Raw genomic sequence first — 230686 nt, forward strand, 5'->3', positions numbered from 1 at the left:
GCACATCGTGGATGGATTCGCGGATTGAAACTGAACGATCGCTGGTCAATTTGAGCTGAACAGAGGATGGCATCTGCTCAACCAGCTCCGGAATGACCGCCTTGATGGCATCCACCGTGGCAACGGTATTTGCGCCCGGCTGACGCTGCACCGACAGCGTGATGGCGCGTTCGCCATTAAGCCAGCTCGCGGTTTTAACAGATTCCACGCTGTCTTCAACCTCCGCCACTTCCGAGAGCCGTACCGGATTGCCGCTGGGGGAGGTAGCGATGATCAGTTTCGCAAACTCGGCGGCATTGTTGAGCTGACGATTGGCCTCGATGGTAAGGCTCTGGCGCGGACCCTCGAGTGTGCCAATGGGTGAATTGGCGTTTGCGGTGCGCAGCGCGTCAGCGACGTCATCAAGCGTCAAATCACGGATCGCAAGCGCCTCCGCGTTCACACGCACACGCACTGCGTATTTCTTCTGGCCATTGATTTGTACCTGTGCCACGCCGGTAATTGTCGATAGCGTTGGGGAGATAAGGTCTTCGGCGAAACTGTTCAGATCCGATAGCGACATCGAGGGCGACGTCAAGGCAAGATGAATAATGGGAGCATCGGCGGGATTGATCTTGCGATAGGACGGGGGTGCGGTCATTTCGATTGGCAATGATCGCTGGGCACGCAACAATGCCGCCTGCACATCAATGGAAGCACTATCGATATCACGATCCTGGTCAAATTCCAGTGTAATCGTGGTATTGCCCAGCATGCTGGTCGAACTGATGACAGCAAGGCCGGAGATAGTAGAAAATTGCCGCTCCAGTTGTGTCGCCACCGATGAAGCCATCGTTTCCGGACTTGCGCCGGGTAGCACCGCGGTTACCGTAATGGTGGGCGAATCGTAGCTTGGCAGCGCCGCAATCGGTAAGTCGCCGTAGGCAATGATTCCGGCAATGACAGCGGAGGCTGATAGCAGCACCGTCATCACCGGGCGGCGGATGCACAATTCGGAAAGATTCATCGCCGGTCCGTTGATTCGCTCATCGAGCTGTCAACTCCAGCCCCGCCGCCCCGGGGCTTGATCTCTGTTACCACGCTGCCCGGCCTGAGATTCTGCGCCCCTTCAACTACGACACGCATACCCGGTACGACGCCTTCTCCCTCTATTACCGCGAGCCCATCCTGAATCAAACGTACCTCAACAGCCAGAGGATTTGCTTTGCCATCTTTCCCGATTACGTAAACGAATTTTCTTTCCGGACCATGCTGCACTGCCTGTACTGGAACCATGAGGGCGCCAGCCAACGTGCGTGGCGCAAGCGCCACGGTGACAAACATGCCCGGCCATAGATGCCTGTCTGCATTGGAAAATTCCGCTTTGAGACCAATGGTGCCACTTGCCGTGTCTACCACGTTATCGATAAATATCAACCGGCCCGTACGCGTCTGCTTTCCGACCGCATCCAGCACTACGTCAACGGATACCTCACCCTTGGCAAGCGCTTGCTGCAAAGGTACAAACTCGCGCTCCGGCAAGGTAAAGCTGACATTGATCGGATCAATCTGCGTGATGCTTACCAAGGCATCATTCGGCTGTACCAGGCTGCCTTGGTATACCGGAATGGTGCCTGTGCGCCCGGCAATAGGCGCGGTGATCTCACTGAAACCGCGAGCAACGCGATTTGCCTGCACTGTCGCCTGATCCACCGAAAGTTGGGCACGGAGCCCCTCTACCTGACTCTCCGCCACCTCGAGCGCAGCCTGTGAAATAAAGTTTTGCCGAAACAATTCGCGTTGACGCTCAAGATTACGCTCGGCATTCGTCAGATCAGCCCGCGATTTAGCCAATTGTCCTTCGGTCCGGCTGAGATTGGCGTCCTCGGTACGCGCGTCGAGCGTGAATATCTTCTCGCCCTTTTGCACAAATTGTCCTTCCTTGATGTGCACGGCTCTGATCATGGCGCTGAGCTGTGGCCGCACCGCAACCATCTGCTGTGCGGACACGGTGCCGTTGGCCGTAAGCCTGACTGCCACATTGCTTCGGGTAGCCAAAGCGGTAACGACATGAATCATCCTGTCACCCCTGTCACCCTTGCTCTTCGCATCTGCCATACTATTTTGGTTACGCCAGATCCAGGTGGCGGCAATCAACGCAACGAACAAAATACCCGCCAGCGTGATCCATGTGCGCCGCCTGCCACCTGCCACCGGTTTTATTTGGGACATGCCTTCCATCAAGCCGGTCAATTTACTACCCTGCCCCCAGCCAGCCGTATCCGCCATGCGCAGCGGCTGGAAATGGCTTCGTCATGCGTAACCAGAACCAATGTCGTTCCCCGTTCGCGGTTCAGCTCAAACATGAGTTCTATGATTTGCGCGCCTGTGGCGGAATCCAGATTACCGGTAGGCTCGTCCGCCAGCAATAATTGCGGTTGCGTGACAAATGCTCGCGCGATGGCAACGCGCTGTTGCTCGCCCCCGGACAGTTGCCTGGGATAATGCTTCAGACGCATTCCCAGCCCGACGCGCTCAAGCAACTCCAATGCGGCAATGTTGGCATTGTTAGCGCCGGCAAGTTCCAGTGGTAGCATTACGTTTTCAACCGCGGTTAACGCGGGCAGCAACTGAAATGACTGGAATACGAAACCCAGCATGCGTCCGCGCAACGCCGCCCGCGCATCTTCATTCAGCAAAAAAATATCTTCTCCATCAAGATGAACCTTGCCACTCGAGGGAGTATCTAATCCTGCCAGGAGCCCCAGCAACGTTGATTTACCCGAACCCGACGCACCCACCACGGCGACGGAATCACCCGCATTTACTTTAAGGTTAATGTCCTCCAGAATGGTGAGCTGTTCGTCGCCGGTACTGACTCGTTTGGTCAAAGCGATTGCCTGCACGATGGGCTTTTCAACAAGGTTATCTGTCATGAAATATTTCCTGATTATCCTTTGTACGCTATTTACTTTTATCTGCACCTATTCGGGCGCCGCAGCCGTGCCAGGAGCCGCAGCCACCCCAGTTGCCACGACCATTATGGTGTTCGGCGACAGCTTGTCAGCCGGCTACGGCCTGCCACAGGAGGCTGGATGGGTCAGTCTGCTGAAGAAACGGCTCCAAACACAATCGCAGGCTCACCTGATCAACAACAGCATCAGTGGCGAAACCGCGATGGGTGGACGCAATCGCATCGGACAGGCGCTTAAGATCCACCGCCCGGACATCGTCATTCTCGAACTCGGCGGCAACGACGGATTGCGCGGCGCATCCATCGAATCCATTCGTGATAACCTGGAAGCCATCATTGAGGTCTGCCAGCGAAATAACGCCACTGTGCTGCTGGCGGGAATGCAACTGCCGCCCAATTATGGCATAGCATACACGCAAAAGTTTCAGGATATTTACGCCCAACTGGCGAAACGCCATCGGCTCAAACTGGTACCCTTTCTCTTGGACGGCTTCGGCGATAAACGTGAATTCTTTCAGGCGGATGGAATACATCCGAATGGGCCTGCACAACAAAAAATCGTGGAGAATGTGTGGAAAGTACTACGAACAATGCTTAAATCGCAACCGAGCATTGCTGATGGACGCCCGCAAATTTCACATTGATCCGGTCTGCTGTTCAGCTATACTGATACGAATGTGGTTTTTATTCCCTGATCGCAATTTAGCGCTTCATTTAAAGAGATGACTCCTTTTTTCGGCGAATTGATAGGCACCTGCCTGCTGGTCGTCCTCGGGAACGGTGTGGTAGCCAATGTCGTATTGAGTAGAACAAAGGGCAATAACAGCGGCTGGATTGCCATTACCTTGGGATGGGGAATTGCCGTATTCGTCGGTGTGTATGCAGTATCTTCCGTAAGTGGCGCGCATATCAATCCGGCAGCCTCCATTGCTCTGGCTGCGGCGGGTAAATTCGCGTGGGGCGACGTGCCTACTTACATTGCGGGACAAATGCTGGGTGCGATGATCGGCGCGCTGATCGTATGGGTAACCTATCGTCAACATTTTGAACAGACAAGCGATGCGAATGCGAAACTTTCCGCATTTTGTACCGGACCTGCGATAAGAAATCCTTTCAATAATCTCGTTTCCGAAATCGTCGGAACATTTATATTGGTTTTTGGCATTCTGCATATGGTTGCGCCGCAGAGCAGTCTTGGATCATTGGACGCCCTGCCAGCGGCCTTGCTGGTATTCGGCATCGGTTTATCACTGGGCGGAACAACGGGTTTTGCGATTAACCCGGCTCGTGACCTGGGCCCGCGGATTATGCATGCCATTCTGCCAATACCCAATAAAAGGGACAGCGATTGGGGCTACGCCTATATTCCGGTGGTCGGCCCTATAATCGGGGGGCTCCTTGCAGTTTCTATTTTTAAATTGTTGTGATCAAGTTTATTGCAAGAAATTAAAAAGTGGAACAGGATAAGTTTGACGTAGATCACGTTAAACGTATTGATCAGGCGTGATTTATAATTCCATCTCTTTAAAATCTCTCCAATCCGCGCAAGAATTGAATCCTCGATGCTTCGATATAGCCGGAATTGCTCTGCCGCTACCGATGTTCAGGCGACCAGCCTACTCGCAGGCTCGCATTGTTGATGTGAACACTTCTCTTCTCGTCCTGGTGTGACCCGACCGGCACCGCCATCGAGTACCTGTAATTAGCAAAACGGATTCAAAAAATATGGACAGCTATCAGCATATCTTACTTGCGGTGGACCTTTCCGCACACGACGATTATGTCGTTCGGAAAGCAAGACATTTAACAAACGTTTTTTATGCAAAATTGAGCATTATCCATGTATTGGATAACATTCCGATGCCGGATACAGCCTACGGAACAATTATTCCGCTGCACAAGGACTCGTCATATGAATTGCTGGAAGCAGAGAAGTCCAGGTTAATGCAGCTCGGTGACCGGTTGAATGTCGACCCGGCCTGCCGCTGGATGGTCTGGGGGGTGCCCGGGGAGGAAATCGCGCGGATTGCGGAACAGGAACAGGTGGATTTAATCATTGTCGGCTCACATGGGCGTCATGGCCTTGCTTTGTTGCTGGGATCAACGGCAAACAGCGTCCTGCATCATGCCATGTGCGATGTCATGGCAATCCGTTTGCAGGATGAAACCACACACAAACAATCTGCCGCGGAAGGCAGCGTACATTCGATCACATTGAACCCCAAGACCGCTTGACTGCCGGCACCTGGCCAGTCCTGAAGAATCGATCCGAATCCTTGTTGTGTCGCTTGCAATAATTCCGGAATCGATCCTGGTGGAGGTTTCAGCTCAGACCCCACTTACCAGAATTTCCACCAGGAGTCGCCGCTCGCAGCGGTCGAATCGGGAAAAAATCGGCTGTTAGGGAAATTTTTTGTCATCACGCGCGCGGCATCGTCCCGCAAATCGGTCATTCCCAGTGCATCGTAGGCTTTTATCATAATAAATAGCGCTTCTTCCGTGGCTGGAGTCTGCGGATATTCCTTGAGGGTAAACTGCGCACGATTGAGCGCCGCGACGTAACCGCCTCGTCTCATGTAATAGCGCGCTACCTGCACCTCATTCAGCGCCACCACATTAACCAGGTGCTTCATGCGCTGCACCGCATCGGGCGTGTACTTGCTATCGGGAAAGCGGGTAACCAACTCCCTGAAATTCTCAAATGACTCACGTGACGCCTTCGGATCGCGCTCGCTCATATCCTGGCCGAGAATCTTTTCCGATACGATACCCATCAGCCCCAAATCATCATTAAAATTCGCCAGCCCTTTGAGATAATAAGCATAATCCACATTTGCATGATTCGGGTGCAGCTTGATGAAACGGTCGGCTGCGGCGATAGCCGTGGCCTGCTCGCCGTCTTTGTAATGGGCGTAGCCGATTTCAAGCTGCGCCTGCTGTGCATAGCGTCCATAGGGATAACGGGCTTCCAGCTGCTCGAATAATTTAATGGCAGCCGAGTAATTTCCACTGGACATTTCCGATTTCGCCTCGGAATAGAACTTGCTGGCAGACCAATTCTTGGAATCCTCCAGGCTGCTCTGTTTCGGCAGCAGACCACACGCTGATAGCAGTAATACCAGAAATAAAGCTACACTACGCGACATGGCAAATTCACCGGAAAGTAAGGACGAATGTAATCATTATAGCGTAAAGCCCATGTTGTCTGAATCGGCTGAGAGTGTCACCGAATTGACCATCCCTCAGGATTACGCGGGAATGCGGCTCGACCAGACGCTGGCGCGCCTGCTGCCCGATTGGTCCCGTAGCCGGCTGCAGGCATGGATACTGGAAAAACGGATTAGTGTGGATGAGAGGGAAGCCCTTCCCAAACAAAAATTATGGGGTGGAGAGAAGATACAGGTCAAACAACCCGTAAGCGGTCACATCGAAACCGCGTATGCGGCCGAAGCCATCCCCCTCGATGTTGTTTACGAAGATGATGTACTCGTGGTTATCAACAAGCCGGCCGGATTGGTTGTACACCCCGGCAGCGGCAACTGGCGGGGCACCCTACTGAACGCACTGCTCCATCATGCGGCGCAATTGAGCGCCGTCCCGCGTGCGGGCATCGTTCACCGGCTGGATAAGGAAACCAGCGGTCTGCTGGTAGTGGCGAAAACCCTGGAAGCACAAACCAGTCTGGTACGGCAACTGCAAAAACATACCGTGAAGCGTGATTACCTGGCGTTGGTGCTGGGTCAAGTTTCCGCCGAAGGGTGGATTGACGCGCCGGTGGGACGGCACCCGGTGCAGCGTACGAAAATGACTGTAACCGCAAGTGGAAAAGAGGCACGTACCCACTATCGGGTGGTGGAAAAATTCGACGGCTGCACCCTGCTTCAATGCAGCCTGGAAACGGGCCGCACACATCAGATTCGTGTGCACATGCACTCCATTGGTCATCCGTTGGCAGGCGATCCGGTTTATGGCGGCAAGCCGAAAAAAATTTCACCGGAAACGGGGCAACTGATTGCCGGTTTTCCAAGACAAGCCCTGCATGCCCAGAAACTGGAATTATCCCATCCGCAACATGGAGGGAAAATGACGTGGGAGGCAGCCTTACCCGAAGATATGAATAGACTGCTGCGGATGCTGCGGCAATATCGCGAATGAATTCCGCGCCCATGAATCCCCCTGCATGAACGACTGGATCACCCCGGACTGGCCTGCACCCGGCAATGTCAAGGCACTTTTTACTACGCGGAATGGGGGAATCAGCAGCGGACCTTATGCCAGTCTTAACCTGGGAGATCATGTTGGCGATGATCCCGCAAGCGTTGAACAGAACCGCGCTCTGCTGCGCCAAATTTTGCCGGGTGAACCCCGGTGGCTAAAACAGGTGCACGGCACGACGCCTGTCGGAATCGACAATTATGACTGCTCAGCCCCATGCGCTGGCGACGCCGCGTTCACCCGATGCCCCGGAAACATCTGCGCGGTACTTGTCGCTGATTGCCTGCCAGTACTATTGTGCAACCATGGGGGCACGATTGCCGGCGTAATTCACGCAGGCTGGCGAGGAATGGTTGATGGAGTCATTGAACGCACGCTATCGGAAATAAGACGGGCAGACGAAATAGACACCCGGGTCATGGCATGGCTCGGGCCCGCAATCGGTCCCCGTCATTTTGAGGTGGGCGAGGAAGTACGCCAGGCATTTATCGAGTACGACAAGAGATCTGCTATCGCTTTCCTGCCGCACCACGCTCACGACGGCAAATGGTTCGCTGATCTTTTTCTGCTGGCAAGACAGCGATTGACGGAAGCCGGCATCACCGAGGTTTACGGCGGGAGCGAGTGTACCTTTAGCAATCCGGAAAGATTTTTTTCATATCGCCGGGACGGCGGTACCGGACGAATGGCGGCATTGATCTGGCTGGATAGGTGAATATGGGGCGGATGAACTCTGTTACCATTGCCTCAATTCTGCATCCTGCAAAAGCGTATAATCCCGCATTTCCCAAAAATCACCTTCAACCTGAATCCAGCGGTTGATCGCTCATTTTTCAGCTTATTTCCAGTTATTTGCCATGACCTGTAATAATGTACCGCGTCACTCCATCTTCATTTTCCTGATGAATCCGCTACAACTGCCGGATTTAGATTAATGTCTGTTCTTGCCTGGATCATTATCACCACTTTGTTTGGCGGCGCATTAAGCGTATTGTTCGCCGCCGCGCTCACACTCAATACCCGCGTCTCGTGGGTACAAATGCTGGTTTCATATGCGATAGGGGCGCTGCTGGGAGCCGCATTTCTCAATGCATTGCCGGAAGCACTCGAATTATCAAAAGATCCCGCCCAAATGACGGGTACGGTGCTGTTTGGCATCCTGTTATTCTTCATTCTGGAAAAACTCGTGTTGTGGCGCCACTGCCACCTGGAAGAATGCGAGGTACACGATCCGCTGCATGGAACTGCGGATATTGTAGCCGCACCTGCGAACGATCACGATCATGGGCGCAGCGGCATGCTGATCATGCTGGGTGACACATTTCATAATTTTGTCGATGGCATACTCATTGCAGCAGCATTCATGGCGGACATACAACTGGGCATCATTACGGCCATCGCCATCATCGCTCATGAGATTCCGCAGGAAGCAGGCGATTTTCTGATTCTGCTCAATTCCGGCTATACTCGACGGCAGGCGCTGCTTTTTAACCTGTTATCCAGCTTTGCAACGCTAATCGGCGCCATGTTGACCTACTTCATGTTGCAGGACATGAATCATCTTCTCCCATCGCTACTGGGATTGGCCGCGGCCAGTATGATCTATGTGGCAATGTCCGACTTGATTCCCGGCCTGCACAAACGACCTGAAATCGATGCGACCATACAGCAGGTGGCACTTATCACGCTGGGCATCAGTTCCATCTGGCTGGCCGGCAGCCTTTTTTCTCATCATGCCTGAGCCATCGAATCGCGAGATCAGTTAACCGGTCGAATCAATCGAAGATCTCATAGGCTGAGTAACCCTCGTTTCGATATTTTAATTTTTCCAGAATCAATACTTCAGTATCCATGCCCTCTCCCAAACCCTTATCTCCCAAAGTCGGTTTTGTCTCGCTCGGTTGCCCCAAGGCGCTGGTGGATTCCGAGCAAATTCTCACTCAGCTTCGTGCCGAAGGTTATGACATCTCATCCACCTACGAGGACGCGGACCTGGTGGTGATCAACACCTGCGGCTTCATCGACAGCGCGGTGGAAGAATCATTGGATGCTATCGGCGAGGCACTGGCGGAGAACGGCAAAGTCATCGTCACCGGGTGCCTCGGCGCCAAAGGCGACGGCGAGGTGGTCAAACAAGCTCATCCACAGGTCCTGGCTGTCACCGGCCCGCATGCGTTGCCGGAGGTCATGGCGGCGATACACATGCATCTGCCTCAGCCGCACGACCCTTATACCAGCCTGATCCCTCCGCAGGGAATACGTCTCACCCCCAGGCATTATGCCTATGTCAAGATTTCAGAAGGCTGCAACCATCGTTGCACATTCTGCATCATCCCCTCCATGCGTGGTGATCTGGTCAGCCGTCCCGTTAATCAGGTCATGCAGGAGGCAGAGAATCTGGTTAACGCCGGTGTCAAGGAGTTGCTCATCATTTCTCAGGATACGAGCGCCTACGGCGTCGACGTGAAATATCGCACGGGGTTCTGGCAAGGCAGGCCGCTCAAAACCCGCATGACGGAGCTGGTGCGCGCCCTGGGTGAATTCGGAGTTTGGGTTCGTCTGCACTACGTCTACCCCTATCCTCACGTGGATGAAGTCATCCCGCTGATGGCCGAGCGAAAAATTCTGCCCTATCTCGATGTACCGTTTCAGCATGCCAGTCCACGTATTTTGAAAGCAATGAAACGCCCCGCCAGTTCCGAGAACAATCTGGCACGCATCAGGCAATGGCGCGAGGTTTGCCCCGACATTACACTGCGCAGCACTTTCATCGTCGGTTTCCCCGGTGAAACGGAAGCGGAATTTGAAGAGCTTCTGGAATTTCTGCGGGAAGCGCAGCTGGACCGCGTCGGCTGCTTCGCCTATTCGCCGGTGGAGGGTGCCACTGCAAACGCGCTGCCCGATCACATTCCCGAAGAGATAAAGAAGGAACGCCACGCCCGCTTCATGGCGGCGCAGGAAGAAATCAGCACCGCGCGACTTACCCGGAAAATCGGCAAACGCATGACTGTGCTGGTGGATGAAATTCAGAAAAATAAAGCCATCGCTCGCAGCAGCGCCGACGCACCCGAGATCGACGGCGTGGTATACATCGATCACGCAAAAACAATGAAACCCGGCGAATTTATCGAGGTCGAAATTACCGGTTCTGATGCGCATGATTTATTTGCAAAAAGTGTGACGGGTTAGCTGGATATCGCGTAACCCGCGCGAGACAGCGAGGTAGGGTGCAATAAACGAAACTCATTACGCCGGATGTCAATCTCTCTATTCAGGCATGAATATGCCATAACAATCTCACCGCATGCTTATCTTGCCTCTGCTTCCTAATACCTATGCGGGCTGACTTATTTGAATACCGAACAAGAAAATCAGACCCATTAATGACAAAGGAGATTGATTTGAAAAAGATTCTTGTTATTGCGCTGAGCTTTATTGCCTTCACGACAACGGGGGCAGCGAATGAGATTGATAAGCGCCGGGTCCTCTCCATTAACGAAATGCAGCGGGATCACGTGCTTACCGAGATGCGAGCGCTGCTATCCGGGACACAGAATATTCTGGATGCGCTTTTAAGGGAAGATATGGTAGCGGTCGCGCGTTACGCGCGACCGCTAGGCATGGGAATGACGCACAAAGCCGAAGACCATCTCAAAGCGGTGCTGCCGAAGGAGTTCATGCAGCTTGGCATGTCGGTGCATAAGGATTTCGACCAGATCGCAATTGACGCGGAATCCTTGAAGGATCCCAAGCATACGCTGCGGCAATTGAATGAATCCATGAAAAAATGCAATGCCTGTCACGCTGGCTATCAGATTCGCGTCGAGAAGCCATCCACTCAATCGGGAACGCACCCCTCCCATGACCATCATCTGCATTAGCAATGCAGACACTAGCAGGTATTTGACAGAGCGGGAGAAGAAGATAAAACGGTTGCCAGCAGGTCAGAACTGCTCAACAGGCGCGATTCAAGCCTATACAAAAAAGTAATCAGGGTCAGAGTAACATTTCATGTCTGAAGAAATTACCCCGATCCTGATTTTTCTATTGTTATTATTTTTTTTCCTGCACTATTATTATTATTGTTGTTGCCCCTTCCACCCCCTGTTTCTTTTTCCCTGAGCCTGAAAATCTGAGTCAATAGCGTGCGTTGAATCCTTTTTTTCTTCATCATAAGATATGGTGAGGCTTATATACTATTAAGCCTCTCTCTTTTAAGCAAATCTTATGCCAGCTTCTAGAAACTAAGATATAACAGTAACTTGCCTATATATTCGGACATGAGAAAGATAGCCGTGTAAGAATTCTCGACACCCCTGTGCGGTTCTATCATGCAGGAATTCAAGAAGACATCACGGACGAAAAATGGCGATGGCGTGGCGTAAAATCAATGCATGGATGAAATTGCGGCGGAATTTGATGCATTGAATTGCGGTCAAATCGGGGGCGGGGTGTAATCTGATTTTTATAATCAGTCCGTAAAGGGCGCAATACTTGCCCCGAAAACCTTGAATGAGTTCTACTATGATGATTGCCCGGATCGCAATTCAGTACTCTTGGAATTTCTAAATCTGTTCGAGCGAATAAAGCGCTTTCGCGATGGAGCGAGATGGAAAATCGATCAGATCAAACTATGAAAGCCGCATTACCGTATTATTATCGTTAATATTGACCAGACCCAACCATGATGCCGGAGAACCAAGGCGATTCATCGACGGTGCTGCATCGTGCGACTGGCGAAGATGGCACGCCCCGGTTGATACTTGCCGGCAAATATACCCTTGCGGCTCTCGGGCAGCGGCTGCACACGCTGCCCGCCGAATTGGCCGCGTATACAGCCGACCCTGAATTACAGTGGGATTTAACGGGAATCGAGCAAATGGATGATGCCGGAGCGATACTGCTGTGGCGAGCCTGGGGCTCGCGCCGTCCTTCCCATTTACTGTTGCGGCCGGAGCAGGAGAGGTTGTTCAATCGCATGAAGGAGGCGCCGGCTCCGCCCGCACCCGTTCCACGCGATTTGCTGTGGCCCATTACCATTCTCGGGAAGGCCGTCTTTTTGCTGTGGGAACATCTGACCGGTCTCGTTGTACTGATTGGTCAAATGCTGTTGGACACAAAATATCTGGCCGGTCACCCCCCACGTATTCCGTGGCGTGAAATTTCCGCCAACCTGTACCGTACCGGTGCACAAGCGCTGGGTATCACCGCACTGGTGGGATTTCTCATTGGGGTCGTGCTGAGTTTTCTCTCCGCCAGGCAGTTGCAGACGTTTGGCGCCGACATATTCATCATCAATATTCTTGGCGTCAGCATAATTCGCGAACTCGGCCCCATGCTTGCCGCGATACTGGTGGCTGGACGCTCCGGTTCTTCCATGACCGCGCAACTGGGTGTGATGCGGGTAACTGAAGAACTGGATGCGTTGACTGTGATGGGAATACCTCACAGTCTGCGGCTGATCCTGCCGAAAGTCGTGGCGCTCGGTATCGCGATGCCACTGGTGGTGTTATGGACCAGCACCGTCGCACTGGTGGGAGGAATGGTTGTTGCCGAAATTCAGCTGGGGCTGAGCTATCAGTTTTTTCTGAATAAACTGCCGGATGTGGTCCCGGTCGCCAATTTGTGGCTGGGATTAGGAAAGGGCGCAGTGTGCGGTATGGTGATCGCGCTGATTTCTTGCCATTTTGGCTTGAGGATCAAATCCAACACCGAGAGCCTGGGTGCGGGTACCACCAACTCGGTGGTTACCGCGATCACCGTGGTGATTATTATTGATGCGATTTTCGCCATCGTTTTTTCCAACGTCGGATTAAGATAAGGCCGCTAATGATGAACAGCGAATGCCTTATTGAGATCGAAGGATTGCATACCCGCTTCGGCAGCCATGTGGTGCATGAAGATATTAATCTTTGCGTGCATCGCGGAGAAGTACTCGCGCTGGTAGGGGGTTCCGGCAGCGGCAAGACCGCATTGATGCGGCAGATGCTGGGCCTGGAAATGCCGGCGGAAGGTGCCGTCCGGATTTTTGGCGAACCCTTGGATGGCCACGACCGCAAGAAATTGCAATCCATGCGCAATCGCTGTGGAGTGTTGTTTCAAAAAGGCGCATTATTCAGCGCACTATCGGTATATGACAATATCGCGCTGCCAATGCGCGAGTTGCATATACTGGACGAGGGCATGATACGCGATCTGGTCATGCTCAAACTCAAAATGGTGGATATCGAGACACGACATGCGAGCAAGATGCCCGCGGAGCTCTCCGGGGGCATGATCAAACGTATTGCATTGGCGCGAGCCATAGCGCTGGATCCGGAACTGCTGTTCCTGGACGAACCCACCGCGGGGCTGGATCCGGAACTGAGCGAGGGGTTCGTCGAACTGATCCGGACCATGCGTACTGAGTTGACGCTTACCATTGTCATGGCGACGCACGACCTGGATACACTGGTGGCTCTTTCCGATCGCGTCGCCGTCCTGGCGGACCAGCGCATCGTGGCGCTGGGTGGTCTGCGCGAAGTTGTGGGTAAGACCCATCCATTCATCACAAATTTTTTCCGCGGGGAGCGTGGCCGGAAAGCACTGGGAAATAACGGCGATGTTTTATAGGGAGTCATTATGGAAAACCGTGCCCATGCCCTTGCGGCGGGTTTGTTCGTAATTTTTCTGAGCGCGGCCGTCGCAGCGGTTGCCATGTGGTTCAGCGGAGGAACCGCCACACGTGACAAATATCTGCTGGTATCGGAGTTCCCGGTTAACGGACTCAATCCCCAGGCGGTAGTGCGCTATCGTGGGGTAAGTGTCGGCAAGGTAGAGAATATTCGTCTGGATCCGGAAAACCCGCATTTGATTTTAATCCGCATTGCGGTGGATCGAGAGCTGGCATTGACCAAAAATGTATACGCGCAGCTTGGCTACCAGGGTTTGACAGGTCTTGCATTCGTGCAATTGAATGACGACGGCAAGCAAGCTGAACGACTAAAGACCGACCCGGATAATCCCGCGCAGATTCCCTTTCGTCCATCTGCCCTGGATAGCATAGCCGAGTCCGGGCAACGCCTGCTCGGTAACGCAAACGGGTTGGTCGAGCGATTGAATGTGCTGCTTAACGATCAGAACCAGGCACGATTCTCGCATATCCTGCGAAATACCGAGGGTCTGACCGGCAGCCTGCACGGCGCGGCCCGTCAACTGGAACCCGGACTCAAATCACTGCCTGGCCTGGCAGCTGACGCAAATTCAGTACTGAAGCACACCGATCAGCTGATAATCGACCTTAACCAGATCACCGCGAAAATAGGTCAGCAGGGAGGACCTGTCGACAGCCTGTCTCATACGGCTGGAGAGCTGACCGACACCATGCATAAATTGCGGGAAGCTACGGAAGGCATCACGCGTAACTCCCGGGGCGTGGATCGCTTTCTTATGCAACTGGAAGAGCAACCCCGAAGCTTACTGTTCGGCAGATCGCCGCCACTGCCGGGTCCGGGAGAAGATGGTTTTGTAGCACCTCAGGTATCACCCCAGGGAATCTCCAAATGAGAAAATTTCTAATTTTTTCGGTTATGCTGCTTGCCGGATGTGCAATTCCCCGAACCCAAACCTCTACGGCGATATATGACTTCGGGTTGGAGCGTCCATTTACTGCAACCGGTGTCGCCGATACATCCTCCAGGCAGCCGCGCCTATCAGCAAGTCTGCTGGTGACGTCGGCCTCCCCGGCATGGCTGGATAACCCCACGATCCAATATCGTCTGGTCTATCACGATCCCGCGCGGTCATATGCCTATGCAAGCAGCCGCTGGGCGGCGGCGCCCGCGAGTCTGCTCACACAGCGGATTAAGGGTCGCATTGCCGGTGTCAATAATGATGGGGTGATAGGCGCCGGTGATGGTGTGCGGGCGGACTATGCATTGCGTCTTGAACTGGAAGAATTCGCCCAGGTATTCGATACGCCCCATCAAAGCCGCGCAGTAATCAGATTGCGCGCCAGTCTCCTTGAAGGCGGCACACGCTCGTTGATTGCTCAACGCAGTTTCAGTATCGAGGAGATGGCCCCTTCACCCAATGCCGCCGGCGCGGTACACGCCTTGACTGAAGCAAGCGACACGTTGGTCGAGCAATTGATTTCTTGGCTTGCCGGCGAGCTCCCGGAAAAGAAGGAGCCGCCACCTTAATCCAGAATCCTGCAGTTGCCGCTCATTTTTTTGTTGAGCATCACGACTCGCATAATTTGCTGTCTAACTCAATCTTCGCCACCTGGGTAAGGTTTCTGCAGAGTAGAGTGCCGAGATCCTGGGGTGCAGGGGGCAAAACGCAACGACATGGAGGGGTTACTCCACAGAGCTGCAACATGGCCATGTACGCAAAAACCATACACCCCAACCATCCAACCGCCGGTCCAAGTTCAATAATACATCGGCGCTATTTATATGCACCAAACACCTTCTGCAACAATTTACTATCCTGACCCAGGGGATCGTTACGAATGAGGCGTTCCTCTTCCGCCATCATCAGATACAGACCGTCCAACGTTTTTTGTGTGACGTAGCCTTCGATATTTGCATATTTTTCCGCTACCGCACCAAATTTTCCGCCTTTGCGGGCAAAGTCATTGTATCTCTTGGCCAAATCCACTTGACCGGTAGCGTTCTTCACTATAGGCAGGAATTCTTGAGCAAGTTCCTCCGAAGTGGTAGCGCGAAAGTACTGGGTAGCCGAATCGTCACCACCGGCAAGAATTTTCTTGGCATTCTCCACCGGCATCTTCTCCACTGTGTCCACCATCAGCGTCCTGGCTTCGGCTGCTGCCACTTCAGCTACACGATTCATGGACACGATCAAACCATCAACATGCTTGCCCGCACCTAAAGTTCGCATCACCCCTTCTATTTTTTGTAGCGTGCCAGGTAAGGGAATTTTGACTTTGGGATTCTCAAGAAATCCGTTTGCGACGCCCACCCTGTCTACCGCCGCGTTGACACCTTGAGTAAGCGCTTGCTTCAGGCCGGCAGCCGCGTCCTCCTCGGATAGCGCGTCGATTTCCGCAGCGAGGGTAGGCATGGAAACCAGAATCCAGACAAAAAAGATCGTGACGGTACGCATGGTACAACTCCCATTGAGTGCCTTTGATTGATTACCCATGAGAATCCTCGCCTTTCTATGTTGAGCCGAAACACTCGTTGAATGAATCTCTACGCTATACCTGCTTCGTGCGCTTGTTGATCGGCATGATAACTGGAGCGCACCATCGGGCCACAGGCAGCGTTGCTATACCCCATTTCGAGCGCCGCACGCTCGAATTCCTTGAATCCTTCCGGTGGCACATAGCGCAGCACGGGTAGATGTCCCATGCTGGGTTGGAGGTATTGGCCGATTGTGAGCATCTCGACATCATGTTTGCGCAAATCACGCATCACTTCAAGAATTTCCTCGTCAGTTTCTCCCAGACCCAGCATTAATCCGGATTTAGTGGGAATTTCCGGGAAACGTGCCTTGAAGTCTTTCAGCAATTTGAGCGAATGCGCATAATCAGCGCCGGGACGGCACTGCTTGTAGAGGCGTGGCACTGTTTCAAGATTATGATTCAACACGTCAGGAGGGCAGGCGAATAATTTATCCAGCGCTACTTCCAGCCTTCCACGGAAATCCGGTACAAGAATCTCTATTTTTGTTCGTGGCGAATAGGTGCGGACTTCACGTATGCAGTCCACGAAATGCTGTGCGCCGCCATCACGCAGATCATCGCGATCAACACTGGTTATGACGACATACTTTAGCTTCATGGCGGCGATGGATTGAGCCAGGTGCAAGGGTTCCTCGGCATCCGGCGGCGAAGGCTTGCCATGCGCCACATCGCAGAAAGGACAACGGCGTGTGCAAAGATCACCCAGAATCATGAAGGTGGCGGTGCCTTTGCCAAAACATTCGCCGATATTGGGACAGGATGCTTCTTCGCATACGGTATGCAATTTCTGCTCCCGCAGAATCCGCTTGACTTCGTGGAATCCCTGACTGTTGGACGAGCGCACCCGGATCCAAGACGGTTTACGCAGCAACTCGCTTTGGGTTTGCGGCGCGATTTTGATAGGGTTGCGTGCGGTTTTAGCCGCGCCTTTCTGACGGGTTTCAATGGTCATGTCAAAATAATCTCATTCTTCGATAGGGGATACAGCTAAAAATCCGTATTTGGCGAGCGTCAAGCCTTGGAAATTACGCCACCTAGTCTTTCAATCGCAATGCTGGCACGATCAGAAATTTCCATCGATCTCTCAAATCGTGAGGAGCCTGATTTTTAACTTGTCGGCAAGTTCGCCACTCAGTTTCTCCCATCCGTCGACTACGCCGAGATCCCTGGTTTGCGTTACCTGCAAGCCCGAATAACCGCAAGGATTGATTGCGGCAAACGGTCTCAGATCCATGTCCACATTGAGAGCCAAGCCATGATAACAATGGCCGTTTTTTATTTTCAATCCCAACGCCGCGATCTTCGCACCATTCACATACACACCCGGTGCATCCACGCGGCCTTCTGCGCCGATGTGATAATCCCGCAGCAAGTCTACCACGGCACCCTCCATTCTTCTGACCAGCTCGCGGACACCGAGTTTAAGGCGGCGCATATCGAGCAACAGATACGCGACAATTTGTCCGGGACCGTGATACGTAATCTGTCCGCCGCGATCTGTCCGGATCACGATAATGCCGTTGTTATGGAGCAGATGCTCGGGTTTGCCCGCAATGCCCTGTGTGTAAACCGGCGGATGTTGCAACAACCAGATTTCATCAGGCGTATTCTCCGTGCGGGATGCGGTGAAATCTTTCATCGCCTGCCAGATGGAAAGATAGTCCGCCAAGCCGGTATACCTTCGAATTCTCAATTCTGAGCCGGGACTTGGTTCCACGGACCCGGTTCCAGGCATAAGATATCCCTGTTCCAAAAGCATATCCCGAAATTACTCAGAGTCCGATCTGGGGATGTTCAAAGCGCCATGACCACCATTGGGTGATCGCACAATTCCTGATATAACGCGTCCAGCTGTTCACGGGAAACGGCGCGAACCGTGCAGGTTAGACTCAGATACCTGTTCTTTCTGCTGAATTTGACCTCCAGGTTTGACTCATCGAAATCCGGAGCGTGACGTTTTACGATCATCAGTACCGCCCGGGTAAATTCCTGCCCGCCATGCTCCGCCAGGACGGCGGCAATGGAATCATCCGCCGCGGACAGGATGGCATCGCTTTTCTGGGAAACACTCGGCTTCACTGGTAAACCATCCACGCGCCCCATGATCTTGACAGGAAAATCGCAGGGATATTCGATTAACGAGGGTTGCACGGAACTACTCATAGCGGAGAACGCTAGTGGCTCCCTTGGAATGTTGAAGTACCGCCCCGCATTACGGTGCTCTTGTAATTCTGATAGAGCTGGTGCAGCAGGGCAAACATCGCTCCCGGTCTACCCTCGCCCACTGGTTTGCCATCGAGACGGGTAATGGGCATGATTTCTTTGGTTGACGATGTCAGCAGGATTTCCTGGGCAGTACGCACTTCGTACTCGGACACCTCTCTCACTTCGTACGGGATTTCATTGGCGGCCGCAAGTTCAAGCACGACATCATAGGTGATTCCGGGCAGCATCAAATGATTTTTTGGCGGCGCCAGCAGCACCCCGTCTTTTATCACAAAAATATTGCTGGCCGCACCCTCAGTCATAAAGCCTTCCCGCAGCAGCACTGTTTCGATCGCGCCCGCGTCAATCGCCATTTGTCGCAATAGCACATTGGGTAACAACGAAATTGCCTTGATATCGCAGCGTAGCCATCTGTTGTCGCTGGCTGTGATAGCGGCAACACCGGTAGCGAGCAACTCTCCCGGCGGTGTCAGCAGCGGGTTGCTCATGATGAATACCGTAGGCATGACGCCCTTTGGAAAAGCATGATCGCGTTTGGCCACACCACGAGTAACATGCAAGTATAGATATTGATCATCACTCTCATTGCTGGCGATGATTTGTTCCAATAAATTACTCCATTCCTTGTCGGAATGTGGGTTTGCCAGGCGAATCCCGTCAAGGCTGTGCTGCAACCGGAGCAGGTGCTCGGCCAGACGAAAGGGCTTGCGGGAATACACAGGGATCACTTCATACACGCCGTCACCAAAAATGAAGCCCCTATCCAGCACCGGGATGCGGGCTTCCTCGATAGGCATGAAATCACCGTTGAGATAAATCATGATGATCCTTGTAAATAAAATCGGTAATGAAATGCATACGCACAGATTCGTGCTAATTGAATAATAGCTGCACGCTGTCCCAGGCGCGGCCAAAAAAATTTGCCGCACTCACGGTTTCCAATGCCACCAGTGGATGTTCCGCCATAGGCTTGCCATTGAGTGTGAATTTCACCATCCCTACTTTCTGTCCCGCACTGATGGGAGCAATCAAAGGCTGCTTATATTCCATCCTGGCTTTCAGTTTATCGGCCTGGCCCTTCGGGAGCGAGAAATAAACATCATAACCAAACCCTGTCTTAAGACTATTCTGTGCACCCTTCCACAGCTGGATGGCTGTTACTTCACGTTCTTTTTGATAAAGGTGAACGGTATCGTAAAACTGGAAGCCGTAGTTCAACAGGCGCTGACTTTCCATGGTACGCATGTTATCGGAGGCGGTTCCCATCACTATGGAAATCAATCGCCTGTCGCCGCGTTTGGCAGAGGTAATGAGGCAATAGCCGGCGGCTTCGGTATGGCCTGTCTTGAGGCCGTCGACGTTAGGGTCGAGCCATAGCAGGCGATTGCGATTGGGCTGTGTGATCTTGTTGTACGTATACTCCCGCAACGAATAAAGCGGGTAGTATTCCGGAAAATCACGGATCATGGCCGCCGCCAGCAAGGCAAGATCTTGAACGGTGGTGTAATGATCAGGATGCGTCAGCCCGGTGGAATTGGCAAAGCGCGTGTTCTTCATGCCCAGACGCGCCGCCTCCTTGTTCATCATTTGCACGAAAGCACTCTCTGAACCGGCAACAGCTTCCGCCAGTGCTATGCAGGCATCATTACCTGACTGCACGATCATGCCGCGCATTAATTCGTCAACCGTTACCGACCGGTTGGGCTCAATGAACATGCGCGAACCTTGCGCGCGCCAGGCGCGGTCGGATACCGGCACGGCTTGCGTCAACGTGATGCGCTTCTGCTGGAGGGCTGAAAAGACGACATGCGCTGTCATCAGCTTGGTGAGCGACGCGGGTTCCACGCGTTCACGCACATTCAGGCCGGCTAAAGTCTGCCCGCTCTGAAAGTCGGTGAGAATATAGGATTTGGCGGCTACCGATAAAGAGGGTGGCGGCACCACGTCATACTTGGTTTGCTGGGCGGCCACGGGAAGCGCTACAAAGCACAGCAGTAACGAGAATAAGCGTTTCATGGCAAACTGCAAAAAACGTTATTATATCCCAGCCACGTGGAACACGTACCGGCCGAAACAGCTATCTGCGTTATCGTTTGCCACGGCACACGCCAAACCCGTCATTCCAGCCCATTCGATACTGACTCTCGGCGGAGAAACGGCGTTCGTCCTTGAATCCGTAGGAAGTTTTCTTGGCGGTTTCGCAACCATCGATATAACCGTCCTTGAAGGCGGGCGAATAGCCGGTAAGATTATAGGCGGGCCGGGTGCTTGGCGGCAACGGGCCGGAAGCACGCTGCCCTTGTCCCGTCGCCGCGCAGCCCATCATTGTAAAAACCAAAAAGATTGCCGCGGTTAAACGCATCACCCCCTCCCCCGCCTGTCCAGAATTCGCTTGCGGTTTACCATAATAAGCCACCAACCGGTCCATCTCAATCAAAGGTGTCCGTGAAACAGGTTATTGCTTGTTGAAGCCGGTCAACGCCGGCGCCCACTGCCGAAGATGCCCCCTAAAACCCCCCGGAAGATCTCGCGGCCAACCTGCGAGCCGATCGAACGCGCCGCGCTTTTGGCTGCCGCATCGAGAATACCTGGATGATGCCCCCCGCGAGGACCGGTTTTGCCGAGAAGCATGCCGCCCAGCATGTCCATCATGCCGCCACCCTGCGTAGTCTGTGTTTCGCTACTTGCCTGTTGCGCCGCTTCACTCCCGGTATCCTGCCTGGTTACGGTGCGGCTTTTGATTATTTCATAAGCCGATTCGCGATCCACTATCTGTTCGTAATGTCCGAAAATAACAGATGACTTGATGATGGCCGCGCGTTCCGTATCGGTAAGCGGGCCTATTCGCGAGGCCGGCGGGTAAATGAATGCCCGTTCCACAATACAGGGGCGGCCCTTCTCATCCAATAACGATACAAGTGCCTCGCCAACCGAGAGTTCTGTAATGGCCTTCTCGGTGTCGAACTCAGGATTGGCGCGCATGGTTTGCGCCGCCGACCTGACCGCTTTCTGGTCACGCGGCGTAAATGCGCGCAAAGCATGTTGTACACGATTGCCAAGCTGACCCAAAACACTCTCGGGAACATCAAGCGGATTCTGTGTCACAAAATACACCCCGACCCCTTTGGAGCGTATCAATCGCACTACTTGCTCGATTTTCTCCAGCAGTGGACGGGGCGCTTCGTTGAATAGCAGATGGGCTTCATCAAAAAAGAACACCAGTTTTGGCTTCTCGGGATCGCCAATTTCCGGCAGGTGCTCGAATAGTTCGGACAATATCCACAGCAGGAATGTCGAGTATAGCTTTGGTGAATTCATGAGCTTGTCAGCGGCAAGAATATTGATCATTCCTCGGCCCTGACTATCAGTCTGCATCAAATCGCTGATGTCGAGCATCGATTCGCCGAAGAAGTAACTGCCTCCCTGCTGCTCGATTTCAAGCAGCGAGCGCTGGATCGCGCCGATCGAGGCAGCGGAGATGTTGCCATACTCAACGGTTAAATTCTTGGCGTTGTCGCCGACAAACTGCAACATCGCGCGGAGATCTTTCATATCAAGCAGCAAGAGGCCGTTATCGTCCGCGATCCGGAATACCAGTGCCAGCACACCCTGTTGCGTGTCGTTCAGATTGAAGAGCCGCCCGAGCAGCAATGGCCCCATATCAGATATTGTTGCGCGTACCGGATGTCCGGATTTTCCGTATATATCCCAGAAGGTGACCGGACACGCCGTCCACCGCGGCTCGTCGAGTTTGAGTTGCGCCAACCGCTCCCCCATTTTCGGGGAACTCTTGCCCGGAGCGGCGAGCCCCGACAAGTCGCCCTTGATATCTGCCAGAAATACCGGCACACCGATTGAGGAGAATTGTTCAGCCAATACCTGTAGCGTAACGGTCTTGCCGGTACCGGTCGCACCGGTGATGAGTCCATGTCGATTGGCAAGACCGGGCAGCAATCCGATTGGATGACCGGAAGTTGCGATCAATAATGGTTCTGACATAAAAATTCCATAGGTCGGGGAGGTTAATGAAGCTTCATAATCACGTCGGTATGGCTGGGTTGACCGAATTCATTCGAATTCACCATCCAGATGAAGGCCGTGGAATATAAAAATTATTTAAAATCAAATCGTTAAACGGATAAATAAGCGGTTAACCACCGGATTCAGATCTAATACTTTACTTCCTCCTTCACCCTGCCCAGCTCGCAATCTCCAGCAAGAGGAGCAGCAGAAGCCACAGCACCAGCGTACGCCAGATCAGGCCGACGGTACTTTGCAGAAAGTCCATGTCGGCATCCTCGCCCACGCCTAATTCCGGGCGATGGTACTGCCCGTCGGGCTCACGCAGCGAATCTCCCAGGCGAACTCCCAATGCACCGGCGCCGCTGGCGAGAATAATGCCTTCGGCATGATCCATCCACGAAGCGGCTTGTGCGCGCCAGCAATACACTGCATCCTCAAAATTACCGGCAATCGCGAAACTCACGGCGGTTGACCTTGCCGGTATCCAGTCTATGACCTCGAACGCTTTGGCCGCAAAATGGCCAAATGCATCCGGTGCTTGCTCCGCCTGGTTTGCCCAACGCTCACTCAATAATTCCGCGAGACGATACAGCACGGGGCCCAGTGGCCCCGGCAGAACAACAAAGCAGATGATTATAGCGAAGACATAACGATGCGAATGAATCAATCCCAATTCGATGGTATTCCGTGCAATTTCCGCGCTGCCGGATTCATCTGCCGGTACACCGCGCCATTCCCTCAATAACCTGCGGGCCATAAGTAGATCCCCATTCCTGAGCGCATCCTTGATCGCAGCGAACGAGTCACTGAAATAGCGAAATCCCATGGTGAGATAAAGTATAACCACGTTCCATGCCCACCCTAGCAACGGGCTGAGGTTATATAAAAGATAATAGATCCACCCAGTGAATATCAGCACCGGAACCACTGCGACGATCCAGGCGGCAACGCCATGACGGCGCACACCGGTGTTGAAGTAGCGCTCCAGCGCATCGGCATAGGAGAGAAACAGCAAAATGATGCGGTTTCGATCCCCGCTGGGACGCCATTGTTCCAGCAGGAGAGCAAAAATGAGCGAAAATAAGGTCATTGCAAAAGGACCATGTTTATCTTTTTCATCCCGATTTTAACAATAATTTCAGCAGCTTGCCCATTTCCGCCGGATTGCGGGTCGTCCTGATCCCGCACGCTTCCAGTACAGCGAGTTTTTCCTGCGCCGTGCCCTTGCCGCCAGAGATGACGGCTCCCGCGTGTCCCATGCGCCTGCCCGGCGGCGCGGTGACACCTGCGATGAAACCCGCCACCGGCTTCTTCATATTGTCCCTGACCCAACGGGCGCAATCCTCCTCATCGGAACCCCCGATCTCACCCACCATTAAAACCGCATCCGTTTCATCATCGTCGTTGAATAGCTTCATTACGTCCAGGTGCTTCAATCCGTTCACCGGATCACCGCCAATGCCGATACAGGTGGATTGTCCCAGTCCCTGCTCCATCAATTGAGCCACCGCTTCATACGTCAGTGTGCCGGAGCGCGACACCACGCCGATACGTCCCTTCTTATGAATGTAACCCGGCATGATACCGATCTTGATTTCGCCGGGTGTAATGATGCCGGGACAATTGGGGCCGATCAACCGGGTTTTTCGCCCTTGCATCCTGTAGCAGGTGCGCAGCATGTCGCGAACCGGAATGCCTTCGGTAATACAAACCACTAGATCCAGTTCCGCATCCACCGCTTCGTCAATCGCGGCGGCGGCAAATGGCGGCGGCACATAGATCACCGAGACGGTTGCGCCGGTCGCCTGTTTCGCTTCCCTCACGGTGGCGTAAACCGGGATACCCTCGAAATCCTCACCCGCTTTCTTAGGATTCACCCCGGCGACAAAGCAGTTCTTTCCGTCGGCGTAATCGCGGCACATGCGGGTGTGGAATTGCCCGGTCTTGCCTGTAATGCCCTGCGTCATGACCCGGGTGTTCCGGTTAATCAGGATCGCCATGACTACACGCTCCCTTCCGCCGGCGCCATGGTCGGCTTTGTCGATGGGGCCGTCACTTCCGATGCTGAAGCCGCTGCCCTCACGGCCTGCTCCGCCGCATCCGCCATATTGCCCGCCGAAATGATCGGCAGGCCGGATTCGGCGAGGATCTTTTTTCCCAGATCCTGATTGGTGCCTTCAAGGCGCACCACCAGCGGGACATTCAGCTTCACTTCCCGCGCCGCTGCGACCACACCCTCGGCGATCACGTCACATTTCATGATGCCGCCAAATATATTGACCAATATGGCCTTCAATTGCGGGTTACGCAGCATCAGCTTGAACGCCTCTGTTACCTTCTCGGCGGTGGCGCCCCCGCCCACATCGAGAAAGTTGGCGGGGCTTCCGCCATAGAGCTTGATGATATCCATGGTTGCCATTGCCAGACCTGCGCCATTTACCAGGCAGCCGATATTGCCATCCAGTGAAATATAGGAGAGATCATGTTTGGACGCCTCGATCTCCGCCGGGTCTTCCTCGTCAAGGTCACGCAGGGCGGTAATCTCAGGATGACGGAACAGGGCGTTGTCGTCAAAATTCATTTTTGCGTCGAGCGCAACTACATGATCATCCGTAGTGAGTATCAGCGGATTTATTTCGACCAATGACGCATCGGTACTGTCAAAGGCTCGGTATAACCCTTGCAAAAGAGCCTGTGCTTCCGCGGCGGCGAACTCCGGAAAATCAACCTTGCGGACGATGTCCTCAGCATCATGCGCCCTTAGCCCGCTCACGGGGTCGATAAACACCTTGTGAATTTTTTCAGGTGTCCTGGCGGCAACTTCCTCGATATCCACGCCCCCTTCCGAACTTGCCATCAGACACACGCGACGGGTGCCACGATCCACCACTAGGCCAACATAAAACTCCTTTTTGATCTCGGCACCCTGTTCTATTAAAAGCCGCCGCACAACCTGACCTTGCGCGCCGGTCTGATGCGTAACAAGCGTCATTCCCAGTATCTTCCCGGCAAACTGCTTCACTTCACCAAGTGACCTTGCCACTTTCACCCCGCCACCCTTGCCGCGCCCACCGGCATGGATCTGCGCCTTGACCACCCATACAGCGCCACCCAGCTTTCCGGCGGCATCCATCGCCTCCTCCACGCTGAAGCAGGCGATGCCTTCGGGCGTGGTGATGCCGAACTCGCGCAAAATCTTTTTAGCCTGATATTCGTGGATTTTCATCGACCCCTCCGGCAATTCGGAAAATGAAGTATAGCGTAATAACTTTACGGCGTTATGGACAGGAGAAATGGCCTCCCCGGTGGGCCGTATTGCTAGGACTTGACACTGAAAGTGGGCAAAGACTCGCGTCGTATCGAGTTCATCGCCCATCATCACCAGTCAACCTCGACCGGGAATGCCGTTAATAGCATGCGCGCCCGGCCTCGAATACATCGCGTGCGGAATACAACAGAATCGTTAATTCACTGGCTATCACCTTCATTTATAAGTTTAAAGTTTATAGGCGTGCAATCCCCTACCATTACACTGCTTTTATATATTGACGGACCACCTTTGCTGACAAGAACCGAAAATCTGGCTGCACCGCTGTTTTCCTTAAAAAACGAATAGATCTGGGATTCTTCTGAATCATGGTAATGAACCAGAAAGGCTGCCTCTGTTTCGTTTCGGCGAAGTGGAAATACCTTTGCGCCATCCTGAGCCGTCGAATGATTCCGCTTTGTGGAATCAATGAAAATAATGTCGAAATCGTCCTTTCCAAACTTTCGCAGGGTAAAAGCCCCTTTCGGCACCGTATCTATCTTCCATTCACTGTCTTCCTTTGCCAACACGCCTTTATGCGCAAAATATGCATGGCCAACGGGGTTTGTGCATGTCGTAACCTGTTGAGCAAAGAGGAGGGCGGGCAACATTGACAACAGGAAAAACAGGGATGCTTGAATGGTTACAGTAGTACGCATAAATTGGACAGGCCGAACTATTTCTATCAAATAGATAGTTCAAATTGGAAATTCTAAAACAATAATCCTAAATCCGGCGGTTGGACAGAGTGGAGCTATGAAGTTTTTAGGGTACAGACAAATCGTAACAGCGCGGACCGACTATTCCATCCCGGATGCAACGAAGAAAATCCTTGTGAATCATAACACTGAAATGAAATGTAAGTGGTCAATCGCCGGATAACTATATTTGGCTCTTTCTGTACTTTCGTTATGACGATCATTTTTTGCGTTTCTTTGGTCGAATGGTCTTCTTTTCTTTCGGCTCCCAATTTTTCGTACGGCCCAGAGCTTCGTTCCAGCGCCCACGTAGCTCGGCCACGCGGGTGCGCGACATCGTTGGTTCAAAGACTTTCTCGATTTGCCATTGGGTGGCGATCGCAGCAGTGTTTTGCCAGAAACCGACAGCGAGTCCCGCGAAATAGGCGGCACCCAGCGCGGTCGTCTCGACCACCGCGGGGCGCACCACGGGCACACCGAGCAGATCGGCCTGAAATTGCATCATGGGTTCACTGCGCGCCGCACCTCCATCGACGCGCAGTTCCTTGAGGTGCTTGCCGGTATCCGCATGCATCGCATCGATCAGATCCGCGACCTGGAAGGCAACCCCTTCAAGCGCGGCCCGCGCAATATGTGCGGCGCGGGTATCACGCGTGAGGCCGATTATCAACCCGCGCGCGTAGGGATCCCAATGCGGCGCGCCGAGTCCGGTGAAGGCCGGTACGAAGACTACACCGCCACTATCCGGTACCGATGCTGCCAGCATGTCCGCCTCCTGCGCAGACCGCACGAGTTGCAGTCCATCCCGCAGCCACTGCATGATCGCACCACCAACGAAGACACTGCCTTCCAGCGCAAATTCCTGCTTCTTGCCGATTTTCCATGCCACCGTGGTAAGCAGGCGCTGCGTTGACGCGACGGGCTTGGTGCCGATATTCTGTAACAGGAAACAGCCAGTGCCATAGGTGTTCTTCGCCAGCCCGGGCTGCACGCATAATTGTCCGAAAAGGGCCGCCTGCTGGTCACCTGCCGCGCCAGCCAAAGCGATATGCGCGAGACCGGGCGTAGCGATTTCCCCATATACTTCGCTCGAGGAGCGTACCGTCGGCAGCATGTTCTCCGGAATACGGAAAAGTTTGAGCAGATCCTTGTCCCACACGCCGGTGTGGAGATTGAACAGCATCGTCCGCGAGGCGTTGCTCACATCGGTGACATGCACCTTCTTGCCGCCGGTTAGTTTCCAGATGAGCCACGTCTCCACCGTGCCGCATATGAGTTTACCTGCTTCCGCTCTAGCCCGCGCACCGGGGATATGATCAAGAATCCAGGCGATCTTCGTCGCGGAAAAATACGGGTCGAGAATCAATCCGGTGAGTTTCTGGATCGTTCCATCGTGGCCCGCTGCACGCAATTCATCGCACATACCGGCGGTGCGGCGATCCTGCCAGACGATGGCGTTATATACGGGATTACCGGTCTCCCGATCCCACACGATGGTCGTCTCGCGCTGATTGGCGATACCTGCGCCAACAACGTCGTACGGCCGAATGTGCGCGCGATCAAGCGCTTCTACGGCTACCACTACCTGAGTAAGCCAGATCTCCTGCGGGTCATGCTCGACCCAGCCGGGTTGGGGAAAAATCTGACGTATTTCCTCCTGTGCGACGGCACAAATCTGGCCTTCATGATCGAAGACGATGGCGCGTACGCTGGTCGTGCCGGCATCGAGGGCGAGGATGTAGCGCATGCGATTAAGACTCTGACCAGATTCAGGTTGCGCTGATAGAACAAGGTTTGTCAGCGTAAAAAAAGTGACTTATTATGCCGCTAAAAGAGTCGATCGATCCCACCCTTTTAGTCAGATCAAATAATAATCCCTTTCTTGGACCCAATATCACCCGATCGTAACCCAACACAACAAAAAAAGGTTAGCTGCAGAGCTAACCTTTTTAAATGGGTGGGTGTGGTTGGACTCGAACCAACAACCAAGGGATTATGAGTCCTTTCCAATCAATATGTCATAACAAACCACAATACATCAAAGCAATTGAATCAGTAACTTATTACTTTTTATTTATTCCGGTTAATCGCGCTTTGTTGCCGTGTTTTATTGGTAAGTGTCCCGCTAGTGTCCCACAGAGGGGATGGGGATAGTGGGGGTATAACCCCGTCTAGCGAAACACCCCCCCGGCTTAAATAGGTACCTCCCCGTCTTTCCTTTCTGTAATTTGCAAAAAAAATTCTGTAAAATAATTCCCCTTGCCGTCAATAGTTCCCCTACGCATTGGGTAAGTAGTGGCAGGTGCTAATAACGAGTGATTCTTCAACGTTTCTAGATAGCCATTGCGGAAAGCGTGTAAAGCTAAAAAACAACAATATAGGGGCTATCGTGAAATCGAAAAACAGTAGTAGCTTATTCAAGATTCTTATTGCGCTTGCCCTTTCAAGCCAAGTCTATGCGTCGGATGATGATCCTTCTACCGAGTGCATTAAAAATCTAGCTTCTGCTCCCGATCTATCAATCCTTAAAGACAAAATTGCACTATCTGACATTCGTGAGCAAACACTCGAAATGCTTTCGAATCGAAAGAAACCTCTCCTCAAAGAAAAGAAAGGAATTTCGCTATGGATCGTTGAGGCGGAAAAGTGTATGCAAGACGGTGAGCAATGGCGGGAACTAAATTATCCTGCGCAACTGAATGCCCGGATAAATACTTTCGTTATGGATTTTAAATCCTTAGCGGCCAGCTTATATGGAGATGAGCTCAGTTATGGGGAGTTCGCACGTAAACGCGCAGCCATCACAGCGGTTTTTCAAAATGATTCTACAGAAATCGTTCAGGCATTATTGAGTAAACAGACGGAGCAAGCTGAGTTAAAAAACCAGAAAGCGCAAGAGGCATCTCATGAGCAAGCTCGGCAAAATCAGCAACAGGCGTACCAAGAAAAACAGTTACGACTTCAAGAGGAATTTCAGGCTCAGCAAGATTTGAACAGCCAGAGGCAGAATATTATAAATTACATGAGTAATCAAAGACCAGTCACGCCGGTTCAGATACCGCTTTACCAGATGCGGCCGATACAAATACCCAATACCTCTACTACGCGATGTCAATATCTCGGCAATCAGCTAGTGTGTAATACGAATTAATCAGCGGAAAATTGGCGCCACGGTAAATCAACCCTTACTTGATCTCGCGCACACGCGCGCGCAACAGATGTTAACGTTAGGCACCGAAAGGCGTAACTGCGCTTCGCGCACATGCGTACGTGAGAGATGACGTAACTATTTGGTTTTAAACTGAAACAGCACGTTTCAGGGAATGCGGTTTAAATCTGGAATGGATTGCTAGAGCTAAGTCCGTAGCGTACGTTCTAGCCATTTATTTGTTGCAGGGTAGGCTTAAACCCCCTTACCGTGAAAAGATAACGCGTCGTACGTCTACAGTGGGGACAGGAAATGGATTCCTAAGTGTGGTTGTGTTCACGCTTGGGCACGGTTATTGAATCTTTACGTAATGACTTAGTTGTCCCTCGCGCACACGCGTGCTAGCGTTCTTACAGTTGGGTTACATCTCTATAGACGTGAAGGCTATGTCTATTACGTCCCTGTTAATTTCCTAGATCGTCAACGTACTGGGTTTTAGTTTGTGTAATGATTGCATTCTTTGGTTCGTACACCGTTGGCCATCCCTTTACTATAGCTTCCTCAAGCAGCGTTACAGGATTGAAACCTTTTTCCTTGAAAGAAAGTAAATTTCTAATGGTTAATTCCTCTGCATGTTCGGTTAGAGGTTTTTTAAGTTTCTCTCTGTGTTCTTTAAAAGCATCCCACAGATAGGAGGGTAGCCACTCAGGGATATGGCTTTTCACGTTATGTTTCTTAGCTTGATTTACTGATCTATACTTTGAACTACTAGAGTCAATCTCTTTGACCGCCTTTAGTTTATAAGATTGACCGCCTTCGCTCAAATCAGTAACTTGAATGTTCGGAAGGACATCAACCTCTTTGACTGCATCAACACCTTGAGGCCATGAGATAGAATAATCATTTCGTTTCCATTGTTGACCTCCAAGCCCACGTTTCTTGATATTCAGCCATTTTGATTCGCTCGATTTCTGCAAGTGCGTAATGATGGATTGACGACTTAAGCTGGTTTCCTTATTCAACGTATCGATTGATGGGAAGCAACTTGTGCCGAACTCATTCATGTGACATGAGAGAGTCAACAAGACATGCTTTGTGGTTGCTGGCAGATCGGAGTTAATCATAGCCTTGCGCCATTTGAAAAGCGGTTTAACGGTATTAGCCATGCTTACCTGTATCCTTCATTGTTTGGTTACTCCAAGTAAACAGGGATTGCCGTCCAAGAGCGCTTTCTAACGATTATTTCTGAAAGGGTAGGCTAAACCCCCTTACTATGAAGAAATAATGCCTAGGAGGCATTCATACCGCCACAAATAGACTGCTTCCAGGGGACGGTTGACAACCGTCTACGCACTAGCGTTTAGATCGACGTGTTTTAATTTTGAACAGTTCCCAAAAGCCGGGATGCATCTTGCTATACCCGGATTCCCATTTCTGCCATGTGTTGACGTTGCAATAAACAAGGGAAGCGGCAGCGGCCTGAGTTAGCCCCACCGCTTCACGTGCAGATTTTATTTCTATTGGGGGCGGATGCTCCCCTGCTTTTATGACAGTCACTAGTGCGATGCTTTATGGCTAAAACACTCATTATAAGGTAGGCACTCCGTAATTTCTTTAATTAATTGACGTCTTTGTACCTTTCCCACCACTTCCGTATTTCGCTTTCTTTCCACCTAGGATGCCCCCTACCTCCTCCCGCTACCGGCACACGTATTGCCTTCGGGAATCCCGGATGCGGAGCGAACCTTTCTAAAACTTGCCTTCCCGGATTCTTGCCTTCTATATCCATGTAAGCAGCTATCGTCTTCGCACTCCATAGCCCGTCCCTTGGGTTGAGTCTATCCGCTACCGCAGCGGCTATCTGCTCTACGAGGTCATCAGTCATTGGTCACGCCTTGAGCAGTCAGAGCTTCCATTGTGTCTTCTTTCTCATGTTGGGCGATGCGCCTGGCTGTGAGGAATACTATACGCTCCCGCGCCGCCGCCATCTGTAAGTCGGTCATTGGTATCCCTTGCTTTTCAAGTCTGCCAAACTCTTTGCGTATGAATTCCAAACTTTGCCGTGCCATAAAACCCCCTATCGGTTAGATTGCTTACGTGATAAAAGATATGCGCTACACGGATCACAATACGTCATTATTACATGTAAGGCAAGAGGGTTAATCAAATATATTTTGCTGGTTATCCGCTTCCTCTTTAACATTAGCTAAGCAATAAGGGGGGCGTGATTAAACGTAGGGTACACAGTGGCATATATTCATTGTTACCTTCTGGCGGTACAGTGAAAGTGTCAAAAAGTGCCTTTATCGTACCTTCTCACGGTACTGTGACAATCTCTGCTGTACCTTTAAACGGTACTGTACTGTACCCGCTAACGGTACTGACTGTACCTTCTAAGGGTACAGACTTTGCAATTTTAGGAGGCGGTATGGGGTTCATGTGTGTATATGCTCCCTTATGGTAATTCTTGCTTTGAATGTCCAGTCCTATGAAGTTTGATATTGGTAGCCAAGTTACCGCATATTGTGAAGCTCCAGCATTTAGTCCACCGGTCTTGGTAAGAATTATCAATTTGCGGTCTATCAAAGTAGCCCTTGCCCTCTGTACCACGCTCCGCGAAGTCCAGCCCCGTCTCTCTAGCCAAGCGGATGATAATTGCAGGTGTCCGTTATTCCTCCCGTTATGTTGGCGCATTAGCTCGAATAATAGTGCCTTAGCAGTGTGGCTTGCTTCCATCCAGGCCGCGCTATCAAGTACACAAATAGGAATCCCAACATACTGGCTGTCCATAGCCTCCAAGGGCCGTTTCTGTACGCTTCGTCCCATCGCTTAACCATCAAGTCTTGAGATATAGCAATATAAGCCCCACGCATCCGTTTTGGACAAGTCGGCAAGATCATCACAAACCCCCATGTGAGAATATCGAATGCATAGCTCCTGTAATCGTTCTGTCCATGCTTCTCCCTTATTAATGCTTTCCATATTTTCCTTTTGTTTGCCGCATAACTAGCGCACGGCGTTTTAATGTGGTATTATGACAGGAAGGAGGTTATAAGAAAAAGATACGAATAGCCGTGTTTTCAGCGATCCTTTTCTATTACCCTACCTACTACCCCCTTACCTATCAGTTAATATCGCAGCCAGCGTTAACGGTAACGCAGTACTTCCGATTATTCTGGCACCCTGTAACCCTGCATTGTTGAAGTTATCCAGTAGAAGGCATCGTTTCTGGAAAATCCCTTGCCGAGCATTTCTGGAATTGTCATACACCTTCGATTAACGCCTATCGCTCCTGTGCGGTGTCTATCAAATGCTGTGGAAGAATTGAATAGGTGGCCGCATTTAACGCACTGATTTCTGTCACCACGAAGCCCTGAGCGGTACTTGTCTCCGTTCTGCCAGCGCCGGGATGTGCAGCGCTCTTTTGCTGTAGCTGCGTCCCAAGCCGTGACCCACTCTGTTTCAGTGAAAGAATCAACCATTTGATTGGCTCCGTACCCACGTAAAGAACATGGCCTCATCAATTAAAAGTCTTTTTCCTATTCTTATTAGCGAGCTTTCGAGGCCGTTTCCTAGTATTAGCCCATTGCTGCTTTCGCGGCTTCGAGCGTTAAAAATCAGGCTACGTAGAGAGCCGTTTGTGAACGCCTTGTGTTTTTCAGCAAATTGACGGACGGTAAGTAAAACGGGAGGGCAAAGTTGTTGAAGGGGGTTTACAGATGAATGGTGAACTGATAAACTGCTGTTAACATCGAGCATTTGTGACCTTTCTAAAAGTTAGAGACGCAAAAAATAGCGATATGTTGGATATCCCAACCTCGCTACACATACTACCGGAACACACGATTTCGGAATCCATGACCAAAAATTACCCGCACAAGAGGTATATTTAGCTAGGATTGATTCCTATCGTTCATGGACACACAAAAATACAGACGCGCAAAAAAATACCTAGGTCTCCCTAAGCACCAAGCACTCAGTACCAACAAGTCAAAATAGAATAGCACACCTCAGATGAAAAGTCAATAAAAATCTGATATTTTCTGAATTGTCAAGGGGAAAGTGAAATTATTTCTATATTTTCACATCTATCCGAAAATTTTACTGTTCATTGACTCCACAACTCGCGCTGTGTGCCCCACACTGAAGTGTGCGTAACGCCGTACCATCTGCAATGTTTTATGTCCTAGTATCTCAGCTATCTCTGCAAGGCTTGCACCGTTCATAGCAAAGTATGAAGCGGCTGTATGGCGCAAATCGTGAAAGTGGAAGTTATCTAGCCCCGCCCTTTTCACTGCTGTTTCCCACGGCGAACGTAAATCCATAGGCTTCTGAATCGCCTTATCCTTGGAAGGGAACAGTAATTTGCTGTCTATCCGGCGAACCTTGCTAAGTTCCTTAATCAAATCCAAAGCGTGGCCTGTTATCGCTACAGGGCGTCGTTCGCCGTTCTTTGTATCGTGAAGTACCGCACGGCCTTTGGGCAAGTCCACTACATCCCACGTTAGCCCCATGATTTCGCCTTGTCTCATGCCGGTAGAGAGAGCTAGGACAACTACAGGATAAAGATACGGATTACCCGATTCTTTGCATTCTTTCAAAAGGGCTTGGCGCTCTTCATCAGACAGGAAGCGTACGCGCCCCCTCGACTCTCTAGGTTTGGTAACTTTAAGCATGGGGTTATTCTCTATCCAGCCCCACTCTTTCACGGCTGTAGTAAACGCAACAGATAACGCGGCCATGTAACGGTTAACGGTAGCAGGGGAACGGCGCTTGCCATGATGGGTAACACCATTAGCCAGCTTATCACGGTATTTAGCTATCAATGAAGGGGTTACATCAGCAAGGGCATAACAGCCTATTTCCGCTTTCCACCAGCCAAGCTGTGCCGTTTGCTTTTCCTGGCTCTTTGGCTTGGTTGGAAGCACATCCTTTACATAACGCTCGATCAATTCGGCTAACGTATGGCGTTTAGCTTCTGAAGTCTTGAAATGGCGGTTATTCCTAATTGCCGACTCGGTATCCTGTGCCCACTTGTTTGCATCGGTCTTACGCTCAAAGGTAGCAGTCTGCGCCGGGAAACCTTTAATACGCACCTTAGCTCGATAGGACACTTTGCCGTCCTCTTTTACGCGCTTCTCAACGATTGCCATATTCGTTTTCCTTGCTGTGGTATGGGAAACAGCTTACACAAATACGGTTTAAAAAGCAACATGTGATTATTATTCCCCCGTTTCGTATCTTTATATCATGGATTAACAGGTACTTATAAAGTCATTATTAGATGGTGGGACACTAATGGGACAATTACGGGGCAAATATGGGGCAATACTCACGTTAAGGGTAGCAATGCATACGCAATGCGTCACCAGTTCGTGCGCGCCGGGTTATTATGGCTCCACTTTAAACGCCTCAATAGCCGTCCAAAATCTGTAGCGGTATTTTCCCTGCCTGCCAGTCATCCGCTTGCATTTGAAACGCACCAGCCCCAGTACCGGCACCTCAATTACTGTTTCCATAAAATCTTCCTTCCCTTTATTAGCATCCGGCAAGGTCTTCAACGCCTGCGAAACGTATGGCCCATCTATTTTCCGCAAAATGTTTTCGCTCATCAATCACAATCCTCAACTGAAAAAATTAATCTTATCACTGATAAAGAAGACCAATAATGTTCCTCACGAAAAGAAAAGAATAACGACTTGTTGCTGAAGATTGCCTCGTAAAAATATTAGTGGCTGAGGGGGCAAAGGCTTTTCCTACAGGGAAAGGGGGGCGGGGGCTTTGTCGGCAGCTAGGGGTAGCCACTAAGGTATCCATCGGTACGCCGTTGACACACCGTTAACAGACTTTGGGCATGAAAGAGCGACAGCCAAGTGTCCCACCAGTGTCCCACAAAAGAAAAGCACCTAGCCGGTAATGCGCTAAGTGCTTGTTTTAATGGTGGGTCTGGCTGGACTCGAACCAGCGACCAAGGGATTATGAGTCCCCTGCTCTAACCAACTGAGCTACAGACCCTATTCAGACACTAAAATGGAACCGCTGAAAGCCGATCAGCCTTCGGTATCCAGAAAACTGCGCAGGCGCTCGGAACGTGAAGGATGGCGCAATTTGCGTAGCGCCTTGGCTTCTATCTGCCGAATGCGCTCACGGGTCACATCAAATTGTTTTCCGACCTCCTCCAGCGTGTGATCGGTATTCATTTCGATGCCGAAACGCATGCGCAGTACTTTTGCTTCACGCGGCGTCAGGGAATCCAGTATGTCCTTGGTGACATCCCGCAGGCTGGCGTAGACCGCGGCGTCCGCCGGCGCCATGGTGGCCGAGTCCTCGATAAAATCACCCAGGTGGGAATCCTCGTCGTCGCCGATGGGTGTCTCCATGGAGATCGGCTCCTTGGAAATCTTGAGGATTTTGCGGATTTTCTCTTCCGGCATTTCCATTTTCTGCGCCAGCAGCGCCGGTTCCGGCTCCTGTCCGGTTTCCTGCAGAATCTGGCGCGAAATGCGATTCATCTTGTTGATGGTTTCGATCATGTGCACCGGAATACGGATGGTGCGCGCCTGATCGGCGATGGAGCGGGTAATGGCCTGACGAATCCACCAGGTGGCATAAGTCGAAAACTTGTAACCCCGCCGATATTCAAACTTGTCCACCGCTTTCATGAGCCCGATATTGCCTTCCTGGATGAGGTCAAGGAATTGCAGCCCGCGATTGGTATATTTTTTGGCGATGGAAATCACCAGCCGCAAATTGGCTTCTGTCATCTCGCGTTTGGCACGGCGCGCCTTGGCCTCGCCGGTGGACATGCGCCGGTTGATTTCCTTGAGGTCTTTGAGCGGAATACCCACGCGCTTCTGCAGCGCCAGCAGATTCTCCTGCTGTTCGAGGATAGCCGGCTGGTAGCGTCCCAGGGTCTGGCTATACGGCTTGCCCACCGCCAGTTCCTGTGCCACCCAGTCAAAATTGCTCTCGTTACCTGGAAAGCCTTTGATAAAGTGATTACGCGGCATACCCGCCTTGGTTACACATAGCTCCATGATCTTGCGCTCGTAGCCGCGCATCTCATCCACCAGGCCACGCTGAGTGTCGCAGAGCCTCTCCACCATTTTCGCGGAGAAGCGAATGGCCATAAGTTCGGCTGAGATACTCTCCTGTATGTCCTTGTACGCCTTATTGGTGGAACCCTTTTTTTCCAGCGCTTTCTGCATCTCCACATAGGCCTGCTGAATCACCGCAAAGCGCTCCAGCGCATCATTTTTCAGCTTGAGTAAATTAGCGCTTGCTATCGCGGCGATATCTTCATCTTCCGTATTTTCCGCACCCAATTCCTGTTCCAGCGTTTCATCGGAGATTTCCTCGCTGACCATTTCCTGGTCATTCGGGTCCAGCAATCCATCCACCAATTCATCAATACGCATCTCGTCCCGCGCCACCTTGTCGGCGAGATCGAGTATTCCAGCTATGGTGGTCGGACAGGCGGAAATTGCCTGGATCATATGCTTCAATCCATCCTCGATACGCTTTGCAATTTCGATTTCGCTCTCGCGCGTGAGCAGTTCCACCGAACCCATTTCCCGCATATACATGCGCACCGGATCGGTGGTACGTCCAAATTCGGAATCCACGGTGGAAAGCGCCGCCTCGGCTTCTTCCACTACGTCCTCATCGGCTACCGTCGGCGCGGTTTCGGACATCAGCAGTGTTTCCGCGTCGGGCGCCTCATCATAAACAGAAATTCCTACATCATTGATCATGCTGATGATGTTTTCGATCTGCTCGGCATCCAGCATGTCATCGGGAAGATGATCATTGATCTCGGCATAAGTCAGATAGCCGCGCTCCTTGCCCTGCACGATGAGATTCTTCAAGCGCATGCGCCGCGCCTCGATGTCTTGTGGCGCGAGCGGGGATTTCTCAACGTCTTTCGCCTGATTCTTGCCTTCCTTTATCGCCTTGGCTCTGGCTATTTTCGCGGTAAGCAAACTGGGTTCCGTAGCTGCCAGCACCGCTTTTTCGATTTCTGTCACGCGGCCTGATGCTTTAGTGGATAATTTCGCGACGGTCGTAATTTTTTCCTCCAACGCTTCCGCACTCGCTTTCACCGGCGATTTTGCCGATTCCGCCTTCGTAATGAACGGGCTTGTTTCCTTTTTTCTCGCCACCTTGACTTTGTCGTCCGGACCACCTACGGCTGTGGCTTCTGAGGCTGCACCCTTCGATTTTGCTCTTGCCGCCACCTTGGTTTGCGTTTTCGCTTTTACCATGTCGATTCCCAGAAATAATACGTACGGCTGGTTGAGACCTAAAAATTTTTCGATTATATCAAAATTTTGTTAATGCTGTTCGGCTTATCGCTTTCAAGGTACCGCCAATCGCTGAAGTTCCTGCTTCTCCTCGGAGGTAAGCATGCTCAGGGGTTTGTTATGCAGCCTTGTCATGCGTTGTTTACGTTGCATTTCCCGCAAGCGCGCCAGTGCGCCGGCAAACTCCGCTTCCAGATCGATATTGTTGTCCCACGCAAGCGTTTCGCTCTCGGCCTTTTGCAGCAGCGCACGATGAGGACTATCGTGAAAATATGTAATGGCTGAAGGTATTGCCGTGTCTTTTCCAAGATGGGGGTGAGTATCGATAAATTCAACCAGTGCCGCCAGCGCTGTCATTTCTTCGGCATATTCCTGGCTGTCCATGAGCAGTGTTCTATCCAGGTTCCGGACATAGCCAGGATCGTACAACAGTACCTGTATCAGCCAACGGTAGGGCGAGGCAGGCTGTGGCCGCGGCGCTCTTTTACGAGACGGAGGGGACGAAGAAGCACGCCTGATCTTTAATATATCCTCCAACTCCCTTTGGGTGGCGCCACTGATTTCCGCCAGCTGCTTTAATAACATCAGCGCCAACCCCGGGGCCGTAACCCGCGCCAGCAGAGGCTTTGTATCCTGCACCAGTTTGGCGCGGCCTTCGCTGGTTGTCAGGTCGACACGCGCCGACAATTCCCTGAACAAAAAAACGGACAGAGGTAATGCTTGCTTGAGCAATCCCTCAAACGCTTCCTTGCCGAAATTGCGGACATAGCTGTCGGGATCCTCACCCTCGGGCAGAAAGAGAAAACCGATGTTCTTGCCATCCACAAGCTGGGCAAGACTATCCTCCAGTGCGCGCCATGCCGCTTTCCTGCCCGCCTTATCTCCATCGAAACAAAACACCACATTGTCGGTCTGGCGCAAAAGCTTTTGGATATGAAACGGCGTAGTGGCGGTACCCAGGGCGGCCACGGCATATTCGATGCCATGCTGCGAAAGCGCCACCACGTCCATATACCCCTCTACCATGACTACCCGCCCTGCTTCGCGAATCGGCCTGCGCGCAGCGAACAGATTGTAAAGCTCGCGGCCCTTCTGAAATAGAGGCGTTTCGGGAGAATTGAGATATTTGGGCTCCCCCTGTTCCAGCACTCGTCCGCCGAAACCCACAATCCTCCCCTTGAGATCAAGAATGGGAAACATGATGCGGTCACGGAACCGGTCATAGTGTTTGCCATCATCGCTCTCGATGATCAGCCCTGCCTCAACCAGCAGATTTGTTCGCGCTTTCGCGGCGTAATCAGGAAATGCCGCATCCAGATTTTGCCAGCCGGCCGGAGCATACCCAACGGCAAAACGGGCCGCCGCCTCCCCCGTCAAACCGCGCTTTTTCAGATAGGCAATGGCGCTTTTTGAATGCTTGAGCTGTTCCCGGTAAAACCGCGCGGCAATATTCATTACCTCAAGCAAATCCTGGAAAGAACTTTCTGTCCCCTGGGTTTTGTCTGGCGTCGCCGCACTGGACAAAGATCCGGCTTCTCGTGCTGGTCGAAAGGATTCCGATTCCTGAACAGGAACTTGCATGCCGACGCGTGCCGCGAGTTCGCTTACTGCCTCGACAAAATTCATGCCACCGTATTCCATCATGAAGCCGATGGCGCTACCGTGTGCACCACAACCAAAACAATGATAAAACTGCTTGGTGGGCGTTACTGTGAATGAAGGCGTTTTTTCGCTGTGAAATGGGCAGCAGGCAGTGTAATTTGTGCCGGCCTTCCTGAGTGGCACGTCACGTTCGATGACATCTACGATATCTACGCGGTTGAGCAAATCCTGAATGAATGATTGTGAGATCATTTATAGCGGATAAACCAATAATATCTCAGACAGGGTACAAATGCTGATCACGCGGTTTCATTATAGGATGTTTTCTGAAAATGCAAGGAAACTTGTTCCCATACTACACAGCCCAGCCCGCCCAGCCGCAACCATGACGATGCGGCTATCCGCCAATTGACCACACGCCGGAATATCAGCTAAGGAGCTTTGTCCTGACCAGCGCGGATACCTTACCCATGTCAGCCCGTCCGGCAAGCTTGGGTTTGAGCGCCGCCATCACACGTCCCATGTCCTGCTGTCCTTTTGCTCCAATAGCCAAAATCGCGTCGGTTACGGCACTTTCCACTTCGGTGTCGCTTAATGCCGCAGGCATATAAACTCGCAGCACGCTAACTTCGTACTTCTCCGCATCGGCCAGATCATGACGATCTGCAGCCTCGTATTGCGTAATGGAATCGTTGCGTTGTTTGAGCATCTTCTCTATCACCGCCACGACCGCGGCATCATCCAGCACAATGCGCTCATCCACTTCGCGCTGCTTGATCGCGGCCTGCAGCAACCGGATAGCATCACGCCGCCGGGTATCTCCCGCGCGCATGGCGGCTTTCATATCCTCAGTGATTTGTTGCTTCAGATTCACAATGGAGATTATCTGCTTTAGTTATTGCCCCGAAACCGGTCGATTAAATCGCATCACACCACGTATGGCCAGTTAATCATCTGCCCAGCAAAAACTATGAGTTTTTGAAACTGATATCTCTTTCCGCAATCAATCCGTGACGGCGTGCGAGATTCATGGATGGATTTATGACTAGCTTTAGCTAATAAAGTTTCGGTGGGAGTAACTGACTGCGCAGGCGCTTGTAAGTACGCTTAACCGCGGCGGCCAGTTTGCGCTTGCGTTCAGCGGTGGGCTTTTCGTAAAATTCCCTGGCACGTAATTCAGTGAGCAGACCGGTTTTTTCTATGGTACGCTTGAAACGACGCATGGCGACTTCAAATGGCTCGTTTTCCTTGACTTTAATAGTGGTCATGAAGATGGGGTCCCCTTCCTTAATATGTAAATAGTTGGATAAATGGCGTGTATGAATGGTACAACGTGTAGAAAGCTCGCCATTATATAGCAGTACGTAATTTTGTTGTAAAAGACTAATTTTCTCCAAACTCCATTGCTCGTACTTGGCATTGAAACATCCTGCGACGAAACCGGCATTGCGCTCTATCACACCAAGCGCGGTCTACTGAGTCACGCGCTTTATTCGCAAACGGAAATGCACGGTGAGTATGGCGGCGTTGTACCGGAACTTGCCTCGCGCGACCATATCCGGCGCGTATTACCGCTCATCAGACAAACCTTTGCGGCGGCCGGTCTCGATCTGCGGGATCTCGATGCAATCGCCTATACCCGTGGGCCGGGACTGGCCGGAGCGCTGCTGGTGGGAGCGAGTATTGCCGCTGCCCTAGGCTTTGCGCTGCGGATCCCGGTGCTGGGCATTCATCACCTTGAGGGACATCTCCTGTCTCCGCTTTTATCCACCCCCGCGCCTGTTTTTCCGTTTGTGGCGCTGCTGGTGTCGGGCGGCCATACCCAATTGATGGAAGTAAGCGGCCTGGGACAATACACGCTACTGGGCGAAACGGTGGATGACGCGGCGGGAGAGGCTTTTGACAAGACCGCTAAACTGCTGGGACTGGGTTATCCCGGCGGACCGGCACTGTCCAAACTCGCCGATGAATTCTCCAGCTCGGGTCAACAGGAGCGCTTCAGACTCCCCCGTCCCATGCTCCACAGCGGCGACCTCAATTTCAGTTTCAGCGGTTTGAAAACCGCCGTGCTGACCCTGATAAACAAGCACGAAATTACTGAGAAGACCAGGGGAAGCATCGCTCTGGCTTTTCAGGAGGCCGTGGTAGATGTACTGACGGAGAAATCATTAGCGGCGCTGGCAGAAACCGGTTTGACTCAATTGGTGGTCGCAGGTGGAGTAGGCGCCAACCGTCAATTGCGCAGAAGTCTTTGCCACAACGCCGAGAAAATAGGCGCCACGGTTTTTTTTCCGGAACTCGAATTTTGCACCGATAACGGTGCCATGATCGCATTCGCGGGGGCAATGCGGTTGCAATCACCAGGTGCCTTGGATCGGAAGCCGGATGACACCTTTACCATAAAGGCGCGGTGGGATCTGGAAATTCAGGAAATGTCACCGGGGGCTTAAACCGGACGTGTGGTCAAGGCATGCTGCGCTTGCCGATACGTGTTTCCTTGCCCGCCAGCAAGCTGGCGATATTCGATTTGTGCCGCCAGATGATTACCAGGGACATGACAAGAACGGCGAGAGCACTTGCTTTGAAGCCAAGAAAAAATAGCGCATAAATTGGCGCAAGCCCCGCCGCCGCCAAGGCGGCCAGCGACGACATGCGCCAGATTGCCGCGACCAGAATCCAGATGGCAATGGCCAATAACCCCATCCATGGATTGAGTCCCAGTAACACGCCAACGGCCGTCGCCACGCCTTTCCCCCCCTTGAAGCGTAGAAATATAGGGAATATATGGCCCAGGAATACCGCCAATGCTACCGCGGCGATCGCCGTATCGTCCCCATCCAGGGCAGGTATGAAATGCTGCGCCAAAACCACCGCTACCCAGCCTTTACCGGCATCGCCCAGCAGCGTGAATACCGCAGCTGCTTTCTTTCCGCTGCGCAGTACATTGGTTGCTCCGGGATTCTTTGAACCATACATGCGGGGGTCGGGCAACCGGAACACCCGGCTCGCCAACACTCCAAAGGAAATGGACCCAAGCAAATAACCCAGCAGTATGAGAACCGTCAACATCATGTTATTCGCACCATTGTTGCAAATAGAATAAAATCCCCCGCTGATTTTACGTGAAAAATCAGCTGCCACGACATATCCCGGAAACGCTTTAATTCCGAAGGAACCATAATGGACATCATTTTCCTGCAAGAACTCAAGGTCAAAACATTGATTGGCATTTATCCATGGGAACGCACTATCGCGCAGACCATCCAGCTCGATCTGGAAGTTGCGATGCCTGCGAGCAAGGCCTGCCAAACAGACAATTTCGAGGACGCGCTGGATTATGCCTTTATTGTCCAACGCATCAACGAAACCCTGTCACAAAAACATTTCTCTCTTCTGGAAGCGCTGGCTGAGCACATCGCACAAATTATCCTGAAAGAATTTAAATCGCCGTGGGTCAAGGTCAGCGTGGCGAAACTCAGTGCAATACGCGGCGTAAAAAAATTGGGGGTATGCATCGAGCGCCGGCTGGAGGCGAACTCATCTATTTGAACAGAATTGGTTGAACAGCCCGGAATTTGCTGGTAAAAGACAACAAGAACGAGATACTTGGTTTCCGGGATAGAGCGAGCCTGACGCCCCGGAAACCTCCGCATGGAACCCTGTGGAATTTATTCAGAGGTTCCCGGCAATTATCGAAATCCGAAACTAAATCCAGGCAGGCGCAAGCATCGAGTCTCACTCAAAATTCCTGCTTGACCGCATACCCGCACCGTCGGCGCCGTAATGCCACGCTCACCTGCCATCAATGCATTAGCGTGGTTTCAATTTCTGTAAACGTTTTAGCGACTTCCGTGGATGGAATGGTAGTACCCAGCTGCTTCTCGATTTGTGTCAGCGAAAAAATACCACACACCACCGGCTTGCCATCCGCATCGTTCTCCATTACCAAGGTATGTTGCCGGCCGGTATCAAGCAGGCTGGCAATAACATCGCCGACCCTGGCATGGTGAATTTCCTCAATGGGAATAGCTTCCAGCCGATCAAGCGGAGTCATGATATCGGAAACCAGGATCTCATTATGCTTCATGCTCCGCTCCTGAATAAAACGGAGCGGCTTCTCACCCAGAATATCGGTTGCGGTGATCAAGCCAGTAAGGATCTGATCCTGATTCAATACGAGCAGGGAACGTATCCCGCGTTGTATCATGTATGCGTTTGCTGATTCCATCGTCTTATGCAATTCGATTACCGCGGCATGAATATTCCTCAGATCGGTCATCACATCAAGAGCAGGTGATTTTAGCGTTACGGATTCAGGCGGAACGGGTCGGGCTACCCGTACGGCGCCCGTCAGGCGCTGTGCGGGAAGGACGTGATAATCGGGCATGGTATTGTCCTCCGGCGTGGTTAAACGGGATACGCTCGAAATTAAAAAGATTGAATTTCAAACATCCCTTGTTAACTCTACGCTCAACGGAATGATGGGTCAATATGCTGTATGTGGACGCTAATTACCCGATACTATGGGAAATTAAAGCCATTGGTGCCGGCAAACCTGAGACCCTCCCCGAAGAAAAAAGAGTCCCGTTGAAACCTCCTAATTTTTCCGATAAGCCCTGCAAACTGCTAGATTTTGAACCCCATCCCTTCCTCGATTTCGTTGTTCAATTGCTTTAACATTGATACCGGATCTGCCGCCTGCGTGATGGGCCTGCCGATAACCAGGTAATCTGCACCGTTTTCGATTGCCTGACGCGGTGTTGTTACCCGTTTCTGCTCGTCCATGGAAGCATCGACAGGGCGGATTCCCGGTGTGACCAGGCAAAAACCCTTACCCATGATTTGCCTGAGCCGCGGCGCTTCCCGGGCAGAGCATACGACTCCGTCCAGTCCGCAGTCATTTGCCAGCAGTGCCAGTCGCTGCACGACTTCCTGTGGATCTCCATTCAGGCCGATCTCGTTCAGATCACTGCGCTCCATGCTGGTGAGCAAAGTTACAGCAATCAGTTTGGCCGTCCCTGCTGGTATTGCCTGCCGGGCGGCAGATAGCATTCTTCTTCCACCCAGAGCATGGATGTTCATCATCCATACCCCCAGCCCCGCTGCAGCCTTGCACGCATTGGACACAGTGCTTGGAATATCGTGAAACTTCAAATCCAGGAAAACTTCGAAACCTTTAGCCATTATTTCATTCACCACATGGGGTCCGGCTGCGGTAAAAAGCTCCTTGCCTACCTTTACCCTGCACGATCCCGGTTCAAGCCGGTCCGTAAGGGCTAGCGCCTGTTTTGCGTCAGGAAAATCCAGCGCAACGATAATGCGAGGATCGCTCACGCGATCGGCCCTGTTACTCAACGAATTGGAAACCATGTTTATCTGTGTTCATCCACAGTGGGATATTTTTTCCTGAATGTGGCAATTTCCCGTCTTTGTCTGGATATTTTACCCAGGCAGGACAGAATACCGATCGCTACCCCGAGAGCAAAAAATAGTAGTATCACCAGCACAAGCGAGGCCTGCCATTCGTAGCCAAAATAATAGTGCAGCGTTACCGTTTCAGCATTCCTCACGGCAAAGCCGAGCAGCAATAGAAACAGAACGACGCGCAGGAACCATATCAGATAACGCACAATCCTAAATCCCTCGCCGCAAGCTTAAACCTGAATCTGATAGTTGACCGCTCATTTATGAGTTTGGCTCCATGATTCACGAAGTTTTTCGATGTCATTCGAGATTCATCCCTTGGGAGTTCGCTACAGGGCAGATTGCACGGTTTTATGGCGCACGGCCCTTGGCCCTACGCTCCCAAAAACCGCACGCTCACCCATCCGATTATTGGATTCAGATTAAAAAAAGCGGCAGGATCTTGCGACCTGCCGCCCTTAACGAACGTGTCTACATGTTACGATTTTTAGTTCTTGTGATCGACCCGCTCACGCATTTCCTTCCCTGCTTTAAAATGAGGAACATACTTCTCGGGAACTCGCACTTTTTCTCCGGATTTCGGGTTGCGCCCGATACGCGGCGGGCGGTAGTTCAGATCGAAGCTGCCAAACCCGCGAATTTCAATACGCTGCCCCTGTGACAGACTCTTGGCCATGGCATCAAGTATCACCTTGACTGCAAGCTCGGCATCCTTCGCCACTAACTGCGGATAACGGGCTGCAAGCCTTGAGATCAATTCAGACTTTGTCATCGGCAATCCCTACTGTTCAGTATTTTTGACATCCATCTTGGCTTTAAGCAGTGCGCCCAGACTGGTGGTTCCGGCATTGGCGGCGCTGTCACTCGTAACTTTCTGCATGGCATCGGATTCCTCCGACATGTCCTTGGCTTTGATGGAAAGATTAATACCCCGGTTCTTGCGATCGACATTAATAATCATCGCCTCGACCGTATCACCTTCTTTCAGGTGCGTGCGAATATCTTCAACCCGGTCACGTGATACTTCCGATGCGCGCAGATAACCTTCCACATCATTCTCCAGGGCAATCACCGCACCCTTGGCATCAATTGACTTGACCGTGCCTTTGACGATGCTGTTCTTGTCGTTCACCGAGACAAAGCTGTTGAATGGATCACCTTCCATCTGCTTGATACCCAGTGAAATGCGTTCGCGCTCGACATCAATGGACAATACCATCGCCTCAACTTCATCGCCTTTCTTGTAATTACGTACGGCTTCTTCACCCGGCTGACTCCACGACAGGTCGGATAAATGCACTAATCCGTCTATGCCGCCCTGCAACCCGATGAACACGCCGAAATCGGTAATGGATTTGATTTGCCCGCGCACCTTATCGCCTTTTTGATGATTCATGGCAAAGTCATCCCAGGGGTTAACCTTGCATTGCTTCATACCAAGCGATATCCGTCTGCGTTCCTCGTCAATCTCAAGAATCATCACTTCGACTTCGTCACCCAGTTGCACTACCTTGGACGGATACACATTCTTGTTGGTCCAATCCATTTCGGACACGTGCACCAGCCCTTCAATTCCCTGCTCGATTTCAACAAATGCGCCATAATCCGTGAGATTGCTGACTTTACCGAATAGACGGGTATTTTGCGGATAACGGCGGGAGAGTCCTACCCATGGATCTTCGCTCAACTGCTTCATACCCAGCGAAACGCGGTTTTTCTCCTGATCAAATTTGAGTACCTTGGCGGTCACCTCGTCGCCAACATTGATGACCTCGGAGGGATGCTTCACCCGCCGCCAGGCAAGATCCGTGATGTGCAACAGACCATCTATACCGCCCAGGTCCACAAACGCGCCGTAATCAGTAATATTCTTCACAACGCCCTTGACCACAGCACCTTCCGCCAGATTTGCGAGCAACGACTGACGATCTGCACCCTGGCTTTCTTCCAGAACCGCGCGACGCGATACCACCACGTTGTTCCGCTTGCGGTCAAGTTTGATAACCTTGAACTCCATCTCCTTGTTTTCGTACGGCGTGGTGTCTTTGACCGGCCGGATATCCACCAGTGATCCCGGCAGGAAGGCGCGGATGCCGTTAATCATGGCGGTCAGACCGCCTTTGACTTTACCGCTTACCAGGCCACATACAATAGCGCCACTTTCCATGGCGGCTTCCAGGTCATGCCAGGCCGTCAGGCGCTTGGCCTTGTCGCGCGACAGGCGGGTCTCCCCATATCCGTCTTCCAGCGCCTCGATTGCAACACTGACGAAATCACCCGGCTTGACTTCTATTTCGCCTTTGTCATTCTTGAATTCTTCAACGGGAATAAAGCTTTCCGATTTAAGTCCGGCATTCACGACAACGATGTTGTAATCCACCCGGACGACTTCGGCGGTGATGACTTCACCGACCCGCATCTCCTGGCGGGAAAGACTTTCTTCAAATAGCGCCGCAAAACTTTCGGGGGAATCTGTAGCGGAGGAAGCGATGGTCATTATAAAAAATACCTGATTTGAAATCCCGCCAAACAAGAACTTGACGGGGTAAGTAGGTTAATAATAACTGCCTTAATGCAAAATCCACTCTCTTGACGTTTGTTGAAGAGGGCGATGCGGCAGCACTGGGTAATCAACTATCGAGAACTATCTTTTCTTTGATACAATTTTTTTGTTGGTGTCTTATTTGCCGGTTCACTCCAGCTTCGAGCTTTCCTGAGATCCCGGGATTTCTAGAGACGCTTCTTTGCGCAAGTCTCAGCGTATTGCCTGAGTATGCAATCCACTGCCTGGCCGATATCGAGCGAAGTTGTATCCAGTAAACTTGTACCCTCACCCTGCTGCAAGGGCGCCACGCTTCGACCACTGTCACGCGCGTCGCGCTCCCTCAGATCCTGTAAAAGGGTGGAGATATTAGCATCTATCCCTTTTTCCATCAACTGTTTATACCGCCGCTGCGCGCGTGTTTCCGCACTCGCGGTAAGAAATATCTTGAGGGCGGCACCAGGAAACACCACCGAGCCCATGTCGCGGCCATCCGCCACCAGGCCGGGAAGCTGGCGAAATGCGCGCTGCCGTTCCAAAAGCGCCACTCTGACCCGCGGATAAGCGGCAATCCTGGACGCCGCGTTGCTGCATGCTTCCGCGCGGATAGCGTCGGCGACATTTTCGCCCCCCAGCCAGATTTCCGCATCTTCAAAGACAACATCGAGCCGAGTGGCAATGTCACTCAGAGCGCGCTCCTCCGCCAGGTCGATGTTGGATCGCATTGCTGAGAACGCCACCAAACGATAAAGCGCGCCGCTGTCAAGGTAATGGAACCCCAGCTTCTCCGCCACGCGTTGCGCAACCGTGCCCTTGCCGGACGCGGAAGGACCGTCAATCGCGATAACCGGAATATCCGTTATATTCATGAAAAAACCTCAATAAAACTTCCATTTTCATCACTATCCATGCCAGGCTCTGATTATCGTCGCAAATTTTTCGAAATAATCGGGAAACGTCTTGGTTACGCAGCCCGGGTCGTTTATCCGCAGCGGGACACCTAATGACACCAGAGAGAAGCACATGGCCATACGGTGATCGTCATACGTATCAACGACCGCATGCGCAGCAAGATTCCCGTCTGGCGGGGGGGTGATGCGCAGGAAATCCGGCCCCTCCTCCACCGCGGCACCGAACTTGCGCAACTCCCGCGCCATTGCCGCAAGACGGTCGGTTTCCTTCACCCGCCAACTGGCGATATTCCGAAGCGTGGTGATACCCCTTGCGAACAACGCCACCACTGCAAGCGTCATGGCGGCATCAGGGATATGATTACAGTCAAGGTCAATCGCCCGCAGACTACCGTATTCCGGTGCGGCAGCCTCGATCCAGCTGTTTCCCCGCGTGATACGGGCCCCCATTTTTTCCAGTGCTTCAGCGAAGCGGACATCGCCCTGAAGACTTCCATGCCCTATTCCTTCCACCCTTACCGGACCGGTACCGACAGCACCTGCGGCGAGAAAATATGAGGCGGAGGAAGCATCCCCTTCAACAAATATCTCACCGGGGCTGCGATAACGCTGTCCTCCGGGCAACATAAAATGGCGCCATCCCTCATGTTCGACATGCACGCCGAAACGGCCCATCAGGCCAATGGTCAATTCGATATAAGGCCGCGAGATCAGCTCCCCTGTCACCGTTATCATCGGTGTCTCATCCGCAGTCGGCGCCAGAAGAGGCAATGCCATCAGCAACCCGGTGAGGAACTGACTGGATACATCCCCCCTAACGGTTATTGCGTTGACCCGGATGCGGGCAGGCTGGATTTGCAGTGGCGGGAAACCCTCTTCGCCGAGATAAGTGATATCCGCGCCCACCTGACGTAGCGCATCTACCAGATCTCCGATGGGCCGCTCATGCATGCGTGATGCGCCCGACAACCGGTAGCGTCCCTGCGCCAGCGCCAATATGGCGGTCAATGGACGGAAAACCGTGCCTGCATTACCTAGAAATAGATCCGCTTCATTTACCGGAAAATGCAAGGAGGATTGTCCACCGATACCCTGGACGCGACAATCATTCTCATTGATCTGAACGATGGTCACACCCAGGGCCTGAAGCGCATCCAGCATTCGCGCCGTATCGTCGGAGACAAGCAGATTACGTATGTGGGTAACACCGTTTGCCAGCGCGGCAAGCAATAGAATACGGTTGGAAATGCTCTTGGAGCCAGGCAGGCGTACTACACCTTCAACGGACTTAATCGCCGGGAGATCAAGAAACTTCACATCAGGCCTCGGATAAAATCATCGTTGCCAGAAGATTCTGCGTTTGACATTTGCCAGCCACCTCTCTTTGAGATCCCATGCATATACCATGACAATGCGGGCCCGCTCCTGGTTTCCGATATCCTTGTATCGTTATCCGCACCAGGTTTGAAGAAGCCGTACGTTGACCGGAAAACTTACTGAAAACAGGCAGAAACCTGGCGGAAAAGTCCGCTATTATAATCAACTCTGAACGGTTTCCCCGGTTTTCCCTTTTCCGTCTTCATAAAAGCAGGTATTCATAACTGATATTGACCGCTCAATCATGCACGGGCAAAATAGCTCGATGATCGTACTGCGCTAACTGGCTTCAACCCCAGAGGCAGTTCTCTTATCATAAGATTCGATTCCAGCGCTATCCGTCTGAATATCACCATCCACCGATCTGAGCGGGCGTTCTTCCGGAATCCGGAGCCTCTGGCACATTGATGGGCAGTTAATTTCCCACGCATCTCTCGTTGGAGAATGACGCAGCGCGGCAACTTGTACTGAAGGAAGTCTCAAAATGCCACATTGGTTCAAAGATAATTCGCAATCCATCGGACATACGCCATTGATCCGCCTCAACCGCGTCACCGATGGCGCCCCGGCGACGGTGCTGGCCAAGATCGAAGGACGTAATCCTGCTTATTCCGTAAAATGCCGTATTGGAACAGCAATGATCGAGGATGCGGAATCTCGCGGACTACTCGGTCCCGGAAAAGAACTGGTAGAACCCACCAGTGGCAACACCGGTATTGCGCTGGCATTCGTTGCTGCCGCGCGCGGTCTTCCACTGACCTTGACCATGCCCGAAACCATGAGCCTCGAACGGCGCAAACTGCTCGCCGCTTATGGGGCAAAGCTGATTCTGACGGAGGGTGCGCGCGGCATGAAAGGAGCGGTAGCAAAAGCGGAGGATATCGTCGCCTCCGATCCTGGCCGGTTCGTGCTGCTCCAGCAATTTAACAACCCCGCCAATCCGGCCATCCATGAGCGAACCACGGGACCGGAAATCTGGGACGATACCGATGGTGCCGTCGACATTTTTGTTTCCGGTGTAGGCACGGGCGGTACCATAACCGGTGTTTCACGCTATCTGAAAAAGACGAGGGGAAAAGCAATCATTTCAGTAGCGGTTGAACCATCCGCCAGCCCGGTGCTCACCCAGCAACGCGCTGGTGAACCGCTCAAGCCCGGACCGCACAAAATCCCCGGAATTGGAGCGGGCTTTATCCCAGAAAATGTGGATCTCTCGCTGGTGGATGAAATCGAGCAGGTCAGCAACGAGGAGGCCATACTCTACGCGCGCCGCCTTGCACGTGAGGAAGGCATTATTTCCGGGGTTTCGTGCGGTGCCGCTGTAGCGGTTGCGGCACGTTACGCCCGGTATCCGGGAAATGCGAATAAAACAATTGTCGTCATCCTGCCGGATTCCGGCGAACGTTACCTGAGTTCCATTCTCTTCGAAGACGTATTTGACATGCACGGGTTGACGGCATAATCCCGGATAATCCATCAGGACACGAGATGATGGCGAGGCAGGTTGAAAGACAGCATGTCGGTTGAGAGAAATCCATTGCCTGGTCTATGGACACCGAACCAGCGACAAAAATGGCCTCAAACCGACCGCCAGCACTCGGGCAGGCTCGCAGAGCCGCCTGCCTATTGGATTATCCGGGATAACGTCAGAGTTCAAAAATGGAGCACTCATCATTGAAAGGAGCAGGTTTGGAAATCGACACAGTTGTTGCCGAGTTGCGCACCTTGCGTTTGGAATCGCTGGAAAACCGGCAGAGACGGGATAGGCCACCCGAACTTCCCTCGCGCAAGGTACTGATTGGCATTGCGGATGGATTGAGCGCCGCTCTGTTTCCTCACCGCCTGGGTTTACCGGAACTCACCAATCAAAGTGTCGATTATTATGTGGGTCACATGCTGGATGTGACACTCCGGGATTTGCTGGTACAAGTGCGCCGTGAACTGCGCTTTGCATCCGGCCTCGACGCCACGAGCAATGCGGATCGCGAGCAGGCCGCCGCCATTACCCAGGCATTTGCCAAACGGTTGCCGCATATTCGCGGTTTACTGGAGAGCGATATTCAGGCCGCATATGAAGGGGATCCGGCCGCGCGCAGTATCGACGAAATTCTGGTCTGCTATCCTGGGTTTACCGCTATCACGCATTATCGGCTCGCCCATGAATTGCACTCTCTCGGCGCACCATTGATTGCTCGCATGATTTCCGAAATCGCTCATTCCGCCACCGGCATCGAGATTCACCCCGGTGCGCGCATCGGGGGCTTTTTTTTCATTGATCATGGCACCGGCGTCGTCATCGGAGAAACCGCCATCATTGGCGAGCATGTACGCCTCTATCAGGCGGTAACCCTCGGCGCCAAACGCTTTCCGGTAGATGAACATGGTGCACTGGTGAAGGGTAACATACGGCATCCCATTGTCGAAAATGATGTAGTCATCTATGCTGGCGCCACCATCCTGGGCCGCATTACCATTGGCCGTGGCTCGACCATCGGCGGCAACGTCTGGCTTACGCGCAGCGTTCCCCCTGGCAGCAACATCTCGCAGGCGCAAATACGCAATGAAGTATTTGACGGCGGTGCCGGCATCTAATCGAGGTCGCGATGCCGGTGCTGGCGCCGGTACTGTTCGCTGATATCATAAAGTTCCATCCCAGGTTTTTTCCCGGAAAGATATCGAAAAAACTCCGGAGGGCGTTTCCGGCATCGTTCAAAATCCATGTCCACAACCGGGTTGACGCCCGGCAGGTCAATACTTAGACTGTGCGGGAGGTCACACTTGGCATTTCGGGCAGAACAGCAGAATAATACGAGACATTATGTACGCGAAATGTACTAAGTGCGGAAGTGAGAAAACGCACGGCTCTCGTATTCGCCCAGGCGAGCGAACCATGGGAACGTTGTTTCTCAAACCCATGCGCTGCCGCGAATGCAAAGAACGCTTTTGGGTGCGCAACCCCAATGCCTACATTGTGGCGGGAACAACGCTGGCCATAAGCGGATTGTTTATTGGCGCGGTTTGGCTGGTCATATCAGCCAATATGTCTGATGGATATATCGCGACAAAAACCGAATCGGAGCAGTCGACTGTCTCTGAGGTACCTAAGCCTTATCGCGATCCAGAGGTATACCCGGATAAAAAACATACCCGCAAAGACAAGCCCTTGGACGATGCAAATGGCACACAGGCAACGATGCCCAAGGCGCAAAAGCCCGCGGATGACCACCATTTCAGAGTGCAGTTGTATCAGGAGAGTGCGGAAAAGGGGGATAGTGATGCACAGTACAAACTTGGCTTGCTATATCTCACCGGGAATGGCGCCCTGCAGGATTTCGCCGAAGCCGCCAGATGGCTTAAATTGGCAGCGGAGCAAGGCTATGCGCTTGCACAGTATGAGTTGGGGCTGATTTATCGTACCGGCCAGGGTTTTGCTACTGATCAGGTAAAGAGTTATATGTGGTTGAATCTTGCCGCCGCTGCCGGCATCCAGCAAGCCGTGATGGCCCGGGATGAAGTGATGAGATCTCTCAGCACCAAACAACTGGCGCAAGCACAAAAGAGTTCTCGCGAGTGGCTCGCCTCACGACCCAAGCCCAAACTACATGCGCCGGAAGCGCCAGGGATAGGAAATGAAATCTTCCCTGGCCCCGCTGTCCAGCCGGATACCCCGAATACCGTTTCCGCTGGCCAAACTGAATAGCGGACAGTGCCATCTGAGCCACGCATTTGAACCTTGGTACAGAGCAAGGTGCAATGTCGCGGAGCTCCTTGCATAATGGTCCGGAGCGCTCCGTGGCCAGATTCTTCTGACAAAACCTCACTATCGGAGAATTCACCATGAGTGAAATATTTGATGTCATCATTATCGGTGGCGGCACCGCTGGTCTTGCCGCCTTGCGTGAAGTAAAAAAGCGCACCCATAATTTTGCCCTCATCAACGACGGACCGTGGGGAACGGTCTGCGCCCGAGTGGGCTGCATGCCTTCCAAGCTGCTAATCGAGGCGGCCAATGCCTTTCATCATCGCAGCACCTTCGAGGAATTCGGTATCCGGGGCGCCGGCCTCCTTACCCTCGATATCACCGCCGTGTTGCGACGCGTACGCCGGCTGCGTGACGATTTTGTCGCTAGCACACTAAAAACTACCGATGCCTTGGGTAAGCGCGCCATTTCCGGCCGTGCGCGCTTGCTTGGCGTGGACAGGCTGGAGGTAAACGGGAGGGAACTCCGGGCGCGCAAAATCATTATCGCCACTGGATCGCGTCCGGTTGTACCCGCCCGCTGGCGCACACTGGGCAAACAATTACTGACCACCGACACATTATTCGAACAGGAATCCTTGCCTTCACGCATGGCGGTGATAGGCTTGGGTCCCATCGGCGTCGAGATGGCGCAAGCGCTTTCCCGGCTGGGGGTGGAAGTGATGGCATTTGGTGAAAACAACACCATTGCCGGATTAAGCGATCCGCAAATCAATGCTGTTGCGCGGGAGCTTTTGGAACGTGAATTTCCTTTGTATCTGGGGGAGAAAGCTGACCTGGATGCCGTAGACGAAGGTGTGCGGGTGAGATCAGGGGCTACGGAAGTTGTCGTCGACCGTGTGCTTGTCGCCTTGGGCCGGCGCCCCAATATCAGCGGCATCGGGCTTGAGACACTAGGTGTGGAATTGAACGGCCAAGGCTTGCCGCCGGTTGATCCGCACACCATGCAAGTGGCCGATCTGCCAGTTTTCATGGCCGGTGACGCCAACCAGCAGATACCACTGTTGCACGAGGCGGCCGATGGAGGACACATAGCCGGGATCAACGCCACTCGCCCCGCTCCAGTTTATTTTACACGCCGGACACCGCTTGCAATAGTCTTTGCCGATCCGGGCATTGCGACAGTAGGCAGCGGCTTCCAGTCGCTCAATGGCAAAAAGATACTATCGGGCGAAGTGCGCTTCGAACACCAGGGCCGTGCCCGCATCGGTCAGCGCAACAAGGGCATCATGCGCCTCTATGCGGAACCGGAAAGCGGCCGGCTACTCGGCGCCGAGATGTGTGCGCCCGCCGGCGAGCATATGGCACACCTGTTGGCGCTGGCTATTGATCGTTCACTGACGGTGCGAGACATGTTGCGGCTGCCGTTTTACCATCCGGTTCTGGAAGAAGGTCTGCGCACCGCCTTGCGCGATCTGGCAGCGCAACTTCCCCCCTGTGGCGAATCCGATCTCGCCGCCTGTGACGCCTTCAATGCCGACGCACTGGATTGATCTGATTTGATCAGGCGCAATCGGGCCGTATCGGCACATGCATCATCATACTGGACTCCGAAACCATGCTGCGTGGCGTCCCGGCGGACGCCTGGAACTATAAACTCGGCAACCGTTGCGCACCGGAATGGGTACTCGACCAATACAAGGAAAGAAAATCCAAGGACCCCACCATTCGCGAGAAATTCGATACTTATCGCTTTGCCGATTACAAGGAAAAGGTGATCGATTTGCTCAAACGCGGCCACAGTGAGCGTGGAAACGATGCGTATAACAAAGGCGATGAAGCAGGCGGCACGATGATTACCGGACGGATCGGTGTTGATGCATCGCCGCTATTGAATTCCGTGGATGAACCAGAGTCCAAGGCGGAGTGTGTCACTGCAAGCGGGATACGCGGGACAAACGAGCAACGTAGGGGAGTTACCTGTTATGGATGATTTCGCATTTGCCAGAGTGCTCCATGTGCTGGGTGTGGTGTTGTGGATAGGCGGTGTGGCGATGGTCACCACCGTATTGATTCCCGCTATGGCACAAATGAAATCGGCATCTGAACGCAAGGAATTTTTCAGCCGTGTCGAAAGCCGCTTCGCGCCCCAGGCGCGCTTCACCACACTACTCGTCGGCTTGAGCGGCTTCTACATGGTGCATATACTCAATGCATGGAGCCGTTTCGCTGAATTGCGCTTCTGGTGGATGCATGCCATGGTCCTGGTATGGGTGATGTTTACCTTGATGCTATTCGTGGTTGAACCCTTTGTGTTGCGCCGGCAGATTAATAATACGGCGGACCACGACGCAGGCAAGACTTTCGCGCGGATGCGGCGCATGCATTGGATAATGCTAAGCTTGAGTCTGATCGCCGTCGCCGGAGCAGTGGCGGGTAGCCACGGCTGGATGCTGCCCGGGGAGTCATCCTAATGCGGCGTGGTAGCAGACTCACCAAAAAAGTGAAGATCAAATGAGACGGAAAATCATTACACGTCATTGTGTTAAACCGACAAATGAGTGATCAACCGCCATATTCAGGATAACATGAGCTACGCGGCATTAAAAATGATTCATGTCACCAGCGTAGTCATCAGCTACATGCTGTTTTCCTTGCGTGGCGTGTGGATGATGCAGGGATCCGCTGCGTTGCAACAACGCTGGGTAAAAATTACGCCGCACATAGTGGACACCATGCTGCTGACCAGCGCCATCGCACTGGCCATCATGATTGACCAGAATCCGGTAAATAACGCATGGCTGACCGCCAAAGTCACGGGCCTGCTGCTTTATATCGGACTCGGCATGATGGCGTTGAGATTCGGAAGAACCCGCAAAGCGAAGATTTTTGCATGGATCGCCGCTCAACTCGTTTTTTTCTATATCGTACTGGTCGCCTTGACTAAAAATCCTGCCGTATTTCCCTTTACGCCATAAGCGGCGAGCCCAGGCCGGACTCCCGATTTTTAGCACGGATGGTTCATAAATCCGCGTGATGATTGCGCTGGATACTGTTTTTCAGGGAGACTTCATGGAAGAACGATGTCGTTTTCATAGCCCGCCTGAACAGGATTTCCATACGAAACAAAAGACCAGCGAGGAGGTGTGAATTTATGAAACATTCGGGCCAGCAACCAGAACCATATGTAACGTGTTATTTTCAGCGATTACTTTATAATCCCACATCCGGCAGTTGACCACTTATTAGCCGGTTTAGCATGATATTGGCAGAAAATTTTGGTATCAGCTGATTTTAACTTTTGGATGAGTCCGCTACAGGATAGATTGCGCTTCACTCTGTCCAGCTACCGGCTTCAGGATAACTGCACGCATTCACTGTGGCAACATCAAAAATAAGCACAATGGAAGAGTTTCAATTCCGCCGGCCGCTTTCGACCCTTATACTTTTTCCGCTCAGGATTGAAATTGGCTCCTTATAATTCCGGATATTCATTTTGACGCTCTCCTTCAACATTCAGCCCACATGCTAACCCGCTGGTGGGTTTATCTGATCGCCGCATTTTTTGCGGTAGGTCTGCTTGGCATTCTACTGGTAGGCTTCGCGGCACTGGTCACTTTTCCCACACTTCCTTCACTTGAAGCATTAACCGATTACCGTCCCAAAATTCCCTTGCGCGTCTACAGTGACGAAGGTCTCCTGATCGGAGAATTTGGCGAAGAGCGCCGCCAGGTGATTAAAATCAGTGCGGCGCCAGAGCGCCTGAAACAGGCGATCCTGGCAGCCGAGGACGACCGGTTCTACCAGCATGGCGGAGTGGATTACATTGGCATACTGCGCGCTGCTTATTCCAATTTCGCTTCCGGCGGCGTGCGCCAGGGGGCCAGCACCATTACCATGCAGGTCGCACGGAATTTTTTCCTGACCAAGGAAAAAACCCTGACCCGGAAATTCAGCGAGGCTTTACTTGCATTCAAGATCGAACACAGTTTGAGCAAGGATGAAATTCTTGAACTTTACTTCAACCAGATTTATCTCGGGCAACGTGCCTATGGTTTCGGCGCGGCGGCACAGGTCTATTTTGGCAAAACCCTGAATGACATCAATCTCGCTGAAGCGGCTATGCTTGCGGGTCTTCCCAAAGCACCCTCTCGCTTCAACCCGGTGGTCAACATCAAGCGCGCAAAAGCACGGCAGCTTTACGTACTCCGGCGCATGCACGATCTGGGCTATATCTCCAATCAGGAATTCAAGGAAGCGGAAAAACAGCCGATGCATGTCAAGCGCGACTTGCAGGAATTCACCATGCGCGCCGATTATGTGGCGGAAATGGCGCGCCAGGCGATGTACGAACGCTATCAGGAGGATACCTACACCAAAGGTTACAAAGTCTATACGACGCTGAAAAAACTGGATCAGGAAGCCGCCTATAAGGCCGTGCGCCAGGGCGTGATGGATTATGACAGGCGCCATGGCTACCGCGGCCCCGAGGCAGTTATTGACCTAACCAGAAATGGTTCCGAGCGGGAGGAAATACTGGAAGACGCGCTCCAGGAGGTATCCGACAGCGGCGATATTCACGCTGCCGTAGTTCTGGCTGCTGACCCAAAATTTGTCAAGGTATACCGCAGGGGTGGAGAAATCATCGAAATTACCGGTGATGGTCTCAAGTTTGCAGAGAGATTTCTTACCGGCAAGGCTGGCTCCAAGCCGCAGAATATCCGTAGGGGTTCCCTGATCCGCATATGGAAGAACGAAAAGGGTGGGTGGCAAATTGTGCAACTTCCCCAGGTCGAAGCCTCGCTGGTTTCAATAAATTCGCGAGATGGAGCGATTCGCGCCATGGTGGGCGGGTTTGATTTCAATCGAAATCAATTCAACCATGTCACACAGGCGTGGCGCCAACCGGGTTCCAGCTTCAAACCTTTCATCTATTCCGCCTCCCTTGAAAAGGGTTTTACGCCAGCGACCGTCATCAATGATGCGCCGCTCTTCTTTACCGCCGCGGAAACAGGAAGCGAGGACTGGGAACCGAGAAATTTCGACGGCAATTTCGAGGGTCCATTACGCATGCGCGAAGGGCTTGCCAAATCCAAGAATCTGGTGTCGATTCGTATTCTCCAGGCGATTGGTGTCCAGTATGCACAGGATTACGTCGCCCGCTTTGGCTTTGACCCCAAGCAGCATCCTCCCTATTTGCCGATGGCGTTGGGTGCCGGATCGGTCACACCAATGCAAATGGCGGTGGGATACGCAGCATTCGCCAATGGAGGTTTCCGCGTCGCGCCCTATTTCATTAAACGCATCGAGGACGTGAAAGGCAACATACTGGAACAATCGGAACCGGCATTAGCGGTGGAAAAAGCAAAACAGATCATCGATCCACGCAACGCTTTTCTTATGACCAGCATGATGCAGGATGTGATCCAGCGAGGCACCGCGACCAAAGCAAAACAGCTGGGCCGCACCGACCTCGCAGGGAAAACAGGTACTACCAATAATCACGTCGACGCGTGGTTTTGTGGTTATCAGGCCGATCTGGTCGCGATCGCCTGGATCGGCTTCGATACACCCAGACCGCTGGGTAATAAAGAAACGGGGAGCCACGCCGCTTTGCCCATATGGATGAATTATATGGCCAGGGCGTTAAAAGGTGTTCCAATGGCGGCTTATACGCCTCCGCCAGGCATTGCCACAGCTAAAATCAATCCCGTGACCGGCTTGAGAGAAGCGGGAGGTACGATGACGGAGTATTTCCTGGAGGAGCAGTTACCACCGGAAGCGGATAGTGTGAATGTGGTGGATGAAGCGATCAAGTCTGCCGAGGACGTAATAAAAGAATTCCTCGCTCATTAAACTTAAGCATTGCGGCACGCTTCCAGTTGCCTGTTTTCCCGCAATTACTCTCTCTGCTTGAGCCATCCCGCCACATCCATCGCGTAGTAGGTCAGTATGCCATCCGCGCCCGCTCGCTTGAAGGCCAGCAGGGATTCCAGAACGCAGGTTTTTTCATCCAGCCAGCCGTTTTGTGCGGCAGCCTTGAGCATGGCGTATTCTCCACTGACCTGATAGACAAAAGTGGGCGCGCCGAATTGGTCCTTGACTCGCCGGACAATATCGAGATAGGGCAAACCAGGTTTTACCATCACCATATCGGCCCCTTCTTCCAAATCCAGCCCTACTTCCCAAAGCGCCTCGTCTGAATTGGCCGGGTCCATCTGATAAGTGTATTTATTTCCCGTACCCAGGTTGGCGGCCGAGCCCACCGCATCGCGAAACGGGCCATAGAAACTGGAGGCATATTTTGCCGAGTAAGCAAGAATGCGGGTGTGAATGCACTTACGGCTTTCAAGCGCGGATCGGATTGCGCCGATGCGGCCATCCATCATGTCGGAAGGCGCAACGATGTCCGCACCGGCTTGGGCATGCGTCAGCGCCTGCTGCGCCAATACGGTCACAGTTTCCTCATTCATTACATAGCCGTTGGCATCGATCAACCCATCCTGGCCATGACTGGTATAAGGATCGAGCGCCACGTCGGTGATAATACCGAGCTCAGGAAAGCGTTTCTTCAGCTCACCTACAACGCGGGGTACGAGTCCCATTGGATTGACGGCCTCGGCGGCGGTAAGGCTCTTCAGACCAGGCTCGATCACGGGAAAAATAGCCATCGCCGGTATACCGAGTTGCAGACACTTTTCCGCCCGGTACATGAGCAGATCCAGACTTTGCCTTACCACTCCCGGCATTGAAGCTACGGTTTCCTCCTGTTTCTCTCCATCCAGTACAAATACAGGGTAAATAAGATCATCCGGGCGCAGGTGATTCTCACGCATCAGACGGCGGGAGAATTCATCGCGGCGCATGCGGCGCATTCTTTTCTGTGGAAACCGGCTAAATACTGACATGATCAACCTAAAAAAATAATAAATCAGATAAAAAATTAAATATGGGGAACTTGTACCCAAATTTTCTATCTTATTAGCAGACGGTGTTTAATTGTCTCCCGCTTTTCCTCCCTGAGCGGGTACCTTAATCCCTATTAAGGTAGTTTGCCCCCGGTTTTATTCCCCTTTAACCGGGGGCTTTTTATTTTCGTTCTCTGGCTTTGCGCAGAATTTAATTCCTGAATCAGATTTGTATCCAGTCCAAGCCAAGTACCCAGCAAGGCAGCAGCCTCTTCGACTCCTTCCCGGGTCATACTGGAAAATAATTGTACGCTACATTGCGGATATGTTTCGCGCAAGAACAACAATACATCCTTGAGTATTTTCGCAGCCTGCTGCCTGCTCAGCTTGTCCGACTTGGTCAGCAGCACATGTACCGGTTTTCCCGTTGATGCAAACCAGTTCAGCATTTGCCGGTCGAGCGGGGTCAAGGGATGCCGCACGTCCATGATCAGTACCATGCCATGGAGGGATTCGCGAGTCTGAAGATAAGTACTGAGCAGATGCTCCCAGTGCTGGCGAATTTCAGCGGGTACTTTAGCATAGCCGTAGCCAGGAAGATCAACCAGAAAACGACCGCTTCCCAATTGAAAAAAATTTATGTGCTGCGTACGTCCCGGCGTTTTGCTGACGAAAGCAAGGCGGGCGCGATTGGTAAGCGAGTTGATAGCGCTGGACTTGCCTGCGTTGGAGCGCCCGGCAAAGGCTATCTCCACTCCATCCGGCGGGGGCAACTGCCACAGCTGGTTGACAGTGGTATAGAAAGTTGTGTGCTGAAAAACGGACATATAACTCCAGATTAGCCGCAATGGCAAAAAAATGAACGCCTGACTGCCTCACTTATAATCAGGGATGCATTTTATAGCGCCGGTAGCGGCATCCATGCTATCCCGGGCAATCAATATCAGGCCTTCCAGAACCAGATTTTCCATCACGCTGACATTCAGGTTAAGTCGGGATTGCAACTGCCACGCCGCTCCGCCACAAAGGATGCAGTCAGGCACATGACCGAGAGTGGCGGTGAGTAAAGCGGCCATGCGCTCCACCGCCCCTGCGAGCGCATGCACCGCACCGCTGAATATGGCGTCGGCGGTACTGTCAGGATAGTCGCAGAACCTGCCTTCTCCAGGTTGTAGCAATGCGGTATGTTCCACCAATACGCTTTGCATCATATCAATACCTGGGATGATGACGCCGCCGAGAAACTCCCCTGTATCGGAAAGCGCGTCAACGGTCATGGCGGTGCCGGCATCCACCACCAGACAGCCCTGCCGTTGTAATTCCCACGCCGCAACCAGTGCCGCCCAGCGGTCGCTGCCGAGCTGTGCAGGATCGGCGTAGTAGTTGCGCACGCCACACTGGTAGGCAACGGCGGTAATCCATTGTGGTTCGATCCTCCAGCGGGAAAACAGCTCGGATAGATCCGCCTTCGCACCCGTACCGGCAACATGGGATACCACGATACGCGCGGGCTCCCGCAGGTCTTGCCATTCCCGCTCCAGCAGCGCCTTTTCGGTTTGTGCCGCCACTCCCAGTTTCAGCCAGCTGCTGCCATCGTGCAGCCCCCACTTGACATGGGTGTTGCCCGAATCAACAATCAGCAGAAGGGGTGAAGGGGTTGTCATATTATCCTAATTCCGGCGGTTGGGCAGGATGGTTATATCATCCTGCACAGCATGATCTCACCACTGCTGTAGCCATGAATTCCTGCCTCGGTCCGCAGCAGCAGCGATCCGTCAGTCGCTATGCCTTGGACCACGCCCTCCTGGCTTGAGCCATCGGGAAGGCTGAGTGTGACGGATTTATTTTCACATACATGGTGATCCACCCATTCTTTTTGAAACGGGGCAAAGCCCCGATACTCGAATTCCCGTAACATCGTTATGAGCTCAATCAATAGTACACCCAGCAATTTATTGCGGTCAGGCATTTCACCAGTGATGGAAAACACATCCGTTGCACCCTGATCTATACGCGCCTGTATGTTATCCGGCAATTTCAGGTTCATGCCGACACCAATCACCGCAACGGTAGGACCGAACATGTCTCCCTGCAATTCGATCAGTGTTCCCGCCAGTTTGCAGAGGCTGACCATCACGTCATTCGGCCACTTCAGCACCGCATCTTTAATTCCTGCCGATTTTAGCGCGCGTATGATAGCCACTCCGACCGCAAGGCTCAAACCCGACAGAAAACTCGCGCCTTGCTGGAACCGCCACAGCAGGGAAAAAGTAAGGCCATCACCCAGACCGGAATGCCATTGCCGCCCGCGCCGCCCGCGCCCGCGCGTTTGCAACTCGGCAGCGATCACATGAATATTGGCGTTACCGGATTCCGATACCATCGCAGCTTTTTGTGCTAACAGGCTATTGGTGGATTCGACGGTGTCCAGTACTTCCAGATTAAAATTGCGTGCTTCCTCGCCAAGATGTCTCAAAATAGTGCCCCGCTCCAACCAATGCACCGGGTCAGGCAGACGATAACCGCGACCATGCACCTTATGCACGGTCAGGCCAACTTCGTCCAGGTCGCGAAGCGCATTGGAAATGCTTGCGCGCGAGACATCCAGCCTGCGGGCAATCGTCACGCCAGAATGGAAGGCACCGTCACCCAATAGACGCAGAATGGAAAAAGTAAGGGGCTTCATGAGATCAGTGTAGTGTAAATATCCTCGCCTGTGCTAGCGCAGCCTATAGGATCATCCTCTCTAGCAAGTTTGCCAACCCCCCCCCGCATCACGATCAAAAACATATTCAGGGATTTCCTGAATACGATTACCACTATAATAGTTTGTCTGACGCATAAGAATGATATTCGGAGAGGCTGACTTGAAAGATAATCCCGCAACTATCCCTGCCACGACGCCCGTTTCCAACTTCATCCGCAACATCATTGAAGAAGACAACCGCACCGGCAAGTGGAATGGACGAGTGGAAACACGCTTTCCGCCTGAACCAAATGGCTATCTCCACATTGGACATGCAAAGAGCATATGCCTCAATTTCGGTCTCGCACATGATTATAATGGCGCCTGCCACCTGCGCTTCGATGACACCAACCCGGAGAAAGAAGAGCAGGAATATGTCGACTCAATACTCGATTCAGTCCGATGGCTCGGCTTCGACTGGGGAAAACACCTCTACTACGCTTCCGACTATTTCGACAAGCTCTATGAACTTGCCGAATGTCTCATCAGACAAGGAAAAGCCTATGTGGATAGCCTCAATGCCGAGGAGATTCGCGCGCTACGGGGCACCTTGACCGAGGCTGGCCAGAATAGCCCCTACCGTGAACGCCCCAGTGCGGAGAATCTCGACCTGTTCCGCCGCATGAAAGCAGGAGAATTTGCCGACGGCGCCCACGTTTTGCGCGCCAAGATCGACATGACCTCTCCCAACATAAACCTGCGTGACCCGGTGATCTATCGCATCCGCCGCGTTCATCATCACCGTACCGGTGATAAATGGTGCATCTACCCGATGTATGACTACACGCATTGCATTTCGGATGCGATGGAGAAAATTACACACTCGCTTTGCACGCTGGAATTCGAGGATCACCGCCCTCTCTACGACTGGGTACTGGACCAGTTGAAAGACATTGTTCCATGCCACCCGCAGCAAATTGAGTTTGCGCGGCTGAATCTCACTTATACCGTGATGAGCAAGCGAAAATTAATCGAACTGGTTGAACATGGTTTCGTCGATGGCTGGGACGATCCACGCATGAATACTCTGGCCGGCGTGCGGCGTCGGGGGTACACACCGGAGTCCATACGTCTTTTTGCCGAGCGCATCGGTGTCAGCAAAGCTGATTCATGGATAGATATGGGCGTGCTGGAAGACTGTTTGCGCGAAGACCTGAATGAACGCGCGCCCCGGCGCGTCGCCGTCCTGGACCCGCTTAAGGTCGTTATCGACAATTATCCGGAAAATGGCGAAGAGGAATGCCTCGCCCCTAATCATCCGCAAAAACTTGAGTGGGGAAAGCGCATGCTGCCATTATCGAAAATCATCTATATCGAAGCCAGCGATTTCATGGAGATTCCCTCCAAGGGTTATTTCCGTCTTTCTCCCGGTGCCGAAGTACGGTTGCGTTATGCGTATATTATAAAATGCATTAATGTCGTGAAGAATGCCAACGGAGAAATCATGGAAATTCACTGTACCTATGACGCCGATACCAAAAGTGGCACGGCGGGAGCGGAAAAGCGCAAAGTTAAAGGTAATATTCACTGGCTGTCGGCAAAACACGCGCGGCAAGCTGAAGTACGGCTTTATGACCGTCTTTTTGCACAAGCCCATCCTGATGCAGGAGGAGACTACAAGGCATCTCTCAACTTGCATTCAAAGAAAATTATCACCGCTTACGTAGAACCATCACTCAGCGAAGCTCGACCGGAAGATCGTTTCCAGTTTGAACGTCACGGTTACTTCATTGCCGACCGCAAGGATACACAACCGGGCAAACCGACGTTCAACCGTGCAGTAACATTGCGGGATTCATGGGGCAAAATCGCCTGATATCCGGTGAAACCATACGGAAAGGCTTTTACCCGCCGGAAGCCGGTGTAAAGCAACGGGGCAAGCGGCCTGCACGCCGGGATTTTTTTTATTCCGCGTATCATTGATCATAATTTGATTATGGCGGGACACTTCCCTTTCACACATTTTTTCGCTAGCATAGGCACATACAAAAATATGCAATTTTCCAGTATATAGTTTCTGTATTCTGTTATCGTATGGATCTATCCTGACCGGTTCAGACGTATAGCACCGATATACCTCCGCCTTGCCGCACATCATTAGCCGAATATATTAACCTTTGAACGAGAGCCCCATGAGCCAGCATATTCATTACGTCTCCGATGGAACATTTGAAGCTGAAGTATTGCAATCCGCCGTGCCCGTATTAGTTGATTATTGGGCGGAATGGTGCGGCCCGTGCAAGATGATCGCACCCATTCTGGACGAAGTTGCTAAAGAGTATGGGGAGCGGCTCAAGGTGGCCAAACTTAACATTGACGAAAACCAGACTACGCCTCCAAAATACGGTATTCGAGGTATCCCTACGCTCATGCTGTTCAAGAATGGCAATATTGAGGCAACCAAGGTGGGCGCGCTATCCAAATCTCAATTGACCGCTTTTATTGACAGTCATATTTAAACCGGCTACTCTTATAACATTGCCTCCCGAAAGTAAGTAAAAGCGGGATCCGATTGGATCACCGCTTCTAATTCTTGCTCTACCCCATCGCCTTCCCCCAACGTTTTCTGACGCTTTACAGCCCCCTGCCTTTTCACCCACGAATTCCGTCCATGCACTTATCCGACCTCAAGAACTTCCATGTCACCGAACTGGTGGAGATGGCCATCGCCAATGAAATAGACGGCGCCAACCGTTTGCGAAAACAGGACCTGATTTTTGCATTATTGAAAAATCAGGCGCGAAAGGGGGAGAGTATTTTCGGCGAAGGCACGCTGGAAGTCTTGCAGGATGGTTTCGGGTTTTTGCGATCGCCGGACACTTCCTATCTGGCGGGCCCCGACGACATCTATGTTTCCCCCAGCCAAATCCGGCGCTTCAATCTGCATACCGGAGATTCGATAGAAGGCGAAATCCGCACTCCCAAGGATGGCGAACGCTACTTTGCGCTGGTAAAGGTGGACAAGGTCAACAACGAGCCGCCGGAAAATTCCAAGCATAAAATTCTGTTTGAAAACCTCACGCCGCTTTTTCCTACCCAACGGCTGCTACTCGAACGTGACATCAAAGCCGAGGAAAATGTCACCAGCCGCATCATTGATCTCATTGCCCCCATCGGCAAGGGACAGCGCGGCCTGCTGGTGGCGAGTCCCAAATCGGGAAAAACCGTCATGCTGCAGCATATCGCTCATGCGATCGCCGCCAACCATCCCGATGTTATCCTGATGGTATTGCTGATAGACGAGCGCCCCGAAGAAGTGACCGAGATGATACGTTCGGTCAGAGGAGAAGTGGTTTCTTCCACTTTTGATGAACCGGCGGTGCGCCACGTGCAAGTCGCCGACATGGTCATTGAAAAAGCCAAGCGGCTGGTGGAACACAAGAAGGACGTGGTGATACTGCTGGACTCGATCACGCGTCTGGCACGCGCCTATAATACGGTGGTACCCGCTTCCGGCAAGGTGCTGACGGGCGGGGTCGATGCCAATGCATTGCAGCGTCCCAAGCGTTTTTTTGGCGCCGCGCGCAACATCGAGGAAGGCGGCTCCCTCACCATCATCGCCACCGCGCTGGTCGATACCGGCTCGCGCATGGATGATGTGATCTACGAGGAATTCAAAGGCACCGGCAACATGGAAATCCATCTCGACCGGCGTATGGCGGAAAAACGCACTTACCCGGCCATCAATGTCAACCGCTCCGGTACCCGCAAGGAAGAATTGCTCATCAAACCGGATGTGTTACAGAAAATCTGGGTACTGCGCAAGCTGCTCTATCCGATGGATGACATGGACGCAATGGAATTTTTGCTCGACAAGATCAAGGCCACAAAAAACAACGCGGATTTCTTCGATTCGATGCGGCGGGTATAGTACGCTGTATCGAAACTGATTTCTGGCTCGGTGTGAGTACGATGGTTCAGGGCATAGGCGACAATAGCTCAGGTAACTACGTCTTGCGTACCTGATCCCGGCGCTTAGTCATGCAAAACCCGCTTGATGTTACAAGCGACATTGAGTCCGATCCGCCACCTCCATATAATAACCGCATTGTTGCAACCCCTTCCGGATTAAAGGATAATATGCGCCTTTCCGTTCCGCAGCCTGCCGGACGGGTATAGATCAAGGACACGAACCATGAAAGCAGAAATCCATCCTGATTATCAGGAAATCACCGTGACCTGTAGTTGCGGCAACACGTTCCAGACCCGCTCCACCATGGGCAAGCCTTTGCATATAGAAGTATGCTCGGTCTGCCATCCGTTCTATACCGGTAAACAGAAAATCGTTGATACCGCTGGGCGGGTGGAGAAATTCCGCCAGAAATACGGCAAGAAGACGGAAAAGCAGATAACGGCTTAGCGCCATATTTCATCTGCCATTCGTATGGCAGCTACAGCAGTAATATCACCAGCCAACCAAGGGCAGCTTCAAGCTGCCCTTTTTTATTTCCTGCAACCTTTTGGTATTTCGATCGTTAACCTGAATCTGGCAGTTGGATATGTAGTGAATTCACCAAAAAGGTGAAGATCAAGTGACGCAAAAAATCTTTGTGAATCATGATGCTAATATGCTATTTAAGCAGCTGGCTGACAAGTTTAGGTTAAAATAACGCCATGAGGATCTCATCTGCATTTGAATCTATCGTTGCGTTCAGCACGATGCTTTTATTTGCGGGTTGCGCGGTAAATCCGGTTACCGGCAGCCGGAACTTCACTCTCATGTCGGAAGCCGACGAGATGAACAAGGGGCGGGAGGCCGCTGCGGAAATTCAGAAGAAATATGATAATTATGATCTGCCTACCCTCCAGAATTATGTTAATGCAGTCGGACAAAAACTCGCCAGAAAGAGCCACCGGCCGCAGCTTGAATATCATTTCACGGTTGTCGACAGTCCCCAGGTAAACGCCTTTGCCCTGCCCGGCGGTTATATTTATGTTACGCGCGGCATACTGGCATACCTTAACTCCGAAGCCGAACTGGCCGCCGTGCTGGGACACGAGATCGGGCACGTCACGGCACGTCATAGCGTACGCCAATATAGCGCTGCCACTGCCGCCAATGCCGCCGCCACTGTCGGAGGCCTGGTAGCGGGAATATTCATGCCGCAATTGGGCGGACAGCTGGCACAAGGCATTCAAAGTCTTCTGGGGTTTACGGGCAGCGTCCTCCTTTCTGGCTACGGCCGCAGCCATGAGCTGGAGGCGGATCGCCTGGGTGCCGAGTATCTCGCGCGCAGCGGTTATGATCCGCAGGCAATGATCAAAGTCATTGGCGTGCTCAAAAATCAGGAGCTATTTGATATTGAAGCCGCCAAGCAGGAAGGCCGTGAACCGCGCCGTTATCATGGCATTTTCGCCACGCACCCCGACAATGACACACGCCTGCAGGAGGTGGTTGGCGAAGCGAGCCAATACATCGAACCCGGTACCAAGGATGATCGCCGCGCGGAATTTCTGCGCCAAACCGAGGGCATGATTTTTGGCGATACCGTCAACCAGGGGGTTGTGCGAGGAAACACATTTCGACACAAGGAGATGGGCTTCATGTTGTCGTTTCCACCCGGTTGGCATGTGCGCAACAAACCCGATGAAGTTTTGGCAACCAGTCCCGGCGGGGATGCACTGATGATATTGAGCCTTTTCGATACTCCCCGCGGCTCCCCATCCGATCTTGCCCGCGAACGCTTTCGCCTTGAATCCGCCGATCAAATTCTGGCAATGACCAATAACGGCTTGCCCATCGCAGTTGTGACCTCCACGACACAGAATGGAGAGCCTTTCAAGGCAGGTGTGATTTACCATGACAACAAGGCATACCTTCTGGCGGGAAGAGGTGACTCGCGCGCCGCATTCGATCGTTACCGCACGGCGATCTCGAGCACGATTGAAAGTTTCCGTGCACTCACTGATGCGGAGCGGGAATCCATCAAGCCGCTTGAGATCAAAACCATCGCTGCCGGGAAAGGCTTGAGTTACGCCGAGCTGGCAAGGAATTCTCCCCTGGGTGTGAATGCCGAAAAATACCTGCGCTTGCTTAATGGCCAATATCCTGATGGCGAGCCGGTACCCGGTCAAAGAGTCAAAATTGTCAAATAAACGCTTCGCTTTCGGTAGGATGAGTATCAGCTTTCTTATGTGTTTTTCGTGTTTCTTTTCCACCTGAAGCGCTTTTTCTCCTGAATACAGACTATGCGTTTTGCGCCAAAAGAGGATAGTCGGTAATCACGCCATCCACACCGAGCTCCCGGCAGTAATCGTGCTCCATTTTTGTCATCGGGCCATAGACAAAATTACGAAAACCGTCGTTAGCCGCCTGCTTCAACAGACTCTCCTCCAGAACCTCGTAATCCCACACAATATGATTTACCCTCGGATTACCGTCACAATCAAAGTCGGCCAGCAGGTAATTCAGCGTCGTTGGCCGATGCGCCACCAACAGGCCGCAATTAACCAGAAGAGATGACGCGCAGATCGCAATCAGATCGTGACGGAAGGAAGTGACGACAATGCGATGACCGGCTTGGTGCTTTTCAATTACCCTGATGACCGAGGATAATGCTTTCGTTGTTTTGATCTCGATATTCCACAGGATGCCGGAAAATTGCTCCAGCGCTTCATCCAGCGTTGGTACTTCATGCCCTGCGACCCGTTCGATGTCTCTGCGAGTAAGCTCGGCCACGGCCTGTCCCGCGATAACACGATCATGCATCAACACCGGCAAACCATCAAGACTGATGCGCACATCGGTTTCGATGCCATTTACGCCCAGCGCCACCGCAGCTTCAAAAGCTGCCAAGGTATTTTCGGGAACCGCGGTGTGGACGCCACGGTGTGCTATCACTAACATGATTTATTCCAAATTTTATTCCAAATCAAATTCAATTCGTCAGACATAGTCCCCTCTCTTTATAATAAAATTATGAAGATGCATTTAAATGTGTATCAATAAACTTCCCCAATGCTTCCACCCAGTCTTCCCGCATGAAAATGAAACCACTGTTGTGGCCGCCTTGCAATTCCAGGAACTGCTTCGGCTCCGGAGCTGCTTGATATAAAGCCCGGCCATGCGCGAAGGGCACAATATCGTCTTGCGAACTATGTGCGACAAACACCGGGCATGTAACCGTCCGCAAATACTCGATCGTGGTGTAGTCGAAACGGGACAACAGACGCACCGGCAGAAAAGGATAAATTTTTGCTGCCATGTCGGGTACCGAGGTAAACACCGATGCCAGCACCAGCGCCCCCGGCTTTTCGCTCATTGCAAGCCATGCCGCCACCGCGCCACCGAGTGACTCACCAAATAGCACAATGCGGGCAGGCGGGACACCTTTTGCTTCGGTGAGGTAACGCCATGCCGCCTGGGCGTCAAGATAAGTACCGGACTCGGAAGGCGAGCCGCTGCTCTGACCATAGCCGCGATAATCGAAAATGAGGGTGTTGTAACCAAGGCGATGAAACATCAGCAGGTAGTCCATGCGATGCGAAATATTGCCGGCGTTTCCATGAAAGAACAATACTGCGCCCGCTGCGGCAGGGACAGGAATAAACCAGCCATGCAGGGTTTCGCCATCCGAGGTAGGAATTTCCACAGACTCGTAACCAAGTCCCCGGTCACCGGGTGTTTCGATGAGGTTTCTACCGGATTCCGGATAATAGATAAGGCTCGATTGAGCAAAAAATATCAATGCTGCCAACGCAGTATAGGCGATTGCAGCCATAATGGATAAACTGAACAACATACGCATGGGCGAAAATCGGATAATCTCTCAGACTCATAGTTATAATAGACATTTTTCAGCCATCACGAACAGGAACTTAATATGAATCTCGACCGGGTAAATTCTGGCCGTGACGTGCCCAATGATTTCAACGTCATCATAGAAATACCCATGAACGCCGACCCCATCAAATACGAAGTGGATAAGGAGACCGGCGCGATGTTCGTGGATCGTTTCATGTCAACGTCAATGCACTACCCGTGCAACTACGGCTATATCCCCCACACGCTGTCAAAAGATGGTGATCCGGTTGATGTGCTGGTGATTTCGCCGGTTCCGCTCATTTCCGGCGTGGTGGTACGCTGCAGGCCGCTGGGAATGCTGAGAATGACCGATGAAGCTGGTGAGGATGCCAAAGTGCTGGCTGTACCCATCGACAAGCTATGTGGCCTCTACCGCAAGAAAAAATCCTACGACGACTTGCCTGAGCTGGTGCTTTCGCAAATTGCACATTTCTTTGCTCACTACAAAGACCTGGAAACGGGCAAATGGGTCAAGATAAATGGCTGGGCGGGCGTCAAAGATGCCAAGGTGGAAATCATGAGCGGAGTCAAGCGTTATAACTCTGCCAAAAAGAAGCCGATGTTTTAAAACTTGTCGCAATGCAACATGATTATTGATTCGGCGTGCAAAGCACGTCACTATTGATTTGAGCTGGACTCTACGCCAAATCTGGAATGATGAAGTTCCTGATAAGTGCTACCCTTATAAATAGCAGCATGAGCACAAGAAGAAATGAGCTGGCTTGAACCGGTGGAGTTGAAGGGGGCGATTGTAACACTTGCACCTCTCGGGATGGATCACGTCGAACCGTTGAAGGCTGCTGTACAGGATGGAGAGTTCTGGAAGCTCTGGTTCGCCAAGGTGCCCTCACCGGAGCAAATGAAAAACTATGTGATGTACGCTATTGAAGATGCAGCGAAAGGAAATATTGCATTTGCTGTCAGGCTCAATAAAACAAACCGGATTGTTGGCACTACCCGTTTTTATAACGTTGATGAGTTAAACCGAAGGCCGATGCTGGGCTATACCTGGTATGCAAAATCAGTGTGTAAAACAGGTGTGAATAGTGAGAGCAAATTTTTGTTGCTTCAACATGTTTTTGAGCAGAGAAATGCTATCGCGGTAGAATTCAGAACCCATTATTTTAATCATGTCTCCAGAATTTCGATTGAAAGACTAGGCGCAAAACAGGATGGGATTTTACGCAGCCATCAAAGAATGCCTGATGGCTCAATCCGTGATACGGTTGTTTATTCAATACTTCAGCACGAGTGGCCAGCAGTGAAAAACAACCTGTTAAACAGACTCGCAAATTACTGTCACGCCGCTCCTGAATAAATCACGCCCCGACTCATGTTACATTGCCGAATTGAAGGTTGATTTGAGTTAACCCGATTTCACAGCGGGCCCGTATTGTGCTCAATAACGGCCCCAACTGGCATATTGCTATCGTGAATATTGGCAACCTAGCCGAAATTTGTCCCTCTCGAAAATAGATACAAAAGGCTTCCCGCTTTCAGGGCAACAATTGACAGTGGAGTACGCCTCTCTCGCTGACCCATAACTCGCGCGACTGCCTGCACCGCTACCCATCTCCCGTTACATCCCAGATAACATGGAAAGAAAATAGCTTAATTTCTATATGTTGCCGGAAACCCTTGGTCCGGCATTTTCTCCGCATTCCAGGTCCTCATTTCAGGGTGTAGGTGCGCTAGCACACCGAATAATCCAATTTTGGCAGGTAGACTTTATTGGGTGCCTTAACTCTTCAACCTGATTCCTTAGAGGTCAAAATGAAAGACATTTCTGGGTTCAAGTGGTATCGAACAATGAGTTTAGTTGCTTTTGCGGCTATATTCACAGCGGCTTGCGCAACCACAGAAAAGAGAGATACGGCGGCGCAACTTGCGGTTGCGAGAACCACAGTTGCGGATGCGGTAAGCGCTGGCGCAGGTGAATATGCAGCGGTGGAATTAAAAACCGCCCAAGAAAATCTGGATGCTGCGGAAAAAGCAGCAATAGCGCATGACTATAAAGTAGCCGTGAGGTTAGGTGAAAAAGCGCAAATAAATGCCCAACTAGCCAGCTCCAAAACGCGTGCGGCAAAAGCACAGAAAGCAGCAGACGCATTAAAGGATAGTAACCGCGCGCTCCAGGACGAGATGGACCGAACAACAAAATAACCCATACAAAGGAGGTTTTCGCTCATGAATAAAAATGAGTTACTAACCATCTCGCTTGTCGCCGTCGCCATCCTGACAGGCTGTGCGATGCCAGACAGAAATGCCCGCCTGGAAGACGCTCGGAATAGCTACAACGACGCACAGAGCAATCCACAGGTTGTCAATCTGGCTGCCTTGGAACTGAAGGAGGCGGGCGACGCGTTGTCTAAGGCAAACAATGCGTGGAATCAGCGACAAGATCCGGCTACAGTGGACCATTTGGCTTATCTGGCGCAACGGCGCGTGGCGATCGCCCAAGAATCCGCGAAGCGTAAAAGTGCTGAAGCGGACGTTTCCCAAGCCGAGGCGGAACGCGATAAAGTTCGTCTTGCCGCCAGAACGCAAGAAGCGGACAGGTCTCAGCAGCAGGCACAGGATGCGGAAATGCGGGCCAGGCAACTTGAACAACAACTCAATGAGCTGAACGCAAAGCAAACGGATCGGGGGCTAGTCATTACACTTGGCGATGTGCTATTCGACACTGATCAGGCGCAACTCAAGTCGGGCGGGGCTCGGGAAGTCCAAAAGCTTGCTGATGTTCTGAAACAGAACCCGCAACGCACGGTTTTTATCGAAGGATTTACTGACAGTACGGGCAGCGATAGCCATAACCAGGAGCTTTCCGAACGACGTGCCAATGCAGTCCGTGATACGCTACTGAATCTGGGTATTAGTGGGGATCGCATAACAACTCGCGGTTATGGAAAAAACTTTCCGATCGCCAGTAACGACAACCAGGCGGGACGGCTATTGAATCGCCGGGTGGAAATAGTTATTTCGGACCAAAGCGGAAATATAAGATCACGCTAAGATATCTGTTCTTGGAACAAAGTTCAGCGCGAACACCGCCAAGGGAAACAGTCACCCAAAAACTTGCAGCGGTATCCTTCACTCTGGAAGCCGGATCATGGCATCCTTTGCTGGTTTGCCCCTGCCCTAAACTCCACGGGGGAAAGCATGAGCGCTGATGATTACCGGGAATGGCTGTTAAGTCGACGAAAAATGCTGACCCTGCTGGGAGCGGCGGGGATAAACATGTTCACCGGCTGCTCGTCGCGCGGCTCCGGCACCAGGGAGATAAATGGAAGGATGCTTTCTTGCATTGTTACCCCCCAGCAGACCGAGGGCCCCTATTTTGTTGACGAGCGCCTGCATCGTGCGGATATCCGCTCCGATCCCTCGGATGATTCGATAAGAGAAGGGTTGCCTCTCGCGCTCGAAATTCATGTTTCCTCAATAGATAAAACCGGTTGCAAGCCGCTCGCGGGCGCTGTTGTGGATATCTGGCACTGCGATGCCCAGGGAGTTTATTCAGACGTTAAGGACAATAGTTTTAATACCGTTGGCAAAAAATTTCTGCGCGGCTATCAAGTAACGGATACAAACGGCAACGTTCGATTTATGACTATCTACCCCGGCTGGTATCCGGGCAGAACCCCCCATATTCACTTCAAGATTCGTACCGATCCAAAATATATGCGAGCCCATGAGTTTACGTCGCAATTCTACTTCGACGACTCGATAACCGATCACGTTTATACAACGCAACCGTATGCCCAAAGGGGCCCGCGCGCACCGAGAAATGAGGGGGATGGTATTTTCCGTAAGGGCGGAGACCAGCTGATATTGACGCTCATCAAAAATGATACAGGTTATGCTGGATCATTCGATGTCGGGCTGGAAATAAGCTGACCAGCACCCCATCCCACCCATAAGGCCGCTCCACAGCTCTCCAGCGGCTATAGGAGAAGGCATGATGATTGCAGGAAAACCACCCGAGGCTTGGTACTGGTCACACGACATTGAATCAAATCAAATCGGCAGCATAGTTGCGCCGGGCATGCATCTGATGCGTTTGTCGAGCTATGGCACAGGCAATCATCGACGGTTTGCCGCACTCGTCTTCAAGGATTCCGGGCCCGATCACAGTTACGTGCTCGATCTCGACGCCCCCTCGATTGAAGCTCTGCTGCGCGAAGCCGATACCCGGCCAATCGCCATCACTGTCGACGTCAGCGGGTCGCAGCGACGCTTCTCGCTGGTTTTGCAAAAGGAACCGGCGGTGCTGTCCAGCGTTCATCTCGATCTGGATGAAGCCGGTGCACGCAGACTTCTCGATGACCGCCACTGCATCTCTGACTTCGTCACGTATGCCGTGGATGGGGCTCGAAAATATGCCGTGATCCTTGAGGAGCGATCCGGATCATCATGGTTTTTAACCAATGTCACCGCACGCGAGCTTGATTCCAGGCTCACCGAACTGGGCGCCAGCTTGCGGCGTGTGCGCACCTATGTCGAAGAGGGTCAGCCGCGGTTCGCTGCGGTCGCTGAGCAACTGGGCTCCGGCAAATGGGCATGGTACGCCGGCCTTGAGGCTGACGCGGTAGCCAGCAAACTTGATGCCAACGATGCGTACCCCTTCGATCTGGACGCCACGCGCGACGAGCATGGGGTTCGCTTTACGGTGGTGATGTATCGCAACAAGCCGTAACATTCATGCAACATCAGTTTGCGAGCACGGCTCCTAACAAGATTCACTCCATCAATCAGATCAGGGTTTTGACGTAATGCCGGGGGGATGACTGGACTCCAAGACTCATGTACACGGAACCTCACTCTGGTCCAATTTAGAAAATCGAGCGCCGATATCTGAAATTTGAATAGTCTGAGACTGACTGGCTCTGTGCTCAGACAAGCTTGAACTCGGACCCGGCGCGACCGGAGCCGCGCTCGCCCAGCGATGCCTGAATCGCATCCGCCACGGTTTCCAGCAAGACAAACTGTAATTCGGATCGGGTCGCTTCGGGCACCTCTCTCAGATCTTTCTGATTGCGGGCCGGCAACAGCACTCTCCGCAAGCCCGCGCGTTGTGCGGCAAGCACCTTCTCCTTGATGCCACCCACCGGCAGTACCAATCCACGCAAACTGATCTCCCCAGTCATTGCCACGTCGTGATGCACCGGCCGATCGGTAAAAAGTGACGTGAGCGCCACGAACATGGCAACCCCTGCGCTGGGGCCATCCTTCGGAATAGCGCCCGCCGGCACATGCACATGCACGTCGATGCCGTCGAACATTGCCGCAGGGATATTGAGGTCGTTTGCATGTGCTTTTAGCAGGGTGAGCGCCGCCTGAGCGCTCTCCTTCATTACATCGCCCAACTGGCCGGTCAGAATCAGCTGTCCTCTGCCGCTTACCCGCGTTGCTTCGATGAAGAGGATGTCGCCGCCCACCGGCGTCCAGGCCAGACCGGTGGCCACCCCCGGCAGGCTGGTACGCAGCCCGATTTCATGCTCGAATTTCGCCGGTCCGAGGATGGCGTCGAGGTCCGCGGCATCGACACGTACCTGGAGCCGCTCATCATCGGCGATGCGCATGGCCGCATGGCGCATTACGCGTCCAATTTCCCGTTCGAACTGACGCACTCCGGCCTCATGAGTGTAATTGGCAATGATGCCTTCCAGCGCCTCGACTGTCAGCTCGCACTGCGCTTCAGCAAGACCATTTGCCTCGCGTTGACGGTGCACCAGATAGCGCAGCGCGATCTGAAGTTTTTCCTCGCGGGTATAGCCCGGCAGATCGATGATCTCCATGCGGTCGCGTACCGGGGGCGGCACATTATCGATGACATTCGCCGTGGCAATGAAGATAACGCGGCTCAAATCAAACGGTACACCGAGGTAATTGTCGCGAAAAGTCGAATTTTGTTCTGGATCCAGCACTTCAAGCAGCGCCGCCGATGGATCGCCGTGGAGACTGGCCGACATCTTGTCAACCTCATCGAGCATCATCACACAGTTGCGCGCACCAGCCTTGCGCAGGCATTGCACGATGTTGCCCGGCATCGCTCCGATATAGGTGCGGCGATGGCCGCGCATCTCGGCCTCGTCGTGTACCCCGCCCAACGACACACGAACGAATGGCCGCTGCAATGCGCGCGCGATGCTCTGGCCGAGGGAAGTCTTACCCACACCTGGCGGCCCGACGAAACACAGAATTGGCGCCCGCCCCTGAGGCTTGAGCTTTTGTACCGCCAGGAACTCGACAATACGCTGCTTGACTCGATCAAGCCCGAAGTGATCGGCTTCGAGAATCTGACGTGCGGTATTCAGGTCGATGGGCGGATCGGCTGGCAACCGCCAAGGCAATTCGGTCATCCATTCCAGATAAGTGTGAAGCATTGAATACTCACTCGACGCGCCTGGCATACGCTGCAGCCGCTGCAATTCCTTGCGTGCCTGCGCCTCGATCTCATCCGGCATGCCGGCATTGGTGATCGCCTCGCCAAGCTGCTCAATTTCCTGATCATTGCCATCACTCTCTCCGAGCTCCTTCTGGATGGTCTTCAATTGTTCGCGCAAAAGAAACTTGCGTTCGCGATCCTCCAGTTGTTCCTTCGTACGCTCACCGATCTCTTGCGACAGCCTGAGTACCTCGATGCGGCGCGACAGGATCTCCAACACCTTTTGCAGCCTCTCCTCGGTACGCAGGGTTTCAAGCAGCATCTGTTTCTCATTCACTTCCGTATCAAGCAGGCTGGCCGTGATATCCGCCAAATGCGATGGCGCGCGCGTTGCCTGTAGCGCATGCGCAAGCTCCGCGGGAACACCAGGCAGCAACGACAGGATCTCGACGGCGCGTTCACGCAATTGCATGGCAAGCGCTTCGGCCTGGGTAGAAATGAGTTCCGACTCATCAATACGCTGTATACGGACTGCCAGGAACGGATAGCCCTCCACCAACTCCTTGATGCGGAAACGCTCGATCCCCTGGCACACGGCGTGACGTAACCCATCCGCCGAAGTGATGTGACGCACGACGTTGGCTACCGTACCGATGGGGCACAGCGCATCAATGCCCGGGTCGTCGATAGCGGGATCTTTCTGCAGCACGATGCCGATCGGGGTATTGGACTGGAGCGCATGTTCGACAGCGGCGATCGACTTCACGCGGCCGACGGTGACAGGCATCAGCACATGCGGAAACAATACGACGTTGCGCATGGGGACCAGCGCGATCACGCCATTGGGAAGTTCGAATCTGGTCGCGGCAAGCTCTTCCATAACGATCCTCTCTCCGCCAAAAAAAGTTCCCGGATCCGTTGCGTAGATCAATGAGCCCGGCTCCGCGCTCTATAAGGGTATTTTCTTTCAGGAACGCCCAATGATAGAAATCCGCATCCCTCGTATCAGTCTAGCACGAGTCACCCAAACGTCAACTTGACGGATCTTCCCTGGATAATACAATACGGACGCTTCTGGATCAGGAAACGCAAGCCAGTCGTTTTCCTGGTTCAGCGCACTCTCGACACAACCGCCAATTCAGATTAAAGGGGCCGGTCACCGTGCCGATTCGCAAAGCGACGAACAATGGTCACACTTCGCACGCGGACCATTGTGTAGCGGAAGCAGATTTCATACAATCAAGCCCATACAATCACGCTTTGGCGAAAAGTGCCAATTGAGTGCTGGGATGAGACCTATATGAGCAAATACCTCGTACAACTGGACTTCATTTCCTTCATGAAATTCAATTCATTGGCATTTTGCTGCGCCAATACGCTGTTTTCGCCTTTCAATGCCTTTTATACCTTTCAGAGCAGCGGGATTAACAAAGCACTTCTTGTTCTCCTTTTAGCGCCATTTGCCGGCCTGCTCTTGGGACTGTTCTTTGGCGTCCTCGCCTTCCCGCTTTATAAGTTCCTGACTGCCCGCAGCCAATTTCTTGCGGCGCTTTCAGGCAGCTTCCAGAAATTACCGGACAGCTCCGTGAATGAGCCTGTTACCGATGACTAGCAGCCTGCTGGCATTTTTTCCGTTAGGAGCCGCCATTGAAAGCTAAAGCGACCGTCGAAGAAGTACTCTCTCGCATCCCCGGTCCCGTCACCGCAGAGTGGCCTATGGGCGAGCGATTCGCCGTTGCTCTCGCCCATGGAACCATGTCGGTTGAGTATTACGCGCCTGCCGGCCATGATCCGCAAACTCCGCATGAGCAGGATGAAGTCTATTTCATCCACAGGGGAACGGGTGAACTCGTCATCAGCGGAAATTCGCATTCGTTCAAGGCAGGGGATTGTCTTTTCGTGGCGGCTAATGTTGAGCACCGGTTCGAGAATTTTTCCAGTGATTTCGGAACATGGGTGGTATTCTGGGGACCGAAAGGTGGCGAGAAGTGAGAGCTCCTGATCCATCCATCGCTGGATAACCCGTCAAGCAGCTAAAAACATCATGAAGGGTATCAACTTATGAATAACCTTCCTCTGAATCAGCTCGGCCCTCACGAATCCATGCCCGGTTTGGTAAATTTCGGCGTACTGTTGCCATGGGTTTCGGCGGCAAACGGCAATCGGCTATTTGTAAAAATCATTCATGAGCGTGATCAGTTCATCCAGGCAATTCAGCCACTGGCGTTCGAATTGCGGCATGATGTCAATGCTGATTATGGCGACCTCTGGTCAACGGCCCTCGATTTCAATACGACTCGCGACTTGCAGCCAAACTCGCATTTTGGCATGACGGGCCGTCATGTCTATCGCTTCGAGCTGCACAATCCCAATACTGGAGTACTGGACTGGATCATCGATCCTTACGCGCGCGAATATGCTGTCGGCAAGCTTTCTGCCTTTACCCTCGGCTACATTCCTTATGTCTGGAGTCCAGGCGAGACCCGTTGGAAAACACCCGCCCTAACTGATCTGATCCTGTACGAGCTGAACCTTGCCGAGTTCAGTGCCAGCTTGCAAGGTGCGATCGACCGGCTCGACTACCTGGTCGACCTGGGTGTGAACGCACTGTCGGTGATGCCCGTCAACAATGTCTCGCTGGAGGTCGATTGGGGCTATCTGCCACAGGGTTATTTTGGAGTCGATGAACGCTTTGGCCGGCGCGACGACTTCCAGCGGTTCGTCGATGCAGCCCACCAGCGCGGACTGGCGGTGATCGTTGATGCGGTCTATGGCCATACCGGGGAGGACTTTCCTTACGCCGATCTCTATCGGCGGCTCCAGTACCACGAAAATCCATTCATGGGAGAGTTTGCTCAGAACTATTTCGGCGTCAGCACTGATTTCAACCGCGCCCTGACGCGCGATTTCTTCTTCAGTGTCAACCTGCACTGGTTGAATACCTACCATGTTGACGGTTTTCGCTATGACTGCGTGCCAAACTACTGGGATGGCGCTTTGGGTGCAGGTTACGCCAACCTGGTTTTCCATACCTATGAATACGTCAAAGCCTCGATTGCCAGCTTGCCCCGGTTCGATGCACCGGAAGGCTCGCGACTGATCCAGATTGCCGAGCAACTGGAAGCCCCGGAACAGATTCTTCAGCAAAGCTACAGCAATGCCACGTGGCAGAACGCCACTTATGGAGCCGCGGTGGCCTGCGCTCACGGCATGGGAGGCGCAATCGAGAATCTCGGCCAGCGGCTGGGTGCGCTTGGATACATCGAGCAGTCTACTCAAAACGGCGAAACAATGGCCAAGGCCCCGCTGCAATACATCGAGAACCACGACCACAGCCGTTTTCTGTGTGAGTTCGGCCTGCATCGTCCCGACTGGAATTCGTTATTTGCGGAAGGTGACCGCGCGCAATGGTATCGGCTCCAGCCCTATTTGATCGGGTTGCTCACGGCGAAAGGCATCCCCATGCTATGGCAGGGCCAGGAATTTGGCGAGAACTATTTTCTACCCGATAGCGGTCTTGGCCGGGTATTACTGCTGCGGCCGCTACGCTGGGATTATTTCTACGACACGACCGGAAAAAACCTGATCAAGCTGACCCGGAGACTCGTGAGCCTGCGCAAGAGTTGCGCCGAGTTGCGTCGCGGCAGTCATTATTTTTACAATGATGAGGAGCGTTATCAATCGCGCGGCATCCTGCTGTTCCAGAGAGAGACCTCCGCTGCGGTAAGCCTTGTGGCGGTGAATTTCACCGAGATTGAGCAGACCGTGCCATTCATCTTCATGCGTGCCGGTAACTACACCGAACAATTGCACGGGCAGGATAACTTTTCTGTCAATGAGGGGCAGGAGCGCTGGCTGACCGTCCCATCCAGTTATGGGCGCATATGGCGAAGCGCTTGAATACCAGTCCCGCTTATCCGGTAACTCGCCCACGCTGCTCGGGACATGCGCAGAAACAAATATTGGCATTACCCTTTACAGGGGTATACAATCTGACCGCCATGAATAAGCGCCGCTGTATCTATTCCGTCATGCTTTTATTATTCGTCAGTATGCTGACGAATGCATTTGGCTGGGCATTTAACGGCGAGGTATTCGCTCATGAGTTGGATCATGAGCACCATGTGCTCTCTCTTGATCCGACGGCGCATCTTGAGGCCCATCACCATGCCGCTCTCAATGATGAAGGTCATCTGGATGCGGCGACCCACCTTTGCCTTCATGCGGCCGGTCAGTATCAGCCGTTTTTCTTTACGTCCCCGCCGCGGGTACCCGCCTCCACCGGTGCGGAGGTTTTAACCTCGTTTATTTCTCTGATCGTCCCCGAATCCATTCCGGATTCCCCTCTTCATCCTCCCAAACACGGTTTCACAAGCTAGATCGGCAGGCACGACGGCTGATCCCTGACATTGCCTGGTTTGCCTCAAATCAGCTAGACAACCAAAGGCAGCCAGCGGCAATGAAAGTCGTCTGACAGCCACGTCAAACCACCTGCCACGTGGGGTGGACCTGCCGCCTTGTATTGGCGTGATAACCGCTTCGCTCATTGCGATGTCGATTGCGCGGTTGCTTGTGCAGCGGACTGTTGGCGCATAACACTTGCGGAGATATTTCCATGAACTTTAAAACATTGTTCACGGTGTCACACCGAGTATCGGCCGGATTGCTCATTCTGGCATTCAGTTGCCCATCGGCGGCCATTGCCGAAAATACATTTTTCGGCGCATTGCCTGTTGGAAACGCGGACTACTCCGCTCTACCCGAGGAGACAAAAGATCTCACTTTGCGCGATGCCGCGCTTCTCACGCTGCAGCGCAATCCTGAATTGGCGGCTTTCGCCAAGGAGATCCGTGCCCTGAAAGGAGCCACCCTTCAGGCTGGCCTACTGCCAAACCCTGAGTTATCCGTGAATGTTGAGAATATCGGAAATATTCAGCCGCTTACAGGCGACATCAACTCTACAAAGGCAGTTTCACAAGAAGTTGTCCAGCAAATTACGACGATTCGTATCTATCAGTTGATCGAGCTCGGTGGAAAACGTGCCGCGCGGGTTAGCGCCGCATCGCTGGGTGAAGAACTGGCAGGCCAGGATTATGAAATCAGGCGAGTGGAACTTATCGCTCGAGTGGCGAATGTGTTTACCGAGGTACTTGCTGCGCAAGAGCGTCTGCGACTCGCAAAAGAGAGTCAGCAATTGGCGCAGAGGGTAGTAAGCGCAGTGGTAAAGCGCGTTCAGGCTGGCAAGGTGCCTCCCATTGAGGAAACCAGGGCCGGGGTAACATTTTCCACCACACGGATTGAACTAGAGCAGGCGCAACGCGAGCTGGCCGCCGCGCGCAAACGGCTGACTCTGCTATGGGGCAACGCTTCACCGCGATTTAATAAAGCACTTGGAAACCTTGAATCGTCAGTTACTCTGCCGGATTTCGACGTGCTTGCGAAACATGTTCTCGCCGGCCCCATGGCGCTGCGCGCCATGAGAAATATAGATCAGCGTAAAGCGCTGCTGGATCTGGAGCAGACCCGGCGCATTCCAAACCTTACTATTCAAGCCGGCGTCGTTCATCACGCACAACTCGGAGGCAATACTGCCGTCGCTGCCGTGATATTGCCGCTGCCATTGTTCGATCGCAACCAGGGCAATATCCTGCAAGCCCATCAACGTGTGGATAAGGCCATTGACGAGCAAGCCGCCACCGAGCTGCGTCTTAGAACCGAACTTACACAGGCGTATGAGGCGTTGTCGGCCGCACAGAGGGAAACCGGCATACTACGCGACGAGATAATACCCGCTGCCAGAAGCGCCTTCGAAGTCACCAACAAAGGTTACGAACTGGGCAGGTTTGGTTTTCTGGAAGTGCTGGACGCCCAGCGTACCCTATTTCTGAACCAAATCCTGTATATACGTGCGCTGGCGAACTATCAGCGTCTAGTCAATGAAATTGAACGGCTGATTGCGGCACCGATCGATGGCATCCTCGATGGTGTCGCCAAAACAATCGACTAATGTAACAGCGCTGGTCCTGATTATAAGGAGTAAAAAATGAAGGACAAAAATCGACTCATTCCGATCATTGCCGTGATCGCGATAGGAATCGCCGTGGGTGGCTTGATTCTCACCTTGGATAAGAGCGCTCCATCCACCGCCGCTGATACCGCGAGTAAACCATCCGACAATGCGAAGGTTCAGTCCGACACGGCGTCCGACAGGGGGCCCAGGGGAGGCAAGCTGCTTACGACCGATAATTTCGGGGTGGAAGTGACCATCTTTGAACAAGGGGTGCCTCCACAGTTCCGGCTTTATCTCTATAAGAATGACAAACCATTATCACCATCCGCCGCCAAAATCACCGTCACACTTACCCGGCTCGGCACTCCCGCACAAGTAATTAAATTCACGCCGGAGGCCGATTATTTGATCGGCGATCAGACGATCGAGGAGCCTCATTCGTTCGATGTGGTCGTTTCCGCTCAATGGGATGGCAAAACTTTTCGCTGGAACTACAGCCAGGTCGAGATGCGAGTGAAAATCTCGAACGAAATGCTAAAGAGCATGGGTATCGAAATACTGACCGCCGAAGCAGCAACAATCAAACCTACACTCAAGCTGCCGGGCGAAATCATCTTCAACGAACACACCATCGTACAAGTGGTGCCGCGGCTGCCCGGCATCGTAACCGCTGTCTATCGCCATCATGGTCAACACGTGAAGAAAGGAGAGGTGCTTGCAGTAATTGAAAGCCAGATGCTGGCCGAGTTACGCAGTCAGCATCGGGTCGCGCGGAAACGATTGGCGCTGGCGCAGACTACCTTCGAACGGGAAAAGCGGCTGTGGGAAGAGAAGATTACCGCCAAGCAGGATTATCTCATCGCCCAGGAGTTGTTAAACGAAGCCGAAATCGCAGTGGATCTCGCATCAGTAAAACTGCGCTCCCTGGGAGTGCGTCCTGATTCAGGCGCATCAGAAGAAAATCTGGCGCGCTACGAAATCCAGGCCCCCATCTCGGGCCTCATCACTGCCAAGGCCATTGCACAGGGTCAGACGCTTAAGGACGACGCGAACATTTATACCATAGCCGACGTATCGACAGTCTGGGCGGCCATTACGGTATATCCGAAAGACCTGGCTGTGATCGAGGTCGGGCAGAGGGTAACAGTCAAGGCGACCGCTTTTGACGTCGAAGGCGAGGGTGCTGTCACTTACATAACCACCCTGATTGGCGGGCAAACCCGAACTGCCACAGCGCGGGTGGAGCTTGAGAACGAGGATGGCAGATGGCGGCCCGGCATGTTTGTAAACGCGGAACTGGTGACAGAAGATCTCCCGGTGCCCGTCGCGGTATCGGCGGATGCCATTCAAACAATTCGTGACTGGACGGTGGTATTCGGCCGCTACGGCCAATTCTTCGAAGCACGCCCCCTGGAACTGGGGCGCGGCGACGGAAAAATGATCGAAGTACTCAAGGGGCTCCGGGCAGGAGAACAGTACGCCGCGGGTAACAGCTTCGCCATCAAGGCTGAGCTGGGCAAATCGGGAGCGAGTCATGACCATTAGGGTGCAGCAGTCGCAAGCAAGCATACCAGGCATCCCGAAGGAACGAACCGGGATGAAAAATCATGATTGAACGGATTTTGCGAACATCCATACAGCAGCGTGGCCTGGTCCTGACGGCGGTATTGGCGATGGCCATGCTTGGGGTTTATAACTCCCAAAAGCTGCCCATCGATGCGGTACCGGATATCACTAACGTACAGGTACAAATCAATACCCGCGCGGCGGGATTCTCGCCAATCGAGGCGGAACAGCGCGTGACATTCCCGATCGAGATCATCATGGCGGGCCTCCCCAATCTCCAATATACCCGTTCACTCTCGCGCTACGGCCTGTCGCAGGTCACCGTTATTTTCAAGGACGGCACCGACATCTATCTTGCTCGTCAGTTAGTGAGTCAACGGATACAGGAGGCAAGAGACAAGCTGCCCGTCGGCGTTGAGCCTACTATGGGACCTATTTCTACCGGTCTGGGTGAAATATTCATGTGGACCGTCGCCGCTAAAGAAAGTGCAAGAAAGCCGGACGGCACGGCATATACGCCGACCGATTTGCGCGAGATCCAGGACTGGATCATCCGGCCACAGTTGCGCACGGTGCCCGGAGTCACGGAAGTCAACACGGTTGGCGGTTTCGTCAAACAGTTCCATGTCGCTCCTTATCCCGAAAAGCTGATCTCTTTCGGATTGACGTTGCAGGATGTCATCACCGCGCTGGGGCGCAACAATCTCAACGTCGGTGCCGGTTACATCGAAAAGAGCGGAGAGCAGTACCTGGTTCGATTGCCCGGACAGGTAGCCAATCTGGACGAGATCGGCAATATCACGCTCGGTTCCCGAGCAGGGATACCGATACGCGTCAAGGATGTTGCCGATATCCTGATAGGCAAAGAGTTGCGCACCGGCGCCGCCACACAAAATGGCAAAGAGGTGGTACTCGGAACGGTACATATGCTGATGGGGGAAAATAGCCGTACGGTCTCTCAGGCGGCCGCCAAAAAGCTGGTAGAGGTTAATCGCAGCCTTCCCGCAGGTGTGGTTGCGACCCCCGTCTATGATCGCACCACCCTGGTGGAAAAAACCATTCGCACCGTCTCGAACAACTTGCTGGAAGGTGCCGCCCTGGTAATCGTGGTGCTGTTCGTGTCTCTCGGCAACCTGCGCGCGGCACTGATCACCGCGCTCATTATCCCGCTCTCGTTGTTGTTCACACTCAGCGGCATGGTCGCGAACCAGGTCAGTGCCAACCTGCTGAGTCTGGGTGCCTTGGACTTCGGAATCATTGTCGACGGCGCCGTCATTATTGTCGAGAATTGTATCCGGCGCCTTGCTCATGAACAGGCGCGGCTGGGCCGGGGATTAACTCCCGCCGAGCGCTTCTCAATCGTATTCGATGCATCCAGCGAAGTACGGCGGGCCCTGCTGTTCGGACAACTTATCATCATGGTCGTCTACCTTCCTGTATTTGCACTGTCCGGGGTAGAGGGAAAGATGTTCCATCCCATGGCTTTCACAGTCGTGATAGCGTTGCTGGGAGCGGTGGTTCTCTCCCTGACGTTCGTCCCGGCGGCAGTCGCACTCTTTCTTTCAGGCAAGGTAACAGAAAAAGAGAGTTCCACGGTAGCATGGGCAAAGGGAATCTATTCGCCTGCCTTGGACGCTGCATTGCGCAACAAGGGATTGACTGTAACACTTGCCGTGGTCGTTGTAGTACTGTCCGGCTTGCTGGCTACGCGCATGGGCAGCGAGTTTTTGCCCAGCCTCGATGAAGAGGATATCGCCCTCCACGCAATCCGCATCCCCGGTACTAGCCTGACCACGGCTATCGAAATGCAAAATGAACTGGAAGAGACAATCAAGACATTTCCGGAAGTGAAAAGGGTTTTCGCCAAGATCGGAACCGCTGAAATTGCAACCGATCCCATGCCACCAAATGTTGCTGATATTTTTATCATTTTGAAACCAAAGGCGGAATGGCCGGGGCCGCATCACACCAAGCCGGAATTGATCGCCGCAATGGAGCAGGCGGTGCGAAAGGTGCCGGGTAATAATTACGAGTTCACCCAACCCATACAGATGCGTTTTAACGAATTGATATCGGGTGTACGAGCGGATGTGGCGGTCAAGGTATTCGGCGACAATATGGACACGCTATTTACCGTGGCCGAGCAGATTGAGAAGATACTTGAAACGGTTCCAGGGGCCGCGGATGTAAAAATCGAACAACTTACCGGATTGCCGGTGCTTACGATTCAGCCTGACCGCGCAAGACTGGCGCGCTACGGGTTGAACGTAGCGGATGTGCAGGATGCCGTAGCGGTTGCTGTCGGCGGACGAAACGCCGGCACCATTTTCGAGGGCGATCGCCGCTTCGAGCTACAAGTCCGGCTTCCGGAACACCTGCGCGGCGATATCGAGGCGCTCAAGCGTTTGCCGATCGGCCTTCCCGCCGCAACCTTGGGCACCGCGGCAAATGCTCCGGCGACCGCCCTGCCGGCCTATGTGACATTGGCGGAAGTGGCCAGATTTGAAGTGATTCCCGGCCCCAATCAGGTAAGTCGTGAAAATGGCAAACGGAGAGCAGTTGTCACGGCAAACGTGCGCGGCCGGGACCTGGGTTCCTTTGTCGGCGAGGCTGAAACGCTCATCGCGGAGAACGTGCAGATACCCGCTGGATACTGGACAGTATGGGGGGGGCAATTCGAGCAAATGATTCTTGCAGCCCAGCGCCTTGAGATTGTGTCCCCACTTGCTCTGGGTCTGGTTCTTCTTCTCCTCTACACCATGCTCGGGAGTTTTCGCGACAGCCTGCTGGTATTTACCGCGGTCCCCCTGGCTGTCACCGGGGGAATTCTGGCCCTGTGGCTACGCGATATTCCCTTGTCCATTTCTGCCGGGGTAGGGTTCATCGCCATGTCCGGGGTGGCCGTATTGGACGGACTGGTCCTGATATCCTTTGTACGCGATCTGCGCGCACAGGGTCTGACTCTGGACGATGCCATTCGTACCGGATCCCTCCTCAGGTTGCGTCCGGTGCTGATAACAACATGGGTAGAAACGCTTGGTTTTCTGCCGATGGCGCTGAGCACGGGGACCGGTGCCGAAGTACAGCGGACATTGGCAACGGTGATGGTGGGTAGCACTCTTTCCCAATCGCTGCTGACATTGCTCGTGCTCCCGGTGCTATACCATCTGGTCCATGGAAGGGATGATCTGAACCCAGGCAAGCCACCCTGAACCTCCCTCAAATCATTTAGTAGGGTATTCGGAGCTCGCTGACAGCCCGGCCGATCTTGCGGCGAAGAAGTGCGCGCAGCGTTGTCCCATCCGCATAACCAACCTGAGCGGCAATCAGGTCGATACTGTCACTGCTCGTTCTCAAAAGATGCAGTGCGCGCTCGACACGAAGATCCTGGAAATAGGAAAGCGGGGTTTTGCCCAGTACAGCGCGCAATCGGCGGGAGAGCGTCCTTTCGCTTGTACCCGCCGCGCTGGCCGCCCCACTTAGCGAAAAGCCATCCGCAAGTCTTAGCCGGGCCCAGCGTTCGAACCGTTCGACCAGCGGGTCCTCATGCGCGAGATGATCGGGAATCGCAAAAATTGCCTGCGATGGGCGTGGTTCGATGACAAGAAAACGGGCTGTTAATGCAGCGAGTGCCGGACTGCTGCGCCTCACAAGCCATAGTGCGAGATCGATATGCGCAAGCGCTGCACCAGCGGTGACAAAACGCGACGAGCCCACTACCATGCGGGATTCTTCCAGCGTCACAAGGGGATACCGCTCTCGAAACAGAGGAGCGAGCCACCAAGAGGTGGTAGCGTTCTGTCCATTGAGGAGCAAAGTATTGGCAAGAACGAATGTTCCAGTGCATGCGGCCCCCACCAGAACACCGCTGTCAGACCACTGCCGCAAAAGCTCGACGGCATCCGCCACATCGCGGCGTTCAAGCGCCGCTCGCAGCGTTTCAGGCATCTTTGCCCCGAGTGCGGGGATCAATACAACATCCGGGTATGTGCACCGGGTTGCCGGCACCACGGGCACCGATAATCCCTGGCTGGTACGCACGTGGCGGCGTGTGCCCACAATGGTTACCTCGAAATGGGTTGAAAAAGCGCTATTGGCACCCGCAAGATCATTCGCAACACTCAGGGTATCGAGAATGGTCGACAACCCGGTGTCAAAAACTCCATTGAGCGCGAGAATGTGGATATGCATGGCAGGAATTATATCAAATTTGTCAATCTTGCCACTTGGCAAAACTTTATGACTTCTCTAAAGTCTGTCTCTCGTTATTCAACTTAAAAGAGAGGAAATTATCATGGTAAAAGTTGCGTTATTTGTACGATTACAAGCCAAGCCAGGAAAAGAAGCCGATGTCATCCATTTTCTCGAACAGGGACTTGCACTGGCAAATGCGGAAACCACCACGCCAGTCTGGTTCGCGCTACGGCTGGGTCCTTCGACTTTTGGCATTTTCGACGCATTCATTGACGACGCGGGGCGGTCAGCACATTTGGCGGGCCCCATTGCCGCGGCACTCATGGCCAACGCGGCCGAACTACTTGCGGAGGCTCCGCAGATCGAGCATGTAGACGTACTGGGCGCAAAGCTCGCCAGCTAGGGACTTATCGGTTGCGAGGCCGGACAGTCTATTGCGCGGATGAAAATCGGGTTTTTTGAGGGCTTTAAAAGTAACTTATAATATCCACTTTCGGCCTGACAAAGTAATGATGTCGCCAAGCAGACAAAAAAACAGGCAGCCCGACCCGGAAAAGCTCAAGCTATCGGGCTCCGGAAGGGCGAACCGGCAAAGCTTTGGATGAAGGAAGCACCTAAAAAATGAAGAAACGAGGAAAAACAGGTTGCATGCTAACGGCCAACAGATCGTATCCTCCCGAACCCGGGGATGATTGAAAAAGTGATCATCCTGAGATTGCCGGAAAAAAGACCGTGTCCGGATCGGGGGTAGGTTTTCGGAAATCGCCTGCAAAAGCGTCGGACCGGCCTATATTTCGCCCCTGCTGATCTTCAAAATCGGCAAATCTGTTCTCTCCCGGTCGCATTCTCATTGAGTACTTTATGTTGTACAATAAGTTCAGCCAAGAGTGCGTTGGCGTGCAAAGCCGTCGAATTTCCTTCCTCAAAACGGACTCTACCCCTTCCAATTCCTGGATTTGGGTTAAAATGTCTTTTCAATTTGTTACGCACACCTTTCATGAAAAAACCTCGCGTCCAGCATCGCACCAAATCCCCGCGCGTGGTTCAGGAGCTTTCCAGGCTGGCTGCGGGACTTGCTGCTTCCGGCAGCCGTATCGAGGATGCATTCTGGGAGAACCGGCTTGCGGCAAAGATACATGCGCAGTTGCGTACCGGCGACGATCAAAACCTTGAAGCGGCGCTGGATCAGCTCTACGACACCGATTCTGTGGGTTACGGTGAATTCATTTATGCAATTGAAGCGGCGATCGAATGCGGCGTACTCATACGGGAAGGCATTGGTCATGATGTGCTGATGTTCGCGGCGCCGGTATTGACCTGGTCGCGTTTCTCAATTCCTTCCGGCCTGATATCCGAGCCGGTGCTTGCCAGTCTCCGAGTACAGTTGCAGGCACATGTGCTGGCGAAAGATGTCCAATTCGTGCTGGCGGATTGCCTCTTCAGCCCTGACCAGCTTCCACGTGGCTATCACCTCACCCATGAACTTGCCAACAAATTGTGGACAGCTGCGGTGGCGGGAGAACGGGACTTGCACATAAATCCTCGCCAACTGGCTGAAACCGGACGATTTCTGTCCGATACCCGTTATCTCCTCGGTGCAATCGCCGTTCCGCAGGGAAAATCCATGTTCCGATGGCAGGAAGCCGACGGATCCGGCACGGACAAGAGCACGCATCCGCTCGGCGTAAAGTTTTCCAAACAGGATACACTGCTTGCATGGCAGACTCATGGCACCGAAGCCCTTCGGCCGCTATTTCAAGGTTGTGCGTTCGAACTGGTAATACCCGATGGCTTCTTTTCGGCATGGCGCATGGCGGATCGCCTTGCCCGGCCCTATTCTACGCATGCCACCATCGATTTTCTGCAATCAACATTGAATATTTCCGCAAACAGGCTGCGCGCAGTCATCGCGCCCTTTTACGACCAGTGGCTGGAGGAATACCGGGTAAGCTTTACCCTCAAGGATCGCGACGAAGTCCTCTATGGCATCGTCTGGGCGCTGGTAGGTGACGAAGATGAAAACAGCGACACTGTGACACAAATCGAAACGACGCTGCGGGAATGCGGTATCACGCATACCACAGTGCTGGACAATCACTTCCTTCTGGAATATTGCGAAGAATGCGGCGCGCCGCTATTTCCAAATCCGGAGGGTGAAGTGGTGCATACTGAATTTCCAGACGAAGGAGAAGTCGCACCGGTACACCTGCATTGAGGCGCGTGCTGACATGGTATGAATCCGTATTAATCAGCTTTCCGGATAGCAATATCCATACCGGTAGCGGAATTATAAACCTGAGGGGGTAAAAAGCACTTCGTCAGGATGAACCGGGGAAACGGCTCAATTATAGAAAATTTCAATTTTTTTAATCGCTTACATCCCGGTTATATATGAAATTGAATAGCCTTTTGCAGATTAGCCGACATAATCGTTTTCTCAATCAACCGTAAACCGTATCGACATTTATGAAGTTTCTTTTTGATCTCTTTCCGGTTATTCTGTTTTTCATTACATTCAAGGTTTATGGAATCTACGCTGCCACCGCTGTAGCTATTGTCGCAACTTTTGCGCAAATCGGCTGGGTATGGTTTCGCCATCGGAAGGTTGAAACCATGCTTTGGGTAAGCCTTGTTATCATCGTCATCTTCGGCAGTGCCACGCTGATACTGCAAGATGAAACTTTCATCAAGTGGAAACCATCCGTCCTCTACTGGCTTTTCGCGGGAGCGCTGCTGCTGGCCCACGCGGTTTTCAAAAAGAATTTGATTCGTGTCATGATGAAAGAGCAGATTGCGCTTCCGGAACCCATATGGACTCGCCTCAATGCCAGTTGGGCAGCATTTTTCGCATTGATGGGTGGCGCCAATCTCTATGTAGCCTTTAATTATTCCACTGAAACTTGGGTCAATTTCAAGCTGTTCGGGTTCATGGGACTGATGCTGGTATTTGTCGTATTGCAAGGACTGATGTTGGGAAAATATATGGAAGACAAAGGGGATAAGGAGGCATGATGCTCTATGCGATCAGCGGCGAAGATATTCCGGACAGCCTGGAAAAACGCTTGGCGGTCCGCGCCGCACACCTGGAGCGCCTTAACGAATTGCGGCGAGAGGGGCGTCTGGTTCTGGCGGGACCCTACCCGGCGATCGATAGTCCCGACCCCGGCCCCGCCGGGTTCTCCGGCAGCCTTATTGTCGCAGAATTTGAATCACTCGAAGCGGCGCGCAACTGGGCGGAAACCGATCCCTATGCCACATCTGGCGTATATGCAAGACTGACAGTCAAACCGTTCAAGAAAGTTTTACCATAAGGTAAAGCATGGTGAGCACAATTGAATTGATCAGACAAAAGCTTGCCATTCTTGATCCGGAGCAGATTCAGATCATGGATGAGAGCGCCAGGCATGCGGGGCATGAGGGCGCTAAAAGTGGTGGCGGACATTACGTTCTCACCATTGTCTCACGCGAATTTTTCGGTAAATCCCTTCTGGCCCGGCACCGCTTAGTCTATACCGCGTTAAAAGAGATGATGCATAAGGATATTCACGCACTGAGCGTAAAAGCGTATACTCCCGAAGAAATTTGATTCGATTCAATCCACTGACAAGGAAAACCCATGCGTTTTATGAAACTCTCTCAATTGACGGTGCTCGGTATTTCTGGCCTGATCGCCGTAACGACTGTCCAGGCCCAATCCAGCCCATCCATGGCGAAGGTGAATGGAGTGTCAATCCCCCAATCGCGCCTTGAATTTATAGTGAAAGCGCGGGCCGCCCAAGGTCAAGCCGATAGCCCTGAAACCAGGAAGACCTTGCGTGAGGATCTCATAACCGAGGAAGTCATAGCGCAGGAAGCTCTGAAAAAAGGGCTCGACAAGGACCCGGATTTCGTATCCCAGCTTGAAATTGCCCGTCTGACAGCATTGGTAAGGGCATATCAAATTGATTATGTGAAGAATCACCCGGTCAGCGACGAAGAGCTGAAGAAAGAATATGAATCGCTGAAAACCCAAATGGGCGATAAAGAATACAAGGCACATCACATCCTGGTTGCTACCGAGGCGGAAGCAAAAGACATCATCGCGCGGATCAAGAAAGGCGGCAAGTTGGATAAGATTGCGCAAGAAAAATCCATTGATTCCGGCAGCAAAAGCAAAGGTGGCGAACTCGACTGGAGTCCCGCCGCCAGCTATGTCCAACCCTTTGCCGAAGCATTAACGAAAATGACCAAGGGCCAGCTTACCGAACAACCCGTGAAAACTCCCTTTGGCTGGCACGTAATCCGCCTGGATGACATACGCCCCTTGAAAATTCCGCCATTCGAGGAAATAAAGCAGAATCTGGCGCAACGCGTATTGCAACGTCAGTTTGCGACCTTTGTCGGCGACCTTCGCGGTAAGGCGAAAATCGAATAACCCGGAATTTTGGACTTCACCAGATTAAAAAGGCGGTCAGGTTGACCGCCTTTTTTCGTCCTGAATCCGGTCGTCGGGCAGGGTGGAGTGTGCGGTTCTTGGAGTACAGAATAAGCGCAACAACGCGAAATAGTCCCATTCCAAGGCGTTGCAACACAGCCATGTGCCGCAAAAATCGGGCAATCATCCCGTGGGAGCCTCACCCCAAAGGGGAGGCCGGGTGAGGCAAAAATCATTACGAGCTATGGTGCCGGACTAAAAAATAAGCGGTCAACCTCCGGATTTATGTTTCTTACGTGACCACTCTCATGCGGGGTGCCAGAGCACAGAGCAGCTCATAGCTCACTGTACCGGCCGACTGCGCTACCTCATCCACGGGCAACTCCTTCCCCCAGAGTGTTACAGGGCTGCCTACGCCGGCCCCTTCAATTCCACTCAGATCCACATGCAGCATATCCATGGATACGCGCCCGACAAGTCGGGTACGCCTGCCATTCACCAGCACCGGAGTGTCGGCGGGGGCATGGCGGGGGTAACCGTCGGCATAGCCGCCCGCCACAATACCGATACGCATTGGCGGTCAGCACGAAACATATGGCCTATCCCACTCCGTCTCCTGACTTAGCTGTTGAACGCGGTAAATTTTATCGATATGGGGGGTAACCGTCGGCATAGCCGCCCGCCACAATACCGATACGCATTGGCCGGTCAGCACGAAACATATGGCCATATCCCACTCCGTCTCCTGACTTGAGCTGTTGAACCGCGATAATTTTACTCGATATGGTCATTGCCGGATGCAAATCCAGTTCTTTAGCGGTTCTGTCAGCGAAGGGCGAGGCCCCATAAAGCATGATACCGGGCCGCACCCAGTCCGCGTGCGTGTCGGGACAGCGCAGGATAGCGGCGGAGTTGGCCAGCGAGCGCGGCAGATTCCGCGCTTCGGCAACAGCATTGAAGCATTGCAACTGCGCGGCAACGCTTTCGTTTCCAGCGGACTCATCGGCGCGGGCCAAATGGGTCATGAGCGTAATCTGACCGACAAAGGAATTGACTTTCAATGTTTCCAGCGCAGCATGAAATTGCTCGGGCGTGAAACCCAGGCGGTTCATGCCGGTATTAAGCTTCAGAAATACATCCAGCCTGCCGTGCGCTCTGTACGCTGATAACATCGCCAGTTGCTCGTGATGATGGACTACGGTGCTTAAATGGTACTGCTCGATCCATGCCAATTCCGCCATGGAAAAAAAACCTTCCAGCAGTAAAATGGTCTGGCGATAACCAGCTTCCCGCAAGCGAACGGCAGCGTCAATTTCGAGCATGGCAAAACCCTCCGCTCGCTTCAGCGCATCCGCCGCACGCAGCAGCCCATGACCGTACGCATCCGCCTTGACCACCGCCATGACCCGCGAGCGGGGAGCATAATGGCGAACTACGGATAGATTATGTTCGAGCGCAGACAGATCAATCAGCGCCTGGATGGGACGTGACATCAGCGTTCAGGATGCGGGGAAGTTTTGATCATTCTAAAATCCGGATCGGAATAGTTGATCCTGAAAACAGCGGCTTCCATTGGTGGCTTAAATGATTTCATGATATAAACCTTTTCGCCAGAATAAGCCTGGATGACCATTGTATAATCTCACGCCTGACGATGAGAAGGTTTTTGGGGAGAGAGTAGGGTGAAACGTGGATTTTATACCATTATGGCAGCGCAGTTTTTCTCTTCGCTGGCTGATAATGCGCTGCTGGTCATTGCCATTGCACTTCTGATAGAACTGCATGCGCCCGCATATCTCACCCCGATGCTCAAGTTTGTATTCGTTTTATTCTATGTAATTCTAGCCCCTTTCGTCGGCGCATTTGCCGATTCCATGGCCAAGGGGCGGGTTATGTTCATTAGCAATTCGATCAAGATTGCTGGCTGCAGCCTGCTTTTCCTGGCTTCGCACCAGTATTTCGCCCTCGCCGCCTATGCGGTCGTCGGGCTTGGAGCTGCCGCCTATTCCCCCGCCAAATACGGAATACTTACCGAACTGCTTCCTCCAGAAAAACTGGTCATCGCCAATGGCTGGATCGAGGGACTCACCGTAGCTTCCATTGTGCTGGGCACGGTATTGGGCGGGCTGCTGATAACACCCGCCATCTCCTCCATATTTCTGGAGTTCGACTTCCCTTTCATCAACACTGGCGTGGATACCATACCGGAAGCGGGCATTCTCCTTATTGCCGTTTTCTATAGTACCGCCGCCATTTTCAACCTATACATTCCCAATACCGGAGTTGATCACCGTATTCTCAAGAAGAATCCCGTATTCCTGGTGCACGAGTTTGCCCACTGTATGAAGCTGCTATGGACGGATAAGCTCGGGCAAATTTCACTCGCCGTCACCACGCTGTTCTGGGGTGCTGGTGCAACGCTTCAATTTATTGTATTGAAATGGGCCGATGCGGCACTCGGCTATCCGTTAAACAAAGCCGCACAGTTGCAGGGTGTGGTCGCCGTCGGAATTGCGATAGGTGCGGTTGTCGCGGCACGGCTCGTATCGCTGCGGCAGTCCGTGAAAGTTATCCCGCTTGGCATTGCCATGGGTATCGTAGTGATGGCCATGATTCTGGCGCGCGACCTGTGGATAGCGATCGTACTTCTCATGCTGATAGGCGGGCTGGCCGGATTTTTTGTGGTGCCAATGAACGCCCTGCTGCAACACCGCGGGCACATCCTGATGGGCGCAGGCCACTCCATCGCGGTACAGAATTTCAACGAGAACCTGAGTATTCTCACCATGCTGGCGGTATATGCGGTACTGGTAAGTTTCGACGTGCATGTTTACACCGTCATCATTCTGTTTGGCCTGTTTGTGGCAGTGATCATGGCGCTGATCCGCCAGTGGCATCTGCACAACCAGAGCATTGAGGACTCCCTCCATCTGATCGGGGTGCATAAGGGCCATTAATCCGGATTGTGCTACAAAATAATGGGTGTATCGGGCAGCTCATTCTTGCTCTCTACGGGTTCTTCTTCTGCCCGGAAATGCTTCTGCAGATGACTACCTACAGCGCTGATTCCAGCGACCACCCCTGATTCAAAATGGCCCTGACGAAAAGCCATTTCCATTTCGCGGCAGATTCTTTCCCACTCCTCAGCGCTGACTTTGACGTTAATTCCCCGATCCGCAATGATTTCAACGTCACGGTCCGCAAGCAGCAGGTAAACCAGCACGCCGTTATTATACTCAGTGTCCCACACACGAAGCCGGGAAAACACCTCCACCGCTCTCTCTCGCGCCGGCTGATCTCTAAGCAGAGGCAAAGTATCCAATGCTGCCTCCACCGCAAAGCAGACCTCGCCCATATGGCTGATTTCCGACTGCTTAATGGCTTGTTCGATAGCTATCAGGGACGTGGGGGGAAACAGGCGTCGCACCACCGCACGACCCGTAAGGAAATGCCGCAGTATGCGCGCAAAATTCATTTACCATCTCCCTGATGCGCCACCACCACCAAAACCACCCCCCCCTCCCCCAAAGCCGCCTCCGCCACCAAATCCACCTCCGCCGCTCCTGCCGCCCATCCCACCAAACCCGCCGGGAGGCCAGCCACCCCGCCCTCCTCTGGCAATTCCCCCACCCCCGTTACCAAATAGGCTCATAAAGAACGCGAGGAAAGCGATAATCAAGGCAGCAATTATCGAAGAAAAAACGATCCAACCCATGAAGCCCCCCGCTACACTCATTACGGCGGCGCCAATGAAACGCCCAAACATGGATTGAAGTATTCTGCCGGCTACGATAAGTACAATAAAAATGAGAAAAACATTGTCCAAAATAATATCCATCCCTGCCGGAGCACCATTGCCCCGCTTGGGTTGCGGAGGAGGCAGTGATTCTCCTTCGATTACCCCCATTATTTTTTCGATTCCTACATTGATACCGCCCGCGAAATCTCCCTGCCGGAGTCTGGGAACAATTATTTCTTCGATGATACGCTTCGCCATGGCATCCGGCAGCACACCCTCCAATCCATAGCCCACCTCGATCCGCAACGCTCTGTCATGCTTCGCAATGACCAGCAGGATGCCGTCATCGACGCCTTTGCGCCCCAGTCTCCAGTTCTCCGCAACTCGAATCGAATACTGTTCGACCGTTTCGGGATGCGTGGTAGGAATGACCAACACCGCTATCTGGCTGCCTTTTTTTGCCTCGAATGCAACTAGTTTCTGCTCCAGCTGCGCGGTCTGATTCGCGGTGAGTGTTCCGGTCAGATCGGTAATACGGGACTTGAGCGGCGGAACCGCCACTTCCGCCGCTGATAAGGAAGCGGAAAGAAGCAGTACTAAAGCGAGGGCCTTTCCCCAAGTTTGAATCATAATCCTAAGTCCTTAAATCCCTTATGGATCATGGGTGGTCAACCGCCAAGTTCTGATAGCGAACCATTGAGGCGCAGTTTTCTATTATTTCGCTGACGATGGTGTGCTGAAATCCACCTTGGGAGCGGAGGAAATTTCTTTCTCGTTCTCCACGGTGAAGCCAGGCTTCACCTGGAACCCGAATACCATCGCGGTCAGATTGCTGGGAAATGAGCGCACCACCACGTTGTATTCCTGGACGGCCTTGATGTAACGATTGCGGGCCACCGTGATGCGGTTTTCGGTACCCTCCAGCTGGGCCTGTAATTCACGAAAATTGGCATCCGATTTAAGTTGAGGATAGTTCTCCGCCACCACCAGTAAACGCGACAGGGCACTCGACAATTCTCCCTGGGCGCTTTGAAATCTGGCGAAGGCTTCCGGATTGTTGATCAGCTCGGGTGTGGCCTGGATGCTGCCCACTTTGGAGCGGGCATTCGTCACACCCAGCAGCACGTCTTTTTCCTGTGCGGCAAAACCCTTCACCACGTTTACAAGGTTGGGAACAAGATCAGCGCGCCGCTGATACTGATTCAGGACTTCCGACCAGCCGGCCTTGATCTGTTCATCGGTGGACTGCAGGGTATTATAGCCACAGCCACTTAAAGTAAGGGTAAGGAGCAACGTCAGCGACAACAGCAAATTATGCATGGCATTCTTCCTGAAAGAATTTGATTTGAGAAACCTCCGATCAAGTTCCAGCGAGTTTCTCCAGCAACAAGATCCATAGGGCTTTTCCGAGATCGATTAATTATAAATGGGGGTTAAATAGCAGATTGCAAGGGAACTCGGCATAAGCCTCTGTTGGCGCGACGGCGTATGCCCCGGTGGCACATAAAAGTCAGCAATGCGCTCACGTTGGGCTTACCCGGAAGGTCCCAAGCCTTGCATGATGCTTCTAGCAAAACACAAATCCTCCCAGACCTTTGCCTTGTCCACAAGCGTGCGAAGGAGATAGGCTGGATGATAGGTAACAATGACAGGGATACCGGAATGGTCATGCAGCCTTCCGCGCAGGCTGGCAATCGCGGCATCAGTATGCAACAGGTTCTGCGTAGCGACTTTTCCCAGCGCAATGATGAGTTTGGGCTTGATCAACTGAATTTGCCGCTCAAGATAAGGTGAGCACTGCCCCGCCTCATCGGGACTGGGATTTCTATTGCCCGGTGGGCGGCATTTCACAATATTGGTGATATAAACATCCCGGCCGCGTCTCAGATTGATTGCTGCCAGCATATTATCCAGTAGTTTTCCCGACGGTCCGACGAAGGGCTCTCCCTTGGCATCCTCCTCAGCTCCCGGCCCCTCGCCTACGCATAGCCAATCGGCATTTTTGTCGCCCACGCCAAATACGGTGCGGGAGCGAGACTGGCATAGCGGACACGCAACGCAACCTTCTACGCTTGTTTTAAGCTCATCCCAGCCCATTCGCAGGATTTTCGAACGCCGCTCTTCCGCCGCGCCGGCAGGGTGGCTGACGACGTGCTCGCTGGAGTCGACCTGAGCAGCAGAATCTTCACCGGAAGCCCTGACATGCCACAATGGGGTCAAGCCTAACTCCTTGAGTATTTCGTTGCGTCTGGCTCGCCTGGAAGGGCCGGCCGCGGTCATAATATCAATTCCATGACTAAGGAGTCCTCTCGCCCCCCCATCGCGGGATAGTAATCCCTGCGTTTGCCGATCTGCCTGAACCCTATCCGTTCATACAGCCGGGCGGCCACATGATTGGACTCTCGTACATCCAGAAACATCGAGCGCGCGAGCTGCTCCTTGGCAATGCTAATAAAATGCCGCAGCAATCTCTCGCCCCAGCCCTTCCGTTGCGATCCGGCAGCGATGCCAAGCGTAAGTAAATGTGCTTCTTCGGGTCCAATTATCATTACACCGTAACCAAAAATATGCCCATGCTGCTCCAGCACCAGGCAATGATAGCCGGAATCGATCGAATCGCTGAAATTGCCGCGCGTCCAGGGAAAGAGAAAAACTTCCCGCTCAATTGCCACGACCGCATCCAGATCTGTCATAAACATTCGCCTGATCTGGGGCATTTCCTGCAATTGAGCGCTCATCGTTCCTTTTCCTTCAGGGCCACCTTGTTACGGACATAAAGTGGTGCAGCATCAGCGGGGTCAATACCCAGACCCTTCGCAAATACCGGCTCAGCCAGCCGAACCATGTGGCGTGCATGCGGCCGCAGATCACCGATAGTGTGATTGATACATCCATCGTAGCGGGTGCGCAACACTTCACCATACATGGAAAACCCGCTTCCGCAACCCATCCAGCCGCTACCGCGTACTAATGGAGCTTGTTGTGGCAAACATAGCATTGGCTCGCTTACCGGCCGCCACCCATTGACCATTTTTGTATAAGCGGCGTGATAAACCTCATTCATGCGGGCGTCGAGCGCGGCAATCACGTTATTACCCCCCGCCGCTTCCGCCAATGCTTCCAGTGTACATATGCCTGCCACCGGCAGATCGGCGCCAAGGGCCAGTCCCTGTGCAACTCCGCAGGCGATGCGCAAACCCGTGAAAGAGCCTGGACCCGCGCCAAAGGCAATGCCATCCAATTGGGCCAGTGTCAACCCGGCTTCACCCAGCATTTGCCGCAGCATCGGCAAGATCAACTCGGAATGCCGCTGTTTCGCGAGAACTTCGTGACTGAGTATTTCGCAGTCCACCAATACCGCAATCGAACAATACTCGGTGGAAGTATCAAGGGCGATAATTTTCAAGATGGCTGATCGACTAAGTAAGGAGGATTATAATGGACACGAGCAACACCCTTTCCGGCGGAAACTTATGTCGAGAATATATTGTCCATTATTATGGCAATGTTACTTTAACATCATCTCAGGGAGGAGTCATGAGCATCACCTGGATACTTGTTGCAAACGCAAGCGCAGCCTGTCTCTACGCAAACTGCGGACCCAAAAAGGGACTGCAGAAACTCAAAGAATTCAAGCATGACGCCAGCAGGGAAAAAGGGCAGGATCTGGTGTCAGACCGCCCTGGACACAATAAAAGTCACGGTAATGGCCGTGGCTCATACGTACCCGCCACTGATCCAAAACAAAACCAGGCCCAGAACTTTGCCCTTCAGTTAGCCAGGGAACTGGAGCAAGGGCGTACCACCAATAGCTACCAGCGTCTGATCCTGGTGATATCAGCTCCGTTCATGGGGCTCGTCAACGGGAGCTTGGGAAGCCACGTGCGTACCCTGGTAAGCGACACTTTTGAAAAGGACTACACCAGAGCCAGCGAAAAAAATCTGACCCGGCATCTGGAAAGCTGCATTTATCTCTAATGCCGAGGGATATGGAGTCTTTGAATAGGTCCTCTGTGGAGCGCGTTGCAGCAACCATAAGCGACGGTTCCCGCGAGAGCCTATTCAGATTCCTAAAGGCCAGCGGCCAATTGGCGTATAAACCGACCCGCCGCTGGTTTGTTCTGATTTGACCAGCATCCATTCACGCACCTGCCAGGCTATTGGCTCCGCCAACTCAGGCAGGGTTTGGCACAAAGCATCCCTCATCAACGTTATATGGGGTTTGTAAGTGCGCTGCTCCAATACGAATCCGGCGGTGGATAACGCACACTCTAAGGTGCTCACCAGACCTGTAAGTTCCGGAGGAATCCCGCCCGTTGTCGCGTAAACGATGCGATTTCGCTTCCAGTAGCGAATTTTTTCCACGACAAAATCAAATGCACTCATACCGGAATCCTTGATTTCGTCCGCTACCCGATATAGCGCGTCCAGTTTGCTCGCACCCACTTCCCCCACGAACACCAGTGTGAGGTGAATATTTTCCGTCTTGGTTTTCCGTCCGCTGCAGAACGACTTCCCGCGTAACTGTTCTGCCAACCCCGACAGTTGCACCCGCGCCACGTCACCCGGCCATATCGCGAAGAAAACCCGGAGCGTTTCTTCCCTGATATCCGGATTTCTTTCAGTTATCCGCATCGTCCATTCGGGTGATCAGGCATACCGCCTCTGCTTCTATCCCCTCGCCCCTGCCAACAGGCCCCAGGCGCTCGGCGGTTTTTGCCTTGACGTTGACATCCCCCGTGCGCATGCGAAGATCCTGTGCGATGTGAGTCACCATGGCGGGAATATGCGGCGACATTTTCGGTGCCTGAGCGATGATCGTGGCATCTATATTCATCACTTTGTAATGATGCTCAGCCAGCAAGCGTGAAACATTTTGCAATAACACGCGGCTATCGATGTTCTTGTACCGCGGATCGGTATCCGAAAAGTGCCTGCCAATATCACCCAGCGCCGCCGCACCCAGCAACGCATCGCAGATCGCGTGCAGTAGAACGTCCGCGTCGGAATGTCCAAGTAAACCTTTTTCATGGGGGATGGTCACGCCGCCGATGATAAGTTTGCGGCCTTCTGCCAACTGGTGCACATCAAAACCTTGCCCGATTCTAACCGTACTCACTCTCCCCTCTCTTTCATCTCTTATTGGTCGGGACAAACAACATGGACATTGCGGCGTAACACCCCGTCACATTCAAAGCACGCCACGGCTGGTCTGGAGCGGGTTATGGATCAGGCCCGCATACCCGCTGAAGCTGGGTGCCGATACGGACCACAGCGCCGTATCCATGCTGCTCAGGGGTTTCTCAGTATCAACTCCGCCAAAGCAAGGTCCTGGGGATAGGTCACTTTCAGATTGCGCGTATCGCTCAAGACCAGCCTGGGGTGCAAACCCAATGCTTCAATCGCTCCGGCATCATCGGTCATGGTCACGCCACCAGCCATGCTCAGGGCTTCCACAAGCAACGTATAACGGAACATCTGCGGCGTTTGTGCCTGCCATAGATTTTCCCTGGATTCAGTATGCGCAACCCGGTTATTGGTGTCACTGCGTTTTAACGTATCCGCCACCGGAACCGCAAGCAACCCCCCCACCTCATCATCAGCCAGTTCATCCAGCAACTTGTCGAGTTGCGCCTCAGCTAGACAGGGCCGCGCGGCGTCATGCACCAACACCCAGTCGTCATCGCCGATGGACGAGACTCCCCGTGCCGCTTTCAAGCCATTGAGCACGCTTTCGGCGCGCGTGCCGCCGCCACATTCAAGTACAACCAGCTTGCCGGAGAAGTCCGACCAGTCATGCCGCAACCATCCCTCATCGCCTGGCGCAAGCACGACGAACACACGGGTGATCCGTGATGAACCGCACAGGGTTCTCAGGGTATGATAAATCATCGGCTTGCCTGCAAGCGGCAAATACTGTTTGGGGAGCTCATCTCCCATGCGCGAGCCGAAGCCCGCTGCGGGAATCAGCGCAAAAAAACTTGGCATTGCATCGTCAAACAGCGCGGAATCAATTCATCAAATTCGGTAAAGAAACAACGCCTCGCACCTCGCAAGGATCGTTGCCATGATTACCGGCCGGATTATAAATTACAGAAAGTCAGCTCAAACTTTACATCCTCCTCGTATATCCTGGTTTTTTGCCTCGAACCGAAGATGACGAATCGAATGCTAATTGCATACTTGTTGGCACTGATCTCAGGAACACACGGCAGACTCTCATCCACCTTGAGACACAGCATGTGCGCCACCCGTCCGGATCCCATTTGCTGAAAAACCCCACGGTGGGCAGTATGCGAAAAAGTCTTGCCGCTACGCCGCAGTAAGTTCAAAACAATGCCGATGCCCTCTTCCAGCGGCAGCAATGGCGCAAGCCACTCGTTAAGATTATTGCGGCGCAGCGCGGGATCCAGATGCAGCCAGTAGTGATAAGACGGCAGATCGAATTCACATGCTCCGCCAGGTATTCCCATCCGCTGCTTGATACCCATCAGCCATTCGTCCTCACGCATGTGCTCCCCGATTTTTCCCGTCATATTGAGCATGCTGTGAGATGCTGCCTGGATGTTACTTAACACTTCATTCAACGCATCCTCTGAAATATCGGGGCTTTTGCGCAGGGTTTCCAATGCCTGTTTTTGCCGTTCCAGTTCCTGCAATAATTCCGACTTCATATCGGCGCGGCTCGTTACGTCAAGTATTTCAAACAAGGTAACAAGCGCAGAGTGATGCTCAACAGCTTCATCCCTGGCCGAAAAGAAAGCCATCCTGTCAAACAAATCCTCGAGCCGCAGCAAGGTACGAATACGTTCATTAAGCGGATGTTCGTAGCAAATCACGATAGTGAGCCAAGGGACGGGACTGGGGTGGGACCGGATACGTGATATTGCCCTATGAAACAGAATTTTACAATCAGAATTGGCATTAAAATTGCATTGCAATGAAAGTGAAGTAATCGCGGCGAAATCAGTCTTTGTTCACCAAAGTGAGATACTTTTTGTGCAGCACATCCACCTGTTGCCGTAGATGCGGCATATCCGCATCATTGGCAATCACATCATCCGCTCTCCGTAATCGTTCCCGGCGTGAAAGCTGGGTGGCCATAATGGCGCGTGCAGTCTGTTCATCCAGTCCCGTGCGAGCCATGGCACGAGCGATCTGAACTTGTTCGTCGCAATCCACTACCAGGACACGCCCGATCATTTCACGGTAACCACCTGTTTCGAACAGGAGCGGCACAACGATTATTCCATAGGGAGCGGAGAAAGATGCGGCACGGCGAGCCACTTCAATACGGATAAGAGGATGGAGAATCGCTTCCAGCTTTCGCCGCAGGCCATCGTCGGAGAATACCAGGGCCCGCATTTCTTTCCGATTCAGCGCGCCTTCCGCGGTAATGAATTTTCCGGTAAAAATTTTCCGGATCGCAGGAATGGCGGCGCCCTGTGGCTGGGTGAGTTCATGCGCGATTGAATCGGTGTCAACCACATCGGCGCCAAGCCCGGCAAAGAATTTCGCTACAGTGCTTTTCCCACTCCCGATTCCGCCGGTTAACCCGATTATCAAAGACATGAATTGAACCTGAATATCATCCTGGAACCATGATTTGTAAAGAATTCTTGCGCCATTTGATTCTCACCTGCTGGGTGAGTCCGCTACTATGGATTTAGGCTAAAATAAGCCAAAATAGGCGCTGTTGATCTGATTTCCCCAAAACAAGGCAACGAGGCCGCCGCCAACCAAATACGGCCCGAATGGAATGGGAACGTGGTGCCCATGCTTTGCGATGATTATCAGTCCGACACCCACTATGGCTCCCGTCAGGGAAGAAAACAGGATTACCAGCGGCAGCATTTGCCACCCCAGCCACGCTCCGATCACGGCAAGTAATTTGAAATCCCCGTACCCCATGCCTTCCCTGCCGGTGATGAGTTTGTAGCACCAGTATACCGACCACAGTGCAAGATAGCCGGCAACGGTACCAATGATCGCGGAATGGATGTCGGTAAAACCATTGCCCAGATTGACCAGTAATCCTCCCCACAGCAAGGGTAGCGTAATGTCATCGGGAAGCAGTTGCGTATCCATGTCGATAAATGCCAGCGCTATCATTGCCCAGACAAAAGCCAATGCGGCAAAAGCGGTAAGGCCATACCCGAAATGCCAGGCAATAAAGCCGCTGATAAAGCCGGTTAAAACCTCAACAACGGGATAACGCGCGGAAATGGATGCATGGCATTGCGAGCAGCGCCCTTTTAAAAATATGTAACTCGCTACTGGAATATTCTCCAGGGCAGTTATTTTATATCCGCAATGCGGACAGATGGAACGCGGAAAAACGATATTGAACGGCGGCACCACCTCGACCGGTTCCCCGCGCAGCCCGGCACACTGCTGCCGCCATTCCCGTTCCATCATTTTCGGCAACCGGTAAATAACGACATTCAAAAAGCTGCCCACCATCAGCCCTGCAATGGAGCAAAGCGAAACGAAAAAAAAAGGAGAGTGTTGCAACAGGTAACTAAATGACATCAAGATTGCGGCATCAGGGTTGATGATCCGTTACCGGCTCACCGGTTCCTGCGACTGACACCAGACTGGGAAAGATTCGGACCACCTTCACCACCCGATCCTGAGTCTGGACGACTTCCATTGGATAATCCGCGATTTTCAGACTGGTACCCGCTTCAGGAATATCCTGAAAGTATTCCAGAATAAGGCCATTAAGGGTTTTAGGGCCGCCGAGGGGCAACCGCAACCCAAGCTTGCGATTGAGATCACGTAGCAGGCTGCTGCCTTCCACTATTACACTGCCGTCTTCCTCCTGCTTTACCAATATACCCGCTTGTGTCGGTGCGTGCGTGGTAAATTCGCCGATAATTTCTTCGACGATATCCTCCAGCGCCACCAGCCCCATCCATTCGCCATACTCATCCACGATGAGGCCAACCCGCTCATGGTTTTCCTGGAAGAGTTGCAGTTGCGAGAACAGAGGCGTGCCGGACGGAATAAAGTATGGCTCGCGCATGATTTTCTCCAGTATCGCGGCGGTAACCTCGCCGTTTCTCATCTGGTTCAATACCTTGCGCACATGGATTATACCGGTCACGTTGTCCGGCGTTCCCCGGTATACCGGCAGACGGGTGTGATGACAGGTTAACAACTGATTGTGAATGATTTCATCGTCAGCATCCAGATCTATCGCTTCGATCTGACCGCGCGGCACCATGACGTCGTCAACGGTGACGGTCTCAAGGTCAAACAGATTGAGCAGCATGCTCTGATGCTTTTTACGGATGAAGTGTCCTGCTTCCAGCACCAGAGTTTTGAGTTCTTCCAGGTTGAGTTTTTGTGCGGCACTATCCTCGCGGGGCTTCAGGCGCAAAATGGTAAGCAGCGCCTGCACGAACAGATTGACGAACCATACCACGGGATAGAAAACTTTCAGCAGCGGCGTCAGCACATAGCTCGATGCCAGCGCGATGCGCTCCGGGTAAGCAGCGGCGATCACCTTGGGCGTAATTTCGCTGAATACCAGAATAGCGAAGGTCACGCATACCGTACCAATGAGCAAAGCGAGATCATTCTGGCCGAAGAAGCTGGAAATAATCACCGCCACCAACGTTGCGGCGGCGGCATTCAGCAAATTATTACCAAGCAGAATCACACCCAGAAGCCTGTCGGTATTCAGCAGCAGGCGGGAAGTCAGGCGAGCACCGCGATGCCCCTCTTTTACGAGATGCTTCAACCGGTAACGGTTGATGGCCATCATGCTGGTTTCAGAAAGGGAAAAAAACGCAGATAGGATCAACAAAACAATCAGTGCCACCAGCAGCACATACAACGGCATATCTTCCAAAAGAAACGCCTCTATGCAAATAGAAAAAATTCAGAATTGGAGAGCACCTGTCAAAAATTCGACTGTCTGGAATTTTTGATGATTTGTAGATTCATCTAAACCGGCTGCTCGGCACGCAGCATACTAGCGGCCTAGCGGACTTAGAGAAAATCACCTGCAAGAGCGCCCGGCCGGTCCATATTTCGCCACTTTTTCGGTCGATAGGATAACTATTGACCTCAAAATCACCAAAACCCGGTTCCGCCCGGCCACTTTCCGCTTCGATTGTTCAAGCCCGACGGGCTGCTAGCGCTGCAGTATCACTTCCAGGACAAATTTACTGCCGAGATAGGCCAACAATAGAATAACAAATCCAGCCAGTGTCCAGCGGATGGCGATGCGCCCGCGCCAGCCATAGAGCTGCCTACCTGTCAGCAACGCAGCGAAAACACCCCAGGAAATGATACCAAACAGAGTCTTGTGAGTGAATTTGAGCGGCTGACCGAATACTTCTTCCGAGAAAACGATACCACTGATGAGTGTCAGCGTGAGCAATATGAATCCCACCCAGATGACGCGGAACAACAATTTCTCCATCGTAAGAAGCGGAGGGAGATTGGTCAGTACCGAAGGCATGGATGGATGATGCAGACGTCTCTCCACCACCGCCATCAGCAATGCATGGAGCGCGGCAATAGTAAGCAGGCTGTATGCCAGCATGGCAATGGAAATGTGCGCCTTGAAAGCGGGTAATTCCGTATTGGCCAGAGGACGCAACGATGGAAACGCCAGGGGTAGCAGCACCGCCACCGCCGCCACTGGCGCCACCAGGGTCTGCAACCCTTCCAGACGATAGAAGAAACCGGAAAGCCAGTAAATCGTGGCAGTGAGCCACACGATGGACGAAACCGCGCTACCCACGCCAAAATTCAATCCGGCGCCAGCAAATACAGACTGATAAAGTGTATAGCCGTGCAGCAGCAGCGGCGCGAGAATGGCATAACGTTCCCATCCCGCCACCATACTGTCGCCGCCCGAACGTGCAGGAGCATTCCATCTGGTGCGCCAGAAATGCCAACCGATCAGACCATAAAGCAGACAAGCAACAAGATAGGCTAGAATAACGGACATTGATATTACGGACTAATGCGGAATTCTGGCTAGTCTACACCAATTTTTCTTGAGGGGCATTTAGCATGTTTGACAATCTTACCAGCCGTCTTTCCGTCGTTATCAAAACCCTGCGGGGCGAAGCAAGGTTGACTGAAGCCAATATACAGGACGCGTTGCGTGAAGTACGCATGGCGCTACTTGAAGCGGACGTGGCTTTGCCGGTAGTGAAAGAGTTTATTGCGCGCGTCAAGGAAAAAGCGGTCGGCAAAGAAGTGATGAGCAGCCTTTCCCCGGGGCAAGCGCTGGTGGGTGTGGTGCACCAGGAACTGATCGCCATCATGGGAGGAGAGAAGACCGATATCAACCTGGCGGCTGTACCGCCGGCAGTCATCCTTATGGCGGGACTACAGGGTGCCGGCAAGACGACCAGCAGCGGCAAGCTCGCGAAATGGCTGATGGAGCAGAAAAAGAAAAAGGTATTGCTGGTTTCCTGTGATATCTATCGGCCCGCTGCCATTCAACAACTGGAACTGCTGGCAAAGCAAATCGGCGCAGCCTTCTTTCCGGTCCAGGCAGGGCAACAGCCAAAAGAAATCGCCGCCGCCGCCCTAGATTTCGCCCGCCGCCACTTCCACGATGTCATGATTGTTGACACCGCCGGACGCTTGGCTATCGACGAAGCAATGATGGCGGAAATCAGTGCGCTGGAAACGCTGCTGAAACCCATTGAAACCCTGTTCGTGGTGGATGCAATGCAAGGGCAGGATGCGGTCAATACCGCAAAAGCATTTGCCGAGGCGCTGCCTTTGACGGGGATCATCCTCACCAAGCTCGATGGCGATGCTCGGGGCGGGGCCGCGCTGTCCGTGCTTCAGGTTACCGGCAAGCCGATAAAATTCGCCGGCGTGGCTGAAAAAATGACCGGGTTGGAGGCATTTCATCCCGATCGCATGGCTTCGCGCATTCTCGGCATGGGGGACGTGCTGGGATTGATTGAGGAAGCCCAGCGCGGCGTGGATCAACAAGCGGCGGAGAATCTGGCCAAAAAGATAAAATCGGGTAAAAGCTTCGATCTAAACGATTTTAAGATGCAGTTCCAACAAATGAGAAATATGGGCGGCATGGGCGCCATGATGGACAAACTGCCCACACAATTGACTCAAGCCGCTCAGAAGGTAAAAATGGACGACAAGGTCATGGGACGCACCGAGGGCATCATTAATGCCATGACGCCACAAGAGCGCGTCAAACCGGAAATCCTGAAGGCGTCACGCAAGCGCCGCATCGCCACGGGAGCGGGTGTCACGGTACAGGAAGTGAACCGCCTGCTGGCGCAATTCGAACAAACGCAGAAGATGATGAAAATGATGAATAAAGGCGGGATGGCAAAAATGCTGCGAGGAATGAAGGGAATGCTGCCGGGAATGCGGTAAAGATGAGTGCCCTCACTCCGCCGCCGGTACCTTTTCAAGCCCCATAACCCGTTTGCCCGCTGTAATATTTCTTGTCTTGAACCAGCCACGATTCATTTCCAGCGCATATTTTGCCGCACCGGCGGAACTATGCGCCGTTCTGGTGTGGGGTAGCATATCGGCAATATTGAGAATCACTCCTTTCTCATCCAGAAAGGCGACACTCAGCGGAATATCGGTATTCATCATCCACATACTGTGCCGGCCGGTAAAGGAAAACACGAATAGCATTCCGTTGTTCTCACCCATTGACCGTCGAAACATCAATCCCTGCGAACGGGCATCATGGGTGTGCGCGACTTCCGCGAAAACAGCATGACCTGAGATCTCGAGTTGGCTTACCGGCATTTGGGCACTCGCTGGCGCCGGCAAAAGAAAGGCAAAAAAAATTGCAAGAACGCGTATCAACCCGAATTGGACAACTGTAGAAAATTTGCCCAGGAAGATGAAGGTGAAGTAGCACAAGAAATGCCGAGGGACCATGGCGCGCAGCCGATAAAGGAATGTTAAGAAAAGCGAGCGATGACCCCTTGTTTCAATGTTTGCCGGTACTGCCGAAACCATTCGCGCCCCGGTGACTCTGCTCAAAGTCATCGACCACGTTGAAATCCACCTGTACCACCGGCACCACCACGAGTTGGGCAATGCGCTCCAGCGGATTCAACGGAAAAGGGCTATGTCCGCGATTCCAGCAAGACACGAATATCTGCCCCTGGTAATCCGAATCAATGAGACCGACCAGATTCCCCAAGACAATGCCATGCTTATGGCCCAGCCCGGAGCGCGGAAGCACCATCGCGGCAAGCCCGGGATCGGCAAGATGGACCGCGATGCCAGTGGGAATGAGCTTAGCCTCCCCAGGTTCAATGGTCATTACATGATCAATGCAAGCCCGCAAATCCAGACCGGCGGAGCCGGGCGTCGCGTAAGCCGGCAACTGATTTTTCAAACGCGGATCGAGAATCTTGATATCAACTTTTATCATGTCAGCATGCCCGGATCTATTTTTCAGCTTGTTTTTCGTACAACAATGCAATATGTTTAATCAACCGTCTCGCTTGCTCAATTTTCAGCGCTCTCGGCAGATAATTTTTGCCCTCGTCATCGAATAGAGTCAGCGTATTTTCGTCGGAACCGATGGCATCCTGCGCCAGATTAGCGGCGAGCAGCGGCAGCTTCTTCTTGCGCCGCTTGGCTTCGGCATTTTTTTCCAGATTTTCAGTCTCTGCGGCAAAACCCACGCAAAAAGGGGGGCGAGGCAGGGTCGCGACATGTTCCAGGATATCAGGGTTAGGTATGAATTCCAACATGACTTTGTCATTAGTTTTTTTTGTTTTCTGTTTATTCGTACTGATGGCACGGTAATCCGCCACCGCTGCAACACTCATAAAAATATCGATCCGCGAAATCTCTTTTTTCACGGCTGCCAGCATATCCCGTGCACTCACCACATTGACGAGCTTGGCTGCCCTGGGGGGTTCCAGGCAAACAGGACCGGAGATGAGCGTGACTTCCGCTCCCGCTTCGAGCGCCGCACGGGCCACCGCGTAACCCATTTTCCCCGAACTCAAGTTCGTAATGCCCCTAACCGCGTCAATGGCCTCGTATGTGGGCCCAGCGGTAACAAGCACACGTTTGCCTTGCAGCAGCTTGGGTTGAAAAAAAGCCTGCACCATTTCAGTAAGTTCATGTGCTTCCAGCATGCGGCCCATGCCGATCTCGCCGCAGGCCTGGACGCCACTGACGGGACCGAGTATCCTCACGCCATCCTGCTTTAGCGTAACGAGATTACGCTGGGTCGCGGGGTTTTCCCACATTTGCCGATTCATGGCAGGGGCGATCAGCAAGGCACAGTCGCGCGCAAGGCACAGTGTCGAGAGCAGATCGTCGGCAAATCCATAGGCAAGTTTGGCAATAAAATCAGCGCTGGCAGGAGCGACAAGTATGGCATCAACGTTGCGTGAAAGATCAATATGAGCCATGCTGCTGGCAACGCCGGTTTCCCAGAGATCCTTGAATACCGGCTTGCCGGTTAATGCCTGTAGCGTCGCGGTGCCAACGAAATGACAAGCTGATTCGGTCATCACCGCTTGCACATCCATACCATCGTGTATCAGGAGGCGCGCGAGTTCCGCTGCCTTGTATGCGGCCACTCCGCCGGTCAGCCCCAGCAGCAGGCGCCTGATATTAGGTAAGGAGGCATCGGTCATAATCACGCGGAATGGAATCGTTTCGATGGAGAAACAGGAGTTTAACCTAAAAACGGCGCTTCATTAAAGGGAAAGCACCCTCTTCTAGAAGATCGTTTTTTCCAGTATTTCGCTTTGTTTACCTTATTTCTGCCGTTACCTACTCTATATCATGGCAATTCCAGACTGGCCCGAATCCGAGCGTCCACGCGAAAAGCTCCTTAAACACGGAGTGGCGAATCTTTCTGATGCCGAACTTCTGGCTATATTCTTGCGAACCGGGGTAAAGGGTAAAAGCGCAGTAGATCTGGCGCGCGAATTGCTCAAGCATTTTGACGGCTTGACAGGCCTATTCGCGGCGAATCTGGATATTTTTTGCCGGGTACCTGGAATGGGGCCCGCCAAATACACCCAACTACAGGCCGTATTGGAAATGGCACGACGCGCGCTGGAAGAAAAACTAAAAACTGGCGATACCATGAGTTCGCCAAAATCGGTACGTGATTACTTGCGCCTCAGTCTTGAAGGTAAGAAGCATGAAATCTTCGTCGGCATTTTCCTTGATCCCCAGAACCGCGCTATCGCAACCGAGGAGCTGTTCAATGGCACCCTCACCCAGACCAGCGTATACCCGCGAGAAGTGGTCAAGCGTGCGCTACACCATAACGCCGCCGCCATTATCTTTGCCCACAATCATCCTTCGGGCGTGGCAGAACCGAGTCAGGCCGATGAAATCCTGACTCAATCTCTCAAGCAAGCGCTTGCGTTGGTGGATGTAAAGGTCCTGGATCATTTTATCATTGGCGGCGGAACAGCCATGTCGTTTGCCGAGCGAGGATTGATTTGATTTGATTTGAGAAAACCTGGGGAATCGGGATATAATAGCCGTTTTTCGAATTCTGGAGTGGCTCATCATGGCACGAGTATGTGAAGTAACCGGCAAAAAACCAATGACCGGCCATCATGTTTCCCACGCTAACAATAAAACCAAGCGGCGCTTTCTGCCTAATTTGCAGCGCCGCCGCTTCTGGGTGGAAAGCGAGAACCGCTGGATCAGTCTACGCTTATCGAACGTGGCACTGCGGACAATAGACAAGAACGGTATTGACGCGGTGCTGGCCGATATGCGTGCTCGCGGCGACAGCATTTAAAACATCATGAAGCGCTATTCCGGCTTCGGCATCTAAGGACACCATCATGCGGGAAAAAATAAAACTCGAATCTTCGGCTGGAACCGGTCATTTCTATACCACTACCAAGAATAAACGCACCACGCCGGAGAAATTAGAAATTCTAAAGTTTGATCCAGTAGCGCGCAAACACGTCAAATACAAGGAAATAAAACTCAAGTAGGACTTTCATTGACAGCGTGAACGCCTTCAGGAGAAATCCGGAGATCAAATAAAAAACCCGCCAATGGCGGGTTTTTTATTTGAATCCAGACTTGTTGGTTCTTGGTCTCTCAGGCGTAGCAGCGTAATCTGCGGGAGAAATTCTGCAGCACTTCGATGCCACTTTCCTCGGCGCGATGACACCAGTCCTCTAATTGCTTGACCAATTCATCTTTGGATGTCGTGGAGCGTTGCCATACTGCCATAAGCTCTTCACGCATTGTATAGACTTTATCAAGCGTTGTGGTTTTACTCAGTACCAAACTCAGTTTGGCGCGCTCGTCTTCCTGCAGGGTTTTGGAGTCCGCGAGTACCCAACGCTTTAGCGTGGGACGATCCACACCGAGATGCGTAGCCGCTTCTTTCAGATGATCAACTTCCTTGGCCAGCGTTTGCTTGAGTGACTGGGCATACTTTGCAAGGACTTCATAGCGGTGGGAAATGACCGCTTGCAGCGTATCGAGGTCGCATTTTGTCTTGGCCGAATCGAGGCGCAACTTGGGGGCGACTTTCTTCACCTGGGCCAATCCCATCGATTGCAGGATGCATATGTACATCCAACCGATGTCGAACTCATACCATTTATTGGATAATCGTGCGGAGGTGGCATAAGCATGGTGGTTATTATGCAATTCCTCTCCGCCAATGAGGATGCCCCAGGGAACAATATTGCGGCTGGCATCCTCTGCCTGAAAATTGCGATAACCCCAGAAATGCCCGATCCCGTTGATGATACCGGCAGCCATAATCGGGGCCCAGGCCATCTGTATCGCCCAGATCGTAAGCCCCATGGTACCGAACAGAATGAGATTGATGATCAGCATCAGCGCGACGCCCTTGGCGCTATACTTGGAATAGACATTGCGCTCCAGCCAGTCGTCCGGCGTACCGTGACCATATCTTTCGAGGGTTTCAAGATTCTTGGCCTCTTTCCGGTAAAGCTCCGATCCTTCTCTCAGGACTTTATTGATGCCTAGCACTTGCGGGCTATGGGGATCCTCAGCGGTTTCGCACTTGGCGTGATGCTTACGGTGTATTGCTGTCCATTCCTTGGTGACCATGCCGGTGGTGAGCCATAACCATAAACGGAAAAAATGGCTGGGCAGGGGATGCAGCTCCAGAGAGCGGTGAGCCTGATGACGATGAAGATATATTGTGATGCTGGCAATAGTGATATGAGTGAGAGCCAGAATAACTACGATATAACCCCACCACGGTAAATCAATAAGACCAGTCACAGTTGAAATCCTTTCAGAAAATTTCTGGAGAGAAGAGATATGGCAATTTAAAGGGAAACCAGCGTTTAGTCAAGAAATTATGTAGGAAATAGATTAGATCGCACATCGACTCCCTGCACGAAAAAGACGGGGTGCCACGCAGCGCTTGTCCGGGCACCCGCAAGCACGGCCTGGCAAGCCGGACTCGCCCCAGATCCCGGAGTAATTCCGGCCTCTTATCCCTGCTTCTTGCCAGTTCCGGAAGGGACATCCGACGGTATGCCCCGGCGCTCGGTATCCTTTAGTCCGCGCTCGATGTCTTTTACGGCCTGCTTCAACGTATCGCGTGATTCTTGATGCGCCGTGGCTGATGCGGTACTCACCGGGCCGGTTGTCTCGTCGCGGTCGTGAGGCAATAGCAGGTCTCCCTCCTTTTGTTCCGGTGCAAGAGGTTTTTGCTGTGCCACGTCTCCGGTTCTCTTTCTCCCGCCAGGGTGAGTCTGCTGCTGGCGCGGGTACTTACGTTTTTGGATGGTCATGTCCTTACCTCAGGTTGCCCTAGCATGGATCGCTGGTCGAGCGTGAATATCAGTTTGAATTTTCTAATCCGGAATCTTTTATTTTTGCAACAATTGCTCAAAATCCATCTGAAGCGACGCCGTTGTATCTGCCTTCAAAGTCCTGCGCATTTGTCCAAGCGCATCCATATGTCTGTATTTGGCCACTGCGGCACAGCAATCCGATGGAACGAAAATTTCCAGACCTCGGAGATATCCGTCATTGGCGGTAAACAAAACATAGGAATCAGTAGTAAGCCCGCAGAGAATCAATTTCCTGGCGTGCAAGTTCTGGAGCAGAAGATCCAGCGGCGTCTGGAAAAAACCAGAGTGCCTGGGTTTGAGTACAAAATAATCGTCGCGTTGAGGCAAGAGTTCGCAGGCGACGGGGACTCCGCACACGCCGCGTTTTGTGCAACGCTTTACCAAGTGTTTGAAATCTGACTGCCATTGCCCAAAATTATCATTAACATACAGACATGGAATCCCACGCTTTTTTGCCTCGAGTTTAAGCTGCGTTATATTCCGGGCCATGGGCAATGCGTATTCAACGAGTCTCTGCCCTTCCTCAAATTCCAGATCATTAATCACGTCGATCAGAAGGAGTGCCGCGGAAGAGTCATGAAGTATGCATGTTTGATTCATCCGGTAAACATATCCTGTCTCTACCTCCGAAGCTGTGCGACAGCACACATAAAGAATCTTCGGCAAGTTTGCCGGTTTGCCCCAAGGAGCGTCATGGAAGACAAGGATTTTCTTGGTCTATACCGGCTTTGCCTCGCTGCAACTACTCACCCTACAGAAATTGCAAGGTGCTGAGTGTGCGTTATCGCACGGAATTTGTGCATCCTGCCTTTTACTCTTGGCATACGGGCATGCGTATGATGCTGGGGGTAAACCGCTTTTCGTATCTCATATTTCATGTGGCTAACGGTCTTTCTTCACAGCCACAATTCTTTCCATAAGAAGGTTTGAAAATGAATAATCTTTCCATGGGGTCTCAATCGATCTGGATGAGAACGGCTTTACCGCAATTTCCTGTCTTGCGGGAAAAACTCGATACCGAGGTTTGTGTGATCGGGGGAGGTATAGCCGGACTCACGACGGCTTATTTGTTAGCCCGTGAGGGTAAGCGCGTAACTCTTATCGATGCCGCGGAAATAGGAGGAGGAGAGACGGCGCGGACGACCGCTCATTTCTTTCCTCCTGATAACCGGTATTTTGCTATTGAAGAGGCCTTTGGGACGAGCAAGGCGCGACTGGTGGCAGAAAGTTTCCAGCAGGCCACGGCGCTGGTCGAATCGATCGTCAAGAGCGAAAAGCTGGATTGCGAATTCGAGCGCCTGGACGGTTATCTATTTTCATTAACCCTTGACGGCTATGCAGATCTGGATAAGGAATTTGATGCGGCGCGCCAGGCCGGAATAGAAGTGTACAGGAAAGAACGGGTACCAGATTTGAGCTTCAATACCGGTCCCTGCCTGAAGTTTCCCAATCAAGCACAGTTTCATCCACTCAAGTATCTCAAAGGCCTTGCTGAAGCCTTCCAGCGTAACAGAGGGGCTATCTATACCTGGACACGCGCGCTGGATATTCGCAGCCATGACGATATCCTGACAGTCACGACGGAAAATGGAGCGATCGCGGCCCATTCGGTTGTCGTGGCGACGAACACGCCTTTTAACGACTTTGTGGTCATGCATACGAAACAAGCCAGTTATCGCACCTACGTTTTGGGAATCCGCGTGCCCAAAGGGTCGGTGCCACGTATTTTGCTCTGGGACAATGGGGATCCCTACTACTACATCCGCTTGACCACGCCGGATGAAAAATCGGAGCATGAAATTCTTGTCGTGGGCGGAGCAGATCACAAGGTAGGGCAGGACGAACACCCCCACCATCGTTTCGATGAAATCGAAAAATGGGTGCGCCAGCATTATCCGATGACGGGATCAGTTGATTTCAAATGGTCAGGGCAAGTAATGGAGCCCGCCGACGGCGTTGGATACATGGGCCGCAATCCAATGGATGACAAGAATATTTACATCATCACCGGGGATTCCGGCAACGGCATGACACACTGCACTGTGGGTGCAATACTCATTACTGATTTAATCATGGGAAGGACTAATTCCTGGCTCGATCTTTACGACCCGGCGCGGAAACCCACTCACGGCGTGCCCGAATTTCTCAAGGAACTAGGCAACACACTGGCTCAGTATGGGGATTGGGTGAAAGGTGGAGATGTTGTCTCACCCCGGAAAATTCCACCGGGGGAGGGTGCGATACTGCGAAAAGGGGGAAAGAAGATGGCGATCTACTGTGATGACAAGGGAAAATTGTACCCCCTGTCGGCAGCCTGTACGCACCTGGGATGCGTCATTTCATGGAATGCCACGGAGAAGTCGTGGGACTGCCCCTGCCATGGATCGAGGTTCAGCGTGACTGGCAAGGTTCTTCATGGCCCGGCAGCACAACCGTTGAAAGTGATGCAATTGGACCCGTAAGCGTAAATGACACTAATTCCAGTTCGCCCGAATCCATTGATGAGATGCCCTATTCCAGGCACGCTATGGCCGAAGTATGCGAGCATCCGTGAGGGGAGCATGGAGTTGGTTGCGCCTCTGTCCATGGAAGATTGCTGCATCCAGTCGATGCCGGATGCCAGCAAAAAACTTGTCCTCATTTTCAACAGTGACACTGCGCGCTTGAATCCGTTCTAGCAGGGAGATCGCATCAAGTACCTCAAAGCAGGAACGCTCACCTGGATCCATTCCGTCTCATTGAACGGCTCTTCAATCTTGCACCAGAACCAGTAGGTCATTTTCTCGTCAGTGGGGTTCCGCACCGAGAAACCCAACACCATTTCCCTATAATTTCTCGGCAATTTTGCGAAGCTGATTAGGAGCAGCCATGAAATTCTCTTCAATGTTAACGGCTCAATCACTGGCATTCGCCAGCGCATTGGTTTTACTGGGGCCGGATACTATTCACGCCCAACTTATAGGCAATCAACCCCATGCGGGTCAGAACGGCCCGCTCGGTGGTCAACCCCCTATGGGGCAAAGCGGGGGCACGCTAACGCAGCCTGGCCATCCCAGCACTGGTGCGACACCCGGGACCGGTTTGACGCCTGGCAGCGACCCGGTAAGGGATAAACTGAACCGGGCAAATAGAGAAGCCGCGGATCTGGATCGCGACGGCAGGATAAGTCCGGAAGAGGCCTCCAGAATGCCGCCAGGCACCTCGTTGCCATAATGGTTAGGGCCACGGCGGCTACAAGCACCCGTCAGGTTTCAAAATAGGAGAAATAGAAGGAGATTTTGACGAAATGGGGTTAATCGGAAGATCCATCCTCAAGATAGAGAAATGTGGGAATTCGGTGGATGGGCGTCTATTCCAGCTTGAAGCACTCCCTCAAGGCAAGAAAGACACCGCTACCGCCAAATTCCAATATACCGTTCGAGAAATGTAAACTTGATGTGAAAAAGCCTGGTCGCCAAGATCCAGCCAGCCGTGTTTTCACCATTTGAGCATGCTGAAAGCCTGGATTATCCTATAAGCTCGTCAGACAAATGACACTGCGGCAACCTTGGGTATTTCGGGAGCAGAAGTCCCGCAACGACCCGGAGGGCTTCCCCAATCATACTCCTCAGTTCGGTGGCGGAAGAATCCCTGAAGCCCCTTAACCGGCGAGGCTAATAGCGGCCGAGCGGATCAGGACCGGACCCTTCGTGGCTCTCCCTTTTGTCACGGTCAATGATAGACTCGGTACCGGGCTTCGTTTCCTGTTTTTCGCTCGAACTGCCCGGTTTTTTCCTGGCAGCTTCGCTTTTGCGACGCTCCCCCTTTTTTATGGCTTCATCCTCCTGCCCCATAGGAGTCTTGCCCGATTTGTATTGTCCAGCCCCTGATTGTCCGATTGGAGGGCTATCCATGGGTCCGGTCTGTGCATGAGCTGAACCATATATAAAAAGAATCGAGATCAAACCCAACATGCCGAAACCTGATCGGGTAATAAGCCGCAAGGATCGCGGGGCTTCATTTCGAGCTGTCGCGGAATAATTCATGGCGAGGTTCCTTTCATCTGTTCATCTGTTCAACAATAATGCTGTACAAGTATGATACAAAGCATTCGCCCTCCCTTCAGTGCGCTACCGCACGAGATCGGAACATGTATTGGGGGAATTGAATTATGGGCGCGCCAGAATGCTCTAGCTGATTTCCTTTAAATCCGACAATCTTTCACGAGATCTCCCTGCAAAATACAACCCTGCGCAATCATCCCACGAATTTATGACCCATCCGGACTAGGGTGACGTTGCCTCCGGTTTCTTATCACATTTTATTTCCCAAACCAGGCGTGAGGAAGTGACTCCCCCGATCGGACTCATGGTTGGCCGCACCTCTTCAGAGATAAGCGTGTATCCGGTCATGCAAAGATTTCTGGCATCGATATCCATGGATCTGATCGCCTGCTCTCTTGATCCCGACTCTCCATCATACAGACTTGTAAGGGAGTAAATTCTTGAACCGTCGTCCGACATAGCGGGCATGGGGTCAGCCATCATCGAACTACAGCCCCCCAGAAACAGAACAGAAAGGACCAGCGAAATGGTTCTCATAATTTAAATATTGTTGATCCAGGAAATATCGATAGCAATTACATTTTTTTGGCTAAAGATTGGGCCCATCAAATAAAGGTTCCGACCGCGTTAATGATCTCAAGTGGGACAGTTGAAGTATCCTGAATAAATACTTCATGGTCAATAATCTAGGGCCTATTAACACTTATTTTGCACCCGCGTTGCTACACAAAAAACGCGAAGGCAAGGCGCGAAGCACAGGCCATAGCAGGCCTATGGCAAAGCTTCGTAACGCGGCATCCGCGTTTTTTGTGCGTAACCCGAAGGGACGGGACGTCGCGGGTGCAAAATAAGTGTTAACAGGCCCTAGTTTCGCCGGTAAAATTTGCGTGCCAGGATCAAGACACCCGGCTGGTCATTCGGCATCCCGAGGGTAAGCGCTCTTCCATGCGGGGCGCACTCAAGCGCCAAGCATCATGAGGCTCGCATTACCACCGGCAGCTGTCATATTCACGCTCACCACTCTCTCGGTGGTCAGCCGGTATAGCGGAATATCGTGCCCGTTGGTTGCGATCAGTGGCACTCTTGCGCCGTCACGCGCTGCAAGGTCGCAGCGCAGCCGATACGCGTCGTCCGCCGGCCCCGCGTAGAGCACCGCGGCGAATGCCTCGTTCATCCAGTCGCATTCAATCCGCAACTGTTCGCGTACCGTTGGGGGCAGCCTATCGACCAGCATATGCGGTATCGGCCCATCAGTGAACAACACGCGGTTGCCTGTAGCAAGCGTGGCGGCAATCTGTTCAAGCAGCGCGGTTTCGTCGTTTGCAACGCAGACGACCTCGCCACGTGGCGCAAACACGAGCGTATTGCTCTCCCCCGTCGGCCCCGGCAGCAGGATACGATACGCCAGCGGCATGCGTTTTGCATAGTTGGCGCAGCGTTGGGCGAATGCGGAGCGGCCAGTCTGGCGCGCCCAGCCGATAAGGGCTTGCAGTACCCTGAGCGCGCGCGCTTCACCCTGTTCGCCTTTTTTGCGGACAGCGCCCATGCGCACAAACAACATTGATGCCTGCCGCACCAGGCGGTGCATGTATAGCGGTCCGCCAGCCTTGGGCCCGGTGCCGGACTTGCCCTCGCCGCCGAACGGCTGGACGCCCACCACCGCACCGACCATGTTGCGGTTCACGTAGATGTTGCCGGCATGTGCATGGGCAACAACGAAATCGATGGTCTCATCTATCCGGCTGTGTACGCCCAACGTGAGCCCATAGCCGGTCGCGTTGATGCAACTGACCAGTTCGTCCAGCCGGTCGCGCGCGAAGCGCACGACATGCAGGACGGGACCGAATACCTCGCGCTCCAGCTGGCTGATGTCACCGATCTCGATCAGAGTCGGCGGAACAAATATGCCATTCGCACAAACCGGCGGCAGCGGCAGCTGGAACACCGCGTGACCGGCCATGCGCATCTTCTCGATATGATCGAGCAGCGTACGCTGCGCATCGGTGTCGATTACCGGGCCGACATCGGTGGCCAGCCGCCCAGGATCGCCGAGCTCAAGCTCCCGCATCGCACCCCTCAGCATCTCCAGGACACGGTCGGCAATATCTTCCTGCAGGCACAATACTCGTAGCGACGAGCAGCGCTGTCCGGCGCTGTCGAACGCGGATACCAGTATGTCCTGCACCACCTGTGCGGGCAGCGCGGATGAATCGACTACCATGGCGTTCTGGCCGCCAGTCTCTGCAATCAGCGGAATCTCCTCGTTCCGCGAACGCTTGGCAAGCGTACGGTGGATGACCTGCGCGACCTCAGTCGAGCCGGTGAAGATCACGCCGCGCACGCGCGGGTCGCCGGTAAGCCGCGCCCCAACCGTCTCGCCGCGGCCGGGCAGGAACTGCAGCGCCGCGCGCGGAATACCAGCCTGATGCAATAATCTCACTGCGGTGGCTGCGATCAGCGGCGTCTGCTCGGCCGGCTTCGCGAGGACCGGATTGCCGGCGGCGAGTGCGGCGCTTACCTGCCCAATGAAGATCGCAAGCGGAAAATTCCATGGGCTGATGCAAGTCACCGGCCCGAGCGCCTCGGGCTGGCCACCATTTGAGAACTGGCTGCGCACCTGCTGCGCATAATAACGGCAGAAATCAACTGCCTCGCGCACCTCTGCGAGCGCGTTCGGCAATGTCTTGCCGGCTTCGCGCACTGCGAGCCCGATGAGTGCCGCGCGGTTCGTCTCAAGTACGTCGCCCGCGCATTCGAGCAGCATGGCCCGGAACGCCGGTGACACTGCCTGCCATTCGGGCACAAAAGCCTGCGCGGCTGCAAGAGCCGCTTCGATGTCGCCTTCGTTGGCCTCGATCACGGTACCGACAAGATCGGTGCCATCGGCAGGATTGGAAACAGGCAGGCGTTCACCATCGGTATGATCGCCACTGGCGAGCATCGGCATGGCCCGCCAGTCCGTGCCTTCCAGCGCGGTCAACTCGGCGGCCAATTTGGCGATCGCGTGCTCATTGCTGAAATCGATGCCGGATGAGTTCCTGCGACCTCCGCCGTACAGGTCGCGCGGCAGCGGAATCGACGGATGCGGCATTGAGCCCCCGCGCTCAACCTGGGCGACCGGATCGGCAATCAGTTCGTCCACGCTCACGTTCTCGTTGAGAATTCGGTTGACGAATGACGAATTTGCTCCGTTCTCAAGCAGGCGCCTCACCAGATAGGCGAGCAATGTCTCGTGGCTGCCGACCGGTGCATAGATCCGGCATGGCTTGCCGAGTTGGTGCGCGCCGATCACCTGATCGTACAATGTCTCGCCCATCCCGTGCAGGCACTGAAATTCATAGTCGTCAACCCGCGCATCCTGCGCCATCTGATAGACCGCCGACAGCGTGTAGGCATTATGCGTCGCGAACTGCGGGTACACCGCGTCCGGCGCGCGCAGCAACTTCTGCGCGCAGGCAAGGTAAGCAACATCGGTGTGCACCTTGCGCGTATAGACCGGATAATCTTCCAGCCCGTCGACCTGCGCACATTTGATCTCCGCGTCCCAATACGCGCCCTTGACCAGCCGGACCATGATTCGATGGCTGCTGCGGCGCGCAAGGTCGACGATCCAATCGGTCACGAACGGACAACGCTTCTGATAGGCCTGGACGACGAAGCCGATGCCGTTCCAGCCGGCAAGTTCCGGGTCGAACGCGAGCGCTTCCAGCAGATCGAGAGAGAGCTCGAGCCGGTCAGCTTCCTCGGCATCGATATCCAGCCCGATGTCATAGCGCATCGCCAGCAACAGCAGCGACTTCAACCGCGGCAGCAGCTCGGCAACTACACGCTCTCGCTGGGCACGCATGTAGCGCGGATGCAATGCGGAAAGCTTGACCGAGATCCCCGGGCCCGCGTAGATCCCGCGGCCGGCGCTCGCCCTGCCGATGGCATGGATTGCAGCCTCGTAGGATGCATGATAGCGATCAGCTTCGGCCATGGTGAGAGCGGCTTCGCCCAGCATATCGTACGAATAGCGATAGCCGCGCGACTCGTGTTCGTGGCTGTGCTTGAGCGCCGCGTGGATCGTCTCACCGGCCACAAACTGCTGGCCCAGCATGCGCATTGCAAGATCCATGGCCTTACGTATCAGCGGCTCCCCGCCTTTCGCGGCCAGATGCGCGAGCGCTGACATCAACCCATCTTCACTATGGGTCGACACCAGCCTGCCGGTGATCAGCAGACCCCACGCGGCTGCATTCACGAACAGCGACGGGCTCTTTCCAAGGTGGGAGCTCCAGTCGCCCCTGCTGATCTTGTCACGTATCAGGCAATCGGCGGTTTCGGAGTCCGGAATACGCAAAAGTGCCTCGGCCAGGCACATCAGCGCGACACCTTCCTGGCTGGACAACGAAAATTCGTTCATCAACGCGTCAACCCCGCTGGCGCGGGCGCGCTTATCACGCACCGTGGCAACCAGCCTGCGTGCACGTTCCCGCGCCTGGTATTGGCTCGCGCGCGGCAGGTCGATCTGCCTCATCAGCTCGTTAATACTTTGCGTCTCGTCGCGCCGGTAGGCATCGGTGATTGCCGCGCGCAGCGGCGGTTGCGGGGTACGGAGTTCGGATTGGAGAGCGACGGTCATTAGGGAATCGGCGGAGCCAGCGTTGCTGCGTGGGAAGCGGCTCTCTTGTTCATTTTCCCGGCATTTTCTCTGTTGCACGAAACCAGGCCGCAGTCATCCATCATTATTCCAAAACATCGCAAGGGCAATTTTTTGAGCTGATACTCGCCACAGCCACATCATTTTGTTATGCCTGCTGCCTCACAAATTCTTGCCACGCAGCGGCTGCCGCTTCAAAATCACTGATTGAAATTTTGATTGCTTCTCCAGGTTCTTCTGCATAATCCTCCTCGATTTCAACATGATCCGGAAACAAGCGGAGCCAATAGGCATTTCCTATCCGTTCCCATGAAGAAATCTGCCCTGATTTAACTTCCCTGGTTTTCTGCAACAACTCTTCCGCCCATTGAACGTTTTTTTGTATATCAATGGTAAGGTAAGCGATGATGAGATCGTGAGCCGAATTATCACGGAGACGGCCAGGCCAGGTAAAGCTATCGGCATTCATTGGCGTATGGGAAATGCTGTGTTGATTTTATTGTTTCCCGGCGCGGCAAAGCCAATCAGAAAAAACTCTTCTTTGTTACTGCAATAACCTGACAGCTCCTCCTCCGTAACATGGGTTGGCCGGTTTTTGCCGCATTTCACCCAGCCTGGGGAGCCTTCCGGGCAACTGCGATCCGGATGCGCCGATGCATAGGAAATGGAATTGAGAACCTGCCTGGTTGAACAGCTGTCGGGAAACATGGAAGAAAATTTGCTTCGATCGGGATTATTATTATGTGACCATCTGCCGGTATATATTCCCGCTGAATTGGGCGAATCTTGTACCGTAAAATTCCTGACCGTCGCAGGATTCACGCCGCCGGGACGCGAATGAAAACCTTTGGGACGGCTATTTGCCCATTCCCCGCAAAAAACATGCTTCTGATTCATTTGCAAACCATTGTCAAGGGTAATCCAGTGGGGTAGCGTTGCACAGTCCACGGCAGCAAGCGCATAAAGCGGGAATAAAAGGAGCGCCAAGAGGTATGCAAGAAGAATTGTCATTCGCGCGTTATACATTGCTTATCCTTCCTCTATGACATAACGGATATCATTGCAACGAATGGGTAGATTAGCATGCTTTGAACGCCGCCGGATACCAGCCTCCGCCGGTATGGCTCGGATACTGCTTTCTTGCCGCATCAAATAAAATACCCCGTGTCTCAGAAAATCATATCAGGCGGGCAGACTGGAGCTGACCGCGCGGCACTGGATTGGGCCCTGGTGATGCACGCCCCCCTTGTCGGGCGTAGCACGTTACGCACTTTCTTGCTGGTCGGCATGATCAGGTAGTCTTGCAGCCAAGCGCCCGAATTGAGGTGTCCCAGTGCATCAGCGTAGATTTTTTTCACTTCGTCCACCGGGTGACTTGTTTCTCAAGCGAGTCCCTACAAATCATGAATTATTGTCATTGGCCATTACTGTTTTTTCAACTAAAACTCGGCATGAACTCTCATCCCATAAACATTCACCGGGCCACGATCTGCATTGAAGCCGGGGTTGGTAATATGCTGATAATCGGCCGTGACCCAGAGGGATCTCAATAGATTGATGCTGTAAAAAATATCCACTACGTGTTCAGCACCCCTCTTAATCCGGCCATCACCAACAAATCCATCCACACCGCCCATATTCAAGTACCTGGCATGTTGACTCGAGATCCAGCCCGCAGCAAATCCCATTCCAAGTAAATCTCTTTTCCGTCCCCAACGGGAGCCATTGGCCAAGGCACCCAATGAGATCGATCTGTCGGTGGAGGTGTAGGAAAACACTTCGGTTCTGCCATCGCTATACATCCCCCGGAAGAATAAGCCAACATCATCCAACACCTGCTGCTCAAGATTGATCCCAATACCCATTTTGTCATTGGGTTTGCGTGCCCAGCATAAATCCGGAGCTCCCGCGTTTCCTGATCCATAATTAAAACCGGTGCAGGTTGTGGCATTTCTATTAGGATCGGATTGGAAGGCGGCAACAGCGTCACTGAACTTACCCATGTTTTCATGATTCCTGTAAGCCAATACTCTTACGGAACCAGGCCGACCATATAGCAGATGCTTATGCTCAAACTCAACCTGTTGTCCATAATAAGTAAATATCCTCGTGTCGATGGGAAGCTGGTTAGGGTTGATGGGAGAAGCGATATGACCGAAACGAAGCGCCCAATTGTCATGAAAGTATTCGCCTACCAGACCCCAGGTATAACCTCGGGCATCCGCGGCAAAATCGTAAGCAGCATAGGTCAGAAAGGCCATGTTTAAAAATTGCCTGCGGAGATCGCCGGAGTACGAATTCTTGTCGAAAAAATCGATAATACTGAAATTACCAACCCTGACAACGAGGCGTCTACTGTCCACGATTGTGCCAAGTTGCATCGGATCGGAGTCGAGTTGTATGCGATCCCCGCCAAATCCCCAGGTCTGCTTGAAAAATAATCTGGACCGGTAATAGATGGGGGTTTCAGACCCACCTTTTTGCAGCTCGAAGTTTTGTATCGCTCCACCCAAACCCTTCAAATCGGATAAAGGCCGCATGGAAATCATCTCCGGCACAAAATAAACTTCTCCGCCATGCCATGTCTTGAACCCCAGATACAGCGTAGCGGTTCCGGTAAAGCTTCTCTCGCTTCCCGGCAACAGGGAACCGATGCTTCCATTCAGATTGGTATACGAAGCCGGGAATGCCCCTTTCCAGCTGGATATATAAGTGAACTGGCCATAGGCGTTCCAGCGCTCGTCCTTTAGATCATGCAGTCCTTTTTTCGCCAGTACGTTCATGAAATCGAATTGGTCCTGAGCGCGGGGCTCCGGTTCGACAACGCCGGCTCGTGCCTGCATCACGGTGAATAACATGGAACAAAGAAGAAGTATCTTTAAAAACACCGTTGCTCCGAGGTTCTGCAACCTCATCCGGATATTCCATCAAAACAGGGTTGTACGGAAAAAACAGAACTTACAGCGATGGCCCATGCTTATGAATATTCATCCACGTAATTAAGCAATTTGCTGTTGCCGTGAAAGCTGCTGCATTCCTTATTCGCTGCCGCTTGGTTTTCGCTCACCGGCTCACAAGGCAGATTCTCAATGGCCCGGTGGTGCGCTACATTCCCGCAACAAGGTCCAGGAGGAACTGGAATGGCCGTTCCGGTGGACGGAGCGGCGGATGCTTGCATCGACTATGTATATTGGGAGCGAACGCAGGAAATGCAGAGCGACTAAGCACTATCCAGGATACCCGGGAATGCGGTATCAGGTTCTAACCGAAATGCTGTAGGGGCCCGTGCCGGTCGGGCTGTAGTGCCTGACCTGGACATAATAAACACCGGATGCGAGGCTGACGGCAATCCTCGAATTGGTTCCGGGACCGCTATCATCATCCTGGGTGATGAATGTGGCCGGGTTGCCGGGGCCAAATAATGTAAGGAAACAGTCGGTGCTGCCTGCGGTCTCGATTGTATGGGTGCCGGAATTGATGACGGTGAATGTATACATATCCCTCTCATTCGCAGAAGCGATCGTTCCCTGCACTGCCGGACCGTTCACCTGGATGCTCGGGATAGCGGGCTCGGCTGCGGATCCGCTTACCGAGATACTATAGCTCCCGACTGATGAGCCGCTGTAGTGCCGCACCCGCACATAATAAGTACCCGCCGACAAATTTCTCTCAATCCGCGAATTCGCGCCCGGCCCGCTGTCGTCATCCTCAGTAATGATTGCCGCCATGTCGTTGGGGCCATACAGGGCCGTCACCACGTCGGTTGAACCCTGAGTCCCGATGACATGGGTTCCGGGTGTAGTCACGACGAAACTGTATATATCAATTTCGCCCGCCTGCCCTATTGCGGCCGATGTAGCCGGCGCGCCAACGGTAAGGGGCACGACCTCCGGAGATACTACCTCTTCATCGTCATATGTGTAACCGAGCGCATGATGATCGAGAACGCTTCGAGGGGTAGGCGGCGACGCTTCATTGTCCCATGGCGGCATCGGATCATCCCGGCCATGGCCCGCCACCACATTGGGAGTACCGCTGGGTGGCAAATAAATTGCCGCAGGATTTTCCCTTTGCCATTCCGCCCATAGCCGGTCGATATTGCAATGATGCAACCAGAACACGGGGTCATTGGGAGACGACATGGCCATCATCGAGCCGCCAACCCACATGTGGCCCGGATTATGAATAACCGCCTCCAGTCGATTCCGGAAACTTGTGTTGGTGCTGCTATTGGAGTTCCATGGTGCGGAATCATAGGGCACCACATTCAGGGTGGCACTGACACCCTGCTGGGTCGGCAGGGCTCCCATCGCGCCGAACGCGCGGCTAAGGAAAGTGACTGTATCGCCGGGATCGCGGACTGTAAGAGTCCATTCCCCGGTCGAAAAAGCAAAGGGACCGGTGGTCACCCGCCGGCTGGCACCCGTTCCATTGCCCCCCATGAAATCCGGGGCCCAAAGCGAGGCTCCAGCCGTCCTGTCGACTGTCCAGTCCCAGTAGGGTATGGAAACACCCGGGTCGATCTGCTGGAGGGCAAGCTCGAACCGGCGAAGATACTCCCGGTGCCACGGCAGAAAGGCCGGGCCCCGGTGCGCAGGGTCATTGGGGCTGGCCATGAAGGCAGCACGATGTTGAGCAACGAATATGTCGTAGTCGCCGTTTGCCTTCAAGGCTTTCACCGCTGCGACGAATGCCGCTTTCTCGGAAGCTGTCAGGCTGGACTGATTTTTTCGGATTCCCATGTTATTCCCCCGTCTGCCTGTAGTCGATAATCTTCCTGGCTAAATCGGCGGGCGTGGGTTGGGGGTCGAAGGCGAAGCCGGACGCAATATATGCTCCGCCCGCATCGCGCACGGTGAAGATTCGCTCCCCATCAATATACAGCTCGGACCCGTCCGCACCGGCTTCGTCTTCACCGATCCCTGCGGTGGCTCTCGCGGTAGAAGCTTCTGCTCCGGTTCGAAGGATAACCTCCCGGCCCTTATAGATTTCACGTTGCTCCGCCATCTTTCCTCCCTCGCAATATGAGTTCCAAGCATCAAAAGCCCGGTATGAGCTTATTATTTTCAATATAGTCCATCTCGTGGAAAATACCAGGAACGAGAATGCGCCGAATTGCGTCTAATCGAATGCAAACCGGAAAGTTATGTCAGGAAATCCCGTTGCGCTATTACAGGTTACCGAAAACGCGACCGTAATGGGGGAACGGATTTGACGCACCCTTCCGGGTTTTCGTTTTGGGATAAGGAGATTTCATTCATGAAGCGGACCTTAAGCATAAAATGCTTCCGGTTGGCCGCAGTGGCCATATGGCTGGCTTTAATTGCTGCGGCAGCGCCCGCGTTTGCTGATAATGCCGTCAAACTGAGAATACTGGTCATCACGACAGGTGAGGCAACGGAAGATCTGGGATTCGCTTATATCAAGCCCGTCCTTGATGAGATGGGAGTGCCCTATGATGTATTGAATGCCAGGACACAGGATTTAACGCCCGTAACGCTCGCCTCTTCTTCGGCCGGAACCGGCTGCAAAGCCGAGGATGCGGGTTGTGTGGGGAACTATAACGGCATCATCCTGACGGACGCTGACCTGGTTCCAGGCTTCACGCCATCGGAATGGGATACCCTGCACGATTACCAGAAAAACTTCGGTGTCCGCCAAGCGGTATTGTCAGGGTGGCCCGCCACTTATTCGGACCCGCAGCCTCCTCATGGCGTCTACCTGGATTATGGCCTCGTCTATTCATCCAGCAGAAACGACTATGAGGCCCGTTGGACGGTGCCACCCGCGTACAGCAAGGAAGTCTTCGAGTACGTGAACCAGGCTAATCCATTTCCCATTACAGACTTCGCCTTCGCGGCCAATCCTCGAAATGATGCCGCCCGCCTGCGGGATGGTTCCGAACCCAGTGTGGAGCCGCTTCTGAGAACGCAGAATGGTGAAGCGCTGGTATCGATTGTTCGATACATGATGCCTTCCCGGACAACCCCGGTACGCGAGGTGATGATCTCGACGATTACCAATGCCTCGTCCCTCATCCATTCAAAGGTACTGGCCTACGAGTTCATCAACTGGGTGACACAAGGGGTATTCGTTGGAGCGCGCTTTGTCCACATGGCTGCCCATCTGGACGACTTGTTTCGCCGGAACACTTTATGGGACGTCACCCTCCATAAGGATAACCCCGCCACGACCTATCGCCTGAACAGCGCTGATATCAGCAACGCAGTGAGCAAACAGCTCGCCTTTCGCGCCGCGCATCCGGTAGCCGCCGATTTTAAGCTGGATTTCCCCTTCAATGGTTCCGGAGCGGTGGTCGATCCGGAAGCCATGTCCCTGACCGCAAACTTGACGGAAGACCTGGTATTCGCAGTAGTCGCCAACAAAACAAATTTCCGCTTCATCAACCACACCTTCGCTCATTCAGACATGGATAAAGCGCCGGTTCCAGTAGGCACCCCTTGTGATTATGCTACCTTTACCAGCATCGCGGCCATCCAGGCGGAGATAACCAAGAACCGGACTGTCTGGGGACTTCTGGATCTCCCCGAGAGAGATCAGAACAACCGGGTGCTCGTAACCGGCAGTCACTCTGGTTTGAAAGACCGCAAGTGCACCGATGATCCCGCTTTGCATTCAGACATGCTCAACGTCCAGGCTGATGACGTCGCGTTTGATGCGGGCGGCGCCAATCCGCTATTCCTTGAAGCCGCCGCCAAAGCGGGCGTGGACTACCTTGCCGCCGACTCATCGCAGCGGGATCAGAACGTTGAACAATATATCGATCAGTATGAGGATGGCAGCCAGATGAATCGACTGATGCTGCCACGCTGGCCAACCAATATTTTTTATAACGTGACGAACCCATCCCAGCTGGAAGATGAATACAACTATATTTACAATCGGAGGTTTGTCAACGCGGGACAAAATCCATGTGAAATACCGGGGGCTATCTGCTCTCCTCGCAATTACCGGGAAATTCTCATGGTCGAAGCCGATATGGCATTGCGGCATATGCTGACCTTCAGCAAGTGGCCGCATTTTTTTCATCAGGCGAATCTTGCCAAATATGACGAGAGCGGCAATACGCTCCAGTTTGACTGGCTCAATGCGGTCATCACCCGATACGAGCAGCTGTTCAAATTACCAGTCAAGAATCTTCCCTATTATCTGATTGGCGACCATACCGCGGAAAGCCTCAACGCCAAATCGGCTGCTATCCAGGCGACATGGAATCGCACGACCGATCAGGTTACTTTATCCGCGAACAAAGCCGTACCCCATCTTCGCGTCACGGGTCTTGCGGGCGGAGAACTATACGGCGGCCAACTTATACGTGAAATTAACGTGGATACGCACCCCACCGTGTACCCGGTCAATCGGAGCCTGGCTGAGTGAAGATTCCATTTCCAATTTTTTTATCAACCCAATCAAGAGAAATTCAAATCGTGTATTGCATCCACCCGACCAGAACTGTTCCCGCACTGCTGGCAGTTGCCTTCTCCATCTCCCTTGTCGCCGGAGCCCCGCTGCCGGCATGGGCAGACTCGGGAAAGCCTTACGAAGCAGCCCGGCAAGCCAATGCCAATGACGAGAACACAAAGAAAATATGGAAAGAGAATGACCTTAAGCTGAAGGTGCGAGAACCATTGTTCCCCAATCAGGCAAAATGGCTGGCAAAGGGTTACAAAGAAACGGCGGAAATCGTCGCGCGGCAAGGCGGCAACCCCAAGCCCATTCTTGATGCCGCCGCTTATTTCGAGAGGCAGTCTGAGCTTGTTTCAAGAGCCGGTCCGGATGATAAGCCTCCTGTTCGGTAAGCTCCTGAACGGCGAACACGGCTAGGATGAATACCTCACCGATCCGGCTGGTGATTCACGGTGGCGCTGGCACTATCACACGCGGCAAGCTGACAGCGGAACTCGAGCAGGCTTACAGGCAGGTGCTTTCGCAATCGCTGACCGCAGGCTATGCAGTGCTTGAAGCGGGCGGCAGCAGCATTGATGCCGTCATTGCGGCAATCGTGGTGATGGAGGATTCGCCTTTATTCAATGCCGGGAAGGGTTCGGTGTTTAGTAATGCCGGCCGCAACGAGCTGGACGCATCGATCATGGATGGTTCCACGCGCATGGCAGGTGCTGTGGCCGCGGTTACGATGATTCGCAACCCGATCCGCGCCGCGCACGCCGTGATGACGCAAAGCGCGCATGTGATGCTGATAGGCCAGGGTGCCGATGATTTCGCCGCCGAGAAGCGTCTGGAGATCGTCGATCCGTCCTATTTCCATACGCAATTCCGCTGGGATCAATTGCAAAAAGCAATCGCCGAAGAACGCGTGCTGCGCGATCACGATGCGGATCCCGATACATCCCGGCGCGACAGGGATGAAAAGCGCGGAACAGTGGGCGCCGTGGCGCTGGATCGTCATGGCAATCTCGCTGCCGGCACATCGACTGGCGGGCTTACGAACAAGCGCTTCGGGCGTGTAGGGGATTCGCCGGTCATCGGTGCCGGAACCTACGCGGACAATCGTTCGGTTGCAGTATCCGCGACCGGCACCGGAGAAATATTCATCCGCACTGTCGCTGCATTCAACACGGCGGCACAGGTACGGTTGCAGCATATTACGATTACCGAGGCGGCGGATAACACCCTGGCGGAAATCGCTGCCATCGGCGGTGATGGCGGTTTGATCGTGCTGGATGCAAAAGGCAATTATGCAATGCGGTTCAACACCAGCGGCATGTACCGCGGCACTATCGGCAGCAATGGCATCATGCGGGTAGAAATTTTTTCATAGGCTGGATGAATCGTATGCCCGCCTTTCTTCGCTTCTTTTTGCGTGCTCAACGGGATCAATGATAGAAAAAACCCGCCGCAGCGGGTTTAAAATTACCAATACGGAGCAACTCCTATAGCTTGTTGGCTGCATCCTTAATCGTTTCCTTGGCATCTCCCACACCTTTTTGTATCTTTCCTTCAACCTGCTTGGCGAGACCTTTTGCTTGATCCTCTTTGCTGCCAGTTATTTTACCGGCCTCTTCCTGAATCTTTCCGCTGATGTCTTTAGCCGTACCCTTGATTTGATCCTTATTCATTTATATTCTCCTGGAAAAAAGTGGAATGTGACCTGCTTTTAATTTTGATGAACGCAGGAGTATGTATTTTAACAATCGCCCAAGACTCATCCGTTCGGTAATGCACATTGGGTCAGGAAATCAGAAAAAAACACTATATTAGTTCGATGCTCATCTCAATGACCCAACAACAGTTATTCGTCATTATCTCCCCTGATGACCCATCTCAGGAATGGGAGCTATCGCTGGCTTCAGCTGACGCGCGTTATCCGGGAACCGAAGTCATAGAGCTCAATTCAAAAGCAGACGTTGCAATCGATTACCGTTAAATGAAATTCTATTGAGAACGAGATGAATACGGATTACAAAGCATGCAGTATTGTTGCCGCGGCGAAATAACAGGCATTGAAGAGCTATGGCTCAATCTGAAAAAGAGAGGGGTTCGTAACACCGGGCGGCGCCACGAACCCCAAATATGGAGGAAAGGAAACCATTAAAACAACTGAGGGAACAAAGTTTACGACAACATACACACACAGTTACAGATACTCTTATTGCATCGTAGCGATTTCTCAACTTCGAGAAGAATATCTGCCAGCAGAATAATCGATTTTTACCACCGAAGGAATGTGACAAATTGTCGCGCCACAATTTGAAGATGCTTTGGAAGGCAGGCCAACAAGTCGGAGCCTGCCATGAAACTATGGTCAAGACTATTTCGCACTCATGCTGATTGATGGTCTGCGACTCGATACAGGCATGCCCGTCAGCTTCCGAAGCATATGGGCATACAACTTGCCGCTTCCGTTCGGGTGATGCGGTTCCGTCGGATGACGAGAAGCTTAGAAGAAAAACAGCCATAGATAGACGAGTCCGCTGATCACCAATAAAAACGGCAGGGAGAACGCGTGAAAAGTCAGCCAGGCCCTGCTATCACGAGCCATGCGCAGCGCAATGATATTAGCCAATGACCCCAATATGAAACCAAAGCCGCCGACATTTACTGCATAAGCGATTAATTGCCAATCATTCGAATACTCGGCCAACAAGATCGCAGCCGGCACATTGCTGATAAGCTGAGAAATAGCAACGCCCGTGAAGTAGAGATGCTGGGGATCGCTCAATTCCAACTGCTCGATAAACGAACGCACCGTTGATTCCTGCGCAATCAGTCGCATGTCGATGAACATGAGCATGAATACCAGGATCAGCGCCCAATCGACCCTTGCCAGCACCCGCCGATGGGTAATGAGGAAGATCGCCAGCACCACAATCGCCGCCGCTTCGGCCTGGTGTGCATCAATAGATACTAGAAACGGAAGATACAAAGCCAGGGACAGATACAACAACCTCTTGTTCAGGGGAAGCAGATCGGTACCGTCTCTGATGGCGATGCGGTGGCCGGTAAATGCATAAGCGGTAAGCAGAAGAAGCGGAAGAAGAAAAACCAGGACGAGCGGCAACATCGCACCCACATAATGATAAAACGGGATTTGATGGAACTGTGAGAGAAACAGATTCTGCGGGTTTCCAATCGGCGTAAGGGCCGAACCGGCATTTACTGCAAATGCTTCGAAGACGACAAGCCGCGTCACGGGTACCGTACTGACCGCACGCAAGCCTACGGTCAGAGGGACGACGATGAATAGTGCGACATCGTTGGTGAGCAGGGTCGACAGGAGTGCCGCAGTAAGCACAAGAAACATGGCTAAGGCCCGATCTGTGGGCATTCGCAGGATCAGGTGCTTGCCTAGATGATGCAGGTAGCCGGATAGCTCCACGCCTTTGGTAAGCACCAGCAGGCCGGTCAGTGCGGCGATGGTCGGCCAATCCACCAGCGTGGGGTAAATGAGGAATTGCTGGGGTTTCGTTGCGATTAGCCAGACAAGTAGCGCAAGAAGTGCCCAGAAAAAATAGTCCTTGCGAAGCGCTTGCAGCGGGGAAAGGACAGCGAGAGTCTTATCGTCCATTTTTATTGTGCTCCGTTAAAAGCAGGCGGGACCCTATATGTATTCGCTCTCTTGGAATCTTGCGGGATCTCGCGTGGCTGGATGATTTCAGTCAAATCGGATATCCTGATATTCTCTATGGGAATACAATAGAACCTCTGTCCGCGCAATCGGAGCGTTGCCGCACAATAAAAAAATCTCCGGTGCAAGGACTGATTTGAGCCAATCTTTCCAGCCATGTGAACCACCTAACAGATCATCATGAGATACCTTCTACTCTTGTTAACCTTGGTATGCGGCTCGGCCCATGCCACCAACATTTGGTATGCCTTGTTTGTCAATGAAGGCGACGCTAAACCCAATTATTTCTACCTTACCAATACGCATAGCGATGTCTGCGAACTTCCCTGGTTTGTGGCAAAAATGGAATCGAACGAAGGGAAGATATTGAATAAAGAGCCTATTTGCTGGTCCATCGGATGGGAAATCCTTCCCAATATCAAGTTCCCAAAAAATAACGAAGTCTTTTTAAATGTTTCTGGTTTCACCATCGTTCCAGGAGCCCTAAAAGAATGGAAGCCTATTGTAGATGCTTCACGGGGAGCGTATGACAAACTCAATGCGTTAAAAACCCCGGAAGAACGGGAACGAGACTATACGACGAGCCGGAGAACCAGAACCGACTGGTTTCAATTCTCCTCACAAAACCCGGAAGATGCCAAACGTCTTTCTGGATTGGCTAATCCTCGGCCTTGAAGGTTGGACGGGAGAATTTCTAGTCTAATTCCTGGCTTGGCGCTGTGATAGCGGTGTGAAAGTGGCGAAGTGCTCAAGCTAAATATGGAAATAATCAATAACATTAATCACTTGCTTGGGGCAATTTAAAGCAAACCCTCAAACCCGGTTCAAAGCTCAAAACTGCGCTCGGTAACTTCTGATGATATTGATGTTACCGTTACGTTTACTGTCAGATTGCAATAACCATGCTCGGACAACAAAAAACCCGCAAGCGTTTATCCTTGCGGGCTCTCTGGACTTCTTTGGAATACTTATGACATTTAATTGGCGGCGTCAATTGAATAATGCTCTGAAATGCTTATAGATACTAGCTTATTCTAGTTCGAGTAAATATAGTTACCGTCAAAGTTACCGCCACAGTCAGAAATGTACCAATAGGCTTACCGTCAACATTTGAGTGGGTTGGCTTTTACCGGGAGAGTTGACGGGTGTCATCGGCCATCCGCTGAGATCAAGAATTACCAAGTAATTTGGTAAGGAACTCTTCCAACGCTTCAGCTAGGTTATCTTTTTCCGATGTGATCATCTTTATGCCCCATTCCTTAAAAATCGCCTCCTGTACTACATTCGGCTGGGGATAAAATATGTAAGATCGTGGCCGAACATCTGAAAGCGAAGTACTTTGCCACATTTTTGACAACTTATAAAAAATAAATCTCAGATTGATATCGGAAAGACTATAGCCAATAAAGAGAACCCCCTTACCAAGCACATCGGATCGTAATTTGATGTCAAGGGGTGTTTCGAACTCTAGCCGTTCAAAATAACTAGTTTGAGTTAAAACGATTGAATTATCGTCATCAAAATCTCCGTGAAACTTGACAATTTGGGTTTGGTTATCTTTAATTTTAGTTAGGTCGGCAACAGAAGCTATTTTGAGGTAATCTTTTCCATGGCAATCAAAAGCTCGTTCAAGCCATCTATCATAGTTTGTGGTGTAAATGATAGGAAATTGTAGGGAGCAAATGAGTTGATGAATCTTTGAGTTTTCAATCTTAACGTTGCTAGAATGCCATTGCTGATCCATCCAACTCCGTAGTGGTCCAACGCTACCTTTTTTGATTCGATAATACTCAGCTAAAGCGTAAAAATCTCCCAATGTTCTGTAAACATCAGGATCATAATCAAGTTCTTTTGCAACGTGGTTGATTAAAGTCTCCGAGGATGGAAGGCCTAAGTTCATGGAAACGCCAGCCCCAGCGAACAACATAATGTCGCCGTTTTTTATAGCTGCGGCAAGTTTCTCCATTAAAGACTCCTGAACTTAAGGAATTCAATAAATCCATCAAACGCGATTTTTCGCATGGAAATCGTATTTTTCCTCTCCCCCATTTCAGCGAACGTTTCCTCAGCGCCTTCAGGGACGAAAACACAATCCCACTGGAAGTCTTGGGATCCTCTCGGTGAGGACGCGATAGCGCCCTTTATTTCACCTGAAAATAAATAGATTTTTCGACCATCACAGTAGCCAATGACCGTTTTCGCCACCACATCGGTATTGGAGGCATTGCCAAAAAGTGTTGAAAAGTGAGCTGCCTGCAATTTATCCCAAAAAATTTGCGTTAGACCGCCGGGAAGTCCATTTAATCGGCTTAGATAAAGTCCAGTATGTTCGACGAAAACAGGTCGTCCAACTAGCAAGAAGGCTTTTAGTAATTTGTCTCGGACAAGCTTATCTACGTTCTCAGTTTGCAGCTCGTCTATCTTATGATGAGACCCAATAACTTCGATTCCTGCAGGGGATAGTATTTCCTTAACTTCCTTTACCTTTAACTCATTTCTAGACACAAACCGAACCTTCATTTTATTAGCCTCAAGAAGCTGTGTTCTTTTTGCACTGAATACATTGTTTCGAGCAAATCTGGTCTGCCTGATTCTTCAAGAAAAGCTAAGTAGTCTTCACTCATGTTTGCCTGATGAAGCCCAGGATTGTCTGAGCAGATGACGAAGGGTACATCATGTTGAATGAATTTAACTAAAGGATGGGCTTCGCTAGCGGGAACGGAACCAGTCATACGGTTGCTAATAGGACAAACCTCAACGCAGATATTGCGATCACGGAGTAGACCCATTGTCTCTTCACTTTTTCCAGCAGCAGTGCCGTGCCCAATTCTGTCAGCGCCAAACTCTTTTACAGCTCGGTGAATATTTCCTACGTTGCCAGTTTCCCCTGCATGGATAGTTACTCCCAAACCGTGATACTCCTTTGCTCTCATGAAAAGGCCTGCAAGTTCGGGGGGAGTGTATTCCTCTTCATTTCCGGCTAGGTCTACTCCGATCACCGTCTTAGGCTTTCCCAAGTGCTCGTAGGCGACTAATAGCGTGCGCAGATTTTCTGCACTGTAATTACCCCGTGACACCGTCATAATTACTCCCGCCCTGATGGAGTATGTCTTAGATGCATTCTCAACTTCTTCAATAAGCCAACGGAGAGCCTCTGAAACCTTAATTCTATTCAGTAGCGAAATGTAAATTACGCTACTTCTAATTTCTGCAAACGATGTATTTTGGGCTTGCAACTGGTTGAATGCACTTATTACCATTAATCTAAGACTGTTGCGACTCCTAGGGATCAGGCGTAAAACGTTCCACTCGGCAAGATATTCTTCTAAATTAGCGCAAGGAGTATTTCTTCGCAGCGCATTTTCTAGGTCAACAGCGGCTGTTTCCTCAGCCGCCTCTGAGCGCAGCAAATCAATAATGACCGATCTCTCAACAAGTCCGTTTAGATGAACATGTAGCTCCCCTTTGGGTAGTGTTCGGATTCTGTGAATCATTGAAATTCCCCCCCCATGAATCACTATCGATATCACAGCTAAAATATCTAGGCATTCCAGATCTCGTAATTTCCTGTTCGGGTCCATACCGGAGTACCGATCGCTTGAAAGACTTGAATGGCTGGTTTTGAGCTATTGTGATAAAACTCTTTTTTAGAGCTTGAAAATCATTGCTTCAAAACGCTCGCCTTATAGGAACAGCTTACAAAACTACCTACGCGTTGAGTTAAATGAAATGATTTGACGCACGCATAAATTCTATCTGAAATGATGACGAAAGGGTTTTTTTTTCAACAGCAGAGGTCAAATCGAATAGGTCGAATTGATCCTTCGCGAATAGCGCAGTTGTATTGCTTTAAGACTTTTGCAACAGGCAGAAATGCGCCAAAACCGGCCCATCAGATCTAAGTTTGAGCCTTAGCCGGCGAGCTAGCCTGATGCATCGATTAACACTATTTTTAATTATTGCTATGTGTGTTTCTCACCCGTAAATAGCTCTTCGTCATTTTCTATTGATTAGAGCAGCTTGAGCTGTTAGTGTTCGATTCCATATATCCGTAGCCCCGTGTGATATCAAGGGGGAATCAAATATAGGGCGTTTATGCGTCATTTTTTTGTCTACATTACGTTAGCTTTAAGACATGAGCATGCTGTATCACTATACCAGCCAGACCGGTATTATCGGAATTATCCAGAGCCGCAGTATCTGGGCTACTCACGCTATGGCATTAAACGATTCAAGTGAGTTCTTTCATAGCTTATCCTTCGCCCGAGAAGTGGCCAACGGCATCTTTGAGGATGATGGCTATCTGAGCGCCTTCGGATGGGCTGTTCACCACTCACTAGAGTCGGTTTCCGCTGACGATCTTTACCTGACGTCGTTCAGCGAGAAGCCCGATCTGCTCAGCCAGTGGCGAGGCTACTGCCCTGCAGGTGCTGGGCTTTGCCTAGGCTTCGATTCCAACGATCTGGAAACTTTCTGTGAGCGTCAAGGTTATAAGCTAGAGAAGTGTATTTACGAACACCAGGATCAGATTAAACAGATTCATGACCTTGTTGAGCGCTGCTTGAATAGATTTCCAAAGCCACCCTTGAGCCGCGACGAATACAAAGCCCTCACTTCGAAAGAGCAGGTCAACTTTGAACTAGACTACCGACTTCGCACCTCGCAAGGCCCTGATAAGCTGGAAGCGGATGCCGCTGTAACATGGCTCTGCGCAGAAATTGCCAAGCTCGCACCTCAGTTTAAGAACGAGGGATTTCACGAGGAAGCAGAATGGCGAATCATAGCAAAAGAACCGAAGGAACAGGTTAAGTTCCGCGCCAGTTCGTCATATTTAGCGCCGTATGTGGGTTTAGAAATACTCATCAGCGCAGCTAACACCACGCTACGTGAGGTAATCATCGGCCCAAATCCGAACCAGGCCCGCTGTGAGGCGTCTGTTAAGGCGTTACTGACAACAACTGGTCTCGATGATGTTGAGTTGAGGCGATCATCTCTGCCATACAACAATTGGTGATCAATCAAGTAAAGCTGGAACTAACGGTTAAATTTGTATGGCATACCCTATTGAAAGGAAGCTCGTAGTCGGCATTGCGTCAAGTGCACTGTTTGATCTGTCGGAGTCGCATAAGATATACGAAACCGAGGGTATTAACGACTACCGCATTCACCAAGAGAAGAACATTGATAACCCATTCCCCAAGGGCGTTGCATTCCCATTTATTCGACGCTTTCTGAGCATCAACAAGGCGTTTCCAAAACAATCCCCGGTAGAGGTCGTGCTACTCTCGCGAAATTCGCCTGAAACAGGATTAAGGGTGTTTCGATCAATTAAGCATTACGGCCTTGATGTGACACGTGCAGCGTTCATGACCGGGCGCTCGCCCCATGAATACCTGCCTGCGTTCAATGCATCTCTATTCTTAAGCGCCAATGAAGATGATGTTAGAGAAGCCATAGATACAAATTATCCAGCTGGGGTGGTCCTCCCTTCGAAAGTTTACGACGATGAGCTTGATACTGAGTTACGCGTTGCATTCGACTTTGATGGTGTTATCGCCGACGATGAAGCTGAGTCTGTGTATAAAAAGAACAATGATCTGATCGAATTTCAAGCGCACGAATCCAAAAGGCAATCCATTCCACATCAGCCAGGACCACTTGCTGATTTGTTTAAAAAGCTATCCTTCATGCAGAAATTAGAAGAAAAACAGCTCGGGGAAGATCCCTCGTACAAGAAAATAGTACGGATTGCGATCGTAACTGCACGTAATGCTCCGTCCCATGAACGGGTTGTCACTACTTTGAAAACTTGGGGTGTCTCTGCCGATGAGTCATTCTTTTTGGGGGGGATGGAAAAGTCTCGAATTCTGACTATCCTAAAGCCTCATATGTTTTTTGATGATCAGCGCAGCCATTTGCAGTCTCCTGCCGGTGACATTCCAATGGTTCATATTCCTTTTGGGATAGCAAACAACAAGCTCACATCTCATTCAACTGCGTCTGAGTGAATTGCCGAACAGATTTCTTGAAACGTTGAATATCGCTTCTGAAGAGCTCAACTATCTGGTGCGCGTCGGGAGCAGACCATCGAGACCGGTAATTGCGGGCAAATATAAGTTTTCTCGGGATTTTGCATTTGTTATGTCGTAGGGGCTGGGATCTGACGTCGGACAGCGGGGGGCGCCTATACTTTAACCGTAACAGCGGTAACAATTCGCATAAGACACGGGCAACGCCCAATTCATAGGGTATTCCGCGTTACCGCAAAATGGTACCGGTTCGAATATATCGGGTAACGGCGGTAACGGTCTCTGGCTTAAGGCGAGTTACTACGCGAAATTGGAGCAAGGGGCGGCTTGTTTAGCGCTGGTACCGGTACGATAATGGAAGCAAGATACATTAAACGCCTCCCTGTAACGGTAACGGTTACAGTTACAATTACAGTAACAGCGGCGTGATGCATCCCTGTAACGGTAACAGTGCCGGAATGCGTCAAGATTCTCTGTAACGGTAACAGGAACAGATGCAGTAGAAATTGCCGTAACGCTATGACGTGTTACCAGCGGGCATAGCGCGGTAACATCGGCGTTACACGAAGAACTAAACCCATATTGAATGTTACCGCGTTACCGCTGTTACATCGGTAATCGCGCTTACTCTCCCTCATTCCCGTACCGGATAACATAGACTCTGGATGATGAACTTAATCCAGGGAGTCGTGCAACCTGCGAAGGTTTGCCGTCATTGCCAGGAAGCAGCAATCCCGCTTTTATCAAGACGTTCTTAACATCTTTTCGTCAAACCCTTGGCAGACCTCCTGGCGGAATGTTTCCGGCAATACCAGAAACTCTCGCCCCTCATTTACCCCATTCCGGTAGAAGCCTGCCCGTTTAAGGATACGCTGGTCGATTGTGGCGCTGATATCTTCAAAACGACTTGCGCCATGCGTCTCGAAAAAACCCCGCATGAGGTAGGGGGTCAGGTCTTGCTATTTGCCATAATCCGCCGGTCGGTATCATGACGGTAACTTATCGTCGGATTGCAATAACCATGTTTGGACGTAATTGGACAACAAAAAACCCGCAAGCTTTTATTCATGCGGGTTTTCTGGACTTCTTTGGACTACTTAGGGCACTTCATTGGTGGAGGCGGCGGGAATCGAACCCGCGTCCTACACAACCTTATCGATGCTTGATATTAGACAAATACTATCTGGTTCGATTCCTGTTAATACCCCCAATAATACCCCCTGCGTGATTGGATGACGTTGGAACTTGAACCGCTCATGAGCAATGAATTTATCCGAGCAGACTTAGAAATGGCGATAGCAGTTCCTGACTGTGAAGGCCGAAATTGCACGACAGTCTGCAGCTGACCGAGCTTGATACTTTGTTGCCCATCGTCACTGCATCGAGGTCAACGACTGCTATCGAGAAACACGAATTTCCTTTCCCGACACAACTGAGACCTTCAGCGCATGCGCTCCGCCAGTTCGTTGTGCGAAAGCGATCGAGGCAGTTGATAAAGGCTTTGCGCGCTCCCCGATGTGTTTACCAAACCCGCCGCACTACTTTCGAAGAGTTCAACGCGACCATTATTGAATATATCGGCACTGACCAGAACTGATGAGTAAGTCAAGGATTCCACACGATAATCCTCGGTGCGATGCTGCTGTCTGACTGAGATATTTGTGAGCATTAAGCTGCTCGCATCAAGGCCATGCATCAAGCAATCTATGAAGGCTTGGACGCTGGAAGCCTGAATCTGACCATGTGTTGAACAAGTGGGAAGGAACTCCGATCAGACCGTCCACATGCGGCCAGTAGGCTCGTGAGAAGAGTGACGAATAGAATTCTGAGCCTAATATTTATTTCCGTTGCTTACATAGCATTATTTTCCGTTTCAAAATACCTAATAAAAACTCTGTGACCATTTGATTTACTGGTTCCGGAGCGAAATCGCAAATAGTGTCAGATAATGGATTCCGGTGGTGTGGATAAAAGTTACTGCAAATGTTGCTGCATTTTCCGTTCGCTTGTCCTATGAGTGCTTGGACCCGCGAGCAGCTTACCAAACTTTCAGAACTCACCTAAGCCGGTTCTCCCTTCCCGGTCTTCGGGGAGCCCCTCGGGGCAGCGTCAGCCTAACTCCTGTCCGAAGCACATTGACATTGTGGCCAATAGCGTCAACACGCTAACAGGTTTGGCCAGAGTTGCGAGGTTAAGTCTGCTTTACTTACCCTGGTTGATGAAATCACTGGCCCGCTTGCCCACAGTGGTCGGCAATAATAACTCGCTTATTCCACAAAGAGTCCCGACGAGAAACGCGAGCATGGGACTCGTTGAGAAATCCGTTAGCGAATGATTGCCCAAGCTGATCTGAACCACGCCAAGCATGAACATGATTCCGAGAATCATCGTAAGACTCCCAGCAAACAGTAGCCGAATTACAGGCAGCAGGCGGTCGCTGTCAGTTACGGTCAAGTCCGTAAGCGTAAAAACGGAAGTTCGAATTCCATAAGAAAGCCAAACGCCGATAAAACAGCCAACCCACAGCAACATGAAGTTCGCGAAAATAACCCGCTCTATGCCAAACGAGAGGAGAAGATTCGCGAGCCCGTCATTCGGCGGTGTGATCCGCATTACCAAGTAAAGCAGGATAAACGGGAGAGCAAGAACTATTGCTGTCCCACCTAACCGTACCAAGTGGCCATTCTTGACTCGACTAGCTTCGTCGTCAATTAGATTTGCCGAAACCGTAGCCAAAGCGCTTTTGGAAATTTCAGGCGACGCGTCGGGCCCTTCCAAGCCCAATTGTGCAAGGCGGAAGAGGCGCATGTAATAGCTGCGAAATTGCGACTTGCAGCGCTCCACGGAACCTGCGACTGGATGACCGTAGATTAGCTGCACAGTCCGCAAGACTTTTTCTATATCCTGCTGTAATTCGAGCTGATCTTTTGGGGGGGGCTGAGGAACGGTATTCACCACACCAAAATAGATATCCGTCGCCTTTTCATCCATTGGATTGGGCGACTCAACCGGCTGGCCCGTTGGTGGGGTCGGATTTCCCAAGGGTTCACCGGCTGCAGTAGCAGGCCATATTTTGTAGGAGCCCTGTGACATCGGTTACACCTATGATCCTTGAATGTACTACAACGCGGACCTTGGTGGCCACTTGCCAACAATCTTCACACCACCGTCTTTCCTTGCTGCTGGCTTCTTCGCAGTGTCTTTTTTTGCTGCTGGCTTCTTCGCAGTGTCTTTTTTTGCTGCTGGCTTCTTCGCAGCGTCTTTTTTTGCTGCTGGCTTCTTCGCAGCGTCTTTTTTTGCTGCTGGCTTCTTCGCAGTGTCTTTCTTTGCTGCTGGCTTCTTCGCAGTGTCTTTTTTTGCTGCTGGCTTCTTCGCAGTGTCTTTCTTTGCTGCTGGCGTGGTAGCGGCTTTCTTTACTGCTGGCTTCTTTGATGTTGGCATACAAGTCCCCTTGGTCAAATGGTTAAGGTGATGTAAAGCCCCAACAGTTTATTGCAGGGCGCTTGCATCCAGATATTTTTATAGCGCTGCCACGCATGATGCCATTGTGTATTGTTAATGTGCAATCGTTTTATTGCCCGTCATCCTTGCATCATCGCCAATAATACTGACAGGTGAAAGGCAGCTATTGGCACATTTCTGCCGGATGGAGCCCGTTCCAATTATGCCGAGATAGAAAGGATGGCAATATTGCCACTGTAAAAAAACATCAAAATACATCCTTCCCCTTGAGAAGCGGGATAAGCCGAAACTTAGCAATATCCCACTCGGCAGATATTGCCTGCAGCGGTTGCATTCAGCGCGTTCGAGGGACGAACGGATGAGTACAGTTGGTGGAAGCAAGAATCTAATGGGTTTAGCGCTCATGATATTCAGCTGATGTTTACGAATGGCAGTTCTCCCAAAAAACTCGGAGCCTCTCCCTTACTGTCGACGTATACCCGGGCATGACGTCTGTCTATATGGAAAGAAAGTAAAGAGGTTTCCTACAGCCTTCGAACAGGGAAAACCAATGATTCATTCGAAGCCACATCGGTCCGAATCAATGCAGAACGATATGCATATATACCTGTCACTTAAACCAGGGATGTACACGATATATAAAGTATAAGTCATGCGAAATACCAATTATCAACAGCCCAGCTACCCCGCCCATTGGACCGCTATAAATATCGAACGTCACTGTAAAGTAAGATACGTTTTAGCAGCAACGAAAAACGATGGCGATGCATGAAGTTAAAAAACTAGTTATCCTGGATAAACAAATAAATAGCCATGGGGCAATGGTTTGATAATGACCAAATCCGACAATTGGTGGAACGGGCAGTAGTAGCCGGTATTTATACTGAAGTTCGACTTCAAGAGAAATAACCGGCGCAAAGCCCATATTCAAGCCGAACCGCAATACCGCTGTAACGGGGGAAAATAGAATGGAACTTAAACAAAATAGCGCTCGTTTTGATAGTGAATGGTTTCGAATCGCGGACTCGAAAGAGCGATTGACAAGGAAAGGGAACTTTACACGCGTCAACAGACGATCTGAAGGGCTCCACCCAACACGTTTCTGTCTGTAGCGAAAGCCGCAAATCAATCAACCCTCAGCAAATATTCGCGATAAGCTTCGCAAGCTGGGAGGACCTCCTCCTATATCCATTCGCTTATAATCGCTTGTTTCATCCCATCGGTATCAAAGGCTTGGAGCACAACCAACGGCACGGAAAGCACAGCAGCGACATGTTTGGCATGGGCGATCTCGGCCTCTTGGTGAGCCTGGAGCAGTCCAACGGATGGTAATACACCATCGCGCAGTTGCATTCTTTTTGCGATTTTACTGGGGGCATCTGTGTAAGTTACGATGCCTTCGATACGAAGTTGCCGAAAAATATCAACGGGAACAGCCTGAATGCCCCCGTCCGATTCGCGCTGAATTGTAAAGTGGCCGTCTAACAGAAAGCGCCCACCTTTGATGAGCTTGGAAACACCTTGGATTAATAGTCGCTGGTTTTCATCAATGTCCGCGACCAGCTTGGATTGCTCCACAACAGCAGAGGCTTTCTCGCCTTTAATAATTTGGCTAGCAGTGTAATAAGGAATGCCAAGTTCCTCAGCGACTGCCATACACCCAGTAGTTTTACCGACTCCGTGAATACCGGCCACGAAAATAACTTTCATTCTCACCCTTTCTAAAGTTTTTCGAGAATCTGGCTGTACTCTTTAGCATCAAGGTATCTGAATGACTGGGGCGCACGAAAATCCTTGAACATTTCCTTTGGGTCAATGGCCTGCTGAAACTCTGCGACATCCGAAATCTCTATCGCGAAACCCGTTTTTTTTCCAGTGAAATAGTCACGAATAAGCTGGCGAGGCACTCCGCCGCCCTTCTCCTGAGACAGATTCCATAAAGCGGTGGGCGATCCCTCAGTAACGCCCACCACCTTGGCCGTTGCCACAATTCTCTGCACCGGGGAAGACGAATAGATCACCAATACATCAACCGACTCGGTAGCCCAGCTTCTCCTAAACTCCAGTTTTTTTTCTCGGGACAATATCTTTTCAACAAAACATGGCCGGATAGAAATTAGAGCTACTTTAGGAGGCTTCGGAAACAAGTCGTTCGAATGCGTCATCATCAATTTCACGGATGGTTTGGATATTGCCATTTACTATTCGATTCCTGTTAAGCCACTCACCGGATGGAGGGCAAGAAAAATGTTTTATGAGACGAAAGAGCATCACCTTTATTGGCTTGGCCGCCATAGCCGTAATCTGATCCATACTGTACACCGTTCTCCGACGTACCCGATCTACTATCTCATTGACATCCTGAAGAGTGATGTACTCCTCTACGATGCCAAGACTGGTTACTGCGCGCTCATCGGTTGAGCGATAAAAAAGCACTACGTCTCCAGGATTCATTTGTCCTAATTGGGCACGGCATAAATAGGCCTGTTTTATCGCATTGCTTGCTGTGTGTGGTGAATCGAATAAAGCCATTTGGGGTGGTTCGGCTGAAGAGATATAGTCGGAGAATAAAATTCTATGGTATTCAGGCCGGATCGGAATGATAAATTTCCTGATGCTTCTATCATGACAAAAATGTGGGAAATAATTTCGAAAATACTCAAACGCCGGCAAGTCAGTTAATGAATTATCCGGTGGCGAGATTGGATGCCGCTTCACGTACACCACATCATCATCATAGCGGCCAAACTCGGAGAACCCAAAATCAGCCAATAATTCAAAGAGGATGTTCTGTTTGTCCGGATTGCCGTGAATATATATATTCTCAAGTCGATTCTCGGTTGCATAACGGAATGCTGCCTTCAGAAACAGCTCGCCTATTTTCCTGCCACGGCAGCTGGGCGCCACTTTAAAGGTACACAGCTTCAACAAGGCACCGAATAAAATATCTCCCTGACCAGTCGCATCATCATTTTCCTTACGAGCATAAATACACAATGCACCCAGTTTATTTGAATCAATCCAATACACCCAAGCTCTACGATCATTCCTGGCGCAGCTTCGGAACCATGTATCAAATTCCGGATACTCTTCTCGCAAACTATCGAAAAACTCATCATTCAGTAGCCGTGTCAATGAATGCAGCGGGACATCTTGAATGTTCGGCAGATGAACCGAAGTCGGCTCATGCAAGCGACGTAAAAAATCTTCTGCCGCTTTAATCGCATAAACCCGATCACCCAAACCACGGCTCACGGCATTTTTATGTATCCCCTTGTCTTCCGTAACTAAATAATGTGCCGCATCACAATACAGTGCATAAAGAATGGCATTGTCCGCAGCGTCATGAGAATCCGTTGCAGATGAATTCCACGGGCAGTCTGGAATGCTGTCGAGGCGAGAATATTGTTCCAACCGTGCTCGCGTTCGTGCGCCACGATTAGCATTTTGATCATGAGTGAGGTCATCTTCCGAGGCGGGATGAACAACGAGTGGATGACCATATGCCTGTGCCAAACGCACAAAATTCGCCAGCCCCTCTGGTAGCGGTACATGCGAATCCTCAAGCGGGATTAAGATGTTGGTATCGAGCAGGAAGCGCATTTAATTCAAGAAAAGAAATGGGGACGGAATCCCATTATTGCTATCTACCGCACTTTAGAATCTTTCCTCGGTAGATTTAATTTCTAAGTGCAACTTCCAGTGTGGATACGGGATGGCACATTGGCTATGAGAATAATACCTCAAACAACGTTCTGAAGCGAAATACGGAATTTCAGCTTTTGCCCGGGTGTATGCCGAGATGAAAAGGGTGGCAATATTGCCACGCCACTCGGCAGGTATTGCCTGCAACGGTTGCATTCAGGGCGTTCGAGAGACGAACGGATGAGTACAGTTGGTGGAAGCAAGAATCTAATGGGCTTGGCGCTCATGATATTCAGCTGAGGTCCACGAATGGCAGTTCTCCCCAAAAAGTTGGAGCCTCCCTTACTGTCGACGTATACGCGGGCATGACGTCTATAAGGAAAGAAAGTAAAGAGGTTTCCTGCACTCTTCGAGCAGGGAAAACCAATGATTCATTCGAAGCCGCATTGGTCCTTATCCCGAATCAATGCAGAATGTTATGCATATATACCTGTTACTTAAACCAGGGATGTACACGGTATATAAAGTATAAGTCCTGCGGAATACCAAATATCAACAGCCCAGCTACCCGCACATTGGACCGCCATGAATATTTAACGTCACCGTAAAGTACGATACGTTTTAGTAGTGACGAAAAGCGATGGCGGTGCATGAAGTTAAAAAAGCCAGTTATCCCGGATAAACAAATACCTAGCCGTGAAGCAATGGTTTGATAATGACCCATGCGATAAATGCTGGAACGATAAATAGGAGTTAGTAGTTATAGTGAGAATTGGATATCGAGAAATGGCCGAGCCAAATCTCATATTCAAGCTGAACCACAATATCGCGTGAACGGGGAATGAACTATAACTGGCGTTAAACTAAAATGGGGCGTTTCATCGAGCTGTGAATGGTCCGAATTGAGAACTGGAAAGAGCAAGTGGCAATATTGCCAGTAACGAAAAACACGGACACCTGTCAGTCCACGCCAGAGAGCCGTTGTAAAATTTATTGAGTATTTTGGGCTTGATCGGATAGGTATTGTCAGAGCCTCTAATTCCAGAACCAGTCAGGTTCCAGGTCCGATAGTCAGGTCGCATACGTTTCTGCCTGTGGCGAAGGTCGCAGAACGACATGCCTCCAGGTCGCGGCAGGATCAAGATCGGCATTCCGCTGGTCCTTGGCGATTTCCTCCGGCGTCGCGGTCGACAGGTCGAGTAGGTCCGCATGCTCGCCGTACAGGCCACGCTAAAAGGGTGCCGCCGAAGAAATAACCATCTTCGGACAGTTCACAGCGCTTTTCAGTCCCTCGTTGATCTTCGCCCCTTCAGCCAGCAATACCCGCCGCTTGCGCCAGATGATCGCTACGAGTTCTTCGATCAGATGCCGCTCGATTATGCCTGTAAGCCGGTGTTCCTCGATCAGCGCCGCCAGCAGGTCGGCAAACTCACGCGCATCCTCATGGGCCAATACTACCAGTCGGTAAAGAATGCCGTGCTTCATGGCGTTGAAGCGTACGGTTTCATAACCTCCCTGCGGCGCAACTTGGTCATCAGTTGCTGGGAATGGAATCACGGAATTGTTTTCAAGTGTTTGCATATTTACCCCCTGTATGTTTTTCAATGAGTTCCAGCAGTGCCAAGCCGTCATAATATTTGCGAGGAATTTCCAGCTCGAATGTGGAGATACCCCTTATACCCACGGCGACAATAACCGGGTCAATGGATGCGTTGTCAACCAGGATGGAATAATGTCTGTCCGGCGAGGCATTCAGCATGGCAAGTAACTCGGCGCGTTTCCGTTCCCAACGCAACTTGATCAGGATGCCGGGTTTGTTTTCGCGAATGACCGGAAGCCACTGGGCAATCACGTCGGCATCACCGGAATAGTGCAACTGGCCCTCAGCCGTGAGGTCAAGGCGAACCCCTTCAAGGACGGCTGATTCGATAATCTCCGCCGCGATCACAGCACGCCTTCCACAATCTTCGTCATGTGTGTGACAGTTTTCGCAACGGGGGTGGCGAAAGGCGGTAAAGGTGTTAAAGGGGGAGATTCACCGCGACAACTCGCCAAGCTGTTCGCCCATCCGCTTCCGATTTCTGGAATTCAAGCCCTTTGACGATCCGGTTCGCATGCTTCTTCAAGAGCCAGCCAAGCTTTGAGCGATTGACCTCACCTCTTTCTTCCACAGGAAATTCACGTATTGCATCGAGAAGATCGGAATTCCCCCGTTGCGCCACCTCTACAACCTTGCGTACCGTAATGGCTGTCGATCCGAATGCAGCGTGCCATTGGGTCATCAGCCCCGCGAGCGCATCTCCGTCCGGGTCGTGCTTGACTTGTTCAAGGAGCGCCGTAGCGGGATCACAATGCCCAAGCCACATCAGCGGATGCCGGCAATAGTCTGACCATGCGCCGCCAAAGGTCACAATGCTTTCAACGGGAGCACGCGGTGAGCCCGCCCTGCGCCATGCCAGAATAATGGTCAGCACAGCAGCTACATATAATCCCCGTTGTTTGCGTACCCTTTCGACGGGAAAACTTTTATACGTCATCGTGGCGGGTGTTGAACATCGGGGGTCGATGTGAATCGTCACAATGCGCCGCAGAAGATCACGTACCGGGCCAACGTTATTTCCAGAGCCTAAAAACAGAGTGCGCGTGCTTACTGTCGCCGTCTTACTCACCCCCAAAATCCGGTCAGTGATCTGCTCAGCCGTCAGCATTCTCTTAATGGTGCCGTGCGGTATCCAGTCGGTGTCCATGTCATCGAACTCAATAACCGCTGGGCTGGTCAGCAGCAACGACAGAATAACTTTGGTGGCTTCTTCCGATGTGGTGGGATAACTCACTTTTGCATTTCCGGCAGGCCCGGCAAAAGCGCCAATAAGCTCGCAAAGATAAGTTTTTCCGCTACCAAAAATCGGTGCTTTGACGTGAAATCCAGGGGCATGAGCCAACGTGGGTCGCACTACAGCGGTGAAGATGGCCGAAAGCGCAGCGGCTTTATCTGCGGCTCCGACGAAGTGAAACTCGTTAAGCAACTCTTCCAGCAGGGCCAGCGCCGCCCGTGCCGCTTCAACTGTCGGTTCCTCGATGACAAATTGACGCGAGTCGAAGACACCGAAGCGCTGCGATGTTTTGTCATAACCGGCCTGTGTAATCAACTCCCCGTCTGACTCGCGAAAATACGGTTGTCTCGCGACGCCTTTTAGGGGTGGCAAGTGACGAAAGTTCTGGGCGTCGTAAAGAATGGCAACGTGCCGCTGGGGGGGATCAGAACGAACCCAATCTTCCGCGCGCCCATCGTATTTTTCCCATGTCGCCGCGACCGACAGCTCCCTTGTCAGCGCCGGTGCGCTGGTCGGAATAATCGAAGGATCTCCGGTGGTCGGGTCGGTGGAGACGGAAACAATCAAGCCGCCTGCCTGATAATGTCGCCTACGATCCGCCAATTCTTTTTCTGCCGCATCAATTACCCGGTGCAAATCACCGGCGACCACGCGGATGACCGGTTTATGCCGTGCCTCGTCATTGCGAATGCCCAGGAATTCGAGCAACTGGCGAATGTGGATCTTCTCCCGGTGCGAGTGCTGGCAGCAGAATCCACCCAGGGGATATAGCTCGTCGGGTTCAAAATAGGCAGCGCCGGTGTCAAGGCCATCGGTATGCTCGTAGACCCATGGGCAGGTGATGTCGTGCTTGCCTGAGCCCAATGGCGTTTTGTAAAGTCCTCGTGCCTTGAAGGCAGCCACTACCGGATTTTCCGCAGCCTTGGGCGTCAACACATCATCAGCATCCTTGCCCATGCTGCGCCGGTTATCCTCAGAGAGTTTAGCTTCCTTCTTTGGCCGCCCAGCCGGTGCGAGTTCCAATTGCAGACGATCCACAATTTCTTGTGGCGTGTAGCGCTTTTCAGGGCGCCATTCGATTAGGCGGCAGCGAAACGGCTCACCCGCATCGTTGGCATATTTTAGTTTGCCATTGATTGCGACAGGAAGGCGTGCCCATCGGCTTAATGGCCCGGTTGCGTTAGGGTCGCAAAGGCCAGCGTCAATCACGGCGGTAAGTAGCCGCACAGCCGCAGCACCATCGGTGATAGGATCAGCGAGAATGATCCCGCCCTGATGATTGCCCGGGCTCGTCTCGATCAGCCAGGACAATTCAAAACCCGCCAGCCGATCAAACGAAACCTTGGTGCCAAGATCGTCCAGCATCAGAAAATGGCAGGCGGCGAACCGGTCTTTACGCGCCTTGAATGAGCCGTCATCGCCGGGATAGAAGCTCGAACAACCGACGTAATTGTTATGCCCGGCAGAAAGATTGTCGACGACTTGTTCAGAGCTGTTTGCTGTCCATCCGCCGTTGCCAGGATCATGGGGCTTGGAACAGACCGCCGTGAACGCAGCTTCGGGCAATTTCTGAAATATAGCTGCGACAAATTCAGCGTTCGTAATCTTGAAATCACCACCTTTGCCGCCTTTACCGGCTTCGTCCGGCTCGGAAGCTGAAACTGTCAGCATATTGGTTGTCATGGTCGCCACCCCCTCAAACCAAAGCTTTGCGGGCGGCTTCCAGCTTCACCACCAAGGCGCGGATTTCTTCGTCGGTTTTCCCGGCAATGCGCGCCGTGTTTATCGCCGCCACATCACCGGACGGCCATCCTACTGCCCGTGCACCAAGGCTCACCGGCTTTGTCCATAGCCCTTGAGCAATGCGAAGATAGATGGTGGAGCGGGAAAGCCCGGATTCAGATTGAACGGCAGGAAGCCGATAGATGGTTTGCAGCATGTTTGCACTCCTTCGAGCGTTATTGAACATGCCGCCATTGGGAACTAGCTAGGGTACTGTCTCGCAACCTATCTGGTTCATCGCGATGAAAAGCCTTATCAATACTTGGGTTTCAACTTTTCGAGCTAGTCTGTCTTTTTGAAGAGAGTAAGCCCCCCCACGACGAACTATCCGTGGAAACCTCTTCAATAATTTGTTTCAACCTCGATATTGAAATCTTCTCTTCCAGCGCTACAGTGCGAAGGAATGCTTTGGTTCCTTTTGTTTTCTCTTCCAAAACTCGCTTCTTGAGTCTTTCGCGGCGTTGAGCAGGTGTTTCCGAGCTTGCCGGTGCGCCTTTTATCGACTGCTCGAATTCCCTCAGTGCTTCAGTTCGGACAACCAACACGCTATCTTCCGGCAAGCCGCTCGCCGGGCAGTAGTTTTCCGATGCGGACCGCGAGTTCCTCCTTTTGAGAAACTTCGCTCGCTTTTCTTTGTGTTCGTTCAACAGCTTTTCCGCCTCGGATTTTTCTATATTTTCTCTCGCTATCTTCGCTTTCAGCTGCTCCAGCTCCGCACGCGATCCACGACAAAATTTGTTATCCTCGAAATCAACTTGAAGCTGGCAGACAACCCCGTATTTCCCTTCAACAAAGGCGCCTTCCAAACCTCCATGGGTTATAGCTGGCCCACCGGTTAGATTCTGGTAGTTATGTTCAATGTCTAGCCGCTCGTTACCGATCATGGGTAGGTCAAAAACATCCGCAAGCGTGACGACTTCATCCCAGAGCTCAAGCACGTGGCTCGCCTCCCCGCCAGATAACAAGGTTGGTCCCGCATACAATCGAACCGTACCTGTGCCATTAGGCGACGGAATCTCTTCGTATTTCGCCTCTTCAATTGGAACCATATTTCCACACAGGGCTTTCGCGTGATTCGCGAAATAGACAGACAACCGCAACCGGCCATCAAGCGCGAAGCGCAGTACATGAGCTTCTGTCACTTCCTCATCGAATACGATTGCTAGATGCCGAGCCGCGTCTGGTACTGTTAACCATTCTTTCAATTTTAAGAGTTTACTCACACTGCGCTCCTTCGCGGTTACCCTATATTGCTATGTGATGACAGTGGAGTAAAAGTACTCCCACTATCGCTTTATTAAATAATGCGCCATCAATTCAATTGGATTATGAGGGGCTTTACAGTACATTACGGTACTTTGCAGTTCAAGATCACCCCTGGAAAAAATTAACTGTCCCCACTACCGCCACGATAACCTTTGCATAGAATGGACTTCGCCAGAAGCGGCGTGCCTGACCGATGAACAGAACCACCTCAGCATCGCCCATCGAGGGGGAGCCTCCATGTAGACGGCAAGTGTTGGACAACCCTTTAAGTAAGAAAAAGGATCAAAACACGAGAATTTGCGCTGAGGCAATGAAGTCAGTGCACCTGAACTTTTAGAGGGTCCTTTTAATAATATGCTTGCTATCTTTGAACCCCAAAAAATCGCTACAGGAAGCTGAAATATGAACGATGAGGAAACAATAAACTCTTCTGCTTACAAACATTCTCAACAAAGCGTACAGCGGCCTGATGTCGGGGTAGAGGCGCAATTTCAGAACAAAAAGGTCCCAAAAACCTATCGCTACGATTCCAGCCTTGCGCCAGAATTGTGCTGGGATGAAAACGCCGAACGTTCATTCGCCGAGTGGTTGCTAAATCTAGTAGCCGAAGTAGCAGAGCAGGGAGAAGGTGTTGTCTTTGCGCAGCCGCAAATGTGGGAAGGAACGCGGGAAAAATTCGCCTCGCTATCCCAATGCGCGGCCCGGCTCAGAAGCCTAACCAAGCCTTTCCTCAACTGGGCGGGCAAAGCGGAACGGCAACAGATTTCCGTGCCAACTTTGCCGCTTTTCGTACATGAACGGCATTCGACCCAGGCTATTCTGGAAACCCTCAAGGCGCATAAAGCTACCGGCACCAACCTTGACCTATTTGGCGATGCCGAGCTGGACATTGCCGACAAGCTGGATGCCTACCAACACACCGGCCCGTGGACAAATCGCCTTGTCCTTGGCGACTCGCTACAAGTGATGAACTCCCTGCTCGAATACGAAGGCATGGGTGGACAGGTGCAGATGATTTATTTCGACCCACCTTATGGAGTCAAGTTTGGCTCGAACTTTCAACCCTTTGTTCGAGATAAAAAAGTTAAAGATAATCACGGCAAAGATGAATACATGATCCGTGAGCCGGAGATGGTGAAGGCATATCGAGACACATGGGAATTGGGACTGCATTCCTATCTGGCCTATCTCCGCGACCGGTTGTTATTAGCAAAAAATATCCTGACAGAGTCAGGTAGTGTGTTTGTTCAAATCTCAGACGAGAATGTGCATCATGTTCGTCAGGTTCTAGACGAAGTATTTGGTGCAGAAAACTTCATTTCGCAAATTAGCTTCCAGACAACATCCGGCTTCGATTCAAACACATTGCCGACACTCGGAGATTTTCTGCTTTGGTATGCCAAATCAAAGGCAATCTTGAAGTGCAACAAGGCATATGAGGCTCAGCCTATCATGCTAGGTGAAGGAAATGCACGTTGGGTTCTGCTCAAAGATGGTTCATACAGAGGGCTTACCGCAGAAGAAAAGCGTGGTGACGCTTCGATTCCTAGCGAAGCAAAGCTTTACAAACCCGACAACATTCAATCACAGGGCGCATCTAAAGAACCGCAGCCATTTTCATATCTTGGGAAGACATATTCTCCTGGGGCAAATTCCCACTGGAAAGCGAATTATCCTAAGGGAATGGAACGACTAGCAGAGGCTGGACGTATTCATGTGGCCAAAAACAGTATTCAATACATCAGATATGCAGATGATTTCCCATATCAACAGATAGGCAATATTTGGACTGATACGCTGACAGGAAGTTTTACAGATGAAAAGCTTTATGTCGTTCAAACTGGGTTGAAGGTGGCTGAACGATGTATTTTGATGGCTACCAATCCAGGCGATTTAGTCATGGATATTACTTGTGGTTCCGGCACAACAGCCGTTGTCGCTGAACAATGGGGCCGCCGTTGGATTACCTGCGACACGTCGCGTGTTCCACTAGCCTTAGCGCGGCAAAGACTCCTTACCGCCACATTCCCTTGGTATCGACTCAAAAATCGTTCGCAAGGCCCGTCAGGCGGATTTGTTTACGAACGTAAACAAAATCGCAAGGGTGAAGAGATCGGCGGTCTAGTGCCACATATCACGCTCAAGTCCATTGCTAACAACGAAGAACCAGAAACGGTAACTCTGGTTAACCGCCCGGAAGTAAACAAAAAAATCACCCGCGTCTGCGGGACGTTCACAGTTGAAGCCACCATACATGCTGCCATGACGTTGGCCGAGGAGGACAGCCAAGTTGCCGACGCATCGAAAGTCACCACCAGCCCTCGCGCCTATCTCGACCGAATGATCGAAGTGCTGCGGCAAAGCAAAACCCTGCAATTACCTGGAAACTTGCGCCTTGAACTGGAAAATGTACGCCCCTTGGCGGATCGGGAGCATCTCCACGCCGAAGCGACTGTGAAGAACGGGGTGGAGAAACGGATTGCGATTGTGTTTGGGCCGGAAGATGGCGCAATTGGTTCCGAATATGTGTTCAATGCCCACACGGAAGCCCTACAACAGGGTTTTCAACAACTTTTCCTATTCGGCTTCGCCATTCAGGCCAAAGCCCGCGAGATGCTGGACAAACTGAAAATCCGCACGACTTATATTGCAGTTACCCCTGATGTGGTCATGTCGGACTTGCTAAAAACCAGCAAGGCCAGCGAGATTTTCTCGATTACAGGCTTGCCAGATGTGACCTTGGAACCCGTTGGACAAAAGCAAGATGGAATGCCGCTGCATCAAGTCGCGGTCAAAGGTCTTGATATTTTCCGGCCCGACACGATGGAAACGGATTCCGTCGAAGCCGAAAACCTGCCGTGCTGGATGCTGGACGCCAATTACAACGGCATGGCATTTTGCGCTTCGCAGGTGTTTTTCCCGAAAACTGGAGCGTGGGACAATCTGCAAAAATCGCTAAAGGGCAATTTCAACGAAAGCGTTTGGGAACATCTGGCCGGAACAGTCAGCGAACCCTTCGCGTTGGGCGACAAGCGGCGCATTGCGGTCAAGGTGATTGACGATCGGGGCAACGAGCTTATGGTGGTCAAAAACGCCGAAGGGGCGAAGTGATGGTGGTCGCGCCCAAGCAGGACAAACAGGAAATGTCACCGCCGACACCGACGGGAGTTGGTGAACCAATTATCAATTCACCTTTTGTTGAGCCGAAACTCCACTGGCAAATCGAAAGAGGCAAACCGCCCGTTAAAGCGGATGGTCGCCGCCGCGCCAGCTATTTTTACCGAGTCCCGGAACATGCCGGACGGGGCAGGAAGAACAAAGACACCCAGGATATGTTCGAGGCGGAAAAGGGCGAACAGGTCGAAATTGCCCTCGTCAATGAAACCCGCGCACGGATTAAGACCTGGCGCGCCGGAACGCATAGCGCCGGTCTTCCGTATGATGGGGCATCAGCGGTCACCAAAGAATTATTGGAACTTTGGCGCAGCGAAGACCGGATGCAGCGTTTATTCTTCGCGCAAATCGAGGCCGTAGAAACCATCATTTTTTTAACAGAGGCCAGCGAGATTTACGGCAAGGGATTGCCGGTAATCCCGAAAGATGAACCTGGCCTTAATGCCAAAGATGCGGGCTTTCGCGCCTTCATCCGTTATGCCTGCAAGATGGCAACCGGTTCCGGCAAAACCACTGTCATGGGCATGTTGGCGGCATGGTCGATTTTGAACCGGGTTGCCGCGCCGACCGATGACCGGTTTTCCGATACGGTCCTGATTGTTTGCCCGAATGTGACCATCCGTGAAAGGTTGCAGGAGCTTGATCCTGCGCTGGGCGATTTGAGCCTCTATCGCACCCGCCAGCTTGTGCCGCCGCATCGGATGGAAGAATTGCGCCGAGGTGAGGTGATGATTGCCAATTGGCATCGGCTGGCGAAAAAGGAAACCAATACCGTCAACGGCGACTCCGCGAAAGTGGTCAAAACTGGCGAGCCGATGGAAATCGTCAAGAACGCGGGCAAGGAAAATGAAACAAGCGAAGTGAAATATTTCGAGTCCGACGCGGCTTGGTTCAAACGCATCCGGCAGGAACTTGGCTGCGGCAAGGGCCGCAGTCCGCACTGGCTGATTTTCAACGATGAGGCGCACCATGCCTATCGGCGCGGCGATGTGACGGGCGACGAACAATCCCTCGACGATGACGCGGATCTCGCGAGGAAAAACGACCGTGAAGCAACCATCTGGATTGAAGGTCTTGACCGCATTAACAAGCTCGCCGGGGGCAGCCGCAAGCGCGGCATCAATCTCTGTGTCGATCTTTCCGCTACCCCTTTCTATATCCAGGGTTCAGGCAACGAAGTAGGCAAGCCATTCCCGTGGATTGTGTCCGATTTCGGATTATTGGATGCAATTGAGTCTGGTCTGGTCAAAATTCCGCAATTGCCGTCGCGGGACGTGACGGGGGCCGATGAGGCGGCTTACTTCAATATCTGGCGCTGGGTTCAGGCCAAGGCCGTGGAAGAAGGCTATAGCTCCAAGCTGACTCCTGAAATCGTAATGAATTTCGCCAGCGCACCGATTACCCTGTTGGCGACGGAGTGGCATCAGCGTTTCTTGGAATGGGAAACCACGTCGAAGCAAGAGCACAAACACCCCGTGCCGCCGGTATTCATTGTGGTCTGTCGTGATACTGCCGTTGCCAAGGAAGTTTATGCTTGGGTGGCAAACGGCAATGACAGTTACGGCGTATCACCGCCATATTTTAAAAATCATATGGGACAGGAGGTCACGGTACGGATTGACTCGAAGGTTATCGAAGACATTGAAGAGGGCGGTACGAAAGATGAAACCCGGCGGTTGCGTTTTATCCTTGATACGGTAGGCAAGGCCGTGTGGCCGGGCGGCAAGATTCCCGAAGAATGGTCGGAGCTTGTCCGCAAACATAATGAAAAAGTAGCTAGTGAAGACAATGACGGTGCTTTGAAGTGGATTGACGAACGCATTCCGCCGGGCCGTGATATTCGCTGCATCGTATCCGTTTCTATGCTGGCCGAAGGTTGGGATGCCCAGACGGTAACCCATATTGTTGGATTGCGCCCGTTTGGTTCGCAATTGCTATGCGAACAGGTAATTGGGCGCGCCCTGCGCCGCAAGCATTATGCACTGAACGAAAAGACTCAGATGTTCGCCGAAGAAACCGCCAAGGTTTTTGGCGTACCGTTCGAGCTTATTCCGTTTAAGGTTTCCCTGCCCGGCCCGACGACGCCGAAGCCTCAACCGAACCATATTTATTCAGTACCGGAAAAGGCAGAGTACGAAATCACTTTCCCGATGGTGACCGGGTATCACGAATCCGGGCAATTCGATGTGTGCGTGGATTGGAATCAAGTTTCCAAAGTCACGATTGATCCGATGAAGATTCCCCAAACAGTTGAGATGACCCCACTGACAACACCAGATGGTACGTTGGCAGCTTATGGCCCAGGCGAAAAACCAATATTGTCTCTAAAAAAATGGCGAGCAATGTTCCGTGACCAACAGGTTGCGTTCAAACTGGCCCGTGAAGTTTGCCGCCAGTGGCAAAACGACAATGGCGCGACAGCGGTTCCGGTGCAAGTGTTGTTTCCGAAAGTTGCTTTCGCGGCAAAACGATTCCTGGCCGAGAGACTCGACAGAAAAGGCGGAAGCCAGCCCTGTGATGTTCTGTTGGTAGGCGAGTATATGCAAGCGGCGATTGGCTCTTTGCTGGAAGCCCTTAAAAAAGGCGCATCATCTGACAGCGCAGAAGTTGCGGTTATTCCGCAAGGCGCGGCGGGGCGCGGCAGCACTGTATTTGTGGATTTTCACACTACAAAGCCGATTTATCCAGTGACTAAGTGCCACTTCAACGCAATGGCGGCCGATACTCAAAAATGGGAGCAAACCGCCGTGTTCCTGCTAGACAGCCATCCGGGAGTGAAGAAATGGGTGAAGAACGAACGCTTGGGGTTCTTCATCCCCTACCGTAAGAAAGGCCTCCCGGCTCGCTACATGCCGGATTTTATCGTGGTGACAGATAGCGCTCTCAATGTAATTGTGGAAATCAAAGGCCAAGTTACTGATGATGCAGACGTGAAGGCCAAGGCGGCACAGCGCTGGGTCAATGCGGTCAACCGGCTAGGCCAGCATGGCACGTGGCATTATCTGCTCGTCACTGACCCGGGAGCGCTCGGGGTCGCACTGAATGTCTTCGCAACAGCCAAGTGGGATGAGGGGCAGTTTGACTTGGTCGCGCAGGAAGAAGAATCTATCTGACTGCCGGCCCATCAAGCCACTTGCTTGCTTGCGTAGCAAACCATCAAGCCGCTTTGGTTTTTAGTGGAATGACCGTTGCACCTCGTTGGGCACCGGCAAGTTGCGTTCCCCACCATTGGAACAATTTGACCCGCTCATCGAATCGCTCCCCACGATCATAGGCTCGCGCGACTTCATTGTCGTGGACATGATCAAGGGCAAGCTCCACCACATCGCGGGCAGTGCCGTGATCGCGCGCAAGGGTAGAAAATGAGCTGCGCCAGCCGTGGGGGGAATGTTTCCCATCGAGCCGCAAAGTTACACGGTACACCTTTTCGATGGATTCGCGCCCGATGTGCTTGCCTCCGGCGGGGGACGGGAACAAATAACCTTTGGTGCCAAAAACACCCTTCCATTGGCGCAACTCGGCGGCAATTTCCGCGCTGAGGGGGATGCGGTGGTCAATGAACCGTGAGGTGACTTTCATTTTGGCGCGCGGAATGCTCCAGACTGGCTGGTCGCTTTCAAGGTCGAACTCTTTCCATTCCGCATTGGTGACGTTGCCGATGCGTGCCGCTGTGAATGCGCATAGGCGATGCGCCATGCGCACAGACGGGGAAATTCTGGTCATATCGGCGCGGCGCAAAATGTCACCCAATGCAGCAAATTCCAGCAGGGCAGGCATACGTCCGCTGTCTTTTTTCCGGGGTAGTATCTCACGGGCAGGAAGGGCGGGATTGTCGCGGCATAGTCCCTTGGCTTGGGCGTAGCGGAACACGCCGTTTAGATGCTGGAGGATACGAGTAGCGGTTTCAAGCACGTCGCGCTTGTGGATATCCTCAACGGCTTTCGCTACGATGGCAGGGGTGATGCTGGCAATGGGCAGCTTGCCAATTGCGGGGTAGATGTCGCGCTCGAATGCCCGCGACGATTTGATATAATGGCCTGCGCTCCATTCCTTCTTTTTCATGGTCAGCCATCCGCCAGCGACGGCTTCAAAGGTATTGTCGCTTGATGCGCTGGTTTCCGCACGGTTGATACGGCGCTGAGTAACCGGGTCTTTATTTTCCCGGAGAAGCGCTTTGACCTCAGTCAGCTCAACACGCGCCGCTGCCAGGGAAACGGCTGGGTAGGTGCCGACAGAGTAAATTTTCTCCTTGCCGTCAATCCGGTATTTGATGCGCCAGGTGGCACCCCCCGCAGGAGTGATGAAAAGATGCAGACCACCCCCATCTGGGAGCTTCTTGCCACGCTCCGTTTTCGCAACAAACGCCTTAACGGCTTTATCTGTAAGCTTTCCGCCGATACCCCCAGACATACAATATCTCCCGGTTCAATTTGGAGCGATACCCCCTTCGCTACCCCCATTATGCCCGGATGTTATCAGATTGCGCAAGACGTAAATGGACGATGACTGTCCCTATTTACAAAGAAAAACGCCGTCTCTAGGACGGCGTTGAATCTTACTGGGGGTATTGATGGTGGAGGCGGCGGGAATCGAACCCGCGTCCGCAAGTCCTCTACAGACAGTTCTACATACTTAGCCATGTTATTTAATTTAACCTGGCATCCGCCAACCGGCGGGCTGATGACAGGCGAGTCACCTATTGTTTAACGCTCTGTAAAGTAACCCTGCGGAGCGCGATCCTCGTTAATGGCTCCGCTGTCTGTTGCCAGACCCGGCGTTGAGGCCCACCGGTGCGGAGTCCAGCCGGATTTAAGCGGCTAGAGCGTAACGTTCGTCGTTTGCGACTATACTTTTCCAGATGTATTTACGAGGTAACTGGTCCTCGGTATGCCCTGCGCTGCTTTGCAACCCACGTCGAAGCCAGGTCGCCCCCGGCATTCTGTATCACACTTATTAGATAGTGATGAGACGGAAGAGTTCAATGACGAACTTCGAGTCTTGCTGCCACGCATACTATAACAGAAGCAGGGAGGGCTCTTCTGATTTTGCCGGCAAATAGGCGTGCAGTCGTTAAAGAATTCTCATACGGGTAATGCGCTTCACTTATTACGCCCTACAATTTATCTGAAAGGTGCTTAAGGGTAACTAAAGGTAATTAAGCAGTTCCTGGGGATGATCGATAAGATATTTTGCGCCCCAGGATTCAGGGGGGTGTCCATTTCCCAGATAGCCATACTTGGCGATGATCGGCTCCATCCCGGCAGCCAGGCTTGCCTGCACGTCGCGGTAGTCGTCGCCCAGGTAAACGCATTCGGCGGGTGCAATGGCCATCATGCTGCTTGCTGTCAGCAGCGGCTCCGGGTGTGGCTTGGAGTGCGTGGTGTCGCCACCGCTGACAATACATGCGGCACGGTTGTTCAAACCCAGCTCCCGCATCAACGGCAGGGTAAAGCGCGCAGGTTTATTGGTCACGATTCCCCACGGAAGCCCGCGAGCCTCGATCTGGTCAAGCAGCTCGGCTACGCCCGGAAACAAACGGGTTTCATCGCACAGGCGTTCAGCATAAAAATCGAGAAACTCATTGCGCATGGCATCATAGCCAGTATCGCCCGGTTTGATATTGAACCCCAACCCAAGCAGCCCGCGCGCACCGGCCGAGGCTTCGGTACGGATAAGCGCGATCGGCAACGCCGGGAGGCCACGTGCGATGCGCTGCCGGTTGAGGGCATGCCCCAGATCGGGTGCGGTGTTGGCAAGAGTGCCGTCGAGATCGAAGAGAACGGCTCTAATCATGAGTCATGGCTATTTTGGCATCGACGGGAGTGAGGCGTGAAAGGCATACCCACGTCGTTTGGGCTGGATTCCGGATCAAGTCCGGAATGTCGAAATTTGGGTTACATTTCCCGGTCGATGGCCTTATTTCACCGCACTTACGATTTCAGGCACGGTACGCCATAATGTAGTTCACGTCGGAATCCGCCTCCAGTGCGTAGACCTTGGTGATGGGATTGTAAGTCATGCCGATGATATCTTCCACATTGAGGCCGGCTTCACGAGCCATGCGGGCGAGCTCGGACGGCTTGATGAATTTTGCATAGTCATGCGTGCCTCGCGGCAGCAGGTTCAATACGTATTCGGCACCAATAATGGCGAACAGGTATGACTTCGGGTTGCGGTTGATGGTCGAGAAGAAGATCCAACCACCCGGCTTGGCAAGTTCGGCGCAGGCGCGCACGATGCTTGCCGGACTGGGCACGTGCTCAAGCATCTCCATGCAGGTAATCACATCGTAATGATGAGGCTGCTCCCGGGCGAGATCTTCCACCGCGATCTTGCGGTAATTCACTTTTTTGCCGGTTTCCAGCAGATGCAGCTTCGCTACTTTCAGGGGTTTGTCGCCAAGATCGATGCCCGTGACGTGCGCACCGCGCCCCGCCATGCTTTCCGACAGAATGCCGCCACCACACCCGACATCCAGCACGGTTTTGCCTGACAGGCCTGCAAACCGGTCGATGTAATCCAGGCGCAGTGGATTAATTTCATGCAGCGGCTTGAATTCACTGTTGGGGTCCCACCAGCGATGCGCCAGTTGGCTGAATTTTTCCAGCTCCAGCGGATCAACATTTACGCTCTTTTCTTCCGTTTCTTTGATCATCCTAAATCCGGTAATTGTAGCGAACACACCAAAATGATGAAAGTTTAATCCAGATAATCCATCAGGCGGCTCTCCGAGCCTACTCCGGTACTGGCCAGTAATGATGTTAAATTCAAGATGAGCGGTCAACTGCCGGATTCAGGATCATTAAACTTCATCCCATCCGTGATCTGGTCCCGCCAGAATTCCGCCCGCAATAATAGCTCCTGCTCATTCAGAGTGGTCAATTCCCCATCCTCCAGCAGCATTTTACCATTTACCCACACATGGCTCACATGTTCGCGCCCGGCGGCATAGACAAGATGTGAAACGGGGTCATAACAGGGTGCGAGTTCGAGACTGGAAAAATCCACTGCGGTGATGTCGGCCGCTTTGCCCGCGATCAGCGAACCGGTGAGCGCACCCAGCCCCAGCGCCTTGGCGCCATTGAGCGTCGCCATTTGCAGTGCCTGCCATGCGGGCAGCGTATCCGCCCTGCCGCTCCGGCCTTTCGCGAGCAGCGCGGCGAAACGCATTTCCTCGAACATATCGAGGCGATTATTGCTGGCGGCCCCATCTGTGCCCAAGCCAACATTGATACCTTTATCCAGCAGGGCAGCGATGGGCGCAAGCCCACTGGCAAGCTTCAGATTGGAAGAAGGGCAATGTGCCACGGAGCAGCCTTGTTGCGCCATCAGTCCGATTTCATCGCTATTGAGATGGACCATGTGCACGGCGATCAGATTGGGGCCCAGCAAGCCAAGTTTGTGCAGGCGCTCTATCGGACGTACACCGGTGGTTTTCAGACCATTTGTGATTTCGTCGTCGGTTTCATGCAGATGAATATGGACAGGCAGATCGAGCTGTTCGGCATAGGTCAGGACGCTGGCAAAAACCTTGTCACTGACGGTGTAAGGCGCATGCGGCGCGAAGCAGAACGATAGCAGCGGATGATGATTGTATTTGTCGCGCAGCGCCAGGCCCTTGGCCAGATAATCATCGGCATCGCTGGCGTAGGCGGTGGGGAAGTCGATGATGATCATGCCCATCGCGGCACGCATGCCAGATGCCAGCACCGCCTCGGCCGATGCCTCCGGAAAGAAGTACATGTCGTTGAAGCAGGTAATTCCGCCCCGCAGCATCTCGGCGCAGGCCAGCCGGGTTCCATCGAAGACAAATCCGGCATCAACATGGCGCGTTTCAGCGGGCCATATATGGTTGTGAAGCCACTCCATCAACGGCAGATCGTCCGCCATGCCGCGCATCAGCGACATCGCGGCATGAATGTGGAGGTTGACCAGGCCCGGGATCAACGCGTGATTGCCCAGGACCACCCGTTCGCTGGGGGAAAATCGCGATTGCGCCTCGGCTGCCGGTAAAATTGCCTGAATCAGTCCCTTGTCGATCGCAATCGCATGATCGCGTAACACCATCCCATTGGGCTCCACCGGAATTATCCAGCGTGCTTCCAGCAATGTATCGATTTTTACGGGATAGGCCATGTATTGACGAGCTTAGCAAAAAAAAACCCTGCACAAGGGCAGGGTTTTAATGTTTTTGTGCTTAAGTCTTGATTATTGAACTGTTTCCCGTGTACCGGCGACTTCAACTTCAACGCGACGATCGGGTTGCAGGCATTCGATCAATGCTTTGGTTTTCTTGTTGCCTTTGCATGTGTCGCCGGTTACCGGATTGGCTTCGCCTTTACCATCGGTGAAGATCTTATCGGCGGATATGCCTTTTTCTTTCACCAAGTAGGCCTTGACAGCCTCGGCGCGACGCAGCGAGAGTTTCTTGTTGTAGTCATCGGAGCCGAGACGGTCAGCATAACCGATGGCAACGATCGTGTCGTATTTGATGCCCCCAAGTTTGCCTACGAGGTCATCCAGAGCTTGCTTGCCCGCGGGCTTCAGGACAGCCTTATCGAAATCGAATAATTCATCAGCGGACAAGGACACTTTTTCGGGTTCCGTAACAGGAGCGGGAACAGGCGTCGTAGCCACGGGAGCAGGCGCTTCAGCTTTTTTCTCGGCTTTTGGCAACAGATCAGGATCGCATTCGTATATCGCCATGGCAGGTGTCCAATACCCCGTACGCCAACAGTCGCCGGAAGAATCCCGGGCTACCGAACCACGGCCATCACTTGCGTAAGCTTCGGGTTGCTCTTGCGCCATGGCAGTTCCCGAAAACAGCACTGGCAGAACAACTGCTCCGAGCAAGAGTTTTTTCGCTACTATATTTTTCATGCTATCGCCCCTTTTTCAGAAAAACTTCAATTCAAAATCAAATCATCCCTAATTCATGCAAATTCCAACAAAGCCCATCCCTGACTCATGCAAATACAAACAAAGCCATCCACTTGACAATGACAGATTATTGCACATTCGCGATTCAATTATCTAGTTATATATCTGCCCTTGTCAAATCATGTTGTTGCAGACGGCATGAATAGTCGAATACCCCAGTGACTTAAATACGGGGGACATGCTAAAATCATCGGTTTTATGCAATAGTATCCGAGGCAAAATTCGTATCATAACTCATTGTCTCTGATAGAGAAATAATAATGGATCAATTCGCGAAAGAAACCCTGCCAATCAGCCTCGAAGAGGAGATGCGCCGCTCTTACCTCGATTACGCCATGAGCGTGATCGTGGGGCGGGCATTGCCGGACGTGCGCGATGGCTTGAAACCCGTGCACCGGCGGGTACTATTCGCCATGCACGAACTCTCCAATGACTGGAACCGCCCATATAAGAAATCCGCGCGTATCGTCGGCGACGTGATCGGCAAGTATCATCCTCATGGCGATACCGCCGTGTATGACACGATCGTGCGCATGGCGCAGAATTTTTCGCTGCGCTACATGCTGGTCGACGGCCAGGGCAACTTCGGTTCGGTGGATGGCGATAACGCGGCAGCCATGCGCTATACCGAAATCCGCATGTCGCGCATCGCCCATGAACTACTGGCGGATCTCGACAAGGAAACAGTGGATTTCGGTCCGAATTACGACGGCTCGGAAAAAGAGCCACTGATTCTGCCCGCGAAAATTCCCAATCTGCTCATTAACGGCTCTTCCGGCATCGCGGTAGGCATGGCGACCAACATTCCGCCACATAATCTGAACGAAGTGGTGGAAGCTTGCCTCGCCCTGCTGAAAAACCCTGAAACCACCATCGAAGAATTGATCGAGATCATACCAGCGCCCGATTTTCCAACCGCCGGCATCATCTACGGCGTCGCCGGCGTGAGAGAAGGTTACCAAACGGGGCGCGGCCGGGTCGTGATGCGCGCGCGCACTCACTTCGAGGACATGGAAAAGGGCAGCCGCCAGAGCATCATCATTGATGAGTTGCCGTATCAGGTGAACAAGGCCAATTTGCTGATCCGTATCGGCGAACTGGTGCGCGACAAGAAAATCGAAGGTATTTCCGATCTGCGTGACGAATCGGATAAATCCGGCATGCGCGTGGTAATCGAGCTCCGTCGCGGAGAAGTGCCTGAAGTGGTGCTGAACAACCTGTATAAAGAAACACAAATGCAGGACACTTTCGGCATGAACATGGTGGCCTTGCTGGATGGGCAGCCCAGGCTGCTGAATCTGAAGCAGATGCTGGATGCGTTCTTGCGCCATCGCCGCGAGGTGGTGACAAGACGCACGGTGTTTGAATTGAAGAAGGCACGTGAACGCGGCCATCTGCTGGAAGGCCTGGCGGTGGCACTCTCCAACGTGGATGAGGTGATCGCGCTGATCAAGGCTGCCCCGACTCCTGCGGTGGCGAAAGAAGCATTGATGTCGAAACTTTGGCGTTCCGGATTGGTTGAGGAAATGCTCGCCCGTGCCTCGGTTGACACGAAGGCGTTCCGTCCCGATGGCCTGGCGCCTGAATTCGGCTTATCCAGGGATGGATATCGCCTCTCCGACGCTCAGGCGCAAGCAATACTGGAGCTGCGCCTGCAACGTCTGACGGGGCTGGAGCAGGACAAGATCGTCAATGAGTACAAGGAGGTCATGGAGCGGATCGCTGATTTCCTCGACATTCTCTCCAAGCCTGAACGTATCACGGCCATCATCACCGAAGAGCTTGTTGCCATGAAGCAACAGTTTGGTGACAAGCGCCGCAGTGAAATCGTCATCAATACTCAGGATTTGAGTATGGAAGACCTGATCGCATCGGCGGACGTGGTCGTGACGCTGTCGCATAGCGGCTACATCAAGTCGCAACCGCTCGATGACTACCGCGCGCAAAAACGCGGGGGGCGTGGAAAACAGGCAACCGGCACCAAAGAAGACGACTTCATCGACAATCTGTTCATCGCCAACACTCACGATTATATCCTGTGCTTTTCCAGCCGCGGACGAGTGTACTGGATCAAGGTTTACGCGGTGCCGCAGGGCGGACGCGCGTCGCGCGGCAAGCCCATCGTCAATCTGGTGCAACTGGAGGAAGGCGAGAAAATCAATGCTATCCTTCCGGTAAAGGAGTTCGACGAGAATCGCTATATATTCATGGCGACCTCCTTCGGCACGGTGAAGAAAACGCCATTGTCGGAATTCTCCCGTCCTCGCGCCAGCGGCATCATCGCGGTCGGCCTGGATGAGGACGATTATCTGATCGGTGTTGCGCTGACTGAAGGCAAGCATGATGTCATGCTGTTTTCAGATGGCGGGAAAGCGGTGCGTTTCGATGAGAATGACGTGCGCGCAATGGGGCGCGGCGCACGTGGCGTGCGCGGGATGAAACTGGGCAAGGGACAGAAAGTTATCTCCCTGCTGGTCGCCGAAAGTGAAGAGCAGGCAGTCCTGACCGCAACGGAAAATGGCTATGGCAAACGCACGCCGATAAGCGAATATACCCGCCATGGCCGTGGCAGCCAGGGCATGATTGCGATCAAGACCAGCCAGCGTAATGGCAAGGTTGTGGCGGCAAGACTGGTAAGGCAGGATGACGAAATCATGCTGATCACCACCGGCGGCGTGCTGATCCGCACGCGCGTCAAGGAAGTTCGCGAAATGAGCCGTGCCACCCAGGGAGTGACACTGATCAACCTCGATGACGGGGAGAAACTGGCCGGACTGGAGAGGGTGGTTGAGACTGATGAGGATAACGGGGTAATCCTATAAAGGAAGTTTGATGGAACATATATTTAACTTCAGCGCGGGCCCTGCGGTATTGCCGGTGGAGGTTCTGCAGCAGGCGCGTGACGAAATGCTCGATTGGCATGGCAGCGGCATGTCGGTATTGGAGATGAGCCACCGCGGCAAGGAATTCATGTCCATTGCCGCGAAAGTTGAAGCGGATCTGCGCGAATTGATCGGCATCCCCGGCAACTACAAGGTGCTTTTCCTGTCTGGCGGCGCTTCCAGTCAGTTTGCCATGGTGCCCATGAACCTGCTGCGCGGCAAAAAAAGCGCCAGTTATGTCAATACCGGCGAATGGTCCAAGAAAGCCATCAAGGAAGCGAAGCGATACTGCATTGTCAATATCGCGGCCTCATCCGAGGATGCGAATTTCACGTGCGTGCCGCCACAAGACACGTGGAATATCGATCCGGACGCCGCTTATCTGCATTACACGCCCAATGAGACCATCGGCGGAGTGGAGTTCAACTGGATTCCGGATTTGACGCATCTGAATGCCGAGGTGCCGCTGGTTGCGGATATTTCCTCCACCTTCATGTCGCGCCCGCTGGACATTACCCGCTTCGGATTGATTTATGCCGGCGCGCAGAAAAATTTCGGCCCTGCGGGATTGACTGTCGTCATTGTGCGCGAAGATTTGCTGGGTACAACCCTGGCCGGCACTCCCACCATGTTTGACTACAAGATCCACGCGGATAATGATTCCATGTATAACACCCCACCCACCTACCCCATGTATATTGCCGGGCTGGTGCTGGAGTGGTTGAAGAAAAAAGGCGGATTGGCGGCAATGGAGCAGATCAACATCGCCAAGGCCAAGCTGCTGTATGACATGCTCGATACCACCGATTTTTATCACTGTCCCGTCGCCAGATCCGATCGCTCGCGCATGAACGTACCTTTCACGTTGAAAGATTCCGCGCTGGATGATGCATTTTTGAAACAGGCCAAGTCACGGGGGCTGATCCAGTTGAAGGGGCATCGCTCTGTGGGGGGAATGCGTGCATCGATATATAACGCCATGCCGCTCGAAGGGGTGGCGGTTCTGGTGGAGTTCATGAAGGAATTTGCGAGCAATCATGCCTGAACGCGCACATAAGGTTTTCCAGATACTGACGCTTAACCAGATCTCGCCGCTGGGCCTGAAGCATTTTGCCGCCAGTCACTACGTGGTGGGTCACGATGCAACCAAACCGGATGCGATCCTGGTACGTTCGCACAACATGCTGCAAATGGATATCCCCTCCAGCGTAAAAGCCATAGGCCGGGCAGGCGCGGGCACGAATAACGTTCCCGTGAAGGCCATGAATCTGCGTGGCGTGCCGGTGTTCAACGCACCCGGCGCAAACGCCAATGCGGTAAAGGAACTGGTGCTGGCGGGCCTGCTGATCGCGTCGCGCAATCTGATTCCGGCGATTCACTTTACCGAGAGTTTGCAGGGTGACAACGCTACCCTGCACAAACTGGCGGAAGACGGCAAGAAGCAATTCGCCGGGATAGAGTTGCCGGGGCGCACGCTGGGCATCATTGGCTTGGGCGCGATAGGACGGCTGGTGGCCGATGCGGCCCTTGGGCTCGGCATGAAAGTGATGGGCCATGACCCGAATATCACCGTGGATGCCGCCTGGAACCTGTCTTCAGACGTCAAGCGCGCGCAAAGCATCCAAGACCTCCTGCGCCACAGCGATTTCATAACCTTGCATGTGCCTTTGCTGGATGCGACGCGGGGCCTGATCAGTCAGGAAGTCGTGCAAAGCATGAAGAAGGGTACGATTCTGCTCAATTTCTCCCGCGACGGAATCATCGACGAGGATGCGGTGCTCACTGGAATCGAGTCCGGCAAAATCAAATATTATGTTTGCGACTTTCCCAGCGAAAGATTTCAGGGTCATCCGGGCGTCATTACGCTGCCGCATCTGGGCGCTTCCACGCTGGAAGCGGAGGAGAATTGCGCGGTGATGGTCGTGAAACAGACGATGGATTACCTGGAAAACGGCAACATCACCAACGCGGTCAATTTCCCCAATATCACAATGGAGCGCGGATCTCCTTACAGGCTGGCCGTGGCCAATTCCAACGTGCCCAATATGGTGGGGCAGATCTCCACCAGCATGGCCCGGGCCGGTCTCAATATTCACAACATGGGCAATAAATCACGCGGTGAAATGGCCTATACCCTGGTTGATGTGGATAGCCCGGTACCGCAAAAAACCATAGATGAGATTGCGGCAATCCAGGGTGTGTTAATGGTGCGCTATTTGCCGGTATTGGCCGAATAGCAGGATGAAAACACGGAATTTATTGATCCGGCGGGCAAATGGTTCAAGCGTCATGTCAGCGAAAGCCCGTATCCAACGGGGCCCAAAGTGTTTCGGCTGGATTGCGGGTGGAGCCCGAAATGGCGAAAATTCATAATATCTCCTCGCTGGATAAATAGATTGATGACCGGCCAACTCAAACAGCTGCGCGACAGGATTGATGCGATTGACAGCGAGCTGCTCAAATTGATGAACGCGCGCGCCGGGCTTGCGCGGGAAATCGGGCAAATCAAGAATGGCATGGCATATCGCCCCGAGCGCGAAGCCCAGGTGTTGACACGGCTGTGCGCATTGAATCCGGGACCGCTGGCGAATGAGCATATTGTGCGATTGTTCACTGAGATCATGTCGCTATGCCGGTCCCTGGAAGAACCCATGACTATTGCATACCTCGGCCCGCAGGGGACTTTTTCTGAAGAAGCGGCGTTGAAGCGCTTCGGCGGTGTGGTAACGACGCTGGCATGCAATTCGATAGATGACGTATTCCGCAAGGTGGAGGCGGGAACGGCAGGGTATGGGGTTGTGCCGGTGGAAAATTCCACCGAAGGCGCGGTGGGCAGATCGCTGGACCTGCTGCTGCATACCCCATTAAAAGTGTGTGGTGAGGTAAAACTGCCGATACATCAGCATCTGCTCGCGCTGCAAACCGATCTCACGCGCGTAAAAAAGATTTACTCGCACCCCCAGTCATTCTCTCAATGTCATGAATGGCTTAACGCCAATCTGCCCCATTTGCCGGAAACGGCGCGGATCAATGCCGCAAGCAACGCGGACGCGGCAAGACTCGCCGCCGAGGATGAAACCGCCGCGGCGGTAGCAGGCAAAAAAGCCGGGGAAGTGTTCGGATTAACCATCTGTGCTGAAAACATCGAGGACGATCCCAACAACACGACACGCTTTCTGGTAATCGGCACCCAGGAAGTCGCCGCCTCCGGCAAGGATAAAACATCGCTGGTCATGTCGGTCAAAAACCGTCCCGGCGCAATACACGAATTGCTGGCTCCATTGGCCATGCATGGCGTCAGCATGAGCCGCCTGGAATCCCGGCCTTCCCGCGCCAGTTTATGGGAGTACGTATTCTTTGTGGATATTGAAGGCCACCAGCAAGACGCAACAATCGCAAAAGCGTTGCAAGAGCTCCGGGAGAGGGCCGCATTCCTGAAAATACTCGGCTCGTACCCTGCGGGGTGATCGCGTGTTTCAAATATTGCTCTTTATCCGGGCAGGAATCCGATAGCGGTTCCATCTCAAATTATCTTAAATTTTTTGCATGTACTTCTGCAATTCACGGATCTGACTTATGAATCTCAGCGATCTTGCTCCGGAATATATCCGCGCCATCAGCCCCTATCAACCGGGTAAGCCAATTTCTGAGTTGGCGCGGGAAATGGGCATGGATGAACGCACAATCATCAAGCTTGCGTCCAATGAAAACCCCCTGGGAACTAGTCCCCTGGCTCTGGAGGCAATGACCAGGGCGCTGAATGAGGTGGCGCTTTATCCGGATGGCAGCGGTTTCGAATTGAAAGCGGCGCTCTCAAAACGTTATGGGGTGACCAGCAGTCAGATTGTGCTGGGGAACGGCTCCAATGATGTTCTGGAGCTGGCGGCCCGGGTATTCCTGAAACCGGGGGCATCCGCGGTTTATTCGCAACATGCCTTTGCGGTCTATCCGCTGGTGACGCAGGCGGTCGGTGCAAGCGGCATAGCGGTTCGCGCCATAAAATACGGTCATGACCTCGACGCCATGCTGGATGCGGTCACGCCCGAGACACGCATCGTGTTTATCGCCAATCCTAATAATCCCACCGGTACGTTACTGGCCGCTTCAGCGCTATTGCGTTTTCTGGAACGGGTATCGTCAGACGTGCTGGTAGTGCTGGATGAAGCCTACAACGAATATTTGCCCGGCACCATCAAGGCTGATAGCATTGCGTGGCTGAAACGCTTCCCCAATCTGCTCATTACCCGCACTTTCTCCAAGGCATATGGCATGGCGGGCATACGCGTGGGTTTCGGACTGGCTCATCCGGATGTGAGCGGCTTGATGAATCGCGTGCGCCAGCCATTCAACGTCAACAGCGTTGCCCTGGCAGGCGCGGTGGCCGCGCTGGAAGACGTGGAGTTTGTGAAACGCACTTATGCGCTCAACCAGGCGGGGATGCTGCAAATCACGACCGGACTGCGGCAACTCGGCATCGAGTACATTCCATCCTACGGAAATTTTCTGAGCTTCCGGCTGTCGCAGCATGATGTCCGGGCAATAAACGAAAGCCTTCTGAGACAGGGTGTCATTGTGCGTCCCATCGGTATCTACGAAATGCCGGAGCACCTTCGAGTCACCGTGGGCCTCGAATCGGAAAACCAGAAATTCCTGAAATCACTTGAGATAGCAATCGGAGAATCAGCTTGATCATCATTATGAACAGTGGCGCCACCGACGAACAAATCGATTCGGTGGTCAATAAAATTCGAAGCTTCGGTCTTGATGCGAACGTTTCGCGTGGTACCGAACGCACCGTGATCGGCGCAATCGGCGACGAGCGCAAACTCGATCCGGAAATGTTCGATTCCTTGAGCGGGGTCGAATATTCCATGCACATCGTCAAGCAGTACAAGATCGTGTCGCGCGAATCGCACAAGCACGACTCGGTAATCGATGTAGGTGGGATACCCATTGGTGGCAATAAGGTGCAGGTCATCGGCGGCCCGTGCTCGGTTGAAACGCAAGAGCAAATGGACGCATCGGCGGAACACGTCTATACGGCGGGCTGCCAGCTGATGCGTGGCGGCGCCTTCAAGCCGCGCACCAGCCCGTACACCTTTCAGGGTAATGGCGAAGAAGGGCTGAAAATGTTCCGTAATGCGGCGGATAAATACAATCTGCGCATCGTCACCGAACTGATGGATGCGCGTATGCTCGATACTTTTCTCAAGTACGATGTGGACGTGATCCAGATCGGCACCCGCAGCATGCAGAACTTCGAACTGCTGAAGGAAGTGGGGCGCATCAACAAGCCGGTGATACTCAAGCGCGGCATGTCGGCGACGATTTCCGAGTGGCTCATGGCGGCGGAATACATTGCCGCGGGCGGCAATCACAACATCATTTTCTGCGAACGCGGCATCCGCACCTTCGAAACGGCCTACCGTAACGTCCTGGATGTGACTTGCATCCCGGTGCTGAAAAAGGAAACCCATTTACCGGTTATCATTGATCCTTCCCATGCCGGAGGCAAGGCCTGGATGGTTCCCGCACTGGCGCGCGCGGCAATTGCCGCCGGTGCCGATGGCCTGTTGGTGGAAATGCATCCAAACCCATGCGATGCCTGGTGCGACGCCGACCAGGCATTGAATCCGCAAGAATTCGAATCTCTCATGGGGTCACTGAGAGGAATCGCAGGTGTCATTGGACGTAGCCTGTAGTAATAAGCAGGGAGATACCATGAATTTCGTCATCCCGGGCTTGAGCCGGAATCCGGCCCAAACATTTTGAGTACCGTTGGGAACCGGCTTCCACCGGTATGACGCGGGTGCTATTTGTTAACCGGATCTAGAGAAGAGAAATTCCTTGGCAGTCAATCGCGGAGAATAATCGGCCCCCATTATGCCGAACGTCATGATCAATAAGCTGGTGATTATCGGCGTCGGCCTGATCGGTGGCTCATTTGCGCTGGCGCTACGCAAGGCGGGCAAGGTTAAGCATATCGTCGGTGTGGGCCGCAGCCGGGAAAATATGCAACGCGCTCTCAAGCGGGGGGCGATCGACGAAATCAGCGCTGACCTTCCATCAGCGTTGAAACATGCGGATGTAGTGCTGCTCGCCACGCCGGTTGGACAGCTCGGCGGCATTATGGCGCAAATTTCCCCATACCTTGAACCCGGCACCATCGTGACCGACGCAGGCAGCACCAAGCAGGATGTCGTCACTGCGGCACGCTCTCATCTGGCTGGGCATCTGAAAAATTTCGTGCCCGCCCACCCGGTCGCGGGAGCTGAACTGAGTGGAGCGAGTGCAGCCGATGCCGGTTTGTACCAAGGCAAGAATCTGGTGTTGACTCCGCTGGATGAAACCAGCGCCGAAGCGGTGAAACGGGTGACGGAATTATGGCAGGCTTGCGGCGCACATGTTTCGCAAATGAGTGCTGCCCGGCACGATAAAATCCTCGCCGCCGTTAGCCATCTTCCCCATGTGCTGGCATTCCTGTTAATGAACCATGTTTCATCCAGCACCGGGCATGATTCGAGCGAGCCGCTGGGCCCGGACGATCCACTTCATTTCGCTGGCAGCGGGTTCCGTGATTTTACCCGCATTGCCGGTAGTTCCCCGGAAATGTGGCGCGACATATGCCTTGCCAACCGCGAAGCGCTATCCAGGCAAATCGATGCCTATCAGAAGCAGCTGACGGCTTTGCGTGAGATGCTGGCGCGCGACGATAGCAAAGCGCTGGAACGCGTTTTTGCCAGCGCGCGCGAAGCGCGGCAACGATGGCTTGAGAACAGATCCTGAACTCGAATCCGGCAACCGTCTAACCGCACAAGTGGAAATCACCGGATTTCAGGTTGAATAAACGGCCTGTTCTTCTGGCTCGACGCTTAATACCCGGCCTTTATTCATTGGCACGATTTTCGACTTGATGGCCTTGTTATGTGCGTCTGCCAGCTTCTTCACGGCAAGATTATAGTCTGCCCATAACGTATCAAGCTCCTGCGCGTGACGCTCAAGCATGAAAGTATAATCATCCTGATGCTGGTCGCGCAGGGCGTTTTTGGCACGAAGATAGGCTTTATGGCGTCGTTGGGTTTCGGTATTCTTTTTCATGGCTCACAATAAATAGCGATTCGACAATCAGCGCAAACACCCGTGGAATAGAAACTTCTAATCATCTTGCATTGGGTCATGTTGGTATCGTATCAACCTGGACAATGAAAACAATTGGACTTTAGTACATCCACTGTCATGAACTATCCATTAACGGGCGCATAACGGGTACAAAATTCACGGGACAAGCTATCATTACCATCCATGGGCGACCCGTTGTCATGGGTTGGCCCATGGCTCATCAGGTCAGGCGCAAATCACAATCCAATCAGGAAGGAGGAAACCATGAATTTGAAAGAGAAGCTGGATGACTTGAACGACATGATTCTGAAGGGCGAAATCCTGGAATCCATGGACAAGTACTACCATCCAGATTGCGTGGTAATGGAAAAGAATGATGTGGTGGCGACAGGGCTTCAAAAAGCCAAAGAGCGGGAGTCGGAGATTTTTAAAGGGGTTGAAGCATGGCTCAAGTCAGAGATCAAGGCCACCGCGGTGGGCGATGACGTCACGATGACCGAGTGGCATTATGAATACAAACATAAGGACTTCGGGCACAAAAAATTTGACCAGGTAGCTGTTCAGCACTGGAAAGATGGAAAGATCATCAGTGACCGGTTCTACGCAATGTATTGAGCCTCGGGGGATGGCTCGTTACTTATAGAGCCATCGGGCTCGCATGGGTGAACCCGATCAGCAACGCCTACTTATGCGTGATGGGTTTGTCGGTGAACAGGAAGTTTTTCAATTGAGTGGAAAAGACAGAATCCCTCCGTCGAATCCACTCCAGCACCATGGAAGCATGTTCCTTCTCCTCATCTCGATTGTGCGCAAGGATTGCTTTGAGTTCCTCATCCTTGCACGCATCCACACGCTGATTGTACCAATCCACAGCTTCCAGTTCTTCCATCAACGAAACGATTGCCCTGTGCATGTCCCTTGTTTCATCGGACAGCTCCTCAATGGGTTCGTGGTATCCGACACTTGACATTGATTGCTCCTTCTTCGTCAGTTAATAAATACGATGATGAATTTTTTTGATCGCGCAAGCAAACAAGTTATTAAACCAGCTTGAAGCCGGCTTCATCGATGTAAATGTAATACAGCATCCCGCAAAATACAAAGTCAGGAAATCTTGATTTATTCCCTCCATATACTATTTTTCATAATTGGGAGCTATTGATGATTCTTCGGCCCGGATGACTAAGTCCATGAGATTATCAATCTAAATCCGGCAGTGGGACGGGATGGAGCGCACGGTTTGCTGGATGCAGGACAAGGCCAACGAATGGAATGGTGCGACCGCATAGAAGTTCAATAGGCCTGGACGTGGTTATTGTTCTATTCCTATATGATACTTGAGAATTCATCAGGAGGAGCAAACCGTGAATCGACACTATGTAAGTAACTTATGCAAGGAGCTTTGCCATGCCGGACAATAACGATGTGCAGTTACAGCCGACGAAGGCCGTTCGTCTCATCTTTGAATATGAGGGTGAAGTAGTCCGGCTGATCAGTCAACAGCCTGTGGAAATGGCCGTCGCTGATTCAGATATATCGGGGCTCGATCCATCAGCCCATTATATCGATACACGCGATGCGACCGGTAAGACTCTTGCACGCGTAAAAGCACGCGGGGCGTTTAGCACAAGCGCAGAGGTATTCCCCGAGCGAGCCGGAGAACCGATCACGCGCGTGGATATCCCCACGCCCAAGGGCGCATTCACCGTTGTCCTCCCAATCGCCGATAACGCCGATCACTTTACTCTGGTCAAGGTCGCGCCCAGTGCGCAGGCACCCGGTGCCAGAGATTTGCGCGCACCGCAGCCGGTGGCAACGGACATGGCAGACTTTCCGCTTGCCGCGAGAATCCAACCAGGGAATGATGGAGGTGTGCGATGAGTACTTCCGACGGCTCCGTATTGGGTAACACCCAACTCTTTGGATCAGCTCCGCGCAGCCGGGCCTTCAATGTGGTAATGCTGGCGGATGGTTTTACCGGAACACAGCAAAACGACTTCAACAACGCCTGTTCCGCCTTCGTTACCGCCTTTACGTCCACGCCACCGTTCGACAAGCTGAAGCCGGCCATCAACATATTCCGCATTAACGTCTCATCCACTGATTCAGGTGCGGATGACCCGGCCAGCGCGGGCGGCACCGGCGCTACCGCGCGAACATACTTCGATAGTACGTTCGGCACGAGTGGCATACGCCGGCTTCTCACCTGCAACAACACGACAGTGCTGCAAGTCGCCGCGGCGCAGATTCCAGAATTCACGGTGGCGATCGTGGTGGTGAACTCTACCGTGTATGGCGGAAGCGGCGGATCGGTCGGCACATATTCACTTGCTGGGGGTGCAACCGAGATCGCTATTCATGAGATGGGGCACACCGCTTTTGGCTTGGCTGATGAATATCCCTATTGGGCAGGTGGCAGCGAAACCGGGCACGATCACCATCCAGCGGGCGAACCCGGAGAACCCAACGTTACCACCAACAACAACCGCGCCACGCTGAAATGGAACTGGGCGGTCGCAGCCACCACCGCGATCCCGACGATGTCGAACCCGGACTGCGCGACGGTGGATAGCCGCCCCAGTCCGGTGCCGGCAGGTACGGTCGGCCTGTTTGAGGGCGCCCACTATTATCACTGCGGCGGCTATCGGCCGGAATTCGATTGCAAGATGCGCAATCTCGGCGTGCCATTTTGTCGCATTTGCCGTCAGGTGATCTGGAACAGGATCAGCCCGCTCGCCACGCTGCCTGCACGCAATCGAACACCGATCAATGTGGTCGCGAGGTTTCCGGAGCATCTGGATGTATTCGGCGTCGCATCCGACGGCCGCACCATGAGTAACTGGTGGGATGCCTCCAGCGGTTGGGCGGGCTGGTTCCAGGTCAGCGGTGGCATCGCATCGCCCGGTGGCACGGGGTCTCCAGTTACCGCCATTGCCCGTTATGCAGGCCATCTCGATTTATTCACCGTCGGCACCGATAACCGCGTCTATAGTTGCTGGTGGGATCAGGCGAGCGGCTGGTCGGGCTGGTTCACCATCGGCAGCCTGGTTTGCCGGTCTGGCTCGACAGTCAATGTCGTATCGCGCTATAGCGATCATCTCGACATCTTTACCACGGCATCTGATGGAAGAACCATGTCGACATGGTGGGATGCCCGGTCCGGCTGGGGCTCCTGGTTCCAGATTTCAGGCGGCGTGGCGGCCGCGGGTGCGACCGTGACGGCAATCGCGCGTTATCCATTCCACCTTGACGTATTCACTATTGGAACCGATAACCGTGTCTACAGTTGCTGGTGGGATGAGCGCTCCGGCTGGTCCAGCTGGTTTTTGGTGGGCAATCAAACCTGCCGGCCGGATTCAACGGTCAATGTTGTGGCCCGCTTTCCTGATCAGCTCGATCTTTTCACTACGGCGTCAGATGGCAGGATCGTGTCTACCTGGTGGAACGCCCGCACCGGCTGGGGTTCATGGTTCCAGGTTTCAGGGGGGGTCGCCTCGGCGGGATCGCCGGTGACCGCGATCGCCCGTTATTCGAATCATCTCGATTTGTTCGTGATCGGAACCGATAATCGCATCTACAGCACCTGGTGGCATGACACAACCGGCTGGGCGTCATGGTTCAATGTTTCGGGCGGCGTGGGCAAACCCGGCGGGCAAGTCGCCGCAATCTCGCGTGTGACCGAGCACATTGATCTTTTCACAGTTGGAAGCGATGGCATTGTCTATTCAACTTGGTGGGATGCCTCAAGCGGTTGGGCGGGATGGTTTGCGCTCGGCGTTACATAGCTGTCACTGAATGGACCTTTTAACCAGCAGCCATCGATCAATGATGGCTGCGGTTTGTATCTTGGCGCTGTGCGAAGGATGATGGCGTTGCAGGACTCAAACCCGGAAAATTGCCAAGGAGCGGCTCAACCGTAGGAATCTTCCTGGAAACGATCCCGGATCTCTTCCAACTGCGCCCGGTTCTTGATGAGCGCCTCGACGCAATCCGCATCGAGCTTACTGCCGGCGAGCTTCCGCAATTCCTGGAAAGCATCGTCGATGCTCCATGCCTCCTTATAGGGACGGTGGCTGGTAAGCGCATCGAATACATCGGCCACCGCAACGATGCGCGATTCCATGGGAATCTCATCGCCACGCAGACCATAGGGATAACCGCTGCCATCCAGGGTTTCGTGGTGGTATTCAGCAATGTTGCGCAGAATATTGAGATATTCGAATGATTCCAGCCCGAAATCCAGCAGCATGGTGTCAATGATCTGGCGGCCCTTTTGAGGATGCGTTCTCATGATCTCCCGCTCGCTCGTGTCAAGCAAGCCGGTCTTGAGCAGGACGCTGTCGGGGATGCCGATTTTCCCGATATCATGCAGAGGCGAGAATAAGAACACATGCTCGACATATTCGTCATCGAATCCATATTTTGGCGCCAGTTCTTTCGCCACAATTCTGGCATAGCGGGACATGCGGTCAAGGTGCGCGCCGGTTTCCGTATCGCGGAGGTTGGCGAAATCGCGTGCGGTATGGACGGTGGAAATCAAGGTGCGTATCGAAGTGAATTCGCCAATCACGACCAGCGAAACCAGATGGGCAAAAACGTCGAGGAAGTGCAGCGCTTCTTCGTCAAAAACATTCTTGCGATATGAATTGAAAAACACAAACCCGAAGAATTCGCCATTGAGGTACATGGGCATGGTATAGCTCGCACCATAGCCTTGCTCTGCGATACGCCGGGTATGTTCATGCAAGCCTTCAGCAAATATAGCCAGGTCATTCACGATACGCGGTTTGCCGCTTTTCAGTATCTCCTGCAGCGAGCCGGCTTCGCTCAGTTTGGCCTGATATTGAACGAGGGGATGGTCTCCGCCGCTGCTGTGGATGAAGGTCTTGAGTTCGTCCGTCTTGGGATCATAGATCGCCACCGACACACGGTCGATGAAATCGAAGCGCCTGCTCAGCGCGTCATGCAAGCTCTTCAGTTTTTCCGAAAGCGGCGCGTAACGATTGAGAGCATCCAGGGTATCGTGATCATTGGGCATGGCGTATGCGTTCAGGTTCGTTATCAAGTAATCGTAGCACACAACGGATATCGTGCAGGGAACAATGAAGCGCTTTTCGCGCCCTTGGGCATCCCATTGCGCATGCTATCCGGACTAAGCAGCCCCAGGTGCTGATTTGCCGGGCAGGAGGTGGCCCAGACCGTTCGCATGTCTCCGGAGGATTAGCTTGACGGCATAATCCCATCCAATAGCGTGCGCATCCGCCGCCAGTGCGAACCTTCCCAGAATACGCGCTGGCAGACATCGCAGGTACTGAAATGATCAAAGCGGTCACGTACCGCGGGCGGAAGGCGCATCAGCACTTCCGCCTTGGCAATGGCGCGCAATGGTGCGTTGCATGCCAGGCATAATGTAAATGGCCGCGCGCTGCGCGCCAGATCCAGCCGATCAAATATTTCATATAGTTGCTGTGCCGATTTCAATGCACGTATATAACAGCCGCGCTTGATTGAACGGCGCTTGAGCAATTCCCTGTCGCGCGTGAGCAAGATGCGCTCGTCACGCTCAACGATGACCTCGATCTCGCCATCCTGAAAGTTATTGTCATAAAGTGTGTCGAAACCGGCCATGCGCAGCAGGTGAGCAAGCCCACCCAGATGCGCATCGGCGAGAAAACGCGTGATCCGCAAAGGTCGATCGCGCACACGAAGCAGAGGGGCAACGTCGAGCATCTCGAATCTGGGAAAGACAGCTACGCGATCACCATCATTCAACAGCCGGTCGAAGCCCGCAGAATCGCCATTGACAAGCACCAATTCGACCTCCGTATGAGGCACGCCCAGCGCCTCGATCATATGCTTGGTGGTCGCTGACTCTGAACAAGGGCAAGCAAACTCCTGCCTGCGTCGTTCGGGCGCAAGGAAATCGTTCAGTTCTTCATAGAACCGGAATGTAGCGGTAACCATTGACCCAAATCCGGCGGTTAATTGCTCATATTCAATTTTAATACCATGATTCAAAAATATTTATTTTCTCCTCTGGACCTTTATCCTTTAATGAGTTCGCTACAGGATGGATTGAAAAAGTATTGCATATTTCGAAGCAAAAGGCGCATGCTGCAACCGTCCAGCGAGCATTCATTCGGGGAAATACGGGCATCTTTCTCGAATGGCTGCATGAACCTCTTGCCGCTGGGTACAACAGTTTCGAAAATATATTGATATCTTGGAACTATACCCTTCTTGGATCAGCTCTAATATGGCGTCGGGCGAACCATCGAAAATCGGCTCGCCCTCCGGTTATTCAAACACTAAAAAGGAATCATCATGAAAATAAAGTGGTTTTCACTTATGTTTTTCGTTGCCTTTTCAAGCTCCGGTATGGCTGCTGAAAAGAATTACAAAATATGCACGGCAGGTGGCTACTTCGCCGGGGCCGATGATAAGTTTCTAAGCGGGCTGGCGATGCATATCGCGCAAAAAAGAAGTATCTGGAACGATCCCATATGTGGCGCCCTATGGAGAAACGCACACAAGATTGGAGCCATCGTCTCTAAAACGGGAAAGATTCACGATGAGGCGGAAGGAAATGTTGTTCACGACGCCACCGAATTTAGCGGCAAGGTATATGAGGTAGTCGGCTCCAATATCAATTTCTAAACGTCAGCAATTTTATATTTTTGCGCTATCAACCGGCCGTGTAGCTAATTATGGGTAGCAAGTCAGTATACCCCCCAGTTAGAACGCGATTTGAAGCCGTGAAAACAGAACTTTTTCATCGGGACGATCGGCACCGTCCGCTGCCCCGTGTTCGAAAGTGGTGTGATGATAATTTAATTGTAGCTTGATGTGACGGTTCAAATGCCAATTAATACCCACTCCGATATCCTTTGCCTTCCTGGCAGAAGTACTGGGATTAAAAAAACCAGCGGTAAAGGCATCGTGATCGATATTCAATTCCGCGTAACGTGCCACCAGTTCCACTGCGCCCCAAGTTTTGGCAGACCAATTGAACGGGTTTCTTGGGGTCATTCTGCGAAAAGTAGCGTTATCGTTGGTCACGAACCATGATGACTGAATCTGAAAAGCATCGTTGTTAACCTTGTGGGTAGCGGTACCAAGAGTGATCTCCTGCCGGGAGAGTACGTATTCGCCGATAACACCTAGACGGCCATTGTAATAATGGAACTGCGGGGAGATCCGTTCACGAACTCCATTCGCAAAAGCCCCCCCAACGTATGACGCGAAAATGTGCTGTCCAGGAGTGTGAAAGGCTGGCAAGTTAGCGTTGCCAGCAGTTTCGTTGCTCTCCTGCAGGCCTTGACTATATGCCACACCCAATCCAAAATCCTTAAGTATGTCCAGGCCGCCGTTTCTGAATGGATGAGAAAAAATACGTCCAACAAAATCTATCCCATTGTTATTGATATCGAAACCGCCATGACGTAACGCCGCGTCATTATCGACCGCGCCGTTAAACGCGCCGATTTGATATTCAGTTGCACCGCCTGACATGTTGCCGAAGATCTGTATGCCGATGTCACGGTTTGGCACCAGATCGGATGGAAATGCGCGGCCATTAAAGGCTAAGGCCGTAGCGGACTGTATCCGTTCCAGACCGAATGGAACCTTTAATTTACCTAAACTTACTTTGAAAAACTCTGTAAAATTTGCATTAACATAGGCATCTAAGATCCCGACAGTGTTAGCAAAACTCGGTGCGATGCGGAAACCGTAAACCTTTCCGAATTTTCCGTCGATCGTCAACAACGCCCGATGTTGGGCATCAGTCTCCACTGTGGAATCTTGCCTACTGCCGCCTTGTGATTTCCATCCCGTCTGTGCAAATCCACCAATACGAACTTCATTTATCCCGTCATCCGATCTCAGACCAAAACCTGATTTTTCAAAGAAGAAACCAGTCTTTTTTTTTGGTTTCAGGGAAGTCTTTTTTTTACCGCTTCTCGGTGGTTCCTCTGGAAGATCTTCCTGCGCATAGGCTGAGGGTGATATCGCATACAGAGTGCAAGCCAGTACACTGGCCATCATCGGTAGCTGGAATGCTTTCATCGCAAAACTCTAAAAATATTGTATTGCCTCCCAATAGCTGGACAGTTTGGTGGGTTTTCTTCGTCGTCCCTCGATTCCTGATCAAAGGAGTTCATGAAGCATCCGGATTACCATCATTGATGAACAAAAAATCGAATGTCTTCTCCCCCATTTCGCCACGCTGCATACTGAGGGTGAAAGAGTGGGGTGAGTGGGGCAAAGTCCGGAAGACATAAGATGTTATCAATCCAAAAGCGTGGGCTTGACGTTTCATCGCGTCCACCCAACGACGGCCCCGCTCCAGACGTGTTTTACCCTGCAGTAAATCGATTTGCGGCGATTTGTTGAGTTCAGCGTCACGCCGGTTATCCCGCTCACCGACGAGAACACACACAGGAATGGCCAAGAAATCCGCCGGACTGAATTGCATCCGCGGGAGACTGCGCGATCTTTGTATTCCGTGGGGGTATTTCAGATTCGTATCGGGAAAGGTGTACCAGCCTGGCGCACCCAATACGACCTTTGCAACCCGCTCTGGATAGCCCAACATATACCGATGCACAAATTGTGCCCCACCGGAGTAGCCAAATAGATAAAGCCGATGAGCATTTGCTCCAGTAAGATTGGCGACCTCCGCCACGACTTTATTCAATGCAACATCGGCACGTTCTCCTTTGCCTTCACGTCCCAGGCGCTGGTAGTCGGGAAAGCGGTCGGTGGGAAAGTAGGGCGCGATCATTATTACTTTATATTTTTCGGCAAAGGGCGCGAATTTCTGCGCATGCTCTTTGGCATTGCGCGAAATGCCATGTACTGTCACAAAGATCTTCGCATCGTTTCCACTACCATGTGGCACATAAAGAAAATATTCCTGGCGCGAATCGTTTGCCAATGCGCGGTGTAATACGACACCTTGCTTCAGTGCGGCATGATGCGTAACAGAATCGTTTTCCATGGCACAAGCAACCTGGGTCAGCATGAGCATGACTCCTATAAAAATTTGTTTCACCTGACCATTACCTTCTCGTTGCCGAAAAAATGGGCTATCGGCCCGGTTCCAGCCAGCACTTTGTCAGGCGGGCCCATCTCCACTAAATGGCCGCCTTCCAGATACCAGATAACATCCGCCGCGGCGATGTGTTTAAGATGATGTGTTACCAACAAAACAGTACCGCGGTGTTCGGCTAACACACGGTCAATCACGGTGCTCGCCCGCGGATCAAGATTCGTATCAACTTCATCCAACAATAACAATGTGGGGTCCCCCAACAATGCGCGTGCCAGGGCGATACGCTGGCGTTGGCCTGCCGATAGGCCCATGCCGCCTTCCGCTATCCGGGTTTTGTCACCTTGAGGCAATTGCGCCAATACTTCATCGACACCGCATAAGGATCGTACGCGGGCGATTTCTTCGACTGGGGCATCACGCCAGCGATAACGCAGATTCCTGTCAACGGTCCCTCGCAATAGGGGCAAATCAGGCCCCGCCATGCCGATGGCACGACGTACCGAATCCAGTCTATGGCTGGCCAAGTCTTGCCCATCGAGCAATATCGTGCCCTCATCCGGATCGATAAGCCGCGCCGCCACTGACAGCAGGGTTGATTTTCCTGCACCATTAGGTCCTACCAGCACCACCACGGAACCGGGTTCAACAACGGCACTCACTCTGTCCAGGCTGCCAGCAACGCTAATCGAGTTAAACTCCAGACGGCCTGCACCCGGCTTGAGATCAGGGGCATTTGCCGCTTGTGTGACCAACGACGGTGTATCAAGAAATTCCTTGAGTTTTTCGCGCGCCACGAAGGCTCCGTGCCAATATTCGTGGATGCGCCCCAAATCACGCAATGGCGGCATAAGGATGCCGACGATAGTCATGGCGGCGATGACTGTGCCGGTACCGCCCTGATTCGCCGCCACAATGAAAACACCTGTCACCAATGCCGTTGCCGAAGTTATGGCCGCCGAAAACTCGGTGATACCCAGGATCTGGCCGGCTACCCGTGCCCGCACAATCATGGAGTCATGCAAATGCTGCCCCTGACGAATAATATGTGCACGTTCACGGTCGATCTGGCCAAAGACCTGCACGACGGCAATACTGGTAACCTTCTCATTCACATTTGCCGCCAAATTGGATAGACGGCGCCGTGATTCGCGAGATGTGGCGCGTAAGCGCTTACCGAACGCATAGGCAACGCCTGTACCCAGTGACAATCCTGCCGCCACTACCACGGCTAACTGCCAGTTCATAATCGCCAAAGCCAGTAACGCCATGACTGTTGAAATGCCTGCCACCGTCACACGCGCCAATCCCAAGCTTACCCAGCGCCGCAACGAAGTCATGTCACCGACGAACCGCAGTGACACGCCTCCGCGGCTACGCTTCTGTAACACATGTGGTGCAAGGGAACTGAGGCAGTCATACAGCACGATGCGGACCTCCGAAGCATAGCTCTGTCCCATACGTTCGGCATCGATACGCTCCATCATGCGTAACCCGCCAATACAGGCTGCCGTGGCTACTAATCCCGTCGCCAGCCATGTCATGTCCGTATTCAGGATTGGATGCTCCGGCGTGAGAAAACGGTCGAATATTTCTTTTACTAGCCATGCGGTGCCTACCGCCACCACAGCTTGAGCGAATCCATTGGCTATCAGCCGGACAAACAGGGTACGGCGGTAACCATTCAGGATTGCGGGAATCTCCAGCGAATTTCTCGCTGGCAGCACAGGTTTGTTGCCAAAGGGTGTGCTCATTACTGGAGACCGCCACAGTTTCCTGTCGCGGCGCGCAACGACGGCACCCTGAAAGGTATGCTCAGCATATTTACAATGGATGAGGAACGCAGTTCCTTTTTATCCGGTACAGGCAAACCCGTCGCTTTGGCCGCTTCGATGATTGCCAAAGGGGAGGCTGTCAACAGGCCACTAACCGCGATGACCGGCAATTTCTTCCGGCGCAACCATTCCACGCCTGCCGTGGCGCCCATCGCATCCCCTGCCGCGAAGATCACACTATCCACCATGTTGGCAAATACTGGAGAATCAAGTAGCGCGGCGGTTTCGTTCTGGAATAATCCATCCGCGATTTCTATTACGATTGCATCCGTTCCAGCCTTGGCCAAATGTGCGGTAAGGGTTTCCAGGATCCCGTCTACCTCAGTTGGCTTGGCCAGGTAGGTGGAAGGGAAACCAGCGTGGGTAAAATCCAGAGTTAACTTTGATCCGGCGTCTGTCATGAGCCAAGTATCCCGTCCCGAACCGGTACCGGTTACCTTGGCGGCTCCCACCACGCGGCCTGCATTGACCAGACCGCGAATCAGTGCGGCCGCTGTGGTGGTCTTGCCAGCGTTCATGGCCGTACCCACTACGGCCACTGTATAAGGACGACTGCATAATCCGGTGATCTTGGGAAGGGCCGCATCCACCAGATTGATACGCTGACCCCTGGAGTTTGCCAACAGGCCAATGGGTGTGATGCTGGTAGGGATTTTCATATTGGCATGGCATGATCTGGCACGCGATGCGATCCCGCCCGACGCCACCAGATCACAACGCCCCAAATCTTCAGGTACTTCCGCCTCAAACTGGTCCGGCGCATAACGATTTCCGTAACACACTACGATTTCATCGCCTACAAACAGGCTGGCGCGACGGCCATGTGCCAGTTCGAGCCCACTGTGCTGGCCGATCTTTTCCACTCGTGCCAATACCAGATCACCGGCGCCAGGAATAACATCATTCCCGGTCAACAGGGTGTCCGCCAATTCCAGGTTTGCATTGCGTGGCGTGTAGGCAACCTTTGCATTCAGCAGGCGCTCTCGGGGAAGGGATAGCAGCTGGGAAATGGATAACACATTCATTTGTATCTCCTATTTATCTGTAAAAACCACTTTACCAATGCGCTTTCAGATTGGTAGGAATCAATCGATAAGATTTTCTTCCAGGCTTCCGGATTAAATTCGAGGGAAATCTCAAGTTTTAACGATCACCGAACGCACGGCTTGATTCGCTCCGGGGCAGAAGAAGTTTCTTGCCTTCGGTATCAGCAGGATCATTAGCATCATAATCATGACGGTAACATACCCTGCTGATAGTTCTGAAGTACCCGGCTAGGGCACGGTAAAGTCATTCGCGCCATGGCCGCCCGGAATGTGACCAGGAACATCATCCGCACCATGGCCGCCGCGGACATGACCGGGTGCGTCATCCCCTCCACGTCCTTGACGCACATGGCCGATTGGATTATCCGCACCGCGTCCTTGACGCACATGCCCGGCCGCATCATCTGCGCCGCGGCCATGCCGTACATGACCGGCCGCATCATTTTCGTCTTGACGTGCCATAACAGGTGCTGTGAATACACTGGCACCTATAACGAAAGCAGCAATCGTTAAAAGCTTATTCATGGTTCATCTCCTTAAGTGAGTTAAAAACGTGCCCTGTTCGCATATGTGTGAATATTTCCCACACATATGCGAACTGTACGTGGGAAATTTTCCCATGTCAAGAATTATGTGTGAATATTTCCCACGAAATGGTAGTATTGGCTTAATGAACTGCTTCATAAGCAAATATAAAAGACTCTAAAATATGCAGAACTCAGAAAGTAACTCACCCCCCTCCTCCTTGTTCTCGCCGGCGCTAATCATGGCAATACGTTGCGTATTGCGTCCGTTAGTCAAGTTGATGTTGGCACGGGGCGTCACTTACATCTATTTGGCGGATCTACTTAAAGGACTGTTCGTCGAAGTGGCGGATAAGGAATTCAGAAGCGGCAACAAACCGTCCACCGACAGTCACATCAGTCTGGTTTCCGGCGTCCATCGTAAGGATGTCAAGCGGTTACGGCGAGGGGTGCATTCAAATATGGAAACCATTCCGGCAGTGGTATCGCTCGGTACCCGGCTCGTGAGCTTATGGGCAAATTCGCCCCGATATCAGGATGAGAACAGTCGCCCAAAACCATTGCCACGTTTTATAAGCGAAGGTGGAGATATATCTTTTGAAGGATTGGTTGCGACCGTGAGCAGCGACATCCGTTCACGTGCCGTTCTCGATGAATGGTTACGACTGGGTGTGGTTCATTTTGATGACCAACGTCGTGTATGCCTGAATGTTGAAGCCTTTATTCCGGCGAAAGGCTTTGACGAAAAAGCATTTTACCTCGGGCATAATCTGCACGATCACGCCGCTGCTGCCGTATACAACCTGCTGGAGGGCACTCGGCCGTTCCTTGAGCGCAGCGTCCATTATGATGCATTAAGCATTGATTCCATCACTGCGCTAGCTGACCAATCCGAGAAACTTGGCATGCAAGCACTGCTCGCAATTAATAAAAATGCCATGGAGCTTGAAAAACGCGACGCAGCAGGTGAAAAACCGACACAACGGATGACTTTTGGCATTTATTTTTTTTCTGGACCAGCGCAAGATCTCGAACCCAAGACCGATGCGATCAAAGGGCCCGGCAGCACGGCCATGAAGTGAGTCATGAAACAGATATGAACAGGCTTGCCCATACATTCGTCCAGCACGCAAGTATCTGCGCAAGCGGTATTGCAGTCTTGACAATGATGTATTCTGGTCAGGCGAATGCAACAAACATGTGCAACGCTGGCGGCTCGCCGGTTAATCCCGTGGTGGTTGCCAAAACTGGCAAAAAGGATGCGGGCCCACCAGTTGCCACATCCGGTATAGGTGGGAGGGGTGCCTTGGCAAAATCCGGCGTCGGCGGCACGGGTGCTGTCACCGATCGCTCCGGGATGGGAGGCACTGGAATCAAGGAAGGAGGTATTGGCGGTACCGGGCAAATGGTAAACGACGGTGGTATTGGGGGCACGGGTATTATCGGCGTCATTACAGGATTTGCGAGTGTCTGCGTAAATGGGGTCGAGATTCAATATGACGCCACTACCCCGGTATCTGTGGATGGCCGGCCATCGACAGCACACGATCTTGCAGTCGGGCAAGTCATTGTAGTACGGGCCCATGGCGTAGGTACGGAAGTTACGGCACGTAATATTGCGGTAGTCCATGCAGTCGTCGGCCCAATCAGCAGCGTGAATGCCGCGTCTGGAGAACTGCATGTGCTCGGCCAGACGGTACATGCAAAAGAGCATGGCAATCTTGCGAACTTTAAAACAGGTGATTGGGTGCGGGTAAGCGGGCACCGGCTCGCCAATGGTGACGTGACCGCCTCACGTATCGAACCGAGCCAGCAGCTTGCAGAAGCCCGGATAAATGGCCATGTCACTCAAGTTGATGCCAACGGATTTGTTGTCGACGGAGCCCGGGTCAATCTTGATAAGCAATCATTGCCAACCAGCATAGCCCGCGGCGCAGAAGTGTCGGTTAGCGGTCATTGGGATGGGACGAGTCTGCGAGCACACCATGTACAGGTTGAACCCTCACGCGATAGCATGGGCCGCGTCGAACATATCGTGATCGAGGGATATGTACATGCATCGCACGGGCGCGAGCTTGATCTGGGCATTAGGAAGGTGACCCTCGATTCAAATTTGCAGATTCTGGGTGGCAGCGCGGATGACTTAAAGCCTAATCAGCATATACAAGTGAGTGGGCGTGTTGGGGAGGATCAACGCGTGACCGTGGATCGTGTCGAAGTCAGGCATGAACGGCCGGACCAAGGCGAGGAGCGGAGAGATAGAAGCCTCCGTAGCAGCAATGACGGAAGAGTGAGAGATGACTCGAAGAAGGAATCGGAAAGAGAGTCAGGCAGAGACCGTTCATCCGATTCCGATTCACGTTCATCAGGCTCATCGGGTTCATCTAGACACGAATCAGAGCAGCGATCGGGGACTGAACAGAGATCAGAACGTTCGGATTCTTCCGGGTCTCAAGGGTCGTCAGGACGTGAACCGATAGAACGGCCGAGCGATTTCCAACCTTCGGGGGGTTCACGCGACCACGACGGACATCATGGCGGACACCTTGATAGATAACCGGTATAAGTGTGAAGTGGGAATCTCGGATTCGTAAAGCTCCCGTAATCCAGTTTAATGTGGATAGGTAAAGTAATTACAAACAGCGAAATATGACATAGGCGCTGTATGGTTTATTGGCAAGAAAGAAAAAATAAATATGGATAGAGTGACAATAAAAAAGGGTTGCTGGATTGCAGTTACATTATTTTTCTGGATCCACAGTGCGATAGCCGCAGACGGTTTCACCATAAGCGCGGGAACCGATTTTTCTACCGGCAAATATGGCGGTACAGCCTCAACAGACATATGGTATGTACCCTTCGTTGGCCGTTATGACCGTGGTCCAGCATCGTTCAGATTGACAGTTCCTTACCTTAACATCACCGGCCCGGGCAATATACTTGGACCCGGTATTGGCGGTATCGATGGTGCCGGCGGGATTGGCGGTGGTGGAGGAGGTGGCGGCGGGGTTTTTGCCTGTGGTGAAGACAGGCGCAGAGGAGCAGACAAACCTGAGGACGATGGCACTTGCACAGATACCGGCGCAGGGGGCACGCCAGCCACAAATGCGGTCACCCGGCGGACAGAGTCAGGTTTAGGTGATCTTGTTGCCGGATTTACCTATAATTTATTGGATCACAAGCCCTCCGGACTCGTGTTTGATATCACAGGCAGAATAAAGATCCCGACAGCCAGTGCCGCTCGCGGTCTAGGCAGCGGCAAACTGGATTATGCAGTGCAGGGCGATCTCATCAAGAGCATATCCCAGTTCAGCGTTTTCACTTCTTTCGGCTACAGGATACTTGGCGATCCGTCAGGCGTTATTTTCCACAACGTTTTTTATGGCGCGGCGGGTCTAGGATACAAACTATCGTCAACATCATTGCTCGGCACCAGTTTCAACATTGGCCAATCCCCACTCCGACTGCAAGACTCAAGAGATCTGTCTGTCTATTTTACGCATAGAGTCGGTGAGAATTTTCGGTTCAACGTTTATGGATTAAAGGGGTTTTCGGAGCGCAGTCCCGATTGGGGTTCCGGTGTTACCTTACGCTACGTATTTTAATGCGATCATCATTGCCGGTTTTTCGGTTGATGGGGTTGCGGCTTGCTAAAGATTTGGGTTCACTTGCAAGATGGATTTTTCACGTTAGATTTTGACATGGAGGAACATGAAGAGGCGATTTGTCGCCTATCCGTTTCCGTGAGCATGAAGAATTACAGGTGTGGGGTGTCCTAGTTGGAGCGGTGTCGCGCTTTACTGTGTAATCATGCTTACACCTCGTGCAATCGCCAGCCAGCAGATTTTCGCGCTGGATGTGAATAACCTTTATGTCAGCTGCGAGCGAGTCTTTAATCCGCACCTTGAAAGTCAGCCTGTGGTCGTTCCCGTCAGAACCGTCGAATGAATCTTCTTTGGTCCCATACGGGCACCTGTCACATACATGCGTTTGCGCCACTTCGCCACCGTCTTCGGATTGATTCCATACCGGCCAGCCAACACCATCAGGCTCTCTTGACTATGTTGTATCGCTCGACGCATCGTCTCTGTCGTGGTGGCGCCTATAATGGTCGGACGCAATGGGATGTTATCTCATCACTTTGGACTATGAGATTACGCTATCATGGCGTTTTTACTTGATCTTCTGGACACTACTGAACAAGTTAGGATGTTATATTGGCGGGGCGGTGTCCTCCACATTTAAGCTCAGAACCTATACCGTTATTAAATTATGTGAGTCATGTGCTACTCTGTTACCACAATTGTTACCACAGTTGGTGCGTTGGTACTCTTCCACCACCCCACGGTTACTAAGTGCTGCCACAGCTTATTAAAAGGTGGCGCTATTGCCCCTCATATAGGGGCAGTGTACACAGCTGCAAAACCGCAACGTAATTTTGGGTTACCAAGAAGCAATCTAGGTGTTAAATATACTTACGCTTCTAACGCAAAATTAGCTTCGATTGAAGCAGTTTACTCATATCCAGATCACAACGGGCACAGGAATTCGTGGCTATGAATTATTGGTCACAGTGCTCTCTGAAGGCATGATTTGCCTCGTTCTTGAGCCGCGAGCATAATAGTATCCTCATATCCGGCTTTACATACAGGACATAGATGAGCGGAAAGGGATTACCCAGCTCAAAGGCCGCATTCGATCCCAGTTGGTGCCGATAAACCGCTGGCGCGCCATCGACTTATAAAAAGAGTCAAAAAAAAGCGCTGAAAGACCGCGTCCCCCTAAGCGGAGGAACAGGAATTATTGATAACATATTTTATCAATAATAGAACCGCCACTTGTCTTTTTGCTTTTTTCAACTATAGATAAATGAGCGGTGATTCCTAATTCATCAGTAATCCATACTTTCGACGGATGCCACCGGGTGCCGCGCGTCGACGGGCTGCTGGACGCACAAGATCTGCCGGTTCAAGGACGGGTACTGCACGCGGTGAGCTTCCCTCTTCGAGGCCCGCGGATCACGGCGTGACGTTCAGCACGGTCGCGACGTACACCGTACCGTCGGGCCGGTACGCGATCAGGGCGGCGCGGAACGGCTTGCCGGGCACCGCTCTGGGGCCACCGTTCCAGATGCGTCGCACCTGAGCGACGAACTTGGCGTAGCCGCTGTCCGTGTCCGGCTTGAAATCTGCGATGTCGAAGCCAGGATCGTCGCCGTCCATCCAGATCGCGTCGGCGCCGGTGTTGCCCCGCCCCGTGTTGTACTGGAAGCGAGTCTTCGGGAATCGGTCGTGCACGATGACGGCCATCGGGCGCTCGATCTCGGTGCCATATGGGGCGCTGGTCGGCGGCGCCGTGGGCATGTCCGCCTTCGGGATGGTGCCGAGGATCTCGCCGGGTACCCCGATGTAGCCGGGCCCCGTCGGTCGAGGCAGGTTCCAGTTGGCCGCCTCCTTCGGCGGCACGACGACCTGCCCCGGCTTCTTCACCTGGACGTTGTCGTTTGACGCCGGCTTCTTCACGACGCCCGGCGAATCGATGCCCCGCGTCGCGTCGTTCAGCGGCGGTCGCGCCGTCGCGCGGCCACTCACCTCGGGCGGAGGCGGAGGCGGAGGCTTGACCGCGGGCGGCTCCACCGGAGGCTTGACCGGCGCTTTGACCGGTTCGGTGGGCGGAGCGCCCGGCGAATCGATGCCCCGCGTCGCGTCGTTCAGCGGCGGTCGCGCCGTCGCGCGGCCATTCACCTCGGGCGGAGGCGGAGGCTTGACCGCGGGCGGCTCCACCGGAGGCTTGACCGGCGCTTTGACCGGTTCGGTGGGCGGAGCGCCCGGCGTGCCCACGGCCGGCGCGCGCGTGCGCCCAGGTGTGGCTGGCTTGCCCGCCGGCAGGTAGCCGACCGGCAAGTTGCTCATCACCCCCGCGAGTCCGATCGACACGAACGTCATGAAGTCCTCGTTGTCCGCGTTTATCGTGACCAAGGCCTTCCACTTCTCGCGGTACAGGCGCGGCGTCGTCGCCTGCGTCATGCGCAGCGGCACGATGCGCTTCCCCGGTCCGAGCGTCGCGCGGGCGTACGACTGGATCGGGTTGGGATCCGTCGTCTCGCAGATCGTGAACAGATCGAGGTCGAGCTCGAACTTGTCCGGATAGACGAGATGCAGCACCGTCGAGAGCTTCCCCTGACGGAACCGGTACGAGAGGTCGTGCTTCGCCGTGGCGAAGCTGTCGATGAAGTTACCCGTGGGGACGTTCGCGACCCCGGGGTCGGCGGTCGGCGGGACGGGCTCGTGCGGATCCATGTGCTCGAGGCTCTGGAAGTGTCCGCTTATGGAGGACAGCCCGATCTGAAGCGCGATCAACCGATTGGCCGTCTCGACCGCCACCTTCGCGTCGTGGTCTTTGATCATGACCACGCACGCCCAGAGGTAATTGCCATAGGGCGTATGAGGGATGCATTGCAGCTCCAGCGCCCATCGGTACACCTCGGCGTTGGTCTTCAATGCCCGGTACTGCGCCAGAAGCTTCTTGCCGCTGGGACGGTCGTCGAGCTCCGCGACGGAATCGCGCGCCGCCCCGGAGATCCGTGGCAGCCAGTACGCCTTGCCTAGCGGCTCGACGAGGGGAGGAGTCGCCACGTACGTCCTACTGATCGCCCGTCGGCACGACGAAGTTTCCCCCGCCCTCGATGAGGATCTTCTTGTCGACGTGCGGGTCCCCGCGCTCGCCCGCGAGGATGCGCGCGGCGCGGCGCACGTTGTCGAGCTCCTTCTCCCGCGCCTCCGCCTCCGCCTTCTTCACGTCGATCATGCGGTGATCGAGCTTGAAGCGCTCGAGCAGCGTGTGCGTCGCCGGCAGCGCCTCAATGAACAGCGAGTTGGTCGGCACGACCAGCACGTCGTCGTCGCGCAGCGGGTTCGTGAGGATCGCCTGGTAGATCGCGTCGAGCTGGGGCCGCAGCGTCTGAAGCTCCTCGGCCGTCAGCTTCTTCTTCAGGCAGCATACGTACTCGGAGAACTCGTCGATCGACCAGTTCACCGGATCCGACGGATCGAGGAGCTGCCCGGTGGCGCGGTCGACGTACGGGTCCATCATGAAGTCGGTCAGCGCATTGGACTCGAGCAGCGGGAAGATGGCGTAGTTGCCCTTGAAGCCCAGCAGCCTGTCGAGATCCGCCACCTGAGAGAGCGGCTTGAACGTGAACTGCGTGTCGAACTTGGTCACCGACTCGACCGGGAACAGCTTCGCGGTGCTACCCCCGAAGCGCGGGAGGGACGCATGGGGCGGCGCCGCGCTCATCGTCAGCGGACCGTCGAACTTCACGCGGTACGACTGCACCGTCGGCGTGAGATCGGGAATCGGCGTGTTGTGCAGGCGGAAATACCGCTGATCGGGAGGCTCATGGCCCCAGATCGCCTGCATGTAATACATGATGTTGTCCTTGATATGGACCTGCAGCCGCGCGATCTCCGTGAGGTGATTGTTGTGCTCGCGGAGGGCCTTCGTATACGTCTCCGTCAGCGCGTTCAGCGCTGTCACCTCGCGCTCAAGGCGGAACAGCACGTCGCGCACCTGGTCGGCCGCGTCGTTCGCGCGCTCCTGGAGCGCCTGCCGGTTGCTGCCGTTCTGGTCGGCCGGGCCTCCGAAGACGAACTCGCCGACCTTCTCCACGGCGCCCGCTACATCGCTCACGACGTGCTCGATCCCGCCGAGGATTCCGCCCCCCGACGACGCGCCGGAACGGTGGTAGACGACGGCATCCATGAGCTGACGCTGCGCAGTCGCCTGCTGGGTGGCGATCGCCAGCTCCTGCCGTAGCTCGCTGACGATGCAGCGCTGCTGGCTCACGTTCAGCCGCATTTCGTCGAGCGCGATCTCGTCGCCGGCCGTCGCCGCGATGTTCTCCAGCACCGGCAGGAACGAGTCATCCAGGATCGCACGGCGGAGGATCCAGTCGTGCCGGACGAGCCACGACTCGTCGATGTCCTCCGGCCGCGGGAACTCCTGCGCCACGAGGACGACGGGCTGCACGCGGTACAGGCGCTCGAACAGGCGGTAGCGGCGCTGCAGCTCGTAGAAAAGGTAGGTCACCGCGATCTCGTCGTTGGGATTCGAGATCTCCGTCGTCTCGACGGACTCGTCGGAGCTCGTCTCCTCGGTGTTTATCTCTGTGGTTTTCTCGTGCTTGAACTCCTGCGCCGCCTTGAACACCGCCTCGCGGAACGACTTCTTCGTGTCGTCGGTGCTCTTGGCGGCGTCCTGCTTGAACGTCGTGGTCGACGTGTCGCTGCCGACCTCATAATCGCCCTTGGCCTCGTTCGAGAACGTGAAGCTCGTGTTGGTCGACGCCTTCTTCGTGATGTCCTGCTCGGCGCGGTTGGTGGAGCTCGTCTCGTCCTTCAGCACACGGAGGTTGTTCTCGAGCTCCTTGGTGGAGCGCTTCTTCGTCGTCTTCCGCGTGATGACGAGCTTCTGCGTCTGCTTCGGCGCGAGGGGGATCGATTTCACGAGCGGCCCCGCCTGGTAGGCCAGGGGCGTCCACTTCTGCCGGAAGGTGTTCAGGATGCCGAAGTTCACGCTCCGCTCTTGCGCGTTCGCGCCGTAAATCGTGAAGCTGTAGTTCTCGAGGAGCTTCTTGTTGAGCGCCTGGAGCAGCGCGGGAAGGCGCATCACCGGATCGTCGATCGCGACGGGATTGGTGACGGAGGTGCGGTGATCACGCACGGTCGGCCCCCTCACGGACGCCGACGCGCAGGTGGAGGTCGAGGTGCCGAAGCCTTGCCCGCCGGGCGGACTCGCGGGCGGAGGCAGGCGCGTGCCCGGCGGCTCGCCGCGATGGTCGCGCACGACGACGGTCGGCGTCGCGTTCGCCTTCATGACGAGGTTGCCTTCGGCGGTGAGCCCGCGCAGCGGGTGCATTCCCTTGTAGTCGGGGTGGTCGGGCGTGCCGCCGAGCTCGACGATGGTCTCGTACGCGTTCTGCGCGAGATCGAGCACGCCCTGATCGATCGCCTCCTGCCACACGTAGTCGAACGCGATCTGCAGGCTGTTGAAGTCGTGGAACGCGGGCACGTCGGCGGGGCTCGGGTCGAAGGTGAAGCCCTCGATGCTGCTCTGCACGGTGTCGCGTGTCGCCACGGGCATGAGGCCGACGACGAGCTGCTCCTCCGGAGCGGTGAGCGGCTCCATCAGCCTGCCGAGGAAGCGCGGGACGTCGGTGCTCCCGATCGCCGTGTCGCCGGGAGCGGGCGGCGGCGCGCCGGGATCGACGGGCGGCGCGGGCGGATCGAAGAGCGAATCGGCGCAGTCGATGCTCGGCGTCGTCGGGCAGCACGGCGGGAGTCGGTCGAGGGCCTGCACGTACGTCGTCCGCGCCGTCGCGCCGTTGCCGGCCGCGATCTTCGCGACGGCCGCGGCCGCGACCACACCGTTGGCGTCGGCGTGGGTCTTGAGCTCGGCGAGCTGCGACGGCGTGAGCGAGATGAAGCCTCGCGCAGGGGCGCGCTTCGCGGGGGAGTCGGAGTTGATGGTATCGGCGATGCCTTGGTGCGCGACGGCGACCATCTTCCCGTGCACGCTGTCGTTCGGCCCCACGATGCGCTCGGGGTTGAGCGGCGCGACGGGGAGCTTGGAGACGGCGCTCACCAGCGCGGGCTGGAAATTCGTATGGAAGCCGGCCACGCGGGCGCGGTGCGCGTCGACCAGCTGCCTCGCGGCGGAGACCGCGCCGTCCACGATGCCGGCCTGGCGCGCCACGAGGGCGTTGAGCCGGCCGACGACGCTCGGCGCAGGCTCGAGGTCGGCGGAGATCTCGGAGGGGACGGAGATGCCCGCCTTCTGGAGCTGCGCGGTCGTGATGCGAACGATGTACTGCTCGGTGCGGCCTGCGTTCTCGCGCGGGGCCGCCGCCGAGTAGAGGAGCTGCGTCTGCGGCGGAACCCCGGGCTCCTCGGGCGCGAGCACGTTGATCTGGAGGTGCGGGCGCCGGTCCTTCGCGTCCCCGCACGCGAAGTCCACGTCGTCGTAGGTGACCTCGAACGAGCCGTCGGCCTTCGTGAGCACGGACACGCGAAACGCGGTCGCGGACGCCGCGCCGACCTGCGGGGCGGCGCTGAAGAGCACCACGAGCAAGTCGGGAATGCCGACACCGGATTCTTTCAAGACCACACGACCGCTGATCGCGTTCATTGATGTTCTCCCCTGATGGAAGGTGACCCCGAGGTTAGATCGGGTATAGGAAAAATAAACACCATTTTTTACTAAAGTTCATTGTGGGGTAAACCCAACATACGCACTACCAAGGGCAATTCTTGGCAGGCGCTTCAATCTGTGCCACATTCCATCGAAAAATATTCAAACTATAATCTCGCGACGCCGAATTTATATATAGCAATTAATAATATTAATGCAAACCTTTTAACCTGAAATTCGTATAAAAAGGGAGCTTGAGGGGGGTTCCCTCATTTTCAGTGCAATAAGTGACGGTATGCAAAGCCAGTAACGACGTAGGGGTAACTCAGTAATAGGAGTCAGTTCACGAAACGGAAAAAATCGTACGCTAAGCTTCAGCAGACATTCGTAGCGGTCGGAACTTGGAAATTAACCAGCAACGAATGTACGATCGCTCCCCCAAAACTGTGCCCGACCACAACAAGGCGGGTAGCGCTGGTTTTGTTGGGTAAAGAGCCGCCCGGCACCATGCTGTCCTTGGTGCGCTTGAGGAGTTCCAGCTTGCTCAGGACCTCTGTAACCCCGGAATGGACGATTCTTTCAGGCGCGTTTTTCCGGCTCCAAAAAGTCAGATTGTCGAGCCCCAAAACACTGACTGACTCGCCACGCCATCCCAAGTAAACTCCGGCTACTCTACGTGCAAGCCGTCCTTCCTTTTGGCTGATATGCAACTCATCGTGAGCCAGTCCTGCAAGAATTTTACGAAAAGTCTTTTCGCCGCATTGACCACGATTTTTGGGTGCCCATTGTCATCTATCGCAAATGATCGTCGCTCGCCCCACGTTCACGTCATCGGAACGGTTGTACTGGCGGTGAGTGTGTAATTAATATTCCCCCTTGTGCCCTTTTTTATTGTTTGCGGCATCTTCTTAAAAACCCATACCCCAAGATTGTCGTCATTAGTGTCCTGAGTTGCCTTGAAAAATGCTCGAACCATAATTGAACCTTCCATGGGCTCAGTCGCTGAATCTATCTTAATTCGGTAGCTCGGTGTGTTCTCGTTGGGCAGTCCGGTATGATCTTCATGGATAGAATCAAATATCGGCGCCGCTTGATCCAGGAACCTGGGATCTTTTGGTAGAAGCTGATTCGCCAACCCGGGGTTATAAGATAGCGTCACGGGACCTCGATCAGTGTGAAGGCGAAGGCAATCAACATCATGTTTGTCGTTATCAATAAACATTGTCGAAATCTGCAGCAATCGAACCGATTCAAAATCTTCGGTCTGCTGGGAATCGGGGATTACGTCCTCTATAAATTCAAATGTTCCTTCTACACGTAGTGTCGTAGTCAAGTCCTTCGATTCCTCCAACGTTAGGGTCCAAGTCAGGTCCAAGATGTGGTTGGTCAAGGCTCTCTCGACAGGACGGTGATTCAACTGTGAACTTGTGATCTTTATCTGCATTTTCCCTGTGCCGTCCTGGTTAAGGAGAGATGTATCAATGTCGACACACTGTAACTGGGGATGGAAGAACAAGGTTTTATCTTTAAATGAAGTGGATGTGCCTGAAATTGCCGGGCCGAGCACGAGACTCTGGCCGAACCGTAGCGGAGGCTCGGGAGGGAGGGGATCGGCCCCAGCTTTAAGTCGAAGATAACCGGAGGAGTTGATTACTAGAACTTGGGGAAAGCGGCTTGTGTCGGGCACACGCTTTGCAAAAGCCAAAGTCTTTGTCATTCCTTTTGATTTTCCGTTGGTCAAGACCTCGAACGGATCCTCCTGAATGAACGACCTCTGCTTGTTTATCACCCAGATACCGTTGTTAAACACCTCCGTCTCCCAGCGAATCTTATCTTCCTGAATCCATCTGAGCAGGTTCTCATTCTCTGCCACCCGCCGATGAGTAATACCGTATCTACTTTTATTGATCCTCAAAGCCTTTTCGGCAAATTCTTGTGCTTTTTTAAAATGCTTGGCATCTTTTAGGATCCAAGCTGCAGCGTTGGCATCTCTCGCCAGCTTGGGATGGTCAGCTTCATATATTCTCTCATCTATCTTCAGGGCTTCGCGTGCATGATGAAAGGCGCGTCCATACGCTGTGCCATCCTTCAAAATTCCCGCAATATTGATCTTTATGTCCGCAATTGACGGGTGTTCGTCCCCATATACCTTTTCATCGATCGCGAGGGCCTCCTCGGCTATTTTCAACGCATCCGCTGGCTTTCCAGTACCATGTAGAATTGCAGCAAGACTGTCTTTATCCTTCGCAACTGAATGATGTAATGGCCCATATATTTTTTCGTCGATCGCCAAAGCTTGTTTGGCATTATCCAACGCTTCAGGCTTCCCCATTGCGTGGAGAATTCCGGCAATGTTAATGGCTCTAGTCGCCACGGCTTGGTGGTAAGGACCGTAGATCTTTTCATCAATATCGCGTGCCATTTCCGCATATTTCTTCGCTTCCGGCAGGTTCACTTTGCCCATATCCTTTAAAATCGCAGCAATAATGTCTGCATCCCTGGCCACACATGGATGAAGGGCCCCGAAAACTTTTCGGTCGATCTCGTACGCGCGCTGAGCCTTCGTTAATGCAGCCTCTAGATTTCCTTCCCCGTGCCAGATGCCTGCATAATGGGTATAGACCGTTGCCACATTTGGATGATCCTCAGTTCCATATGCTTTGTGGTAAATATTGAATGCGCGTTCTGCATAGGTGAGAGCCCCCTTCAGATTTCCTTTTGCATGCAAAATCTCCGCGATATTGATGGCGATGGGGGCAACGGCGGGATAATCCCGCGTGTAAAATTCTTCAATAATTTTGAGTGCCTGTCTCGCATAATTAAACGCATCATCCAGTTTGCCCTGTTCTTTCAAGACCGCAGCAATCGTACTCTTGTCTCTGGCCAAGCTTGATGGATGCCGGGGTCTTCCTTTTTTATCAACATCGTTATTTTCATCAATATCTTCAGCCCGATCGGCATAGGCTCGCGCTCCCTCCAGGTCGCATTTGTCAATTAATACCATTGCAATAGTATTCGCGTCTCTCGCAACGTCAGGATGTATCGTGCCGCGTGTTTTTTCATCGACCGCAAGCGCCCATTTAGCATGATAGAGGGCATCATCCAATTTCCCTTCCGAAAGTAGAATCTCCGCGATCGCATTAGAATTTTTAGCAAGGTGGCCCAACTCCTCAGCAATAACGATAGCTTTCTCAAGATTGGCTTTTGCATCATCGAACCGTGCCCGATCCATATAAAAGAGCCCAACTTTGGCGCATAGATCAGCAAGTGGGATTAGCGCCTCGGGACATCGCCTGTATGCATGATGGATGACCCTCAGTGTGTGAGGCGCATATTCAGAGGATTTCCAGGTATTCTGGTTATCTTTCTCATAAGTAAATCGCTCATTGACTGTTTCGACCGCGATTTTTGCCCAGCGTGATCTATCCTCCCCAAGTCGATCACGGACTGCTGCCTGGACTGGGCGGTGCATAAAGTAGCAACCCGGGCTGCGCAACCCGATGAGGCTATATTTTTGCAAGGCAATGATGGCGTTGTGAAAAGAGAGAGGTTCAGAACTGATCTCTCTTAGGGGTTGCGGTAAATTGTCAGCCTGCGAGGGTAATAATGACGCGGGGATTGCACCGGCGTCTAAAAAACTGTAGAAATTAAGAAGAGCGAAAGCCTCAGGGCTTTCGTTTTCCAACTTGGAGAATGACATCTCCCAAATTGTTGCGGCCTTGTCAGGATAACGATTGCTCGACGGCCGCTGGCCCAATAGCAATTGGTGTTTTTTTTGGAACTCGGTGAGGTACCCCGAAATAGTCCAGCCGGATGCTGTTATGTATGCAGCCGCTTGTTCCAGCAGCCTTGGCAAATCGCCGAGTTCATCCGCTAGGTCGTTAGCACGTTCGTCGTTCTAATGGGCTAAGTGTTGTCAGCAACTTGATTGAATCGGGTCGCCTAAGTTTTAGCACTGGTTGTACGATCGCAGGGGGCTCCCAGATGTCGTTATGTGAGGTAATCAGTACGTGATGGGGTCCCCGAGGAAGATAGCCACCTAGTGACATATAATCTTCAGCATGGTCGAAAATAAGCAGCCAAGGGTCAACTTGTTCTTCCAACCAGGTAACTAACATCCCTGTTACCTGCGGTTCATTGCGATCCGTGGGATTGCATAGCTTGAGCTTCTTCGCCATTTCGAAGAAATCTCCAGCTATTGTTTCTTTGGATTCGGCATTAATCCAACACGTTCCTCCGCGATAATCCTTCTTGTGCCCGTGGGAATATTCAAGTGCTATCCGGGTCTTACCTATCCCATCCGCACCGGTCAGCACTATTAAGCATCCTTGGCTTCCAAGCGAATTAAAATTTGATTTCAATTGTTTCAGCACATCATTACTATCGATAAAATCGGGACCCCGAATTATCGGTACCTTGAAAGCTTCGCCAGGTTTGCCCAAATACTCTTGGATGAACTTCTTGATAGACTTGTATAGAGAATCTTCACGAGACCGGGGTTTGCAAATACTTATATGATCTGCTTGAATTGGGACACAAGTCCGATTTGTTTGTGGATCGGCGCTAGTGGGATCGACAATAATCCCGCCACGGAACTTCAAACCGAATATTTCCGCGGCCACAGGACAGGTTTCGGAGAAAGAGAGGCAATCTACTTTGGGATGGTCCTTCAGATAGCCTTTAAAAAATTGATGTATATCCCTCAACTGGTCATTGTGCAGGGCCAGCGCTTTTGCTGTTTCATTAGTCCTTAGAAAATGGTCAGCCATAGCCAACAAGTTGCCACCTATCGATCCTAAATGTGGCGTAGCGATGAAGACAATGCCACGAGTATTGTCGGCGATAGGTTTGAATGTTGTATCCCCTAAACTTACCGCTTGGTGGAGGAACTCCTTCACAATAATGCCGCCCAAGCTATGAGCAATGAAAATTAGTGGCTTTTTATCCAGGTCGTTAACGTAAAGCTCATTTAAAATCGAGATACCTTGGTCGGCCAGGAGCATGGTGTCTTGAGTCCATTTCGTTGCATTAGCCGCATAGCCCAGCGTCCATATTCCTAAATTGGGGAAATCAGCACCAAGCCATTTTGGCCAGAAACCGTCCGTTGAACTCTTGTCTGTCCAAGTATCTAACTCGTCGCCGCCAAGACCGTGCACGAACACCACGTTAACTGTGGCCTTAGTGCTATCTCGATCGGGGAAGCGGTTTGTTAGGCTCATAATGCGTTTTTCTGGCTACAGGGATGTCCAACAATATAGCCGTGCAAGGCCTCGGGCGTGGAATACAGCATTTATGCGCAAGGCTATGACCTTTCCCCGGATCTCTGTGTCGCGATTTAGAATAACGAGAGGCCGTCGAGATACATCTCTAGCTTTGGCCTTATTAACCAATTCCCAGAATATCCCCTCTCTCGGCGTCCCTTTGTCGAATCCACTATAAGGAAAAACCAGCAAGACTTTCGTCATCATCTCTTCTTTTCCTTCTTTTCAGTATCATGGTTGGTAGCGCAAGGACCTGTCTCACAACCGTAGAGATAGAAACCGTAAACGATCCCAGGCTGGGAGTTGGGTACGTCCAAGGAATGATGGCGCCCCAAACTCTGTGGTCCATTTTTTCCCGATCAAGCCGATTGAGGACGCATCAAAATGGTCAAAGAAAGAGCTTCGCCCCATCAACCTGTGGGGCTGCGAATGCAAGCCCCATACAGCAGCAAAACGCTCGACAAAATAAGCCGAAATTGTTTTTTCCCATAGCGTCCTCCGTGTGGAAAGAAAAGAACTGCGCCTCCCTTTGAAAGCGCTCCCTGCCCAGTTTAGCTCATTTACCTTCACCTCTTCTTTCATAGCTATGAAAAGCACGAAATGCAAGGTGGCCCCCCAACAATGTCCGAATCGCAGAAAAAGGCCTCGCTCTCATCGCTCGCAACTCGTAACCACCCAGGCATTCGCATTGGGCAATTAGGTGTGGCCTTGCTCGGTCAATACAATAAAGAGCAGGCAGGGGGAGCTATGATCGAAACTTGTGTATGACGAGTATTGAAAGGGTGGCGTATTCTTGATGGTCAACCAAGATCATCAACTTCAAAAGAAGGAGGAATACGCCATAAGCAAAGATAACGTTTTAGTATTAAAAAATCCAGGAATTGCTAGCGAAATGTCGGGTGTATTGACGCAGGTGCTGCGCGATGGAGCACAGCAGATGCTGGCGCGAGCGATCAAAGCGGAGGTTGCGGAATTTCTCGAATGTTATTGGTTTGATAGGGATCAAGCGGGGCGGGCGCGTATGGTACGCAATGGGCACCTGCCGGAACGGACGATCCAGAAGGGGTTAGGCGAGGTTGGTATTAAAGCGCCGCGGGTGCGGGATCGGGCAAGCAAGATTCGGTTTACCTCCGCCATCCTGCCGCCGTATTTGCGGCGCACGAAAACGATCGAGTTACTGAGCTTCCCCTCGAAAAATCGTCTTCCAAGGGTAATGTAAAATGACTAATATTGCCCATCCTGCAAAAATGCAAAATTAGCTTAAAGGGGGCTCACCTTCCTCTCGTAACGCCTTGCTCCAGCATGACGGATTTTGCCGGATGGGGAAGAAGGGAATTCATGAGCTGATTTTACCCATGATAAAATAGGTTATCAAGGGTAAATGATAAGTAGAATTTTCTGGCATTTTTCGATCGCGTGATTATCGATAACGTATTTTATCAATAATAGAATATGCCCAGAGAAACATCCCTTGGCATCCCAAAGAACAGCTCGGACCTCGTCTGCAAATCGTTCGGACGCGCGCAACTTCATGTCTTCAACTACTGGCGCCACTTGGGAACAGTGGAAACGACTGCGATCTGGATAAGTTACTGAATGTCCGTGCCGCCCCCTACTACAGGCCCTCAGGAGCCTGTAGTATCACCTTTATTACTGATCCAGCGATATCTTTGCCCTGAATTATCCGGCAACGAGCGCAAATCGGAGAGTTCACTATCCGCTTGCTGGATCAGATCAGCCTTTTTCAAACCCCGCAGAAGTTCGGCATTGGGGGGTGATACCGCTTCCGTCACCACCGATAGATTCCTGTCCTTCGAGACGTACGACAGATAGCTCTCCGGCGTGGATTCCCACCAGTCGGCCATGTCCAGGCCAAGGCGGGCATGATCGCCGCCACGTCATCCGATGGCGCATTCTCCCGCCCCGATCGGTATTGATCGAAACCGCCGTCTTTCTTGTCAGATCAAAACTACTACAGATTAAACCGGAATTAACGCACCTTAATGGAAATTCCAAGCCGAATCATTTTGTCTTTGATTCTTGCTTTAGTTCTATCTGGGTACGGGCTGCTTGGGGCTAGGCTACCGGCTTCTTCTGCTAGTTGTAGTGCCTTTATCAAGCTATACCGAATTCCCTTTAGGGGATTTAAGCTCAAACCTGCAGAATTTACAATATGATTATTAAATCAATATGTTATTGAAATTCTATATTAACTAAAATTAATCCAAGATCGATTAGGTTAAAGTTATCCTGAAAATTCGTTACGTGCGTTATCACACAGATTATTTTTTTACTCACAGCTATTCTTTTATTCCGCTTATAGATGTTTTATTAAAGTAATCAGGAGAATCGTCATGAAGACTAAAATATTTGCATTAATCGCTTTGCCCCTCGTCATGGCATACGCAGCTCCAAGCTTTGCGGGGAAAGGGGAGGAAATTAAGTGGTCCCAAGTGCCAACCATAGTTCAAAAAACGTTCTCCGAAAACATGGGTGGCGGGAAAATTGAAGAAATCACGAAGGAAACAAGAACAATAGACGGTAAATCTGTCACGCTTTATGAAGCTAAGGTCAGAAAGCCCGGTCCAAGTGGCAAGAAAATTGAAATTGAAGTGGATGAAAACGGCAAACTCATCGAGCTGGAGGACGAATAAAGCACCCCTCTACTTACGGCAGGGTATTAACTGGCTCTTGCAATCTGCTGGCTTCAGCTAACCTTATGTCCGCACTCGATCTCATTCAAAAAACCACCAATAAATTTCTCAATGCTGTCAACGTAGCGTTGTCAGGAAACGTTAACTTTGGATTCGATTTTTAATCCTACATATCGCCGATCGATTCGGCTTTCGCTAAGTCGTTAGATTCATAGATAATGATTCTTTAGCTCGAATCCCACATCATGGCTTTGAAATAGTCCTGTCCCCAGGCGCTTAGCGACTTGCCGAGGACGCAGCCGGTCCCTTCAAATTTCCGATTTTGCTGTCTTGTGCTAATGCGGTTTTGGCTTATTGCCCCATTTCGTACGATTCCTTACCTTCATCCAATATATTTTTGTGTTACTGAATTGTCATATGTATGGATAACGTATATGTGTACTTTGGTTCTGGCGGGTCAAAAGGGCGGTGTAGGTAAAACCACCATTGTCGGGAGTCTTGCTCAGCATGGCTGAAAGATCGTAATCGCGCTCCTTATATGTAGTAGTTCCGATTTAATCTGACAGTAGGCCTTGCCAAAGGGCGGGGTTACCCGGTTTGATAGAGGTGCGAATCTTTATCAAATTGAGCGCGCAAGCGCAAAGGAGTAACCCCATGAGTAGTTTTCAACAGAATGTTATCAAACACAAGGTAGGCTTACTCAGTCTGGCAGCCGAGCTTGGCAATGTATCGCGCGCCTGTAAGGTAATGGGCTTTTCTCGCGATACGTTTTATCGCTATCAATCGGCTATGGACTCAGGGGGTATCGATGCCCTGATTGATGCCAATCGGAGGAAACCCAACCCCAAGAACCGTGTTGAAGAAGCCACGGAAGCTTCAGTGGCTGCATTTGCCATTGAGCAGCCTGCTTTTGGTCAGGTGCGGGTATCCAATGAGTTACGCAAACGCGGCATCTTCGTTTCTCCCTCAGGCGTTCGCTCAGTTTGGCTGCGGCATGGTCTGGAATCATTCAAGAGGCGTTTGGCAGCCCTGGAACGTCATGTCGTCCAGACGGGTGAAGTTCTGACCGAAGCGCAGGTCACTGCTCTGGAGAAGAAGCAGGATGACGATATTGCCCATGGCGAGATTGAAACGGCTCATCCAGGCTACCTTGGCAGCCAGGACACCTTCTACGTGGGAACGATCAAGGGCGTCGGCCGCATCTATCAGCAGACATTCGTCGATACCTATTCCAAGTGGGCCGCTGCCAAGCTCTACACAACCAAAACGCCGATTACCGCAGCGGATCTCCTCAATGACCAGGTACTGCCATTCTTCGCAGAACAGGGCATGGGCCTAATCCGTGTTTTGACTGATCGCGGTACCGAGTATTGTGGTAAGCTAGAGACTCATGATTATCAGCTCTACCTTGCCCTCAATGACATTGAACACACCAGGACCAAAGCCCACCATCCGCAGACCAACGGCATCTGCGAGCGTTTTCACAAAACCATCCTGCAAGAGTTCTACCAAGTAGCATTCCGGCGCAAGATATACCGGTCAATTGAGGAACTGCAAATTGATCTGGATGACTGGCTGCATTCCTATAATCATGTTCGCACCCATCAGGGAAAAATGTGTTGCGGGCGAACACCCATGCAAACATTAATTGACGGAAAGGAGGACTGGCACGATAAAATCACATTACTGAACAATTGAATCTGATCTGACAATTGCACCAGTCAAATCGGGTAACTGTCAGATGAAGTCGCGACTACTACACCTTATACTTAGGGCTTGTTCCCCTTAGAGCCTTTATCCCTGTTATTCTGGTCATATCTTTCCGTACCGTCTGTATTGTATCTGGAATTGTCCTGTTTGCTGCCACTCGAAGGATTGTTACTTTTTTGCGGCTGCTTCTTTTCGGCTCCACGGTTAGGCGGGCATTTCTCCCTTAAGTAACCGGAATCACCCGGTCCAATAGAATCCGACACGTCACATTCTTTCGTCGGCACCTCCATATTTTCCGTGGCCTGCACTATTCCCATGCTCATCAGGCTAAAAATAAATGTGCTAGCCAGCGCCCATGCTTTTGCCGTTAATACTGAAGATTTCATGATGCCCTCCCCTTCACTCAGAACCCCAGCGACATTGCTGACGATATATCATACATATCGGTGCAGCAAGATTCGTGCGTTAGCACACTTAATAGAGGTCTGAGGAGCAAATGGAACAGCCAAGTGACTTAAGGGTATCGTTATCCTTCTCGGGTAACTGTCGGATGAGGTCGCGACTACTAAAAATATTAGCTTTTTTCTCATTTGCTTGATTTTGTACTCATGTTTGCTTGCTATTGGCGTGCTAGGCGGCGTCCTGCCCCCGCATCAGAAATGCCGTCTCTATCCGTTTCAAGCATTGCCATCGTTTGTTGCGGCGAAATGCTGTGCCACGCAGAATTATTAGTGCCTTTCATCAGCTAGAGCGTATCCCATTACATATTTTACCTTCGGTTTTATGATGGCTAGGCGTCGACTTGTCTGACGCTTTGATCATACTATTCCTTAGGGGAGACCCCAGAATTCGGAAGTTAAATTACCTCCGGCAAAGCCCGGGGGCGGTTCCCCCGGATCGCGTATTTCTCAATTTCAACCAGGATAAATAGTATTGCTTCAACCGCGGAGATTCGTGCCCACGCCGCAAGATCGATAGCGGCGGTACCAAAAAGGCCCTGCATCACCCTGTTATATGTGAACAGCATCTGAATCACAATGAGTACTCCGATGGCAATCAGAACGTAGCGGTTACCGAAAAAACCAGACCATGAAATCAACGGCGCCATGATATGGCGGCAATTAAAAAGATAAAAAATCTCACCCATCACCAGCGCATTGACGGCGTGGGATACCGTGCGCGACCGGGTGAAAGGGCTGGGAAGCGGTACAGACGCTACCTCATCAGAAGCGCGCATGACTCTGAACTGCTACCCGATATTCATCTGCCCGGCCGGATACTGGATACTTTCGCCGTGCGTATTAGCCAGCGTAAATGCGATAGTCAGCGGACCCACACGGCCAATCAACATCAGTACGACAATAATGCATTGCCCAACCGCCGATAAATCAGCGGTTATTCCTCTGGATAATCCTACCGTAGCGGCTGCCGACACGGCTTCAAATGTCAGGTCAAGAAAATTCTCTTTTTCCGTTACGGCCAGCAGGAATATGCCGGTACTGACACAAAACAGTGAGATGACAATTATCGCCAGCGACTTGCGGATGATATCGAGCTGGATGCTGCGGCCGAATACGATGGGACACTCCCTTCCTCGCAAGAACGCCCATGTGGCCAGCAGTACCACAATGAAAGTGCTGAGTTTTATTCCGCCAGCCGTGGAGCCGCTACCGCCGCCAATGAACATCAATCCGATGATGAAAAATGCGGTGGAAGGAAACAACGCCGCAGTATCCAGCGTATTAAAACCGGCGCTGCGCGGTGTAACGGCCTGAAACCAGGAAGCCCATAGTTTGGTGCTCCAGTCGGGCAGCGCGCCCAATGTGGCGGGATTGCCGTGTTCAAGTATCAAAATCATGGTCATTGCAACCAGATTAATAACCAGCGTACCTGCCAGCATTAGCTTGGTATGAAGGGCAAATTGCCTGAAGTGTTTCTTTTCTATGATGTCAGCGATAACAACGAATCCAATGCCTCCGGAAATAAACAGCAAGGAAATAACAATATTAACCAGGGGATTGCCTGCATAGGTCATCAGGCTATCCGCCGCCAAGGCAAAACCGGCATTGTTAAATGCTGCAAGGGTATGAAAAAAACTGTAAAACAGACCCCTGCCCCAGCCCATTTCCGGCACCCACTGAAGGGCCAGCAAAGCGGTTCCGAGCAGTTCCATGATCGCGGTAAATCCAATCGCCCATAACATTACGCGCCGTACATCACCTTGTCCGGCGTGGTTGAATGATTCGCGTAACGCAGCGCGGTGTTTCACGCCCAGTTGGCCTCGTGCCAGATGAATGACGATAATGCCGAATGTCATCAAACCCAAGCCGCCGAATTGCATCAGAAACAGCAATATCCAGTGTCCAAGCAATGTGAAGTGCGTACCGGTATCAACCACGACAAGTCCGGTAACAGTCGAAGCGGATACGGCTGTGAACAGCGCTTGCAACCAAGATGTCGGCTGATGGCTGGTACCCGGCAGCTTCAACAGCAAGGTGCCGAGGATGGAGAGCCCCACATAAGACAGGATCAAGGCATGAGGCGGCGTGAGGCTGAGAAACCGCTTCTTTACCGGCTGGAGCCATTGCGAAAGCGATGATGCCCGCATTACAAATACTTGGTGATCTTACGCAGATTGCCGAGGGTGCCCAACAACAGGATTTTATCGTTGAGCTTGAATTCATACCGAAGTGGGGGCGGCAGCATGACTTCATTCAGGTGCTTGATCAGTAAACACTGAAGATCATTTTCCTCAAGATGCAATGCATCCATCTTCTGCCCCGCAAGCCGCTCCGAGGCACGCACCTCGACAGTAAACTGGTCGTGTCCGAGACTGATGTAATCCGTGACTTCGGGGTAAATCATGCTGCGGGCAAGCCGCAGACCCATTTCATGCTCGGGGTGCACAATATGGTCGGTACCCAGTTTCTCAAGAATTTTATGATGGTTGGGATTAAGCGCTTTTGCCCATACCTTCGGTTTCGGCATGCCCTTGACAATCAAGGTAACGAGAATGTTGGCTTCAATGTCCTCTCCGATGGCGACCACGACGCCATCGCATTCGTGCACGCCGAGGTCGCGCAATACTTTCTCATCGCGTGCGTCGGCTATCACGGCCTGGGTAATTCTATCGGCGATGTCGCTGACGAGATTGGGATTAAGATCGATGCCAATAACCTCATTGCCCAGGCGTGACAGCTCAAGGGCAATGGTTGATCCAAAGATACCAAGGCCGACAACGGTATAGGTATGTTTCATGAAGAAGTTTGGGCTGCTGGTGAAGAGGGCAGGGAATATGCTTTGTGTTTCCTGTTACCTTTGAGCTGGCTTACCAAGTACCGCAAAGGATTTTATCAGAAGGAGCAACATTTCAGGCCGTAGGTCCGGCAGGATATATGTTTCTAAAGAAAGTAAATCAATGCGGGCTGTTACGGTTGGTCATCAAGAGTTCTCTTGCGTAGTTCATGGTAGACAACGAGTAACAAAACAATAGGTGCGCCGAAGCCAATGATAAATGGTGTGAGCCTTACCACGCGTTCAAACCAGCTTACGTCCTCCGTCATTACATTCCAGCCCATCAAGACAATCGAAACGACAGTGAAGAGAAGTATTGGCAGAAAGAACCAAAAACTGCTCTCTCTACGAGTTTTGGTTAAATATGCCGAAAGAAATAGAACCGCCACCACAGCAAAAGCGGACAAAGCCCCCCATACCATACCAAATAGATCCGAAATTAAAGTGCCTATTTGAAAAATAAGAAGCAATACAATAACTGAAACAATAAGATATCTCAGCGTTTTATCTGGCATGGTACCTCCGATTTTTTGCGAGCTATGTAACTAGCTGCTGGGATGCGAGTCTTCGGAACAGTATTTGATTGGTAGACTGACTCTTATGCCCAGTTATGAAGCTCCAATCTGATTGCTTCCCTTATGAGGATGGTCGACAATTTCCACCCACTCCTTTTTTCATGAGCTTTCGCGGCAACGGACCCAGCTACAAGCGCCTAGGCCACTTCAAGCAAATATCTTTCCTTTTTGCGTCCAAGCAGCTTCATTGTTGGCGTCTGCTCCCATGAGTTGGGCGTGATATATTAGGACTTTACGTCGACTTCCAGTTCAAGATGGGATGCGAGACCAGCAACCATGTCTAATAGTTTCATCATGATATCTGGATTGCTCTTGCTGTAAATACGGATTTGGTCTTAGGAAGCGCGCGCCTGTCAACAAAATTCAAAAGTGTGCGCTACGCCACGTAATTGAACGCTATTATCGTAGTGTCTGATTCTTAAGATCGCTATTTTTAAGGCCAAACGCCAGTTCTTCATCTTCGCGCGCGAGACGGTGACGGGTGACTAGGAACATAATCCGGCGTCGCTATTTCCCAGCGCCCAAGGTGCCTTACCCGGGTTTTATGTTCCATTGCGTCCTAAACCCCAAGCTCGATTCTTGTGCTAACTTTATAACGTTGTAACTGCGCTTTATTCAGCCCGGCAAACCGAATCAAAATGCATTTATTGAGCGCTTCAACCGATCGTATCGCAGCGAGATCCTGTCTACCGAATGTTCGCTCGACGAAGTTCGCGAAATCACCCATGAAACTGACCGCCTAATGATAGTTGCTAAAAATTGCCATACCAGAATTGGTTTAGCTGGGATAGTCGTGCTTCTTGCAACTGGGTTATCTTCAACCGTATTTGCTGCGCCACAGTTACTCCGGTGTGAAATTAACGAAGGCGGTGAAACCTACATCGCCGATTTTTTGCCAACCTCTGATCCCTACACTGTTGTGGCAAAAAATGTTGGCGAGCGTTTTCGGCTTAAAGTTGTCATGCTTCTAAATGAACAGGCAATCGAATACATAAAGATATACACCTACTATAAGGATCCACATTCTATGGTGTTATTGCATGTAGCCAAGTACCTGCCGCCCTTCATTCAAAACCAGCCTTCCTTTGCTGCGCTCACGGGGGTGAACTATATTTACTCTCCAGGATTGGAGAGAGAACTGCAGTACGGGTGCGCGCTTTTCAATGTTTCACCGTGACCGTCCATCCGCTTTACACAGTGGCGCGCTGGATTGCAAAAACATTGCTGTGTGTTTCTGTATTAACCGGCTCTAATATATGGGCAGAAACTGTTAGTCCTTCGGTTTCCATCGCCTTCGTTGGAGACATAATGCTCGACGAACTCCCGGGAAAGCTAATCGAAGAAGGGATTGATCCCTTTGCGGCTTTTGCCGGAATTCTACGCGCTGCGGACCTTCGGATAGGGAACCTGGAGTGTGTCGTGGCAACCACAGGGGTAGCATGGAACAAGCCCTATACTTTTCGCGCTCACCCTCGTGTTCTGCCTATACTCAAGCGGCATTTCACCGCGGTCTCCCTGGCCAACAATCATTCCGGCGACTTTGGCCCCATGGCATTTGCGGAAATGCTTGATCTACTGGAGCGGGAGCGAATCTTGTATTTCGGAGGGGGCCGCACCTTATCCGAAGCACATGCTCCTCTATTGTTTGAACGCAAGGGATTGAGAATTGCATTGCTCGGGTTCAACGAATTCTTCCCTCGTAGTTTTGAGGCTGACTTCGACAAGCCGGGTATCGCCTGGAGCGACGATGATCAAGTCCAGGCCGACATCAAGAATGCGCGGATCCGCTACAAGGCAGATGTCGTAATAACCTTCATGCACTGGGGTTGGGAGCATGAACACTTTGCCAGTAAGCGCCAGCGCCAGCTTGCACATCTGATGATAGATTCGGGAGCCGATGCTGTAGTCGGGGGACATCCCCACGTTACACAAAACATCGAGCACTATAAGGGAAGGCCGATCTTTTACAGCCTGGGAAATTTTGTCTTCAACGGCTTCAGCGATACGGACAATAATACCGGCTGGCTGCTGAGATTAGAGCTGGATAAGAAAGGTGTCCGTCAGTGGAAGACCTACGTAGCCGAAATCGATCACAACGGTATCCCGCACCCGGCTTCGCAGAATAAAGGATATTGTTACGAACGGGGTAAAAACAAAGAGACAAGTTGCGATATCGGACCATAAAAACTTTATGGCGCGCAAACGAACCTAAAGGTTTTTAAACTCATGTGTAATAATCGAGATTTGATCTGACACTGGTTGTCAGATTTGAGTTACTGCTTTCGACCCACAATCGCCATTCAACTTTGTAAATTCGTTGCAAAATAGCGGACATTGGCGAATTGGCGCTAAGCCGCAATCCACTTCTCGGCATCAGATTGCTCTTCATTCGAGAACACTTTGACCAGTCCCGGCAGCAGAAACGCGAACATTCGCGTCGCATTAGCGACCCAGTGAACGTCCGTTACGACTGCGATTCGCTCCCATGCCAGCAGGTGCGCGAGTCCAAGTTTGGCGTCATCCCACATCGCTCCGGTGGTGAAACCCTCGAAATCTGTGGTGAGTTGATAGAGCACTCGTATCCGCTTGTGCTTCCGAAGCGCAGCATCAATTGCAGGAATGAGGACTGTTTCATAGTCTTTCGCATCGATCTGACCTGAAGCGCTGACGCCAACTATGTGATCAGGAAGATTCGTTAGTAGCCTCATCATGGCAAGTCTCCTTATTGAATGCCTATTGCGTGAATTGCGGGCGCGGATTATCCGGTCAAGCGACCGGATTCATCCGTGCGTTGCCGGTTTGATTGAGCCAGTCCCACGCGGCATCCTCGCGCACGAAATCGAAGTGCTGCACCTGTGCATGGACGAAATGGTTTGCGATGTTCGGCATGATACTCGCTAAAGCGCCGTCCGCGACGACAGCAACTTTCTCGATCTTCTGAATATGTTCCTTGAGGAACTTCAAGTGAGCAAGCATCGCGGCAAAGTTTTTCCAGCCGGGAAATGATTTGGCGTGTATCAATACTCCATGCAGCTTCCCGCGTCCCGCCAGATAAGCATCGACTTGGCGCGTTATCGAAATGAAATCTGCCGCTTCAAGCGGCCCTTCCGGATGCAGCACGAGTATGCCTTTGTCGTGTTGCAATTCGTAATTGATCATCGGATATTCCCCATTAGGTAATGGCGCGAATATTACTCGCGCGGTAAACATGCACAGCACGTCTTTAGCCATGTGCATATGAAAAGGATGCCCGCTCCGGATGGGGCGTGTCTGTTCGTTACAGCTCACAGGATGTACCGGGATGACCGGACTGTTATACAAGGCAGAGCATACTGCGACCAACAAGCTTCAGATCTTTTTCACAGCTGGCAGAAGTATATAAATACAGAAAGTGTGGTTTCTTCGATAGCGGGAGTTCGAGGTCGTCGAGAAATGAGCAAGGCACAGAGTTCGCAAAATGTCGTGCCCTGCTCATAAGTATCTGAACGCCAGCCCCGCGATAATAGTCGGCGGCAGCGCGGCCAGGAGGAGGCCCAGCGGATGTACCGCTTCATCCTCAAAATGCCCGCGCAAGATAGCGATGCCGGCGGGATTGGGTGCATTGGCAATGATAGTCAGGCCGCCGCCCGTGACTGCTCCAGCGACCAAGGCATACTTGAAGTCATCGGATAACCCTTCGACCAGTGAGCCAAGATAAGTCAACGCGGCATTGTCGGTGAAAGCCGTCAGGATAGCTGCACCGAAGAACACCGCGTCACTACTCATGCTCATCAGCACGGGCTGCAGCCACCACTGCTGCTGTCCACCCAAGACCACCAGCCCAGCCAGAAAGAAGGCGACCAATAGCCCCTCGCGCAGGATTAATGGGTCTTGATGGCGCGAATAGGCTTGGGCCACGCCGAGAAAGAACAGGAACAAGCCCATGAACATCGCCGGGTGATGAGCGAACACCACAACGCCCGCGAGAAACGCCAGATGCACCAATACCAGGACGAGAGGCACAGCATTACCGCCGCCGCTCCCAGTCGCCGACAGTTTTGCCAGCTCCTTACGGAACAGCAGCGTAGCACCCAAGGCATTCACGACGACGGCGATGGCAGCTTTCCATCCAAAGGCTGACATCATGAATGCAATATCCCAGTTCCATTTCCCGGCAACCATCAGCACGGGCGGTGCGGCGAATGGTGTCAGGGTGCCACCGATGGAAATGTTCACGAACAGCACGCCTAGCGTCGCATACTTCAAACGCGATGAAATGCTGCGCGCAAAGATGCGGTCAGCCAGGATCAGGGCGGCCAGCGTCATGGCTGCAGGCTCGGTGATGAACGACCCCAGCAAGGGCACCAATGCCAAGACCGTAAAATAGAACCCCATGCTTCCGGGCAAGGGGATGATCCGAGCCACCATGCGTACCCCGGCCATGGCGGTTTGCAGGATTGGACGGGTGCCCGCGATCACCATGATGGCGAAGACAAACATCGGTTCGGTGAAGTTGCGCGAGTCGATGTAGCGTGTTGCCACGGTTGCGCCATCGGTGGCGAACATCATTACGACCAGAACCATTGCCCAGAAACCAAACACCACCTCGACTTCGCCCAGCAGGTGCCACACCCCGGCATGGGCTGGGCGAGTATGCGCCAAATGTTCGAAAAACTTGGTCGAAAAGGTGTGCAGAATAGCAACGGCAAACAACGCCGCGCCAATCATCTGGATGGCGGTCGGTGTCAAACGCGGGTGAACCGTGGTGACTGATATGCTTTCTGTTTAGACATTCAGCTTGTGTGAGGATAAAATCAAGTTAAATCAAGCAAGTGCCAAACGTAGTATATAGTGATATCTCATTTTTGACACGCTACCGGATTTTTTCTATTATTTTTGTTTACAGGTATATAAGCAAATGCACCGTTCCCCTATAGCGCGTCTGCTGTGGTGCGGGCTTGGCGCGGCAGCGGGCATCGGCTTGGCGCTACTCCTAACCTCTCCCCCTGCATCTCCCTTCTTTTTTGCTTCGTTGGGCGGCTCCGCAGTGTTTTTGTTCGGCCTTACGCGCGCACCCGCCGCACAGCCGCGCGCCCTGTTCGGTGGCCACTTGGGCGGTGCGCTTATTGGCATCGCCTGCTATCAGTTCTTTGGCGATGCGTTATGGGTTTACGCGCTCGCCCAGGTGCTGGTCTTGTGGTACATGCTGCTCACCGGGACGGTACACCCACCGGCCGGTGCCAACCCCATCATCATGATCTACGGCCACTCCAGCCTATCCGCCCTGTGGCACCCGGTTTTCGTGGGCGTGCTTAGCCTGGCGGTGGTGGCGGTTATATGGAGCCGGATGTACCCCGGCCTCTCGCCTTATCCTGTTGCCTGGCTCGACCGCTCCCCTCCGTCCTTGTTCTGGGGCGGCTGGAAAGAATAGCGGGCAGTCTTGTCGTTCTGCGACCTACGCTTGTATGGAAAAGCGGTATTTTTTGGAATTGTTAATAACGCCCGTTAATACGTTGCAACAAAACCATCAGCAAAAACTTTCATTCCCGCATTTTTCATTGCAAGTATTGATTCAGAATCGGGAAATAATCTGCTCAGTTCGGTATCGAACAGTATTTTTTTACAGCTGGGTTATCTTATGCAAAATGAAAAGGAGCGGGATATCTATGTAAATCTCCCCAAGGCAACAATCGCAATTTCGAATTTACTCACAGCGTTTTTTTTGCGGCAACTATTCCTATATGGCCCCAACATGAGAATCAGAGATCGGAAATTGCAGCAGGCGGATAGTTAGCCTGTTGTAGCTCAATTGCCATTTCTCTGAATGGCAGAGGCAAAGAGCGTAAAGAGTCAAATCAGGATTCGTATAGAGACACATGCGTCCCTATATTAACAGGCGCTGTGGCATCGCCTCAAATGCCGCATAACCAAGGAGAACATCATGTCTAGCAAAAAATCCATTATTTCTATTGCTGTAGGTTCCGCTTTTGCTGCCACTCTCGGCGTCGTACCTGTAGTTTCAGCAACTGACAGCCCTTTCACCCTCCAATCCCTGGATAAGGGCTACCTTGTAGCCGATGCAGGTGGAAAGAAAAGCGGTGAAGGCAAATGTGGGGGTGAAGGCACCTGCGGGGAAGGCAGGTGTGGTGCGGCCATGGCAGATACAAACAAAGATGGCAAGGTGACCAAGGAAGAATGGACGGCGCATCACAACGCCATGTTCGAGCATATGGATGCCAACAAAGACGGCATCATCGACAAGTCCGAAATGGAAAAAGGCGAAATGGCCAAGAAGAAAAAATAATAGAAGAGAGGTCCCGGTGATCGCGTAGGACAGGGTCATCGGAGGAAATCATTTGTATTCGAGCTCCGAGATACGGCACGGCTTTAGGATAAGTGTCGCTTGAAAACTCATCCTGTGCGCCGCTGAGACTTTAATCGCAGACAGTCCAGGGGTCATTATCCGATCAGGTAGCATTACTACCGCACCTTGGTCCGTCCGTCTTTTGACGCACGATGCACATGGACGCAACCTTTTCAACAAATTTTCTAAGGAGCACAACATGAGTATTCTGATAAAGAACTCCCGTAATTTCCTCTCTGCCGCCGCTGTGGTGTTTGGTATATGCGTGGCGACGGGTAATGTTTACGCACAGCAATCCTCTGATAAAACCAAAGCGGACAAGTCGATGTCCGCGGACAAGAATAAACCAACCTCAAAGTCGGGAAAAAGGGACGGGGAAATGATCGTCGAGGTACCGGTAATCGTGATGGTTCCCGTGCAGGTTTCGAAAAATCTTGCAATGGACAAAGGTTGCTGGGTGAAGTTGTACGACAAGAAGAATTTTGAAGGCGACAGTTTGCTGTTGATAGGCCCCATCAATGTGGCGAAAATGATCGATCCGTTTGGTAGCAATTGGGAAAATAAGGTTCGTAGCCTCGAGACCGGTCCCAACGCTAATCTAACTATTTATGACAATCGTAATTTCCGGGATGAGGACAAATTTATCGATCCGGATAAAAGAATTCCGGATTTATCCAAGAAAATGGGGTTTTTTGACAATTTCCGGTCAATGATGCTCAGTTGTATATAGTCTGGTTCAAGGCGAGCTAGCGTCTTAACAAAGGCGCAGCCTCATCCTGAGGTCAACGAGGTACATGAAACTCTCCGCAGCGAAGGGTTCCGAGACTAGCCAGCCGGCAAGATAGCGGACCGGTACCGATCCTTTACGGTTTTGGAGTGGGTGCTTTCGCCAATGAAACCATTGTCAAATTCAACCTCCTTCTCACGAAGGAGGAGCAGCGAAAGAGCTTTCTGGAACGTATCGAGGAGCAAGGCAACTCACAGCTTGCGACGGGGAGGGTGTTTGCAGCTAGGTGCACACTGCCCTGCCCCGCCCACTACCCCTGCCCATGCGTTAGACGTCGGGAATAACGGGAACTGCAAACCCCGGAAGGATTTGCAGTTTTATTTCTTTACTTCTAAGTGGTTACCTTCTTCAGATTGTCCGGCAGCCAGCGCAACCCGGATAAGTGTTCCTCAGCCACCTTGATCAGTTCTTCCTTCTTTAACTTTGTCAGGGTGTGAGCTATCTGCGGTGACACCGCATCCGCTACTATGCCGATAATCCGATCCTTGCCTACATGCGATAAATAAGTGTCGGCGGTCGGCTCCCACCAGTCTGCCATGTCCAGACTCAGCGCACTCATCAGGCCGGACACTTCCACTGTGGGCGAATCTTCCCGGCTGGTAACCGTGTTGATTGAAACGGAGACGCACAGCGCCAGCACATCCTCCTGCGGCTGCTGCAACAGCCAGTCGAACGAACTCATATCGCTGCCGACAACCGCTTCCACCCGGCTTGTCCATAACGTGAACTTATCCTCGATCACGGCCACGGCACGGCTTTGATCGATATTCTGCGCATCATTCTTCAGGTTTGGCCGCCCCATATTGATCTGCACCACCACGCGGGAGCGGCTGCGGTAATCGGCTAACAGCCGTTCTGCCAATTGACTTACCATGGCGGCCAGTGCGACATCGGCACGGTTCGCCATCGAGGCTTGAATGGCGGCGGTGCGGTGTGCGGTCAGCATGCGCGTGAGCCGCTCCGAATGGACGGGTTTCTGTTTGATTGCTTCCCCATTCGCCACCCCTGCCCCTGCCCCATCGTTCCCGTTGGATGCAGCCTTGCGCATGTCCTCCCGCCAGATCAGTCCACGCTCGACTTTAACCTTGCCATCATGGCCGATAAATACCACGGCACCTGCCACGGCCAATGTTCAGGATCGGGAGTCTCAAAGCTCTCCTGCAATGCATCCAGTTTTTCCTGTACCGCAGTGGCTTGTACTTCAAGGGCATCCTGCTTCTCTTCAAGAACTGCCCTCCCCGCATCATCTTCGTCATCGCCCAAGGCTTCCTGCGCATTGATCAAGTACTGAAGCTCGGCCTCAAGGGCGGCGATCTTGGTCTGCTCGGCTTCGGTTGCTGCGCGCAATCGTTCTTACCCTTCCATAATGGCAGAAATCCGAATAGCCCAGAAATACAGGCATGATTCGGTGCCATTGCAGCCCTTTACAGGGCTGCAAGTTTTATATTTCATCCTGCCTTGAACGTATCCGGCAACCAGCGCAAGCCGGACAGTTTCGCATTCGCGGACTCTACCAGCTCACCCTTTTTCATCTTCGTCATGGTCTGCGCCATTTGAGGGGAAACCGCCTCTCCCACCACTTCAATAATCCGGTCTTTGGATACATGCAAAAGGTAGTTCTCCGGCGTGGGTTCCCACCAGTCGGCCATGTCCAGGCTCAAGGCGGTCATGATCGCCGCCACGCCATCCGATGGCGCATTCTCCCGCCCCGATACGGTATTTAATGAGACCGCCGTGCAAAACGCCAGCAGGTCGTGCAAGTCTGCAAGGTCTTGCTCCAACAGCCACCCGAACAGCGTCTTGCCGCCCTGCCCTGCCGCTTCGATACGCTCTGTCCAATACACACGTTTTTCCTCGATGGCTATCGCTGCGCGGCTCTGCCCGATGTTCTCCGCATCCTTCTTGAGGTAGGTTTGCTCGATGTTGACCTGCACGATCCGGTTAGCCCGGTAGCCGCTCCCGAAAACCTGCAAGGCCAGTTGATGTACAAGTGCCGCCAGCGCAATTTCCGGCCGGTTCATGATTTCTGCCTGAATCGCCGCGCTGCGGTGCGCGGTGAGCATGCGCGTGAGCTTTTCCGAATGCACGGGTCTCGCCACCTCGCCCTGTCCGCTTGCTGCCAGCCCTGTTTCCCCGCCCTGCTCTTTCGGTAGCTTCTTCGCGTCCTCCTTGCGGATCAAACCCCGCTCGATGCGCAACTCCCCCGCATGGTCAACCGTCACGATGACACCCGCGATGGCAAGGTCGGCGGCGTCCGGCTCTTCCAGCGATTCATTCAATGCCGCTATCTTTCCCTGTATGGCTTCACTCTTTTTTTCCAGCGCAGCATAGGTTTCGCCATCCTCGTCCGTTTCCTCGTCGTATCCCTCAAATTCGGCCCCGATGGCTTCCATTTCGGCATCCAGCGCATCCATTGCGGCCTGTTCCCCGGCGGTTGGCTCACGCCTGATGGTTCGCGCCCTCACGAATTCAGCCCTGTCCAAATGGTCGAACGTGGTGTGGCATTGCGCCCATGCATGACCCTCGCCCTTGATGGCTTCAACCGCCTGATTGAGTTTTTCCAGCGCAAGCGATTCCAGCAGTTCGGCATCCTGTATATAACCTTCGTTCTCTTTCCCAAAAAGGTCGCGCCGTACTAATCCCCCTGCGGCCTCGTAAGCTTCGATTCCAACGAACCTCGCAAGCGGGCTATGCCGGATATCGATCTCGGTTCCGGTAATCAATCGCCGGAAGGTTGATCCGCTGCGCTGCCATGCGGGCGTACTGTTCCAGATGCGCTCCTGCAATTCATAGTCGTCGGTCAGCGCCAGCGCGGATATCTGCTCGAAATTCATTTCATCCTCCGCATACAGCTTGAAGACGGTCGGGGAAACGTGGGTGAGCTTGAGGTAACGCTTGACCGTCAAGGGAGATACGCCAAAGCGCGGGGCAATCTCGTCCGGCGACAGTCCCGCCTCAGTCAGATTGCGGTAGGCCATGACGAGATCGGCGGGGTGCATGGCTTCGCGCCCTGAGTTTTCCGTCAGGCTCAGTTCCAGTGCTTCTTCCGGCCCCACGATGCGGCAATCCACTTCACTCTCTTTTGATAGCCGTTCCTCGGCCACCAATAGATTCAGTGCGTCCAGTCGCCGTCCACCGGCGACGACTTCATATTTTCCGGTCTTTTTGTTCTTCTTTTTCTGTTCGGTTACAACCAGATTATGTATCAGCCCTTGCGCGGCAATCAATGCGGCCAGTTCGCCTATGCCGCTGCTCCCTTTCTTGCGGACATTCAAAGGCGATTTAACAAGGTGCTTGATGGCAATGCGCTGTATGTTGCCAGTTTCAATGGCTGGGGTGACGTGGGTATTTTTCATGATGATTTTTCCTGTGGTCATAGTGAATAATAAAGGGTAAGAGCCGGTGCGCCGCACCGGCATGGGTTCTAGTATTCGCTGGGCAAAAGAAAGGTGGTCACGCTGCGGTCGGCTTCCGTGATGATCCACAGGGTATTGTCGCCAAAGCCTTCACATGGCTTGGTTTCGTCAATCGGATAGGCCGATAAGACACGAAATCCAAAGCGCACCGCTTCATTGTTGGTTGCGATATCTTCCTCGTCCACCGAACCCCAATCGCCTCGCATATGCCGCGCAAGACAATTCGCCATCCATACCGGATGGGTCTTATCGAGTGCGCCGGGTGTTGCCACCACCTGCCCCAGTGAAAATAACGGTTGCTTGATTTGTTCCATAGCCAGCCTCCAAAGTAAGGTTGAAAAAGAGAGTCTTAAAACCAGATCCTCTCGCTCGAACCTCTTCGCTTCGCCCTGGGGCGACGGGAGTGGGGAATAGCCCTGCCCTCACGGGCAAGGGTTGGGAATGGGTGGGGTGGGCAGGCATTGGTCCAGCCGGGCCTATCCTGTTGCGATTTGTTTGTCCCCCCACAAGCCCCCTCGCAGACGACTGGGGGGTGTTGTGGCGGGGATGGCACAACAGGATCTGCCCGTGCCGCTGAAAAATTTTAAAAGAGGGAGTGCCTAGTGATTGCTGCGGCCGACATCACAGAGGGGTTCCGGATCATAGGCCATGACAGGCGAAGCGCACCGCCAAGGGCGGCTGGCGGGGAATGTGACAGCAGCAATAATAGGATAATTTTTGTGACCAAGAAATCTGACTAATCTGGCCATGCCGCTTGGTATAGCTTAGAGCGGCGGCAGGAGTTCGCCTGCACCATGTAATCATGATCGCCACAACATCCAATTCCATGTTTAATTAAGGGTTTTAACTAAGGGAAACACTTAGTAGAAAATCAGGGTTTCCCCAATATACCCAGGGTATTGACTAAGGTAGGATAAAGTCACTTTAATCCTAATTGGATTTGCCGCCATGAAAGCAAAATTTGGAAATATTATCGCCGCGTTGTCCATGATTGGTATGCTAGGCTCGGTAAGCTCATCGGTCGTTGCAGCCCAGCCAATCGACACCCCGGAAATCCGCGCTGCCGCTCAGAATGCCGTCACTCGCAGCGACCATGAGTCCATTGCAAAATTCTATGAGAATACTGCGGCGCAGATGCAGGCAAAGGTGAAGGAGCAAAAAGAGCTGCTGGAGCAATATGAAAACAAGAGCTATCTCTATGGCCGGCGAGCTCAAGACCTTCAATCGCACACCGCAGCGCTCATTCGTGATTATGAGAAAAGCGTGGAAGCAAGCACCCAAACAGCAACCCTGCATCGGCAAATGGCTGCCAAGCTCAATCAAAATCACGCAGCCACGCAACTGCCCGACTCCGCAACCGGGTTGTAACAATCCAGCAAGACTCGGCCTGATCACGCTCTCGACCCGAGAGAGCTCCCTTCAAACAAAGTCAATTGCCCGGTGCTCTTATGCACCGGTGCAACCTTGCGTGCTTGCTGCATAACCGCTTCCGGCGTGGCCGGCACCGCATGATCGGCGTTTCCTCCTGCCCTGCCTGGCGCTGGCGTCCTGCTTGATCTTCGCAATAACGGATTGTCCGTCAGGCAGATCAAAACAGTAAAACCAACAACAAATACCGGAATACAGAAAGCACGAGTCGCTCATCGTATTGCCTAAATATTGATCAATCCCTGGACACCTCGAATTACGATAGCTTAAAGGAGTTATCCACAACCTTGTCCAACAGGAATGTGGATACTCTCCAAAACGGGAATTAGAATGTAATAACTGGCCGGATCACACCCTTGATCTGAGAAAGATCTACCGGCCCGAAATACCGGCCATCGAAGGATGTGGCGCTCATGTCCGACATGAGCAGCAATTCGGATTTACCCAAGGTATAAGTACCCGATGGATAGCGCGGCATGGCCCTGCCCGCCTTATCTGCTTCCAGGGGCATGCTGGCCGACAAGGATTTCCCGTTGATGCTAACGCCCTCCCCTGCTACGACTACCAAGTCATCGGCTCCTGCCAGGACGCGCTTCATCATGAAGCCATAGTCGCCGGGACAGAATCCGGCGGCAATGTACCCGCGCGCCCGAGCCTTGTCGAACAAGGGCGATATAGGCGGGCAAAAGATCACGTACTCGCCCTTCTTGACCGGGTCATCCGTCAGCCAGTACAGGCCAAGAGGAATGCTGCGGGTGCTATTGAACCGTCCGCCTGCCGCAAAGCAGGCCAGTCCCAACACCACAAAAGTCACACCAGCGACAGCGAGGATGCGGCCAATGCGCTCTTGCGTTGTCATAGTTGGCATGGATTCACATAAAAACGTGATACGTAAATGTGTGAAATGGGTAAATACGATGCCTAATTCAGCCGGTCGCTCTGGCTGGGTGCGGGAATTTCGGCGCGCGCCTGAAAAATCCTATCCTGAAAGTAAAGCGGCTGCCTGCCGTAGATGGCCGGAAAACCCGCCACGTACACAATCATATCGCCGGCTTCCTCGATCACATCCTGGCCATCCTTGACTGCCTTCACCGGCCCTGGCATGCGCAGGCACTCATCCACGGTGAGCAAGGAGCGCTGGATCTCCTGCGTAGTACGCGAAGAATGTTTCCCTCCTTGGGTGACCTGCTCCTTGGTGATGGTAGTCTGGCCAGTGAGTTTGGATAGATGCTCGGCGGTTTCCACGCGGTTAGGCGGAAACGCAGTTTGAATGTGGCAGTTCGAAGTCACGGTCTCATCCGGGCCGTAGCCGGTGCGTGATCTGAGCTGATTGATATCCTGGCAGATGAGGTAGCACTTGATGCCGTAGCCCGCCAGATAGGCCAATGACTCTTGCAGGATTTCAAGCTTGCCCAGACTCGGGAATTCGTCCAGCATCATGAGCAACCGATGCCGGTAGTGGGCCTTGGCGCGGCCCTTCTCGAATTCCATGCGGTCGGCCAGCAGGCGCACGATCATGTTGAGCAGGATGCGCAGCAAGGGGCGCAGCCGCGCCTTGTCGGTCGGGCGCGTGACGATATAAAGGCTGACCGGGTGCGCATGCTGCATCAGATCGCGGATGTGAAAATGCGAATCGCCGATATTTTCCCGGATGACCGGATCACGGTAGAGCGACAGATAGGATTTCACCGTGGACAGCACCGAACCGGCCTCCTCATCCGGCCGGTCCATCATGTCCCGGGCGGTTGCGCTGATGATGCGGTGGTTACTTCCGCTATCGTGGCTAACCTGGTGCATTTCCATCCACAGTTCGGTAATGTCACGCTCGGGATCGGCAAACAGGGCGTCGATATCGGATAGTGATGGTTTGGGGTGCGTGCCGCTCGCTTTATACAGGGCATGCAGGATCACGCCCACCAGCAAGGCTTGCGCTGATTTCTGCCAGTGGGACTCCAGTCCGCGCCCATCCGGATCCACGATCAAGGTGGCGAGGTTCTGCACGTCGCCTACTTCGTGTTCCGTGCCCAACCGGATCTCTTCCAGCGGATTCCAGTGCACGCTGCCGCTGCTCGCAGCCGGCTCGAAACGCAATACCTTGTTGTGCGCGTGCTTCTGCCGCCAGCCGGCAGTCAGCGCCCACAGTTCCCCTTTCAGGTCGGTGATCACCGTACTTTCCGGCCACGAAAGCAGCGTGGGAACAATTAAGCCTACGCCTTTGCCCGAGCGGGTCGGCGCATAGCACAGGATGTGTTCCGGCCCGTTGTGGCGCAAGTAATGTTGCCTGCCCTGCTTATCCATCCAGGCGCCAACATACACGCCGGCAGGTGCCCGCTTTTCCTTGCCGCGTAGCTTCTCAAATAGAGAGGATGGGCGCGGCATCAGCCCCGCCGCTTCGATATCCTTGCGCCCGGCCCAACGCGCTGAGCCGTGCAGGTACGGATTGGGCTTGACCGTGCGCGCACTCATTGTTTTGATGGCAAGCAGGATGAGGAGCCCCGCCGCGGTCACCATCATGCCCACGCTGCCGGCATGCGTGAATTGATGCGGGTAGTGCTCCCCCCACTTCAAGAGCCATTCGAGGATCATCCAGGGCGGGTAAATTAAGCCGATGTGGCCGCCCAGTGATGCGTGATACTGAAAGGTATGCGCAAAGTATTGCGTGGCGGCGGACAATCCGCCCAGCAGCACGCCTATCGCTAGCACTGGGATTAACCGGGAGGATTTGGCCGCAACCCCTCTTACTTGCGGGCCGATCGCGTTGTTGAATTGCGTTGTCATAAGCTGCGCCCTTTTTTCCTGACCGTTCCATCCGCGTTGAAGATCACCTCGCTACCCAGCTTCAAACGCTTCACCCGCGCGAGCGTCACTGCATCCACCGGCATCACGCTTATTTCCGCCTCATTGGTTTTCAACAGGATCAGCGCATGGCCGTCTATCTGGCGCCATCCGGCGTACTGCGCGTAGCCGCCCTGCCCTGCCCGGCAACTGGTGTGCCGGGGAATATCCTGGATGAGCACCCTTTTCGCTTCGCGCTCGGCGATGTAGTGCCGGGCCGCCGCCTCGCCCGGACTGCGCATCATTCTTCGCGGTTCAGGTACATCCCGTCGCAAGCCGTGATCGACTGTGGGACTGCGCTTTCCCACGTAACCAGGAACATGACCCGGCAATAGCACTTCACTTCGGTAGGGGTTGTGAACCATACCGAGTTCGCACATTCCTCGCAGACGGTTCTGACTTTGGGGCGGCGGCTGGCTTCCAACCCGTGCAACGTGTGGCTTATTGAATCGTGTGTGTTGGGGTGTGTGTTGGGGTCTGTGTTGGGGTCTGTGTAGGGGAGTGGCGGCAGTGACAGCGCGCCCTCCCCGCTCAACCCGGCTTCTTCGATCAAGCAGTCGAGCTGCGCTTGCAATTGGGCTTCGGTGGGAGCGTTCATGGGTTGTCTCCTGGATTTGCGATGCGGATATCAGGGCTTGGCGGCGTTGTTCCAGCGCCGCATCCATGAAAATCAGCGGCAGTTTTGTGCAGACCGCAAGCTGCATGACGCGCCCTTAAATTCAGCAGTGTCTTCTACCTTAATGAGCGGTTCCGCAACGGCGAGATGTAGGGAAAGTGCTAACGCCTTCTACATGATGGCTTTCGATCGCTAATTACCTCGGTAGCGATGCCGTGATCGGTCAGGTACCGTTGATCCGCTTAAGGCAGGACCATGAGACCTTCAGTCGTATCACGAATGACAGTAATAAAACGCTTGATACCAGGCTTGTTGAGATCAATCAGATCAGCATTGCGAATCAAGACATCCTGGTCACCGCCCCCGCACTTCGAGTAAACGTCAATACGCGGGCAAAGCGATTTTGGATGTTGTCGACTATCCGTGGCAGTGCACCCTATTATTCAGCTATGAGCAGGATGAAGTTATATATACTTTATGAACAGCCTTTATGGCGGACAATAAGGCTAAAGATGGCGGATTTATTGGGGCTCTGAGCTTGAATTATAAACTTCAGGCCACCGATTCTGTTTGACCCCAGTTCATATTTTTGAGCACAACCGCTTCTACAGTTGCCATCTTCGATCCACAGTTCAACATTAAAGCGCGGCCCGAAAAGTTTAACGCTGGAGAAATTGCGAGTCTGAATGCCCCTTGGATTTGCTGAAAAAAAAACTATGACACACAGCATGCGCCCTATAACGTGTACCGCTTCCGCTGATCCCCTTCCCCTGTGAATACCCACAGCTTTGTGTCAATCTTGTCCTGCTGCGGAGCCGAAACATCAAGGCCAGCCTGCCCAAGAGCCCAGGGCAGGGTTCGCCAAAGCATCTCAGACAGCACGTTTGCAGAAGGACAATATTTACCACGCTTCCACTCCGAAACTCGTGAGTGAGTAATACGCTGCCCGGTCATTTTCATCATGCGTTGAATCGCCCGAGCCTGGGTATTCCCATAGTAATGCTTCTCCGCCTTAATCCAGCTCTCGACAAGTTGCTTCATTCATATTCCTTAAAGTAAGCTGGTAGACACAATGCGTACTATGTATCCAGGCTGTATATAGTGCCGAATCACTTCAGGCCATAGAGCTACATCGAGAAATTGCCCACCTGCAGGAGTACTCGGCCGCACTCAAATTTCGGGATACCTGCTCCAAGAATCGGAGAGTTGGCTATATGATCCCCATTTATGGCTCCAATGGGTAGGTCGGGCCTCACCTCTCAAATCTATTCCACTCAGAATTGAACAATGTCTTTCTGGTAGTTTTTTACCTGCACCTCCAGGTCCTTGACCTTTTTTTCGAGCGCGCCGCACTTGCGCTGCCACCACTTGACGAGCCGGATAACCTCATTCTTTTCGTTCAGAAGACCGTTAATGCGTCTCTCCAAGGTCTTCACGTATTCGTTAAGGCGCTTGATTTCCGCCATCGCAGTAGGTAGTCCATCAATGGAGTCAAAGAGCTTTTGCATGCTAGTGTTCTCATCTAAGACCTCTTGGTAGGTTAATATCATTTCATCGTATTCTTCCTTGCTCACCAGCATCATTCCTTCGGGAATGGAAGATATTTGCCCGCTCGCTATCGTAGGCTCAGCGGATGCATCGCTATCCTTGGGTGGCTCTTCCGAGTGGGCCGGTTTTAATTTGCTGCCGATATTGGCAGTCTTCATTTCAGCCGTTTTTCCAGTTGAGGTGAGGAATTTCCGCTTCCCTTCTCCACTCTCATTGTTTGTAATTGTTTCAATACTTGAAGCCGCTTCAAGTGTCCGACGAAGCTCGTTTACAAGCGTGTGGGATACAGCGCAGCGTTTGGCTATTTCATTATTGCTCCACGTAGACCATTCTGTATCAGTCAGAAGGGTCTGTACCGCCTTGCGCTTGTCTGCGTGGGTTCTCCGTAACCCATGCTCTGAGTTGGCGCGTACGCTATAAAGGATGGCATCCCGCCTGGTCCCTTGGACCATGTCCGCGTCAATTTCCAGCAACCCGATTTTGGACGCGGCATGATATCGATGGTAACCATCAGCCAGCCAGTGTTTGTCGCCGTCGAAGTACACCTTGATATCTGGAAGCCTCACGCCCTGATGGTATGCCTCTTCGTAATCGGAGACGATTTCACTATTTATCTCCACACGGCTTTGCGTGAGTTCATTGAGTTCTATTTGGTTGATTTTGATTTTCATAATTTTTACCTTCTTTTACCTACTCTGAGGTCCATGTAGATGGTTATGCATTACGTCAACGCGCCAGTTTTTGGAGTACGACAGCTAACACAAAAGTATTCGACCAGCTATACGAAATGCCTGCCATTTGTCCGTTGTCCTCTGGGTAGGACCGACAAGAGCGTACCCAAAGATCAGAATGTGCCTAATGCAGGAAGAATGCATACTGGGGTATGGCACTATAGAAAGGTGCACGGTGGGCGTGTCATATCAGTTCTGCAATTGGCTCATTTGACACGTCAGGCGTGTAACATTTGCCTTCCGGCACTTTCGTGTCACTCGCTGGGCGTGTCACATCGCTCTGATTTAACCCGCTGGGCGGGAGTCTGGGTTTAATTTGGAGAAGAGAAGGCATCGGGTCATGTAGCCGCCACAAGCTCATGGGTTTTTCGGTGGCATGGATGTCCAGCTTGCCGCCGCATTCGTCTACGGCAAAGAAGGTCAACGCATAGAGATGGGGTCGCTTGCGGTCACCATAGCGGGTGATCAAGATCAGTTCTACTTCTAGCAGTTCTTGCCTAGCTTTGTTCAAAGTGTCGCGCGACTTCCAGCCGCGCTTTTCCATGATCGACCAAGCGAGGCACAAATCTCCGTTGTTGAAACCCTTGAATTGCACCAGCAGGTCACTTAGCAGCTTAATGGCGTGGGCCGACAGACCGATAAAAACTTGGCTTTCCAGCAAGCAGTGGGGCAGCGCGGCAAACCCACCCCTTTCCCGGCGTTCTGGTGAAA

212 protein-coding genes, 1 tRNA gene, 1 other RNA gene and 4 pseudogenes (2 of these 218 cut by a window edge) are annotated in these 230686 nt (G+C 52.6%); 89 read left to right on the forward strand and 129 right to left on the reverse strand.

The window, feature by feature from the left end; genetic code table 11:
- The 3 genes in view from EBAPG3_RS13115 to EBAPG3_RS13125 are tightly spaced (each overlapping or abutting the next) and all read right to left on the reverse strand, a layout consistent with a single transcriptional unit that may run on beyond the window.
- On the reverse strand, window positions 1-1006 hold the 5' portion of the coding sequence (locus EBAPG3_RS13115; protein WP_004179389.1) for an efflux RND transporter permease subunit. The gene continues 2078 nt to the left of window position 1, outside the view; 1006 of the gene's 3084 nt are visible here — the first part of the coding sequence; it begins with the start codon at window positions 1004-1006; the stop codon falls past the left edge of the window.
- Window positions 1003-2268: an efflux RND transporter periplasmic adaptor subunit gene (locus tag EBAPG3_RS13120; RefSeq protein ID WP_227869220.1), complete on the reverse strand. Its 1266-nt coding sequence runs from the start codon at window positions 2266-2268 to the stop codon at window positions 1003-1005. Before EBAPG3_RS13120 ends, EBAPG3_RS13115 begins: the two co-directional genes overlap by 4 nt.
- A complete protein-coding gene (locus tag EBAPG3_RS13125) occupies window positions 2229-2915 on the reverse strand; it encodes an ABC transporter ATP-binding protein (RefSeq protein WP_004179392.1) in 687 nt (228 codons plus the stop codon). The genes EBAPG3_RS13120 and EBAPG3_RS13125 overlap by 40 nt, the downstream gene beginning before the upstream one ends.
- Here EBAPG3_RS13125 and EBAPG3_RS13130 point away from each other — a divergent pair.
- From EBAPG3_RS13130 to EBAPG3_RS13140, 3 genes are all read left to right on the forward strand, one after another.
- On the forward strand, window positions 2914-3597 hold the full coding sequence (locus EBAPG3_RS13130; protein WP_004179394.1) for an arylesterase: 684 nt from the start codon (window positions 2914-2916) through the stop codon (window positions 3595-3597). The genes EBAPG3_RS13125 and EBAPG3_RS13130 overlap by 2 nt on opposite strands.
- A gap of 78 nt (window positions 3598-3675) precedes the next feature.
- Window positions 3676-4380, forward strand: a complete 705-nt coding sequence (locus EBAPG3_RS13135; RefSeq protein ID WP_004179395.1) for an MIP/aquaporin family protein — start codon at window positions 3676-3678, stop codon at window positions 4378-4380.
- Window positions 4381-4678: 298 nt separating this feature from the next.
- Window positions 4679-5188: a universal stress protein gene (locus EBAPG3_RS13140; protein ID WP_004179397.1), complete on the forward strand. Its 510-nt coding sequence runs from the start codon at window positions 4679-4681 to the stop codon at window positions 5186-5188.
- Window positions 5189-5292: 104 nt separating this feature from the next.
- Here EBAPG3_RS13140 and EBAPG3_RS13145 read toward each other — a convergent pair whose 3' ends face one another.
- Entirely contained in the window at window positions 5293-6099 is an 807-nt protein-coding gene (locus EBAPG3_RS13145; RefSeq protein ID WP_004179399.1) for an outer membrane protein assembly factor BamD, read from the reverse strand.
- A gap of 52 nt (window positions 6100-6151) precedes the next feature.
- Here EBAPG3_RS13145 and rluD point away from each other — a divergent pair, with 52 nt between their 5' ends.
- The 9 genes from rluD to EBAPG3_RS13190 all read left to right on the forward strand — a co-directional run bounded on the left by rluD (window position 6152) and on the right by EBAPG3_RS13190 (window position 15348).
- The gene (gene rluD / locus EBAPG3_RS13150; RefSeq protein ID WP_227869221.1) at window positions 6152-7108 is read left to right on the forward strand and encodes a 23S rRNA pseudouridine(1911/1915/1917) synthase RluD; all 957 of its coding nucleotides are present in this window, start codon (window positions 6152-6154) and stop codon (window positions 7106-7108) included.
- 25 nt (window positions 7109-7133) lie between these two features.
- A complete protein-coding gene (gene pgeF, locus EBAPG3_RS13155; RefSeq protein WP_040852824.1) occupies window positions 7134-7883 on the forward strand; it encodes a peptidoglycan editing factor PgeF in 750 nt (249 codons plus the stop codon).
- 219 nt (window positions 7884-8102) lie between these two features.
- Complete coding sequence (locus tag EBAPG3_RS13160; protein ID WP_004179408.1) at window positions 8103-8909, forward strand: ZIP family metal transporter; 807 nt, start codon at window positions 8103-8105, stop codon at window positions 8907-8909.
- A 110-nt stretch (window positions 8910-9019) separates the two neighbouring features.
- On the forward strand, window positions 9020-10357 hold the full coding sequence (gene rimO / locus EBAPG3_RS13165; protein ID WP_040852825.1) for a 30S ribosomal protein S12 methylthiotransferase RimO: 1338 nt from the start codon (window positions 9020-9022) through the stop codon (window positions 10355-10357).
- Between the two features lie 212 nt (window positions 10358-10569).
- Window positions 10570-11049 carry a hypothetical protein gene (locus tag EBAPG3_RS13170; RefSeq protein ID WP_151898955.1) on the forward strand — a complete coding sequence of 160 codons (480 nt, stop codon included), beginning with the start codon at window positions 10570-10572 and terminating at the stop codon, window positions 11047-11049.
- Window positions 11050-11852: 803 nt separating this feature from the next.
- A complete protein-coding gene (locus EBAPG3_RS13175) occupies window positions 11853-12989 on the forward strand; it encodes an MlaE family ABC transporter permease (protein WP_004179420.1) in 1137 nt (378 codons plus the stop codon).
- An 8-nt stretch (window positions 12990-12997) separates the two neighbouring features.
- Complete coding sequence (locus EBAPG3_RS13180) at window positions 12998-13780, forward strand: ABC transporter ATP-binding protein (RefSeq protein WP_004179421.1); 783 nt, start codon at window positions 12998-13000, stop codon at window positions 13778-13780.
- 9 nt (window positions 13781-13789) lie between these two features.
- Complete coding sequence (locus EBAPG3_RS13185; protein WP_004179422.1) at window positions 13790-14713, forward strand: MlaD family protein; 924 nt, start codon at window positions 13790-13792, stop codon at window positions 14711-14713.
- Window positions 14710-15348: an ABC-type transport auxiliary lipoprotein family protein gene (locus tag EBAPG3_RS13190; protein WP_004179423.1), complete on the forward strand. Its 639-nt coding sequence runs from the start codon at window positions 14710-14712 to the stop codon at window positions 15346-15348. Before EBAPG3_RS13185 ends, EBAPG3_RS13190 begins: the two co-directional genes overlap by 4 nt.
- 247 nt (window positions 15349-15595) lie before the next feature.
- On the opposite strand, the gene EBAPG3_RS13195 is transcribed toward EBAPG3_RS13190, so the two are convergent.
- The 13 genes from EBAPG3_RS13195 to glpK all read right to left on the reverse strand — a co-directional run bounded on the left by EBAPG3_RS13195 (window position 15596) and on the right by glpK (window position 28359).
- The gene (locus EBAPG3_RS13195; protein ID WP_004179424.1) at window positions 15596-16276 is read right to left on the reverse strand and encodes a DUF4197 domain-containing protein; all 681 of its coding nucleotides are present in this window, start codon (window positions 16274-16276) and stop codon (window positions 15596-15598) included.
- 89 nt (window positions 16277-16365) lie between these two features.
- Complete coding sequence (lipA, locus tag EBAPG3_RS13200) at window positions 16366-17310, reverse strand: lipoyl synthase (RefSeq protein ID WP_004179425.1); 945 nt, start codon at window positions 17308-17310, stop codon at window positions 16366-16368.
- Between the two features lie 132 nt (window positions 17311-17442).
- Entirely contained in the window at window positions 17443-18093 is a 651-nt protein-coding gene (gene lipB / locus EBAPG3_RS13205; protein WP_004179426.1) for a lipoyl(octanoyl) transferase LipB, read from the reverse strand.
- 59 nt (window positions 18094-18152) lie between these two features.
- Window positions 18153-18509, reverse strand: a complete 357-nt coding sequence (locus EBAPG3_RS13210; RefSeq protein WP_004179427.1) for a YbeD family protein — start codon at window positions 18507-18509, stop codon at window positions 18153-18155.
- A gap of 23 nt (window positions 18510-18532) precedes the next feature.
- Entirely contained in the window at window positions 18533-19405 is an 873-nt protein-coding gene (locus EBAPG3_RS13215; protein ID WP_004179428.1) for a D-amino acid aminotransferase, read from the reverse strand.
- A gap of 52 nt (window positions 19406-19457) precedes the next feature.
- Window positions 19458-20600 carry a D-alanyl-D-alanine carboxypeptidase family protein gene (locus tag EBAPG3_RS13220; RefSeq protein ID WP_040852828.1) on the reverse strand — a complete coding sequence of 381 codons (1143 nt, stop codon included), beginning with the start codon at window positions 20598-20600 and terminating at the stop codon, window positions 19458-19460.
- 70 nt (window positions 20601-20670) lie between these two features.
- Entirely contained in the window at window positions 20671-20946 is a 276-nt protein-coding gene (locus EBAPG3_RS13225) for a hypothetical protein (RefSeq protein WP_193791343.1), read from the reverse strand.
- Between the two features lie 113 nt (window positions 20947-21059).
- The gene (locus EBAPG3_RS13230) at window positions 21060-22583 is read right to left on the reverse strand and encodes a helicase HerA-like C-terminal domain-containing protein (RefSeq protein WP_004179432.1); all 1524 of its coding nucleotides are present in this window, start codon (window positions 22581-22583) and stop codon (window positions 21060-21062) included.
- Window positions 22584-22773: 190 nt separating this feature from the next.
- Window positions 22774-23697, reverse strand: coding sequence for a CobD/CbiB family protein (locus tag EBAPG3_RS13235; protein ID WP_004179433.1), 924 nt, complete (start codon window positions 23695-23697; stop codon window positions 22774-22776).
- A gap of 25 nt (window positions 23698-23722) precedes the next feature.
- Window positions 23723-24607, reverse strand: a complete 885-nt coding sequence (gene sucD / locus EBAPG3_RS13240; protein ID WP_004179435.1) for a succinate--CoA ligase subunit alpha — start codon at window positions 24605-24607, stop codon at window positions 23723-23725.
- Window positions 24608-24609: 2 nt separating this feature from the next.
- The gene (gene sucC, locus EBAPG3_RS13245) at window positions 24610-25833 is read right to left on the reverse strand and encodes an ADP-forming succinate--CoA ligase subunit beta (RefSeq protein WP_004179436.1); all 1224 of its coding nucleotides are present in this window, start codon (window positions 25831-25833) and stop codon (window positions 24610-24612) included.
- Window positions 25834-26075: 242 nt separating this feature from the next.
- Window positions 26076-26573, reverse strand: a complete 498-nt coding sequence (locus EBAPG3_RS13250; RefSeq protein WP_040852831.1) for a hypothetical protein — start codon at window positions 26571-26573, stop codon at window positions 26076-26078.
- A 259-nt stretch (window positions 26574-26832) separates the two neighbouring features.
- Window positions 26833-28359, reverse strand: a complete 1527-nt coding sequence (gene glpK, locus EBAPG3_RS13255) for a glycerol kinase GlpK (protein ID WP_004179438.1) — start codon at window positions 28357-28359, stop codon at window positions 26833-26835.
- A gap of 642 nt (window positions 28360-29001) precedes the next feature.
- Between glpK and EBAPG3_RS13260 the strand changes: the two genes are divergently transcribed.
- On the forward strand, window positions 29002-29763 hold the full coding sequence (locus EBAPG3_RS13260; protein WP_040852834.1) for a hypothetical protein: 762 nt from the start codon (window positions 29002-29004) through the stop codon (window positions 29761-29763).
- A gap of 461 nt (window positions 29764-30224) precedes the next feature.
- On the opposite strand, the gene EBAPG3_RS13265 is transcribed toward EBAPG3_RS13260, so the two are convergent.
- From EBAPG3_RS13265 to rpsU, 9 genes are all read right to left on the reverse strand, one after another.
- Window positions 30225-30926 carry a helix-turn-helix domain-containing protein gene (locus EBAPG3_RS13265; protein WP_040852836.1) on the reverse strand — a complete coding sequence of 234 codons (702 nt, stop codon included), beginning with the start codon at window positions 30924-30926 and terminating at the stop codon, window positions 30225-30227.
- A 711-nt stretch (window positions 30927-31637) separates the two neighbouring features.
- Window positions 31638-31763 carry a hypothetical protein gene (locus EBAPG3_RS15575; RefSeq protein ID WP_004179447.1) on the reverse strand — a complete coding sequence of 42 codons (126 nt, stop codon included), beginning with the start codon at window positions 31761-31763 and terminating at the stop codon, window positions 31638-31640.
- Between the two features lie 2085 nt (window positions 31764-33848).
- Complete coding sequence (locus tag EBAPG3_RS13290; protein WP_004179449.1) at window positions 33849-34913, reverse strand: tyrosine-type recombinase/integrase; 1065 nt, start codon at window positions 34911-34913, stop codon at window positions 33849-33851.
- Window positions 34914-35150: 237 nt separating this feature from the next.
- Entirely contained in the window at window positions 35151-35372 is a 222-nt protein-coding gene (locus EBAPG3_RS13295) for a hypothetical protein (RefSeq protein ID WP_004179451.1), read from the reverse strand.
- A 326-nt stretch (window positions 35373-35698) separates the two neighbouring features.
- Window positions 35699-35775 (reverse strand) — tRNA-Ile (locus EBAPG3_RS13300).
- 35 nt (window positions 35776-35810) lie between these two features.
- Window positions 35811-38024, reverse strand: a complete 2214-nt coding sequence (gene rpoD / locus EBAPG3_RS13305; protein WP_004179453.1) for an RNA polymerase sigma factor RpoD — start codon at window positions 38022-38024, stop codon at window positions 35811-35813.
- Between the two features lie 93 nt (window positions 38025-38117).
- Window positions 38118-39917: a DNA primase gene (gene dnaG, locus EBAPG3_RS13310; protein WP_004179456.1), complete on the reverse strand. Its 1800-nt coding sequence runs from the start codon at window positions 39915-39917 to the stop codon at window positions 38118-38120.
- 175 nt (window positions 39918-40092) lie between these two features.
- Window positions 40093-40539 (reverse strand): GatB/YqeY domain-containing protein, encoded by a 447-nt coding sequence (locus tag EBAPG3_RS13315; RefSeq protein ID WP_004179458.1) that lies wholly within the window; start codon window positions 40537-40539, stop codon window positions 40093-40095.
- Window positions 40540-40720: 181 nt separating this feature from the next.
- Complete coding sequence (gene rpsU, locus EBAPG3_RS13320) at window positions 40721-40933, reverse strand: 30S ribosomal protein S21 (RefSeq protein WP_004179462.1); 213 nt, start codon at window positions 40931-40933, stop codon at window positions 40721-40723.
- A gap of 135 nt (window positions 40934-41068) precedes the next feature.
- On the opposite strand from rpsU, the gene tsaD reads away from it, so the two are divergent.
- The gene (gene tsaD, locus EBAPG3_RS13325; RefSeq protein WP_004179464.1) at window positions 41069-42115 is read left to right on the forward strand and encodes a tRNA (adenosine(37)-N6)-threonylcarbamoyltransferase complex transferase subunit TsaD; all 1047 of its coding nucleotides are present in this window, start codon (window positions 41069-41071) and stop codon (window positions 42113-42115) included.
- A gap of 13 nt (window positions 42116-42128) precedes the next feature.
- Here the strand turns inward: tsaD and plsY are convergent, their stop codons facing one another.
- Window positions 42129-42737, reverse strand: a complete 609-nt coding sequence (plsY, locus tag EBAPG3_RS13330; RefSeq protein ID WP_040852847.1) for a glycerol-3-phosphate 1-O-acyltransferase PlsY — start codon at window positions 42735-42737, stop codon at window positions 42129-42131.
- Window positions 42738-42845: 108 nt separating this feature from the next.
- Between plsY and folB the strand changes: the two genes are divergently transcribed.
- On the forward strand, window positions 42846-43214 hold the full coding sequence (gene folB / locus EBAPG3_RS13335) for a dihydroneopterin aldolase (protein ID WP_004179467.1): 369 nt from the start codon (window positions 42846-42848) through the stop codon (window positions 43212-43214).
- A 253-nt stretch (window positions 43215-43467) separates the two neighbouring features.
- Here folB and EBAPG3_RS13340 read toward each other — a convergent pair whose 3' ends face one another.
- The 7 genes from EBAPG3_RS13340 to aroA form a co-directional block, all read right to left on the reverse strand.
- Window positions 43468-44052: a CBS domain-containing protein gene (locus EBAPG3_RS13340; RefSeq protein ID WP_004179469.1), complete on the reverse strand. Its 585-nt coding sequence runs from the start codon at window positions 44050-44052 to the stop codon at window positions 43468-43470.
- 239 nt (window positions 44053-44291) lie between these two features.
- Window positions 44292-44999, reverse strand: coding sequence for an orotidine-5'-phosphate decarboxylase (pyrF, locus tag EBAPG3_RS13345; RefSeq protein ID WP_040852881.1), 708 nt, complete (start codon window positions 44997-44999; stop codon window positions 44292-44294).
- Between the two features lie 38 nt (window positions 45000-45037).
- Window positions 45038-45295: a LapA family protein gene (locus EBAPG3_RS13350; protein WP_004179473.1), complete on the reverse strand. Its 258-nt coding sequence runs from the start codon at window positions 45293-45295 to the stop codon at window positions 45038-45040.
- Window positions 45296-45576: 281 nt separating this feature from the next.
- Entirely contained in the window at window positions 45577-45861 is a 285-nt protein-coding gene (locus EBAPG3_RS13355) for an integration host factor subunit beta (RefSeq protein ID WP_004179475.1), read from the reverse strand.
- Window positions 45862-45870: 9 nt separating this feature from the next.
- Window positions 45871-47586, reverse strand: coding sequence for a 30S ribosomal protein S1 (gene rpsA, locus EBAPG3_RS13360; RefSeq protein WP_004179476.1), 1716 nt, complete (start codon window positions 47584-47586; stop codon window positions 45871-45873).
- 233 nt (window positions 47587-47819) lie between these two features.
- The gene (gene cmk, locus EBAPG3_RS15480; RefSeq protein WP_040852848.1) at window positions 47820-48500 is read right to left on the reverse strand and encodes a (d)CMP kinase; all 681 of its coding nucleotides are present in this window, start codon (window positions 48498-48500) and stop codon (window positions 47820-47822) included.
- A 33-nt stretch (window positions 48501-48533) separates the two neighbouring features.
- Window positions 48534-49859 carry a 3-phosphoshikimate 1-carboxyvinyltransferase gene (gene aroA / locus EBAPG3_RS13365; RefSeq protein ID WP_040852850.1) on the reverse strand — a complete coding sequence of 442 codons (1326 nt, stop codon included), beginning with the start codon at window positions 49857-49859 and terminating at the stop codon, window positions 48534-48536.
- A 544-nt stretch (window positions 49860-50403) separates the two neighbouring features.
- Between aroA and cysK the strand changes: the two genes are divergently transcribed.
- The 8 genes from cysK to EBAPG3_RS13405 all read left to right on the forward strand — a co-directional run bounded on the left by cysK (window position 50404) and on the right by EBAPG3_RS13405 (window position 59475).
- Complete coding sequence (cysK, locus tag EBAPG3_RS13370; RefSeq protein WP_004179479.1) at window positions 50404-51381, forward strand: cysteine synthase A; 978 nt, start codon at window positions 50404-50406, stop codon at window positions 51379-51381.
- A gap of 197 nt (window positions 51382-51578) precedes the next feature.
- A complete protein-coding gene (epsC, locus tag EBAPG3_RS13375; protein ID WP_040852852.1) occupies window positions 51579-52511 on the forward strand; it encodes a serine O-acetyltransferase EpsC in 933 nt (310 codons plus the stop codon).
- 298 nt (window positions 52512-52809) lie between these two features.
- Window positions 52810-53619, forward strand: coding sequence for a tetratricopeptide repeat protein (locus EBAPG3_RS13380; RefSeq protein WP_004179484.1), 810 nt, complete (start codon window positions 52810-52812; stop codon window positions 53617-53619).
- A gap of 137 nt (window positions 53620-53756) precedes the next feature.
- Window positions 53757-55172: a dihydrolipoyl dehydrogenase gene (locus EBAPG3_RS13385; protein WP_004179486.1), complete on the forward strand. Its 1416-nt coding sequence runs from the start codon at window positions 53757-53759 to the stop codon at window positions 55170-55172.
- 65 nt (window positions 55173-55237) lie between these two features.
- Complete coding sequence (locus tag EBAPG3_RS15485; protein ID WP_004179488.1) at window positions 55238-55612, forward strand: type ISP restriction/modification enzyme; 375 nt, start codon at window positions 55238-55240, stop codon at window positions 55610-55612.
- Window positions 55605-56093, forward strand: coding sequence for a hypothetical protein (locus EBAPG3_RS13395; RefSeq protein WP_004179489.1), 489 nt, complete (start codon window positions 55605-55607; stop codon window positions 56091-56093). The genes EBAPG3_RS15485 and EBAPG3_RS13395 overlap by 8 nt, the downstream gene beginning before the upstream one ends.
- Window positions 56094-56207: 114 nt before the next feature.
- Entirely contained in the window at window positions 56208-56597 is a 390-nt protein-coding gene (locus EBAPG3_RS13400) for a SirB2 family protein (protein WP_040852886.1), read from the forward strand.
- 547 nt (window positions 56598-57144) lie between these two features.
- Entirely contained in the window at window positions 57145-59475 is a 2331-nt protein-coding gene (locus EBAPG3_RS13405; protein WP_004179495.1) for a penicillin-binding protein 1A, read from the forward strand.
- 44 nt (window positions 59476-59519) lie between these two features.
- Here the strand turns inward: EBAPG3_RS13405 and hemB are convergent, their stop codons facing one another.
- The 4 genes from hemB to EBAPG3_RS13425 all read right to left on the reverse strand — a co-directional run bounded on the left by hemB (window position 59520) and on the right by EBAPG3_RS13425 (window position 63213).
- Window positions 59520-60527, reverse strand: a complete 1008-nt coding sequence (gene hemB / locus EBAPG3_RS13410) for a porphobilinogen synthase (RefSeq protein WP_040852888.1) — start codon at window positions 60525-60527, stop codon at window positions 59520-59522.
- 134 nt (window positions 60528-60661) lie between these two features.
- Entirely contained in the window at window positions 60662-61354 is a 693-nt protein-coding gene (gene yihA, locus EBAPG3_RS13415; protein WP_004179498.1) for a ribosome biogenesis GTP-binding protein YihA/YsxC, read from the reverse strand.
- 48 nt (window positions 61355-61402) lie between these two features.
- Entirely contained in the window at window positions 61403-62191 is a 789-nt protein-coding gene (locus EBAPG3_RS13420) for a type III pantothenate kinase (RefSeq protein ID WP_004179503.1), read from the reverse strand.
- A gap of 32 nt (window positions 62192-62223) precedes the next feature.
- Entirely contained in the window at window positions 62224-63213 is a 990-nt protein-coding gene (locus EBAPG3_RS13425; protein ID WP_004179504.1) for a biotin--[acetyl-CoA-carboxylase] ligase, read from the reverse strand.
- 160 nt (window positions 63214-63373) lie between these two features.
- Between EBAPG3_RS13425 and EBAPG3_RS13430 the strand changes: the two genes are divergently transcribed.
- The 5 genes from EBAPG3_RS13430 (at window position 63374) to EBAPG3_RS13450 (ending at window position 69369) form a co-directional block, all read left to right on the forward strand.
- Window positions 63374-65089, forward strand: a complete 1716-nt coding sequence (locus tag EBAPG3_RS13430) for a glutamine--tRNA ligase/YqeY domain fusion protein (protein ID WP_081607291.1) — start codon at window positions 63374-63376, stop codon at window positions 65087-65089.
- A gap of 316 nt (window positions 65090-65405) precedes the next feature.
- Window positions 65406-65732, forward strand: a complete 327-nt coding sequence (gene trxA, locus EBAPG3_RS13435; RefSeq protein WP_004179508.1) for a thioredoxin TrxA — start codon at window positions 65406-65408, stop codon at window positions 65730-65732.
- 152 nt (window positions 65733-65884) lie between these two features.
- A complete protein-coding gene (gene rho, locus EBAPG3_RS13440) occupies window positions 65885-67144 on the forward strand; it encodes a transcription termination factor Rho (protein WP_004179512.1) in 1260 nt (419 codons plus the stop codon).
- A gap of 264 nt (window positions 67145-67408) precedes the next feature.
- Window positions 67409-67633, forward strand: coding sequence for a 50S ribosomal protein L31 (gene rpmE, locus EBAPG3_RS13445; protein ID WP_004179516.1), 225 nt, complete (start codon window positions 67409-67411; stop codon window positions 67631-67633).
- Window positions 67634-67887: 254 nt separating this feature from the next.
- Window positions 67888-69369, forward strand: a complete 1482-nt coding sequence (locus EBAPG3_RS13450) for a M48 family metalloprotease (protein ID WP_040852856.1) — start codon at window positions 67888-67890, stop codon at window positions 69367-69369.
- A 91-nt stretch (window positions 69370-69460) separates the two neighbouring features.
- Here the strand turns inward: EBAPG3_RS13450 and EBAPG3_RS13455 are convergent, their stop codons facing one another.
- On the reverse strand, window positions 69461-70120 hold the full coding sequence (locus EBAPG3_RS13455) for a glycerophosphodiester phosphodiesterase (protein ID WP_004179520.1): 660 nt from the start codon (window positions 70118-70120) through the stop codon (window positions 69461-69463).
- Window positions 70121-70190: 70 nt separating this feature from the next.
- A complete protein-coding gene (locus EBAPG3_RS13460) occupies window positions 70191-71021 on the reverse strand; it encodes an alpha/beta hydrolase (RefSeq protein ID WP_040852858.1) in 831 nt (276 codons plus the stop codon).
- Window positions 71022-71096: 75 nt separating this feature from the next.
- On the opposite strand from EBAPG3_RS13460, the gene ppa reads away from it, so the two are divergent.
- The 6 genes from ppa to EBAPG3_RS13490 all read left to right on the forward strand — a co-directional run bounded on the left by ppa (window position 71097) and on the right by EBAPG3_RS13490 (window position 75770).
- On the forward strand, window positions 71097-71645 hold the full coding sequence (gene ppa, locus EBAPG3_RS13465; protein WP_004179524.1) for an inorganic diphosphatase: 549 nt from the start codon (window positions 71097-71099) through the stop codon (window positions 71643-71645).
- Window positions 71646-71789: 144 nt separating this feature from the next.
- The gene (locus EBAPG3_RS13470) at window positions 71790-72395 is read left to right on the forward strand and encodes a GNAT family N-acetyltransferase (RefSeq protein WP_004179526.1); all 606 of its coding nucleotides are present in this window, start codon (window positions 71790-71792) and stop codon (window positions 72393-72395) included.
- A gap of 413 nt (window positions 72396-72808) precedes the next feature.
- The gene (locus EBAPG3_RS13475) at window positions 72809-73240 is read left to right on the forward strand and encodes a DUF4398 domain-containing protein (protein ID WP_088475153.1); all 432 of its coding nucleotides are present in this window, start codon (window positions 72809-72811) and stop codon (window positions 73238-73240) included.
- Window positions 73241-73264: 24 nt separating this feature from the next.
- Entirely contained in the window at window positions 73265-74089 is an 825-nt protein-coding gene (locus EBAPG3_RS13480) for an OmpA family protein (protein WP_004179530.1), read from the forward strand.
- A 147-nt stretch (window positions 74090-74236) separates the two neighbouring features.
- Complete coding sequence (locus EBAPG3_RS13485) at window positions 74237-74971, forward strand: intradiol ring-cleavage dioxygenase (RefSeq protein ID WP_004179532.1); 735 nt, start codon at window positions 74237-74239, stop codon at window positions 74969-74971.
- Between the two features lie 61 nt (window positions 74972-75032).
- Window positions 75033-75770 carry a hypothetical protein gene (locus tag EBAPG3_RS13490; protein ID WP_004179534.1) on the forward strand — a complete coding sequence of 246 codons (738 nt, stop codon included), beginning with the start codon at window positions 75033-75035 and terminating at the stop codon, window positions 75768-75770.
- A gap of 196 nt (window positions 75771-75966) precedes the next feature.
- Here EBAPG3_RS13490 and lon read toward each other — a convergent pair whose 3' ends face one another.
- Window positions 75967-78393, reverse strand: coding sequence for an endopeptidase La (gene lon, locus EBAPG3_RS13495; protein WP_227869224.1), 2427 nt, complete (start codon window positions 78391-78393; stop codon window positions 75967-75969).
- Between the two features lie 369 nt (window positions 78394-78762).
- On the opposite strand from lon, the gene EBAPG3_RS13500 reads away from it, so the two are divergent.
- The 7 genes from EBAPG3_RS13500 to EBAPG3_RS13530 all read left to right on the forward strand — a co-directional run bounded on the left by EBAPG3_RS13500 (window position 78763) and on the right by EBAPG3_RS13530 (window position 88250).
- On the forward strand, window positions 78763-79074 hold the full coding sequence (locus tag EBAPG3_RS13500; protein ID WP_004179537.1) for a hypothetical protein: 312 nt from the start codon (window positions 78763-78765) through the stop codon (window positions 79072-79074).
- A gap of 35 nt (window positions 79075-79109) precedes the next feature.
- Complete coding sequence (locus tag EBAPG3_RS13505) at window positions 79110-79454, forward strand: cupin domain-containing protein (RefSeq protein WP_040852862.1); 345 nt, start codon at window positions 79110-79112, stop codon at window positions 79452-79454.
- Window positions 79455-79523: 69 nt separating this feature from the next.
- Window positions 79524-81362 carry an alpha-amylase family glycosyl hydrolase gene (locus tag EBAPG3_RS13510; protein ID WP_004179541.1) on the forward strand — a complete coding sequence of 613 codons (1839 nt, stop codon included), beginning with the start codon at window positions 79524-79526 and terminating at the stop codon, window positions 81360-81362.
- The gene (locus tag EBAPG3_RS13515; RefSeq protein WP_227869225.1) at window positions 81347-81841 is read left to right on the forward strand and encodes a hypothetical protein; all 495 of its coding nucleotides are present in this window, start codon (window positions 81347-81349) and stop codon (window positions 81839-81841) included. Before EBAPG3_RS13510 ends, EBAPG3_RS13515 begins: the two co-directional genes overlap by 16 nt.
- 236 nt (window positions 81842-82077) lie before the next feature.
- Window positions 82078-83469, forward strand: coding sequence for a TolC family protein (locus EBAPG3_RS13520; RefSeq protein ID WP_004179545.1), 1392 nt, complete (start codon window positions 82078-82080; stop codon window positions 83467-83469).
- Window positions 83470-83505: 36 nt separating this feature from the next.
- Window positions 83506-85017, forward strand: coding sequence for an efflux RND transporter periplasmic adaptor subunit (locus EBAPG3_RS13525; RefSeq protein ID WP_004179547.1), 1512 nt, complete (start codon window positions 83506-83508; stop codon window positions 85015-85017).
- Between the two features lie 62 nt (window positions 85018-85079).
- The gene (locus EBAPG3_RS13530) at window positions 85080-88250 is read left to right on the forward strand and encodes an efflux RND transporter permease subunit (RefSeq protein ID WP_004179549.1); all 3171 of its coding nucleotides are present in this window, start codon (window positions 85080-85082) and stop codon (window positions 88248-88250) included.
- A 16-nt stretch (window positions 88251-88266) separates the two neighbouring features.
- On the opposite strand, the gene EBAPG3_RS13535 is transcribed toward EBAPG3_RS13530, so the two are convergent.
- Window positions 88267-89229: a GlxA family transcriptional regulator gene (locus EBAPG3_RS13535; RefSeq protein ID WP_004179551.1), complete on the reverse strand. Its 963-nt coding sequence runs from the start codon at window positions 89227-89229 to the stop codon at window positions 88267-88269.
- 103 nt (window positions 89230-89332) lie between these two features.
- Between EBAPG3_RS13535 and EBAPG3_RS13540 the strand changes: the two genes are divergently transcribed.
- The 6 genes from EBAPG3_RS13540 to EBAPG3_RS13565 all read left to right on the forward strand — a co-directional run bounded on the left by EBAPG3_RS13540 (window position 89333) and on the right by EBAPG3_RS13565 (window position 93646).
- Window positions 89333-89635 carry a putative quinol monooxygenase gene (locus EBAPG3_RS13540; RefSeq protein WP_004179553.1) on the forward strand — a complete coding sequence of 101 codons (303 nt, stop codon included), beginning with the start codon at window positions 89333-89335 and terminating at the stop codon, window positions 89633-89635.
- Between the two features lie 594 nt (window positions 89636-90229).
- Complete coding sequence (locus EBAPG3_RS13545; protein ID WP_004179555.1) at window positions 90230-91447, forward strand: DUF2863 family protein; 1218 nt, start codon at window positions 90230-90232, stop codon at window positions 91445-91447.
- Window positions 91448-91698: 251 nt separating this feature from the next.
- Window positions 91699-92244, forward strand: coding sequence for a septation protein A (locus tag EBAPG3_RS13550; protein WP_004179557.1), 546 nt, complete (start codon window positions 91699-91701; stop codon window positions 92242-92244).
- Complete coding sequence (locus EBAPG3_RS13555) at window positions 92244-92543, forward strand: YciI family protein (RefSeq protein WP_004179559.1); 300 nt, start codon at window positions 92244-92246, stop codon at window positions 92541-92543. The genes EBAPG3_RS13550 and EBAPG3_RS13555 overlap by 1 nt, the downstream gene beginning before the upstream one ends.
- A gap of 8 nt (window positions 92544-92551) precedes the next feature.
- Entirely contained in the window at window positions 92552-92818 is a 267-nt protein-coding gene (locus tag EBAPG3_RS13560) for a BolA family protein (RefSeq protein WP_004179561.1), read from the forward strand.
- A 30-nt stretch (window positions 92819-92848) separates the two neighbouring features.
- On the forward strand, window positions 92849-93646 hold the full coding sequence (locus EBAPG3_RS13565; RefSeq protein ID WP_173844514.1) for a peptidyl-prolyl cis-trans isomerase: 798 nt from the start codon (window positions 92849-92851) through the stop codon (window positions 93644-93646).
- 292 nt (window positions 93647-93938) lie between these two features.
- Here EBAPG3_RS13565 and EBAPG3_RS15685 read toward each other — a convergent pair.
- Both EBAPG3_RS15685 and alr read right to left on the reverse strand, forming a co-directional pair.
- Window positions 93939-94252 (reverse strand): annotated as a pseudogene (locus tag EBAPG3_RS15685) (alanine racemase C-terminal domain-containing protein); the annotation flags it as partial.
- A 38-nt stretch (window positions 94253-94290) separates the two neighbouring features.
- On the reverse strand, window positions 94291-95139 hold the full coding sequence (gene alr / locus EBAPG3_RS13575) for an alanine racemase (protein ID WP_085922062.1): 849 nt from the start codon (window positions 95137-95139) through the stop codon (window positions 94291-94293).
- A gap of 189 nt (window positions 95140-95328) precedes the next feature.
- Between alr and lplT the strand changes: the two genes are divergently transcribed.
- Window positions 95329-96603 carry a lysophospholipid transporter LplT gene (gene lplT, locus EBAPG3_RS13580; RefSeq protein WP_004176534.1) on the forward strand — a complete coding sequence of 425 codons (1275 nt, stop codon included), beginning with the start codon at window positions 95329-95331 and terminating at the stop codon, window positions 96601-96603.
- Between the two features lie 11 nt (window positions 96604-96614).
- On the opposite strand, the gene EBAPG3_RS13585 is transcribed toward lplT, so the two are convergent.
- The 6 genes from EBAPG3_RS13585 to tsaB form a co-directional block, all read right to left on the reverse strand.
- Window positions 96615-97121 (reverse strand): TPM domain-containing protein, encoded by a 507-nt coding sequence (locus tag EBAPG3_RS13585; protein ID WP_004176536.1) that lies wholly within the window; start codon window positions 97119-97121, stop codon window positions 96615-96617.
- Window positions 97122-98015, reverse strand: coding sequence for a TPM domain-containing protein (locus EBAPG3_RS13590; RefSeq protein WP_085922063.1), 894 nt, complete (start codon window positions 98013-98015; stop codon window positions 97122-97124).
- A gap of 84 nt (window positions 98016-98099) precedes the next feature.
- Window positions 98100-98705 (reverse strand): LemA family protein, encoded by a 606-nt coding sequence (locus EBAPG3_RS13595; RefSeq protein WP_004176277.1) that lies wholly within the window; start codon window positions 98703-98705, stop codon window positions 98100-98102.
- A gap of 213 nt (window positions 98706-98918) precedes the next feature.
- Entirely contained in the window at window positions 98919-99665 is a 747-nt protein-coding gene (locus EBAPG3_RS13600; RefSeq protein WP_004176275.1) for a uracil-DNA glycosylase, read from the reverse strand.
- Window positions 99662-100123 carry a ribosomal protein S18-alanine N-acetyltransferase gene (gene rimI / locus EBAPG3_RS13605; RefSeq protein WP_004176272.1) on the reverse strand — a complete coding sequence of 154 codons (462 nt, stop codon included), beginning with the start codon at window positions 100121-100123 and terminating at the stop codon, window positions 99662-99664. Before rimI ends, EBAPG3_RS13600 begins: the two co-directional genes overlap by 4 nt.
- The gene (gene tsaB / locus EBAPG3_RS13610; RefSeq protein ID WP_004176270.1) at window positions 100120-100791 is read right to left on the reverse strand and encodes a tRNA (adenosine(37)-N6)-threonylcarbamoyltransferase complex dimerization subunit type 1 TsaB; all 672 of its coding nucleotides are present in this window, start codon (window positions 100789-100791) and stop codon (window positions 100120-100122) included. The genes rimI and tsaB overlap by 4 nt, the downstream gene beginning before the upstream one ends.
- A 131-nt stretch (window positions 100792-100922) precedes the next feature.
- Here tsaB and EBAPG3_RS13615 point away from each other — a divergent pair, with 131 nt between their 5' ends.
- Window positions 100923-101363, forward strand: coding sequence for a host attachment protein (locus EBAPG3_RS13615; RefSeq protein WP_040851773.1), 441 nt, complete (start codon window positions 100923-100925; stop codon window positions 101361-101363).
- An 84-nt stretch (window positions 101364-101447) separates the two neighbouring features.
- Here the strand turns inward: EBAPG3_RS13615 and thpR are convergent, their stop codons facing one another.
- The 8 genes from thpR to EBAPG3_RS13655 all read right to left on the reverse strand — a co-directional run bounded on the left by thpR (window position 101448) and on the right by EBAPG3_RS13655 (window position 108354).
- Complete coding sequence (thpR, locus tag EBAPG3_RS13620) at window positions 101448-102020, reverse strand: RNA 2',3'-cyclic phosphodiesterase (protein ID WP_004176267.1); 573 nt, start codon at window positions 102018-102020, stop codon at window positions 101448-101450.
- Window positions 102007-102504 (reverse strand): 2-C-methyl-D-erythritol 2,4-cyclodiphosphate synthase, encoded by a 498-nt coding sequence (ispF, locus tag EBAPG3_RS13625; RefSeq protein ID WP_040851770.1) that lies wholly within the window; start codon window positions 102502-102504, stop codon window positions 102007-102009. Before ispF ends, thpR begins: the two co-directional genes overlap by 14 nt.
- A gap of 173 nt (window positions 102505-102677) precedes the next feature.
- Window positions 102678-103373 (reverse strand): 2-C-methyl-D-erythritol 4-phosphate cytidylyltransferase, encoded by a 696-nt coding sequence (ispD, locus tag EBAPG3_RS13630; RefSeq protein ID WP_004176265.1) that lies wholly within the window; start codon window positions 103371-103373, stop codon window positions 102678-102680.
- Between the two features lie 95 nt (window positions 103374-103468).
- A complete protein-coding gene (gene zapD / locus EBAPG3_RS13635) occupies window positions 103469-104224 on the reverse strand; it encodes a cell division protein ZapD (RefSeq protein ID WP_004176264.1) in 756 nt (251 codons plus the stop codon).
- Between the two features lie 127 nt (window positions 104225-104351).
- A complete protein-coding gene (gene coaE, locus EBAPG3_RS13640; RefSeq protein WP_004176263.1) occupies window positions 104352-104957 on the reverse strand; it encodes a dephospho-CoA kinase in 606 nt (201 codons plus the stop codon).
- 99 nt (window positions 104958-105056) lie between these two features.
- Window positions 105057-105917 (reverse strand): prepilin peptidase, encoded by an 861-nt coding sequence (locus tag EBAPG3_RS13645; protein ID WP_004176261.1) that lies wholly within the window; start codon window positions 105915-105917, stop codon window positions 105057-105059.
- 13 nt (window positions 105918-105930) lie between these two features.
- On the reverse strand, window positions 105931-107235 hold the full coding sequence (locus EBAPG3_RS13650; protein ID WP_173844544.1) for an HlyC/CorC family transporter: 1305 nt from the start codon (window positions 107233-107235) through the stop codon (window positions 105931-105933).
- A 294-nt stretch (window positions 107236-107529) separates the two neighbouring features.
- A complete protein-coding gene (locus EBAPG3_RS13655) occupies window positions 107530-108354 on the reverse strand; it encodes a cytochrome C assembly family protein (protein WP_004176257.1) in 825 nt (274 codons plus the stop codon).
- Window positions 108355-108419: 65 nt separating this feature from the next.
- Between EBAPG3_RS13655 and ffh the strand changes: the two genes are divergently transcribed.
- Window positions 108420-109769, forward strand: coding sequence for a signal recognition particle protein (gene ffh / locus EBAPG3_RS13660; RefSeq protein ID WP_004176255.1), 1350 nt, complete (start codon window positions 108420-108422; stop codon window positions 109767-109769).
- 12 nt (window positions 109770-109781) lie between these two features.
- Here the strand turns inward: ffh and EBAPG3_RS13665 are convergent, their stop codons facing one another.
- From EBAPG3_RS13665 to coaBC, 3 genes are all read right to left on the reverse strand, one after another.
- The gene (locus EBAPG3_RS13665) at window positions 109782-110156 is read right to left on the reverse strand and encodes a DUF192 domain-containing protein (RefSeq protein WP_004176253.1); all 375 of its coding nucleotides are present in this window, start codon (window positions 110154-110156) and stop codon (window positions 109782-109784) included.
- A 187-nt stretch (window positions 110157-110343) separates the two neighbouring features.
- Window positions 110344-110793 (reverse strand): dUTP diphosphatase, encoded by a 450-nt coding sequence (dut, locus tag EBAPG3_RS13670; RefSeq protein WP_004176244.1) that lies wholly within the window; start codon window positions 110791-110793, stop codon window positions 110344-110346.
- 16 nt (window positions 110794-110809) lie between these two features.
- Window positions 110810-112018 (reverse strand): bifunctional phosphopantothenoylcysteine decarboxylase/phosphopantothenate--cysteine ligase CoaBC, encoded by a 1209-nt coding sequence (coaBC, locus tag EBAPG3_RS13675; protein ID WP_004176241.1) that lies wholly within the window; start codon window positions 112016-112018, stop codon window positions 110810-110812.
- Window positions 112019-112169: 151 nt separating this feature from the next.
- Here coaBC and radC point away from each other — a divergent pair, with 151 nt between their 5' ends.
- The 3 genes from radC to rpmG all read left to right on the forward strand — a co-directional run bounded on the left by radC (window position 112170) and on the right by rpmG (window position 113350).
- Complete coding sequence (gene radC / locus EBAPG3_RS13680) at window positions 112170-112844, forward strand: RadC family protein (RefSeq protein ID WP_004176240.1); 675 nt, start codon at window positions 112170-112172, stop codon at window positions 112842-112844.
- Between the two features lie 67 nt (window positions 112845-112911).
- Window positions 112912-113148 carry a 50S ribosomal protein L28 gene (gene rpmB, locus EBAPG3_RS13685; protein WP_004176238.1) on the forward strand — a complete coding sequence of 79 codons (237 nt, stop codon included), beginning with the start codon at window positions 112912-112914 and terminating at the stop codon, window positions 113146-113148.
- A gap of 46 nt (window positions 113149-113194) precedes the next feature.
- A complete protein-coding gene (rpmG, locus tag EBAPG3_RS13690) occupies window positions 113195-113350 on the forward strand; it encodes a 50S ribosomal protein L33 (protein ID WP_004176237.1) in 156 nt (51 codons plus the stop codon).
- A gap of 109 nt (window positions 113351-113459) precedes the next feature.
- On the opposite strand, the gene EBAPG3_RS13695 is transcribed toward rpmG, so the two are convergent.
- The 3 genes from EBAPG3_RS13695 to EBAPG3_RS13705 form a co-directional block, all read right to left on the reverse strand.
- Window positions 113460-114626, reverse strand: a complete 1167-nt coding sequence (locus tag EBAPG3_RS13695; RefSeq protein ID WP_004179653.1) for a DesA family fatty acid desaturase — start codon at window positions 114624-114626, stop codon at window positions 113460-113462.
- A 215-nt stretch (window positions 114627-114841) separates the two neighbouring features.
- A complete protein-coding gene (locus EBAPG3_RS13700) occupies window positions 114842-115144 on the reverse strand; it encodes a hypothetical protein (RefSeq protein WP_085922064.1) in 303 nt (100 codons plus the stop codon).
- A 78-nt stretch (window positions 115145-115222) separates the two neighbouring features.
- Window positions 115223-115807: a cysteine hydrolase family protein gene (locus EBAPG3_RS13705; RefSeq protein ID WP_004179656.1), complete on the reverse strand. Its 585-nt coding sequence runs from the start codon at window positions 115805-115807 to the stop codon at window positions 115223-115225.
- Window positions 115808-116139: 332 nt separating this feature from the next.
- Here EBAPG3_RS13705 and EBAPG3_RS13710 point away from each other — a divergent pair, with 332 nt between their 5' ends.
- Window positions 116140-117669 carry an FAD-dependent oxidoreductase gene (locus EBAPG3_RS13710; protein WP_004179660.1) on the forward strand — a complete coding sequence of 510 codons (1530 nt, stop codon included), beginning with the start codon at window positions 116140-116142 and terminating at the stop codon, window positions 117667-117669.
- A gap of 406 nt (window positions 117670-118075) precedes the next feature.
- On the forward strand, window positions 118076-118420 hold the full coding sequence (locus tag EBAPG3_RS13720; protein WP_085922066.1) for a hypothetical protein: 345 nt from the start codon (window positions 118076-118078) through the stop codon (window positions 118418-118420).
- Window positions 118421-118860: 440 nt separating this feature from the next.
- Here the strand turns inward: EBAPG3_RS13720 and EBAPG3_RS13725 are convergent, their stop codons facing one another.
- The 4 genes from EBAPG3_RS13725 to EBAPG3_RS13740 all read right to left on the reverse strand — a co-directional run bounded on the left by EBAPG3_RS13725 (window position 118861) and on the right by EBAPG3_RS13740 (window position 124918).
- Window positions 118861-119232 (reverse strand): hypothetical protein, encoded by a 372-nt coding sequence (locus EBAPG3_RS13725; protein ID WP_040852916.1) that lies wholly within the window; start codon window positions 119230-119232, stop codon window positions 118861-118863.
- A 976-nt stretch (window positions 119233-120208) separates the two neighbouring features.
- On the reverse strand, window positions 120209-123874 hold the full coding sequence (putA, locus tag EBAPG3_RS13730) for a trifunctional transcriptional regulator/proline dehydrogenase/L-glutamate gamma-semialdehyde dehydrogenase (RefSeq protein WP_004179677.1): 3666 nt from the start codon (window positions 123872-123874) through the stop codon (window positions 120209-120211).
- 166 nt (window positions 123875-124040) lie between these two features.
- Window positions 124041-124361, reverse strand: coding sequence for a YacL family protein (locus EBAPG3_RS13735; RefSeq protein ID WP_004179679.1), 321 nt, complete (start codon window positions 124359-124361; stop codon window positions 124041-124043).
- Window positions 124358-124918 (reverse strand): EndoU domain-containing protein, encoded by a 561-nt coding sequence (locus EBAPG3_RS13740; RefSeq protein WP_051049069.1) that lies wholly within the window; start codon window positions 124916-124918, stop codon window positions 124358-124360. The genes EBAPG3_RS13735 and EBAPG3_RS13740 overlap by 4 nt, the downstream gene beginning before the upstream one ends.
- A 138-nt stretch (window positions 124919-125056) precedes the next feature.
- Here EBAPG3_RS13740 and EBAPG3_RS15665 point away from each other — a divergent pair, with 138 nt between their 5' ends.
- Entirely contained in the window at window positions 125057-125191 is a 135-nt protein-coding gene (locus tag EBAPG3_RS15665) for a YpsA SLOG family protein (RefSeq protein ID WP_004179685.1), read from the forward strand.
- On the opposite strand, the pseudogene EBAPG3_RS15670 reads toward EBAPG3_RS15665, so the two are convergent.
- From EBAPG3_RS15670 to EBAPG3_RS13755, 4 genes and pseudogenes are all read right to left on the reverse strand, one after another.
- A pseudogene (locus EBAPG3_RS15670) lies at window positions 125158-125262 on the reverse strand (hypothetical protein); the annotation flags it as partial. The gene EBAPG3_RS15665 and the pseudogene EBAPG3_RS15670 sit on opposite strands and share 34 nt — an antisense overlap.
- Before the next feature lie 69 nt (window positions 125263-125331).
- On the reverse strand, window positions 125332-126807 hold the full coding sequence (locus EBAPG3_RS13745; protein ID WP_004179686.1) for a carbohydrate porin: 1476 nt from the start codon (window positions 126805-126807) through the stop codon (window positions 125332-125334).
- Window positions 126808-127146: 339 nt separating this feature from the next.
- Window positions 127147-128634: a tyrosinase family protein gene (locus EBAPG3_RS13750; protein ID WP_004179688.1), complete on the reverse strand. Its 1488-nt coding sequence runs from the start codon at window positions 128632-128634 to the stop codon at window positions 127147-127149.
- 1 nt (window position 128635) lies between these two features.
- Window positions 128636-128899, reverse strand: coding sequence for a tyrosinase family oxidase copper chaperone (locus tag EBAPG3_RS13755; protein WP_004179690.1), 264 nt, complete (start codon window positions 128897-128899; stop codon window positions 128636-128638).
- Window positions 128900-129151: 252 nt separating this feature from the next.
- On the opposite strand from EBAPG3_RS13755, the gene EBAPG3_RS13760 reads away from it, so the two are divergent.
- The 3 genes from EBAPG3_RS13760 to EBAPG3_RS13770 are packed head-to-tail and all read left to right on the forward strand — an operon-like array spanning window position 129152 to window position 132692.
- Window positions 129152-131290: an Agd3-related carbohydrate deacetylase gene (locus EBAPG3_RS13760; RefSeq protein WP_004179691.1), complete on the forward strand. Its 2139-nt coding sequence runs from the start codon at window positions 129152-129154 to the stop codon at window positions 131288-131290.
- Between the two features lie 50 nt (window positions 131291-131340).
- Window positions 131341-131712, forward strand: a complete 372-nt coding sequence (locus EBAPG3_RS13765; protein ID WP_151898959.1) for a hypothetical protein — start codon at window positions 131341-131343, stop codon at window positions 131710-131712.
- Window positions 131713-131738: 26 nt separating this feature from the next.
- Window positions 131739-132692 (forward strand): isoaspartyl peptidase/L-asparaginase family protein, encoded by a 954-nt coding sequence (locus tag EBAPG3_RS13770; RefSeq protein WP_004179696.1) that lies wholly within the window; start codon window positions 131739-131741, stop codon window positions 132690-132692.
- A 112-nt stretch (window positions 132693-132804) separates the two neighbouring features.
- Here EBAPG3_RS13770 and EBAPG3_RS13775 read toward each other — a convergent pair whose 3' ends face one another.
- Together EBAPG3_RS13775 and EBAPG3_RS13780 are read right to left on the reverse strand one after the other, a co-directional pair.
- Window positions 132805-132990, reverse strand: a complete 186-nt coding sequence (locus EBAPG3_RS13775) for a CsbD family protein (protein ID WP_004179697.1) — start codon at window positions 132988-132990, stop codon at window positions 132805-132807.
- 821 nt (window positions 132991-133811) lie between these two features.
- Window positions 133812-134939 (reverse strand): SLC13 family permease, encoded by a 1128-nt coding sequence (locus EBAPG3_RS13780; RefSeq protein WP_004179699.1) that lies wholly within the window; start codon window positions 134937-134939, stop codon window positions 133812-133814.
- Window positions 134940-135179: 240 nt separating this feature from the next.
- Here EBAPG3_RS13780 and EBAPG3_RS13785 point away from each other — a divergent pair, with 240 nt between their 5' ends.
- Window positions 135180-135674 carry a hypothetical protein gene (locus EBAPG3_RS13785; protein WP_151898960.1) on the forward strand — a complete coding sequence of 165 codons (495 nt, stop codon included), beginning with the start codon at window positions 135180-135182 and terminating at the stop codon, window positions 135672-135674.
- A 493-nt stretch (window positions 135675-136167) separates the two neighbouring features.
- On the opposite strand, the gene EBAPG3_RS13790 is transcribed toward EBAPG3_RS13785, so the two are convergent.
- The 3 genes from EBAPG3_RS13790 to EBAPG3_RS13800 are packed head-to-tail and all read right to left on the reverse strand — an operon-like array spanning window position 136168 to window position 138580.
- Entirely contained in the window at window positions 136168-136965 is a 798-nt protein-coding gene (locus EBAPG3_RS13790; RefSeq protein ID WP_004179703.1) for an SIR2 family NAD-dependent protein deacylase, read from the reverse strand.
- Window positions 136965-137504 carry a non-canonical purine NTP pyrophosphatase gene (locus tag EBAPG3_RS13795; protein WP_237089676.1) on the reverse strand — a complete coding sequence of 180 codons (540 nt, stop codon included), beginning with the start codon at window positions 137502-137504 and terminating at the stop codon, window positions 136965-136967. The genes EBAPG3_RS13790 and EBAPG3_RS13795 overlap by 1 nt, the downstream gene beginning before the upstream one ends.
- Before the next feature lie 11 nt (window positions 137505-137515).
- On the reverse strand, window positions 137516-138580 hold the full coding sequence (locus EBAPG3_RS13800; protein WP_004179705.1) for an adenosine deaminase family protein: 1065 nt from the start codon (window positions 138578-138580) through the stop codon (window positions 137516-137518).
- A gap of 560 nt (window positions 138581-139140) precedes the next feature.
- Here EBAPG3_RS13800 and EBAPG3_RS13805 point away from each other — a divergent pair.
- Together EBAPG3_RS13805 and EBAPG3_RS13810 are read left to right on the forward strand one after the other, a co-directional pair.
- A complete protein-coding gene (locus EBAPG3_RS13805; RefSeq protein ID WP_227869226.1) occupies window positions 139141-140013 on the forward strand; it encodes a DUF2971 domain-containing protein in 873 nt (290 codons plus the stop codon).
- 37 nt (window positions 140014-140050) lie between these two features.
- Window positions 140051-141007, forward strand: coding sequence for a 5'-nucleotidase (locus tag EBAPG3_RS13810; protein WP_004179707.1), 957 nt, complete (start codon window positions 140051-140053; stop codon window positions 141005-141007).
- Between the two features lie 1462 nt (window positions 141008-142469).
- On the opposite strand, the gene EBAPG3_RS13820 is transcribed toward EBAPG3_RS13810, so the two are convergent.
- From EBAPG3_RS13820 to EBAPG3_RS13870, 11 genes are all read right to left on the reverse strand, one after another.
- Entirely contained in the window at window positions 142470-142697 is a 228-nt protein-coding gene (locus tag EBAPG3_RS13820) for a hypothetical protein (RefSeq protein WP_151898961.1), read from the reverse strand.
- A 533-nt stretch (window positions 142698-143230) separates the two neighbouring features.
- The gene (locus EBAPG3_RS13825; RefSeq protein WP_227869227.1) at window positions 143231-144019 is read right to left on the reverse strand and encodes a hypothetical protein; all 789 of its coding nucleotides are present in this window, start codon (window positions 144017-144019) and stop codon (window positions 143231-143233) included.
- A gap of 129 nt (window positions 144020-144148) precedes the next feature.
- Window positions 144149-144469 (reverse strand): histone H1-like repetitive region-containing protein, encoded by a 321-nt coding sequence (locus tag EBAPG3_RS13830; protein ID WP_040852928.1) that lies wholly within the window; start codon window positions 144467-144469, stop codon window positions 144149-144151.
- Window positions 144470-145672: 1203 nt separating this feature from the next.
- Window positions 145673-146200 carry an ATP-binding protein gene (locus tag EBAPG3_RS13835; RefSeq protein WP_051049071.1) on the reverse strand — a complete coding sequence of 176 codons (528 nt, stop codon included), beginning with the start codon at window positions 146198-146200 and terminating at the stop codon, window positions 145673-145675.
- Window positions 146201-146211: 11 nt separating this feature from the next.
- On the reverse strand, window positions 146212-146688 hold the full coding sequence (locus EBAPG3_RS13840; RefSeq protein ID WP_227869228.1) for an ASCH domain-containing protein: 477 nt from the start codon (window positions 146686-146688) through the stop codon (window positions 146212-146214).
- Entirely contained in the window at window positions 146618-148093 is a 1476-nt protein-coding gene (locus EBAPG3_RS13845; protein WP_004179735.1) for a GNAT family N-acetyltransferase, read from the reverse strand. Before EBAPG3_RS13845 ends, EBAPG3_RS13840 begins: the two co-directional genes overlap by 71 nt.
- A gap of 1272 nt (window positions 148094-149365) precedes the next feature.
- Window positions 149366-149716: a hypothetical protein gene (locus tag EBAPG3_RS13850; protein WP_051049073.1), complete on the reverse strand. Its 351-nt coding sequence runs from the start codon at window positions 149714-149716 to the stop codon at window positions 149366-149368.
- Window positions 149703-150083, reverse strand: a complete 381-nt coding sequence (locus EBAPG3_RS13855; protein WP_004179749.1) for a hypothetical protein — start codon at window positions 150081-150083, stop codon at window positions 149703-149705. The genes EBAPG3_RS13850 and EBAPG3_RS13855 overlap by 14 nt, the downstream gene beginning before the upstream one ends.
- A gap of 73 nt (window positions 150084-150156) precedes the next feature.
- Window positions 150157-152652 carry a DNA-primase RepB domain-containing protein gene (locus tag EBAPG3_RS13860; RefSeq protein WP_004179750.1) on the reverse strand — a complete coding sequence of 832 codons (2496 nt, stop codon included), beginning with the start codon at window positions 152650-152652 and terminating at the stop codon, window positions 150157-150159.
- Between the two features lie 13 nt (window positions 152653-152665).
- Window positions 152666-152908 carry a helix-turn-helix transcriptional regulator gene (locus tag EBAPG3_RS13865; RefSeq protein WP_004179751.1) on the reverse strand — a complete coding sequence of 81 codons (243 nt, stop codon included), beginning with the start codon at window positions 152906-152908 and terminating at the stop codon, window positions 152666-152668.
- Window positions 152909-153020: 112 nt separating this feature from the next.
- Window positions 153021-153974 carry a hypothetical protein gene (locus EBAPG3_RS13870; protein WP_004179752.1) on the reverse strand — a complete coding sequence of 318 codons (954 nt, stop codon included), beginning with the start codon at window positions 153972-153974 and terminating at the stop codon, window positions 153021-153023.
- A 445-nt stretch (window positions 153975-154419) separates the two neighbouring features.
- Between EBAPG3_RS13870 and EBAPG3_RS13875 the strand changes: the two genes are divergently transcribed.
- Both EBAPG3_RS13875 and EBAPG3_RS13880 read left to right on the forward strand, forming a co-directional pair.
- On the forward strand, window positions 154420-157128 hold the full coding sequence (locus tag EBAPG3_RS13875) for a site-specific DNA-methyltransferase (RefSeq protein ID WP_004179760.1): 2709 nt from the start codon (window positions 154420-154422) through the stop codon (window positions 157126-157128).
- Window positions 157128-160304, forward strand: coding sequence for a BPTD_3080 family restriction endonuclease (locus EBAPG3_RS13880; protein WP_004179761.1), 3177 nt, complete (start codon window positions 157128-157130; stop codon window positions 160302-160304). Before EBAPG3_RS13875 ends, EBAPG3_RS13880 begins: the two co-directional genes overlap by 1 nt.
- A gap of 43 nt (window positions 160305-160347) precedes the next feature.
- Here the strand turns inward: EBAPG3_RS13880 and EBAPG3_RS13885 are convergent, their stop codons facing one another.
- The 6 genes from EBAPG3_RS13885 to EBAPG3_RS13910 all read right to left on the reverse strand — a co-directional run bounded on the left by EBAPG3_RS13885 (window position 160348) and on the right by EBAPG3_RS13910 (window position 166071).
- Complete coding sequence (locus tag EBAPG3_RS13885; RefSeq protein WP_004179763.1) at window positions 160348-161601, reverse strand: tyrosine-type recombinase/integrase; 1254 nt, start codon at window positions 161599-161601, stop codon at window positions 160348-160350.
- A 161-nt stretch (window positions 161602-161762) separates the two neighbouring features.
- Window positions 161763-162124, reverse strand: a transfer-messenger RNA (tmRNA) gene (gene ssrA, locus EBAPG3_RS13890).
- A gap of 212 nt (window positions 162125-162336) precedes the next feature.
- Complete coding sequence (locus EBAPG3_RS13895) at window positions 162337-162984, reverse strand: HAD-IA family hydrolase (RefSeq protein ID WP_004179764.1); 648 nt, start codon at window positions 162982-162984, stop codon at window positions 162337-162339.
- 145 nt (window positions 162985-163129) lie between these two features.
- Window positions 163130-163846 (reverse strand): bifunctional 2-polyprenyl-6-hydroxyphenol methylase/3-demethylubiquinol 3-O-methyltransferase UbiG, encoded by a 717-nt coding sequence (gene ubiG / locus EBAPG3_RS13900; RefSeq protein WP_004179765.1) that lies wholly within the window; start codon window positions 163844-163846, stop codon window positions 163130-163132.
- A 125-nt stretch (window positions 163847-163971) separates the two neighbouring features.
- Window positions 163972-165327, reverse strand: coding sequence for a TRZ/ATZ family hydrolase (locus EBAPG3_RS13905; RefSeq protein WP_004179767.1), 1356 nt, complete (start codon window positions 165325-165327; stop codon window positions 163972-163974).
- Window positions 165328-165399: 72 nt separating this feature from the next.
- Window positions 165400-166071 (reverse strand): OmpA family protein, encoded by a 672-nt coding sequence (locus EBAPG3_RS13910; protein ID WP_040852933.1) that lies wholly within the window; start codon window positions 166069-166071, stop codon window positions 165400-165402.
- Window positions 166072-166391: 320 nt separating this feature from the next.
- On the opposite strand from EBAPG3_RS13910, the gene gyrA reads away from it, so the two are divergent.
- From gyrA to EBAPG3_RS13945, 7 genes are all read left to right on the forward strand, one after another.
- The gene (gene gyrA, locus EBAPG3_RS13915; protein ID WP_004179771.1) at window positions 166392-168953 is read left to right on the forward strand and encodes a DNA gyrase subunit A; all 2562 of its coding nucleotides are present in this window, start codon (window positions 166392-166394) and stop codon (window positions 168951-168953) included.
- Between the two features lie 10 nt (window positions 168954-168963).
- Window positions 168964-170058, forward strand: a complete 1095-nt coding sequence (gene serC / locus EBAPG3_RS13920; RefSeq protein WP_004179773.1) for a 3-phosphoserine/phosphohydroxythreonine transaminase — start codon at window positions 168964-168966, stop codon at window positions 170056-170058.
- Window positions 170051-171250 (forward strand): phosphoglycerate dehydrogenase, encoded by a 1200-nt coding sequence (locus EBAPG3_RS13925; RefSeq protein ID WP_004179775.1) that lies wholly within the window; start codon window positions 170051-170053, stop codon window positions 171248-171250. Before serC ends, EBAPG3_RS13925 begins: the two co-directional genes overlap by 8 nt.
- A 162-nt stretch (window positions 171251-171412) precedes the next feature.
- Entirely contained in the window at window positions 171413-172480 is a 1068-nt protein-coding gene (gene pheA, locus EBAPG3_RS13930; RefSeq protein ID WP_004179779.1) for a prephenate dehydratase, read from the forward strand.
- Window positions 172481-172589: 109 nt separating this feature from the next.
- Window positions 172590-173702, forward strand: a complete 1113-nt coding sequence (gene hisC, locus EBAPG3_RS13935; protein WP_004179781.1) for a histidinol-phosphate transaminase — start codon at window positions 172590-172592, stop codon at window positions 173700-173702.
- Window positions 173699-174715, forward strand: coding sequence for a 3-deoxy-7-phosphoheptulonate synthase (gene aroF / locus EBAPG3_RS13940; RefSeq protein ID WP_004179783.1), 1017 nt, complete (start codon window positions 173699-173701; stop codon window positions 174713-174715). The genes hisC and aroF overlap by 4 nt, the downstream gene beginning before the upstream one ends.
- A 193-nt stretch (window positions 174716-174908) precedes the next feature.
- Window positions 174909-175799, forward strand: coding sequence for a prephenate dehydrogenase (locus EBAPG3_RS13945; RefSeq protein ID WP_004179784.1), 891 nt, complete (start codon window positions 174909-174911; stop codon window positions 175797-175799).
- A 48-nt stretch (window positions 175800-175847) separates the two neighbouring features.
- Here EBAPG3_RS13945 and EBAPG3_RS13950 read toward each other — a convergent pair whose 3' ends face one another.
- Entirely contained in the window at window positions 175848-176111 is a 264-nt protein-coding gene (locus EBAPG3_RS13950) for a hypothetical protein (protein WP_004179786.1), read from the reverse strand.
- A gap of 285 nt (window positions 176112-176396) precedes the next feature.
- Here EBAPG3_RS13950 and EBAPG3_RS13955 point away from each other — a divergent pair, with 285 nt between their 5' ends.
- Window positions 176397-176747 (forward strand): nuclear transport factor 2-like protein, encoded by a 351-nt coding sequence (locus EBAPG3_RS13955; RefSeq protein ID WP_004179788.1) that lies wholly within the window; start codon window positions 176397-176399, stop codon window positions 176745-176747.
- Between the two features lie 67 nt (window positions 176748-176814).
- Here EBAPG3_RS13955 and EBAPG3_RS13960 read toward each other — a convergent pair whose 3' ends face one another.
- Window positions 176815-177102, reverse strand: coding sequence for an encapsulin-associated ferritin-like protein (locus EBAPG3_RS13960; protein WP_004179789.1), 288 nt, complete (start codon window positions 177100-177102; stop codon window positions 176815-176817).
- A 437-nt stretch (window positions 177103-177539) separates the two neighbouring features.
- Here EBAPG3_RS13960 and EBAPG3_RS13965 point away from each other — a divergent pair, with 437 nt between their 5' ends.
- Together EBAPG3_RS13965 and EBAPG3_RS13970 are read left to right on the forward strand one after the other, a co-directional pair.
- On the forward strand, window positions 177540-178013 hold the full coding sequence (locus tag EBAPG3_RS13965) for a hypothetical protein (RefSeq protein ID WP_004179792.1): 474 nt from the start codon (window positions 177540-177542) through the stop codon (window positions 178011-178013).
- Window positions 178010-179917 carry a M64 family metallopeptidase gene (locus EBAPG3_RS13970; protein ID WP_004179794.1) on the forward strand — a complete coding sequence of 636 codons (1908 nt, stop codon included), beginning with the start codon at window positions 178010-178012 and terminating at the stop codon, window positions 179915-179917. Before EBAPG3_RS13965 ends, EBAPG3_RS13970 begins: the two co-directional genes overlap by 4 nt.
- A 125-nt stretch (window positions 179918-180042) precedes the next feature.
- On the opposite strand, the gene EBAPG3_RS13975 is transcribed toward EBAPG3_RS13970, so the two are convergent.
- Together EBAPG3_RS13975 and EBAPG3_RS13980 are read right to left on the reverse strand one after the other, a co-directional pair.
- Entirely contained in the window at window positions 180043-181170 is a 1128-nt protein-coding gene (locus tag EBAPG3_RS13975) for a GAF and HD-GYP domain-containing protein (RefSeq protein ID WP_004179796.1), read from the reverse strand.
- Between the two features lie 182 nt (window positions 181171-181352).
- Window positions 181353-182096 (reverse strand): Mut7-C RNAse domain-containing protein, encoded by a 744-nt coding sequence (locus tag EBAPG3_RS13980; protein ID WP_004179798.1) that lies wholly within the window; start codon window positions 182094-182096, stop codon window positions 181353-181355.
- 360 nt (window positions 182097-182456) lie between these two features.
- Between EBAPG3_RS13980 and EBAPG3_RS13985 the strand changes: the two genes are divergently transcribed.
- Window positions 182457-182789: a hypothetical protein gene (locus EBAPG3_RS13985; RefSeq protein WP_151898962.1), complete on the forward strand. Its 333-nt coding sequence runs from the start codon at window positions 182457-182459 to the stop codon at window positions 182787-182789.
- A 78-nt stretch (window positions 182790-182867) separates the two neighbouring features.
- On the opposite strand, the gene EBAPG3_RS13990 is transcribed toward EBAPG3_RS13985, so the two are convergent.
- The 5 genes from EBAPG3_RS13990 to EBAPG3_RS14010 all read right to left on the reverse strand — a co-directional run bounded on the left by EBAPG3_RS13990 (window position 182868) and on the right by EBAPG3_RS14010 (window position 188590).
- Window positions 182868-184199, reverse strand: coding sequence for an OprO/OprP family phosphate-selective porin (locus tag EBAPG3_RS13990; protein ID WP_051049078.1), 1332 nt, complete (start codon window positions 184197-184199; stop codon window positions 182868-182870).
- 91 nt (window positions 184200-184290) lie between these two features.
- Entirely contained in the window at window positions 184291-185157 is an 867-nt protein-coding gene (locus EBAPG3_RS13995; protein ID WP_004179805.1) for an alpha/beta hydrolase family protein, read from the reverse strand.
- 26 nt (window positions 185158-185183) lie between these two features.
- Window positions 185184-186938: an ABC transporter ATP-binding protein gene (locus tag EBAPG3_RS14000; RefSeq protein WP_004179807.1), complete on the reverse strand. Its 1755-nt coding sequence runs from the start codon at window positions 186936-186938 to the stop codon at window positions 185184-185186.
- Entirely contained in the window at window positions 186938-188044 is a 1107-nt protein-coding gene (locus EBAPG3_RS14005; RefSeq protein ID WP_004179809.1) for a P-loop NTPase family protein, read from the reverse strand. Before EBAPG3_RS14005 ends, EBAPG3_RS14000 begins: the two co-directional genes overlap by 1 nt.
- A 249-nt stretch (window positions 188045-188293) precedes the next feature.
- Entirely contained in the window at window positions 188294-188590 is a 297-nt protein-coding gene (locus tag EBAPG3_RS14010) for a hypothetical protein (protein WP_004179810.1), read from the reverse strand.
- A 241-nt stretch (window positions 188591-188831) separates the two neighbouring features.
- Between EBAPG3_RS14010 and EBAPG3_RS14015 the strand changes: the two genes are divergently transcribed.
- The 4 genes from EBAPG3_RS14015 to EBAPG3_RS15245 all read left to right on the forward strand — a co-directional run bounded on the left by EBAPG3_RS14015 (window position 188832) and on the right by EBAPG3_RS15245 (window position 192537).
- Complete coding sequence (locus tag EBAPG3_RS14015) at window positions 188832-189671, forward strand: DUF6502 family protein (RefSeq protein ID WP_004179813.1); 840 nt, start codon at window positions 188832-188834, stop codon at window positions 189669-189671.
- A gap of 83 nt (window positions 189672-189754) precedes the next feature.
- Window positions 189755-191146 (forward strand): DUF5666 domain-containing protein, encoded by a 1392-nt coding sequence (locus EBAPG3_RS14020; RefSeq protein WP_151898964.1) that lies wholly within the window; start codon window positions 189755-189757, stop codon window positions 191144-191146.
- A 340-nt stretch (window positions 191147-191486) separates the two neighbouring features.
- On the forward strand, window positions 191487-192194 hold the full coding sequence (locus EBAPG3_RS15240; protein WP_161493802.1) for a transporter: 708 nt from the start codon (window positions 191487-191489) through the stop codon (window positions 192192-192194).
- A 205-nt stretch (window positions 192195-192399) separates the two neighbouring features.
- Window positions 192400-192537 (forward strand): hypothetical protein, encoded by a 138-nt coding sequence (locus EBAPG3_RS15245; protein WP_004179818.1) that lies wholly within the window; start codon window positions 192400-192402, stop codon window positions 192535-192537.
- Here the strand turns inward: EBAPG3_RS15245 and EBAPG3_RS15500 are convergent.
- The 6 genes and pseudogenes from EBAPG3_RS15500 to EBAPG3_RS14050 all read right to left on the reverse strand — a co-directional run.
- Window positions 192519-192671, reverse strand: a pseudogene (locus tag EBAPG3_RS15500) (IS481 family transposase); the annotation flags it as partial. The gene EBAPG3_RS15245 and the pseudogene EBAPG3_RS15500 sit on opposite strands and share 19 nt — an antisense overlap.
- Window positions 192672-193607: 936 nt before the next feature.
- Window positions 193608-195224 (reverse strand): hypothetical protein, encoded by a 1617-nt coding sequence (locus EBAPG3_RS14030; protein ID WP_085922067.1) that lies wholly within the window; start codon window positions 195222-195224, stop codon window positions 193608-193610.
- Window positions 195225-195231: 7 nt separating this feature from the next.
- Entirely contained in the window at window positions 195232-198774 is a 3543-nt protein-coding gene (locus EBAPG3_RS14035) for a hypothetical protein (protein WP_085922068.1), read from the reverse strand.
- A 377-nt stretch (window positions 198775-199151) separates the two neighbouring features.
- Window positions 199152-199433 carry an alpha/beta hydrolase family protein gene (locus EBAPG3_RS14040; protein ID WP_004173965.1) on the reverse strand — a complete coding sequence of 94 codons (282 nt, stop codon included), beginning with the start codon at window positions 199431-199433 and terminating at the stop codon, window positions 199152-199154.
- 167 nt (window positions 199434-199600) lie between these two features.
- A complete protein-coding gene (locus EBAPG3_RS14045) occupies window positions 199601-202633 on the reverse strand; it encodes a tetratricopeptide repeat protein (protein WP_004173966.1) in 3033 nt (1010 codons plus the stop codon).
- A 25-nt stretch (window positions 202634-202658) separates the two neighbouring features.
- The gene (locus EBAPG3_RS14050; protein ID WP_004173967.1) at window positions 202659-203996 is read right to left on the reverse strand and encodes an esterase/lipase family protein; all 1338 of its coding nucleotides are present in this window, start codon (window positions 203994-203996) and stop codon (window positions 202659-202661) included.
- Window positions 203997-204834: 838 nt separating this feature from the next.
- On the opposite strand from EBAPG3_RS14050, the gene EBAPG3_RS14060 reads away from it, so the two are divergent.
- A complete protein-coding gene (locus EBAPG3_RS14060; RefSeq protein WP_081607205.1) occupies window positions 204835-205257 on the forward strand; it encodes a hypothetical protein in 423 nt (140 codons plus the stop codon).
- A 406-nt stretch (window positions 205258-205663) separates the two neighbouring features.
- Here the strand turns inward: EBAPG3_RS14060 and EBAPG3_RS14065 are convergent, their stop codons facing one another.
- A complete protein-coding gene (locus EBAPG3_RS14065) occupies window positions 205664-205903 on the reverse strand; it encodes a hypothetical protein (protein WP_004173969.1) in 240 nt (79 codons plus the stop codon).
- 489 nt (window positions 205904-206392) lie between these two features.
- On the opposite strand from EBAPG3_RS14065, the gene EBAPG3_RS14070 reads away from it, so the two are divergent.
- Both EBAPG3_RS14070 and EBAPG3_RS14075 read left to right on the forward strand, forming a co-directional pair.
- Window positions 206393-206692 (forward strand): hypothetical protein, encoded by a 300-nt coding sequence (locus tag EBAPG3_RS14070; protein WP_040851022.1) that lies wholly within the window; start codon window positions 206393-206395, stop codon window positions 206690-206692.
- Window positions 206693-207346: 654 nt separating this feature from the next.
- Complete coding sequence (locus tag EBAPG3_RS14075) at window positions 207347-208390, forward strand: IS481 family transposase (protein ID WP_004173971.1); 1044 nt, start codon at window positions 207347-207349, stop codon at window positions 208388-208390.
- A gap of 71 nt (window positions 208391-208461) precedes the next feature.
- Here the strand turns inward: EBAPG3_RS14075 and EBAPG3_RS14080 are convergent, their stop codons facing one another.
- From EBAPG3_RS14080 to EBAPG3_RS14100, 5 genes are all read right to left on the reverse strand, one after another.
- Complete coding sequence (locus tag EBAPG3_RS14080; protein WP_040851023.1) at window positions 208462-208788, reverse strand: hypothetical protein; 327 nt, start codon at window positions 208786-208788, stop codon at window positions 208462-208464.
- 470 nt (window positions 208789-209258) lie between these two features.
- Entirely contained in the window at window positions 209259-209639 is a 381-nt protein-coding gene (locus EBAPG3_RS14085) for a cation transporting ATPase C-terminal domain-containing protein (RefSeq protein WP_004173973.1), read from the reverse strand.
- Between the two features lie 12 nt (window positions 209640-209651).
- Window positions 209652-211010, reverse strand: a complete 1359-nt coding sequence (locus EBAPG3_RS14090; protein WP_004173974.1) for a TrkH family potassium uptake protein — start codon at window positions 211008-211010, stop codon at window positions 209652-209654.
- Complete coding sequence (locus EBAPG3_RS14095; protein WP_004173975.1) at window positions 211010-211660, reverse strand: potassium channel family protein; 651 nt, start codon at window positions 211658-211660, stop codon at window positions 211010-211012. The genes EBAPG3_RS14090 and EBAPG3_RS14095 overlap by 1 nt, the downstream gene beginning before the upstream one ends.
- Before the next feature lie 170 nt (window positions 211661-211830).
- Window positions 211831-212211, reverse strand: a complete 381-nt coding sequence (locus EBAPG3_RS14100; protein WP_040851024.1) for a hypothetical protein — start codon at window positions 212209-212211, stop codon at window positions 211831-211833.
- 664 nt (window positions 212212-212875) lie between these two features.
- Here EBAPG3_RS14100 and EBAPG3_RS14105 point away from each other — a divergent pair.
- The 3 genes and pseudogenes from EBAPG3_RS14105 to EBAPG3_RS14115 form a co-directional block, all read left to right on the forward strand.
- A pseudogene (locus tag EBAPG3_RS14105) lies at window positions 212876-212995 on the forward strand (integrase core domain-containing protein); the annotation flags it as partial.
- 18 nt (window positions 212996-213013) lie between these two features.
- Complete coding sequence (locus tag EBAPG3_RS14110; RefSeq protein WP_040851025.1) at window positions 213014-213448, forward strand: hypothetical protein; 435 nt, start codon at window positions 213014-213016, stop codon at window positions 213446-213448.
- Between the two features lie 20 nt (window positions 213449-213468).
- Window positions 213469-214455 carry a CapA family protein gene (locus tag EBAPG3_RS14115; RefSeq protein ID WP_227869306.1) on the forward strand — a complete coding sequence of 329 codons (987 nt, stop codon included), beginning with the start codon at window positions 213469-213471 and terminating at the stop codon, window positions 214453-214455.
- Window positions 214456-214619: 164 nt separating this feature from the next.
- Here the strand turns inward: EBAPG3_RS14115 and EBAPG3_RS14120 are convergent, their stop codons facing one another.
- The 3 genes from EBAPG3_RS14120 to EBAPG3_RS14130 form a co-directional block, all read right to left on the reverse strand.
- A complete protein-coding gene (locus tag EBAPG3_RS14120) occupies window positions 214620-214982 on the reverse strand; it encodes a SpoIIAA family protein (RefSeq protein ID WP_004173984.1) in 363 nt (120 codons plus the stop codon).
- A 55-nt stretch (window positions 214983-215037) separates the two neighbouring features.
- Window positions 215038-215430, reverse strand: a complete 393-nt coding sequence (locus EBAPG3_RS14125; protein ID WP_004173986.1) for a SpoIIAA family protein — start codon at window positions 215428-215430, stop codon at window positions 215038-215040.
- 312 nt (window positions 215431-215742) lie between these two features.
- Window positions 215743-216999, reverse strand: a complete 1257-nt coding sequence (locus EBAPG3_RS14130) for a putative Na+/H+ antiporter (protein WP_040851026.1) — start codon at window positions 216997-216999, stop codon at window positions 215743-215745.
- Between the two features lie 169 nt (window positions 217000-217168).
- On the opposite strand from EBAPG3_RS14130, the gene EBAPG3_RS14135 reads away from it, so the two are divergent.
- From EBAPG3_RS14135 to EBAPG3_RS14145, 3 genes are all read left to right on the forward strand, one after another.
- Window positions 217169-217681, forward strand: coding sequence for an HPP family protein (locus EBAPG3_RS14135; RefSeq protein ID WP_004173990.1), 513 nt, complete (start codon window positions 217169-217171; stop codon window positions 217679-217681).
- A gap of 510 nt (window positions 217682-218191) precedes the next feature.
- Complete coding sequence (locus EBAPG3_RS14140) at window positions 218192-218554, forward strand: HvfA family oxazolone/thioamide-modified RiPP metallophore (RefSeq protein ID WP_004173993.1); 363 nt, start codon at window positions 218192-218194, stop codon at window positions 218552-218554.
- 259 nt (window positions 218555-218813) lie between these two features.
- Window positions 218814-219344 carry a beta/gamma crystallin domain-containing protein gene (locus tag EBAPG3_RS14145; RefSeq protein ID WP_004173995.1) on the forward strand — a complete coding sequence of 177 codons (531 nt, stop codon included), beginning with the start codon at window positions 218814-218816 and terminating at the stop codon, window positions 219342-219344.
- A gap of 388 nt (window positions 219345-219732) precedes the next feature.
- Here EBAPG3_RS14145 and EBAPG3_RS14150 read toward each other — a convergent pair whose 3' ends face one another.
- The 4 genes from EBAPG3_RS14150 to EBAPG3_RS14165 all read right to left on the reverse strand — a co-directional run bounded on the left by EBAPG3_RS14150 (window position 219733) and on the right by EBAPG3_RS14165 (window position 223131).
- Window positions 219733-220512 carry a hypothetical protein gene (locus EBAPG3_RS14150; protein ID WP_004173996.1) on the reverse strand — a complete coding sequence of 260 codons (780 nt, stop codon included), beginning with the start codon at window positions 220510-220512 and terminating at the stop codon, window positions 219733-219735.
- Window positions 220464-220748 (reverse strand): hypothetical protein, encoded by a 285-nt coding sequence (locus EBAPG3_RS15095; protein WP_040851028.1) that lies wholly within the window; start codon window positions 220746-220748, stop codon window positions 220464-220466. The genes EBAPG3_RS14150 and EBAPG3_RS15095 overlap by 49 nt, the downstream gene beginning before the upstream one ends.
- A 101-nt stretch (window positions 220749-220849) precedes the next feature.
- Window positions 220850-222757 carry a ParB/RepB/Spo0J family partition protein gene (locus tag EBAPG3_RS14160; RefSeq protein ID WP_040851029.1) on the reverse strand — a complete coding sequence of 636 codons (1908 nt, stop codon included), beginning with the start codon at window positions 222755-222757 and terminating at the stop codon, window positions 220850-220852.
- A gap of 68 nt (window positions 222758-222825) precedes the next feature.
- Window positions 222826-223131, reverse strand: coding sequence for a hypothetical protein (locus tag EBAPG3_RS14165; protein ID WP_004174001.1), 306 nt, complete (start codon window positions 223129-223131; stop codon window positions 222826-222828).
- 634 nt (window positions 223132-223765) lie between these two features.
- On the opposite strand from EBAPG3_RS14165, the gene EBAPG3_RS14170 reads away from it, so the two are divergent.
- Window positions 223766-224185 (forward strand): hypothetical protein, encoded by a 420-nt coding sequence (locus EBAPG3_RS14170; RefSeq protein ID WP_004174003.1) that lies wholly within the window; start codon window positions 223766-223768, stop codon window positions 224183-224185.
- 385 nt (window positions 224186-224570) lie between these two features.
- Here the strand turns inward: EBAPG3_RS14170 and traF are convergent, their stop codons facing one another.
- The 7 genes from traF to EBAPG3_RS14205 form a co-directional block, all read right to left on the reverse strand.
- Window positions 224571-225113, reverse strand: coding sequence for a conjugative transfer signal peptidase TraF (gene traF / locus EBAPG3_RS14175; RefSeq protein WP_227869229.1), 543 nt, complete (start codon window positions 225111-225113; stop codon window positions 224571-224573).
- A gap of 53 nt (window positions 225114-225166) precedes the next feature.
- The gene (locus EBAPG3_RS14180; RefSeq protein WP_004180128.1) at window positions 225167-227023 is read right to left on the reverse strand and encodes a type IV secretory system conjugative DNA transfer family protein; all 1857 of its coding nucleotides are present in this window, start codon (window positions 227021-227023) and stop codon (window positions 225167-225169) included.
- On the reverse strand, window positions 227020-227325 hold the full coding sequence (locus EBAPG3_RS14185) for a hypothetical protein (protein ID WP_004180126.1): 306 nt from the start codon (window positions 227323-227325) through the stop codon (window positions 227020-227022). The genes EBAPG3_RS14180 and EBAPG3_RS14185 overlap by 4 nt, the downstream gene beginning before the upstream one ends.
- Complete coding sequence (locus tag EBAPG3_RS15320) at window positions 227322-227678, reverse strand: hypothetical protein (RefSeq protein ID WP_051049089.1); 357 nt, start codon at window positions 227676-227678, stop codon at window positions 227322-227324. Before EBAPG3_RS15320 ends, EBAPG3_RS14185 begins: the two co-directional genes overlap by 4 nt.
- A 753-nt stretch (window positions 227679-228431) precedes the next feature.
- Complete coding sequence (locus tag EBAPG3_RS14195; protein WP_040853030.1) at window positions 228432-228737, reverse strand: hypothetical protein; 306 nt, start codon at window positions 228735-228737, stop codon at window positions 228432-228434.
- A gap of 233 nt (window positions 228738-228970) precedes the next feature.
- Complete coding sequence (locus tag EBAPG3_RS14200) at window positions 228971-229915, reverse strand: ParB/RepB/Spo0J family partition protein (protein ID WP_004180125.1); 945 nt, start codon at window positions 229913-229915, stop codon at window positions 228971-228973.
- Window positions 229916-230159: 244 nt separating this feature from the next.
- On the reverse strand, window positions 230160-230686 hold the 3' portion of the coding sequence (locus EBAPG3_RS14205; protein WP_004180123.1) for a hypothetical protein. The gene runs 25 nt beyond the window's last position; 527 of the gene's 552 nt are visible here — the last part of the coding sequence; the start codon falls outside the window, past its right edge; it ends in the stop codon at window positions 230160-230162.

It is taken from the genome of Nitrosospira lacus (assembly GCF_000355765.4).
Lineage (GTDB): Bacteria > Pseudomonadota > Gammaproteobacteria > Burkholderiales > Nitrosomonadaceae > Nitrosospira > Nitrosospira lacus.

Coding starts and splice junctions, on each gene's coding strand:
- EBAPG3_RS13555 (WP_004179559.1), top strand. CDS start 92,244: ATGCTCTATGCGATCAGCGGCGAAGATATTCCGGACAGCCTGGAAAAA.
- EBAPG3_RS13875 (WP_004179760.1), top strand. CDS start 154,420: ATGAACGATGAGGAAACAATAAACTCTTCTGCTTACAAACATTCTCAA.
- radC (WP_004176240.1), top strand. CDS start 112,170: ATGGCAATTCCAGACTGGCCCGAATCCGAGCGTCCACGCGAAAAGCTC.
- EBAPG3_RS13175 (WP_004179420.1), top strand. CDS start 11,853: ATGATGCCGGAGAACCAAGGCGATTCATCGACGGTGCTGCATCGTGCG.
- EBAPG3_RS13290 (WP_004179449.1), bottom strand. CDS start 34,913: ATGGCAATCGTTGAGAAGCGCGTAAAAGAGGACGGCAAAGTGTCCTAT.
- EBAPG3_RS13830 (WP_040852928.1), bottom strand. CDS start 144,469: ATGCCAACATCAAAGAAGCCAGCAGTAAAGAAAGCCGCTACCACGCCA.
- EBAPG3_RS13480 (WP_004179530.1), top strand. CDS start 73,265: ATGAATAAAAATGAGTTACTAACCATCTCGCTTGTCGCCGTCGCCATC.
- EBAPG3_RS13985 (WP_151898962.1), top strand. CDS start 182,457: ATGAAAATAAAGTGGTTTTCACTTATGTTTTTCGTTGCCTTTTCAAGC.
- EBAPG3_RS13790 (WP_004179703.1), bottom strand. CDS start 136,965: ATGGAGAAACTTGCCGCAGCTATAAAAAACGGCGACATTATGTTGTTC.
- EBAPG3_RS13565 (WP_173844514.1), top strand. CDS start 92,849: ATGCGTTTTATGAAACTCTCTCAATTGACGGTGCTCGGTATTTCTGGC.
- EBAPG3_RS13895 (WP_004179764.1), bottom strand. CDS start 162,984: ATGATTAGAGCCGTTCTCTTCGATCTCGACGGCACTCTTGCCAACACC.
- EBAPG3_RS13645 (WP_004176261.1), bottom strand. CDS start 105,917: ATGTCATTTAGTTACCTGTTGCAACACTCTCCTTTTTTTTTCGTTTCG.
- EBAPG3_RS13800 (WP_004179705.1), bottom strand. CDS start 138,580: ATGGACCCGAACAGGAAATTACGAGATCTGGAATGCCTAGATATTTTA.
- EBAPG3_RS13530 (WP_004179549.1), top strand. CDS start 85,080: ATGATTGAACGGATTTTGCGAACATCCATACAGCAGCGTGGCCTGGTC.
- rpoD (WP_004179453.1), bottom strand. CDS start 38,024: ATGGTAAAAGCGAAAACGCAAACCAAGGTGGCGGCAAGAGCAAAATCG.
- EBAPG3_RS14005 (WP_004179809.1), bottom strand. CDS start 188,044: ATGAATGTGTTATCCATTTCCCAGCTGCTATCCCTTCCCCGAGAGCGC.
- EBAPG3_RS14050 (WP_004173967.1), bottom strand. CDS start 203,996: ATGAGCCTAACAAACCGCTTCCCCGATCGAGATAGCACTAAGGCCACA.
- EBAPG3_RS15575 (WP_004179447.1), bottom strand. CDS start 31,763: ATGACCGACTTACAGATGGCGGCGGCGCGGGAGCGTATAGTATTCCTC.
- EBAPG3_RS13125 (WP_004179392.1), bottom strand. CDS start 2,915: ATGACAGATAACCTTGTTGAAAAGCCCATCGTGCAGGCAATCGCTTTG.
- dut (WP_004176244.1), bottom strand. CDS start 110,793: ATGATAAAAGTTGATATCAAGATTCTCGATCCGCGTTTGAAAAATCAG.
- EBAPG3_RS13395 (WP_004179489.1), top strand. CDS start 55,605: ATGGATGATTTCGCATTTGCCAGAGTGCTCCATGTGCTGGGTGTGGTG.
- EBAPG3_RS13925 (WP_004179775.1), top strand. CDS start 170,051: ATGCCTGAACGCGCACATAAGGTTTTCCAGATACTGACGCTTAACCAG.
- EBAPG3_RS13745 (WP_004179686.1), bottom strand. CDS start 126,807: ATGAGGTTGCAGAACCTCGGAGCAACGGTGTTTTTAAAGATACTTCTT.
- EBAPG3_RS13470 (WP_004179526.1), top strand. CDS start 71,790: ATGAGCTGGCTTGAACCGGTGGAGTTGAAGGGGGCGATTGTAACACTT.
- EBAPG3_RS13585 (WP_004176536.1), bottom strand. CDS start 97,121: ATGAATTTTGCGCGCATACTGCGGCATTTCCTTACGGGTCGTGCGGTG.
- EBAPG3_RS14015 (WP_004179813.1), top strand. CDS start 188,832: ATGGCAATACGTTGCGTATTGCGTCCGTTAGTCAAGTTGATGTTGGCA.
- EBAPG3_RS13510 (WP_004179541.1), top strand. CDS start 79,524: ATGAATAACCTTCCTCTGAATCAGCTCGGCCCTCACGAATCCATGCCC.
- glpK (WP_004179438.1), bottom strand. CDS start 28,359: ATGCGCTACATCCTCGCCCTCGATGCCGGCACGACCAGCGTACGCGCC.
- EBAPG3_RS13550 (WP_004179557.1), top strand. CDS start 91,699: ATGAAGTTTCTTTTTGATCTCTTTCCGGTTATTCTGTTTTTCATTACA.
- pgeF (WP_040852824.1), top strand. CDS start 7,134: ATGAACGACTGGATCACCCCGGACTGGCCTGCACCCGGCAATGTCAAG.
- EBAPG3_RS13490 (WP_004179534.1), top strand. CDS start 75,033: ATGATGATTGCAGGAAAACCACCCGAGGCTTGGTACTGGTCACACGAC.
- EBAPG3_RS15245 (WP_004179818.1), top strand. CDS start 192,400: ATGCTTACACCTCGTGCAATCGCCAGCCAGCAGATTTTCGCGCTGGAT.
- putA (WP_004179677.1), bottom strand. CDS start 123,874: ATGACCGTCGCTCTCCAATCCGAACTCCGTACCCCGCAACCGCCGCTG.
- EBAPG3_RS14145 (WP_004173995.1), top strand. CDS start 218,814: ATGAGTATTCTGATAAAGAACTCCCGTAATTTCCTCTCTGCCGCCGCT.
- EBAPG3_RS14090 (WP_004173974.1), bottom strand. CDS start 211,010: ATGCGGGCATCATCGCTTTCGCAATGGCTCCAGCCGGTAAAGAAGCGG.
- gyrA (WP_004179771.1), top strand. CDS start 166,392: ATGGATCAATTCGCGAAAGAAACCCTGCCAATCAGCCTCGAAGAGGAG.
- EBAPG3_RS13740 (WP_051049069.1), bottom strand. CDS start 124,918: ATGTATAACGCGCGAATGACAATTCTTCTTGCATACCTCTTGGCGCTC.
- EBAPG3_RS13905 (WP_004179767.1), bottom strand. CDS start 165,327: ATGGCCTATCCCGTAAAAATCGATACATTGCTGGAAGCACGCTGGATA.
- EBAPG3_RS13145 (WP_004179399.1), bottom strand. CDS start 6,099: ATGTCGCGTAGTGTAGCTTTATTTCTGGTATTACTGCTATCAGCGTGT.
- EBAPG3_RS13500 (WP_004179537.1), top strand. CDS start 78,763: ATGAGCAAATACCTCGTACAACTGGACTTCATTTCCTTCATGAAATTC.
- EBAPG3_RS13735 (WP_004179679.1), bottom strand. CDS start 124,361: ATGAATGCCGATAGCTTTACCTGGCCTGGCCGTCTCCGTGATAATTCG.
- EBAPG3_RS13655 (WP_004176257.1), bottom strand. CDS start 108,354: ATGTCCGTTATTCTAGCCTATCTTGTTGCTTGTCTGCTTTATGGTCTG.
- EBAPG3_RS14110 (WP_040851025.1), top strand. CDS start 213,014: ATGATAGTTGCTAAAAATTGCCATACCAGAATTGGTTTAGCTGGGATA.
- EBAPG3_RS13975 (WP_004179796.1), bottom strand. CDS start 181,170: ATGCCCAATGATCACGATACCCTGGATGCTCTCAATCGTTACGCGCCG.
- EBAPG3_RS13760 (WP_004179691.1), top strand. CDS start 129,152: ATGAAGCGGACCTTAAGCATAAAATGCTTCCGGTTGGCCGCAGTGGCC.
- EBAPG3_RS13385 (WP_004179486.1), top strand. CDS start 53,757: ATGAGTGAAATATTTGATGTCATCATTATCGGTGGCGGCACCGCTGGT.
- EBAPG3_RS13945 (WP_004179784.1), top strand. CDS start 174,909: ATGATCAATAAGCTGGTGATTATCGGCGTCGGCCTGATCGGTGGCTCA.
- hemB (WP_040852888.1), bottom strand. CDS start 60,527: ATGTCAGTATTTAGCCGGTTTCCACAGAAAAGAATGCGCCGCATGCGC.
- EBAPG3_RS13835 (WP_051049071.1), bottom strand. CDS start 146,200: ATGAAAGTTATTTTCGTGGCCGGTATTCACGGAGTCGGTAAAACTACT.
- EBAPG3_RS13230 (WP_004179432.1), bottom strand. CDS start 22,583: ATGTCAGAACCATTATTGATCGCAACTTCCGGTCATCCAATCGGATTG.
- EBAPG3_RS13720 (WP_085922066.1), top strand. CDS start 118,076: ATGAAATTCTCTTCAATGTTAACGGCTCAATCACTGGCATTCGCCAGC.
- lipA (WP_004179425.1), bottom strand. CDS start 17,310: ATGACCATTGAAACCCGTCAGAAAGGCGCGGCTAAAACCGCACGCAAC.
- EBAPG3_RS13455 (WP_004179520.1), bottom strand. CDS start 70,120: ATGTTAGTGATAGCACACCGTGGCGTCCACACCGCGGTTCCCGAAAAT.
- EBAPG3_RS14165 (WP_004174001.1), bottom strand. CDS start 223,131: ATGGAACAAATCAAGCAACCGTTATTTTCACTGGGGCAGGTGGTGGCA.
- EBAPG3_RS13780 (WP_004179699.1), bottom strand. CDS start 134,939: ATGGACGATAAGACTCTCGCTGTCCTTTCCCCGCTGCAAGCGCTTCGC.
- EBAPG3_RS13425 (WP_004179504.1), bottom strand. CDS start 63,213: ATGAAGCCCCTTACTTTTTCCATTCTGCGTCTATTGGGTGACGGTGCC.
- EBAPG3_RS14120 (WP_004173984.1), bottom strand. CDS start 214,982: ATGATGAGGCTACTAACGAATCTTCCTGATCACATAGTTGGCGTCAGC.
- EBAPG3_RS14160 (WP_040851029.1), bottom strand. CDS start 222,757: ATGAAAAATACCCACGTCACCCCAGCCATTGAAACTGGCAACATACAG.
- EBAPG3_RS14100 (WP_040851024.1), bottom strand. CDS start 212,211: ATGCCAGATAAAACGCTGAGATATCTTATTGTTTCAGTTATTGTATTG.
- EBAPG3_RS13180 (WP_004179421.1), top strand. CDS start 12,998: ATGATGAACAGCGAATGCCTTATTGAGATCGAAGGATTGCATACCCGC.
- alr (WP_085922062.1), bottom strand. CDS start 95,139: ATGTCACGTCCCATCCAGGCGCTGATTGATCTGTCTGCGCTCGAACAT.
- EBAPG3_RS14125 (WP_004173986.1), bottom strand. CDS start 215,430: ATGATCAATTACGAATTGCAACACGACAAAGGCATACTCGTGCTGCAT.
- EBAPG3_RS13215 (WP_004179428.1), bottom strand. CDS start 19,405: ATGATTTATCTCAACGGTGATTTCATGCCTATCGAGGAAGCCCGCATC.
- EBAPG3_RS13535 (WP_004179551.1), bottom strand. CDS start 89,229: ATGCATATCCACATTCTCGCGCTCAATGGAGTTTTTGACACCGGGTTG.
- EBAPG3_RS13185 (WP_004179422.1), top strand. CDS start 13,790: ATGGAAAACCGTGCCCATGCCCTTGCGGCGGGTTTGTTCGTAATTTTT.
- EBAPG3_RS13135 (WP_004179395.1), top strand. CDS start 3,676: ATGACTCCTTTTTTCGGCGAATTGATAGGCACCTGCCTGCTGGTCGTC.
- EBAPG3_RS14020 (WP_151898964.1), top strand. CDS start 189,755: ATGATGTATTCTGGTCAGGCGAATGCAACAAACATGTGCAACGCTGGC.
- EBAPG3_RS14140 (WP_004173993.1), top strand. CDS start 218,192: ATGTCTAGCAAAAAATCCATTATTTCTATTGCTGTAGGTTCCGCTTTT.
- EBAPG3_RS13460 (WP_040852858.1), bottom strand. CDS start 71,021: ATGCGTATGTTGTTCAGTTTATCCATTATGGCTGCAATCGCCTATACT.
- EBAPG3_RS13340 (WP_004179469.1), bottom strand. CDS start 44,052: ATGCCCGATTATCACGTCCTTCCCGCACAGCGCCTGACGGGCGCCGTA.
- traF (WP_227869229.1), bottom strand. CDS start 225,113: ATGCCAACTATGACAACGCAAGAGCGCATTGGCCGCATCCTCGCTGTC.
- ubiG (WP_004179765.1), bottom strand. CDS start 163,846: ATGATCAAAGAAACGGAAGAAAAGAGCGTAAATGTTGATCCGCTGGAG.
- EBAPG3_RS13820 (WP_151898961.1), bottom strand. CDS start 142,697: ATGCTCACAAATATCTCAGTCAGACAGCAGCATCGCACCGAGGATTAT.
- EBAPG3_RS13430 (WP_081607291.1), top strand. CDS start 63,374: ATGATATTCGGAGAGGCTGACTTGAAAGATAATCCCGCAACTATCCCT.
- EBAPG3_RS13775 (WP_004179697.1), bottom strand. CDS start 132,990: ATGAATAAGGATCAAATCAAGGGTACGGCTAAAGACATCAGCGGAAAG.
- rho (WP_004179512.1), top strand. CDS start 65,885: ATGCACTTATCCGACCTCAAGAACTTCCATGTCACCGAACTGGTGGAG.
- EBAPG3_RS14000 (WP_004179807.1), bottom strand. CDS start 186,938: ATGAGCACACCCTTTGGCAACAAACCTGTGCTGCCAGCGAGAAATTCG.
- EBAPG3_RS13590 (WP_085922063.1), bottom strand. CDS start 98,015: ATGATTCAAACTTGGGGAAAGGCCCTCGCTTTAGTACTGCTTCTTTCC.
- EBAPG3_RS13710 (WP_004179660.1), top strand. CDS start 116,140: ATGAATAATCTTTCCATGGGGTCTCAATCGATCTGGATGAGAACGGCT.
- EBAPG3_RS13955 (WP_004179788.1), top strand. CDS start 176,397: ATGAATTTGAAAGAGAAGCTGGATGACTTGAACGACATGATTCTGAAG.
- EBAPG3_RS13520 (WP_004179545.1), top strand. CDS start 82,078: ATGAACTTTAAAACATTGTTCACGGTGTCACACCGAGTATCGGCCGGA.
- EBAPG3_RS13225 (WP_193791343.1), bottom strand. CDS start 20,946: ATGCGTTTAACCGCGGCAATCTTTTTGGTTTTTACAATGATGGGCTGC.
- EBAPG3_RS13825 (WP_227869227.1), bottom strand. CDS start 144,019: ATGGATGAAAAGGCGACGGATATCTATTTTGGTGTGGTGAATACCGTT.
- EBAPG3_RS13755 (WP_004179690.1), bottom strand. CDS start 128,899: ATGGCGGAGCAACGTGAAATCTATAAGGGCCGGGAGGTTATCCTTCGA.
- EBAPG3_RS13750 (WP_004179688.1), bottom strand. CDS start 128,634: ATGGGAATCCGAAAAAATCAGTCCAGCCTGACAGCTTCCGAGAAAGCG.
- EBAPG3_RS13120 (WP_227869220.1), bottom strand. CDS start 2,268: ATGGCGGATACGGCTGGCTGGGGGCAGGGTAGTAAATTGACCGGCTTG.
- EBAPG3_RS14065 (WP_004173969.1), bottom strand. CDS start 205,903: ATGGCCGACTGGTGGGAATCCACGCCGGAGAGCTATCTGTCGTACGTC.
- EBAPG3_RS13545 (WP_004179555.1), top strand. CDS start 90,230: ATGAAAAAACCTCGCGTCCAGCATCGCACCAAATCCCCGCGCGTGGTT.
- rpmE (WP_004179516.1), top strand. CDS start 67,409: ATGAAAGCAGAAATCCATCCTGATTATCAGGAAATCACCGTGACCTGT.
- EBAPG3_RS13405 (WP_004179495.1), top strand. CDS start 57,145: ATGCTAACCCGCTGGTGGGTTTATCTGATCGCCGCATTTTTTGCGGTA.
- EBAPG3_RS13515 (WP_227869225.1), top strand. CDS start 81,347: ATGGCGAAGCGCTTGAATACCAGTCCCGCTTATCCGGTAACTCGCCCA.
- EBAPG3_RS13160 (WP_004179408.1), top strand. CDS start 8,103: ATGTCTGTTCTTGCCTGGATCATTATCACCACTTTGTTTGGCGGCGCA.
- sucC (WP_004179436.1), bottom strand. CDS start 25,833: ATGAAAATCCACGAATATCAGGCTAAAAAGATTTTGCGCGAGTTCGGC.
- EBAPG3_RS13885 (WP_004179763.1), bottom strand. CDS start 161,601: ATGTCTGGGGGTATCGGCGGAAAGCTTACAGATAAAGCCGTTAAGGCG.
- EBAPG3_RS14070 (WP_040851022.1), top strand. CDS start 206,393: ATGAAGACTAAAATATTTGCATTAATCGCTTTGCCCCTCGTCATGGCA.
- EBAPG3_RS13725 (WP_040852916.1), bottom strand. CDS start 119,232: ATGAATTATTCCGCGACAGCTCGAAATGAAGCCCCGCGATCCTTGCGG.
- EBAPG3_RS13990 (WP_051049078.1), bottom strand. CDS start 184,199: ATGAAAGCATTCCAGCTACCGATGATGGCCAGTGTACTGGCTTGCACT.
- EBAPG3_RS14035 (WP_085922068.1), bottom strand. CDS start 198,774: ATGAACGCGATCAGCGGTCGTGTGGTCTTGAAAGAATCCGGTGTCGGC.
- EBAPG3_RS13190 (WP_004179423.1), top strand. CDS start 14,710: ATGAGAAAATTTCTAATTTTTTCGGTTATGCTGCTTGCCGGATGTGCA.
- EBAPG3_RS13380 (WP_004179484.1), top strand. CDS start 52,810: ATGGGAACGTTGTTTCTCAAACCCATGCGCTGCCGCGAATGCAAAGAA.
- pheA (WP_004179779.1), top strand. CDS start 171,413: ATGACCGGCCAACTCAAACAGCTGCGCGACAGGATTGATGCGATTGAC.
- rimI (WP_004176272.1), bottom strand. CDS start 100,123: ATGAGCGCTCAATTGCAGGAAATGCCCCAGATCAGGCGAATGTTTATG.
- EBAPG3_RS14195 (WP_040853030.1), bottom strand. CDS start 228,737: ATGAAGCAACTTGTCGAGAGCTGGATTAAGGCGGAGAAGCATTACTAT.
- trxA (WP_004179508.1), top strand. CDS start 65,406: ATGAGCCAGCATATTCATTACGTCTCCGATGGAACATTTGAAGCTGAA.
- EBAPG3_RS13960 (WP_004179789.1), bottom strand. CDS start 177,102: ATGTCAAGTGTCGGATACCACGAACCCATTGAGGAGCTGTCCGATGAA.
- coaE (WP_004176263.1), bottom strand. CDS start 104,957: ATGTCTTTGATAATCGGGTTAACCGGCGGAATCGGGAGTGGGAAAAGC.
- EBAPG3_RS14095 (WP_004173975.1), bottom strand. CDS start 211,660: ATGAAACATACCTATACCGTTGTCGGCCTTGGTATCTTTGGATCAACC.
- EBAPG3_RS13970 (WP_004179794.1), top strand. CDS start 178,010: ATGAGTACTTCCGACGGCTCCGTATTGGGTAACACCCAACTCTTTGGA.
- EBAPG3_RS13250 (WP_040852831.1), bottom strand. CDS start 26,573: ATGCGTACTACTGTAACCATTCAAGCATCCCTGTTTTTCCTGTTGTCA.
- rpsA (WP_004179476.1), bottom strand. CDS start 47,586: ATGACCATCGCTTCCTCCGCTACAGATTCCCCCGAAAGTTTTGCGGCG.
- EBAPG3_RS14060 (WP_081607205.1), top strand. CDS start 204,835: ATGGTCAACCAAGATCATCAACTTCAAAAGAAGGAGGAATACGCCATA.
- EBAPG3_RS13860 (WP_004179750.1), bottom strand. CDS start 152,652: ATGACAACCAATATGCTGACAGTTTCAGCTTCCGAGCCGGACGAAGCC.
- dnaG (WP_004179456.1), bottom strand. CDS start 39,917: ATGATCTCACAATCATTCATTCAGGATTTGCTCAACCGCGTAGATATC.
- rpsU (WP_004179462.1), bottom strand. CDS start 40,933: ATGACCACTATTAAAGTCAAGGAAAACGAGCCATTTGAAGTCGCCATG.
- serC (WP_004179773.1), top strand. CDS start 168,964: ATGGAACATATATTTAACTTCAGCGCGGGCCCTGCGGTATTGCCGGTG.
- EBAPG3_RS13910 (WP_040852933.1), bottom strand. CDS start 166,071: ATGAAAAATATAGTAGCGAAAAAACTCTTGCTCGGAGCAGTTGTTCTG.
- EBAPG3_RS13265 (WP_040852836.1), bottom strand. CDS start 30,926: ATGGCTAATACCGTTAAACCGCTTTTCAAATGGCGCAAGGCTATGATT.
- EBAPG3_RS13980 (WP_004179798.1), bottom strand. CDS start 182,096: ATGGTTACCGCTACATTCCGGTTCTATGAAGAACTGAACGATTTCCTT.
- EBAPG3_RS13130 (WP_004179394.1), top strand. CDS start 2,914: ATGAAATATTTCCTGATTATCCTTTGTACGCTATTTACTTTTATCTGC.
- yihA (WP_004179498.1), bottom strand. CDS start 61,354: ATGTCCGTTTTTCAGCACACAACTTTCTATACCACTGTCAACCAGCTG.
- EBAPG3_RS13805 (WP_227869226.1), top strand. CDS start 139,141: ATGCTGTATCACTATACCAGCCAGACCGGTATTATCGGAATTATCCAG.
- sucD (WP_004179435.1), bottom strand. CDS start 24,607: ATGGCGATCCTGATTAACCGGAACACCCGGGTCATGACGCAGGGCATT.
- hisC (WP_004179781.1), top strand. CDS start 172,590: ATGAATCTCAGCGATCTTGCTCCGGAATATATCCGCGCCATCAGCCCC.
- EBAPG3_RS13485 (WP_004179532.1), top strand. CDS start 74,237: ATGAGCGCTGATGATTACCGGGAATGGCTGTTAAGTCGACGAAAAATG.
- epsC (WP_040852852.1), top strand. CDS start 51,579: ATGGAGCACTCATCATTGAAAGGAGCAGGTTTGGAAATCGACACAGTT.
- EBAPG3_RS14080 (WP_040851023.1), bottom strand. CDS start 208,788: ATGAAATCTTCAGTATTAACGGCAAAAGCATGGGCGCTGGCTAGCACA.
- EBAPG3_RS14200 (WP_004180125.1), bottom strand. CDS start 229,915: ATGAAAATCAAAATCAACCAAATAGAACTCAATGAACTCACGCAAAGC.
- plsY (WP_040852847.1), bottom strand. CDS start 42,737: ATGATGTTGACGGTTCTCATACTGCTGGGTTATTTGCTTGGGTCCATT.
- rpmB (WP_004176238.1), top strand. CDS start 112,912: ATGGCACGAGTATGTGAAGTAACCGGCAAAAAACCAATGACCGGCCAT.
- EBAPG3_RS13525 (WP_004179547.1), top strand. CDS start 83,506: ATGAAGGACAAAAATCGACTCATTCCGATCATTGCCGTGATCGCGATA.
- EBAPG3_RS13705 (WP_004179656.1), bottom strand. CDS start 115,807: ATGAATCAAACATGCATACTTCATGACTCTTCCGCGGCACTCCTTCTG.
- rluD (WP_227869221.1), top strand. CDS start 6,152: ATGTTGTCTGAATCGGCTGAGAGTGTCACCGAATTGACCATCCCTCAG.
- EBAPG3_RS13595 (WP_004176277.1), bottom strand. CDS start 98,705: ATGCATAATTTGCTGTTGTCGCTGACGTTGCTCCTTACCCTTACTTTA.
- EBAPG3_RS13700 (WP_085922064.1), bottom strand. CDS start 115,144: ATGACCATCCAAAAACGTAAGTACCCGCGCCAGCAGCAGACTCACCCT.
- EBAPG3_RS15320 (WP_051049089.1), bottom strand. CDS start 227,678: ATGAACGCTCCCACCGAAGCCCAATTGCAAGCGCAGCTCGACTGCTTG.
- EBAPG3_RS13650 (WP_173844544.1), bottom strand. CDS start 107,235: ATGCCGTTGTATGTGCTGCTGGTGGCACTGATTGTTTTGTTGATCCTA.
- EBAPG3_RS14010 (WP_004179810.1), bottom strand. CDS start 188,590: ATGAATAAGCTTTTAACGATTGCTGCTTTCGTTATAGGTGCCAGTGTA.
- ppa (WP_004179524.1), top strand. CDS start 71,097: ATGAATCTCGACCGGGTAAATTCTGGCCGTGACGTGCCCAATGATTTC.
- EBAPG3_RS13785 (WP_151898960.1), top strand. CDS start 135,180: ATGAGATACCTTCTACTCTTGTTAACCTTGGTATGCGGCTCGGCCCAT.
- ispD (WP_004176265.1), bottom strand. CDS start 103,373: ATGCCAAGTTTTTTTGCGCTGATTCCCGCAGCGGGCTTCGGCTCGCGC.
- EBAPG3_RS13995 (WP_004179805.1), bottom strand. CDS start 185,157: ATGCTGACCCAGGTTGCTTGTGCCATGGAAAACGATTCTGTTACGCAT.
- EBAPG3_RS13195 (WP_004179424.1), bottom strand. CDS start 16,276: ATGCGTACCGTCACGATCTTTTTTGTCTGGATTCTGGTTTCCATGCCT.
- EBAPG3_RS13770 (WP_004179696.1), top strand. CDS start 131,739: ATGAATACCTCACCGATCCGGCTGGTGATTCACGGTGGCGCTGGCACT.
- EBAPG3_RS13950 (WP_004179786.1), bottom strand. CDS start 176,111: ATGAAAAAGAATACCGAAACCCAACGACGCCATAAAGCCTATCTTCGT.
- EBAPG3_RS13140 (WP_004179397.1), top strand. CDS start 4,679: ATGGACAGCTATCAGCATATCTTACTTGCGGTGGACCTTTCCGCACAC.
- EBAPG3_RS13865 (WP_004179751.1), bottom strand. CDS start 152,908: ATGCTGCAAACCATCTATCGGCTTCCTGCCGTTCAATCTGAATCCGGG.
- EBAPG3_RS13420 (WP_004179503.1), bottom strand. CDS start 62,191: ATGACAACCCCTTCACCCCTTCTGCTGATTGTTGATTCGGGCAACACC.
- EBAPG3_RS14075 (WP_004173971.1), top strand. CDS start 207,347: ATGAGTAGTTTTCAACAGAATGTTATCAAACACAAGGTAGGCTTACTC.
- EBAPG3_RS14185 (WP_004180126.1), bottom strand. CDS start 227,325: ATGATGCGCAGTCCGGGCGAGGCGGCGGCCCGGCACTACATCGCCGAG.
- coaBC (WP_004176241.1), bottom strand. CDS start 112,018: ATGACCGATGCCTCCTTACCTAATATCAGGCGCCTGCTGCTGGGGCTG.
- cmk (WP_040852848.1), bottom strand. CDS start 48,500: ATGAATATAACGGATATTCCGGTTATCGCGATTGACGGTCCTTCCGCG.
- EBAPG3_RS13840 (WP_227869228.1), bottom strand. CDS start 146,688: ATGGCAATATCCAAACCATCCGTGAAATTGATGATGACGCATTCGAAC.
- EBAPG3_RS13880 (WP_004179761.1), top strand. CDS start 157,128: ATGGTGGTCGCGCCCAAGCAGGACAAACAGGAAATGTCACCGCCGACA.
- EBAPG3_RS13665 (WP_004176253.1), bottom strand. CDS start 110,156: ATGCCGGTAAGCCAACTCGAGATCTCAGGTCATGCTGTTTTCGCGGAA.
- EBAPG3_RS13220 (WP_040852828.1), bottom strand. CDS start 20,600: ATGAAACGCTTATTCTCGTTACTGCTGTGCTTTGTAGCGCTTCCCGTG.
- EBAPG3_RS13965 (WP_004179792.1), top strand. CDS start 177,540: ATGCCGGACAATAACGATGTGCAGTTACAGCCGACGAAGGCCGTTCGT.
- EBAPG3_RS14085 (WP_004173973.1), bottom strand. CDS start 209,639: ATGCGCGCTTCTGATGAGGTAGCGTCTGTACCGCTTCCCAGCCCTTTC.
- rimO (WP_040852825.1), top strand. CDS start 9,020: ATGCCCTCTCCCAAACCCTTATCTCCCAAAGTCGGTTTTGTCTCGCTC.
- EBAPG3_RS13400 (WP_040852886.1), top strand. CDS start 56,208: ATGAGCTACGCGGCATTAAAAATGATTCATGTCACCAGCGTAGTCATC.
- EBAPG3_RS13235 (WP_004179433.1), bottom strand. CDS start 23,697: ATGACCTTATTTTCGCTCATTTTTGCTCTCCTGCTGGAACAATGGCGT.
- lipB (WP_004179426.1), bottom strand. CDS start 18,093: ATGCCTGGAACCGGGTCCGTGGAACCAAGTCCCGGCTCAGAATTGAGA.
- rpmG (WP_004176237.1), top strand. CDS start 113,195: ATGCGGGAAAAAATAAAACTCGAATCTTCGGCTGGAACCGGTCATTTC.
- EBAPG3_RS15485 (WP_004179488.1), top strand. CDS start 55,238: ATGCTGCGTGGCGTCCCGGCGGACGCCTGGAACTATAAACTCGGCAAC.
- EBAPG3_RS14180 (WP_004180128.1), bottom strand. CDS start 227,023: ATGACAACGCAATTCAACAACGCGATCGGCCCGCAAGTAAGAGGGGTT.
- EBAPG3_RS13540 (WP_004179553.1), top strand. CDS start 89,333: ATGGTAAAAGTTGCGTTATTTGTACGATTACAAGCCAAGCCAGGAAAA.
- EBAPG3_RS13615 (WP_040851773.1), top strand. CDS start 100,923: ATGAGCATCACCTGGATACTTGTTGCAAACGCAAGCGCAGCCTGTCTC.
- EBAPG3_RS13450 (WP_040852856.1), top strand. CDS start 67,888: ATGAGGATCTCATCTGCATTTGAATCTATCGTTGCGTTCAGCACGATG.
- EBAPG3_RS13810 (WP_004179707.1), top strand. CDS start 140,051: ATGGCATACCCTATTGAAAGGAAGCTCGTAGTCGGCATTGCGTCAAGT.
- EBAPG3_RS13850 (WP_051049073.1), bottom strand. CDS start 149,716: ATGCAAACACTTGAAAACAATTCCGTGATTCCATTCCCAGCAACTGAT.
- thpR (WP_004176267.1), bottom strand. CDS start 102,020: ATGCGGATAACTGAAAGAAATCCGGATATCAGGGAAGAAACGCTCCGG.
- EBAPG3_RS13295 (WP_004179451.1), bottom strand. CDS start 35,372: ATGAGCGAAAACATTTTGCGGAAAATAGATGGGCCATACGTTTCGCAG.
- folB (WP_004179467.1), top strand. CDS start 42,846: ATGGACATCATTTTCCTGCAAGAACTCAAGGTCAAAACATTGATTGGC.
- cysK (WP_004179479.1), top strand. CDS start 50,404: ATGCCACATTGGTTCAAAGATAATTCGCAATCCATCGGACATACGCCA.
- EBAPG3_RS13560 (WP_004179561.1), top strand. CDS start 92,552: ATGGTGAGCACAATTGAATTGATCAGACAAAAGCTTGCCATTCTTGAT.
- EBAPG3_RS14135 (WP_004173990.1), top strand. CDS start 217,169: ATGCACCGTTCCCCTATAGCGCGTCTGCTGTGGTGCGGGCTTGGCGCG.
- EBAPG3_RS14170 (WP_004174003.1), top strand. CDS start 223,766: ATGAAAGCAAAATTTGGAAATATTATCGCCGCGTTGTCCATGATTGGT.
- EBAPG3_RS13845 (WP_004179735.1), bottom strand. CDS start 148,093: ATGCGCTTCCTGCTCGATACCAACATCTTAATCCCGCTTGAGGATTCG.
- EBAPG3_RS13355 (WP_004179475.1), bottom strand. CDS start 45,861: ATGACAAAGTCTGAATTGATCTCAAGGCTTGCAGCCCGTTATCCGCAG.
- EBAPG3_RS13600 (WP_004176275.1), bottom strand. CDS start 99,665: ATGACCGCGGCCGGCCCTTCCAGGCGAGCCAGACGCAACGAAATACTC.
- ffh (WP_004176255.1), top strand. CDS start 108,420: ATGTTTGACAATCTTACCAGCCGTCTTTCCGTCGTTATCAAAACCCTG.